Genomic DNA, 230686 nt, shown 5'->3' with positions numbered 1-230686 from the left:
CAGCATTACGAAGTAGCGGTTTATAAAAATAAAGTGCCGGTAGAAAATGTATTCCTGTATAAAGGCTACAGTATGAGCGCGCAGATGGGGAAATCGCCTTTGCTGGCGGGCCGGCAGCAGGAGTTGTATGAAAAGGAACTGGCGCTGTATCCGGATAACTACGAAGCAAAACTGCGTTTACTCACCAGTAAAATGAATGCCACCAGTTCACCGGAACAAAAAGCAGCGCTCCGCAAAGAAGCGCATCAGGTGATCGCGGACCGCTTCAATGCTGATCCCGGCAACAGTGGTAATCTCAACAAAGTTACTATGGGTTACCTGATCATTGGTGAAAACAGCCGCCTCGATTCCATCCGCAAAGTAGTGATGCAACGCTACCCGGAGTCTGCGCCCGGACGGAGTTTGAACGCTGCTGCCATAGCTAAGGGAAAAGATACAACTGCGCAAATTGCGTGGTATGAAAAGGAGCTGCAAAAAGAAACCGCAGAGAACACGGCTTCATTTACGGAAATGCATGAGCAGTTGTTCCGCTATTATGCAGCCCGGAAAAATGCGTCGAAAGCATTGTATCATGCACGTTTCCTGACAAGTGAAAAGGAAAATCCCTATAAGGTAACCGTATGGGAAGAAATCGGACGTACGTTGCAACAGCAGCAGCTGGCGCCGGATTCAGCCTATGGTTATGTAAAACGTGCTTTGGATAGTGTGCAGCATTATCCGGTAGGAGTGATCCGTTATTTTCCGGAAACCGGTTATATCTATCCGTATGTGGATGATAGTACCAGGCAGGCTGCTTATAATAAGGCTGCTTGCCGCCTCCATGCTTTGCTGGGGTTAATTGCCTTACAGCAAAACCGTCCGGATGCTGCGGAAAAGCATATGGCACTTGCCGTGCAGGAAATTGCGGACAAAGAAACGCTGGACGATGCGGCAACCTATTATCAGCAAACCGGTAATAAAAAGCAGTTGGCCATGCTGGATCAGTTCCGTAAAAAGATACTGATGGAAAAAATTCTGAAGCAGCAGGTGAGCAAGCCGGCACCGGCACTCACTTCTTTTGTGGATATGAAGGGCAAGGCCGTATCGCCCGACGCGTTAAAGGGGAAGATTATTGTGATTGATTTCTGGGCTACCTGGTGTATCCCCTGTATGCAGGAAATGCCTTACCTGCAGCAGCTCTACGATCAACATAAAAACAATGCCGACATTGTATTTATGATCACCAACAGCGGGGCTAAAAACACGCTGGCGGATGCGCAGGGATGGAGTGGCAATAAAAAATATTCCTTCCCGGTGTATTACAACACTGATCCGGAAATAGGAGATAAGTTTAAGTTCAATATTATTCCAGCCTCTTACCTGATCGACAAAAAAGGAAATATCAGGTTTGTAAATATAGGTTTCGAAGGGCCTGAAGTGCTGGCAAAGCTACAAGGGCAACTGGATATCTTGCTACAGGAAAAATGATGAATGCACCTCCCAATGACACCCGAGGTGTCATTGGGAATTCCTGTTATACGACTGTTACTTTAACGCCCATATCTTCCATGCGTTTCACCAGATGATCTGCGATAGCGCTGTCTGTAATCACTTCATCGATATCTTCCAGTCCGCATATGCGCCCGAATCCTCTTCTGCCGAACTTGCTGGAATCCGCGAGTACAATGGTTTTTTGGGCGGTTGTCATCATTTTCTGATTGAGATGTGCTTCCATGATGTTAGTGGTGGTAAGGCCAAATTCGAGGTCGATACCGTCTACGCCAAGGAATAATTTGCTGCAGGAGAAGTCGTCCAGGATTTTTTCCGCATAGGTGCCGGTAACAGAGGTGGAGCTGTTGCGGAGTTGGCCGCCGAGCTGAATTACTTCAATCTCCGGTCGACGCAGCAGTTCTAATGCTACGTTGAGTGCGCCGGTTATCACCATGAGTTGCCCTTTCGGCTGAATATTTTTTGCCAGTGCCAGTACGGAGGTGCCGGAGGCGATGATGATCGCATCGTTAGGGGCAATGAGCATCGCGCCTGCCTGACCTATTCTGGTTTTTTCTTCCCGGCGGATGTTCTCTTTTTCATTTACCGGTTTATCTATTGTATAAGGGTTTTGTACTGTTGCGCCACCGTGAGAGCGGAAAAGGAGTGATTTGTCTTCCAGCAGCTTCAGGTCTTTTCGTATAGTCACCCCCGATACATCCAGTTCTTTACATAGCTCCAATACATTAACATAGCCCTTCTCGTGCAGTTTACTAAGAATAAACTTATGGCGTTCAGCAATATTGATCATAGACATATCATATAAAATTACGCATTAAAGTGTTCCCCTGATATTATTTATGAGCTCGTTTACAATAGCTTATATACTCATTTCAAGTTATTACATATAGTTCCTTTTGAAGAGGAAATTACCCCATTATTGCAAGATTTTTTATTTTTTATGAAATAATTTGAAATAGGTTTGAAATATTTTTATGTAGATATTAATATGTTATTAATTGTAAATCAATAGTATAAAATTTATTTTCTCTTTCTTTTTCACTCATCCTGCTTTTTTTAATTTTTTTCATTTTATTTTATATTTTGGTTTCAAATTGTTTCTTTTTAGTTTCATATTTTGAAAGCACGGTGAAAATGAAATGAAATATAAGTTATCACAGCAAAGCCACGCTCCCGTGAAGTGTAATCATTACCAATTATCCTAACAGTTGCCAGGCAGTAAGCAGTTTATTATCAACCAATTAATAAAAAACAATACACGTATGAAATTCTTCTCGCGATTCCACGGGATTCAACCAGCAGTATTCCTGCTGTGCTGCATCTGGATGCTGAGCGGTATCCCTATCCAGCTACAGGCACAGGACCGGACCGTTTCCGGAAAAATCACTGCGGTGAACGGTACACCTGTTATTGGTGTAAATGTGCAGGTGGCCGGTACCAGCCATGGAACTGTTTCCGATGTTAACGGGGTTTACAAACTCAACGTACCTGCAGGTGCCACCCTGAAGTTTTCTTTTATCGGTTATCTGTCGAAAGATGTGAAAGTAACCGGGAACACCTTAAACGTTACACTGGAGGAAGACATTCAAAAGCTCAACGACGTAGTGGTAGTGGGTTACGGTACGCAGAAAAAAGCAACGCTTACCGGCGCCATCACCACCGTGAAAATGAGTGAGAAAGCAGGTCAGCCTATTACCAACGTGAGTAATGCGCTGCACGGTGTGCCGGGAGTATTCGCTAACCTCAGCAATAGCCAGCCAGGCGTGGACCGCAGTACGATCCGTATCCGGGGGGTAGGAACGCTTAGCAGCAACAATCCTCTGGTACTCGTAGACGGAATCGAATATTCCATGGATGAGCTCAATCCAAATGATATCGAAACCATCACAGTGCTGAAAGATGCCGCCGCTTCCATTTACGGTTCACGCGCAGCAAACGGGGTAATCATCGTGACCACCAAAAAAGGTAAGGGTGCTTCCCACGTAAACTATAGCTACTACTATGGTAAACAGAAAGCTACCTACCTGCCTGATGCGATCAACGATCCTATCGCTTATATGAAGCTGAAAAACCAGGCCCTCCTCAACGAGGGTAAAGCGCAGGAATATAGTGATGCAGATATAGCTGAATACCAGGAAGGTATGAAAACAGACCCTTTCACCTATCCTGCAAACGATTGGTATAAAATTGCCCTCAAAAATGGCAAGATCCAAAAACATGACATCAGCGTTGCCGGCAGCGGTGATAAATATCAGTACCGCTTGTCACTCGGCTATCTCGACAGAGATGGTATCCTCTTCGGACCGGGTAACCACGAAAAGAAATACTCCGTTGGTCTCAACGCCACTATGGATGTTACCAAACGCTTACGCACCGGTATCACCCTGGATGGATACTACCGTAACTACACACAACCATTCTATACCGACTCCTGGACCTACCTGGCCCGCACCCTGCCAATCCTCACGGATACACTGGCCGATGGTCGCTACGGTAACTCCTGGATGAGAACCGCTGGTCGCAACAACTGGGAAAACCCACGCATGCTCGCCTATAACGGCTTGCAGACAAAAGTGGTACAACGCTTCCTGACCACCGTTTTCGCCGAGTATAAATTGCCATTTGATATCACTTATAATATCAAATTTGGGGTAGATAAATACGACGGCCTACTCAGTGGTTTCACACCGCGCATGCAAACCTTTGATCCTAAAACAGGAAAGGCAACCAACTGGAATAGTCCTGCTACAGCCCCCAGAGCCGCGAAAACGGACTATAACGACATGAATATTCATTTTTACAATACACTCGACTGGAAAAGATCATTCGCCAAACATAACGTTTCCGCTATGCTGGGCGCCAGCTACGATAACATGGATAGTGACAGCTGGGCCACCAGTATGTACGGCTACCTCGATGGCCGCCTGGATGCTTTCAACGCAGGTACCACCTGGAATGCCACCAGCGGCAATATGACCCGCGATGTATTGGAATCCTATTTCGGTCGTGTTAACTACGATTACAATGAGAAGTATTACCTGGAAGCTACTTTCCGCTATGATGGCTCCGGCCGCCTCGGCAAACAAAGCCGCTGGGCATTCTTCCCGTCTGTATCTGCGGCATGGCGTATAGACAAAGAAGCATTTTTCCATTCTGATTTTGTGTCCTTCCTGAAGCTACGTGCATCAGCCGGTAAAATGGGTAACCAGGCAGTAGACTTATATAGTACCCAGGCAGCTGTTATGCTGGGAGAAGATTATAGCTTTGGCGGCACACTCAATTCAGGCGCCGCAAAAACCGCAGATGCAGATTCTACCCTCCGTTGGGAAATTACCAATACCTACAACGTAGGTGCAGATATCAACGTGTGGAATAATCGTATAGGCTTTACTGTTGATGCCTATCAAAAAATGACCAACGGTATGCTGCGCCCGATAAATATTCCAGCACAAGTGGGCAACCTGGCTGGTCCAAAACAAAACGTGGGCTCCGTGAAAAATATAGGTCTGGAACTTACCATGCAATACAACGACAAATTCGGTGACCTGAATGTGAATGTATTTGGTAATATAGGATTTAATAAAAATGAGGTAACCGACCTGAATGGTGAAATCATCTATGGTTCCGGTACCATCACCCGGGAAGGTTATCCTATTGACGCTTACTACCTGCTGCAGGCCGAAGGAATTTTCCAGACACAGGACGAAGTGAAAAACAGCGCCAAACAATCTGCCAACACAAAACCAGGTTATATCAAATACAAGGATGTGAATAATGATGGTATCATCAATGGCGACGACCGCGTGATAGTAAACAGCTCTTCCTCTGTACCTACTTCTACCTTTGGTTTCGGATTTAACCTGGGTTATAAAGGCTTTTCTCTTACCTCCTCCTTCCAGGGAATTGCCGGTGTTAAAGCATTACCTACTGCAAACCTGGCATTTCCATTCAACAATGGCGCTAACGCCACCTGGGAATGGACAAGGGATGCATGGACACCTCAAAATACGACTGCACGCTTACCTATCGTAACTACCAGCACCGGCGGTATCGATAACTTCCAGCGTTCTACCTTCTGGTTAAGAAACAACTCCTATATCCGGTTAAAAAATATACAGCTGGGGTACGCGCTGCCACAAAGCCTGCTGTCAAGGGTTAAAATCCAGAAAGTACAGTTTTTCATCAATGCGGAAAACCTGCTTACCTTCTCTAAGTATAAAGACTTTGACCCGGAGTCAGTCCTGGATCAAACTACCCTGTATACCTACCCAATGTTGAAAACTTTCAACGGTGGTATTAACATTACCTTCTAATACTTAAATGTTGATTCTTATGAAGAAGATATATTTTTTACTCACTTGCGCAGGTTTCCTGGCTGCAGGTTGCAACAAAAGTCTGCTGGATACTACGCCGCATGACCGCTATTATGAAGAAACCTACTGGCAAACCCCGGAGGCAGCAAATGCAGCACTGGTAAGTTGTTACTCTGTATTGCGCAATGCCGGTGTTTACGGTGGAAAAACCTCCAATAATGCCACTGCGCTTTGGGAAGAAACCCTCACTCCCAACGCCTATAATCAAACCGACGGGATGAGTTTCAATACCATCGCAAGAGGAACCCAAATGTCGAGTACAGGCGGAATTATTACGAGTCGTTATGGCGATTGCTACAGTGGTATTGGTCGCTGTAATACCTTTTTAGTAAAGGTAGATGAAGTAACTGCCCTTAGCGAAGCTAACCGCAGAAGAATGAAAGGCGAGGCATATTTTCTCCGTGCACTCTACTATTTCATGCTGCAGAATTATTATGGTGGCGTTCCATTAGTACTGGACCCGCCGGAGAGAAGCACCCAGGCTAAGCTGCCCCGCAATTCCCGCGAAGAAGTGATTGGCAGAGTGCTCATCGACCTTGATAGTGCGACTAAAATCCTTCCGGTTAAATTCACCGGAGGGGATGTGGGACGTGCCACTAAAGGTGCTGCAATGGCATTAAAAGCAAGGGTATTACTGTACGAAGCCAGCCCACTGTTGAATCCTTCCAACGATGTTACTAAATGGAAAGCCGCCGCTGATGCTGCCGCAGCCGTCATGAACGAGCCTGGTACCGGGTATGGCCTGTTTAAAGATTATCGCTCGTTATTTTTACAGCCAAATGAAAATAACCTGGAAGTTATTTTTGATGTGCAGTACGTATTCCCGCAACAGGGTAGTTCCTTTGACCTAATCTGCTCCCAATACAACACCAATGCGCCACTCCTGGATCTGGCCAAAACCTATTATACCACCAAGGGGCTGCCGATCACTGATCCTGCCTCTGGTTATGATGCGGCTAATCCATACAAAAACCGCGATCCACGCCTGAATGCTACATTTACCTATCCGGGCGATACCTACAAAGGGGAAGTAATCAACACCAAACGCTTTGCAATCACCGGCTACGGTATGAAGAAGTTTAGTATGTATGATAAAGAAGCCCCTCCGGCTGATAAAAGCGATCTGAAAGACGGACAGTCTGATATCAACTTTATCGTACTTCGCTTTGCGGACATACTGATGATGTACGCTGAAGCACAGAACGAAGTAAGTGGCCCGGATGCAACCATCTTTGCGGCGCTGAATCGTATACGCGACCGCGTAGGTATGCCGCACTTCAATGAAGCTACAACCAAAGAAGCCCTCCGCGAAGAAATCCGTCATGAAAGACGTGTGGAATTTGCCGGAGAAGGCTTGTACTATAACGATATCCGCCGTTGGAAAACTGCTGAAACCGTGATGAATGCTACCATTCAGAACTATGCAGGCAAAAACCTGGAAACACGGACCTTCGATAAAAACCGGGACTACTGGTGGCCTATCCCATTGGGTGAGCGCGACGTGAATCCTAACCTGGAACAAAATACTGGTTACTAGTCGATAGATGGCAAACAACAAAAAGGGTATCCGTGGATCGGGTACCCTTTGTTTTTTTATAGATGACTGTGGACACACCGCAGTAAATCAAATGGAGTTATATAATTCACTAAATTTAAGCAGCCGTAAATAACTGTGCTGACATAACCTACTGACCCATATTGACTTGTTGTTCCCGAATCCTCCTGGCATGGGCCAAGTTCGTAAAAGTGACTACCGTGTTCCCTCATTTAAACTATCATAACATGAAAAAATCCATCCTTGTATTCGGTATTGCATTTACTGCATTAGGACTGTTTGCATCTGTTCCTACTACTGGCAGCCCTTGTGCTGATGATCATCACGGACTCCGGGGTATTTGCCAGAAAAGAGTAGTGAACGGGGTGACTTACTACGTATGTAATTCACCGGTAGATCCTACTGTGACCAACTGCACTTACTACGTAAATTGATGACATGATTTGCAGACAGGGTATAAATGCCCTGTCTGTTTTTTTACTGCCCTATGAAAAAGTTGCTGATCATTATTTTACTCCTTACAAGTGGCTGTGACCAAGGGAAAGTGAAACCGGTAAGTAACTGTAGTACTGCTTTTGAGGAGATTACACTACGACTAACCTACACGGATACACTACAATTATTCCTGGATAGCCAAATGGTGTTTTCCCCGTTTACGCCCATAGATTATGATGCGCTTACAGGCCGGCTATATGCATTCGATAGTTACAACAAGCGCCTGCTCACGTATCAAACAGGTGGTGATGATACATTATTATATCCGGCGGGAACGTTGAAAATTAATACAAAGGAAAAGGTGTCATATTTCAGGTATCTGTCGCCGGACAGCCTGTTGCTATACGCCTATAACCGGGATTATCTGATGTACTATGATCTTAAAAATGAAAAGGTGACAAGTACCCGCACCTTCCTGCCTGCCGGTAAATCCTTTCCTAAAACCATGCTGCCCGCAAGGCCCTTTGCCAGCGCGGCTGCGCCTATTTACCTGTTGGATAGTGTAGTGGTGGGTGCTGGTTATCTGTTGGGCGAAAAAGCGGACGAGTATTTCCCCGGCAGAACCATTTTTGCTGCTATCCACCCGGGTAATCATGTGACCTATCATATACCTTATTCCGGGGTTTACCAGGAAAATAACTGGGGTGGGTCGCACCTGCGCATACCTTATACTAGCTATAATGCAGCGGCTAAGCAATGGCTACTGAGCCTGCCGGCGGATCATCATATGCGAGTGATCGATAGTAACTGGAAGGTGAGTGAGGTGCCAGCCGCATCTGCCAAAGGCGTTTGTATCACGAGTATGGCACTGGGAAAAGACAACCAGGTGATTTATAATGCAGATGTTACGTTGGATTACTACCTGCATACGCCTACCTATCGGAATATCATTCACGATCCTTATAGCAACTGCTACTACAGAATTTTGGAAATGCCTGTAAATAATGCTAAGCAACCGGGCAAGCAGCCATGGTTGATTGTACTGGACAAAAATTTTCAATACAAAGGGGAAGCTGCTATGCCTATGTCGTTCGCATTGGATAATTTTTTTATAGGGAGAGAAGGAATTTGTTTCCTGGATATGGAAAATGAAAATCAAAACATCGCGCGTTATGTACAATGTAAAATTTCCTGGTAGCTTCCTGTTATTGCTTGTGTTATTATTATCATGCAGAGATAAACATACTCCGTTAATAACAGTCATTCGTAACCTGGATACCCACCCGATGAAAAACGGGGTGTATGTAGTAATTCCCAACCAGGGCTGTGATGGGTGCATTAGCAGTGCCGAAGTATTTGTAAAAACGAATGTTCAGTCATCTCCCTATATAAAATATATTTTTACAAAGATCCAATCCACAAAAATGCTGCGCATTAAACTTGGCGGTGATGTGATAGATGACGCGCATATCCTTCTGGATACCACTAATAATATTGTATATCCCGATTCAGACAGGGAGATTTACCCGATGATTGTATATGTAAAGAACAATGAGATTACCGCCGTAAAATACCAGCGACCGGGGGAGGAGGGACTGGAGGAACTGAGCCGGGTGATGCCAGTCGGTGAATAGATAGAAAGCACTGTGTCGAATGCTGGAGTCTGGAAGATTGTTTGTGTAATGATTTGATATGTAATATGATAAGTTTTTTTGTTGTGCTGGTTTTACCTGAATTTGTACCTGTTTGTTTACCTTTCCTTTTTCTTCCCCGACTATATATCAGTAAGCGGTATCTATGAGTGTATGCAATTGAGGTTGGCATCACTTGCATATACGAATCCTCCGCTGTTATTGATGACTATCACGTCCCTGAATCTTATATGCCAATTAACCCTGAGATTTTGATGACCCCAAAAAAGTAAGATCATGTTACATCAAATTAAAAAATCGTGTTGCTATCATTTAACTCTTTTGCTCTTATTTTCCTTCCTGGCAATTGATAGCATTGCTGGCACCGGGAGGATAGATGTGGATGGTACAATGCATTTCAGTGTCAATTTTCGCTATGTGCCTACCGCTGCGGACATTGCCAGGATTGAAAATGAACTTAGGATTGCAAATGGAATTATTTGTGATGCTACCGACGGGCAGGCGCGTTTTGGAACAATCCGCATCACTGCCGGTGCAGCAGGAGAGGAGGATGCGGATATATGGGTTTATGCCGATGAAGGTCGTTCTGGTGTAAGTTATTTTAGTAGTGGTGCTGGTTTCGGAACAAAAGGAACGCATATCGTACTTTTTCAGGGTGGTATTAATGGAGCTGTTATTGCACATGAGCTTGGCCATCTGGCTTTCGGTTTGGGAGATGAATACGATGAACAATGCCGTTGGGGAGGACCCTGTGGTATAGGACCTTGTCTTGACGCTGGAAGTGCCCTGGCTGATGAACTGATGCAGCAGCGTGGAAATTCTGGTGAATTATGTACTGCCGGAAATCACGATAGGCTACAGGGCGACAATACTACCTGTCCTGCGACATCGGCGTGCGCTGGCGGAGGTAATTGCACAGACCCCAATTGCAGCGCTTCCTGGAATACTACTACAAGCCGCTTCGAAATTACCCAGCAAACTGAAATGCACCCCGGACTTTCCTGCTGGGAAACCTTGGATGCCAACTATCCTACTGTATTCACGGTGCCTGCAGGCAATCCTGTTAATGCTCCTCCCGCTAATTGCGGAAACCCCATATTCGAAGTGGCAGTAACCGGCAGCGATCAAATCATGTTATTCATTGATCGTTCCGGCAGCATGAGTGCCGCAGTAGACCCTTCCAGTACCGTAAGCCCTTCCAGGCTTGATTTTGCCAAAGCCGCAGCGAGAGCATTTGTGGATCTGAGAGCGGGAATAGGGGCACAGGTAGGACTTATTTCATTTGAAGAAACCCCAACGCTCGACAGAAGGTTATCTGACTTACCTGTTGCTGATGCCAATGCATTTAAGAATACTATAGACGGCTTGGTGGCAGGTGGTAACACGGGCATTGGAACTGCTTTGAATGCCTCCATTTTCGAATTTCAGGCAGCGGCAGCCGCCGGAAGAACGAGAACTGCTTTCCTTTTGTCAGACGGTGAAAACAATCGTGGGGCAGACCCTAATTCTGCCGCCACGCTACTGAAGAATATGGGTGTGCGCATCTTTACTATCCCGGTAGGTAGTGCAGCCGATAGAACCTTACTGGCAGAGATAGCCGGCACCTCCGGCGCAGCCATGCTGGACGCAGCTCAGGGCGATGAATTACCATCCATCTATTTTAAATTATTTGCACTCGCCCAGGGAGAAAGCCTGGTGCTTGAAAGGAAGGCGTTAATAGTAAAAGGAAGGCGGCAAACCAAATACGCCCGTGTTCAAAAAAATGAATTGGACAGCGTTTCGTTTAATGTAGAAAAAATGGGACGCCAACTCAATTTAATTCTCTCCACAAGGAATACGGATATCAAAACCTGGAAGCCCGTTTTTCAATTGATCAGCCCTAACGGCGAAGTATACACAGCAGCAAATAGTGATATAATCAAAACAGACCCTTATTACATCCTGGTTCAACTAAGTAATCCTGTTCCGGGGAAATGGCGATTGATAGTTGCTTCCGGTAATGGCTATGATCAGTCGCTTTATGTGGCTGCACATGTACAGAATCCATTACCCGACCTCTTTGTTCAAACATCCCCTATTATAGCGAATACAGCGAAGCCCGTGACTATTGCCGCTACCAGCAGCTATAAGATTGACCTTGACAGTGGTGTGATTTATGAAGGGCACGTAAAGAGGCCTGATGGTACACTTGTACCGATTCACCTGAAGCCAGACTACTATTCCCGTGCTGTAAAAGCGACCTTCAATGATTACAACTATAGCGGTATTTACGAAGTATATGTGAAAACAAAAGTTACGACTGCTGCAAAACCTATCAATGGTGAAAGCATCTTTACTGGTCCTGCGATGATGCCTGTTACAATTGATGCTTTTGAAAGGGAAAACACAACATATTTTCTTGTTAAAAATGGTAAGCCTTTTTGCACTACGGAAGATTGTGATCACGATGGTATCCTGAACGAATCGGATGGTTATTCAGATCAGGACGGAGATAATATCCCCAACTATCTCGATGATGATTCCGATGGAGATGATATCCCGGATGCGACAGAAGGTACGAAGGATGCTGACAGGGATCATATCCCCGATTTTTTAGACCCTGACGCTAATAATAACGGAATTACAGATGGAAACGATCCTGACAATAATCCGAATAACAGATACCGGTTATGGTATAGTGTACATGTTGGTGCTTCATTCCCTTTGGGCGAACTAATTGAGCAGTCATACCCCAACATCAATGCACAGATTGATTTGACCTATCAGCTTCGCAGGCAACTGAATTTAGTATGGCTGGCTGGTTATAGTCAGTTTACAGCAAAAAACACTGGCACCAACCCGTACTGGATAAACGTATCTGTAAATCTACAGAAAGTGTTTGCTGTTGTACCGGGTATGCAGCCATATATCAAGGCTGGCCCGGGATTTTACCGCAATGAAAATACCAGCGCTGCAGGAGCAAATATTGGTATAGGTGGAGTGCTGCCGGTAAGTACTCGCTCGCAGCTGACGACCGGGCTGGATCTCCATCAGGTATTTGGCGAACGCAAAGCTGCCTTTCTGAATTTTACTATCGGATTTCTTTTCAGGTAACAAATTTTGCCGGAGCATGCCGAAAATCCGTGAAAGAGTAGGCACCCCATTAGCCGAAAAGGGATATATGAGTAGGCAACCCCAAACCCCAATTGTTATGAACTACGTTTTTAAAGGAAGATTATGTGGCCTCCTGTGCAGCGATGATTGCCGCGAGCCACTGGCGGGAGTCAAAGTAAGGCTCTACCGCGCTGATGCCAGGGAATCGCTCGCTGTACTGGCAGTTGCAGATACAAATCAAACCTTTCACCAGGTAAGTGAGGAAGATATAAAGGCGAAAAGTAAACTGCTCCTGGCTGAAACCATCGCAAATGAAAATGGTGAATTTGTTTTTAACCTCGGTGAGAAAGAGAACTATAAAGGAGAAGCTTTTGATATTGACTTCACTTGCGGAACGGGCTTTGGTAAACCGATTCCTCCCAAAAAGATAACTGAATTTCAATTTCACCTGACCACCTTACAGCCACAATGGCGCGAACGAAATGCTGACAACCAGGCTGAATATTTGTTTGCCTGGGAGTATTGTATCGTATCCAAATGGTGGTGCCAGATTCTACAAAAGCTGGATCGCTGGGTAATCTGCGGCAAGGTAGTGGATTGCAAAACCGGTAAGCCGTTAAACGGATTACGTGTATTCGCCTATGATGTGGACCTCCTGCAGGATGATCCCCTGGGCAGTGGTTTTACCGATGCATCCGGGCATTTTAAGATTGTTTACACTTCCGCTGATTTCTCCAAAACACTGCTAAGCTGGCTCAATGTAGAATGGCCCGCAGGGCCGGATCTGTATTTCCGTATTGAATCAGGTTCGGGAACAGTGCTGCTGAAAGAGCCGCGCAGCATGGGCCATACAAGTGCCCGTACCAACGCACATAATTGCTTCTGTGTTAAACTCTGTGTTCCTGATGGTGAGGTATATACTACTGATACGCCATTGTTTACCCGCTTCGGTGAGTACAAGATCATCGGAGATATCGATGCCGGCGGATTAACTGCCATTAACCGCACCTTTGCCAGCGGTATTGGCTTTGGCTTTTTCGGTTCAGTGAAACTGGTAGGTTATGCCACTAAGAAAGTGCCTACCGATACCACCAGACCGCTGTTTTACCGCTTCACCTACTCTTATGATGGTGCTACCTGGAACCCTGTGACGCTGGCACAAACCCAGCAAAGCAGGCTGGTAGTGGGCGTGCGGGAAATTATCTGGAACGGCGTGCAGGCATTTCAGGACATTGTAATTGACCCGAATCAGCCTGCCTCCGTTGCCGACAGTATTCCTCCTGATGGTGCGCCGGGCGTTATTCCGGATCATGTACTGCACCAGGATGCCAATGGCTGGGTGAGAGTGGACCAGCGCGGTATTGATAATGGCTTTATCGGCCCGCTGCTGTGGGTAAATACCAATGTGCTCGTTCCCGGTGGTAGTCCTGCAACGCCAGGAGATGCACCCGGCAACGCGCCACTGAGTCCTAAAAATGGCAGACGCGTATTTTTTGCCTACCAGACAACAGATGATCCTGCCAATCCGGCTTCGGTGCATTTCAAAGAACAGACCACCAAAGGCGTGATCTATGTTAATAACTGGGAAGAAGTACGCTTGTTACAACTGGATGAACTCAGTACCGGTGTTAGTGGCTGTACACCGATTACTACGCATGCGCATGTACGCTATACCGCGGATCATGAACTGATCGCATCATGGGCACTTGGTATCGCCAGCGCAGCAGTGCCGGGCGGTATTACTATTACCGGTGGCTCAGGCACAGTACCACGTGGTTCAAATAACGTGATCGACTTTGCTACACCAGGAACTGTTACGCCGGCCTTTAACACCTGGCCGTCCTGCGCATATAAACTTTCACTGGTAACCCGTAGAAAACTTACTAACGGGGAGTATAACGATGATCATACCGGTACTGAAATAATCTTCTGTAAGTAATCGCAGGGATTCCTGCAACCGGAACCTGCTGTCAGGGCCAGGCTACCAACAGGTAACCTGGCCCCTTTTTGTTACCTTAAGAATAATATTTTACCACCATTACACCAACGTTGTAGTGCTGCTTTCTTATCCTAAATACTGATTTTTTTTCTTCCAACATTTTCTATATTCGCTCCATATTCCCTATAAACCACTCCATATGAAATCTATTTTGTTCCGGCAATTGGCTGTTGTCAGAATCGTTTTCCTTGCCTTATGTTGTTGCCTGTTACTCCCCGGTTACCTGTCTGCGCAATGCACTGTATTCAAGCCTGTAGCTGTAAATGAAGCCAGAATAAGAAGTCTTACGGCGGAGCTGGAAACCCGTTATAAAACAACCATTGCTGCACTGCCAGCTGCCAATCGGAAGGATTATGAAGCAATTTATAAGGAGCGTTGGGAAAATATAAAATCGATACTTGATAAGCAGGAGGTTTACACTGCTCCCTTTGCGCAATCGTATCTCGATAAGATTGCCAAAACAATTATTGCCGCAAATCCAGTATTGAAAGAAGAAAAACTGCACCTCTTTTTTTCAAGATCAGCAGTACCTAACGCCAGTTTTATCGGTGAGGGAGTCATTCTTTTTAATATGGGATTATTCAGCACCTTATCGGACGAGAGTCAGGTTGCTTTTGTGTTATGCCATGAATTAGCTCATTACTACCTGCGTCACAGCGACAATAGTATCAGCAGGTACGTAACCACCATGAACAGTAAGGAAGTGCAAAGTGAACTGAAACAAATAAAAAATAGTGAGTTCAATAAAAAAACGCAGCTGGAGAAGTTGATGAAAGGAATTTCCTTTGATAGCAGGCGTCATAGCAGGGATCATGAATCGGAAGCGGATTCGATGGGCCTGGTGTTTTTAAGTCGCACTAATTTCGATTTGAACGCAGCAATTACTACACTCGAATTATTGGATAATGTGGATGAGGATACTTTGGATGCCGCAAAAGCACTGCAAAAACTGTTTGATGCAAAAAACTACCCCTTTAAAAAGAAATGGATAAGCAAAAAAGAAGGGTTGCTTGGCGGACATGCAGTATTGGAAAAAGATGAAGCACTGGCAGATTCCCTTAAAACACATCCGGACTGCAGGCGCAGGATTCAAACGCTGCAACCCTTTGTTAAAGCGGTGCCGCAAAACAATCGCCTTGCTAATCCTATAGATAAAAATACTTTTGATTCTTTACGTATCACATTCAGATATGAACCCATAGCCTATGAATTTGAGAGAGAGCACTATACCAGGAGTTTGTATGCAGCAATAAAACAGCTGGGCGACTTCCCGGAAGATCCTTTTCTGATAACGCAGATCGGCAAAATTTTCAATAGCTGCTACGACGCACAACAGGAGCATACGTTAGGCAAACGGATCGACCTGCCCGCCCCTCAAAATTCTTCAGGATATAATACCGTTTTGCAAATGGTACAAAATCTATACGCTGCTGATTTTCCTGCTATAGGTTTTAATTTCCTGGAGCAATATCAAACTAAGTTTGGGAACTGTACTGTATTTAATACTGAACTAGAAAAAGCAAGACAACGCTATAAATAAGCAAATAAATCAAAATCTAAAAATTCAAAAATGGTCAGAAAAATTTTGACTGGTGTGCTTTCCCTATACCTATGCGCCACCACTGTTCAGGCACAAAACAAATTGTCTGTTGATAATGTATATTCCACCTACCTGCGTAACAGTGGAACCATTATGGAGAAAAATCAGATTAAAGGATATTTTTTCTTCTATCAGAGCGATAAGGTCGACAGAAAAACAAATGAATATACACTGCAGATCCTGGATGAAAACCTGAACAAGGTAAAGGATATCACCTTCCAGGATAACAAAAATGTAGTGCTGCTGGAGTCCGCCTATAACGGTAGTTCTCTTTCTTTTTTATTTAAGGATGCTAAGGAAAGAACACTTACTATGAAGATTTATTCACTGGATGGTAAATTATTGAATACCTACACCAATGAGTACTCTAAAAAGACGGAGCAATTCATGATGCAGTATGAAACCATGCATAGTGACGAAGGTACCAACCAGAGCGTATTTGAGGTAGGCGACAAAGGCTATATCTCTGTTATGCCGGTAAGAGAAGGAAAAGACTTTACTTATGAAATCGATCTCTATGGTTCCGAAAAGAAGGCGTACTGGAAGTATATTCCTACCGATGATAAGGAAAAGTTTGCAATGGCAGAATATCTTGGAAGTACGGATAGCTTAGTGCTATTGCAGGTCTATAAGAAGTCGAACCTTTTCAGGAACAACTTTACTTCTCATTTTGTAGGTATTAACTTTGTGACGAAACGTAAAGTTTTTGATCTGGATGGAGAAAATGATGAGTACCTGTTTTCTCCAACTACAGTCACTAAAGATGTAAAAACAGGTAACATTCTCGTGGCTGGCACTTACTTTGACAAGAAAGACAATGTGGTAAAAGATCCGAGTAAAGGATTAGCCTTTTATACACTGAACAGTAAGGGTGAAATCCTGACCAGATCCTATAATAGTTGGGAAACGGATATGGGTAAAGTGCTGGGAACAAGCAGTAAGGGTAAAATCGACGGGGTGGGCTACCTGTATATCCACAAAATGATTCAATCTCCGGATGGGAAGCTTCATGTAGTGGCGGAAGGATACAAACGACAAGTCAGCGCAGGTGGTATGGCCTTAAAGGTTTTGGGAGCGGCAGCAGGTGCCACCACTAACGCCGGTGCTACCAAAATAGTGGTTACTGATATGGTGGTAATGACATTCGATCAGCAGTACCACATCGCTGAAGGTAAAATCTACCCTAAAACCCAAAATACTGCCATGGGGTCAGCCGTTACGGATTTTGCCAGTGCGCATATGCTGGCCATGTATATTAAAGCGGTAGGATATTTTGACTATGATTTCACAACAGGAGATGAGGATAATGAGAATTTCTCTTTCTGCTATAGTGATTACGTGAAAGATGCTGACTATAAAGGCCAAACGTTTAACACCATCCATTTCGACGGTAAAAAGTACTCGCAGGACAAAATCAATCTTAAATCAAAAGCCAGCAAGTCCAGAATTTTGCCTGCTAAAGCTGGCTCTGTAATGATTATTGAATATTTTAAGAAAGATAAACGCATGGATTTAAGACTGGAGAAAATCAGTTAATAACAAATGTCACTTTACAAGAAGGGCTGACCAATTTGCATTGGTCAGCCCTTCTGATTTACCGGATATGTTAAAGTGGGCTGTTCCCAAACCCCACTTCCTGCCGGTCATAAAGAAACCCCTGAAATCCATTCCTTATCCATTATTTTTAACACTACTAGTATTTTTTTCCACGATCGAAAATTAATACCGAATTCCACGAACATGAAACGCAGCGCATTTATTGGCCTTTTAGGCAACACCACTCTTTTGTTACTTGCCCGCCCATCGGGCCTTTTCGCTAATATATCCACCACCGGAAGTACAGAGTTCCTGTTTCTGGAAGCTGAAAGTTTCAGCGATTATGGCGGGTGGGACTTAGATCAGCAATCCATGGACGTGATGGGCTCGCCCTATCTGCTGGCGCACGGGTTAGGAGTTCCCGTAGCTGACGCGGTAACGGAGGCAGAGTTTCCGAGTGCAGGCACCTATCGGTTGTGGGTGCGTACCAAAGATTGGGTGGCTCCCTGGAAAGCGCCGGGAGCGCCTGGTAAGTTCCAGGTGTTGATTAATGAGGTGCCGGTAAAGGAAACGTTTGGTACCAAGGGGGATCAATGGCATTGGCATGATGGGGGACTGGTGACAGTGAATAAAAAAGCCAGGATCTCGCTACACGATCTGACTGGTTTTGAAGGCCGTTGTGAGGCTATTCTTTTTTGTAAAGATGAAAAGTTTGAGCCTGTAAACGAGGTAGCGGCACTCACAAAATTCAGAAGGAAACTATGTGGGCTAAGTGATATTCCTATAGATAGCGGAAAGTATGACCTGGCAGTGATCGGAGGAGGTATCGCCGGTACAGCTGCTGCGATTTCGGCGGCCAGGCAGGGGTTGAAGGTGGCTTTGGTACAGGACCGGCCGGTATTGGGAGGGAATGGTAGTTCTGAAGTACGCGTATGGCCGGAAGGACACACGAGGCAGGAGCCATTTGTGCATATCGGAGAAATTGTGGAGGAATTTGTACCACTCACTGCACAGCCGGTGCATGGTACCAGAAATGCGCTGGGAGGCAAGGCGTATAATGATGAACTGAAGTTGGAGAAGGTAAAAGCAGAACCTAATATCACACTCATGCTGCATGAACGTGCTTTTGCGGTAGAGGCAACAGATAACAATATTAAGGCGGTTGTATTACAAAATATAAAAACGGGTATCCGTAAGCGTATTACAGCAACTTATTTTGCGGATTGTACAGGCGATGCCGGCATTGGATTTATGGCCGGGGCGGACTTTGAGCAATCACAAACGGGTTTGATGGGGGTGTCTAACCTCTGGAATGTGCTGGATGCAGCTGATGATAAAGCGGTATTGGAATGTGAGTGTAAAGATAAAACAGCACTGGCCACGCAATGTGAAGTAGGACAGGTGGCACAGCCGTTTCCACGTTGTCCGTGGGCGATAGACCTTTCCGACAAGCCATTTCCCGGCAGGAAAAATTATAAGGGTCAATGGGGGAAAGAAGATCCGCTGGCAAATCTGGGTGGATGGTTCTGGGAAAGTGGTTTTGATAAAGATCCTGTTACCCAGATTGAGCTGATCCGCGATCTGAACCTCCGTGCGATGTACGGCGCCTGGGATGCACTTAAAAATGTCGATAAAGAATATCCCAACCACCGGTTAGGATGGGCTGCATTTATAGCAGGTAAAAGGGAGTCGAGGAGGTTAATGGGAGATGTAATTCTCTCTGCGGACGATTTCAGGAACCATACACCGTTTCCGGACCCCGCCTTCCCATGCTCCTGGCATATCGATATCCACAGGCCTGATCCCGCTTTCGACAAGGGGCTGAAGGGGCAGGAATTTATTTCCAGGGCTACAGAAGGCGACCACTTTACCTACAAGCAGGAGGGGAGTCAAAAGCAATTGTACTGGGCACCATATCGGGTGCTTTATAGTCGCAACATTACTAACCTGTTTATGGCTGGCAGAAATATCAGTGTTAACAATGATGGCCTGGGGCCTATACGTGTAATGCGTACCTGTGGAATGATGGGAGAGGTAGTAGGGAAGGCCGCATCCCTGTGTGTAAAATATAATACCACGCCGAGGGGGGTATATGAGCAGCATGCCGGGAAGTTGCAGGAGCTGATGAAGTTGCCAGGGAGTTATAGGGTATAAGTTTTTTAGGGAGATGTTGGTGTTCCGGGTGCGGTGAGTGCCCGGGGATTTTTCATTGGTGTTGTAAGCGTTAGAACAATTTGGCTTTAACTGGGTGTTTTAGTGTACTTAGAGCCAAATTGCCGGGCAATTTGGCTCTAAGTGGGTAAAATTGTATATTTAGAGCCAAATTGCCCGGCAATTTGGCTCTAAATATTAAAATTGAGTAAAAATGAATAGACTAATCGGAAGAGAGAAGGAATTAAATCTGTTGGATAAAGCAATGAATTCCGAAACATCCCAGTTTATTGCGGTATACGGTAGGCGAAGAATCGGCAAAACTTTTCTTATCAGAGAGGCATTTCAACAGAAATTTACATTTTATCTGACGGGGGTGGCTAATACAAACCTACAGCAGAATTTATCCAATTTTCATAGAGCGATACAGAAATATAACCTGGGGGAACCTGTATCAGTTCCACAAAATTGGTTTGATGCATTTGCGCTGTTGGAAGAGTTATTGCTAAAAAGTACTCATGACAGGAAAGTTGTTTTTCTTGATGAACTTCCATGGTTAGATACAGCTCAATCTGGTTTCATTCAGGCACTTGACTATTTCTGGAATTCATTTGCAAGTGCAAGAAAAGATATCATTCTAATTGTATGTGGCTCTGCTGCTTCTTGGATGATCAACACTCTTATTCACAATAAGGGCGGATTGCATAATAGGGTGACGCTGAGGATTCGGCTCGAACCTTTTTCATTAAAGGAATGTGAGATATTCTTTCAGCGTCGTGGTGGCGTATTTAGTAGATACCAAATAGTTCAGCTATACATGGTTTTAGGTGGGGTGCCATTTTACTTGGACCATGTGGACGTAAGTATGAGTGCTGCTCAGAATATTAATCGACTATGTTTCCAACGTGATGGCTTATTGACCGAAGAGTTTAATGACCTTTATACATCACTATTTAATAAAGCAGAAAGGCATCTCTTGGTAATCGAAGCTTTAAGTAAGAAGGTTAGGGGATTAACCCGCTCGGAAATAATTGATTATACGGGATTGCCCAATGCTGGAAGTACAACGAGAATATTAAGAGAATTGGAGGAAAGCGGCTTTATACGGAAATATTCACCTTTTGGTAAAAGGGAAAAAAGTAGCCTTTTTCAACTGAGTGATTTTTATTCCCTGTTTTATATCAGATTTATACGAGGAAATCATCTATATGAAGAGAATACATGGCTCAATGGACTTGAATCTCCACAACATAGAGCCTGGAGTGGATATGCCTTTGAGCAAGTGTGTCTGGCCCATTTGGCAGAGATCAAAAATGCGCTTGGAATTAGTGGTATTCAGACTACCAGTTCTTCTTGGATAAATTCCGGAGAAGGGAATAAGCGACAAATAGATTTAGTGATAGACAGGAAGGATGATGTTATTAATATTTGTGAAATGAAATTTTCTGCCAGCCCTTTTACTATTGATAAAAAATATCAGGAAGAACTTCAGGACAAGATAGATACATTCCGGGCAGCAACTAACACTAACAAAGCCATTTTTCTAACGATGATAACCACTTTTGGATTAGTAAGAAATATGTATGCTAATGGGTTGGTACAAAATAATTTAACGCTGGAGGATTTGTTTAGGTAAGTATTTGTTCCTTAAAATAAAAAAAGCCTGCTCATTTGAGCAGGCTTTTTCCGCATTACTGCGGACCGGACGGGACTCGAACCCGCGACCTCCGCCGTGACAGGGCGGCATTCTAACCAACTGAACTACCGATCCTCGAAAATATAGTCAAGATACTTGCTATCTTTCTGTTTCCCAATCCGTTGTGTTGTACCGTTTTGGGATTGCAAAGATAGCAACAAAGTTTTCATTTTAGCAAATCTTTTTTAAAAAAAATTTTCAGCACTATCTTTACACCGTACTTTAACCAATTTAGTCAAATTATGCAATTCCTGGATTTCGAAAAACCTATCGAAAATTTATACGACCAGCTGGCCAAGCTGAAGGAAAATGGTGAAAAGTCAGGCGTAGACGTTTCCGCTACTGTTGCCGAGTACGAAGCTAAAATCGCAAGTACCCGCCAGGAACTCTATGGCAACCTGACCGCATGGCAAAGGGTTCAGCTCAGTCGTCATCCCGATAGGCCCTATACTCTGGCGTATATCGAAAAGATGTGCACCAACTTTGTGGAACTGCACGGCGATCGTAACGTAAAAGACGATAAAGCCATGGTAGGTGGCTTCGCCGACCTCGATGGAGAAACAGTGATGTTCATCGGTCAGCAAAAAGGAGTAAATACCAAAATGCGCCAGCTCAGGAACTTTGGTATGGCTAATCCTGAAGGTTATCGTAAGGCCCTGCGCCTGATGAGACTCGCAGAAAGATTTAACAAGCCAATCGTTACACTGATAGATACCCCCGGCGCCTATCCGGGACTGGAAGCGGAAGAAAGAGGCCAGGCCGAAGCAATCGCCCGTAACCTCTTCGAAATGTTTAAACTCCGCGTACCGGTTATCTGTGTCATCATCGGTGAAGGAGCCTCCGGCGGCGCGCTTGGTATCGGTATCGGCGACCGTGTACTCATGCTCGAAAACAGCTGGTACACCGTTATCTCTCCGGAAAACTGCTCCACCATCCTCTGGCGCAGCTGGAACTTTAAAGAAAAAGCCGCTGAAGAACTCAAACTCACTTCAGACTACATGGCGCAATTCGGACTGGTAGACGGCGTTATCCGCGAACCGCTCGGTGGTGCCCACGTAAACCAGGATGAAATGGCTGATATACTTAAAAAACGTATCAAACAGGAACTGGCTGAATTGAAGAAAATCGACGCGGATACCCGTATCCAGCAACGTATCGACAAGTTCTCTCATATGGGCTTTTTTGAAGAGCAGTAAAAAATTATTTAGAGAAGACAATAAAAAATTAGAATTTCGGGCTCCGAAATTCTAATTTTGTTTTTTCGCAAACACAATCATGGAACAATTAAGAGGCACCGGGGTGGCGCTAGTAACACCCTTTAAAGCAGATGAAAGCATAGACTGGAATGCTTTGGAAAAGCTGATCAACTATGTGATTGATGGCGGAGTTGACTATGTTGTATCCCTCGGTACAACCGGTGAAACTCCAACCCTTTCTTCAGAAGAGAAGCTTGATTTGATGAAGTTTACCTTCGAAAAGGTAGCGAAGCGGGTGCCTGTGGTTGTGGGTATCGGTGACTATAACACAAGAGATGTAGTAAAACGCCTGGAAACCTGCCCGCTCGACGAGGCAGCAGCCATCCTCAGCGTAGCACCATACTACAGCAAACCTACACAGGAAGGCATCTATCAGCATTATAAAACAATCGCTGCTGCTTCCCCTAAGCCAATTATCCTCTACAACGTGCCTGGCCGTACCGGTCGTAACATGACCGCCGATACAACCCTGCGCCTCGCTCACGAAGTAGAAAATATCGTAGCCATGAAGGAAGCTTCCGGCGAAATGGTGCAATGCATGCAGATTCTCCGCGATAAGCCGAAAGACTTTATCGTGGTTTCCGGCGATGATGCACTGGCCCTCGCACAGCTGGCCTGTGGCATGGATGGCGTTATTTCTGTTGCAGCCAATTACTTTGCAACCGACTTCTCCGCCATGGTGAAAGCCGCGCTGAATAACGATTATCCAGCCGCACGCGCCCTCAATAACAAAATGCTGAAAGGCTTCGACCTGATGTTCTCCGAAAATAATCCTGCCGGTATCAAAGCATTTTTGGCTAACCGCGGCCTGGTGGAAAACTACTTCCGCCTGCCTGTTGTTCCAGCTACGGATGGCCTTTACCAACAGATCGGTGACTATCTCTCCAAATACTAAAGGTTACAATTCTTTATATAAAAAGGCCTCAATGGTAAGTCCATTGAGGCCTTTTTAATATGTGTAATTTGAGTAACACTTTGTTACACCAGGAAGGTAACTCCCTCCTCAGCGATGTCAGTATTAGGAAATATTGGTCTCGTTTCATCCAGGAAGAAGTTCAACTCCGTGTATTTGGAGGAAAAATGCCCGATCAGTAACCGTTTTGCATTGGCCGCTGCCGCCAGTGTCGCCGCCTGTACTGTTGTTGTATGAAACCGCTCCGCGGCCTGCTTTTCCAATACATGCAGATAGGTAGTTTCATGATAAACCAGGTCCGCACCACGCAAATGAGGAATCAGGTTTACATCATATATCGTATCGGCACAGTACACGTAACGCTTGCCCTTCTCAGGTGGTAAGGTCACCCAATCATTTTTTACCAGCGTCCCGTCCTTGCGTAAATAATCTTCACCATCCTGTAGCTTTCCGTAGAACGCTGAAGGAATCTCATAGGCTTTGGCCTGATCAGGTAATAATTTGCGCTTTTTCTTCTGCAGCTCTACGGAATATCCAAAGCAGGTAATCCGGTGTTCGGTTGGGAAACACCTGACTGTCAGGTCTTTATCTTCCAGGATGATGCCCGCTTGCCCTGGTTCCAGGGTCACATAAGTTAGCTCAAACCGGAACGCCGTACCGGAAACATCCAGCTGTATCTGCAGGATTTGCTGTAGTTCACCAGGGCCGAAAATGGTAAGCGGCTCCGTTCTGCCCATCAGGTTGAGGGTGTTCAGCAGGCCTATCAGCCCAAAATAATGATCGCCATGAAGGTGGCTGATAAAAATATATCTCAGTTTGCTGCGCCGGATCTTGTATTTCGCGAATTGTAGCTGGGTGCCTTCCCCGCAGTCCAGTAGCAGCAACTGATCATTACACGTAACGATCTGCGCCGTGGGGTGCCTGTCCAACGTGGGAATGGCCGAATTATTACCTAAAATCGTTACACCAAACATTAGTATTATTTACTTGCGAATAGCTAAATTATTCCATTCCGTCCAATAATTCCCTTTCCAGTTCCTCCATCATCACCAGGTCAATCGCTTCAGCCATAGTAGGGGCGAAATTGAAGTTCTCAGGGGCAGCCGCCTTGAGTACAGGTGTTAAATCGCTGTTAAGACCCGTTACCGCGCAGGACCGGTTGTTGTCATACATAAATGTATAAACTGCTAAAATGGCTTCTGTGCCAGGCTCGTCTAATTTTTCGAGGAAATGTAAATCCAGTATGAGGTTACGGGTATCCAGGCCAGGCAGGGTGGTGGCTGTTTCTACAAAAGAAGCTGACAAATTAGCATCCAAAGCATTCTCTTCTGGACAAAAAACCACTATTTTTTCTTTGGTATCAATTTTGAATTTCATGCGTTGGATCTTGTTTATATTTTAGTAAGAATCAATAAACTGAAACTAATCTGGGACCCGCCTCTAAAAAATACCCTGGAGAGAACGAACAAATACATTTGTTTCTTCGTAGATATTTTTAAAAAGACCCGTACCCATTTCACCCACAAAAATAATGTTATACTATTAAAGTGTAAGATGAAGGAGTATAAAAAGGAATAACTTCAATCCATCTAATTCGCTGTCAAAGGAAATCAGAATTATTCGTTATTATTGTATAAGCATGCCCCCGTAAGGGTTTTTATAATCTAATTTATTCACAATGGACCAGAATTTTTCACCGCAAGTTAAGGAGATCATTTCGTTCAGCAGGGAGGAAGCTTTACGCCTGGGAAATGATTTCATCGGTACTGAACACCTGCTGTTGGGTATTATTCGCGAAGGCGAAGGTACGGCCGTAAAGATTCTGCAAGCGTTGAACGTAGACCTGTACGAATTACGCAAGGAAGTAGAATTGGCTGTAAAGGATAAGACGGGGAAAAATATTGCAAACATCAATAGTTTACCCCTGACCAGACAAGCTGAGAAAGTGATCCGCGTTACCGTCCTCGAGGCAAAAGCCCTCAAGAGCGCTACCGTGGAAACAGAACACCTCATGCTGTCTATCCTGAAAAATAAAGAAAACGTTTGTACACAAATCTTACAACAATTTGACGTGGACTACGATACTTTTAAAAACGAACTGGGCTTTGTAAAATCTGCTGATCCCAAAGCAGAATTTGATGATCCGGGTGAGGAGGAATTTGAAGACGAAAGGAAATCCTACGCTTCGAAATCCAAACAAGCCAATACCAAATCCAAAACTCCGGTGCTGGATAACTTTGGTAGAGACATCACCAAGCTGGCCGAGAGTGGCAGCTTAGACCCGATAGTTGGTCGTGAACAGGAAATTGAACGTGTTTCACAGATACTGTCCCGTCGTAAAAAGAATAACCCTATCCTCATCGGGGAGCCGGGTGTAGGTAAAACCGCTATCGTGGAAGGGCTTGCCCTCCGCATTGTGCAGCGCAAAGTTTCCCGCGTGCTGTTCGATAAACGTGTAGTGAGCCTCGACCTCGCCGCTCTCGTGGCCGGTACCAAATACCGTGGCCAGTTTGAGGAAAGGATGAAGGCGATTATGAATGAACTCGAGAAAAACAGGGACGTTATCCTGTTTATCGATGAAATTCACACGATCGTTGGTGCAGGCGGCGCTTCAGGTTCCCTGGATGCTTCCAACATCTTTAAACCAGCCCTCGCAAGAGGCGAACTCCAATGCATCGGCGCATCCACACTGGATGAATACCGCATGTATATTGAGAAAGATGGTGCCCTCGACCGCCGTTTCCAAAAAGTGATGGTAGAACCACCCAGCGTGGAAGAAACCATTCAGATCCTCAATAACATTAAGCCACGTTATGAAGAATACCATAACGTTAGCTACACCGAAGATGCGATTGAAGCATGCGTGAAATTGAGTGATCGTTATATGACCGACCGCCTCCTGCCCGATAAAGCCATCGATGTGCTGGACGAAGTAGGTGCGCGCGTTCACCTGAAAAACATCAATGTTCCGCAAAATATCCTCGACCTGGAAAAACAAATCGAAGATATCAAGCAGGAAAAAAATAAAGTAGTGAAAAGCCAACGCTTCGAAGAAGCCGCTGCACTGCGCGATACAGAGAAGAAACTGGGTGAAGACCTGGAACGCGCTAAAGCAATGTGGGAAGAAGAAGTGAAGCACAAACGCTACCCTATTGATGAGGAAGCCATCGCGGAAGTAGTAAGCATGATGACCGGTATCCCTGTGAAAAGGATGGTACAGGCAGAAAGCGATAAATTACGCCGCATGGGTGAAGACCTGAAAGGTGCCGTGGTAGGCCAGGACGAAGCGATCAGCAAAGTCACCAAAGCCATCCAGCGTAACCGTGTAGGGCTGAAAGATCCTAAAAAACCAATCGGTACATTCATCTTCCTCGGGCCTACCGGGGTGGGTAAAACAGAGCTCGCCAAATCACTGGCCCGCTATATGTTCGACTCCGATGATGCACTGATCCGTATCGATATGAGTGAGTACATGGAGAAATTCTCCGTAAGCCGCTTAATTGGTGCACCTCCGGGATATGTTGGTTATGAGGAAGGTGGTCAGCTTACTGAAAAGGTTCGCCGCAAACCTTACTCCGTAATCCTCCTGGATGAAATTGAAAAAGCACACCCTGACATCTATAACCTGCTGTTACAGGTACTGGATGATGGTATCCTGACCGATGGCCTTGGCCGTAAGGTAGACTTTAAAAATACCCTCATTATCATGACCTCTAACATTGGTGCCCGTCAGTTGAAAGACTTCGGTGCAGGCGTAGGTTTTACCACCACCGCCCGTGCAAGCACAGAAGAGGAAAATACCAAATCAGTAATTGAAAAAGCACTGAAACGTACTTTCTCTCCTGAGTTCCTGAACAGGATCGATGATGTGATTATATTTAACCAGCTCACCAAAGAGCATATCTATACTATCATCGACATCACCATGAAGAGTGTGCTCAAACGTTTGAACAGCCTGGGCTTCAGCCTGGAACTGACAGACGAAGCCAAAGGATTCCTGGCAGATAAAGGCTACGACCAACAGTTCGGTGCCCGTCCGCTGCACAGGGCCATCCAGAAATACCTGGAAGATCCTTTAGCGGAAGAAATCCTCAACATGAATATTCATGATGGAGATGTACTGGTGGCTGACCTGGACAAAGAAAACCAGAAACTGGTGTTCACGTTGAAAAACTCCAGCAAAAGCAAATCAGAAAAATCAGAAGCGTAATTCACACTACTGAATATACAAAAGCCGCCTGCAACCGCAGGCGGCTTTTTTGTATACTATTGTACCTTACTACCAAGGGAAGATGACATCTTCCTAAAAATAATAAAGGAAAAGTAACCCTGAAATCAGCCCTTCAGCCCAATAAATATCCGATCTCTTCCATATAATTCTAATATTATGGAAAAAATGTATAACATAAAGATGTTATGACAAAATATAATATTATGTAAATAAAACATGTGTATTTTATATAAAATATAAAATATTTTTTTTGTGAGATGTAATACCAGCAAGTGGTTGGCGGGATAGTTGTTAGTTTGGCAGTTCGTTTTAGTAACCGTGGTTTTGGTTGTATTCTTCCTAAACTTAAATGGTATTATCATGCCATTTTCGTAGCTTACAGATAGTATATTTTTGCATTATATAAGATTATAGACTTTAGTCCGTATTGTCTTAAAGAACTTATTTATTTAAAAAAGATACCATACTTTATTAGAGCACCTGAAAAAAAGAGCGTAGTACGATGCGTTGTAGCAGTATTGACCCAGTGCCATAGACGATGAGGAGATTAGCGCCGCACTACCTAAGGAAACTTGACAACTAATTCCCTTTATACTAATTAATTTTTATCCGTATATCTATGACTAAAACTCTACAAATCGCTGCTCGCGGTATACTGTTCGGAGGCCTCGCCTTGCTGGCATCTCAGGCAAACGCACAGTTGAAAATTGGTGCTAATCCTACCAAAATCAAGAAGTCAGCGATCCTCGAACTTGAATCAGACCGCCAGGGTTTACTTTTACCCCGCTTGGCTGATACTACCCAGATCAACCAGTTATTTGGCGGAGATGATACTGCCGGTGATCTTGAAGGTATGATGATATATCTGACCAAATCAGGCGCAGAAGGTCTATATGTTCGTCAGCATGGTGGCTGGCATAAACTGGCCCGTGGGGGACAATCCTGGGATATCTTGGGTAACGCCCTCAATAGCGCTCAGTCTCCATTCATTGGTTCCACTAACAATGTACCATTCGTATTGAGAGCCAATAATAAAACAGGTATCGTAATCGACGATGGTAAAGTAACTGTATCTAACGGTATTACCATCACTGGTTTGCTGGAAGATTTAACCGCTAACAGAGGTGTGTTCGTAAACCCTACTACTGGCGTAGCGTCCTATCGCGACTTCGGTACCGGTGCATTCGTAAAACAGTTCAGTATCAATGGTGATAATACACCAGATTTCAAACTTGAAACTGCGGATAATAAAAGCTATTACTTCACAGGTGGCCCTGCAGGTACACTGACGCTGACTGTAAGAAACCAGGATGGTACTGATAATACAGCCGCTGGTTTGCTCACCTATGCTGACTGGCAACGTATCCAGAACGCTGCTGCTGCAAAAGACCTGCTGACCGGTAACTTTAACAATGTTGCCAACAATCAGGGTTTATCGATCGACAGTGCTACGGCTGGCAAAAAATATGTAATTCTGCATGCTGCTGATGCAAATAACCCGGGTGGTGTATCTACAGTTGCACAGGAATTCAATGGTCCAAAAACTTTCCTGGATGAGCTGATTGCTAAGACCCTGTTCACAGCTAAATCAACTGCCAACTTCGAAGCGGATGTTAATGTTGCAGGTGCAACTGCATTGACAGGCAACCTGTCTGTGGGTGCTACCGGTACTGCTACCTTCAATGGTGCTGCTACCTTCGCTAACGATGTAACCATGAGCGGTGTAAATACCAACACCAACACCACAGCAACGGATTTCGAAATCCTGTTACTGGGTGCAAACAGCATTGTGGAAAAGAAAACATTGCCTGCTTCTGCGTTTACTCCGTTCACATTTGCAACCGCCCACACCGGTACTGATCTGAATGTTACCACTGGTACTGACCAGAAAGTTACTATCGCAGTTCCTTATGCTAGTCAGGATGTGGTAGCTGGTTTGGTAAATAATCAAACACAGAGCTTCGTTGGTAATAAAGCCTTCTCTGATAACATTAGAGTAGCTAAAAGAGTACTCATTGGAGATACGCTTCAAGTGAATCCATCCTCCACTTTACAGGTAAACGGCTCATTTGCACTACCTATTACTACTGTAACCGGTACTTATACTGCAACCGTTAATGATTACACTATCATAGTAAAACCAGGTAGTGATGCGAACGTAATTCTGCCTGCTGCAAGTCAGGTGAAGGGTCGCATTTATGTGGTTAAAAGAGCTGGTGTAAGCTCAGATGGTACAGTCAATCAATTGGCTGTAGCCGTGAAAACCTCTGGTACTGACAAAATTGAAGACGGTGGTACACAAGTCGATTTCAATGTGCCTTGGACTACCATGACCTTCCAGTCTGATGGTGTGGATACCTGGTATATCATCAAGAATTAATCCTACTGATACACCCGACGGTCATGCCGTACAGGCATGACCGTTACCCCATTATTCCAATTTTAAAAGAAAGTTGTATGAAGCTGAATAGAATGCTGAAAATGTGCGTCGTTGGTGTGATCTTGGCATGCAGTGGCAGCTTGTCTGCCCAGCAACTGAAATTGGGAGTTGCCCCTACAGTGATTAACCCTGCTGCACTGCTGGAATTAAACAGCGATCAACATGGACTCCTGCTCAACAGAGTCCCGCTCAGCGCACTATCCGGTTCCGGAAAATTAGCCAATGCCCCCGATGGCATGATCGTATATGTAACAGATGCCGCCGAACGTTCCCTGTATGTCAAAAAAAATAACTCCTGGCAAAAAGTAATTGACCTGGCCAATCTCCCGGCTACCTCCTTCAAAGGCCGCACCGGTAACATCGTACCACAGGCCGGCGACTACGATGGCTTTTACGTACCCAATGCCCGCAACCTCACGTTCAACACCCTTGCCAATGGCGTGTTGACTATCTCCGCACCCTTTACCCAGGACCTCTCCGCTGACCGCACCTGGAGTATTAATGCGAATAATACCAGTCCATTGTGGAATGCTAATTCCCTAAACAGTATTGCTATTGATAACACCACTCCCGCAAATGGAGATGTGTTAACAATGGTTGCCGGCAAATGGAAAGCAACACCTCCTGCCTCCGGCTCATTTATTATTGCCAACCCAGCTACTCCGCAAACTGCCTCTTTTAATATTACCGGAAGTGGCATCATCGCAGGTAGTGCCTCCATCGGAGGAGCGGCATCCGTTGGTGGCGCCATTTCTGCAAACAGCGTAACCACCACGGCAAATATAATTGCCGGAACTAAAATAAATACACCCCGCCTCGGCGTGGGGATCGCCACAACCGATCCTAATAACGTGGTAGAAATTTCAACCGGCGGCGCCATCGTAAACGGTGTTTCCGGCTTACGCCTTACCGGCCTGGGCACGGCAGCTACAACTGCGTCCAACGGAAAGTTATTGTCAGTAAATTCGAACGGTGATGTAATTGTAACTAATAATCCCAATACTACCGGATGGAATATGACAGGTAATAGCGACGCTACTGCAACCAGTTTCCTGGGTACTACTACCGATATACCGATGGTCGTAAAATATAATGGCAAAGAGCTGTTCAGAGGAACTAAGGGAGTGGGAGCGGCATACGAAAATTCAGTAATAACCTTATTTAACGGTGCAACCCCGTATAATGCACACCCATTCATTATCCGAGCAAATGGCAACGATGTAATGGCGTTTCAGGATGCAGGCGGAAATATGAAATTTCACTGGAACTTATTAGGGAATGGTCTCAATTTCGTAGAGTCAGGGGAGAAAGACTATCGGATCATGATTAAGTCGGGAGGTTTTGGTGTTGGTATTGACACATCCGGCCCTAATTCTACTTTTCACGTAAATGGTTCTTTTTCCACGAGAATCAGAAACTTCACTAACGCGGGAACTATTGCGGTAAATGATACAATGCACACCATATTTGTACGTACTACCGGAGTAATAGTTAATCTTCCGGACGCTGTCGCCAGCAATGCCGGAAGAGAATATAGGATAAAAATGACTGTTACAGGTACGTTCCAAATCAGAACAGTAAGTGGTCAACGTTTCGATGCCTCACCCACAAACGGACAAACAATTATAACCATCCAAAATGGAAATTCCAACGGCAATGGTGGAAGCACAAGAACTGTTGGTGCATTTTGTACAGTCGTTTCTGATGGAACACGATGGTATTTCATGAATAGCATTGAATAATAATTATATAAAAACCATAACCATTCAATCTTTATTTTGACCAATTTTTTCATGAGAATATCTATACTCATACTGTTTTTATTATCATGCCTCCACCTGCGTTCCTCCGCACAGGACGGACTATACATCCCTGAAGGGGGGATAGTCTGGCTGTACAACAACACACAGGTAGGCATCTTTAACAGCGTGATTAACAATGGTGTTCTCGGTTCTAATCCCGGTAGTACTTTCTATATCCTCGGCAAGCGGTGGACCAACGGTACCAACGCCAAACTGCCCGATGAAAGCGCCGACGGAGTTTCCGGTGTGGGTGGAAACTTTCTCTTTTCTTCCTTGAATCCTGTCCTCGGTGATGTAGGACAACAAACTATTTTCGGGAACTATAACATCGCCGCCAAACAAGGCACCAGCTTCCCTAACATGGAAGTAAACAACGGAAAAGGTATTATCCTCGATGACCTCAGCGACCTAAAGATCCGCGGTACATTGCATTTTACCAGCGGTAAAATATATCTCAACGGATGGAACCTGATGGTAGGGGAAAAAACACCTGGTGTTATCAGCGGTTATACCGACTCCCGCTACATCGTTACCGGCAATACCTTCGCTGGTGGATACCTGTACCGCAGTGCCATTACCAGCACCCCCAACAGGGTGGTGTTTCCGGTTGGGTCAGCCGATAACGCCTATTCGCCCGCAGCAATACTGCTCGACGGTGGCGCCAAAGATAACTTTGGTATCCGCGTGTTCGACAGCGTGTATACCGTAGCAATAGGGGGCAGTACTTACCGCGACAGCTTCGTCAACAAAACATGGAATATCGTTCGTACAGATAACTCTGGTGGTAAAGCCACGGTGATACTCCAACATATGGATGCCAGCGAAATGCCCGCCTATATCGGCGCGCGGGATAGCAGCTTCATCACCCGCTTCGGTGTTACCGGTTGGGATAAACTCACCGTTACACCGTTCAAACCTGCAGCAGGTAACATTAGTACCACCACCATGCTGCAACCGGCCACCATGCATATGCGTGAGTTTACCGACCTGGGTAATACTACCTATTTTGCGAAAACTATCCTGAACGTTAAAATCGCCCCGGCTGTATTCCTTGTGTTTGAGGCAGCTCGTGTGAGCCCTACGCTCGCGCAGCTCGACTGGACCACCTCCCGGGAGGTCAACAACCTGCAGTTTGAAGTGGAACGCCGCTACGAAAAAGATGAGGCATTCACCACCATCGGCGTAGTGCCTACCAAAGCAGTGAACGGTACCAGCGCCAACCCGCTGTCTTATACGTTCAACGATCCTAATGATTACGATGGCAACACTTACTACCGCATAAAAGCAACCGCGAAAGATGGTACAGTGACCTACTCGGAAATCAAAATGGTGCCGCCGGTATTCTCTATACAGGTTTATCCGAACCCGAACAGAGGAAACTTCCATGTGAAGATCCGTGGCCTGAACAGTGACATGCTGCTGAAACTCTACGATACATGGGGTCAGAGCCTGCGCGAATACAAAGTCCGCAAAGATGCTGATATCCAGATTACTCACATGCCTGCCGGTACTTACTTCCTGGTATTGTACAACCAGCAAACCGAGCAGAAAGTGCAGACTATCAAAGTAGTAGTATTACCATAAGTATTTGCTTTTCTCATAGAATTGCGCCAATTTTGTAGGGTCCTTTTGAAAAAAAGGACCCTTTTTTTGGCCCGCTCACCGGGCTACCGCAATAAAAAATCTAACGACTTTGAGAAAAATAATCATCACGATAGACGGCTACTCTTCTTGTGGCAAAAGCACTGTTGCTAAACAACTGGCCAGGAAACTGGATTATGTGTATATCGACAGCGGGGCTATGTATCGTGCTATCACACTTTATTTTCTGCAAAATCGTATTGACTGGACTTCCACTCCGGCAGTAGTGGAAGCACTGAAAAATATTCACCTCGAATTTGTTCCCAACACACATACCGGCACCGCCGATATGTTCCTCAACGATGAGAATGTGGAACACCTGATCCGTGAAATGCTGGTAGCGGAAAAGGTAAGTGAAGTGGCCGCCGTTAAAGAAGTACGTGAGTTTGCCGTAGCCCAGCAGGTAAAAATGGGCGTCCGCAAAGGTATTGTCATGGATGGTCGCGATATCGGTACCGTAGTATTCCCTCATGCAGAACTTAAGATCTTCATGACCGCAGATATCACCATCCGGGTACAACGCCGCTTTAAAGAACTGTACGCAAAAAATCCCAATATCACCATCGATGAGGTAAAACAAAACCTCGAATTACGCGATTACATCGATGCCAACCGTGAAATAAGTCCGCTCCGTAAAGCAGAAGATGCTATTATCCTGGATAACAGTCACTTAACCATGGAAGACCAGCTGGCACTGGTAATGCAGTGGGTGGAAGACGCGATTATGGCGCATTCCTCATAAAATATTATTTTATATTATTAAAACTCTTTTATACATTTGCGGGTATTACTTCCAATAGAAGTAGTTATCCCGATAATTTTCCTGATCCTGAAGAATTTCCTACCCCCAAACCTTATCCATCCTGAAAAGCACTGCGCGTTTTTGGTCGTTGTGTAGTTTAATTAATTTATTGACTTGTATCGCATTATATATTCATCTCACTGTAGCGTATCCATTACCGTTTGATGAAACAAACTTAATGTGGAATGATGTGCCTTGATGCACATCAGTTCCATATTTTCAGTAGGTGTATTCGGTTAATAGGAAGAAGGGGCGAATTCTTTCGCCCTTTCGCTTTTTATACCTGCTTCGGAGGGACCTTCGGTCCCGGTATCTGCAGCGTATTTTTTTCTCGCAAAGCAGCAAAGCAGGTAAGCAGCTAAGCAGCTAAGCAGCTAAGGCCTGCATTTTGTTCCAATAAGTTTTTAAATGATTGAGGAGAGACCTTCGGTCTCTCCTCAATCATTTACTCGCCCGCTGAAGGCGGGCGAGTAAATGATTATTATCAATATTACCAACAAAACATAATCCTTAGCTGCTTACCTGCTTTGCTGCGTGCAAAAAAGATCGCTCTCCTGGCGCCGAAGGCGCAAATCATATAAACGTCCGCGTACCCGCAAAATTCTTACGGAATTCCGACGGCGTATTCCCCTTTTTCTTCTTGAATATCCTGTTGAAATTAGAGAGATTCATAAACCCACACTGATAACAGATTTCAGAAACCGAATGCGTAGTGTCTATCAGCATCCGCGAAGCATGCCCAATCCGGATCTCATTTAAACTATCAATAAAGGTTTTGCCCGTACGCTTTTTAATAAAGCGACTCAGCGACACCGGCGTCATATTTACATGCTTGGCCAGTTCGTGCAAACCAATGTCCTTGTCGAAATGCTGCTGCATATATTCAAACGCTTTTTCAATGCGGCGACTGTTATAATTATTCAGCGATTCGGCGGGTGCACTGCTCAATACCCGCATGTTACGGGAAATACTTAGGTCGTGCAGGATCGATAACAGTTCCAGCACCGAATCAAAACCGGTCTTGTAAGGCAATGCGAGCAACCGTGGTTTAAGCGACTGTATCGTCTCCCTGGAAAAAGAAATACCCTTGCTGGCATTTTCAAACAAAGAACGAATGAAGCTTAGCTGATTCCTTCTCAAAAATTTCGCATCCAGTAGCTGCGCATGAAACTGTACCGTTACCTCCGTGATTTTTTTGGACTTACAGTGATGGTCCATCCATACATGCTCTACACTCGGGCCCACCAATACCAGCTCCATATCGTCGATCTCCTCCACATGATCCCCCACAATTCTCTTGGCACCAGCTGCATTAATGATAAAGTTTAATTCATACTCCTCATGATAATGCAGCGGGAAATTGAATGTCGATTTTTCACGAATAAAAATCATGAAACAATCATGCTCCGTTAAAGGAGTAATTTCTTTATATGCCTGGGTCTTGCGCATAAAATGTATACTATAATGGTATAAATATAGTATTAATTGGTGTTAAAAGTATTATAGTGTTAAGTAATATTTATCATGATCTTACAGGCCTTACTATTATTGATTACAGGCTATTTTAATATTATTAGGGAGATGTTGGTGCTGCAGTTAATTGTTTGTTTTGTAAAAGATGGGATAAAAAAGTATCGGTGTTGAGTTGTATTATAGGATACTTTTGGTTTTATGTTCTGATGCAGTATCCAACGTTATGAAGCCAACCGGAATGCAAGCTGCAGGAGCAATATTATTCAACACAAAATCAGATCAACACCAACAAAAAATTATCAATTCCATTAAACATCGCTCTATGCATTTACAGCACACTATCCCTTCAGTTTTCAGGAAATGGCGGCTGGCAGCGTTAACGCTCGTCCTCCTTATTTCCTTCTCCGGCGCCGCCTGGGCGCAAAAGGTGCAGCTAAGCGGCACAGTGACCAATGAGAAGAACGAACCGCTTCCCGGTGTAACCGTTACCGTTAAAGGTACCGTCACCGGTGTATTGACCAACGGTGATGGTAAATTCAACATCAGCGCAGCCCCCACAGCTACGCTCGTGTTTTCTATGATGGGATACGAATCCCGCCAGGTACCGGTTGGCAACCAAACCACTCTACAGGTTAAACTACAGGACCAGCTGACCCAGCTCAGCGACGTAGTAGTAACCGCAATGGGTATCAAAAAAGAAAATAAAGTATTAGGCTACGCCATCACACAAGTGAAAGGAGAATCCTTTACCAAAGCCCGTGAAGCAAACGTAATGTGGGGCCTGCAAGGTAAAGTAGCCGGTGTAAACGTAACCAAACCGGTAACGGGTGCCTCCGGCTCCAGCCGCGTAGTGATGCGTGGTGGCGACTTCGGCGCCAGCCAGCCGTTATACGTCATTGATGGTATCCCCATGGTTTCCGGTAACAAAGGCAGCATCGATAATATGTATGGTGGTAAAGATGCGGGCGACGGTATCGGCAGCATCAACCCGGATGATATCGAATCCATGGAAGTACTCAAAGGTAATACCGCCGCCGCCCTCTATGGCGCCAGAGCCTCCAACGGTGTGATCGTTATCACCACCAAAAAAGGAACCGCCCGCAAAGGCATCGGCGTGGAACTCAACAGTACCTACAGCATCGAAAATCCTATCGACTACACCGCAAAAGATTACCAGTACGAATATGGTATCGGTACAGGTGGTAAAAAACCTACCACTGCCGCTGAAGCCCTCGCAGCAGGTCGCTCCAGCTGGGGCGCCAAACTGGATGGCAGCAACGTGATCCAGGGCGACGGCGTGGAAAGACCTTACTCCGCACGTAAAAACAACGTGAAAAATTTCTACGACGGTGGCAATACTTTCACTAACACGGTAGCACTCCTCGGTGGTAACGAAAACGTGAACTTCCGCTTCTCCTTCGGCGATATGAACAACCACGATATCATGCCTAACGCCGGCATCAGAAGAAATAACTTCACACTCAATACCAACGCCAAATTAGGTAAGAACCTTACCGCTACCATCAACGCACAGTATATCCGCGAAAAAGCGGAGAACAGACCATGGCTCAACGATTACACCATGAACGCCGCCGTGGCCGCCTACCTCATGCCTACCAACTATGATATACGCGACTGGAGTAACCCTCGTAAAGCCAATCGTGCAGAAAACCTCTGGACTACCAACAACTACTGGGCAAACCCCTACTTCATGGCTTACGAAACGCCTAACTGGGATAAAACCAATCGCTTTATAGGTTCTGCGGACATCAAATATGACTTCGACAGCCACTTCTATGCACGCTTACTCACTGGTACGGATTTCTCCAACACTTTAGGCCAGTTCCTCTGGTCCGACGGTATCGGCTTCTATCCTAAAGGCCAGATCGGCATGTCCAACGCTTACCGCTCTGAGTTCAATGCGCAGATGATGGCCGGTTATAACAATACCTTCAAAAACTGGTCTGTAAACACTTTCGTTGGTGGTAACACCATGAAACGCAGCAGCAACAACACCTCTTCCAGTGGTGATATTTTCATCGTGCCCGGCTTTTACTCCATTGGTAATACCACTAACAAATCCGGCGGCTATAACCTCACTGAATCCCAGATCAACTCTGTATTTGGCTCTGCTGAATTCGGATTCCGTAACTACCTCTACTTAACACTGACCGGAAGAAACGATTGGTTCTCCACACTGGACCCCAACAACAACAATATCTTCTATCCTTCAGTAGGCGCCAGCTTCGTGATCTCCGATGCCTGGAAAATGCCTGAGTGGATCAGCTTCGCCAAAGTAAGAGGCTCCTGGGCACAAACCGGTAGCGATCAGGATATCTCAGCTTACCAGCTTAACCTGACTTATTCGCTACCTAACTCACTCAATGGTGTTCCATTAGGTGGTATAGGTACCTCTACTGTACCTAACGCTAATCTGCATCCACAGCTTACTACCACCTACGAAGCTGGTCTGGAAGCCCGCTTCCTCAACGGCCGCGCTGGTATCGACCTCGCCGTTTACAGCCGCCAGGTAACAGACGCCATCCTGAACTCACCGATTTCCATCAGCTCCGGTTTTACCAGCACCTACATGAACGCTGCTAAAATCGGTAACACCGGTATTGAATTGTTATTAACGGGTACGCCTGTACGTAGTAATGATTTCAAATGGCAAACCAGCTACAACTTCGCCTACAACAAAAGTGAAGTGAAAGCACTCATCAATGGTCAGTCATCCATGGTAATCGCACAAAACCGCTCCGGCCTCTGGGGCGATGGTGGCGTACCATCCTACGTTTACGCAGAAGTAGGTCAGCCTTACGGTGTACTGTACGGTTCTACCTACACCCGCGATGCACAGGGCCGCATTGTGTACGATGATAAAGGCCTACCCGTACCCGGAAAAATTGCCCGCCTGGGTAACGGTATCCAGCCAATAGTAATGGGCTTTAATAATACGTTTACTTACAGGCAATGGTCGCTCGACTTCCTGATCGACGGTAAATTCGGTGGTAAAATGTTCTCCGGTACTACCAACCTCGCCTGGTACCAGGGCCTCGCCAAAGAAACCCTCCCTGGCCGCGAAGGCGGTATCATTGGTGAAGGTGTAACGGCTGACGGTAAACCTAACACCGTGAAAGTAGCAGCGGAAGATTACTACAAGTTCGTAGCCAACAACATCGCTGAACAGTTCGTGTACAGTTCTTCTTTCGTGAAACTGCGCCAGATCGTGCTGGGCTATTCCCTGCCACAGCGCTGGATCAAAGGTTCTGCCTTCCAGGCAGTAAACCTCTCGTTCGTAGCAAGAAACCTCTTCACCATTTACCAGGATGTGCCGCTAGTAGATCCTGAATCCGGTTATACCACCGGTGGCGGACAGGGCTTTGAAATGCTGGGAATGCCGGCGGTAAGAAGCTTCGGCTTTAACCTGGGTGTTAAATTCTAATTACTGTTAATGAGAAATGTTATGAAAAGAAAATACCTCGTATATATAGGCGCTTCCCTGACGTTGCTGGCTGCCAGCTGCACCAAAGACCTGGAAGATCTGAACAAGAATCCGAACAATCCTACCAGTGTACCACCGCTTACCATGCTCAGTAACGCAGAAGTAGCCACTGCTACACTCGGCAGGGGAACTATCCGCCGTACTAACCTGGCTTTCGACATGATGGCCATGCAGCAACTGGCATCTACTGAAACCCTTGATGGGGGCGAAGGGGATAAATACCTGAAAAATGATAATGCCGGTAATTTATTCGAAGACTCCTATGGGCTGGTGATTAACAACATGGTACAGCTGATGGAGTTTGTAAAGAATGATCCTGCACAGGTGAATCTCCTCAGTGCTACCAGGATATGGAAAGTACTGGTGTTTCAGCGCCTCACAGATGCCTATGGGGATGTACCCTACTTCGACGCCGGTAAAGGTTATGTAAGCGGCAACTTCGCACCCGATTACAACAGGCAGTCGGAAATTTATGCGGACATGCTGAAGGAACTTAGTGAAGCTGTTGCTGCTTTTGATGCTGCTAAAAATCCACTTGGCACCGCTGATGTTGTGTACAATGGCGATCTCTCCAAATGGAAAAAACTCGCTTACTCCCTGATGCTGAAACTGGCACTCCGTATGGAAAAACAGGATGTAGCAAAAGCGAAGGAATGGGCAGGTAAAGCACTGGCAGGCGGCGTGATGTCGCTGCCGGAAGACGTATGCGCCATCAAACATTCCGCCGAAAGAAATGCGGTGGCTAACCCGATCACCTATACGTTTAACAGTTATGACCTGGCAAACGAAAAAATTAAAATCAGTAAATATTTCCTGGATTACCTCACCAACACAGGCGATCCAAGGCGTCGCGTATTTGTAAGTACAGTAAGTGGAGATACTACACTCGCCAGTCAGAAAGGCTTGCCTAACGGGCTGGATGCAAACAGTTTCAAAGCTGCTTACCCAACAGTTCCGCTGAAAGATTTCTCCACACTGAATACCAAAACAATCCTGCAGCTCACTGCGCCAACCTTCCTGCTTACTCCTGCGGAAGTACAGCTGATGCAGGCTGAACTCATTGTAAAGGGCTGGACCACCGGCGATGCTGCTGCTATGTATGCAGCTGCTGTTACCAGTTCCATGAAACAGCAGGCAATGTATGGGGATAATGGGCTCATCAGCGCTGCACAGATTCAGGACTATCTCACCGCCAATCCTTTCCCTGCTACGGCTGCCGATCAGCTGAAAGCGCTGGGTAATCAATACTGGGTGGCTACCTTCCTGAATGGTTGGGAGTCGCACGCCAACTGGCGCCGTACCGGTTACCCTGCCCTTACACCGGTTAATTATCCGGGAAATATCACCAACGGGCAGATTCCCCGCAGGCTTACCTACATGCTCTCTGAGCAGGTAAATAACCCGAAAGGCATTCAGTCATCCATTACCAACCAGGGTAAGGATGAGTATATGACACGTGTTTGGTGGGATAAATAATTACCTGGCTTCTATCAATCGCCTGCGGCGATTGATAGAAGCTTGATTACCGGGACCGAAGGTCCCGGTAATCAAGCAAACGAAAAACAGGTCTTAGCTGCTTACCTGCTTATGCTGCTTTGCGAGCAAAAAAAGTTCGCTCTCCTGGCGCCGAAGGCGCCTCAAGCTAAGTATTAGTTGGCAAAAAATACAAATCAAAATCCTTTGCATCTTATGCAAACTTACGCCGCTTTGCGAGCAAAGCCGCGTAACTTGTGAAGATCAAAAACCAAAACAATGTTACAACTGATCGATTGGGTAATCATCGGCGTTTACCTGGGAATTATTGTTCTGATAGGACTACTGTTAAGAAGGAAAGCGAAGCAAAACAAAACAGCGTATATGCTGGGGGGCAAATCGCTCCCGTGGTACATGCTCGGCCTGTCCAACGCAGCCGATATGTTTGATATATCAGGTACCATGTGGCTGGTAACGCTCACCTTCGTATATGGCATGAAAAGCATCTGGATTCCCTGGCTATGGCCGATCTTCAACCAGGTGTTTATGATGGTGTTTGTGAGTGCATGGCTAAGGCGCTCTAATGTCAGCACGGGTGCTGAATGGATCATTACCCGTTTTGGCAATGGCCGCGATGCCGCTTTATCACATACCATTACCGTGGTGTTTGCACTGATCAGCTGCCTGGGCTTTATGGCTTACGGGTTTGTGGGTTTGGGTAAGTTTATGGAGATATTCATTCCCTGGCAAAACATTGCGCCTTACGTTCCTTTCACGGTTCAGCCGGAGTACGTGCCGCATCTGTACGGCGTTGCGTTTGCGCTCTTCGCAGTCTTTTACAGTATTCTCGGTGGTATGAGCAGTATTGTTTGGGCAGATGCAGTACAATACGTAATCCGTACAGCCGCGGCCGTTATCATTGCTGTCATTGCCATGCGTGCGCTGGCAGTGCACACTCTCAACGTACCGGAAGGTTGGTTCAATCCCTTCTTCGGCTGGAAGCTGGACCTGGATTGGGGCCGCATCATTCCGGAAGTAAATGAAAAAATTAACAGCGACGGCTATACGATGTTCGGCGCCTTCTTTATGATGATGGTGTTCAAAGGATTGCTGGTGAGTTTAGCCGGGCCTGCACCTAACTACGATATGCAGAAAATTCTGAGTACGCGTAGTCCGCAGGAAGCTGCAAAAATGAGTGGCTTTGTATCTATTGTGCTCATGCCGGTGAGATACCTGATGATCATTGGTTTTGCGGTGCTGGGACTCATCTACTACAAACAACTGAATCTTAAAACCGGTGATCATATTGATTTTGAGAAGATATTACCTGCCGCCATCAGCAGCTTTGCACCGGTAGGCGTGATGGGATTGCTGGTAGCCGGTATGCTGGCATCCTTCATCGGAACATTTGCCGGTACGCTCAACGCAGCGCAGGCCTACATCTTAAATGACGTGTATCTCAAATACATCAATCCAAAGGCAAGCAATCGCAAAATCAGCAGCGTTAACTACCTCTCCGGTATATTGGTAGTAGTCATCAGTATCATCATCGGCGTGTTCGCAAAAGATGTGAACAGCGTGCTGCAATGGCTGGTGTCGGGCCTCTGGGGTGGCTATGTAGCTGCCAATGTGCTGAAATGGTATTGGTGGCGGTTCAACGGTTACGGCTTCTTCTGGGGAATGCTGTCCGGTATTGCGGCTGCCCTGATATGTCCTTATATCTTCACCGGACTGGACTTGTATTATTTCCCGGTAATCCTGATCATATCCCTTGCTGGTTGCATCATTGGTACGCTGGCTACCCCGCCTGCCGACCCCAAAGTACTGGAACAGTTTTATTATAACGTACGCCCATGGGGTTTCTGGAAACCAGTGCTCCGCCGTATGCAGCAGGAAAATCCTGCCCTGCAGCCTAACCGGAATTTTGGCCGGGATATGTTCAACGTCGTTACCGGTATAGTAGCACAGCTATGCCTCATGGCCCTGCCTATGTACCTGGTACTGCAACAACAGGTGCCTATGTACATCTCCGCAGCAATCCTGGTGGTGATGCTGGTGTTGCTTAAAAAATTCTGGTGGAATTCCCTCGAAAAAAATGAAGTGTAAATAAAATGAGAATGCGAGAAGAAATATTCAGTCAACGGCTTAACGAACTGCAGCACGAGCAGTCAGCGCTTATACAATTAGTAAACGAACCTATACTGCCAGGCAACGGCATCTTCGAACGGTACCGCTATCCGGTACTAACGGCAGCGCATACACCGCTGCACTGGCGTTACGACCTCCACCCGGGCCGCAACCCATACCTGATGGAGCGTTTCGGCATCAATGCCACCTTCAATGCAGGGGCCATCAAATGGAACAACAAATACCTGATGATGGTGCGTGTGGAAGGTGCCGACCGTAAATCTTTCTTCGCCATCGCAGAGAGTAAGGATGGTATCCAACAATGGGAGTTCCGTCCGGCACCGGTGCGTATACCCGAAACCGATAGTCCGGATGTGAACGTATACGACGTACGCCTTACCGCCCATGAAGACGGCTATATCTACGGATTGTTTTGCACGGAGCGTAAAGACCCTAAGGCGGCTCCCGGCGATATGTCGTCCGCCATTGCGCAGTGCGGCATTATTCGTACCAGTGACATGGAGCAGTGGGAACGCCTGCCGGACCTGATCACCAGCTCGCCGCAGCAAAGGAACGTGGTGCTGCATCCGGAGTTTGTGAATGGTCAGTATGCCCTTTATACCCGCCCCCAGGATAACTTTATTGAAGCCGGTTCCGGAGGTGGTATCGCCATCGGCTATACGAAAGATATGACACAGGCGGTGGTGACAACCGAAACCGTTATTGATCCGCGGCACTACCACACGGTGAGTGAGCTGAAAAACGGCCAGGGTCCTGCCCCAATAAAAACTACAGAAGGCTGGCTGCACCTGGCGCACGGTGTACGTAACACCGCCGCCGGGTTCCGCTATGTATTATATATGTTCCTCACCGACCTGCACGACATCACCAAAGTTACCCACAAACCCGCCGGGTACTTTATGGCGCCTGAAGGCCTGGAAAGAGTAGGAGATGTTTCCAACGTGCTGTTCTCCAACGGCTGGATCGCCGATGAAGACGGTCGCGTATTAATATATTATGCTTCCTCTGATACCCGCATGCACGTAGCTGTGTCGTCCATCGACCGGCTGCTGGATTATGTGAAAAACACCGCCCCGGATCAGTTCAGGTCCGCCGCCAGTGTTGACACAGTGATGGCCATTATTGAGGCGAACCGGTAATCAGGTTTCGGGGAGATGTATGTCCGCCGGGCCGGCATCTCCCTAAATTAATACCGATACCTGTTGCTTTCTTTCCCTTTTCTTTGATCGCCTGAGGGTTGGGCGAAAGCCCCTGCTCCCAGGCGATTCTTTCATCACCGACGGTGATGGAAGAATCGCCTCCACCTAAAACAAAACCACTTTTTTGGTAACTTGCTGCTGATGTCAATCAAATCAGTATGTAGCTACCTGCTCCTCTTTCTGGTAGGAGCCATGCCCCGTGTGTTTGCACAGGACTCCGTTACCACATTCCGACTGCTGGACTCCGTTCGCCAGCTGCGGCCGGATACGTCCACCGTAAGGGTCATGCTGGATCAGGGCCGCAACACTGCCCGTTATTTCGATGCTACCAAAACTGAAAATGCCTTTATCCTCAGCGCCATCGCGCTGAGTCAGCAGCTCAAATACCCCAGGGGGCTTGCCCTCGCCTATAATGAACTAGGTACCAGTAAAAGAAATAAATCCCAGTACATCCTTGCGGAAGACTATCACGAAAGGGCGGTGAAATACGCCCGGGAGGCCAAAGACTCCCTGCTGCTGTGCCAGTCGCTCAATAACGCCGGTGTGGATTGTCGCCGCCAGGATAAGCTGCAAAAGGCTTTCGATTTCCACTTTGCCGCCTTGCAGATCGCAGAAGACATTAAGAATGTGAAGAACATTTGCGTGGCCACCAACAGTATCGGCAACATCCAGCTGACCGAAAAGAAGTACGACGAAGCGATTGAACGCTTCCAGCATGCCCTGAAGCTGGAAGAAGAAAGTAACAACCCGCTGGGCATGGCCATCAACCTGGGCAACCTGGGATATTCCTACCAGGGGCAGGGGAAGCTGGACCTGGCGATTCAGTACTATAAAAGTTCCCTGGCCATCAATGAAAAGCTGAAGAATGTAACAGGAATGGTGATCTGTTACAACTGCCTGGGGTCCGCCTACCAGGAAAAAAAGGAATATGCGCTGGCCATGGAATACCTGCAAAAGGCGCTAAGAGCTAATGACCAGGTGGATGATAAGGTGCATATTGCCGAAAGTTATATGAACATAGGCAAGCTGCTGAGCGTGCAGGGTAAGCACGAAGAAGCTTATCATTTCTTTCAGCAGGCGATAGGGTTGAGCGCCTATTTGGGCTTTAAATCCATTCTGATGGATACCTATAAGGCCATGGCGGAGGATTACAAAAGCAGCGGCGACTTCCGCAAATCCCTGGAAGCCACGCAGCAATCGTTGTTGTATAAGGATAGTATACTGGATGAGAAGTCGGCCATGGCACTTAACCAGATGCAAACGATTTATGATGTGGACCTGAAAGACAATCAGATCCGCAACCTCGAGCACGACAAAATCATGGCACAGATGCGTACCAAACGCAATGTACTGCTGATCTTTTCACTGATCGCCTTTCTGGTGATGATGGCCGTGGGCGGCTTCTTTTATATTCGCCACCGCAATCTGGAAGAGAACAAGCAAACCTTGCAGTTGGAGCTGAAGTCGCTCCGGTCGCAAATGAATCCACACTTCATCTTCAATTCCTTAAGTTCCATTCATCGTTATATATGGAGTAATAATCAGGAAGAAGCCAGTGACTATCTGACCAAGTTCTCGAAACTGATGAGGTTGATCCTGGATAACACCCAGCATACCTTTGTTCCCCTCAATAAGGAGCTGGAATCCCTGCAGTTATACCTGGACCTTGAATCATTGAGATGTAATGGTATCTTTGATTACCACATCGTGGTGGCTGATGATATTAATGATGATGAAGTGCTGATCCCCCCGATGATATTGCAGCCTTATGTGGAAAATGCCATCTGGCACGGCTTGGTGCATAAGCTGGCCGAAAAGGGGCTACTGGAAATCAGGATCAGGCTGAGCGGGCGTAGCCTGATATGTACTATAGAAGATAATGGTATTGGCCGCAAAAAGGCCATGGAGATAAAGGAGCGGAAAGGCAAAACACATAATTCCGTGGGAATGAAAGTGACTCAGGGGCGTATTGATCTGATCCGTAAGATCAATAATAAAGATGCCAGCGTAGAGATTACCGACCTGGTAAATGCTGCCGGTGAGCCAACAGGTACCCGTGTCACCATTATATTACCTGCAGAATTCATTTTCTGAACCACCTAAAACCTACATAAATGAGTGAGATAAAAGCCATTATCGTAGATGATGAGCAACACTGTATTGAGGCGCTGCAAACGATGTTACTAAAAAAGTGCCCCGGTGTAAATGTTATAGGCGCCGCTCAAAGTGTAAAAGAAGCCCGTGAGATTATTGATGAATTGCAGCCCGACCTGGTTTTTCTGGATGTGGAGATGCCGCACCAGAACGGTTTTGAACTGTTGCGCCAGTACGAGCGTATAACCTTTGACGTTATTTTTACCACTGCCTACGAGCAGTATGCCCTGAAGGCGATTAAGTTCAATGCCCTGGATTACCTGCTGAAACCCTTTAGTGTAAAGGAGCTTCAGGATGCGTTGGACAAGTTTCGCGAAAAGCAGCTCCATAAAAGCAAGGACCCTGCCTCTTCTCCGCTCGAAGTGTTTTTGCAGAATATGAAAACGTTACAGCAAACACATAAGAAAATAGCCCTGCCTACTATTAACGGATTGGTGTTTATGCCCGTACAGAATATAGTAAGATGTGAGTCCACCGGTAACTACACCAAGATTTTCTTTACCGACAAAAAGAACCTGATGGTATCCCGCCCGCTAAAGGAGTTTGAGGAACTGCTGACGGACGTGGACTTTTTCCGTGTGCATAACTCCCATCTTATCAACCTGCAGCAAATGCAATCTTATATCCAGGGAGAAGGTGGTTTCGCATTGATGAGTGATGGTACGCAAGTGGAAGTGTCAAGAAGACGCAAAGCTGAATTCCTGAAAAAGGCAATGCAGTTCTAGGCTTAGAACCTAAGTATCAATCTAAAATGCGAATTCCAGATTTATACGTTTTTATACCACTTATAGTAAAATTGCTACCGGATAATAATTGGCTGTTGTAAGAGTTTTAGCAAAAGTTTAGCTTTGTATTACGATTTCAATATAACTCTTATATAAAGATTTTATTCTCTGCATTACTAGCGTGATTAGCCCCAAAGAAAAAAGGCACCGGAAGGTGTCTTTTTTGTTTTATATACTTACCAATAAGTTCTCTACAGATAATATTTATTTTATATAACTATCTCGTCTGCCAGGTGTTCCAGTTGGTAGAAGGAGAGCAGCCGACGTATTACGCCTTCTACTAATGCATCAGGGCAGGAAGCGCCGCTTGTTAGTAAAATAGTGACCTGGTCTTTAGCCGGTAAAAAGGTATTGCTGTGTAATTCCTGTTTATGGTGGAAATCGTAGTGGTGGATAGAGCTGGCTGATTCCAGTTGTGCCGGGTCGGACACGAAGTAGGTAGGCAGCTTTTCTTCACAGAGTTCCACGAGGTGGGAGGTATTGGAGCTGTTGTAGCCGCCAACCACCACGGCCAGGTCGGCAGGTTCCTGGAGCATGCCGGTAACGGCGGTCTGGTTGTCGTTGGTGGCGTAGCAGAGAGTATCGCGGGTATCGGCAAAGCGTTCTCCGATGGTTTCCTCAGTGAGGCCGTATTTTTCCACCATTACGTTTTTGATATAGTCAGCGATAGCCTGTGTTTCGGTGGCCAGCATGGTGGTTTGGTTCACTACACCCACCCGTTGCAGGTCGCGTTCCACGTCGAAGCCGTTGGAAAACTGGCCGGCGAAGGTTTCGGCAAATGCGGCAGCCGGGCGCTTACCGGTGATAAACTCACCCAGCACGATGGCTTCTTTCATATCCTTCACTACGAGGGTAGCGGTATTGGACTGGCTATGACTAAAGGTAGCCCTGGTTTCTTCGTGTTTAGGCTTACCGTGTACAATGACGGTGTAATTTTTTTCACCGATTTGTTCGGCTTTATTCCATACCCTTTCTACAAAGGGGCAGGTAGTATTGTATTTGAGCGGTTCGATACCCAGGCTTTCGAGGTGTTTTTCGATTTCCAGGGTGGTGCCGAAGGCGGGAACGATCACGATATCATCCGGCTGGAGTTCTTCCCAGGGCACGAGTTGTTTGCCGCTGGTATCCATCAGGAAACGCACGCCTCTGCTGAGCAGGTCGTTGTTAACATGTGGATTGTGAATCATTTCGCTGAGGAGGAATATACGTTTGTCCGGGTTTTCGTCCACGGTTCTGAAGGCGATTTCTATGGCATTTTCCACACCGTAGCAAAAGCCAAAGTGGCGGGCCAGGAGGATCTTAAGCGGGCCGAAATCCAGCACGGTAGGGGTAAAATCTTTCTTCATGCGGTCCTGCTGCTTACGTTTATTTTTAATAGCCGTAATCAGCGGGCTGCGATATATCACCGGAACGTTAAATGTTTTCATGAGTATTGTTGAGCCAATAATTGTTGGCAAAGTTAATCAAATGATTGGAGAAGCCCCGTGTTGGCAACGGATAGCTTATCAGCGTATTGGTATTTCCGGATAATATTCCCCGATATTGGCAACAGCAACCTTATTTTTCCTTGCTCATTTTTTCCAGCCAGGCTTTTTCTTCTGCGCTCAGGCTGTTGTAACCTTTTTCATTGATTTTATCCAGCAGTTGGTCCAGTCGGCTTTGAGGATTTTCATCCGCTTTTTTCACCACTTTCAGCGGTGATTTTTTAGGTTTGAATTTCTTCACGGCTGGTTTTACGCTGCTGCGCTGGGCAGGGGAGAAGAGCCAGATAAGTGGCCGGGCCAGGTCGGTGCCGTTTTGCAGCAGTTTAATATAGGCGAAACCGAGGGCAGCGCCGCCGAGGTGCGACATCACACCGCCAAAGTTACCGTCGAACATGGTGATGACCCCGATGATTACCAGTGCGAGTGCCAGCCATTTCAGTTTGATGGCGCCAATGAACATCAGGCCGATTTCGTAATTGGGCACCTGGGTGGCCGCTGCTACCAGCAGGCACATCACGGAGGCGGAAGCACCGATCATAAGGGCGTCCGGGGCAGGTACAAAAAGATAGTAGGAGCCCATATAAATGAGCCCGCCGGCGATTCCTCCCAGCAGATACACGGGCAATACCCGCTGATTCCCTAACATCTCCCTGAAAATATTACCAAACCAGAAGAGGTTCAGCATGTTGAAAAGAATATGCAGAATACCCACATGCGCAAACATATAGGTCAATAACCCCCAGGGCTTGGTAATAAATACCGATGGGCTTGCATGCAGGGCTACCTGATTGTATACCAGTGTATAAATTCCGGTGTTGGAGATAATATCTACCAGGCGTAAAATGTTCAATGCCAGGAATACGATAATATTCCAGAATAACAGATGGTTAACTGTGTTCCCTTGCCTAAGCCAATAGCGAATATCCGATTGAAAAGAGGTCCCGTTCATATCTACAAATTAATATAAAAATCCGGGAATTTTGGTTGCACTGCAATAAAAATGCCGCGGCAGTAAAAGACAAATATTTTGTTCTGTTCTTATTCGAATTAAAACAAATATCTGTTACGATAGTTCTTACCGGATCGCACTTTTTTTCCCCTCGGACTATTGCTTCATCTGGCGGATAGAAGCGGCGTAGCCCCTACGCGCTACCGGTTTTGTCCCGTGCTTCAGGTGCCGGGGAAAAACGGCCGGCCACCCGGTTTGATAATCTTCTGTTAATACACGGAAAACCGGCCGAAATTCCGTATTTTTGCAGTCCCAATTAAAAAGGGGGCCCGGGTATTCCGGGTCAAAACACAAATTTTTATGAGCGAAAACAACATTCCTAACGAACAAAACGCTGAACAACAGGCTACTCCGGTAGAAACAGCGGTAAAAAATGCACCTGTTGCTACTGCTCACGACGATTTCGACTGGAGCGTAGACAAACGTAACGTTTCTTCTTACAGCAAAGCTGAAAAAGAAAAGTACGATGCAACTTACGATAGCACTTTCAAGGTGTTTGAAGAAAACAGCCTCCTGAACGGTACTGTAGTAGGTCTGACTAACACAGATGTAGTGATCAACATCGGTTTCAAATCCGACGGTCTGATCTCCCTGAACGAATTCCGTGATCTGCCAGGTCTGAAAATCGGTGACGATGTAGAAGTACTGGTGGTAGAAAAAGAAGACCGCGATGGTAACCTGCACCTGAGCCGTAAACAGGCTCGTCAAAAACGTGCATGGGAAAAAATCGTGGAAGTTTACAAAACTGGCGAGGTGGTTACTGGTACTGTTACCAGCAAAACCAAAGGCGGCTTGATCGTAGACGTTTATGGTATGGAAACCTTCCTGCCAGGTTCTCAGATCGATGTGAAACCAGTTACCGATTACGACCAGTTCGTTGGTAAAACTATGGAGTTCAAAGTGGTGAAAGTAAACGAAACCATCCGCAACGCCGTAGTTTCTCACAAAGCGCTGATCGAAAGCGATATCGAACAACAGAGAGTGGATATCATCAGCAAACTGGAGAAAGGCCAGGTGCTGGAAGGTACCATCAAAAATATCACCGACTTCGGTGCATTCATCGACCTGGGTGGTCTCGACGGTCTGCTGTATATCACCGATATCAGCTGGGGTCGTATCTCTCACCCATCCGAAGTGCTCCAGATGGATCAGAAAATCAACGTTGTTGTGCTTGACTTCGATGACGAAAAACGTCGCATAAGCCTGGGCTACAAACAACTGACTCCTCATCCATGGGATACTTTACCAGCTACCATCACTGAAGGTGCTAAAGTAAAAGGTAAAGTAGTAAACATCGAAGATTACGGTGCATTCCTGGAAATCATGCCAGGTGTTGAAGGTCTGGTTCACGTATCTGAAATCTCATGGGCTTCTACTCCAATCAACGCTAAGGAATTCTTCAAATTAGGCGAAGAATACGAAGCAGTGGTGGTAACCCTGAGCAAAGAAGAGCGTAAAATGTCTCTGTCTATCAAACAACTGACAGAAGATCCTTGGGCTACTATCGAAACTAAATTCCCTGTTGACAGCCGTCACAAAGGTATCGTGAAAAACATCACTCCTTATGGCGTATTCGTTGAACTGGAAACTGGTATCGGTGGTATGATCCACATCTCCGACCTCTCCTGGATCAAACGTTTCAACCACCCATCTGAGTACACTAAAGTTGGTAACGAAATCGACGTAGTGATCCTGGGTATTGATAAAGAAAACCGCAAGCTGAGCCTCGGTCACAAACAGATCGAAGAAGATCCTTGGAACACCTTCGAAACTATCTTCCCGATCAACTCCGTACACGAAGGTACCGTTGTGAAGAAAGACGAAAAAGGTGCTACCGTTCAGCTGCAGTACGGTCTGGAAGCTTACGCTCCTGCCCGTCACCTGAGAACTGAAGATGATAAACCAATCAACGTTGAAGACGTGAAAGAATTCATGATCATCGAATTCGATCGCTCCGAAAAACGTATCCTGGTTTCTCATACCCGCGTTTGGGAAAAAGCTCAGGCTGAAGAGAAACAAGCTGTCGTGAAAGAAAAACGCGAAGAAGCTGACAAAACTCGTAAAGCTGTGAAAAACATCCAGGGTAAAGTAGAAAAAGCTACTTTAGGTGATCTGGGTGCTCTCGCAGAACTGCGCGAAAAACTGAAACAGTCTGAAGGTGGTGAAGAGAAATCTGCACAGTAAGATCGTTTCTTAGCATAATTGAAAAAGCCCGTTCTGTTTACAGAACGGGCTTTTTTGTTGGCAGGATCTTAACGCGCTACTCAAATATCGCTACTACCCGTGCCGGCGCCGCGCTCGCTCCCTTAATCTTCAAAGGAAACACACTCACCTTAAACCCTGAAGGCGGCAACGCCCCCAGGTTTACCAACTGCTCCATATGGCAATACTCTTTCTGCTGCCCTACCAGGTGTGCCTGCCAGAAATAGTCGTTTTTTCCGAGTTTTTTGGCATTTTCGGCCATATATTTTAATGGGAGATCAAAGCCCCACTGATCAATACCCATCACTTTCACACCCTGGTCAATCAGCCAGTGTGTGGCCTCCGCGCTCATACCGGTGCCCCGCATCGGATAGTCCTTAGTACCGATGTACTGATCCCGGCCCGTATGAATCAACACAATTGTGCCTGGCTTAATTTCCACACCGGTACGGGCAATATCCGCCTGTATATCTGCCAGGGTGATCTCTTCAAAATCGGCCTTGTGAGTCATATTAATCACTACCCCATCTCCATAACACCACTCTAATGGTATTTCGTCAATGGTTTTGGCAGGCTTGCCATCCACAGTGGGAGAGTAGTGCCACGGGGCGTCAATGTGAGTGGCCGCATGTACACCCATGCCAAGGATCTTATCATCTGCCCAGCCCTCAAATCCGCGTGGGAAGAGCTTTGCCGGCAAGCCGATAAAAAAACGAATCAGTCCTTTGCTTTTGCGGTGGGGCTTATGCCTGATTTTTATGCGCATAAACCAGGGGTCTTGCTTGTTATAAGCAATCGTTTTGGAGAGGTCTACGATTTTCATAAGAATGAATGTTCTTTTTTCCGGTTCGGGTGATGGCGGCCGCCATCACCCGAACCTTTTCCCACTGTTGCCGAAGGAAACAGTGGGAAAAGGTTATTAATGCTGTATCGCCAGCAGCTTAGCATCATTAAACTCCAACAACGAATCCAGCTTCAGATTCGCCAGCGCATACCGCGCATCCTGCCTGTTATGCGCCTCCGGCACCACCACCGTAATCATGCGGGCTGCCTTGGCGGCCGTCATGCCGGTAACACTGTCTTCAAATGCTATACATTCCAGTGGACTGCTCCCCAGCGCTTTAGCACAGGCCAGGTACACCGCCGGGTGCGGCTTGCCGTAATCCTCAAATTCGGCAGAGGCCACCGCCTGAAAATAGTCGCGAATGCCCAAATGTTCGATCACCGCATCAATCAGCTTTTTAGGGGACGAAGAGGCCAGCCCTATCTTAAATTTCCTCTCTTTAAAGAAATCCAATATATAATGTAAACCCTCCATGGATCTGCCTTGCGCAATGATCATGTTTATTACCGTAGCGATAATCTCATCCGTTACCTGCTCTTCGCTCTTTCCACTCCAGTTAAAATGGCGGTGCCAGTAGTTTACCACCTCCTTCGTACGTAAGCCGGTGGTCTTATGCCACAGGTCAGGAGTCAGTGTTACCCCTACTGTATTAAATACCTCCTGCATCGCCAGCCCCCATAAAGGTTCTGAATCCACCAGCAGGCCATCCATATCAAATATTACTGTATTAATCATAATTCCGATTTGCGGCGCAAAGTTAACTCTTTATTTTTCTGCCTGTTAAAGCCATAACAATAAGTTATTACCCATAATAATAGGTTATGCGGCAAAGCCCGGAATCGTGCTACTTTTTAGCGGTGCTGTTGTTTGTAATGCTTGCTGGTATTGGGTTAGGGAGATGTCATTTTTCGCCCCGCCATGATCCACCGGATTTTCGCGCCTCCATTTTTTGAAATTTATCTAAATAACACCCCCATTTTTTATTAAAAAAAGTTTTGGAATGATAACCTCGTCCTATATCTTTGTATTACTCTACTAAAATTATAGGGAATATGGGTAATAGACGGATAAGGAAGTTTGTCGCATGTTGTTGGATGTCAATGACCCAGGAGGCGTGTGCATTATGATCAAGAACAATTAACTAATTGATTATAAATAAACTGCCTCCGGAAAACACCCGGGGGCTTTTTTGTAGAGCAAGCAACCAAAAAGCCCGTTAGTCAAATCAAATTCAGCAATCTACCACCAGAAAATATTTGTTATGCAAAGCTTCAGAACAGAACTCGAAAATCCGATCGTAGAACGCGATATCATTGAGCTGGAAAGAAAGATCCGCCTTTTCCGCGAAGGCAGCATCCCTGAAGAGAAATTCCGTAGTCTCCGCCTGGCACGTGGCGTATATGGCCAGCGCCAGCAAGGCGTACAAATGGTACGTATCAAACTGCCCTATGGTAAAATGACGCTGCAGCAATGGAAAAGAATTGCTGATATCTCCGACGAATATTCCACCGGAAACCTGCACCTGACCACCCGTCAGGATGTACAAATCCATTTCGTGAGTCTGGACAGAACGCCTGAACTCTGGTCTAAACTGGAACAGGACGATGTCACCATCCGCGAAGCCTGCGGTAATACTGTACGTAACATCACCGCATCTGACCGCGCTGGCATCGATCCGGAAGAGCCGTTTGATGTAACTCCTTATGCAGACGCAGCTTTCCGCTACTTCCTGCGTAACCCTATCTGCCAGGATATGGGCCGTAAAATAAAAATTGCTTTCTCTTCCAGTGATGCGGACTCGGCATGGGCATTTATGCACGACTTCGGTATGATCCCGAAAGTGAAAGAAGTGAACGGTAAAACCGTACGCGGTTTTAAAGTACTGGTAGGCGGCGGCCTCGGCGCCCAGCCTTTTCTCGCTAAAACTGCGTTCGAATTCCTGGAAGAAGATCAGCTCATCCCATATATTGAAAATGTACTCCGCGTATTCGACCGCTACGGCGAAAGAACCAGCAGACACAAAGCCAGGATGAAATTCCTGGTGCAGAAACTGGGCTGGGAAGAATTCGACCGCCTCGTGAAAGAAGAATACAAGGCAGTGAAAAATAAATCGGTGAAAGTGGACTATGAGGCGTACAAAAACTCCGAAGCTCCTGTAACAGGAACAGTGCCGGCCTTTACCATCCGCGATCCCAAATTGTTCGAAACCTGGAAAGCCACCAACGTTTTTGAACAGAAACAAAAAGGCTATTTCGCTGCATACGTGAAAGTGCCTTTAGGAAATATCTCCTCCACCGTTAGCCGCCAGCTTATCGAGGCACTGCGCCCGGTGATTGCAGATGATGTGCGTGTTACAGCCAACCAGGGCCTACTGCTCAAATACATCCTGCCGGCACATTTGCCATATGTTTTCAGCGTATTGGAAGCACAAGGCTTCGCTGCTGCTGGTTTCGACAGCATCGCCGACATCACCGCCTGCCCCGGCACTGATACCTGTAACCTGGCCATCTCCAGCAGCACCGGTATCGCCGAAGCACTGGAAAATGTAATCGCAGCTGAGTTTCCTGACCTCGTTCATAACAAAGACATCAAAATAAAAATCAGTGGATGTATGAACTCCTGCGGCCAGCACGGCATCGCCAGCATCGGCTTCCACGGTAGTTCCCTGAAAAGCGGCGGTAAAACACTGCCTGCGCTGCAAGTATTGTTAGGCGGTGGTATCGTAGGTAACGGCGAAGGCCGTGTAGCCGACAAAGTGATCAAAGTGCCAAGCCGCCGCGGTCCGGATGTACTCCGCACCCTGCTGCACGACTACGAAATCAACGGCCAGGAAAATGAAAAATTCAACGAATACTACGACCGCCAGGGCGAAAAATATTTCTACGAACTGCTGAAACCTTTGGCTGATCTGAGCGCCATCACCGATGATGCATTCATCGACTGGGGCCAGGCAGAACAGTTTGCCACCGCCATTGGCGTAGGAGAGTGTGCCGGTGTAGTAATCGACCTCGTAGCTACACTGCTGCTGGAAGCACAAGAAAAACTGGAACTGGGTACAGAAGCGTTCGACAAAGGTCAATTCGCAGACGGTATCTATCATGCTTATTCCACTTTCGTTCAAACTGCTAAAGCACTGCTGCTCGGCGAAGGAATTGCTTGTAACACACAAATTGGCATCCTCAACGATTTTGAGAAAAACTTCATCGCAACCGGCCAGTTCAGTTTCGAAGGTGATTTCAAAACGGTGGTACTGCAGATTAACAGTAACGAGCCTACGGAAACATTCGCAAAAGCTTATTACAAACAGGCAGCAGATTTCTACCAGGCAGCACAAGCTTTCCGTGTACAGAAAGCTGCCACCGTACAGGCATAATTTAATCTGCCAGGTACCATCAATAATTTTTTCTATCTTTCTAAAACTTACAATCATGCAACATATACAACCGAAACTCACCCTCGTAGGCGCCGGACCTGGTGATCCGGAACTGATCACGGTAAAAGGGTTAAAGGCGATTCAGAATGCCCGGGTAATTCTTTATGATGCATTGTCGAATAATGAATTGCTGGAACATGCACCCGCTGATTGCCTTTGCAGGTTTGTAGGAAAACGCGCAGGTATGCACGTGTATCCACAGGAAGAAATCAACCGCATGATTGTGAAGTATGCACTCACATATGGTAGTGTGGTAAGGCTGAAAGGGGGTGACTCCTTTGTGTTCGGCCGTGGTTCCGAAGAAATTGCTTTTGCGCAGCAGTTCGGAATTGCTACCGAAGTGATCCCAGGTATAACGAGTGCGATCGCGGTACCAGGAATGAACAAGATTCCTGTTACCGCAAGAAATGTCAGTGAAGGTTTTTGGGTCATTACCGGCAACACAAGAAATGGTAATCTCTCCCGCGACCTCGAACATGCCATCTCTGCAAATACTACCGTCGTAATTCTGATGGGTATGAGCAAGCTGCATGAAATTGCAGGTATCTACGAAGCTGCCGGTAAAGGAAGTATCCCTGCCGCCATCATTCAAAATGGTACCCTGCCTGATCAGAAGTTGGGCGTAGGAAATGTTTCCGACCTGGTAAACATCGCTGAGGCACAGCAACTGCACAACCCTGCTATTATCGTGATAGGTGAAGTGGTGCGCTTCCATGAAGCGTTCCAGGCCCTTCAAACCAGGGTGTCCGAAGGTTTAAAAATCGCAGTATAATGGAAGAAAATCAGTTGTTTCCCGTATTCTTTAAGTTGCACCGCCTCCATGTATTGGTAGTGGGCGGAGGAAATGTTGGGTTGGAAAAAGTAAATGCTATGCTGCAAAACAGCCCGGAAGCAACTGTTACAGTGGTGTCGCTGTCCTTTTTGCCTGAGCTCAAAACCCTCGCAAAGCAATACGCTAATGTGGAACTGGTGGAAAAAGCCTTTTCCTGTGGCGATCTCTTTGGAAAAGATCTGGTGATTGCAGCCACGAATAACAAAGAGCTGAATCAAAGCGTATGGGAAAAAGCAAAGTGCAGTAAGGTGCTGATCAACGTGGCAGACACACCTGAATTATGTGATTTTTACCTGGGCTCTATTGTGCAGAAAGGCAATCTGAAAATTGCGATTTCTACCAATGGGAAATCACCCACCGTAGCCAAGCGCCTCAAACAGGTATTGCAGGAAGCTATTCCAGATACCCTGGATGAAGTACTGAATAAATTACACCTCATCAGAGATAAACTAAAAGGCGATTTTGCCGCAAAGGTGAAAAAGCTGAACAGCATCACGGATGTGCTGGTAGATCCGGAAACGAAAGAGCTTTAATGCTGCTTTTTTAAGATCTCCGCCAGTACCACTGCCTGGTTATGTTCTTCATCTTTGGCGCCATATAACAAAGTTACCCGGCCATGTGCCGCCTTTTTACGAAGTTCTTTTACGAGGTCTTCGTGCAACGCAAGTTCTTTTTCATACCGTTGTTTAAAAACCGGATAGCGCTCCGGATCATGATTGAACCATTTCCGTAGTTCATCGCTGGGTGCTATCTCTTTGAGCCACTCATCCACATGGGCCTTCTCTCTGGAGAGGCCCCGTGGCCACAGACGGTCTACCAGCACACGGTAACCGTCGTCTTCACTATACTGCATGTATACTCTCTTTATCTGTATCATACAGTTTATAACCCCTTCTCTCATTAAAATGTTTTGCATCAGATATTGCGTGAGGTAGCAGGCACCAGCCTGCTACCTCACGCATTTCCCTGTGTGCCTTCGGCACACAGGGAAATGCGTGAATTACCGCTGCACCAGCGGCGCCTCGTTACCTTGATTATAGAAATACTGCACCTTTACATCACGCGGCAACTGCGCTTCAAACTGCTTCAGATTTTTATACATTGTTTCAGCGGATTCCTCCACCGTAGCATAAAAACATACTGTAGCATAGGCACAGATGTAATTATTGGATACTTCCCAGGAAGCGATCTTATGCCAGTTTTTATAAACTTCCGGCAGATACCACTGTTCGTAAATAACGGCCACTTTGGCCTGACTGCTGTCGATCAGCTGGTGTACATAGGCGGGTGTATATTCCTTGTGCAGTTTCGCACGGGTCACCTGGTTGTTACCGAGGCCCCATAAGTCGAGGGTATTGATATCTCCCAGATAACTGATAGCTCCCACATCGTTGGCTGCGATCGTTTTATGATTATAATATTGTTTCAGGAACAAGGCCATTTGGTATTGCTGGTCATAGATATTTTTGCTGCAGCGCACCGCGTGGGGCAGGGAGTTAGCCGCACGGGGCAGCAGGTTGCAAAGGAAAATGCTGAAAGTGAGTATATACAGCCAGTTTGCCCGGTCTTTCAACTTGTCGGGTGACCACCATTCCATAAATAATATAGAGAGATGGAAGAAGCTTAATACCAGTAAATAGGCTTCGTACCGGTAGAGGTATCCGGCGGCTGCCGAGCAGCAGTGAAGGATAATGCTGAAGAAACTGATTGTCAGCACATAAAATGTTCTGTCGAACTGTTTCCTGCGGAAACGTTCTGCTACCACAATACCGGTGATTACAAACAGGCCGCTGATTACGGAAGTGATTTCCAGGAATGAAACGGTATCGTTGAGCAGGCGTATCAGCTGCATTTTACCTTTCAGGATGAGGGAGTTGGGCAGGAAGTAACCGCCTTTTACCACCATCAGGGCACCAAAAATCACGACCGGTGAAATACTGATAATACCCAGTACGAAAGCGGATTTCCAGCTTTTGCGCAGGGCCAGGATGCAGCATACCACAAATGCCGTATAGGCGTTCTCGTAACGGCAGGAAATCATGAGTGCTCCCCACAGCGCAGGTGCAATCCAATCGCCCAGCGCCAGCTGGTTGTTTTCCAGTCGGGTAGCGCAGCGGTGTACAAATATCAGGGTGAGGGCCATTTGGAGACTATGTTCCATGCCCAGTATTGTCATAAAAGGGAGCGGTGCTACCAGCATAGTGGCCAGCATCGCAATAGTTTTGCGGGGTGTGGATAAGTGCGTATGCTGGTTCAGTTCCCGTTGCATTTCCAGGAGCAGTAATACAGCGCCGGTAGCACTTAAAATCAGCGGCCACCAGGAGGAGAGCCCGAAAATATAGAAGGCGGTACTTAACAAAACGGTGAACAGTATGGAAGAGGAGGAAGACACCCATTCCACATTGGAGAGTCCCCAGATGTGGTGAAAGGCAACATTTTTCGCTACGGCCATGTGGATAAACGCGTCATCCAGCGGGTAGCTCAGCACGCCATTGGTGTTTCGGAGGGATAAAAATTCCAGTACAACCACTATACAACACAATACGGCAAGTACAATGGCAAAGGGATAATACTTCTTCATGAGGTTAGAGTGTCATTCAGTTAATGAAATTCAGTTGGTGGTCAGCATAGAAGGTGGTTAAAACTATCGGAGAACTGGGGATTCGGTGCCCGAAAATATGCCAAAAATAGCAAATATCCTATCTTTATTTCCATGGAACAGCATCAGGAAATTATAGAAACGACGGTAAAATTTGTAAAGCAGGAGCTGGCAAATGCAGAGGGAGGACATGATTGGTGGCATATTTACAGGGTATGGAAACAGGCCAGGCATATAGCGGCCACGGAGCAGTCGGATTTGCTGGTGGTGGAGCTGGGTGCATTGCTGCACGATATTGCAGACTCCAAATTCCACGGTGGGGACGAGGAAATCGGGCCTGCCAGGGCGGGGGCTTTCATGGAAAGTTTAGCACTGCCGCAGCACGTTATAGACCACGTAAAAAATATTATCCGGTATATCTCCTTTAAAGGAGGCCATAATGAAAACGGCTTTTATTCCACGGAACTGGGCATTGTGCAGGATGCAGACCGGCTGGATGCCATTGGCGCCATTGGTATTGCAAGGGCCTTTAATTACGGTGGATTTAAAAACCGCGCTTTATATGATCCTGGGGTAGCGCCGGTATTAAACCGGAGTAAGGAGGATTATAAACACAATAATGCGCCTACCATCAATCATTTTTACGAAAAGCTGCTATTGCTGAAGGATAAAATGAACACTACCACCGGTAAGCAGCTGGCGGAGGAGCGGCATGCGTTTATGGAGCAGTATCTACAGCATTTTTATGCGGAGTGGGAAGGGGAGATGTAAACCCCGTAGGGTTTGCCCCGCCGGCGAGGCGGGAGCAAAATAAAAACGGATCGCGAAGCGATCCGTTTTTATTTTGCAAGTTAGATATTGAATAATGCTTTCAGCTCTTCCGCATCCTCCGGTTTCATTTTACCACCAAGGATCAGGCGAAGCTGCCTGCGACGCAGTGCACCATCATATAATTTTTTTTCTTCTTCTGTGTCAACCGTAATGGCTGGCACCGGCCGGGAGTTACCGTTAGGGTCCAGGGCTACAAACGTCATGAATGCTTCATTGGATTTATAGCGGTATTGTTGTACCGGGTCTTCTCCCCAAACGCGCATGTGTACTTCCATGGAAGTGTTGAATGCACGGCTTACTTTGGCTTCAATATGTACTACGTTGCCCAGTTTAATGGGATTTTCGAAGGAGATATTATCTACAGAAGCAGTTACAACAGGTGCGGCGCAATGTTTCATGCACGACAGCGCAGCGGCGATATCCATCCAATACATGAGGCGTCCACCCATGAGGTTACCAAAAGTATTGGTATCGTTGGGGAGTACCAGCTCAGTCATTTGAATCAGGGAGTCCTGCGCTCGTTTAGGCGTTAAAGTCATCTTTAATGTATTTCGGACGCAAATTTACAATATAAGATCTATTGCGCTGTAGTATTATAAAAGATAGTATTCTGTTAAGGTACAATTTTTAAAATTTGTTTACCTGACACTCCTATATGGTTATGATATTCTCTTGTTTTGGTCGCAATTTTTGAATGATAACCGTTTGCAGTGCGTATAATTTTTGTGTTTATCAAAATCTACCGGAATTCAATACAGGCATGCATTAGCCGTGGCGGATTTCAGCCTTTCGGACCGTCGTCTGATGGTCAAATTGAGATAAAAACTTGGGTGCGAAGCAAATTTTTGTAACTTTGCATGACCTTCGGAAGTAGTTTACTTGACAGGTAACACACCAAAAGCAATCCGGCACTTCCCCCATAATAGGTCAAGTAATTCAGGCAGAATTTTAGTTTTTATGGCAAAATATATCTTCGTAACGGGAGGTGTTACATCTTCTTTGGGTAAAGGAATTATAGCCGCCTCGCTGGCTAAACTATTGCAGGCACGCGGCTTTAGAGTGACTATTCAGAAGTTCGATCCGTATATCAATGTGGATCCTGGAACATTAAACCCATATGAGCACGGGGAATGTTATGTAACGGAAGATGGTGCCGAAACCGACCTCGATCTGGGACACTACGAGCGTTTCCTGAATATTCCTACATCTCAGGCAAACAACGTGACTACCGGTCGCATTTATCAAACAGTGATCAATAAGGAAAGGGAAGGGGCATATCTGGGTAAAACCGTACAGGTTATCCCGCATATCACCGATGAAATCAAACGTCGCATACTCCTGCTCGGCAAAGACGGTAAATATGATATCGTTATTACTGAGTTGGGCGGTACTGTGGGCGACATTGAGTCGCTCCCCTACATTGAGGCGGTTCGCCAGCTTCAGTGGGAACTGGGCGAACAGGATTGCCTGGTGGTGCACCTCACGCTGATCCCTTACCTGCGTGCAGCGAAAGAGCTCAAAACCAAGCCTACACAACACTCCGTGCGTTTGCTCAGCGAGTATGGTGTACATCCTGATATCATCGTTTGTCGTACAGAAGAACCTATGTACCGCGATCTGAAAAAGAAAATCGCGCTCTTCTGTAATGTTCAGGTGGATGCAGTAATCGAAGCGAACGACTGCCCTACCATTTACGAAGTGCCGCTGGAAATGCTGCGTGAGAAACTCGATGTTTCTGTGCTGAAAAGACTGGGGCTGCCTATCGAAAAAGAACCAGAGCTGATTAAGTGGCGCGAGTTCCTGGATAAATTAAAATATCCTAAATCTAAAGTTACCATCGGTTTGATCGGTAAATACGTGGAATTACAGGATGCTTACAAATCTATCCTGGAATCATTTATCCATGCCGGTGCTGTTAACGATTGCAAAGTAGTGGTACAAAATATCCACTCTGAGCACCTGACACCTGAAAATGTATGTGAAAAGCTGAAAAACCTCGATGGTTTACTGGTAGCACCAGGATTTGGTCATCGTGGTATTGAAGGTAAAATCACTGCTATTCAATATGCCCGCGAAAATAACCTGCCGTTCTTCGGTATATGCCTGGGTATGCAGATGAGCGTGGTGGAATATGCCCGCAACGTACTCGGCTGGAAAGATGCGCACTCCGTAGAAATGAATCCTGATACCGCTCACCCGGTAATCAACCTCATGGAAGAGCAGAAAAAAGTGACCGCCAAAGGTGGTACAATGCGCCTCGGTGCTTACGCCTGTGAACTTCTTCCTGGCTCCAAAGCCGCGGAGATCTACGGCAGCACTATGATCAGTGAAAGACACCGTCATCGTTACGAGTTCAACAACGAATACCTGCAGGCTTTCGAGGATGCCGGTATGGTACCTTCCGGTAAAAACCCGGATACCGGGCTGGTAGAGATGATTGAGCTCCCTAACCATCCTTTCTTCGTGGGTTCTCAGTTCCATCCGGAGCTGAAAAGCACTGTAGAAAGCCCTTCGCCTATTTTCGTTGCTTTCATCGGTGCAGCTAAAGCTTACGCCGAAAGCAAAAACGGAAAAGCTAAAATGAACGAAGAAGCCGTAGCTAAATAAGCCATCTTATCTTTATATAATATTTTTTATTTATATAGATATTATTGAAGGCCGGAAAGAGGATAAGTCCTTTTTCCGGCCTTTTACATTTGATTTTGTAGCAAAACCTTCGATTGTGCTGGTGTTTGTTTCGCGCTTCGCGCGATGAAGCCGCTGCTGGCTGTAAAACTGCACCGGCGGGTATAAAGCCGGCGGTTACATCTTCCCCGCGTGCAAACCTACAACAGCAGGACCTTTCAGGTTACGGAACCTACCGGAGCATTTACATCTCCCTAAAACACCAATACCCGCAGGAACCCCACCCTACCGCCAGTAAGACCCAGCCCCCGTGCGCAGCACGGCATCCACACCAATGACACCGAAGGTGTCATTGGCCAGCCACCCGATAAGGCCGCTTTTAACAATTCTTTAATAAACAATCTTCAAAAAAAGCCACCGCGGCCGGTACTCTTTATCGGCTTTGCCAGAAAAAGGATTACCTTTGCTGCCTAAATTTTAATTGCATTTCATGGATAGAAATTCGGTTATTGGCTTTTTACTCTTGGGCGTGTTGCTGGTTGGTTACATCTTCCTGAATAATAAGCAGCAGCAAAACGCAGCCAAAGAAAAGGCCATACAAGATTCCATCGCCCTTGTGAACAAGCCAAAAACGGTACCTACTGATACAGTAGCTAACCTGGCTGGTACTCAGCTCGATTCAGCCCACCAGGCGCAGCTTTCCGGAGAATACGGTGCTTTCGCTGCCGCAGCTGTTGGTACCGAGCAAACTACCGTTCTGGAAAATGATGTTGTAAAAATTACTTTCTCTAATAAAGGTGGTCAGCCTGTATCCGTACAGCTGAAAGATTTTAAAACGCATGATGGTCAGCCGCTGATGCTGGCAAACGGTTCCTTCAACCGCCTGTCTGTTGAAGTACCTGCCAACGCCAACAAAACATTGCAAAGTGCTGACCTGTTTTTCACTGCTGCTGCTCCGCAGCAACTGGCCGGTGATCAAAAGGCGATCTCTTACCGCCTTACCGCTGCCAACGGTGCTTACCTGGAATTTGTATACCTCCTGAAACCAGGCAGCTACGTAGTAGATTATGATATTCACGCCGTTGGTTTCCAGAACATCCTTCCTGGCAGCCAGAAATTCCTGACCCTGCAATGGAATTCACAAAACGACAAGCAGGAGCTGGACATGCAGAACGAACGCCTGAACAACCAGGTGCACTACATGACCAAAAAAGAAAAACATGACTACTTTACCCTGCAACGTTCCGCACACGAAAAACTGAGCGATGAACTGAAATGGGTGAGCGTAAAACAACAGTTTTTCAATACTACGCTGATCGCTAAAAAAGCAGATTTCGCCAGCGCAGATATCAATACCAAAGTACCTGAAAGTGCGAATATTGTTGGGCAAACTTACACCACCCTGCAGATTCCTTACGATCGTTCCGCAGATTTCTCTTTCCCTATTGAAATCTACTACGGTCCTAACCACTATAAAACACTGAAGTCATTTGACCTCGGCCTGGAAAAAATCATTCCGCTGGGTTCCGGCATCTTCGCCTTCGTGAAGTATGTGAACAAATGGATCATCATTCCGGTGTTTAACTTCCTGAGCGGATTTATTCACAACTATGGCATCATCATTATTCTCCTCACCCTGTTCATCCGTTTGATCATTGCTCCGTTTACTTACCAGAGCTATGTTTCACAGGCGAAGATGAAAGTGCTGAAACCTGAAATTGATGAACTGAAAGCGAAATATGGTGATGACCAGCAGACTTTCGGTGTGGAACAAATGAAACTCTTCAAGAGCGCCGGTGTAAACCCGCTCGGAGGTTGTTTACCAGCCCTGCTGCAATTACCGATCCTGGTAGCGATGTACAGCTTCTTCCCATCCAGCATTGAGCTGCGCCAGGAAAGCTTCCTGTGGGCTACCGACTTATCCACCTACGATTCCATCATGCACCTGCCATTTAACATTCCGTTCTATGGCGACCATGTGAGCTTATTCACCCTGCTGATGACTGCTACCAGCTTCATGCTGGCCTTCTACAACCGTGGAATGGCTGACCAGAGCAATCCGGTAATGAAGTATATGCCATATGTAATGCCGCTGATGTTCCTCGGTATCTTCAACAGAACCGCAGCCGCACTTACATTCTACTACTTCCTGTCCAACCTGATCTCTATTATCCTGCAGTTCGTGATCCAGAAATTCGTTATCAGCGAAGCTAAGATCCACGCGCAGATCCAGGAAAATAAAAAGAAACCTGTACAGAAATCAAAATGGCAGGAGAAACTGGAAGAAATGCAGAAGCGTCAGGCTGACATGCAGCAGAACCAGCGTAACAAAAAGTAATATTTTCTGAACTATTCAGTCATATTTTTTAGCAGAAGGCTTCCGGTTCGGAAGCCTTCTCTTTTTTATTTATTTAATTGCAGCATGAAAAAGTGTTTATTGACAGGGATATGTGCACTGGGATTGCTGGTGAACGCACATGCACAGGATACCTTACCGTCTGCCAAACGAATTCAGCAAACAGTGAACTACCTTGCTTCCGACAAACTCAAAGGAAGGGGAACCGCAGAAAAAGGCAGCACTACTGCCAGTAACTTTGTAGCCAAACAATTCCGTAAACTGGGCCTGCAGCCTGTCAATAGCGGCAGCTACTTCCAGGACTTTACGTTCGACCGCAATGCACACAAGAGTATTCCGAGTCGTAACGTGATCGGATTCCTGGATAACGGTGCCGCACGTACGATAGTGATTGGTGCACACTACGATCACCTGGGTACCGCCGGCTTATTCGACGGGAAGTATCCGGTTGGGCAGATTCACAACGGTGCAGATGATAACGCATCCGGTGTGGCGGGCTTACTCGAACTGGCGCGTTATTACACTAAAAACGCACAAAAAGAGCCGTTTAACTTCCTTTTCATTGCATTTGGCGGGGAAGAACTGGGATTACAAGGTTCTAAATTCTACACGAATAATCCGCTACAGCCATTGGCTAACGTGCATTTCATGTTAAATATGGATATGATTGGGCGCTATAATCCCGAAAGAGGTATTGGTATCGGTGGCTTTGGCTCCGCGCAGGAATGGCCGGAAGTATTTAAAGGTGTAACGCAGCCTGGCATTAAGTTTTTTACAGATGCAGCTGGCAAGGGTGCGTCAGACCATCATAACTTTTACATGCACCAGGTACCGGTATTGTTTTTCCATACCGGCGGGCATGATGATTACCACAAGCCAACCGATGATGCTCCTAAGTTACAGGCGCAATCAGAGGAGTCGATTATTAACCTGGAAATTCAATTGATTAATAGGGCGATGGAAATACCATTGATACATTATACAGAGGTGAAATAATCCGGAAGTGAAACAGCCAGGAAGTTTATATCCTGGCTGTTTAGTAATATTTATTGCTGGCTAAACCGGTACTCGTACTGTTTCAGAATATTTCCTTCTGTATCTGTTTCCTGGAATAGCTGACCTAGATCATCATAGATATAATGAATGATTTGATTTCGCTGGTCGCAAACACTGGTGATGCCGACTAGTGGAAGATATGTATAGGTATTCATTCTAGCTTGCTCAGGATACAATCGTAATTCGTCAATTGTTGCAGTACCTGTAATAGCAATACTACTTTGTCCGGAAACATGATGCAAAAACATAGTCCAGCCTTTGCAGGTAATGCCTTTTTGAATCGTACCTGTAGTTCCTGAAATATTAAGAGGGGCATTATCTTTTACCCAGTATGAAACAATGTAGGAGACAGTCGGATCAAGATTTTCCCTGGAAATATTTCCCGAAAAAAGTGAATAACATCTGCTGCCAGTAGGAGCAGTAGCATCGTCTATCGGCAATCCAGTGTAGCTCCAATTGCCTTTATTATCACTTTCAAAAGACGAATGTGCCACCTGATCGGCATTTGCTCCAATTATTTTAGCAGTTGGATATTGCGAATTATAATTCCATAGGTAAGACTGGACTACATCATTTTCCTTGGATTGTGAAGAAAGCAAACCATCGGAAGAATAAGTGAAGCTTTGTATAATTGGACTGGACGATTGTCCATAACTGAACTGCTTTTTAATTGGAACTATTTTTTCATTCCCAAGATTTGTGAATGAAGTGCTCTCGGAATAGGTATTTAGTCCGTCCTTGAAAAATTGTATTTGCAATGGCTGTGATAGCATATGCTGCTTTACCATTTGCAATCTGGCATTTTCCAGACTTCCCTGTAATGTCAGGTCTAATGGGTATTTGAAACTGGAAAGATTGATTTTACCGTCACTGTTACTCGTTTGCTGAGCGGATAACAGCATGCCGGTAGCATCTCCATAAGTCAAAATTGTTTCGTTAGTCAAGGTTCCTGCTGGAGTAATTGTTTCCTCCCTTGTTCTTACGAGTGGCTCAAAACCTGTTTCGATAGGGTATTCCGCCCAAAACCACCAAATGCTGCTATTTGCACCACAACCTGTTACTGTACCCTTGTAACTTACTTTCAGGTTGTATAGCAAATCCTGTTTGAGGGGCTGATAGAAATATTGTTTTCTATGAATGAGGGAAAACTGTCCGTCCTTGTACTGGTAATGGGATTCATCTGTTAAGTTGCTTTCCTGCCAGTAGGTATTGGTTTGCGCCAGCGAAAAAGTATAAGGCAATTCTACAAATTTGTCAGATAAAGTATTGTATTGATATACCGTTTTGCCATTAGGCACCATATTTTGGTCATAATCATAAATGGTGACTTCTGGATATATAACGGTAGAGCCGTTATACAAGGTAACCTGGTAATTGGAGGAAGAAGAATATTGCCTGTCCGTCCAAATGCAATTGTGACACAAAATATTAAACTCGGGAGCAGCAAGTCCGATCCAATGATTTTGTTCCTTCCAGAAACGATTGTTGATGAAATAGGCCGGCATGATTGCCAAACCATAATTATTTTCTCCTGTACCGTATTTATACACCCGTTTACCTGCCTGCTTGTTGTCCATGTCAAAATTTTGAGTGGATCTTATACGTAGTCCACCTGCGTAGGCAATGTCCTCTACATCCACTGTTTCGGACCAGCTTACTTCTATACTGGCAGATGAGCCGGTGATGCCCGTTCCACCTGCTGGAGACAGTGCCTCAGCGTACAGTTGATAGTTATTACCTGCTAATAAAGTGGTGGGTACCGTAGTGCTAAAGGTGCGTTCGAGGTCCCCGGGATAGTTGGGTGTAATGGAAGTTTCCGTACCAGTTGTAACATTCTTAAGTTTTACAATGCAACGCGTATTGGTTTTTGTAAAAATTTCAACTTTGATCAATGCATCTTCGGTAACAGGAACGCTTAATTGTTTAGATACTTTTTCATACCCCTGCTCACCAGAAAATGCTGTCACTTTCTCACTTCTCGGTACCTGAGAAGTACGATTGTTTAAAAGGCGATTAGGCTCAAACTCAAAGGTAGTGTAGCCTCCGGTAGGATAGGTGATTTTATTCAATTGACAGGCTTTCAAATATAGTTCTGAAAAGCTTCGGTCGGCATCACCAACATTGTAGAGCCTACCTTTATAAGAAATATTCTCTTCCCGCTGCAGGTAGGAGAAATTCGATGTCTTACCATTGTAATAACCCCAAAGGTCCACTGCATAGCTGGTTTTGAGCGGCAGCATCATAGTATTGTACCCAAAAGTATATACCTCACCTTTGGTGTTATTTTTTCCATAAATGGTGACGTTATCCAATTTCAACCGGTATTTGTCCCAAGGATTTGACGTAGTTCCCCCACTTTCAAAATAACTTTGGTTAAAAGCTACATTTTTTATCTGAGTATAACTGCCAGTAAGCGGGTCTTTTGAATATACCAGCATATTGGTAAAATAATCATGGTCATTATCCTGCCGGGCTGTCGCTGATTTTACAAACTCCACTTTTCCAGATCTAAAGTGAATACTACTCAGGGTTAACTGCTGATACTGGGTTTGTTTGGTCGTATAAAAATTGAATCCTGGCTGGTCTTTTTCAATCTGTTGTACCTGGCCATTGACAATGGACAAATCACATTTCGGTCCGATGGCCGCACTGTTACTTCTGTCTATAACGAAAGTTGACTTCTCCCTGGTATATTGAAAGGTAATGGTATCCCGCCTGTCCGCTGAGATGATACTATCCAGCATAAATGAGGACGCAAAATGACTTCTGTCGTAACTGGTGTATTCTGCCGATCTGAATGCAAATTTGTTACCGTTGGCATCTTCAATAGTGAAGCCACCATTTAACGACAGTATATCTGAGGAGATTTTTGCCAGCGTCATCGGAATCTGAAAAGTGGTACCATCATTTTTAAAAACAAATTTGCCATTTGTTGTACCTGTGCTAAACACATAAACATCTCTTTCTGTATCGAGCAAGCCTTCTGCTCCCGCAAAAATGTAAGAGTTGTCCAATGTGGGATCGATTTCGGTTTGTCTTTTTATTGGATTGAGCAGCATGCCGCCAGGTCCATCATCCGGTAAGCCGTTCACGATGCGGCTAACGGATTTTACTGCTGTTAACATCCATCCAAGCCCAACATTACCTGCTTCATCGTTCACTCTGATACCACTGCCGTGGTAGCTGATAGCTATCGGGTATTCCAAGGAACCCGTTTTGATTGTATATAGCGGAATGCTGATTTCCGGAACTCCGGTATTATGTGCCACTTTGTATTCTCCGAACCGGATCATCTGGGAAGCCTGTGGAGAAGGCGGAATAACCTCTGAAAGTTTAGGTGGCGTTTGCGCATAAAGAAAGACACAGGATAGTACCCCGAGTAAGGTAAATAGAGATTTCATTGTTTTTTTACTTAAGTGAAAGTATAGTGTCCGGATCAACGAGGTATAGTTTACAATTTCAGCTTTCTGAATGATTCCGAAAGTATCAGCGTGCGAAATTATAAGAAATGGATAATTATAAGAACTGAAATGCTTACTAATTTAGGCAGGATAAGTTTATGTGTTTGTGACAATCTCCACTTCATACACAGGACTAAAGAGGTACAACCTTTTCGTAGCCACCTCTTCACACCGGTAACGCTTTCTGATACGTTCTCCTTTTCGAAAAATACGTCCGTCTTTGGTGCGGAATAATTGTCCTGGCGGCAGCTGCTCTACCAGGTAATGATTTTCTTTTTTACGGTCATAGCGGCTGAGTACACGCATAAGACTTTCATCTGCACAGGAGCTGGCAGCCGGATTGGCCATGCTTTGGCGCACGGCCTGTTCTACATCGTTAGGGAGGAAGTTTTTTCCTACAAATCCACTTAAAATCCAGGAAAATTCACTTTTCCATTCTTTCCCATGTGCGGCAACGCGGTTGCCGTACTTGTTAAAAGTGGTAAGGTGCGCCAGTTCATGCAGCAATGTGATGAGGAAAGAATACTTATTCAGTGATCCGTTGATACTGATCCGATGTCCTTTTCCATGACCATCCGGATGGCGGTAATCGCCCAGGATACTGGCCCGCTCACGCGTGATGGTCAGGTGTACTTTATAGTTGCTGATGAACTCCATTACCGGCTCAAAAGTGCCATCTGGCAGATAGGCCGCTAATGCATGTAATGGCGCCTCTTTTTTCAAGTGTTATTGCTTTTGTCTTACAAGTTTAGACATGCTCACGGCCTCGAACAGCGTATATATCAGGTATGTTCCTAATAAGATAAATACAGTTGGTTTGCTGATGTTTGGTTTATAGGCAAGTACATATGCCAGTATACCAACGATACAGATCATTAATTTACTCAGTGTGGCGCCGTAAACAGCTCTGATAAATGCGTTCTGATTAGAAGACTGGAGGCTTTTGATGCTGTTTCTGGCGCTTAAAGTTGATACTAGCGCCAGTACCAGGTTGCCGATCATCAGTACATAAAAATGTGCGTCGATGTCCATCAACCTGGATTTAAACGCTAAAAAGATTAGATTGATTATGCCAAAAAGGGCAATTAACTTAAGAAAAAATCTGTCGCTCATTTCCTGCGGGTGTCATTTAAAATTTGCCGCAAAGTTACGACTAAACCCCCTAAAGAAAAAACGATTAAGCATACCGGGAACCGCCAGCCAATCTTTTGGTCCAGCTTGTACCCAATAAAAACTGCAAGCCCAAGCGTAGCCATCATCTGGAATGCAAGGCCAGCGTAGCGCATAATAGTACCAACGTTGTTGTCGGGCTTATTCCGCTTCGGCTTCTGTGAGGACTGATCTTCCATGTTTCTGCGTTTCTTCCGGCTGTTCATCGCCCATGTAGCAACGGCCATTGAATTTGGCGGTAGGCTCCATCTCGAAATGTGCGGTGTATACATCACCTTTCACATGTGCATTCCCTTTCAGGAACAATAACTCTTCAACTTTGATGATTCCGGTTACTCTACCCAGAATATCGGCACTCTGACAAATAAGGTCTCCGGTAATATCTCCCTCCGGACCTACTACTATCTTAGCTTTGGTGGAAACCAGGCCGTTTACCTGACCATCGATACGAATATCACCTTCGCACACGATATCACCCTGGATGCTGGTGCCGCTTCCGATGATGTTGATAGTAGAAGAAGGCAACATGCTTTTGCTGTCACCCTTAGACTTTGAATTGTTATTAAACATAGGTTTTCAGGTTTTTCAGGTTTGAAAGTTAAAACGATGTAAAATAAATTAAATATTTTGAGATTTATTGATAATTCAAATATGGTTGATCCTCAATATGTATCAAAACATTAATAAGTGCTGCCGTCCACTTTGGGCACTTTCATCATCGTAGTATCCAGCTTGCCGGTAAACTCGCCATTGATCACCTGCTTGATGTTATCCAGGTACTTATCACGGGCATTTACGGCCGATTCGAGGGAGTCTGCACGCATCTTCAGGTGAATGAATTCCTTGCGCTGCTTTAAATCACCATAACCGGGAATATAATAACGCAATGGCGTAAATACTATTGTAGCCACGGTAATAGCCACCAATAATACAAATAGGGTACTCAGTGCGATGTAAACACTCATTCTCGACAATTTGAACGACGTCACTTCGTCATAGGTCTCATCATTCATAATTACCAAACGATAATTATGACTGAGCTTCTCTAAATTCCTTCTTTTATTTTTATTCCCCTTCCTTGCCATTGCAATTTTTTCGTTTTCAGGCGGCTAAAGTTAATCATATTTGTTTTATTTGTTCTTTCGTATTCTGGTATCTACATCGTTGAAAAGATTTTTTTGGGTCGGGAGTAGCTTTTTGACCACTGATAATCAGTGCATTAATGGTTGGCAGTTTGTCTTATTTTCAACATTTTTGTAGTATCTTTAAAATATTTTTTAGTTCCGGAAGTTATATAATAAAGCCTATACACCCTGGCATCCATGAATTGCATCAAGTTATTACGAAGATATTTTGCTTTACTTTTTTTAATGTGCATGGGAGTACCAGCGGTTTGGGCGCAAAATCAGCCCCGCAACCAGGCGCAGCGCCCACCCCAAAATAAAGCCCAGCAAAGCAATCCCCAGGGTAATACTACCCAGGCTAAACCTTTATTTAAGCCCAAAGAAGCAAAAGTTCAGGACAGGCGTACCCCGGCAGAAATTATGCTGGAGAAAAAACGCTGGACCCTTTACCGCGCCTTCTGGCAAAACCTGGCCACCCGCTATAACTACTATTTCCACGCCCGCACTAAACTCGACAGAGTGGTTCGCTCGGTGAACCGCCAGGGGCAGGATAACTATAATGTACTGCTGCCTTTCTATCCGTTTACCGCAAAAAATCAGAACGTCAGCAAAGGTGAACTGGATTCGGTGATAGAAAAAGCCTCTACCGGCATTCAACTCCATGATCCCCGCGGCAAATGGATACCGGACTGCTATGTGCTGATGGGCCGCGCTTATTTCTATGAAGGAGATTTCGAAAACGCCAACAAAACATTCCAGTATACCAACCTGGCTTTCGCCCCTAAAAACAAGAAAGAATATAAAACAGTCGTAGGCGCTACTGAAAACGATCAGATTTCCGTCTCCTCAAAAGAAAATACAAAAGGAGTACTTACCCCATTCCGCCACAAACGGGCCCGTAACGATGCGTTTTTATGGCGCGCCCGTACCCTGCTGGAATTAAAAGATTACGACGAGGTACAAGCCCTGCTCAACCTCCTGGCCAACGATCCTAAGTTTCCAAAACGTCTGGAAGGCTCGCTGGCAGAGGTACGCGCCTATAGCAACTATATCCAGGGCCGCTACCACGAAACTATTTCGCCTTTGCAGACCGCCATCGATAAAAGCCATGATAAAGTGGCCAAAGCCAGGATGTCGTTCATCCTCGGGCAATTGTATGCGCTGGAAAGTCAGCCGGATTCCGCCATCGACCAGTTCAAACGCGTGATCCACCAGAAGCCCGATCCCATGATGGACTTCCAGGCACGCGTGCAGATCGCCCGGCTCAACGCGGCCCGCGAAGGTGGTAACCCGCAGCAAAGCATCGACGCACTCCGTCATATGCTGAAAAAACAGAAATTTGAACCTTACCGGGACGGTATCCTCTACACCATGGGATCTATCTCCTACCCGAAAGATCCGGAAGCCGCCCTGGGATATATGCAGAAATCGCTGAAAGTGCCCAGTGAAAACCGCGTTCAACGCACCATCACCTACAAGGGCATCGCCGATATCTACTACGATCAGCGTAACTACGCCGAAGCAAAAAAATATTACGACAGCACCGCCGGCACCATGACGCCGGAATTTGTGGATTTTGACCTGGTCAATACCCGTAAAAATGTTTTGGGAGATGTAGCAGCCCGCGTGGCCCTGATCCATCGTGAGGACAGCCTCCAACGCATCGCCACCATGCCGGAATCAGACCGAAACATTTTCCTCGCCAAAATGGCCGGCACCATCCGCCAGGAAGCCGCCGATAAAAAGAAAAACGAGAAAAAAGATAAAGGCTCCAACTCCGATAACTACACCGCCTCCAGCACCATGCAAAGCAACGGTCCTGGCGCCTTTTCCCCACAGGCAGAAGGTAATGGCGACTGGTATTTCTACAATGTAGCCGCTAAATCTTCCGGATATTCAGAATTCAGACGCCGCTGGGGTAACCGGCAACTGGCGGATAACTGGAGAAGAAGCCAGACAGGCGCCGCCAATATCGCTGCTAACAACGGGGGCGGCGGTGATATGCTTAACGCACCTACCGCTGCGGATGCTAAGCCCGCTGTACCGGCAGACAGCATGACCGCAGATGTCCTCGCAGCCGGCCTGCCGCTCACCCCTGAAAAATTACGCGCTTCCCGCACCAAATGCCAGGACGCCTGGTTCGATCTCGGTAAACTCTATTACGATAAACTCGATAACGCACCACTGGCCATAGAAACCTATGATTCACTGTTGCTGTTGTATCCTGACCACCCGCGTAAAGCAGAAGTACTTTACTCCCTGTACGTCTGGAATGGAAAGCAAAACAGGACCGACATCGCCAGCAGGTATAAAAACCAGGTACTTAACGAGTACGGACAAACGAATTTTGCCGATATCATCCGCTTCGGTGGCCTAAAAGATATTGATGCCGGTAAAAAGAAAGCCATCAGCGCCGCTTACGATTCCGCCTATACGGCGTTCCGTAATGGGAACTATGCTGATGCGATTGCTATGCGTGCCCAGGTGGACACTGTATACGGACTCAACTACCTGCAGCCTAAGTTTGACCTCCTGCAGGCCATGATTATCGTAAAAACGGATTCTACTTTTGCAACAGATTCAGTAAACCGCTCCGAGTCAGCTGTGCAATACGTGATGAATAAATACGCCGCTGATTCCGCCATATTTACGCAGGCACAGTCACTGATGGCCGCCCTGAAGCAGCGTAAGGAAATATATAATTATTTAATAGCCCTGGAAGTGAAAAAGAACAGTGATGGCACGCCTTTGGTGGATGAAGATGTATCTATGCGTTATCCATGGCAAAATCCACAGCCGGTATTCACCGATAAGGTAAATACCGCCAAAGCAAAGGCCGACAGTATCCAGGTAGCAGCCGGACTTACCGGCAATAAGCCTGCAGCCATCAGCGTGATTGCACCGCCCAAACCAGTAACACCGTATAAGGTAGATGCCAACAATCCTTTCTTTGTGGTGCTGTCGTTCGACAGGGTATCCAAAGACCTGATGGATGAAGGACTGAATCAGTTTGCCCGCTACAACGCCAGCAAACATGCTACTGATAAAATTGAAGTGGGAAGCTTCGTGCTTACACCAAATGATATTATGCTGATTTTCAGGATCTTTCCTAACGAAGACAAGGCACTGGCCTACTTCGATGAAATCAGAGATGCAGCGTCCAACAACATCATTCCGCGGATCAGGCCAACGGATTACAGCTTCTTTGTAATCTCCCGGGATAACTTCATATTACTAAACAGTACCAAGGATTTGGCTGGTTATCGTAAGTTCTTTGCCGACAACTACGTGACCGAGTAACTATACAAATCCCGAAATTTCCATTAGCTTTGTCGGTCAACTCATAGCTGAGTTAGCCATTAAACAAATCAGAACGCGCATGAAAAAATCGGTGAAAATATTGTGGAGAGTGGCATTTGGGGTATTAGCATTTATTGTTCTCCTAATATTACTTATCAACTTCCGTGTGATCGGCAACATGCCATCCATGGAGGAATTGGAAAACCCACGCGCCGCACTGGCAGCGGAGGTGATTGCCGATGACGGAACCATCTTAGGAAAATATTATCAGGTAGACCGCTCCAGCAGCGACTATAATGAGATCTCCAAAAATGTGATCAACGCATTGATCGCCACCGAGGAAAGTCGCTTCTACGACAACTCCGGTATCGATGCCAAAGGTACTTTCGCTATTCCTTTCTACTTATTAATAGGTAAAAAACGTGGTTCCAGCACCATTACACAGCAGCTGGCCCTCAACCTCCAGGCAGATGCACTCGGTAAAAAAAGAGCTACCAACCCCATCAGTCGCGGGTTTCAGAAGTTACAGGAGTGGATTATCGCCATTAAACTGGAACGTAATTTTACCAAGCAGGAAATTTTAACACTTTATTTAAATACCGTTTCTTTCGGTGATAATGTATACGGTATTGAGAATGGTGCCCGCACCTTCTTCAGCAAGGATGCCGGCCATCTTTCTATTGAAGAAGCGGCCATCCTGGTGGGTATGCTGAAGGGAAACACGCTTTACAACCCGCGCCGTAACCCGCAAATGGCGCTGAGCCGCCGCAATACGGTGATCGACAACATGGTGGAAAATAAATTTATCACCGCTGCCGAAGCTGCTACTGCTAAAAGCAAACCGATTGTACTGCACTATAATAAAATTGACCATAATAAAGGGCTCGCACCTTACTTCCGCGAAGTACTGCGCGATGAGCTGAAAACCTGGTGTGCAGGCCATAAGAAGGCTGATGGATCAGAGTATAACCTTTACCGTGATGGCCTGAAAATATATACTACCATCAACCCACGTATGCAGTTATATGCGGAGGAAGCGGTGCGTCATCACCTGCAAACCCTGCAGAAATCATTGTTTGCACAAAACAATATCAAAACCGGCAGCGTGTGGAAAAACTGGCAGAAGGAGCTGAACAACTTCATGCAGGAATCTGACCGTTACCAGCAGATGAAAGAAGATGGTGCAGATGATTCCACGATTGCCAAGGCCTTTCGTACGCCGGTACGCATGAAGGTATTCGGCTGGAACAGCTATACAGATCAGGATCTGAACGATATTGATACCATTATGACCCCGATGGATTCCATCCGGTATATGCGTACGATTCTGCAGTCTGGTTTCATGGCGATGGACCCTGAGAGCGGTGAAGTAAAAGCATGGGTAGGTGGTCCGGATTTCCGCTATTTCAAAAATGATCACGTGGCTAAAACCCGTCGTCAGGTGGGTTCTACCTTCAAACCATTCCTGTATTGCTTCGCTATCATGAACGGTTTTTCTCCGTATACGATGTTGCCAAACGAGCCAATCACCATCGATGGCTGGAGCCCTAAGAACTCTGAAGGCAGCACTGGTGGTAGTATCACCATGGCGGGTGCGCTGGCGAAATCACTTAACCTCGTGGCTGCTTACCTGATTAAGCAGCTGGGGCCTAAGAACTTTGCTGACTTCGTAAAAAATAAAGTAGGTTTTACACCTAAGATTGAGCCATATCCTTCCATAGCACTGGGTGCCGTAGATTTATCACTGTATGAAATGCTGCGTGCCTATACCATGTTCCCGGCGCGGGGTATCAATACCAAACCAATTTACATCACCCGTATTGAGGACAGATATGGAAATATCCTGGAAACATTTGCACCCGTAAAACGTGAAGTAATCAGTGAACATGATTCTTACACCATGGTAAAAATGATGGAAGGTGTAACCGGCCCTGGTGGTACCGCGGCACGTCTGCGTTTCCGTTACAACATCCAGGGCGAAATTGGGGGCAAAACAGGTACTACCAACGATAATACCGATGGTTGGTTTATCGGTTATACACCTAAGATACTGGCAGGTGCATGGGTAGGTTGTGAAAACAATTACATCCATTTCTCCACCACCGCCATGGGACAGGGTGCCAACACCGGTCTTCCTATCTGGGCTTACTTCATGCAGAAAGTACATGCTGATCCTACTTTGAAGGTGACACCTAACGATAAATTCATCATGCCTGCCAGCATGGCCAATGAGAGTTATGAAGATTTTAACTCCAACGTAGCGCCAGGCGCCGAAGCGGAAAATACCGGCAATGGTACAGAGCAGGATTATATTGATGCTTCCGGTTATGGCGATGATTTTGCCACACCGGGTGCTGATAAACCGGAGGAGAAAAAGCCTGCTGCGCCTAAGAAAGAAGAGCCTAAGGAAAACAAGCCGGCTACACAGCCGCAGCCTAAGGCGGTGATGCCGAAGAAAGATCAGTAATTATATTTCACATATTGAAAGGGGGAAAGCGCGAATGCGCTTTCCCCCTTTCCTTTTCCCTCCACCGCAGGTGGAGGGAAAAGGAAAGCTAATTAACGTTCACAATTTGTCCCTTAGGATATGTTATTGCATATTTCAACTGCCGCTTTTGCTCCGTTGCAGGCGCTACATGCAGCTGCCAGGTGAGGATATTGGTTTCAGCGTCCAGTGCGGCGTCGCCATATTCTGTTTTGCTGATATCCATATCTGAGATGGTTTTGATCGGCAGCTGGTCCTCCACATTTACTTTAATAGGCACGCCCTTATTGTTTTTTACTGTTATTTCCCAGGTTCGGGAGAAGGTAACCCTGCTTCCAAGGAGGTTTTTCCGGCTCTCGTCTTTTTGCATCGTTCTGTTTACCACCACTTGCTTATCCTTACCCAGAGAGAGTTGCAGGGTGTCTGATACTGCCTGGAGGTCCAGCAGGGTTTTGCCGATATAGGTGCCTTCATAGAAGATGCTGGCTTCGCCGTCGAGCAGATTGAGGCTTTCCCAGTCGGTGAACGCGGCGGTGAGGAAGGCGGCCTTTTCCAGTTTAGGAACCGCGTAATATTGATAGGTAGCCGGTATTTCCAGTTCTTTTACGCCTACTACGTTGCTTTTACCGTCTGGTAAGATGGTATATGGGATAGGGATGTCGAATACGAAGGTGGTAGGGGTATATTGTTCGGTAATGTCTACTACTTTATTGGATCCACCTTTTTGGCGATAGCACGTTGTGAAGATGAAGTAATGCCCGCTACTTTACCCTGGAGTTCGTTCGTAATTCCATTGCTTACCACTACGGTTTCATTCAGACTCGTTGTGATAGGTATCATGTATACAAATGCGGCTGATGCAGGGCTTAATTCCTGGCGCTCATAACCTATGTAGGAAAACTCCAGTAGATTATTTCCAGCGGGTTGCTGCAGTTTGAACCTGCCTTGTGCATCCGTGGTGGTGCCTATGGTTCGGCCTTTCACCCGCACGGTTACGCCTGGCATGGGCTGACTGGTGGTACCGTCTGTTACTACACCCGAAACTTCGCCATTCACTGTCACCTGCGACCTCAGTGCCATGTTGAGATCGTCCACGGACCGGAAATTACGCAGGTACCATGGGCTCAGCGTAGGCTTGGTGTTGGATTCCTCCGGGGAGCCGCTGCTGAGGGCCAGCTTCACATTCTTCCATTCTTCACCGCAGGTTTGGAATACGTTGGCTTTATACACCAGGTTGATAGGGTTGTTGATGTCTTTTACACGGATATCATAGGCCGGAATCCAGCCGGCATTTTTCACCATGTAGGTAAGGGTAAGTTTGCCAGAGGCAGGATTTTTCGTTTGTACATTCAGGATAATATCGCTGGTGGGCGGCAGGTTATGGGCGCTGAACCGGCCCAGCTGCCGGTTGATTTTTTCGATCTGCTCCGTTAATTCCACCTGGTTGTTTTTGATTTCCAGGAGTTTGGCCATTACCTCGGAGAGCCGGCTGCGTTGCAGGTCCAGGGCTTCTTTCAGGTCAGCGGCTTTGAGGCCGTTGTCGCCGGTTACTACCTGGTTTTTCCCCAGCATCGCTTTCTCTTCGTTGTATACTGTTTCATTGTTTTTTTCCTTTGCCAGCTGCTGTTCCAGCTTCTTTTGCTCGGCTGCCAGCGCTTCGGTTTCCTCCAGGTGCGCCTGCAGGCGGAGGTTATTGACCTGCCGCGTTACAGAAAGGAGCGTGAAGTCGGCGGGAAGATTTACCTGTATGCTTTTTTCTTCCAGGTCGGGCGACAGCTCGCTGATCACAATCTGACTGGTGCCTTGTGGAACCGCAACCGTGGCAGAACGCTCTACCTGAGCGCCTTGTGTAAATACAGTTACCTTGTTGATAGTGCTGGGAATGGTTTGTTTTTTTGCTTGTGCGTTATTTTTAAGGGAGATGGCAAGCAGTACTGCCAGAAAAAGTACTCGATTCATGGGTATATTTTTAGTTGGAAGGTGTTCTATGAACGGGAATTTATTAGAAGATAAGCATTTTTATCTCCCTAAAAATAAAAAATGAGCTTGATAAGCTGATGCAGAAAGGATTTCAGGGGGATTTATTAGCTTCATATCACTTAAACCACCATTAAACCACTCAGAATGATGAAAAAAACTTTCCAGACCCTGCTTTTAGCAGGATTGCTGCCGTTGGCCACCTTCGCGCAGGATAGTACTCAATTTATCAAGGCCGGCTGGACAGAGCTGCTGGCGAAGGCTAAAAAAGAGCAAAAGCCGATTTTCGTGGATACCTATTTCGAAGGGTGCCATGCCTGTAAGGAAATGGAAGTAAAAGTTTTCCCGGGCAAAGAGGTAAGGGCCTATATGGAGCAAAACTTTATCAACACCGGTTTCGACGTATTTAAAGAGGATTTCGGTTTCGACCTCTGTTCCCGCTACCTGCTGCATGGCTTCCCTACCTACCTGATCATTTCGCCGGAAGGCAAGCTGGTAAACGTGGGTATTGGCTACAATGATGCGGACAGGTTCCTGAATTTCCTGAAGGAAACCACTGCCCGTTACAAAAACGGTAAGTATTTCTATGGATACGCCACCAATGTGAAAAAAGAGGGGCCGGCCTGGTACCAGGGGCTGTTCAACAAAAAGCGTGAATACCCTAAAGACTCTGTGCTACAGGAGTTTCTGGCCAAACAAAAGGATAAAACTGCTGAGCTGACTGTAAAAGCGATGGCACTGGTGAAGGAACTGCCGGCTGATTACAAGGATTATTACATGAAAAACAGGGTGAAATACCAGGAAATGTATGGTCCGGATATGAATAGCAGCATCCTTGCCAGGGTAATTGGGGCAGATATGAAGGAACTGGCGGGTGTAGCCTACGAGCCTGCTGCATTTGAGGCTTTCCTGAAAAAACATGAAGCGGAATACAAACCTGGTGGCGACTGGGATTCTGTAAAAGCCGAATTTGCAACACGGTATATCCTCAGGCAGAGTAAAAATGTGAAAGCCTACCTGGAATGGACTGTGGCCAACAGGGATATGAACAGCAACAACCTGCGGATGGTGAACTTTTACAACGGGCAGGATATCGCGAAAGACCCTGCGCTGAAGGACTTATATCTCCAGTGGGCAAAAATTGCGGTGAATGAAAAGGCCAGCCTGGAGCTGTTGAACAGCGCCGCTCATGTGGTAGGCGACCTGGATAAGGCGGCTGCAAAGCAGTACCTGACCTGGGCAGTGGCTAAGGCGGAAATGATGAACCTGACGGACATGGTTACACGCATTAATGCTAAAATTGCCAGTTTATAAACTTATGTTATAATTAAAAAGCCCCGTATCGGTTGATACGGGGCTTTTTAATTATATCGGGTTGAGAACCTTCTTAATTAAGCGCTTACAGCTTTGTTAACCAGGTCAGCAGCCTCGCTCAGGAGGATGGCAGACTGTACTTTCAGACCTGATTTTTCGATCAGTTCTTTTGCTTCAGCAGCGTTGGTACCTTGCAGACGTACGATAATAGGTACGTTGATGGTGCCGATGGACTGGTAGGCATCAATAACACCCTGTGCCACCCTGTCGCAACGAACGATACCACCAAAGATGTTGATGAGGATCGCTTTCACTTTAGGATCTTTCAGGATGATGCGGAAACCAGCTTCTACGGTTTGTGCGTTTGCAGTACCTCCTACGTCCAGGAAGTTAGCAGGCTCACCACCGCTCAGTTTAATCATATCCATGGTAGCCATTGCCAGACCGGCGCCGTTTACCATACAACCTACGTTACCGTCCAGTTTTACGAAGTTCAGGTTGAATTTACCTGCTTCTACTTCGGTAGGATCTTCTTCAGTGATGTCGCGCATCGCTTCCAGGTCCGCATGACGCATTAATGCGTTGTCGTCCAGGTTTACTTTCGCATCCACAGCGATGATTTTTTCGTCGCTGGTTTTAAACAGCGGGTTGATTTCCAGCATGCTGCAATCCAGACCAACGTATGCGTTGTACAGGTTAGTCACGAATTTTACCATGTTTTTGAAAGCCTCGCCGCTCAGACCCAGGTTAAACGCGATGTTACGCGCCTGGAAGCCTTGCAGGGCCATATTTGGTCTTACCCACTCTTTGAATATTTTTTCAGGCGTGCTGTGAGCTACTTCTTCGATATCCATACCACCTTCAGTGGAGTACATGATAACGTTCATGCTCTTAGCGCGATCCAGGAGGATTGACAGATAGAATTCTTTCACCGGATTAGGACCAGGATAGTAAACATCCTGTGCTACCAGTACTTTGTTTACCAATTTGCCAGCCTCGCCAGTCTGAATGGTAACGAGGGTACCACCCAGGATATTACCAGCGATGGTCTTAACATCTTCTGCATTTTTTCCTACAGCCACACCTCTCTGCTCTGTACCACGGATTTTACCCTTACCACGTCCACCAGCGTGAATTTGAGCTTTAACAACAGCAAATTCATTACCATAAGTAACCTTCAATTGCTTGTAAGCCTCGGCGGCCGCTTCAGGAGTTTCTACCGGAATGCCTTCCTGTACCGGTACGTTATATTTTTTCAACAGTTCTTTAGCCTGGTACTCGTGTAAGTTCATCGGAATAAAATTTGCCGCTAAAATAGGTCATTATGATTTAAATATAAAACGGAGTCATTTGTGAATTAAAAAATAACTTTGCGCCGGTTACGCCGTAATACGATATTGCAGTATATTTTGCGGCTAATTAATCATAAAATAATCGAATTAACGAAAAATAAAATATGAGCGAACTCAAAGATCAGATCAAAGCAGCGAGTGAATATATTAGCAAATTCTGGGAGGAACAGCCGGTTGCCGGCGTTATTCTGGGTAGTGGACTGGGCGGACTGGTAGAAGATATTGAAGATCCCATTGAGATCCCTTATAAAGATATTCCGCACTTCCCGGTTTCTACGGTGGAAGGGCACTCTGGTAAACTGATCCTCGGTTTCATGAACGATAAGCCAATAGTAGCCATGGCAGGCCGCTTCCACTACTATGAAGGCTTTTCCATGAAGCAGGTGACTTTTCCGGTGAGAGTGATGAATGCGCTGGGAATCAAAGCATTGTTCATTTCCAATGCCGCCGGTGGCATGAACCCCGACTTCAGCGTGGGCGACCTGATGATCATCCGGGACCACATCAACCTGCAGCCGGAGCACCCGCTGCGCGGACCAAACGACAACTCCCTGGGTCCACGTTTCCCGGACATGAGTGAGCCATATAATAAAGACCTGATCTACCGCGCCGTGGAAATTGCAGCCATGAACCAGATCGACCTGCATTCAGGCGTATACGTAGGTGTACAGGGGCCAACTTTCGAAACCCGTGCAGAGTATAAATATATGCACATCATCGGCGGTGATGCCGTTGGGATGAGCACTGTTCCTGAAGTAATTGTAGCGGCTCATTGCGGCCTTAAAGTATTTGCAATGAGCGTGATTACCGACATCGGCATCCGTGAAGAAGAGAATACAATCACCCACGAGGAAGTGCTGGAAGCTGCACATGCGGCAGAGCCAAAACTGACGCTTATCTTTAGTGAATTAATCGGGCAATTATAAACATATTGTCATTTTCGGATGAGATTTCTTATTATCACAATCCTGCTACTGGTAGGTGGGCAGCAACTGATGGCCCAGTTCAATACTAACCGCCTTGGTAATATGGGCGGTGGCGGTGGTGGCGGAAAAATGACCCGCGATACCGGTCGCCATGAAGAAGAGCCAGATACACTTACGCTTACCTACCGCTACCTGGGTGAGCCTACTGATTTCACTATAGACTCCTCTATAGCTGATTTCAATATGCAATACCTGAAAGTACCGCGTTCTTACATGACCACCGGCAACAGTGGTGGCGCCGCCCGTAACCTCATATTTACGCCTTTCATGAAAGCAGGCTTCGATGCCGGATTCCATGCGTATGATGTATATGGCCTTACCCATGCGGATGCACGCTTCTATAATACTACCCGCCCATATACGGAAATGAACTATCTGGTAGGCAGTAAACAGGAGCAGATCATCGGGGTACAGCATACCCAGAACCGTACTAACCGGTTCAACTTCGCCTTCGACTACCGAAAGGTGAACGCCCCGGGATATTATAAATCCCAGACCACCAACCATAATACCTATCGCCTCTCCGCCAGGTATCAGTCGAAAAATAAGCGGGCCAATTCCTATATGGACTTGTACCACAACAACCTGCAGGGCGGTGAAAATGGTGGTATCAGAAGTGATTCGTTCCTGCACAATTCTAATTATAGTAACAGGAGAACCATTCCTGTTAACCTCGGGAATGATAACTCTTCTTCCTATAACTTCTTTACCACGAGTATTCCGGTGAAGTCGCAGTACAGGCAAACAGGCTTCCTGTTTCAGCAGCAATACGACTGGGGGCGGGGAGACACCATTCACGTGAATGATACTACGGACTATTATAAGTACGATCCCTTTTTCAGGGTGCAGTATACCTTCAACTACCTGAACAGCAAATACGAATTCACGGACGGACTGCCGGATACGGCGTTTTATCCGCTGCATTACAATATACCGGTACGCCCGCAGGATTCCTCTGTTTTTGCCCGCCATCAGTGGCAGCTGTTGTCCAACGATTTATCGCTGGTGCAGTTCCCTGTGCGTGGTAACCTGGGGCATTTCATCAATGTAGGTGCCCGGTTTGAGAGCTGGCAGGGAACTTTCCTGGATGCGGATATTAACTTCAGTAACCTGGCGCTCCACGGGGAATATCGTAATAAAACGAAGAACCAGTTATGGGATTTCTCTGCGAAAGGAGAGTTTTACCTCGCAGGTCAAAATATCGGGGATTATAGTGTAGGTGGTATGTTGCGCCGGCATTTAAATGATTTATTGGGAGATATTAAGCTCTCTGTAAATAATGTGAACCGTGAGCCGTCATACGTCTACAAGTATTTTAACAGCAACAGAACGACGTGGTATAACGAGTCGCTCAACAAGGAAAACATTACGCAGCTGCAGTTTGCAGCCGATAATAAAAAGCTGAAGTACAACCTGGCGGTAAACTACTTCCTGTTTACCAACTATACGTATATGCAGGACTATTACCACAGTGCGCAGTACAGCTCGTTGTTTAACCTGTTGCAGGTGGTATTTAGCAAGAAGTTTACCTTCTCGCCGTTTAGCTGGTACGTAGACCTGGCATTCCAGCAGGTACATGGGGAAGGGCCAATGAACGTGCCCGCCTTCTGGACGCGTAACCGCCTGGCCTATGAGAAGCGGTTGTTTACCAACCTGAATCTCATGACGGGTATTGAGGTGCGTTACAACACGGCTTACTACGCAGATGACTACTCGCCGCTGATGGGCCAGTGGGTATACCAGCAATCCCAGAAAATCAAGTACCAGGCACCTGACCTGGATGCATTTGTGCATTTCCGTATTAAATCCTTTAATGCATTTGTAAGGGCAGAGAACCTGAATACACTGTTTGCGACCAGTAACTATGCAGCACCGCTGTACCCGTATAATAACTTCGATTTCCGACTAGGCATCAGGTGGTGGTTTATTAACTAACATCTATATATGTCTGACAGTTAATATATAGATAATTAATTCAGAGAAAACCGTAGCTTCGATTGCATTCACCAATCGATCTCCGGTTTTTTCCTTTGGTGTAAATCTGTTTGAGAAGCAGGCAAAATGGCGTACATTTGTACCGTAACATGAAGAAATTTTTTGCCATATTATTTGCTGCACTGTACATCACGCTTACGAGCGGGTTTGCAGTAAACGTGCATTATTGCATGGGCAAACTGGCGTCTGTAGATCTGCAGTCGGCACCTGCCGATTATTGCGGTAAATGCAAGAAGTCAGTAAAAAATATGGGCTGTTGCAAAGACGAATTTAAGTTTTGCAAGGTTACAGAAAGTCATCATGGTGCTGCTGCCGTAATACAGGATTTTACCGCTGTTGCTGATATGCAATTGCCGGTAAGAGTATTACCTCAGCCAGTAATTGTTTCCCTCCATCCGGCTCTCCAGGCCGTACCTCATGGCCCACCTGACCAGCGGGATGTACCACTGTTTCTCCAAAACTGCACTTTTCTGATCTGATTTTATAATAATGCCGCGTCGTATCCGCCACTCGTGGTGGGTAGTGACAATTTATTACCCGGAGGAATTGAAGGCCTTCGGCCTTCAATTCCTTCGGGATCAGGCCAACCGAAGGTTGGCCTGATCCCGAAATCCTAAACATTTTTAAAAAATCAGCTCATGAAATTTTTAGCAATAATCGCTTTCGCTATAGGAATTACTTTCAGTGCCAAAGCACAACAATATAAAAAAGCAGCGGTACAGGCTACAGGTCTTACCTGTGCCATGTGTTCCAACGCTACCCTGAAATCCCTGGAAACACTTCCATTTGTGGATAAGATCGATACGGACCTGGAAAACACAACGTTTATTTTGTTCTTCAAACCAGGTGCTAACGTGAACATTGATGCCATTAAGGAAAAGGTGGAAGACGCCGGATTTTCTGTAGGTAAGCTCACCATTACCGCCAGCTTTAACGATACCGAAGTGAAGAATGATACACACGTTCCTTTCGCGGGCGGTACTCTTCACTTTATGGATGTGAAAAATCAGGTGCTGAAAGGTGACAAAGACCTCATTGTAATTGACAAGGATTTTATCTCTGCCAAACAATTTAAAAAATATCAAAATGAAACCAGCATGGCCTGCTACAAAACAGGTATGATGGGCGATTGCTGTCATTCAGATAAAACAGCTTCCAACAGGGTTTATCACGTTACTATCTAAACCACGGAAGTATGAAAAGGATTTTATTCACAGTGATGACTCTGCTGGGCATTACTGGTATTGCCAGCGCACAGGAATTGTATGTTAATTCGGAGCCGGCCAGTAATATGGCGGCCAGATCACTCGGGTTCCGGCTCACGGGAAAAGGCATGCGAATGGACTACGACGGTAGTAACGCCATTCGCGTAGAGCCGGAAGTGATGTTCGGCATCAGCAAAAAGTTAATGGTGCATGTAGCCGGTTATGGCTCCAATATGATGCAGTCCGGTTTCAGAATGGAAGGTGGAAGTGTATATGCGAAATACCGCTTCCTGTCGCAGGATCAGCAGCATTCGCATTTTCGTATGGCCGCATACGTTAAAGGCGCCGTGATCGATAATCCGTTTATGCCCACCACTGGTAATCATCAGTCGTACGTGAATTACGACCTCGACCTGGATGGTAATAACAGTGGGGTGTCCGGAGGGTTGATCGCCACGCAGCTGCTGCATAAACTGGCCTTGTCCACCACAGTGGGTTATACCCGTTACCTGAATAATGTGAATCACAATATTCCTGACGGATTTTCCAGTAATGCCGTGAATTATAGTCTCAGCGCCGGTTACCTGCTGCTGCCGGTAAAGTATAAGAGCTATAAGCAAACGAATATGAACCTGTATGTGGAACTGTTAGGAAAAACAAATGCAGGAGGAGCAGCGCTGGCCAGGGGTAACTACCTGGATATAGCACCTGCCATCCAGTTCATATTCAACAGTACTACCAGGCTGGATCTCTCATACAGAACCCAGCTGGCCGGAAACATGGACCGGAATGTGTATAATTCCTTCCTGGTGCGTGTGGAACATAACATCTTTAACGTATTTAAAAAGAAATAACCGCCATGGCAACGACCGAATTATACATAAAAAATATGGTCTGCCCGCGTTGTATAAAGGTGGTAAAGTCTTTACTGGAAGCAGAAGGACTCGAGGTGGCAAATATGGAGCTTGGAAAAGCTTCGGTAAATGGACAGATAGACGCGGAACAGCTGAACCGATTGATTCCTGCCTTGCAGGAAGAAGGATTTTTGCTGATAGATGATAAAAAACAGCAGCTGGTAGCTGCCATCAAAAGCATCATAGTAGACACCGTTCATTATACTGACCTGGATGATATGAAGGAAAACTTTTCTACTTTATTATCTACCAGGTTACAGAAGGATTATCATTTGCTGAGCAGTCTCTTTTCAGAGCTGGAAGGTACTACCATTGAGCAGTACATTATTCAGCAAAAGATTGAGAAAGTAAAAGAGTTACTGCGATATAATGAACTTAGTTTAAGTGAAATTAGCTACAAATTGGGTTACAGCAGTGTGGCACATTTGTCGGCCCAGTTCAAAAAGGTGACCGGACTTACACCCAGTCAGTTCAGGCAAACGGATGCCGGGCGGATACCTTTAGATAAGATCTAATACAGATTTTTCGAAAGTCTGCTACATCGACAGTAACGCAATAAATTTTGCGGGAAAAACAGATTCTTCGAATAAATCCTATCAGCAATAATATTTGGGGCGGCAGCCATCCAGCGCGAAGCGCGGCCCCCCGATGGCACCGAAGTTGTCATCATTCAACTTAGTTGTTTTAGTTTTAGTTTTTAAGAGGCTGCTAATCGTGGCAGCCTCTCTTTTTAAAAATGTGAAGTATGAAAAAGGTATTGAACGGTATATTAAAAGTCTTGAAATCACTGTTTGTCAAGAAGGACTGCTGCCGCTAAAAACTGATTTTTGAATTTTTGAGCACAGTATTTGCAAAATGCTATCTTTACTAGCGATTTACTGCAGATGATGAACAAAAATTTATTTTACGTTTTTTTATGTGGATCTGGAGTGTTACTGTTGTTATCGTGCGGACATAAAAAGAAGCACACGGCCCCAAAGCAAAAACAAATTGTAGCCAACGTCAGACAGCTCGATGAAGTGGTAAAAGAAAGTATCACAGAGCGTCTGTCCCTTATCTCCGACAATGAAGGATACCTGGAAGATAGTATCCTCGCTTTCAGACCCCAGGCGCTGGAAGATTTTTACCAACAACATGAAAATGCAGCCAACTGGTCCGACCACGGCAAGCTGCATCCCCTGGCGGATTCCATGATGTATTACATCCGGAATTCCTATGATATCGGGTTGCCGCCAGCCAGGTACCATGCCAAAGCACTGAATGCTGCCATTGAGCAACTGCAAAACGATGCCACTGCTAAAAAAGATGCAGCCTTGTGGGCAAAAGTGGATATCCTGCTTTCAGATGCATTCATGAAAATGACTTCGGATCTGCACTACGGTGCGGGACCACGGGATAGCATTACTCTCCGGGCAGATTCCCTGTACAGCGATGATTTCCTGAAGGAAAAGTTACAGCAAATATTGCAGGATGGTAGTATCAGCACTGCTTTCGAAGGACTGGAACCTACACATGCCGGTTACCTTTCCCTGAAAGAGGCCATGATAAACTTCCGGGAGAAGTATACCGACGTGAGTTGGGATACGCTACCTTCCAATTATACCGATACACTGTTGTTCCGCCAGCTGCTTGCCAACAGAATGGTGCAGGGCGGCTACCTTGATACGGCAGGGGTGGAGGTAGTGGACACGGTAATGTTAAAAACTGCCGTGAAAAAATTCCAGAACGAATTTAATATCTACCCGGATGGCATTGCCGGAAAACGCACCATCACCGCACTTAACCGGACAGCGGAAGACTGGGTGCTGCAGGCAGGTATAAACATGGACCGCTGGCGCAAGCTGCCGGATACCATGCCGCGTGAGTATATTATGGTAAACGTACCCGGCTATACGTTGCGCGTGGTGGATAGTGGAGAAGTGATGCTGGAATCGCGCGTGATCGTAGGTACACCACGTACCCGCACACCGTTGTTGAATTCCTATATGAGCAACTTCATGCTGTTCCCTTACTGGCGTGTGCCTTACAGCATTGTGTTTAAAGAAATGCTGCCGGCCATTCAGCGAAATGTTGGTTACCTCGCCTCAAAAAATCTGGAAGTAATTGATAAAGATGGCAATGCGGTGGACCCGCATACCATTGACTGGAGTAAGCTCAGCAAAAATCATTTTCCATATGTGCTTCGTCAGATGGACGGTGTGGATAACTCACTGGGTATAATGAAATTCAATTTCAGGAATAAATACAGTGTGTATCTGCATGATACGAATAACAGGGGACTGTTTAAGAACTCTATGCGTGCCATGAGCCATGGTTGCGTACGTGTACAGCAGTGGGATAGCTTGTCGCAATACCTGGTGAGGATGGATACAGCCTCCCACAAAGGAGATAGTATAAGAGTATGGATTGAGCGCGGAGAGAAAAAGCAGGTGGACCTGACCAGAAGGATTCCTATTTATCTGCGTTACTTTACGGCAGAAGGGAGAGATGGTAAGCTGATTTTCTTCGATGATATTTATGCAGAAGATAAGGTGTTGAGAAAATCATTACAATAATATCCAGTAGTGTGCAGCTACCTGTAAGAGGCCCGGCATTGAAAGCTCCGGGCCTCTTGCTTTTTATTTAAGCAGCGTAACAGTTCCTTTTAAAATCCGCTCTTGTCCTTCCAGGTTTTTGTATTGGATCAAATATACATAGGCACCCACATCCTGCAGGATGCCGTTAATGCGGCCATCCCATCCTTTCAGCGGATTATTGGTGGTAAAGATTTCGCCTCCCCACCGGTTATAAATGCTGAATCGTAATAGCTGTTGACCGTGATAATTTATGATCCTGAATACATCATTTTTGCCATCACCGTTGGGCGTAAATGCGTTGGGAACAAAGAGTTCCTGGGAGCAGGCAATCACCCGGATCTGTGCCGCTGCGGAGCCACAGCTATTTGTAACACGTACTGCATACATACCTTCATGCGTGACCGTTATAAAAGGTGTGGTTTCGCCACTATGCCACTGATAGGTCTGGAAGCCGGGCCCGGGCGTCAGGATAAGTGGTTTGCCAGGCATCAGGCAGCTATCCTTACCGAGACTGATACCCGGAAATTTTACTGTTGTTAGGTGATTGATATAGATACTGTCGCACCCCTTATAGGTCTGCAGTTTTACAACGTAGGTACCTGATTTGTTAACGATCGTGCCATCCTGCAGCTCATACCCATTCGATTCACAGAACTCTGCTGTTACCTCGAATTTATAGGTTGGGTTGACTATGAGGTGGGTGGTAATGATACTGTCGCATCCCTGATAACTCCTGAGTATGGAAATATAATCTCCGGAAGTGTTGACAGTATTGCCTGTGGGTAATGTATAGGAAGTGCCTTCACAGATTTCTGCCGATGTTTCTGATACCGCGTTTATCACATTTACGGTGGAAATGATGATACTATCGCAAAGGAATTTATAGGTTTTGAGATGGGAGGTATATACGCCAGCCGTGTTTACGATGCGCCCGTCGGGCAGTGTATAACTGGTACCATCGCAAATATTGATGGTTTCGGAGGTATTATAATCCGGATGGTAGCTGATATTGGTGGTGATAATGCTGTCGCAATCGTATAGTGATCGGAAATGGCTGGTATACCGGCCACTGGCTGTTACCGTACGTCCATCAGGAAGCACCACGGTGCTGCCGCGGCAGATGGTAGTATCCACCGTGGAATAGTAAGGCTGGTTTACAATTACGGTGGTGATGATAGTGCTGTCGCAGCCATAAATATTGGGTAGTATAGTGGTGTAATCGCCGGCTATGCCTGTGATGGTACCATCAGGGAGCGTGTATACGTTACCGTTACACACATGTATTATTTTAGTTTCCCGGCTTCCGGTACGGATAGTAATGTTCCTCGTATAGGTTATGGGAGAAGAGCAAATACCGGTAGCAACTGCCGTTACTGTATAGTTGCCGGATTGTGCATAAGTATGGGTGGCGGTAATATCAGTACTGGTTTGGCCATCTCCAAAATCCCAGCTGACGGCCGTAGTGGTAGTATTCACTTTGAATGTAGTACCGGCTTGCAGGCAGGTGTCGACTACTTCTATCTGGTATTGACTGGCTTGTGTTACTACATTGGTGGTGATGGTGCTGTCGCATTTGCTGACCACCGTTTTGAGAACAGAGGTATAAGTGCCAGGGGCGCTGACGATACGGCCGTCGGGCAGCGTAACGGGCTCATTGTTGCATATGGGTAGGGTTTGCAGGGTATTATATTGTGGTAAGATGCGAAGGTGCGTGCTGATAATACTATCGCAACCGAACATGGAGCGGAGGGTACTAGTATAATCACCGGAGGTATTTACGATACGGCCATCCGGTAATTTATAGGTAGTGTTGAAGCAGGTCTCTGCATTTACTGTCACCTGGTACGATTCATTCAGTACCACTGTGGTGATGATGGTACTATCGTTGCCACAGCCATCTTTCCGGGGGATAACACTGGTATATACCCCTGCAGTATTTACCTGCACGCCATCAGGCAGCGTATAGGTGCCACCGTTACAAATCGATATTTTTTGTTGTGTGGTAATAGGTCCGTTTATTTGAATGATCGCCTGGGAGGTGCCGGAATTGCATGGGCCGGAATAGTGCGCAGTAACGGTATAGGTACCTGCCGCGGCGTATTGGTGTGTGGCGGCAATGCCAGTACCGGTGGTACCGTCACCAAATTCCCAGTTAATGCCTGTTACAGTACCTGGAGCGTTCAGTGTAAGGGTGGTGGGTTTATTGACACAAGTATCCGTGTATTTGATACCCATGGCGTCATATACGTAGTCGGTCATAATGGTTGGTAAACCTACGAGTACCATGCCTGGCGACAGGTTCATGGAGGCGTATTTGAAATCACATCCCATGCCTAATACATTCGGCTGTTCTATGGTGCTGAGGAATGGTGTGCCATTGTTGAAGCCTGACTCTCCTGAAACGTAAATTTTTCCATCAGGACCAAGTTGCATGGCACCAAATGCCACATTGGTGCTTTGATAAACCAACAGTTTGGAGGCATTAATATTTGTTGCCGTGAGGTCGTATTGCATTAACGTATAAGGTTGCAGGGCGGTAGTGACGTAAAATATTTTACTGTCCGGCGAAAACTCAATACCATAAGCCTGGTTCCAGTTGCCAATGCTGGTGATTACGCTGCCAACGGCGCCGGTTTGATTGTTGAACTGAAAAATTTCACAAAATGAATTTAGGGTAGGCATCACCTGGTTACCACGAAGATGTGCCAGCATTTTACCATCCTGCGATACTTTGAGAATACCTGCTGCTCCCCATGCCGTATAGTCGTTAGGAATTGGGGTGCCTGTGGCATAAATGGTAGGTGCAGATACCCCGGCAGCAGAAATTAGGTATACATAAAAATTATTGCTGTTCATGGTGGGAGTTATCAGCCAGTAATCCACATTATTGCAATGCTTTGTTATGATAAATTTTTCCGTGCTCAGATTGTCTGGCAGAATAGGGACGTTTTTAACGCTGGTATTGATATCACCATATCCGCTATTGCGTGTCATGTCTATTTCGGAGTATCGGACTCCTTTTTTCACCATGGTCGTGAAAATGAGGTATTTATTGGGGTGCCCGGGCCATGGCACCGCAATGGCGGACTGACAGGCACTATTGTCGCCCATCAAATTGGTTCCGTTGGGCATCACCTGGTGCCTGGCATCGTAGACCTTTACCCCATCGGAGTAAAATTGCAGGCGGCCGTTGGCATCGGAAAGGCTGGTTACACCTTCCCGGGAATTCATCTGGCCTCCGCTTACTACTGAGGCGGGCGTGGTGTTAAACGTGATGCCTGCACCCTTTCCAAAGAACCAGTTATTCCCCTCTTTTTGGGCAATGAGCGTAGTGGGTGCAGCAATGATTACAAGGCACAGGAACAAAAATATTCTAATCTTCGACATTTGATAGGTAGGAAAAATACAGCCGCAATATTAGGTGTTAGGTGCCATTCTTTTAAATATAAGGTGTTATTATATAAAAAGACCCCGGTTAGTCCTTGACTAGCCGGGGCTTATATTTTAAGCACCTTTCAGGTGAACTTATCTTGGTTTACTTACCCAGTTTTGCTTTCAGGTTCTGATCCAGTGCTTCCAGGAATTCTTCCGTATACAGGTAATCTTTACCGTGTTCTACTTTGTTACCGTGGATACAAACAGCGAGGTCTTTGGTCATTTTACCGCTTTCCACTGTTTCGATACACACTTGTTCCAGTGCCTGACAGAAGTTGATCAGTTCCTGGTTGTTATCCAGTTTACCACGGAATTCAAGACCGCGGGTCCATGCGAAGATGGAAGCGATAGGGTTGGTAGAAGTTGGTTTACCAGCCTGGTGATCGCGGTAGTGGCGTGTTACGGTACCGTGTGCCGCTTCAGCTTCCATGGTTTTACCATCTGGCGTAACCAGGGTGGAAGTCATCAGACCGAGGGAACCAAAACCTTGTGCAACGGTGTCAGATTGAACGTCACCATCGTAGTTTTTACAAGCCCATACAAAGTTACCGTTCCATTTCAGTGCAGAAGCCACCATGTCATCGATCAGGCGATGTTCGTACACCAGACCGTTTTTGTCGAATTCAGCTTTGAATTCGTTCTGATAGATTTCTTCGAAGATATCTTTGAAGCGGCCATCGTATTTTTTCAGGATGGTATTTTTGGTGCTGAGGTACAGCGGCCATTTTTTCATCAGGGCCTGGTTGAAGCAGGAGCGTGCAAAACCCTTGATAGACTCGTCGGTATTGTACATAGCGAGGGCAACACCATCACCTTTAAAGTTGTATACTTCAAATTCCTGTGTTTCGCCGTTTTCGCCTTCGAACTTGATGGTGAGTTTACCTTTACCTTTCGTTACGAAATCGGTTGCACGGTACTGGTCACCAAATGCGTGACGACCGATACAGATAGGGGCAGTCCAGTTAGGCACCAGGCGGGGAACGTTGCTCATTACGATCGGCTCGCGGAATACGGTACCGTCCAGGATGTTGCGGATAGTACCGTTAGGTGACTTCCACATTTGTTTCAGGTTAAATTCTTTTACACGTGCTTCGTCAGGAGTGATGGTAGCGCATTTAATACCAACACCTACTTCTTTAATTGCGTTTGCTGCATCGATAGTAACCTGGTCGTTTGTAGCATCGCGATGCTCCATGCCCAGGTCAAAATATTTGATTTCAACATCCAGGTATGGAAGTATCAGTTTGTCCTTAATGAATTTCCAGATGATTCGTGTCATCTCATCTCCATCCAGCTCAACTACCGGATTAGCAACTTTAATTTTTTCTGCCATTTCGGGTTTTTTTAAAAAATTAGATTAAAAATCTATCACAACAACTTTTCAAGCAAAGTCCCTGTTTAGGGATAATCACGAAAAATACGACAATTTTTATTTCTGCAAAATTTTTTGTGTAAAATTTACATAAATCATTTGTGTGATGGCAATTGCTGTTAAAATAGTAAGCCCTGACCGGGAAGGTCAGGGCTTATATCTGAAGCTGATATTTTTTGTATGGTAGATGCCACCGAAGGTCTCATCTGGCAGGACCCGCGCTGCGCGCGGAGATGCCGTGGTGCCATGGCTGCATGCATTTTCGGTTTAGGGAGATGTCATTTGCGCGCCGATTAGTGCATCTGTTTGATCACCTCATCAGCAAACTCAGAAGTTTTCACCAGTGTAGCATCATCCATCAGGTTGTAGAAGTCGATGGTAACGCGTTTGCGGGCGATTGCAGTGCTGAGGCCGTCTACGATGATTTTAGCTGCTTCTTTCCAACCCATGTATTCGAGCATCATCACACCGGAGAGGATGACAGAGGATGGGTTCATGGTGTTGGTGTTAGCAAAACGTGGAGCAGTACCGTGGGTAGCTTCGAATACCGCGTGACCGGTGATGTAGTTGATGTTACCGCCAGGAGCGATACCAATACCACCTACTGCCGCTGCGAGTGCATCGGAGATGTAGTCACCGTTCAGGTTCAGGGTTGCTACTACGGAGTAGTCCTGAGGAGCGAGGAGAATCTGTTGGAGGAAGTTATCGGCGATCACATCTTTGATCAGCAGTTTACCTTCAGCCACCGCTACTTTCAGCGATTTGTTTGCCGCTTCTTCACCCTCATCTTTTTTCACTTTTTCCCAGGTTTCCCAGGTATACACTTTATCACCGAATTCTCTCTCCGCCAGGGCATAACCCCAGTTTTTGAAACCACCTTCGGTAAATTTCATGATGTTGCCTTTGTGAACGATGGTAACAGAAGGACGTTTGTGCTCGAGTGCATACAGGATTGCAGCGCGAACCAGTCTTTCAGTACCTTCTACAGATACAGGTTTGATGCCCAGTGAAGATGATTCAGGGAAACGGATTTTTTTAACTCCCATTTCATTCTGCAGGAAATTGAGCAGTTTTTCACACTCAGGAGTACCGGTCATATATTCGATACCGGCATAGATATCCTCCGTATTTTCACGGAAGATGACCATGTTTACTTTCTCAGGATGTTTCACAGGAGAAGGCACTTTGTTGAACCATTGTACTGGTCTCACGCAGGCATACAGGTCAAGTTCCTGGCGCATAGCCACATTCAGGGAACGGATACCACCACCAACTGGTGTGGATAATGGGCCTTTTATGGATACCAGATACTCTTTCAGCGCATCTAACGTAGCTTTCGGCAGCCATTCGCCGGTTTCCTGGAAGGCTTTCTCTCCGGCCAGTACTTCTTTCCATTCAATTTTCCTTTCAGCCCCATAAGCTTTTGCAACCGCAGCATCGAATACGCGTACACTCGCGTTCCAAATGTCCGGACCGATTCCGTCGCCTATAATAAAGGGGATGATTGGGTGAGTAGGGACCTGTAACAGTCCATTGTTCATCGTTATTTTTTCTCCCGGCATAAAACAGTTTCTTTATGCGTTACGTAATTGTTGTAATCGGGTGCAAAGGTAGGCATTTTAGGCCGAAAAGCAGGGGCTGTTTTTGATAGTTTTAACTTAAAAACTGATGCTGTATATAACTTTTTGCTTATGTTAGGATTAATACTATTTTGCTGCCTGTTTACAAGCATCAACACCAATCAACCATTTATGAATTTTTCTTATCTCGCCCTGGGCGACAGCTATACCATTGGCGAATGTGTGCCCGCCGCCGAATCCTTCCCCGCACAAACGGTGCAGCAGCTAAGATCCGCCGGGATAGCAGTCGAAGAGCCCCGCATCATTGCCGTTACCGGTTGGACTACCGACGAACTGAAAGCCGGCATCCAACAGGCCGGAATCCAGGGAAACCAGTATGATTTCGTGAGTTTACTGATCGGCGTGAATAACCAGTATCGCGGCCGCAGCGTAGAAGAATATGAATCGGAGTTCACCGGATTACTGCAGCAGGCCATCGGCTTTTGTAAAAAAGGGGCGGCACAGGTGGTAGTGCTGTCAATCCCCGACTGGGGCGTAACACCGTTTGCGGCCGACAGAAATACCGAACAAATTGCCCGGGAAATAGATTTATATAATGACGCTAACAAACGCATCGCTGCGCAGTATCACGTCCGCTACATCGATATCACCCCGTTTACCCGGGAAGCAAAAAGTGATGCATCGCTGGTAGCCTCTGATGGCCTGCACCCTTCTGGTAAGGATTACAGCAGATGGGCAGGCCTCATCTCCCCGGTATTTAAACAAATGATTTCGGGAAAATAGGGGCAAAAGGCGGAATTTTTCATAATTTCATTACTAATCTATTACTCCAAAAACCATTACTGTCAATGGAAAGCCATATTGTAAAAATACTGTCCGTTACACCTGTTACACACGATGTAAAACGTTTTAAAGTGGCTAAACCACACGGCTATACGTTTGTACCGGGGCAGGCTACCGAAGTAGCGGTAAACAAACCCGGATGGCAACACCATAAGCGCCCGTTTACCTTTACCAGCCTGAACGAATGGGATCACCTGGAGTTTACCATCAAAATATATCCGGAACGCACCGGCGTTACCGACCAGCTCGGGCAATGCCTGCCCGGTGACGAACTGGTGCTGCACGACGTTTGGGGTGCTATCCATTACAAAGGCCCCGGCGTATTTTTAGCCGGTGGCGCCGGCGTTACTCCTTTTATCGCCATCTTCCGCCAGCTCCAGCAGGATGGGTTGCTGGCCGGCAATACCCTGATCTGCTCCAATAAAACCCTGGCCGACATCATTCTGAAAGATGAATTCGAAAAGATGCTGGGAGACCGTTTTATTAACACCCTCACCCAGGAAGAAAACCCGGCCTACGATCACCACAAAATCGATGAGGCCTACCTGAAGGAAAAAATCACTGATTTTAACCAGCATTTCTATATCTGTGGCCCCGATCCTATGGTGGCTGCCCTCAAAGAACTGCTCACCCGCCTGGCCGGCAACGAAGCCCTGGTAACTATTGAATTATAACCGGTGAGTCCGGACTGGCAGATTTCTGATCATTTTCACCGGCATTTTCATGTGTTTTACCGGTAAACCACTCTTTTTAGCCTAAGTGCTGTTGATACAGGAAGTGGGGCAACCTATTTTTGTATCATAAAATTTCACACATGGCAAACACAGTCACACAAGTAAACAGTTCCGGAAAAGGCAGAAGCGGAGTAGGTGGTATCTTTCTGATCATCCTCGGCATCGCCCTCCTCGTGAACATCCTTAACCTGGATGTACACCTGGGATTGCCGCACTGGATCTCCTCCTGGCAGGTGGTAATGATGGTGGTGGGTTTGCTGGTGGGTATTAAAAGAAACTTCCAGGGTATTGGCTGGGCCATATTGATGGGAATTGGTGGTATCTTCTTTATAAAAGATATTTTGCACGTATCCTTTCTGATCGATCGCTTTATATGGCCGGTAGGCCTGATCCTCCTGGGTGTAATCATCTTATCCAGAAAGGCATCCGCCAGAAAAAGAGGATAAAAACCCACCACCATTAAATATTTATAAAATCTTAAAAATGTCAAGCACAGAAACTGAAATAAAAAAATCCAAAAGAGGTGGAAACGCCGTAGGTGGGATCGTTCTTATCCTGATAGGCGTAGGGCTGCTGTTGAAGAGATTAGACCTGGACCTGCCTTACTGGTTATTCTCCTGGCAAATGCTGCTGATCGTGATCGGCTTGCTGGTGGGTATTAAACACGAGTTCCGTGGTGGCGGCTGGCTTGCCATGCTCATGGTAGGCGGCGTATTTCTGGCCGGCGAAATCATGCAGTGGCCTTATAATACCGCACGTTTCATCTGGCCGGTAGTGCTGATTGGCGTCGGTATCGTTATTATGCTGAAACGCAATGAAGACTGGAGCAATAGCTGCAAACACAAGTGGCACAGAAACAGGGACTACGGCAAATGGAAACACGACGAAACGCATGGCTGGATTGAAAACGAAAACTACAACGCAGAAAATTACTCTGATGACAGAATCAATGCCACGGCCATTTTTGGCAGCGTTAATAAACTGGTGTTGTCCAAAGATTTCAAAGGAGGTTACGTAAGTGCCATCTTCGGCGGAGGAGAACTGAACTTCACCCAGGCTGATATCAAGGATACCGCAGTGCTGGACGTGACGGCCATCTTCGGCGGATGTGAAATCATCGTACCATCCAACTGGAATGTGATCATCGATGTAACTACCATACTCGGCGGCGTGGATGATAAACGGAATCCGGAGCTGATGCGCGCCACCACCGCAGAAAAGACGCTGGTGCTCAAAGGCAGCTGCATCTTCGGAGGCGTGGAAATAAAAAGCTATATATAAGTTGAAATGTCCATCGGTTAACCCCCATTTTTTTGAAAAACTAATTATAATCCTGTAAAATCATCGTATATGCATTGGTTTGTTGCAAAAGTTGTTTATCAGATCATCGTAGGAGATGGCAACCATACACCGCAGTTTGATGAACAAATTCGCCTGGTCAGCGCCGTAACTAAAAAAGACGCGCTGGCAAAAGCTCACGAGATAGGCATCCAGGAGCAATATGCTTTTAAAAATCATCAGCAGGAAATGGTGAACTGGAAGTTCATCAACGTACCTGAAATATATACACTGGATCAACTGACAGACGGTATGGAACTTTACTCCCGTATCGAAGAGCCGGGAGATCCTAAGTCTTACGTAGCATGGCTGCAAACAAAATCAGCCCAGTTACAGGAGCAACCAGTAGCCGAACTTCATTAACCTAAACAACAGCGTGGGAAAAAGCATTTATACAGGTCCTGCCGGTAGAGTATTCACTGCCACTTTTGCGATTGCATTCGTCGTTTATACTTTCCTGTTATGGCAATGGTTCGACTTCCCTTTCTGGCAGTCCGTCACGGATAGTTCGGTGCATATCTGCCTGCTGGGCTCTGTATGTTTACTGATCAGTAGTAACCTCGCCTATTACCGCCCTAATCGCGGACTGGTGCAGTTTATGTATGTAAGTGTGGTGAGTTGTGCCATGACGTTCCTTTGGGTAGCTGCCTCACAATGGATATTACACAAAACCTTTGCTGGCGATGCGTATTACCTGATGTGGCTCACCAAAGGTATTCCCATCTACTGCATTGTAGGCTGGCTGATCATCACCGGTATTGGTTTCCGCAGCATCATGCTGTACGATATGGAAGATCAGCAGGCGGAACTGCAAAGGAAAGAAGATACGCAAAAGATTGTGAGAGAAGCAGAGTTGTTTAAGCTAAGGCAACAGTTACAACCACACTTTCTTTTTAACAGTCTTAACTCCATCAATGCGCTGATCATGCTGCGGCCGCAACAGGCAAGGGAAATGGTACTCAAGCTGTCCGACTTCCTCCGCGGCTCCATCAAAAGAGAAGATGATCAGTGGATATCATTGACGGAAGAACTGCAGTACCTGGGGCTGTACCTCGATATAGAAAAAGTGCGGTTCGGTCACCGCCTTACCACCAATGTTTCGCATGATGACGGCGCCGAAAAGATGTTTATGCCGCCAATGCTGCTGCAGCCGGTAGTGGAAAATGCCATTAAATTTGGACTGTACGATACCATTGGTGAAATTGCTATCAATATAAGGGCATGGGCCGGCGAAAATACGCTGTACCTGGAAGTGCAAAACCCTTTCGATACTGAATTACAGGCACCGAAAAAAGGAACAGGCTTCGGCCTTTCATCCATCAAGCGCAGGTTGTACCTGCTTTTTGCGAGACAGGATCTGCTCGAAACCTCGGTCAACGGAAATATTTATACAACACTCATTAAAGTACCTCAAACACATGATAAAAGCAGTAATAATTGATGATGAACCACTGGCAAGGGAAGTAGTAAAAGAGTATCTGCTCTCCTATCCGCAGGTGCAGGTACTGCAGGAGTGTAATGATGGTTTTGAAGGACTGAAAGCAATTCAGCAACATCAGCCGGATATCATTTTCCTCGATATACAAATGCCGAAAATTACCGGTTTTGAAATGCTGGAACTGGTAGAAAATATGCCGGCAGTAATATTTACAACAGCGTTTGAAGAGCACGCCATCAGGGCGTTTGAGGTGAATGCGGCGGATTACCTGCTGAAACCTTTTTCTAAAGAACGCTTTGATAAAGCTTTGCAGAAATGGCTGGAGCTGAAAGCCGCTATTGCAGCGCCGGTACCGGCTCCGGATACCAGCGCCTTACTGGATGCAGCCGGTAGCTCGCCGGTGCAGAGCAACAGGGTAGTGGTAAAAATAAACGGTAAAATCAAGATCATCCCCGTGCATGATATCCATTACCTGGAAGCAGCGGATGATTATGTGAAAGTAGTAACGCAGGAAGGAGCTTTTCTGAAAAACAAAACGATGTCGTTTTTTGAGCAAACCCTCGATGCGCAACAGTTTACCCGTGTGCACCGGTCTTATATTCTGAATATAAACCAGGTGAGCAGGATTGATCCATACGAAAAAGAAAATCACCTCGCGATCCTAAAAAGCGGCGCTAAAGTATTGGTGAGTAAAACAGGTTACCCAAGGCTGAAAGCAGCACTGGGCTTATAATACATCCGCCGGTACCTGAACTTTTCCCATCCCCTCCCGGGAAAGGATGGGAAAAGTCAGGCGCCGGCAAATAGTTTCTCCAGCTTCTCCTTCTTCAATATTTTTTGTACCTGTGTACCTGATGCAATCAGTTTGTTGCCCACATGGGCCGTGTAGGAGCAGGTGATGGTGTGATGCAACAGGCTTTCAATAGTAGCGGTAAACCTTACTGTACTACCATTCAGCGCGGGTGCGTGGTGCTCCACGGTGAGCGAGGCGCCAATTCCTTCTTCTCCTTCTTCTTTCATTTCCAGCACAAACAGGCGGCAACACCATTCGGCGTCTCTGGCGAGTGCAAAGGTGGCATATACCGGGTGTACCATACCGCTGTCGAATGCGGCGCAGTCGGCCATGGTAACGATACGTTCAAATGTTTTGGTGTCGCCGGGTTTGAATAGCTGTTGCATACACTAAATTATTGTACTACCAGTACCGGCACTTTTACTTTATGCCTCACCTGGTTGGCGGTTTCGCCGTAAATAAGATCCTTTAGTCCTTTGTGGCCGTGGCCGCCGAGTACGAGGAAGTCTGCTTTTTCTTCGGACACGATGCGGGCAATTTCGTTGGAGCGGCGGCGGAAGCCGAGCACCCCTTTGGCCTTGATATTCCTGGATTTCAGGAGCGCTACGTAGGTGTCCAGCTGTTCCTGGTCTTTACGTGTTTCCAGGTCATCGGAATCTTTTCCGAAATACTTAGCCGACGCACTTTCTACAATATGAATCAGGATATACTCCGTGTGTTCGTTACCGTGAGCAATGGCATTTCGGATAATCTGTTCATCGAATTTGCCGAATTCCAGCGCCATGGCAATACGGTGGTAGATGGGTTCATCCAGTTCACCCAGGCTTACCTGTGCCTTATGAATATTAGGATTATCGGGTGCTTCCGGATGTTTGCGGAAGATAGGGTAGATAATGGTGAATCCGAGCAGCACGAGGAAGCCAATACCCACGATAATGATAATAGCGTCTACAAGGCTGTTACTATTTCCGGAGATGTAATCGCGTGCTTCTTCAAAAACCATTCGTGAGTTCAGGTATACCAGCACGGAGGCAATCACCCAGCTAAGAATCTTCACAGGCGTTTTGATGGCGAAGTTACCCATGGTATGTTTATCGCTCACGAAGTGAATGAGTGGAATGATGGCGAAGCCCAGCTGAAAGCTCAGCAGTACCTGGCTGAATACCAGCAGTGCACCCACTTCTTTATCGCCGGCGATGATAATTACCAGCAGGGCTGGAATAATCGCCAGCAGCCTGGTGATGAGGCGGCGCAGCCATGGATTGATACGCAGGTGCAGGTAGCCTTCCATTACAATTTGGCCGGCGAGGGTACCTGTTACCGTGGAGCTTTGTCCGGCTGCGATCAGGGCTACGGCAAACAGGACGGGGGCCAGTTTGGTGCCTAATAATTTCTCCAGCAGTTCGTGTGCATCCTGGATTTCAGCGATGTGCGTACGTCCTGTATTGTAAAACACAGCAGCTGCCAGTATGAGGATGGCGGCGTTTACGAAAAAGGCGAGGTTGAGCGCGATGGCGCTGTCGATAAAGTTGAGTTTGATCGACTGGCGGATGCCTTTTTCATCACGTTTTATTTTCCTGGTTTGCACCAGTGCTGAGTGCAGGTAGAGGTTATGGGGCATTACGGTGGCGCCGATGATACCGATAGCGAGGTAGAGGGCGGTATTATCGGGTATACTGGGTATGAAACCGGTTACTACTTCACTCATTTTAGGTTTGGCGAGAATGAGTTCTATCAGGAACGATGTGCCCACGATGGCGACTAGTGCCACTATGAAGGCTTCCATCTTTCTCATGCCAAACCGTTGCAATACGAGCAGGAGAAAGGTATCTAATACGGTCAGGCTAACGCCCCAGATGAGTGGCAGGCCGGTAAGTAGTTGGATACCGATGGCCATACCGAGTACTTCTGCGAGGTCGGTGGCGGCGATAGCTATTTCTGCGAGGATGTAGAGGATGAAGTTAACAGCGGGCGGATAGGTTTCGCGGTTGGCCTGTGCGAGGTCGCGGCCTCTGACGATGCCCAGGCGGGCGCTGAGGCTCTGCAGCAGTAGTGCCATGATGTTGCTCATGAGCAGTACCCATAGCAGCGTGTAGCCGTACTTACTACCTCCGGCGAGGTCGGTGGCCCAGTTGCCGGGGTCCATATAGCCTACGCTCACCAGGTAGGCGGGTCCGAAGAAGGCAAATATTTTCTTCCATTTCGATTTACTTCCGGTGTCTATACTTTCATGTACTTCACTTAGTGACGGTCCCATATAGGTTTAGTGTTATAGCGGTCTGACCATTATATTTTTAGCCACTTGTTCACTGATGGTGATGGCTGGCTGATGTTTTACCTTTATTTCAATTGAGTTGTCGAATTCGTAGTGGGCGATGATTTCCAGCTGGGTACCCAGTTTAATGCTTTTGGCATTGAGGAATGCCAGGAGTGCGGACGACTGATCACTAACTGCAGTGACCACGAGTCTTCTGGCATTGGCCTGGTCCAGAGAGGTTTGCGGCCTTGGCTTGGCCATGCGGCCGTTGGCGTCTGGGATGGGGTCGCCATGTGGGTCTATCACCGGATTACCGAGGAAATCACTGAGGCGGCTGATGAGCTTTTCACTGCGTACGTGTTCCAGTTCTTCCGCCAGTTCATGCACTTCTTCCCAGGAGAAGGAGAGCTTATCCACAAGAAAGCATTCCCAGAGTCGGTGCCGCCTTACCACCTGAAGTGCCGTTTTACGGCCTTCCGGGGAGAGGGTGATGCCTTGGTATTTTTCATAGGAGATGAGTTTTTTCTCTTTCAGCTTCTTGGCCATATCGGTCACGGAGGCTGGCTTTGTTTCCAGTTCATATGCCAGGGCGTTGGTGGTAACGGCCTGTTCCCCTTCCTGTAGCTTGTAAATGGCTTTGATATAATTCTCTTCCGCAACTGATAAATTCATACAACCTAAATTATTATTTAGACAAACTTAAATAATTTCCCCGAACTTTTCTATATCCGGTATGTTTTTTGATTTTGGAGGCGCACATATAAAAATTTAGTTTAACTTTTCGCCCAAAGAATTTAAATCTACTAATGAAGCGTTATCTGTTATTAATAATGGCCATAGGTGTATTGGCAGCCTGTAAGACAAAGAAGAATTCCGGTCATGGCGGGGATGAGCCTATGACCAGGGAGGAATTCCGGGAGTTATTCCCGGTGGCTGCGTTGCCATACAAGTTGGTGTCAGATTCCCTGCAATTAAAGATGGCGGATTCGCTGGCACTGGATACGGCGGACGTGAACCGTTTTTTAACGGATACGCTTACTAAAGGGGATTTCCCGAAAGGAGAAAAGGTCCGATTGTGGCCCTTGCAGCGTATGGAGGGTAATCCGCTGGATTACATGGTAGTAAAGGCGGCAGGCCGTTCCGGTACGGTGGCTTATCTCTGTTTTATGGAGAAGAAAAAAGGCACCTTTGTTCGGCGTATTCGTGTAGCCGATGCAGGTAGAAGCGGGGTATATTCTTCCCTGCAGATCGACAGCAGAAACGTGCTGAAATTGTCCACCGAGGTACAACACGGACCTGTGCGGGATATGCAGCGGGAGGACTTTTACAGTGTAAATCCCGATGGTTCTACTATGTTGATTATGACTAACTCGGCTAACTTGTCGGTACCAGGTCAGATCTTCAATCCGCTTGATACATTGCCGCGCAAGCACCGTTTTTCTGCTGATTACACCAGTGGCGACATGAGCCTGGTATCTATCCGTGATGGCGAGGATGCGAAGTCGTTCCAGTTCTTCATTACCTTCTCAAAAGACAACGGTAAGTGCAAGGGCGAGGTGAGCGGTGTAGGTCAGTATATAGCCGGCAACAGGGGTGAATTCCGCGATAAGGAAACATCCTGTGGTATTTCTTTCCAGTTTTCTTCCGGCAGGGTAAGTATCAGGGAAATTGGTGGTTGCGGTGCGTACCGCGGTATCAAGTGTTTCTTTGAGGGTAATTTCGTGAAGAAGGTAGAGAAGAAAAAGAAGAAATAATTGTGCAGAAAACTAAGCAATTGTATAAAAACTCAGTTGAATCAGGATTGATGTAACATCAATCCTGATTTTTTTCATACTAATTATAAACCTTATCTGTAAAGGGTTTGAGTGTCATTGTGGTAGATGTGTATGCAAACTTTTAATCGTTTTTTCGAAAATTTATTTGGTAGAATAAAAATAGATTATACCTTTGCAATCCCATCGAACGAAAGGCTTGATGGTTACAAAGAAAGAATGGGAGTTTAGCTCAGCTGGTTCAGAGCATCTGCCTTACAAGCAGAGGGTCGGCGGTTCGAACCCGTCAACTCCCACTTCAATTTTACTGGTAAAGATCTTTCATGGGAGTTTAGCTCAGCTGGTTCAGAGCATCTGCCTTACAAGCAGAGGGTCGGCGGTTCGAACCCGTCAACTCCCACCAACCTAATTCAATTGTAAAGATCTTCAGGGAGTTTAGCTCAGCTGGTTCAGAGCATCTGCCTTACAAGCAGAGGGTCGGCGGTTCGAACCCGTCAACTCCCACACAACATTAAGACCTGTGGTTTCCACGGGTCTTTTTTTATCGACATTCAGTTTTCCATCAAGGGAGTTTAGCTCAGCTGGTTCAGAGCATCTGCCTTACAAGCAGAGGGTCGGCGGTTCGAACCCGTCAACTCCCACACACATTAAGACCTGTGCATTGCACAGGTCTTTTTTCATGCATAGCACCGATTGCATATTGTCGCGCAAAACTATATCTTCATATATCTATACCTTACCTATGGAAAAATTGCTCACCTTTAAGCGATTTCATACCGAAGCGCAAGCGGCTGAAATTGTAACCTTGTTACAAGCGCATAACATCCCTGTTGCATATGAGGAAGAAGTGTTGTTGATGGACCATGTGTACGTAGGACAGAACTTTGATCAGCGCCATCTGGTGAAGATTCCTGCCGGTTATTTTACTCAGGCTGACAACCTGCTTAAAAGCATGATCACTGTATCGCCGGAAGACGTGGAGCCGGACTATTACCTGTTATCTTTCACCACAGAAGAACTAAAGGACGTGATTGCCCAAAAAGATGAATGGGGGGATTTTGATTATGCACTTGCCCTAAAGCTGCTGGAGAAACAAGGGATCACTTACACACCGGAACAATTACATCTCCTCGGAAATAAAAGACTGGAAACATTAACCAAACCGCAGGAGTTGCCCGGTCACCTGGTATTGATCGGATACCTGTCACCACTGCTGCTTTTTGTACCGTTTCCTTATATGAGTGTTTTCAGCTGTCTGGGGATTTTTATTGGTGCATTTGTGCGGTTAACAAAAAAGACCTTGCCGGATGGGAGCCGCGTTTATGCCTTTTCAGACAGTACGAGAGAGCAGGGAAAATGGATGGTACTTATCACCACCTTGCTTTTATGTCTTTGTTGGTTAGTACTGGTAAAGGTTATATATGCACAGCAATAGTATAGTGATAGGTTGACAATTTATTTCGGGAAGCAGAGACGCCTGGCAGGTGTCTATTCGGATAAATCTACTTTCACAATCTCCGCTTTAATCAATAAAATCTAAGCGGAGATTGTGTTTTGATAGACGCCTGCGAGGCGTCTCTACGCAGATCAATAAATATAGCGACATGCATCAGCGTATTTTTTTTGCACCTATTTCTTCGGTTTGAAAATCCTTTTCACCGCTTTTCCTAACTTATTCAAATTTGCCAGCTGCTCCTGGATAGGTGCCAGGGTAAGGTCTTCCGGCTGAATACCAGCTTCCACATAATCCACTGCAATTTGTTCCGGATATAGGAGAATCACATTGTTGTCCCTGAAATGACGTTCAATTTTGCCCGGTATATTTTCCATGTAGGCACTGTACGATAAGGTGCCTTTACGGGCTGTAACTACTGCCACCAGGTCGTTTCGGCTTACTTCCCTGCTGATGGCCAGGAAATCTTCTGTACCGTCGTATACCCGGAATTGTACATCGATGCTCATTTTTGATTGTACTATATATCCCTCAATAATAGTTTGGGTGGAATTAGCGCAAAATACAACCAGCTTTGCTCCTGCCTGTTTTCCAAGCATCAGCATTTTCTGCAGGTAATGCAGGAAACCCTGTTCATATTCCGCATTTTTAGGAAGTGCCAGCACCATTTTTTTAGTAGTACTGAGTGGATATAGAAACCGGCAAACATACACGGTTTCCCATACACTTTGCAGCACGTTATCGAGTGTGCTTCCAAAGAAGGAGCCCAGGAAACGGTCGGTGGCACTGGTTTTATCCGTCCATCCGAGTATTACATCGCTGACCATCAGTTCTGTGGCGGCACGGGAAATGCCATCTGAAATATTGAGGTCAATGCGGGTAACAACCTGCAGCTGACTTTCTGTAGCGGCAGCATGGATAATGGCTTTTTCCATCATCTTGTTACTGGCGTGAATACTTTCTTTGGCCGTGCTGTTGTCCTGTACAATGGCCAGCGGGTATATGGGCGTATTGGCCTGCGGGTCCTTGATCATAACGGCAAAGTCGAGCAGTGCCTCAATACGATCCGGGTGTGCCACGGGAATGAGTATACGTTCAGGTTGATCAGGCAGCTCGGGTTTTGCGGCCGACTCCTCGATCGCCATTTTTCGACCGGCATTTTCTGTTACGAATGAGCCTACCAGGCAGGTGACAAGTATAAGGATCACTGTGCCGTTAAGGACATTCTCATCTACAATATGCATGTTAAACCCAATGAGAATAACTGCGATGGTGGCGGCAGCATGTGAACTGCTGAGTCCAAAGATTACTCTGCGTTGTGTGGGCGTATAACGGAATGTCAGCTGAGTAAACCAGGCGGCCAGCCATTTGCTGCTGAGTGCCATGATGGTGAGTGCACCGGCGATAATCAATGCCTGCGGACCTTTGAGTAGTACCCGTAAATCTACCAGCATCCCTACACTGATCAGGAAAAAGGGGATGAAAAGTGCATTACCAACAAACTCAATTCTGTTCATCAGGGGAGATGTATGCGGTATCAGCTGGTTAAGTGCCAGGCCGGCGAGAAATGCCCCGATGATACCCTCTACGCCGGCCAGTTCTGCCAGGAATGCGGAGAGGAACACGAGGGCTAGAACGAATATAAAATGAGAGGTTTTGTCGTCCTTGATTTTTTTGAAAAACCATCGTCCCAGCATGGGCATCAGCCACAGGATGATAGTGGCAAAAACCGTCAGGGAAATGGCTAGCCTTACCCAGAATTCGGTATTGAGGTTGCCGGCTTCTGCGCCGGTGATAACGGCCAGTATCACCAGTACGGCGGTGTCGGTAATAATGGTTCCACCAACGGCTACGGTTACTGCTTCATTTTTTGTAATACCGAGCCTGCTTGCCAGTGGGTAGGCTACCAGCGTATGTGTGGCGAACATACTCGAGATGAGCAGGGTAGCCATGAAGTTAAAGTGTAGTACGTATGTGCATACCAGGTATCCCATTATGAGTGGGATGAAAAAAGTAAATGCTCCGAAAACCATACTTCTGTAGCGGTTTTTACGGAACTCATTCATGTCCAGCTCCAGGCCCGCCAGGAACATGATGTATAGTAAACCTGCCTTGCCGAATAGATCGATACTACCTTTTTCAATAATCTTAAATCCGTGATCACCTATCAGCATACCGGCCAGGATAAGCCCGATAATACTGGGTATACGGAATTTTCTCAGGATGATAGGGGCCAGCAATATGATGAACAATACCAATGAAAAAATAGGAATAGGATCTTTCAGTGGCAAGGAGAAATTCATTAGTAAAACCAGGCTGTGCTTCATAAAACCAATTTTTAGGGATGTGCGGAAAAAATAAGCTGTCAATCAGGTTTGATTTTCAGTCATTATAAACCGTCATCAGGATTATCATTACTCAATAGTGGATAAATTAACGAATATTCCGCGTAATTTTGCATAAAGCTTTCTTTAATAATGATGGAACACACTAATACTGAAGTAATTACGGAGGAACAGGAGGATGTTCTGGTAGCGGAGGATGAGCAATTTCCCTTTAACCTGGTGGTGTGGAACGACGACGTAAATACATTCGACTGGGTAATTGCCTCGTTGATTGAGGTGTGTGGCCATACACATGAGCAGGCGGAGCAATGTGCACTTATTATCCATTTTAACGGTAAATATGCGGTAAAACAGGGAGAGTACAGGAAGCTGCGTCCCCTTTGTGAAGCGCTGCTGGAAAGAGGTTTGAGTGCCACTATAGAAGAATCCGTTAACCAATAGCATGATTTTTCGTCTCTCAAAAGAGCTGATATTTCCGGATGTAACGTTTGCAGAGCCTGACGGGTTGCTGGCTGTAGGAGGAGATCTGAGGCCTGAAAGGCTGATACTGGCCTATCAGTCCGGCATATTCCCCTGGTTTAATGAGCCACCGATTCTCTGGTGGAGTCCAGATCCCCGTTTTGTACTATTCCCCGAAAGCCTGAAAGTATCTGCCAGTATGAAGCAGGTACTGAAGAAAAATACTTTCCGCATTACCTATAATCAAAACTTTGCCGGCGTGATCCGCAATTGCCGTAAAATTGAACGGGTTGATCAGGATGGGACCTGGATTACGGGAGATATGGAAGCCGCTTATATTCGCCTGCATGAAATGAAAATTGCCATGTCGGTTGAAGCCTGGCAGGGGGATGAGCTGGTAGGAGGCTTGTATGGCATCCGGCTGGGACGCGCCTTCTTTGGGGAATCCATGTTTGCCAAAGTGAGCAATGCTTCCAAAGCAGCATTTATCACTTTTGTGCAGGATCATAGTCATGTGCTTGGTATGATCGACTGTCAGGTGGAAACTCATCACCTCCGTTCGCTGGGGGCCGACTTTATTCCGCGCAGCGAATTTCTTCGTATACTGGAGACACTGGAAGTTTCGTAACTTGCTCCTGCAATTCTGCATTTAACCACCAAAAAATACCACCACGATGAAAATTTCCTATCTGTTAGTATTTGTAATACTATGCTCCGCTTTTGTAATACCGCGCCCGCCGCAGGAAGACAGATCCTTACTGCTCACTCAGTTAAAGGAAACCAAAGCTAACCTGTTAAAAGAAGTAGCTGGCCTTTCTGAAGAGCAATTGAAATATAAGCCTGCACCGGACCGCTGGTCTGTAATTGAGTGTGTAGAGCATATTTACAGAACCGAAGGCGGCTTGTTTGCCTGGGAACAGCAGCTGGTAAGCGCTCCGGCAGATGCTTCCAAAAGATCACTGATTAAGCTCACCGACGAACAAATTATCGCGGGGGTGGAAGATCGTAGCAAAAAGGCAAAGGCGCCGGAAGAATTTGTACCGGCCGGTGGTCAAACTTCTCAGCAGATTATCGCTGGTTTTGTAGCCCGCAGAGATTCACTTATCAACTATGTCATGAACTCTAAAGATGATCTGCGTAACCATGTGGTAGAGCAATCTCCTTTAGGTCCAATCGATGCGTATCAGTTGTTACTGCTGGATGCAGCGCATACCAACAGGCATACGCAGCAGCTGGTAGAGGTGAAGAATAGTGCGGGTTTTCCAAAGTAAACAGCATTGAAGCTCCATGAACGGGAAAGCGTTATTTAAAATGCTTTCCCGTTTATTGTAGGAGCTAATTAAGCTGAATATTGTCGATTGTGTAAATGGTCAGTGTTTTTACCGGTGGCAGGTCAAGTGCATACCTGAAATGAACGGTGTAAGTTTCGAAGTGCCCTGAAATGTCAGCATTATTCAATGTTCCCGGTTTCATATCCATCAGCCGGCCTGCTGCATAGGCTTTAAGCCGGGCCTTATAAGTACTATCCATATTGGCATTTGGAATAATGTCTGTTGAATAGGATTTGTCTTTATTCCGGATAAGTTTCACTCTTCCATTTGCATCTCCGCTTTTTTGCCCGATTTGAATATATATGGTTTGAGTAAACGGAACTTTCCGGTTTGTTTTGTTAATGGTTACTTCCCCGGGCATGGAGGCTGAAAAATATTGTTGCCATGGAACACTTAATTTGCCGGTATCCATGTTATCCGAATAAATGCTGGAGATATGGCCTGTGGTATCGAAAAACATAATTACCGTTTTATGCTTTTCAAAAAAATGGAGCTGATTTTTCTTTTGTCCGATAATGTTGCGTAGTGCTTCTTTCAGCGCTTCTTCAGCACGGGAGTTGGTATCTGCTAAAAGGGTAGGTTTATTACTGAGATACCAGTCTTCTACTGACTTTCCTGCATCCACGGCAGCTTTGGTTTCCCGTACTTTCCTTTGTTCCGGTGTTTCTTCTTTCTTATTGGCCGGCACAACTGCCTTTTTTTGATTGATGTTGAGCTGTTTAAGGTCAGCAGGAGTGAGCGCATATTCAAAAGCCTGGATACCTCTCATACATTCCCGGGCGTGTACAATTTCATTTTGATAAAACACGAGATTTTCCGTTAGGGTGGTTACGCTATTGTCTTCAAAGGATTTCCAGGTAAACGATTCAGGTGTTACGCTGATCACATTGTTGCCACTGAATGCAGACGGCTCTAATGTGGAAATATTGATCTTGTAAATGTGTAGCGGGGAGTAAGGGTTAGGACCCGAACCTATCATGCCTATGGACGCGTTTTTAGTTAGTAGTGTTGCATTACAAAGTGTTCCTGATTGCAATGTACTACCAGGTACTCCTACTAATACTTTCCTATGGATGGGTATCACCCATTTTTTCCCAGCGGGCACTGTTTGAGCAGCTTCTGCAATTGTGATGGTTTTTTGTGCGTAGGTTGCAATACAAGTCAGCAGGCAACTAACCATAAGGGTTATTTTCATCATAGGAATGCTATAAGGCCTTAAAAATAACAATTTTCGCTTATGGGATGATAGCAGGCCTAAATAAAAAGGTGCCGGCTTGCCGGCACCTTTTCAATAATGTGTGGAGGAAGCGTTTATCTCAGCTCCCAATCCACAATATTATTACTCCATTCTTCTCTGAATGGTGTTGTAATCTTAATGTAGTTATCAGTATACCCTTCCATCATACCGTCTTTGTTATGTGATTCAAACAGTACTTTGCGGGTTTGGCCAATATGTTGTTCCGTAAAGTAATTCAGTTTTTTAACGCTGAGGTTACGGAGTATTTTATTACGCTCGTGGCGTACGTTTACCGGTACTACCGGCTGGATGTCCAGCGCGAGCGTATTAGCTCTTTCTGAGTAGGTGAACACGTGAAGATAGGATACATCCAGGCTATGGAGGAAATCATAGGTTTCCTGGAAATGCGCATCCGACTCTGCCGGGAAGCCAACAATTACGTCAACGCCTATAGCACAGTGAGGCATGAACTGTTTGATCATACCTACTTTTTCTGCATAGAGCTCGCGGCGGTAGCGGCGGCGCATATTACCGAGCACTTCATTACTGCCACTTTGTAATGGGATATGGAAATGCGGCATGAACTTGTTGCTGTTTGCCACAAATTCAATGATTTCGGCAGTCAGCAGGTTAGGTTCGATGGAACTGATGCGATAACGCTCAATCCCTTCTACTTTTTCCAGTTCCTGGATAAGCTCATAAAAAGTTTCTTCTCTCTTCTTACCGCCTTCAAAGCCTTTTCCGAAGTCGCCCAGGTTTACGCCTGTCAGTACAATTTCTTTCACCCCGTTTGCGGCGAGTGTTTCAGCATTCTTTACCACATTAGCAACACTATCGCTGCGGCTTTTGCCTCTGGCCATCGGGATGGTACAGAAGGTACAGCCATAGTCGCAACCATCCTGTACCTTCAGGAAGGTACGGGTGCGGTCGTGCAGGGAGTAGGAGGAGTGGAAAGAGTTTACATCCTCAATATCGCAGGAGCAGATTTTTGCGCTGTCGCCTTTGGTGAGGTTTTTCAGGTGTTCGGCGATATTGAATTTTTCTGCTGCGCCGAGTACCAGGTCTACCCCTTCAATGCTCGCAATTTCTTCCGGTTTCAGCTGGGCGTAGCAACCCGTAATGACCACCATGCTTTCAGGGGCGCGGCGTTGTATACGGCGCACCAGCTGACGGCATTCCTTATCGGCATTATCAGTTACCGAACAGGTATTGATCACATATACATCGGCGGTATTGTCAAAATCCGTTTTTACAAAGCCATCCTGTTCCAGTAACCTGCTCAGGGAGGAGGTTTCTGAAAAGTTCAGCTTGCAGCCGAGGGTATGAAATGCTACTGTTTTTACTTGTTCCATAGAGGACGGCAAAGGTAGCAACTTTTTATGTCATAGTCAGGTCAGGAATTTTGACTATTTTACGCCGCTGTTATAATTTTATGAAATCTGTTCAAAAATATCTGCCGGTGCTGTTGCTAGCCGTTTTATTAGTGGCAGGGTGGCACCAGGAATGGTGGAAAAGAGAGTCAGGCACTATACCGGGAAGCAAAAACATTGTTACCAGTCCGCCTAAACCGGAGCCAAAAGTCGCCGGCGCCCTGCTCAACCGCGAAGCAAGGCTGGAATTTACGAAGCATGCCAAATGTCGTATGGATTGTCGCCATGTGACGGAAGCGGAAGTGGCCGAAATCCTGCAGAAAGGCGAGGTCAACCTGGAAAAATCCAATCCTAATGACCGTCCCTGCCCTACCTTCGCACTGGAAGGGTATTCACATGAGGGGCAACACCTGCGTATCGTTTTTGCTCCCTGTGATAAAAACAGCGCCAGAGTGGTTACCTGTATCGACCTGGATAAAGACTGGTCCTGCCATTGTGAATAGCACAAAACTTCATTATTAGTAATATAAATCGTAGTTTTCCAGCCTAATTCAAACCATTGACAAGGGGCGTTTATGAAGTTATTTATGAAATTGTTGCGTCTTATATATGTAGTATACGCCGCCATTATATTCCTGGGAATCATGTTTCTGATCCTGCCGCCGATTTTCCTGGCATCGCTGCTGGGTAAGGAGAAAGGGGGAAATATCATCTTCTATTTCCTGCGATTTTGGGCCCATGCCTGGTTTCCGCTGGTAGGGATGCGGGTTACGAAGGAACACCTGGTTGAACACGGCGACAAACCATGCATATACGTTGTTAACCATCGTAGCTACCTCGATGCTGCCATCGCAGTAAAGGTGATGCGCCTTCCTTTCCGCCCGCTCGGGAAGGTGGAAATGTCTAAAATCCCGTTTTTTGGGTTCATTTATAGAAATTCTGTGGTACCGGTGGATCGCTCCAACGCTCCTGCCAGAGCCAAGAGTGTTCGTGAAATGATGAGCCGCCTCAAAGCAGGTATCTCCATCCTGATGTTCCCGGAAGGTACTACCAACGAAACCAATGAGCCGCTGCGTCCTTTCCATAACGGCGCTTTTCGTATGGCCATCGAAATGCAGATACCACTTAAACCGGTATTGTACGTGGATGCGGGCGACCGCTTCCCTTCCGGTAAAGGACTGATGGTGCTGAATCCCGGCAAATGCCGCGTGGTATTCCTCCCGGAAATCCCGGTTGAAGGCCTTACACTCGACGATATTAATACCCTCAAACAACGCGTTTACGAGGTAATGGACGCAGAACTGCGTAAACGTCGTGCTTACCCAACATTGCAACCGACCGCATGAAGTATGCAGATGTAATATTGCCACTGGCGTTACCTAAAAATTATACTTATTCCATTCCCGAACACATGGAAAATACTATCCAGGTGGGCAGTCGCGTGGCGGTGCAACTGGGTAAACAGAAGAAGTATGCGGGTATCGTAAAGGCAATTCATCAGCAGGCACCTGCCGATTATAAAACCAAACCACTGCTGGACCTGCTCGATAAAGAGCCGGTTGTATATCCCACCCAGCTCAGCTTCTGGTCGTGGATAGCCAGCTATTACATGTGCAGCGAAGGTGAGGTGCTCAACGCAGCCCTCCCCGCACACCTCAAACTCTCCAGTGAAACATTGCTGCTGCATAATGATGCTTACGGCGACGACTATACGCAACTGGACGATGATGAATACCTCATCGCGGAAGCGCTGCAAATCCGCAAGGAACTGCGCATTGAGGAAGTGCAGCTGATCCTGGATAAATCTGAAGTATATAGTGTTATCAAAAAACTGATTGAGAAGAAGGTATGCCTGGTATACGAAGAGCTCAAAGAAGTTTATAAAGAAAAGACGGAAAACTTCATCGTGCTGCATCCAAACTACCAGCAGGATGCCCAGCTGGAAGCTCTTTTCAATGATTTTGGCCGCGCACCCAAACAGATGGAACTGTTGCTGGCCTACCTCCACTTGTTAAAAACAACCGGTGAGGTTACACAGCCGGAGCTGCTCAAAAAGTCAAATGCTACCACTGCACAGCTCAAAGGTCTCGTGGATAAAGGTATCCTGCTCGTGGAAAAACGTGCGGTGGACCGTATCAAACAACACAAGCTGGATGCACAGCTGGACTTCACACTGAGCCCTTCCCAGGAAAAAGCATTACAGGAAGTACAAACTCACTTTGCCACCAAACAGGTAACCTTACTGCATGGTGTTACTTCCAGCGGTAAAACGCAGGTATACGTAAAAATGATGGAAGAAGCCGTAGCGGCCGGAAAACAGGTACTTTACCTGCTGCCGGAAATCGCGCTCACAGCACAAATCATCCGTCGCTTACAGAAACATTTTGGTAAACATATCGGGATCTATCACTCCCGCTTCAATAACAACGAAAGGGTAGAGATCTGGAACAAGGTGAAGAACGGAGAGCTACAGATTGTGCTGGGCGCACGTTCCAGCCTCCTGCTGCCTTTCCGCGATCTCGGCCTCATCATCCTCGATGAGGAACATGACCCCTCCTACAAACAGCAGGACCCGGCTCCCCGCTATCACGCAAGGGATGCGGCTATCTATTATGCCGGCCTGTTTAAGGCTAAGGTGCTGCTCGGCAGCGCTACCCCTTCCCTGGAATCATACTACAATGCACAGCAGGGCAAGTACGGTCTGGTAGAGCTCTCAGAAAGATACGGCGGCGTCGAAATGCCCGCGATGGATATCGTGGACATCAAGAAAGAAATGGCAGAAAAAACCATGGACGGTAACATCTCCCTGGCCCTTAAAACCGCTGTTACAGAAAGCCTCACCGCGCAAAAGCAGGTAATCCTGTTTCAGAACCGCCGCGGCTACGCGCCTTTCCTGATGTGCACTACCTGCGGCTGGATACCGCATTGCAAACAATGCGATGTATCGCTTACCTACCACCGCAATCAGGATAAACTGCACTGTCACTACTGTGGCACGCGTTATCCGTATGTATATACCTGCGCCGCCTGTGGTAGCCAGTCGCTCATACCTAAAAGTTTCGGTACCGAAAAAATAGAAGACGATCTGCAACAAATCTTTCCGGAAGCCCGCATTGCCCGTATGGACGTGGATTCTGTAAGGAATAAAGACAGTCACAATAAAATGATCAAGCTGCTGGAAGACCGGGAAGTGGACATCCTCGTGGGTACACAGATGGTAGTGAAAGGGCTCGATTTTGATAATGTGAACCTGGTGGGCATTCTGAGTGCCGACAGCCTCCTGAGCTATCCCGATTTCCGGGTAAACGAACGTGCTTTTCAACTGATGGAGCAGGTGAGTGGCCGCGCAGGACGAAAACATGAAAAAGGTAAAGTGCTGGTGCAGGCCAGCAATACGCGGCATCCGGTATTGCATTATGTGCTGAACCACGATTATAAAGCGATGTATGAAGCCGAGCTGGCGGAGCGACAGTTTTTCCACTATCCGCCGTTTTACCGTTTGCTCAAGCTCACGCTCAAACATAAAAATCAGCAAACAGTGGAACAGGCTGCACAGATCCTGGCCAGCTGGCTGAATCCACACATAGGACCACAGCTGGTGGGCCCGGCAGCGCCTCCTGTGGCAAGAGTCAGAAATAATTATTTACAGGAGATGTTAATCAAGCTGCCGAGAGATACCAAGGCCATTGCACAAACCAAGCACCTGCTGCGGGAGTATTTTATACAGTTGCTGGCAGAGAAGAAATTCAGGTCGGTGACGATTGTGCCGGATGTGGATTGTGTGTAAACTCATCTTAGTATTTTGTTTGCAGCCGAGCCTTCGGCACGGCTGCAAACAAAAAAAGCTCGCCGAAGGCGAGCTTTTTTTGTTACTTTCCAAGAATCAGTTCCTGTTGCTTCAGTATTAGCACCCGCTCCAGAATTTTCTTAAACAGCGCTTTATCTGCTCCTTTATAATCCACCAGTTTAAAGTACTGTACTACAAAAATGTGCGCTTTATTGCCATCCTGCACCAGGCGCATTTTCATGCCGAGGTTCTCATTTTTGTCGCCAATATTTGCAGCAAAATCATCTTTGTTCATCACTTTATAACCTTCCGGGATGTCGATGTGCAGGCGTGTTTCGAAGTAGAACGGAAAAGCCAGCTGCACTGGCAGCGTATCTTCGGGCATAACCGGGTTGAGTATGAGGCTACCGCTGAGCAGGTCACCCAATTTGATATTTTTTCCTGTGCCTTTATTTTCTACAAGCGAAGGTGTGTTTAGCTTTGATTTCACCACTACCGGCTTATCCAGTGGTTGGTTGGTGAATAATTCATTGGTGGCGCTGTAGCTGGTTACCTTACGTACCGCTGGTTCCAGTGGAAGAATAGAATTGAAGGCTGCATTCCTTCTGCCTTCATCCTTGCCGGCGCGCTCAAATCCTCTTTTTACATTGATAGCTGCATAGCCGCCGTAGGACTGTGTTACCTCCCATGAAGGATTGTTCAGGTCCGTGAGGGTAGCATCCATACTGATATTGCTAAGTGTATAATCCGGTAACGGGGTGTTGATCAGGTCAGTGAGCACTTCGCTTTTATCGCCAATGAGGGTATCATGGCATCTAACTGCCAGCAGGTTGATCCAGTTGGCAGGGTAGCATGGGAAGCGGGATTCAGGCTCACCGGGCGCCATGGCTTGCCCTAAAGTAGGGAAATACAGCAATACATTGGTTGCCAGCTGTGGGTTTACCAGGTCCTTTTGTAATGGAATTTCATCTCTGGAAGAGGTGAAAAGCATATGTGTCGGGATGTTCAGGTAGTACAGGAAAGCGTTCATCAGCTTGATCATGCCCATTTTATCTGTTCTCCTCGTGCGGATGGCTGCAGAAAGGTCGCCCGGATTGAGGTATGGATCGGTTGGGATGAGCTGATAATTGGTTTTCATGTACTGTTCCAGCAGGTAAAGCAACGTTGGCAGCGGGATACGCTGCTTAAGAAACGGCAGGTTAGCGAGTTCTTTTTCTACGAGGCGGGCTTCCTGCTTGTTGATGGCGGCGTAAGGAATAAAGGTTTCCTTACCGAAGTCCTGCCAGTTGATCTTAGTGGTTTTGCTGCCTTCGGTGATTTCGGCCAGGGCAAATTCCAGGCGTGCCAGCGCCGGCTTCACGTTATACAGTGGGTTGTTACGTATTGGTGTCACATTTTCCTGTGTAAACGTATATACGTTGCTGTTACCATCTTCGGTGGCGGTAGGGGTAGCCTGTGGAATATTTGAGCTGAAATTGAATTTCATGGTTTTAGGTGCCGTAAGGCGGAACAGGGCTTCCGCGCAGGGGATTTCCGACTGCATGGAAAATATGCCTGCGTAGCCGGAGGCTTTTGACACGAGTTCGTATTCAATTTCGTCGCCGGCGTTAGCTTCCAGTCCCTCTACACTAATGGTGGTGCCTCCTGCATTGTTATTCACGGCCCTGGCGTTGCGGGCCAGATTGGTGGCGGTACCGTCGGCACTTATTTTACGAATGTTAAAACTGCGGGTTTCCTCATTGGAGGGTACGTTAAACTGGATAGAGTTGAAAGTATCCCGGTTGAGGGTTTGCTGAATCTGGATACTCTTATACAGTTTATGGTAGTAGGCGATCCCGGCGGCTTTATCTTCATTGTTAACGTTGAAGTCGAAAGTTTCTCGGTGAATGAGGGTGAAATATGGCACATTATACTGTGCACCTGTGGGCACAGGGTGTTTTACGGCAGTTCGTGGCCATACATCCGGAAACTTATTTTCCTGGGCTTTACCGGGTAGGGAAAAAGTTATCCAGCAGAGTGTGATCAATAAGAATATAAGTCGTTGCATAAGCATTAAAGATACGTAGTGTTGGCCAAACTCAGCGTGGTGTTTCCCCTACTTCCTGGATGGCATCGGATTCGTAAACGGAAATGCCGGGGATATTCTTTTTAGCTACTTTCAGCATGGCACTGGCTACTGTAGCGGCTTTGATGCCGCGGTATTTTTTCCAGCGGCCCTGTAGGAGGAAGTAAAACAACTGGATCAGGTATTTGCTGAGCCATTCGCCCAGCCTGAACTCCTGCCGTTGCCCCAGCAGGAAACTGGGACGGAAAATGGACGTGGAGTAAAACCCTACGCCTTCTATAGCGGCTTCTAATTGTCCTTTTGTACGGAGATAGAAATTGCGGCTGTAGAGGTTTGCTCCGATACTGGACATCACGAGGAACTGGCCTACACCATTTTCCCGCGCGATCCGTGCACATCTCACCGGAATATCAAAATCTACTTTTCGAAAATTTTCCTTGGAACCCGCCTTTTTTATGGTGGTACCAATGCAGCAGAACAATACATCTCCTTTAATCAAGGTCCGCAGGGTGGCTTCATCCGAGTAATCAACGATAATACTTTCCAGCCCCGGCCTGGAATTAAACCAGTGTTTGCGTACCAGCACCCTGATGTGGGTATAGTACCCGTCGTGCAGGAGTGCGGATACCAGGTGAGTACCTGTAAGGCCGGTAGCTCCTATTACAATAGCAGTTTTTTCCATGGATAGAATTGTGCTGATGTTAGTAAATCCGGTTTATCTTTGTCTGATATAAAGTTAAGTTTTTTGAATGCTTAGTTATGCTCATATCTGAAAATGTTCTGTTAAAGCCATATAATACCTTCGGAATTACTGCAACGGCCCGTTATTTTTCCACTTTTGCGAATCAGCAGGAGCTGGAATCCTTGCTGGCTGATGCGCGGGTAACCGGACAGCCACGTATGATCCTGGGAGGCGGGAGCAATATCCTTCTCACCAAAAACTACGACGGCGCCATGCTGAAAAATGAAATAAAAGGAATCACTGTAGTAGCCGAGGATAACGATTACGTATATGTGAAAGCGGGCGCGGGGGAAAACTGGCATGGTTTCGTACAGTATTGTATTGGTCAAAACCTGGCAGGACTCGAAAACCTTTCGCTCATCCCCGGTAACGTAGGTGCCAGCCCCATGCAGAATATTGGCGCATATGGGGTGGAGATTAAAGATTGCTTCCATGAATTGGAAGCTTTTCATCTCCATGAAAAAACAATAGTGAAATTTAATAACAGCGACTGCAAATTTGGTTACCGGGAAAGTGTATTCAAGCATGAATATAAAAATCAGTTTGCCATTATTTCGGTAACGTATAAACTGAGTAAGCAGCCGCATTTCAATACCAGCTATGGCGCTATAGAAGCGGAATTGGAACACATGGGAGTAAAGGAATTATCTATCCGTGCCATCAGCGATGCGGTGATTAACATCCGCAGTTCCAAGCTGCCTAACCCGGCAGAGATCGGGAATGCGGGCAGTTTCTTTAAAAACCCTTCTATCGATGGTGCTGCCTATCGCCGTTTGAAAGAAACGTTTCCTAACGTGGTCGCCTATCCGCTGCCCGATGATCATTTCAAACTGGCTGCAGGCTGGCTCATTGAGCAATGTGGCTGGAAAGGCTACAGGCAGGGAGATGCAGGTGTACATGCAAAACAGTCCCTCGTACTGGTGAACTATGGGGGGGCAACAGGTAGTGAAATCTACCACCTGTCGCAACAAGTGGTAGACAGTGTGCACGAAAAATTTGGCGTGACCCTCGAAAGGGAAGTGAATATTATTTAAGCCCTGCTGCGGATATGCTGAATGATTTTATCTGCATGTTCGCGCGAGTTTTCAATAAACCATACATGCGTATCCATGCCGCCACAAACCACGCCGGCTAAGTAAATACGCGGCATATTGGTTTCCATGGTAAGCGGATTATACGCAGGATATTTTTTGGCATCGTCTGAAAGGGCGATGCCTGCTTTTTGCAGGAAATCGAAGTTGGGCTGATAGCCGGTCATCGCAATTACGAAGTCATTAGGGATGGTAACAATACCATCCGGTGTAAGGATATCCGCTTCATTTTCACGCACAGCGGCCAGCCCGGAATGGTAGTAAGCCTTGATACTTCCCTCAGCGATACGGTTTTCAATATCCGGTTTTACCCAGTATTTCACCCGTTTGCCAATACCGTCTTCACGGATGATCATGGTTACCTGCGCACCTTTGCGATAGGTTTCCAAAGCCGCATCCACGGCGGAGTTGTTGGCACCTATTACGATCACTTTGCGGGTAGCGTAAAAGTGAGGGTCCTTGTAGTAATGCGTTACTTTCGGCAGGTCTTCACCGGGTACATTCAGCTTATTCGGAATATCGTAAAATCCGGTGGCAATTACCACATGGCGCCCGTGATATTTCCCTTTTGGAGTGTGTACCATATATTCAGTACCGTTAGGAATGATGCCGGTTACTTCTTCAAACAGCTTTACGTTCAACTGGTTGCTGGTGGTCACTCTCCGGTAGTATTCCAAGGCTTCGGGGCGGTTTGGTTTGGGATTGATACATACAAAAGGAATGTTACCGATTTCCAGTCTTTCTGAGGTGGAGAAGAAGGTCATGTACAGCGGATAGTTGTACAGTGAGTTGGTCAAACATCCTTTTTCAATCACCAGGTAAGATAAGCCTGCGCGCTGGGCAGTGAGTGCACAGGCGATTCCTATTGGTCCACCTCCGATAATGATTACATCATATGCCGCGTCCATAGTTTAATTTATTTAGCTGCCAGGTAATTTAACAGGTTTACCAGGGCATTGTTGTTGACGGATAGTTGAGTGGTGTTAGCAAGGATTTCATTGCGTTGTTGTACAAACGGGCCGCCGGCGGCAATTTCATCCTGGCCGTGATCGACCATGGCCAGCAGGGAAGCGGGCGTGAGTTCGATATGAAACTGAAGGCCGATAGCATTGTCGTAGATATAGGCCTGGTTGTTACAGGCGGCAGAGGCGGCAAAACGGGTAGCCCCGGTGGGGATATCGAATGTGTCGCCATGATAATGAAAAACTTCCATATGCTGTGGCAGCACGTTTACCAGGCCAGCGGCCTGTTCCTGGAAGGTGAAATCAACCGGATACCAGCCTATTTCCTTCTGCGTATGTGCGTACACGTTAGCACCCAGGGCAGCTGCCAGGATTTGGGAGCCGAGGCATATGCCCAGTACTTTCTTTTTTTGTTCCAGTGCTTTTTTTACGAGATTAATTTCTGTGGTGAGCCAGGGGTATTGGTCCTGGTCGTACACGCCCATGGGGCCTCCCATGATGATGAGCCAGTCGGCTGTAGCGGCAGCATCGGCGCTGGCATCGGGTTCAAACCATTTGGTAGCGGTTAATGTATGGCCTTGCGTGCGGCACCATTCCTCTATACATCCTAAGCCTTCGAACGAAACATGTTGGAAATAATGAATATGCATACCGGGTCCTGCTTTATAGTGAAGCATCACACAAAGATATTCAATCGGCCCGAGCTGTGGTATTATTTTAATGCGGCACGTACTACTCTGAAGTATTCATAGCCTTTCATGTGTTTGGCGGCCTCCTTATAGTATTGCCGGCGATAGTCGCTGGCGCCGCCATCATAGTTGACCTGCATATTTCTCGCGTTAAAGATGCTGGCCCAGGTATCGGGATACACACCGAAGTTGAAATGTTCGCCTTTGCGGCCGAGGGTGCGGGATACGGCGCGGAAGCCACGGAAATTATCCGGGTTTTCCACGGCAGCTTTGTGCAGGTAGGTAAGAATGATCTGGGTACCGGCCGGGTAGCGGGTTACGTATTCGAAGAACTCATCAATTTCTTTTGCTTTGAGGCTGGAGGTAACGCCTTCCCAGAGGAACAGGGTTTTATAGTATTCCCGTTGGAGGTGTGTGATCATTTCGGAAGATAATCGCTGCGTGTGGATGTCCACTGGCACGTAATCGATCGATGTCACCTGCTCGGGGATCACGTTGAAAAGGATTTCCTGTTTTTGCAGCTGGGATTCTTTCAGGTCCACTTCTACGTACTGCACGGGGATGCTTGTTTTCAGCCGGTGAGCGCGGGTATCCAATCGTGCGTTGATGATGATTACCTGGTTGATACCCTGGTTATTGACTGCATCATGGATCATATCATCTATCAGGCGGGTACGTGCAACTGCGGCGGTATAAGCGCCAGGCCAGCGTAGCTGTAGAATGGTAGTGGTGATTTTCCTGAGTGGTCCGTAGTGACAGCAGGCAATGACTTTTTGAAAGAGGGGCGACAAAAATGCTGCAGCGAAGGGATCATATAGGAGTCTTTTATGTACGGGGGCTGTACTTTCTATAGCCCGTGACAATGCCATAAAAATTGTGGCACGTCCGCCGTGCTTCCAGCTCATAGGGGAAAGAAGTGTAATGGTTATCTAATAGCGAATTGGTTGACCTCGTGCCGATGCGTCCCGAAAAATTCCTGACAATCCTTCAGTATTTCAAATGTAAGGAAATGCGGTCATATTTCCTGCAGTGGTTTACTGCAGGAAGATAATGGCCATGAGGGTGGTGGTGCTGATGAATACCCAGAGTAAGACGCCTTGCAGCAGTGGTTTCCAGCCAATGCCGCTAAGAATTTCCCTGCTGAGGTTACTACCAATCAGGAAAAGGGTGAGCGACAATCCCGTTTTGGCGGCGCTGGTAAGGGTATAACTGACATGACCCAACGGGAAAAATGTATTGAGCAGCATAGCTATTACAAACAGCCCGATAAACCAGGGAATTTTGATTTTGCTCTTACCATTTCTGAAGAGCAGCCCGGTGAGCAGGGATACGGGGATGATCCATAGTGCCCGGGATAGCTTCACCATGGTGGCTACCTGCAAGGCTTCAGGGCCGTATTTGCCGGCAGCACCCACTACGGAACTGGTGTCGTGTATAGCTATCGCACTCCAAAGGCCAAACTGTGTTTGACTCAGGTGCAGGAGGTGCCCCAGCACGGGAAAGAGGAACAGGGCTACACTATTGAGCAGGAATATAATGCCCAGGGAAACGGAGAGTTGTTTGTCGTTCGCTTTCACCACGGGCGCAATAGCGGCGATGGCGCTGCCGCCGCAGATGGCGGTACCGCTGGATACGAGATGGCTGGTGTTTTTATCGATGCCCAGTATTTTTCCGAGCAGGTAGCCAAGCAGGAGTGTGGCAGCAATAGAAGCGATGGTGAGGAACAGTCCTGCTCTCCCTGCCTGAAATGCCTGGTGGGCGTTCATGCCGAAGCCGAGGCCTATAACGGAAAGTTGCAGCAGCCACTGGGTGGTACGCCGCGTTAGCTGTGCATAAGGGTTGCCGGTGGTTTGTGCCAGTGCGATGCCCAGGAGTAAGGCCACGGGCGGAGATACGACTGGTAGCAGGGTAGCTGCTGCCGCCGTAATAAACAGTGGTTTGCGTAGCGGGCTAAGTCTGACTTTGTTGCTGCTGATGTGCTGGTGTGCCATGTGCTGTACTATTGGTTATGCCCGCAAAGGTCAGCACCAGCAAGGCTGAAGTCAAATCTTTAAAAGTAATAGGTGATAACCAAATGTTATGACCTTAATCAACCGAAACTATATAGGTATTGAACTTCTTGCAGAAATCTTCTTTCAGGTAGTCGTCGATGCCGGGGAGGAAGTTCACGGCAAAGCCCCGCTGGAGGCGCTTGGGCGTAGTACCTTGCAGGGTGAGTGGGCGGGAATGCAGGATGCCGATGAGCTGTTTTCCCTGGCAGATAAATGCGAGGCGGTAGCCGGGACTGGGATCATCGATGCCGCTTTCGTAGTTGTAGTAGAGGGCGTAGGGTTTGATGGCGCTGTCTTCGTCCAGCTGGAAGTTGTGGATAAAAGGCTGTAGGCCTGCAACGCTGTAGTCTTTATGTTGCTTCAGGAAATTAACTGCTGCCACTTCAATGATGGTCCCCTGGCGGATGCTGCTTTGTTCCGTATAGCCGTCGATGGTAGCCCACATACGGTCGCCATTGGTAGAAACGGGCAGTTTTACATCACGGAGGAGGCTACCGGCGGGTACGCCGTTTACCACGAGCTTACGGCCTTTGCGGAAGCTGGGTTTGCGGTATTCGTCGGCAGTAATATCAAAATCAACGCTTACGGGGTACCAGCCTTTGCGGATGGAGGCGCAGCGCACGGGTACGTAGTCCAGCAGACTGGCGAGGGCAGTCCCGTTGGGTTGTTGCCGGATGGTAGCGGATTTATTGATTCTTTCGCCGCCGATAGGTTTGGCAGCTTTTGCGGGTGTTTTTTTGGTGTTGGTCTGCGTTTTGGCCGTGTTGGTATCTTCCTCATTATCATACTTGCTGCTGCCTTTACGATCGCAGGCAATCAAAACAACGGCGAGTAACAAATAGGTAATCTTCTTCATAAGTCACACATATACAGGTGACTAAGATAAAGAAAAAAGGTTAGTGTGCCGAATAGATCGTGTGGTGATCCAGTTCGATGGCTTCAATTTCCTGCATACTGGAAAAGGGATCGAGTGGCGACCAGTTATCTGCCACTACCAGCTGGGTTTCTTTACCGGTGAGTTGCTGTTGGAGGTGGGCAGCGGTGAGCTGCTGGTGATGTTTGGTATTGATGAAATAGATTTTCGGATCGTTTTTCAGGTGAATAATAATGCCTGGGGAGCCTTCTTTTACTTCTTCCACGGTGGCTGTTCTGACTGCATGTTTTTCGTGGGATGCTTTGCGGGAGCCGGGAATACCGGAAATCAGGAGTGCGCCTACGATTACAGCGGCTAATACAAGTCCGGCAACGCCTTTGGAATTACGTTTAGTCATAGTTGTTGGCATCAGGTTTAGTTGTATAGGTGCTTACAATTTAATATTTTTTTGGGAGATAGTAGCTGGTACAAAAAGAAAGAGGACGATTTACAACTGTAAATCGTCCTCTTTCTATATAATCGAAATATTATTATTTCTTGCTGGTATCGTCTTCATCTTCATCTACCCAGTCTTCATCGATGTATTCATCGTCGTCCCAGTCTTCATCATCATCTTCATCGATGAGCAGGCTGGCTTCTGAGCCGGGTTCTATCTGGTTATTGCGCCAGTAGCTGATAATTTCATTTGCTTTGGCACTAACGGGCTCGAATGAACGGATGACGTTGCCTTCGAAGAGGGCTTCGGTATCCAGGTTGGCGGTGATGGCATCATAGCAGGCCTGAAGGATGGCGAGGCTGTCGGCGGTATTACGCAGTGCGTTGTATGAGAGGCGGATGGCATCGAAGGAGCCGCTGCTGTGAAATACTTCTTCGCCATTGAGCATGGGGAAGAGCCATACGATTACATCGTCGCCGGCTTCTTCACTGTTCAGGATGCCGAAAAAGTCGTCCAGTTGCTCAAAGCCCAGTGGGGCCAGCTTCTCGAAGGAATTATTACGGGGGGCGAATTTAGGATGTGGTTCACCCGTAATCAGAAACAGATCTCCGAAGCCAGGTTTCGTTTTAGTAAAACGGAAGTCAATGAGGATGTCATTTTCCATTGAAGCGCATTATAGTTTGTGGCGTAATTTAAAGGAATATTTGCAATATGAAGGGTAAATTATACCAGTGGTAGTTAAGATGGCGTTATGCAAATGTTATGCAGGCAAGCTTTTGGCCCCTTGGTCCTTCCTGCCTTCGGCAGGAAGGACCAAGGGGGAGTACCGGGGCTGCGCCCCGTACTCCCCCTTGCATTGGGTTGTCATTGGCGTAAAGATTGTCCGCCTCGGGCGCACAATCTTTACGCCCATCCGCCGGGCCGAAGGCCCGGTGGATGGGCGTAAAAAACAAAAAGGGGACTGTCAACCGACAGCCCCCTGAAAAAAATAAGTATATCACGCAATTACATAAAATGATAGCGTACGAACGCTTCCATTGCTGCATATTGCTGTAATCCGAGTTTATCGTATAACTGAGCGGTATTAGCGTTACGATCTTCTGCACGCTCCCAGAACTCGCGACTATCAGTACCCTGGAAAGGCACCACGTCCTTCTGGCTCTGGTGAATGAAGATACCGAGACGTTTCTGGTATACCTGGTCAGGGCTCATTGGTACAGCCATTTCGATTTCATGGATTTCCCATTCCTGCCATGCACCTTTGTACAGCCATACCCAGCAATCCTTCGCCCAGTCGTCGTTTTTAACGATTTCCAGTGCTGCAAAGATGATATCCAGACATACCTTGTGGGTACCATGCGGATCGGCGAGGTCACCTGCGCAATATACCTGCTGAGGTTTGATTTTGCGGAGCAGGTCTACCGTCAGTTTCACATCTTCAGGACCCATAGGTTTCTTTTCAACCAGGCCGGTTTCATAGAAAGGCAGGTTCATGAAATGCTCATTACCTTCGGCGATGCCTACGTAGCGACAGGTAGCTTTGGCTTCGCAACGGCGGATCAGTCCTTTAATGGAGCGGATCTCCGGCGTATCTTTCTGGCTGGGCTTTTTGCTGTTGATAAACGCTCTGGCGTCAGCGAGGATTTGAGTGGACTTGCTACCATCGATATCGAACATGTTTTCGAAACCTACGGCGAAGTCAACGAAACGCAGTACAAATTCGTCTGTTACGGCGATGTTACCGGAAGTCTGGTAAGCAACGTGTACATCGTGGCCTTGCTCATGCAGGCGGATGAAGGTACCGCCCATGGAGATGATATCGTCGTCCGGATGCGGAGAGAAGATCAGGGCAGTTTTTTTGGCAGGCTCTGAACGCTCAGGGTGCTTAGGCAGCTGAGGACCAGGTTTTCCGCCAGGCCATCCGGTGATGGTGTCGCGGATAGCGTTGAATTCTTTAATATTCAGCTCATATGCGGAACCGTATTGTACTACGAGGTCGTTCAAACCATTTTCGTTGTAGTCTTTATCGGTGAGCATGAGGATGGGCTTATCCAGTTTGAGGGCGAGGCCGGTTACTGCCTTGCGGATCAGTTTAGGCGTCCATTCGCAGTCGCCGGTGAGCCATGGCTCTTTAAAGCGGGTGAGGTCAGCAGCAGCCTGCTCGTCGATTACGAATTTGCAGTTGGCATGCTGTTGCAGCAGGGAAGCAGGCACCTGGTCAGTGCTTTGCCCTTCTACAGAACGGCGAACGATTTTGGATTTGTGAGAACCCCAGGCCATCAGCAATACGCGCTTAGCCTTCATGATGGAGCCGATACCCATGGTAATTGCCAAACGAGGCACCTGGCTCATGTTAGGGAACTCATATGCATTTGCCAGACGGGTACTGTTGTCCAGCGTGATCAGACGGGTGTGTGAGTTGATGTTGGAACCAGGCTCGTTAAAACCGATATGCCCGTTGTTACCAATACCCAGGATCTGGATATCAATGCCACCGGCTTCTTCGATTTTTCTGTCATACTGCTCGCAGTATTTTTTGATCTGGTCTTTCTGGATCGTACCATCCGGAACGTTGTAATTGCCTTCAGGAATATCCACATGATTGAACAGGTGTTCTTTCATAAAGCGGTTGTAGCTCTGGAGAGCATCCGGCTCTATTGGGTAGTATTCATCCAGGTTAAACGTAATTACATTTTTGAAGCTCAGTCCTTCTTCCTTGTGCAGGCGTACAAGTTCGGCATAGAGAAACTTAGGAGTGGAGCCTGTCGCCAGTCCTAATACACATTTTTGATTGGCAGCCTGACGCTCGCGGATCAGCGCGGCGATTTCCTGGGCAACTGCTTTGGAACCCTCTTTGGCAGAGGAATGAATTTCCACAGCAATTTGCTCAAAGCTGTCGATCAGTTCGATTTCCTGATGATTAATCGTCATTTGTAAACGTTTTTGATTAGATGCGGTTTAAAAACGAGCCGGAAAATTAAAAAAAATACCGCTAATATCTACGTTTATTTAGCACTTATTTAATTGAAAATTCTTCACGGTGCGTAGAACCTTTTTATATCTGATTCCGTTATTATACCTGAATGCTTTCGGGAATGCTTTTTTCATAATATAAATTAGGTGTAGGAGTCAACAAAAAAAACCGTCTGGTGTAATGCCAGACGGTTCTTTATTTTGTCCCCGAAGTGGCGATGGCCTTCGGCCATCGCCACTTCGGGTTTTACCGGTCGCCTTCGGCGACCGGTAAAACCCGAACTAATTGATAATAATTTCATCGATAAACATCCAGGCAGGGTTTCCTGCACCTACCGCGCCCGCAGGAATATTTCCATTAGGCGTCGCCTGCATCTTCACATATTTAGCCCTAACCGGTGTAATTTTTCCTCTCACCCTGTTTATACCTTCAGCAGTAAAGCTGGTCTGCTTGTATACTTCTTTATAAGCCTTACCATCTTCCGAAACTAAAAAAGCTACAGACTTAGGAGGATAAATCCAGTCAGATTTAGCGCTGATCGTGTTAGTGCCTAACTCGCTGATATCCTGAATGCTGTCCAGTTCCACCACGGCAGTGAGCGCACTGGTTTTGTATCCGAACCACTGGCTGTCGTTATACTCAGGTGCACCTTCAATGCCATTCACCAGGGCAGCAGGCGTGCCAGGATTATAATTTTTTTCCGGCTGGGCAGTCAGGGTAACTTTTTTACCGAGCCCTTTATGGTAAAGGAATGCCTGGCTATACTCATTACCAAATGGCTTACCATCCTGGAATACCTGGGCCCGAACAGTACCTGTTTTTTGAACCTGTACCGGTTCAGTGTAGGCAGTACCTTGTGGTGTAGGTGCGGTGCTGTCAGTAGTATAAGTGATTTTACCACCATCCAGTTTAGCGTCCAGCTTCACCTGTACGCCACCTTTCTGGTTATCTTCCACCACACCGGTGATTTCAAACACGTGTTTTGCGTAATTCACATGCTTCTGGTCCAGCCGTTTTAAATGTACTTTCAACCTTTCTACGAAGTTGTTGTAATCACGTTTGCCGGCAGGTGACCACAGCACTTCCGCCAGGGCAGTAGCGCGCGGGTATACCATGTATTCCATATGCTCAGGGCTGGCAATGTATTCAGACCAGAGGTTGGCCTGTGCACCCTTAATATATTTAGCTTCTTCCGCTGTCAGCTCAGTAGGAACTGGTTCGTATTCATATACCTTGCTCACCGGCAGGTATCCGCCGATTGCCAGTGGTTCTGTTTTGCTCTTTGACTGATACTTATCGAAATAGCAGTAGTTGCCAGGTGTCATGATCACATCATGGTGCTGTTTAGCAGCGGTGATGCCCCCTTCAATGCCTCTCCAGCTCATCACTGTGGCATTTGGTGCCAGGCCACCCTCCAGGATTTCATCCCATCCGATGATCTGTTTGCCTTGTGCGTTGAGATATTTTTCCATCCGCTGGATGAAGTAGCTTTGCAGGGCATGTTCATCTTTCAGGCCAAGGGCTTTGATGCGTGCCTGGCATTTAGGGCATTTTTCCCAACGTACCTTCGGACATTCGTCGCCGCCGATGTGAATGTATCTGCTTGGAAACAGCGGCAGTACTTCTTCCATCACTGACTCCAGGAAGGTGAATACGCTGTCGTTGCCGGCGCAGAATACATCGTCCAGTACGCCCCATCCGGTGCCTACTTCGTATGGTCCGCCGGTGCAGCCCAGGTGAGGGTATGCGGCAAGCGCTGCTAAGGCATGGCCTGGCATTTCAATCTCCGGGATAACCGTCACAAAACGTTCAGCAGCATATTTTACTACTTCCTTTACTTCTTCCTGGGTATAAAAACCGCCGTATGGCTTACCATCAAATCTGCCTTCGCCATAGTGGCCTGCCATGGTTTCCTTGCGCTTGGAAGCAACTTCCTGCAGGCGCGGGAAACGTTTGATTTCAATTCTCCAGCCCTGGTCGTCTGTCAGGTGCCAGTGGAAGGTATTGAACTTATGCATGGCCATCAGGTCGATGTATTTCTTCACGAAATCAACGGGGAAGAAATGGCGACTAACGTCCAGGTGCAGGCCGCGGTAGCCGAAGCGTGGCGCGTCCTGGATGTTCACACCAGGTACGTACATGGCATTGGCTTTTTCTACCGGCAGCAGCTGAATGAGGGACTGTATACCATAAAACGTACCGGCGCCGGTATTGCCATTGATGGTGATCGTTTTGTTATTTACATCCAGCGTATAGCCTTCTGCGTTAGTTGTGTCATTGGCGCTATGGAGGATGATGGCGTTGTCGCTGCCTTGTGCAGCTATTTCCAGTTCATAGCCGGTGAGTTCTTTTATCCAGCTGTTGAACAGGGCAGCGGTTTGTTTATCGGCGTCGTTGCCGGCCACAATAACGGTGCGTTTATTGAGCAGGAATGAGTCGGCTTTTTCCTGCACACTAACCGGCATAGGAATGATGCTCACCTTCCCTTTCGGGGTGCCTGAATTGCTGCCGTTGCTGCAGCTGAACAGGCCGAGGAGGGCCACAGACAGGCCCCAGAGCGATAATTTTCTCAATGTCATATTACGGTGATAGTTGTTTAAAAGCTGATTTCTACATACACCGGACGATGGTCAGAGGCCATTGGTTCGTTGATAACCTTTACCTGCGTGGCTTTCCAGCTGGCAGGGGCCTTGGCGGTCATGATGTAATCCAGTTTGATCCGTGGTGCTTCCGAAGGAAAGCTTGGGCCTGAATCAGCAGAAATATCGGTAAATACTTTTTTGAAAGTGGCGATAGGCTTACTGTCAGGCAAAGCATTAAAATCTCCGGCTATGATTACCGGGATTTTACTTTTGCTGAACTGACTGTTAAGCAGCTCGGCTTCCTGGATGCGCCAGGTGTCTTCGTCTTCCACATCCAGGTGGGTGCTCACAAAGCGTACCCCTTTGGTGCCGGGGATTTGTGCCACTATGATGCCGGACGCTCTCGGCTCTTTTCCTTCACCCACCGGCATTTGCAGAGTGGTGGCTTCTTTGATCGGATAGCGGGAGAGAATACCGGTACCGTAACCGCCACCATCGTATTTCATGGAGCGGCCAAAGTAACAATGCATGCCGGTAAGCCTGGCCAGCTCTTTCAGCTGATCTATTTTTCCACTGCGGCCGGTAGCGCTGTCTACTTCCTGTAATGCTACCAGGTCGGGCATTTCAGCATTGATTACCGCTGCAATGGCAGGCAGGTCAATCACATTTTTCATGTTGGCACCATGATGAATGTTGTAGCTGAGTACTTTTATTTTCTTTTGGGAGAAGCCGGTGCTGCTGATCATCAGGAGTAGCAGGGCTGCTGTAATCACTTTATTCATTGCTGGCTTATTTAAATGCTTCCGTAACGGGACGACCAATCCATACCTGCGGTGTTTTCAAACCAAAGATCCATGCTATGGTAGCAGCGGTATCGTAGGTCATCACACTGTTTTTAACCTGGGTATTCTTTTTAACACCCGGGCCCTGGATGATCCATGGAATTTGCATTTCATCCATGGATTTGCCACCATGGCCTTTCTTGATGCCTCCATGGTCGGCAGTGAGGATGATGATGGAGTTTTCCCACATGCCGGCATCTTTTATCCCCTGGAATATTTTGCCCAGCAGCTCATCATTCTTTTTCACCTGTGTATAGTATTCAGGTGTATGGTGACCAATGTTATGGCCTACGCCATCCGGCTCATCGAAGTGGATGAACAGGAAATCCGGTTTCTTTGCTTTAAGATAGGTAATTGCTTCGGCGGTTGCAAGGGAATCGTTATCGTGGGTGGCAACGCTGTGGTTAACGGCTTGTTTAGGGAAAAGGTAGCCGATACCCTGCCAGCTGTAGATCACGCCGATTTCAGCTGTAGGCTTTTGCTCGCGCAGGAGGGTATAGATGGAAGGAAACATACCGTATTGATCCAGCACGCGGGATGGGAGCTCGGGTACTTTGCTGTCCCACTCCGTATAACCATGCAGTTCAGGGCCGGCACCCATTACCATGGATGCCCAGTTAACAGCGCTGGAAGATGGGAGCACGCTTCTGGCTTCGAGCGTCCAGGCGCCGTCCTGCATCATTTGTTTCATTACGGGATTTTCGACTTTAGGGAAGGAATAGGCGCCGAAGCCGTCCATTCCTATCAGGATCACGTGTTTCACGTCTTTTACCTGTGCGTGGGCGTAGGTACCGCCGAGCAGCAATGCCGCTGCGAGAATAAGTTTTTTCATATTGTTCACGTTTCAATTACAGAGCAGACAGATTCCGCCTGTTGTTTTGGCAAGCGGCTAAAATAGGATTATTGGCCGGATGTAGCCAATGCTTTTTCAGCTATTTCACGTATTAATCGCACTTCACTTTCCTGGGATTCGGAGATGCCGTATTCCGGTACGCCCGGGATACCACCCATACTCACATTAGGGTTGCGGTATATCATTTTGCTTTCGGTATAGGCTTTTGCGGAGGTGTGAAACTCCGTTACGCCGGTGGTTTTCACCAGGGTGTCGATATTAGTGCTGCGCACGCCGGAACCAGCCATGATAGCTATCCTGTCGTCCGCTCTTTCCACCAGCTCTTTCAGCAGTTCAGCGCCTTCCATGGCGGTGTTGCGGCAACCGGAGGTGAGAATTCTTTCGCAGCCGATGGAGATGATATCTTCCAAAGCTTCAAAAGGGTTATCGGTCATATCGAAAGCGCGGTGAAAGGTAACGCCCATGGGCCATGCGAGATCCACCAGCTCTTTACAGCGTGTTTTATCCACTTTACCGTCAGCGGTGAGGATGCCGATTACTACTCCGTTACAGCCCAGTTGTTTGCACAATATCACATCCTGTTTCATGGTGTCGAATTCGATATCGGAGTATAGAAAGTCGCCACCACGTGGGCGGATGATAGGGTAGAGATCAATTTTTACTTTTTCGCGTGCCAGGGCGATGGTGCCATAGCTGGGGGTGGTGCCACCTTCCAGGAGGTTGTCACAGAGTTCAATACGGGAGGCGCCGCCTTTTTCGGCTGCGATGCAGGAGGTGACGGAGCCGGCGCAGATTTCAAGGGTGAGCATGGTGTATGTATTTTGTCTTTTTTTCTCGCGAAGCAGCAGAGCAGGTAAGCAGCTAAGGATTGTGTTTTGTTGGTTTCCGGAGTTATGGAGGGCCTCCGGCCCTCCATAACTCCGGCGCTTTCACCCGCCTGCGGCGGGTGAAAGCGCCGGAAAAATTATTTAAAATGCGATTTGCCGTTGATCAGCACATTGTTCTGTTCATTGGACAGCACGGCGTAGCTAAAGCCTGGCTGCAGGCAGTAAGCGCCTACCTGTCCTTTTTTATTGAGTGCGAGAAATCCTACCTGAATTTCTTTTGCTTTGGAAGGGCTGCGTTTAACGATGCGGGTTACTGCTTCTTTGCAGGCAGCTTCAGGCGGATATCCCTGTCGCATCAGTTCTACCACGAGGTGGGAACCTACGATTTTGATCACCTCTTCACCTACGCCTGTGCTGGTAGCAGCGCCGATTTCGTTGTCCACATACAGTCCCGCTCCGATGATGGGGGAGTCGCCTACGCGGCCATGCAGTTTAAATGCCATACCGCTGGTAGTGCAGGCGCCGGAGAGGTTTCCGTTGGCGTCCATGGCTACCATACCGATGGTATCGTGGTTATATTGGTTGCCTGGCAGCATGAGCGGATTGAATGCAGTGGCTCCTTTGCTGTCGTACGATTTATTTTCGATGTTGATCACCGGTTTATATTCGGATTTTTTCAGCCATTCCTGCCATGCTTTTTCAGCTTCCGGTGTGAGCAGGTTTTCTTTCTCGAAACCGTTTGCCAGGGCGAATTGCAGGGCACCGTCACCGGCGAGCATCACGTGTGGCGTTTTTTCCATCACTTTACGAGCCACGGAGATGGCGTGGGTAACGTGTTCGAGTGCACATACCGAGCCGGCGTTGCCGAATTCGTCCATGATGCAGGCGTCGAGGGTTACGCGGCCGTCTCTGTCGGGATAGCCGGAGTAGCCTACGGTATGGTTGTTAGGATCTGCTTCGGGCACGCGTACACCTGCTTCTACGGCGTCGAGGGCGCGACCACCTTTTTTCAGTATTTCCCATGCGGCGCTGTTGGCGGCACGACCAAAATCCCAGGTAGAAACAACGATAGGTTTACCGGTTACTCCACCTTTTTTTGCCTGTGCATCTGCTGCGGAGGCAATGCTGTCCAAAGAGAAAACAGCGGCGCCCAGGGCCGCTGTTTTCAGAAAACTTCTTCTATCTTTCATTATGAGATGTTTAATCTTTCATTTCCCAAGCCAGGGCACTTGCACCCAGTATGGCGGCATCACTTTCCTTTAACTCCGAGAACAGCAATTTAACCTTATTCTGGAATATCGGCAGCACATTATTTTCCATGTGGATGCGTACAGGTTTCATGAGCATATCGCCGGCTTTGGTGAGTCCACCGAAGAGGATGATGGCTTCAGGGCTGGAGAACATCACGAAGTTGGCCAGTGCTTCCCCGAGGATTTGACCGGTGTATTCGTATACTTCTTTTGCCAGCGCATCATTTTTCATTGCTGCTTCGTAGATCATTTTGGAGGTGATATCCTCCAGTGCGTACTGACGCAGCACGCTCTCTACTTCCGGGCGGTTGGTAAGGAACTCCTTGGCTGTATTGCAAACGCCGGTGGCGGATGCATAGGATTCCAGGGAGCCGCGCATGCCGGTGCCCGGGTGAAGGCGGCCGCCAGGTTGTACGATGCAGTGACCGAGTTCGCCGGCGAAGCCATCGTGACCGTAGATCAGCTGGCCATTGGCAACGATGCCGCTGCCTACGCCGGTGCCGAGCGTGATCATGATGAAATCTTTCATGCCGCGGGCAGCGCCATAGGTCATTTCACCGATGGCTGCCGCGTTGGCATCGTTGGTGAGTACAGTGGGCAGGCCGAAGCGCTGTTCCAGCAGATTTGCCAGTGGTACGATACCACGCCAGGAAAGATTTGGCGCATATTCGATGTTGCCGGTGTAGAAGTTGCCGTTTGGAGCGCCAACACCTATACCTCTTATATTTTCAGTTCCGCCAGCCTGCTCAATGAGTTTGCTGAGGTGACCGTGGAGTTCCGTTAAGAAATCCTCTACATTATCATGGCTTTTGGTTGACATCTTGCCATCACTCAAAATATTACCTCTGCGATCTACGATGCCAAAAACTGTGTTAGTTCCCCCAATATCAATGCCCACCGCTAATTGCTGACTCATAATCAATTCCTTGAGATTTTAATATGTTTTTAACTTTGAATGCGAAGAAGGCCAGGTATGCGAAGCATAATCCCGGGATGAGGTAGGAGTGGTGAATTCCGATTGCAGGAATATCCGCCAGACCTCCCTGTAAAGGTGGTACCAGAGAACCGCCGAGGATCATCATTACGAGGAATGCAGAGCCCTGACCGGTGTATTTACCCAGACCGGCAATTGCCAGTGCGAAGATGTTAGGCCACATTACAGAGCAGAACAAACCGCCGCTAAGGAATGCAAAAGTAGCCAGCGCACCAGTGGTGAATAAGCCGATCAATACGGAGAGTACGCCGAGGAGACCGAAGATCATCAGTGTTTTAGCCGGTTTATCCTGACCCATGAAGAAGCCCACGATCTGGATAGCAATGCAGATCACGTAAGGATAGAGCACGGATACATCGTTACCTTTAATCACATTGGCGCCGAGAACGATTGCGTAAGCCACAAAAGGAACAATTACACAAAGGATTTTGCGGGTATTTTTGGAGACGTTAAATACGCTGATGGCACCAGTCCAGCGGCCAATCATCATAGAACCCCAGAAAAGAGATACATAAGGGTCCAGTTCAGATTCCTTCAGTCCATTAGGCGTAAGGAAGCCTGGATGAGTGAGGAGTCCGCCGAGATTGCTGGCGATGGTTACTTCCACACCTACATAAATGAAGATGGCCAGCATACCCAGGATGAGCTGTGGATAACGCATGGCGCCCCAGCCTTCCGGATTTTTACTGGAAGAAGATTGAGCAACCAGGAGGATGCCGATGATGCCTACGATACCAACGGTAAAGAAAGGCAATTCCATTTTGAGGGCCAGCCCTGCGAGGATCAGCACGAACATCGCGGTGATGCCGAGAATAGCGCGGGTGGCTTTAGGAGAAGATTCGAAAGCTTCATCAGCAGTCTGGTTATCTGGCATTTTCACAAATGCGAAGATGGCAGCAGCTACGAGGAACAGTCCGATCAGGAGGAAATAGAGCGTGTTGATTTTGCTGATATCTGTTTCTGCGGCTGCGCCACCACCGGAAACACCGCCGAAGAGCAGCATGCTCACGATGATAGGGCCGATGGTAGTACCGAAGGAGTTGATACCTCCTGCCAGGTTTAAGCGGTGTGCTCCTTTTGCAGGGTCACCGAGTATGATGGCGAATGGATTGGCGGCTGTTTGCTGCAGGGAGAAGCCGAGCGCCACAATAAAGAGGGCCATCAGGATCAGCGCAAAGTAGCCGAAGGTAACGGTTTGATTGAAGTCGGTACCTAAAACAGACAATACATTTTGCAGTTTATCTTTTGTAAACGTGCTGGTATATGCTGTAGCAGATTCAGTGAAGCTGCCACCTACAGCTGCCTGCAGATTGTTGCTGGAGGCGTATTTGGCGCCTGCTTCATTTTTGGATACTAATAATGTGTAAGTATCCGCTTCTTTTTCGCGACGAATTTTTACTTCGCGGTCGGAAGTCTGCAGTTGCTGACCTACCTGGAAACTGCTGATATCAGCTGCGGTTTCCGCAATGGGAACGATTTTCTCTTTGTTGACACAAGGGATCATAATGGCCGATCCCAGCACAGAAATTAATAAACCGTAAATAATACCCTTTTTATATCCTATCTTGTTGAGGATATCTACCTTTCTTGCTGCCGATGCCAGATAGAGGATCAGGGACCCAATAAAGTAGGCACTGTAGAAAGCAAAATCAATCAGCTGAGATTCAAGCTGGGTAAGGTTAAAGTGAGTTTTGCAGAACGGGATAAATATACTGTTGGATGCCGCTAGAAAGCCCCAAAAAAAGAACACTAAAATTAGCACAAAGAAAGAAGGATGAGTACTTTGCGCGTTTTGCCGTTGTTGCTGAGCCATAAACGTGTTAAGTTACAGTGAATTTTTGCCCGATAAATGTATAAATTATTTTTTATCATTTTCTAAAAAACCCGATAAACACCTGTATTTTTTATAGGCGGTAAAACGTTTTAGCTAAGATATTTATGAAATATAGAAACTGTTTCTTATGTTCGCAAATACTTAAAACAATCTACTCAGCTTATGTCGAACCAAACAGTAACAATGGAAGTACCTGCTAAAAAAGTCGGGTATGGACAGGCAATGGCGATTATCTCCATGCTGTTCTTTGTATTTGGCTTCGTGACCTGGTTAAACGGGGCACTGATCCAGTTTTTTGAAATTGTATGCGAACTGAATGTTTCCCAGTCCCTGCTGGTGACGTTTGCCTTTTACCTTGCCTACCTGTTTCTTTCTATTCCATCTTCTTATATATTGGAGAAAACAGGATTTAAAAATGGGATGTCCATTGGTCTTGGCATTATTGCTCTTGGTTCTCTGGTATTTATTCCTGCGGCCAATGCCCGGAGTTATCCGATGTTCCTGACCGGCCTGTTTATCCAGGGTGGTGGTTTATCCCTGCTGCAAACGGCGGTGAATCCTTATGCCAGTATCATTGGGCCAAAGGAGAGTGCTGCTAAGCGTATCAGTATCATGGGGATCTGTAACAAGGTAGCAGGTGCGCTGGCACCGATCATCCTGGGGGTGATCCTGCTGAGCGGTGCGGAGGAGTTGAAAGGTAAAATTGCTGCAGCCACTGATCCTGTGGTGAAAGCCGGTTTGCTGGATAATCTTGCTTCCCGCGTAATCGGACCTTACACTGTCATCGCAATTGTACTGCTGATTCTGGCGGTATTGCTGAAGAAGAGCAGTCTCCCTGAGATTGACACCAACGAGGAAGATGCGGCTACTGCTGCGGCCACCGTTGGAAAAACCAGCATTTTCCAGTTTCCTCACCTGCTGCTTGGTGTACTTTGCATCTTCGTTTATGTGGGTGTGGAAGTAATGGCGGGAGATGTGATTGGCTCTTATGGTAAGTCAATGGGTATGAGCCTGGATCAGACCAAATACTTCACCTCTTTCACGCTGGTGGCTATGCTGGCGGGTTATATTATAGGTATCATTACCATTCCTAAATACCTGAGTGCGCAGAAATCACTGTTGATTTGTGCGGCGTTGGGTATTGTGTTTACGGTGCTGGCTTATACCAAAACCGGGTTCTCTGCCGTAACCTGCATTGCTTTGCTGGGTTTGGCCAACTCGCTGATGTGGCCTGCAATTTTCCCGATGGCAATCGATGGCCTGGGTAAATTTACCAAAACCGGTTCTGCGCTGCTCGTAATGGGTATCGTAGGGGGGGCCGTGCTGCCACAGGTCTACAGCGGTATGTTTAACAAAGAGTCAATGTTCAGCTTCCTGTACAGCCCTAACATCGATTTCAGACATGCTTTCCTGTATTGTATGCTGCCATGCTACCTGTATATTCTGTTTTATGCAGTGGCGGGTCATAAAATTGGTAAAAAACAACTAGTAACGGCATAAGCCATATTAAATAACCACGAATAAGGAACAAAGCGATTTTTCCCATGAAAAATTTCTTTGTTCCTTATTTTTTTCGCGTATTTTTAGGCGTAAATTTTACGTTTAATTACAGGTACTGAATGATACAAAAAACAAAAGAGCAGTTCGTCAAACTATTCGGAAAAGAACCATTGATCGTTGTATCCCCAGGGCGAATAAATCTTATAGGTGAACATACCGATTATAATGACGGGTTTGTATTACCCGCTGCCATCGATAAAAAAATTGTATATGCTGTAGCGCCAAACGGCACTAATCAATGTAATGTACATGCCGATTTTACCGGAGAAACCGCTTCTTTCTCACTGGATGCGGTAGTGCCAACACCAGGATGGATTAACTACATCATGGGAGTGGTGGCTATGCTGCAGGAACGCGGACTGAAAGTAGAGGGTTTTGATTGTGTGCTGGCAGGTGATATCCCGGTAGGTGCCGGCTTATCCTCTTCAGCTGCGGTAGAAGGTGGCCTGGTAGCGGCACTGGATAAACTCTTTGGCTTCGGACTTTCCAGGATGGATATGGCGCTGATCGGGCAGAAGGCAGAACATACCTTCCCCGGTGTGAAGTGTGGTATCATGGACCAGTTTGCGAACCTGCACGGTAAAAAGGATCAGGTAATGCGGCTGGATTGCCGCAGTCTGAATTACGAATACTTCCCATTTGAATTTCCGGGATACAAGGTGGTGTTGTGTAATTCTATGGTACATCATTCCCTGGCATCTTCGGAATATAATGTACGCCGTCAGCAATGCGAAGCTGGTGTGAAAGCAATTCAGCAACATCACCCGGAGGTGAAATCGCTCCGCGATGCGAACCTGCAAATGCTGGAAGAGGTGAAGCAGGAGTTACCTGGAAAAGTTTACGATCGCTGTGTATATGTCATCGAAGAAATTTCCCGCGTGCAGGAAGCTACCGGTTTATTGCAGCAAGGTAAGCTGAACGAGTTCGGAAAACTGATGTATGAAACGCATGAGGGGTTGAGCAAGCTCTATGAAGTGAGTTGCCCTGAACTGGATTTTCTGGTGTCATTGGCGAGCGAACGCGAGGAGGTAGCCGGTGCACGCGTGATGGGTGGTGGCTTTGGCGGCTGTACCATTAACCTGGTCGCTGCTGATAAAGTAGAGGAATATACTGAGTTTGTACGTTCAAGGTATAATAAGCAGTACAATAAAGATCCTGAAATCTATGTTACCACCATTGAAAACGGAGTAACAGTTTTATAAGTTCAATAATGCAAGCTGACATAAACCGCCTTTACAGGCGGTTTTTTGCTTTTAGGTATAGATTTATATGTAATTGGATATAAAATTCGTTGACTAAGTAAAATTTATACTGATTTGCATATAGTTTTTGTTTTATTAGTATATTTATATGTAAATCGATATAAAATGGAGTCTTTATCTGATTTCGTTAAAAGAAGGCGCAAAAAGGCAAACCTTACTCAGATAGAGTTTGCATCATTAGCGGGCGTGGCGCTTACTGTAATCCGCAAAATAGAACAGGGAAAAACAGATCTTCAATTAGATAAAGTAAACCAGGTACTGAATATGTTCGGTCATATCCTTGCTCCGATAGGCATTAAAGACATAAAACACACTGAAAAAAATTGATGATGAGAAAAGCAAAAATTCTATATAAAACTTTTGAGGCTGGGTTTCTCACAGAAACAGATGATGGCGATTATATTTTTGAATATACGCCGGAATATGTCAAGAATCATCCGACAGAATTTTTAACTTTCACTATGCCTGTCAGAATATTGCCTTTTGTGGATAGGCGCTTATTCCCATTTTTTGAGGGCCTTATTCCTGAAGGATGGTTATTAAATATTGCCTCAAAAAACTGGAAGCTAAATAGGAATGATAAAATGGGTTTGTTATTAGTCTGTTGCAGAGATTGTATTGGTGCTGTAAGTGTAATTCCAATGGATCAACATTATGAATAATAAATGTCTTTATTGCTACAAACCCTTATTAAGTGGGGAAAAAGACTACCATAGTCACTGTAGCCGAAAATTTTTTGGTACAGAGGTGCCACCTCTTTTGCCTTACTCTATTGAGGATATCACAGCTTTGGCTAATCAGATAGTGCTAAAAGGAGAAACAGTTCCTGGTGTTCAGCCGAAATTGTCGTTGGAAGTGGTAAAAGAAGCAGTAAATAATCAGGTAGAGAACAGGCTGACAATTATAGGTGTACTAGGCGGACACTATATTTTTAAGCCCCCAAGTGTTAGTTACAGCCAGATGCCGGAAAATGAACATCTTACAATGTTAATGGCAAAAGAGATATTTAAATTAGATACTGCAGATAGTACATTGGTGAGATTACAATCAGGGGAACTTGGATATTTAACAAAAAGGATGGATCGAACACTAAGAGGGGAGAAACTGCACATGCTAGATATGTTTCAGGTGTTGGATGCCTATGATAAATATGTAGGATCTATGGAGAAAATCGGAAAGGCAATCAAGGAATATACAGATAGCCCACTGCTGAATCTTGCTGAATATTTTCAATTGGTTCTTTTTTGTTTTCTTACAGGCAATAATGATATGCACCTGAAAAATTTTTCCTTTTTGTCGAAAGAGAAATCACTTTGGGAATTAGCACCTGCGTACGATTTGTTGAACGCAACTATCGTAAATCCTGAAGATACAGAGGAGCTGGCACTTACGCTGAATGCTAAGAAAAGAAGAATTAAACGAAAAGATTTCATGGTGTTTGGGCAAAATTTAGGGCTTACTGAAAGACAAATAGAGAGTCGATTTTCAGCATTTGCAAAATACATTCCTGCCGCATTTTCCTTCATCAATGAGTCATTCTTATCTCACCAAAATAAAAAGCTTTATCAGGCTTTACTAGCGCAAAGGTGGGCCATTCTCTCCTCCTAATTCAAACGGCCGGCGGATCACTCCACCGGCCGTTTCCCGTTAGTACTTTATATCAATTCTATTAATACTGATCGTCTAATGCAAAGATCGGTTTCCTGTTCATCCAGCGGCCGCGGGTGAAATCAGGGATGTACTGTACACCACCACCTTCGAGGATAGACTGCTCAGAGAGTGGCGTGATGGCGTACCAGGTAGCCATATCATATACATCCAGTGCGAATGGCGCACCGCGTTTGATACTTTCTACAAAAGAGTTCATTACAAACCAGTCCATACCACCGTGGCCAGCGCCGGCAGCATCTTTCGCATAGCGTTTCCACAGCGGATGATCGTACTTACCGTAGTAAGATGCAGGATCATCCGGCTTGCCGGTGCTTTCCCAAACATCATGCTTAGGGCTCAGTTTTTCGATGTAAATCTGTTTCTGATCATCCATCCACAGGCCATTGGTACCCTGCACGCGGAAGTTCAGAGAGTAAGGACGCGGGCTGTTTGTATCGTGGCTCAGCATAATTGTTTCGCCATTGTTAGTGGTGATCAGGGTAGATACGATATCACCCAGTTTGAATTTCACCTTCGCGTTTGGATGACTTTCGCTGCTGTTATCCACAATGTATTTGTGCAGGCCACGGGATTTTGTTGCCACGGAAGTGAGCGACAGCAAACGGTTACCGCGGTTGATGTTGATCGCATTGCAGATAGGACCCAGACCATGGGAAGGGTAGAGGTCCGCATTGCGGTGTACAGAGTGGTTAGTTCTCCATTTGGCTTCTGACAGTGCATTTTCGCCAAACTCCACACCACCACCATAATATTGTTTACCGTTGTTGAATTTAACAGCGCGTAAGTCGTGCTGATAGCCACCCTGCAGGTGAGTGATTTCACCGAACAGACCTTCACGCACCATTTGCAGCACTGCCATCACATCGCGACGGTAGCACACGTTTTCCATTCCAAATACAGGTATACCTGTTTCTTCGCTGGTATTTACCAGCTCCCAGCACTCCTGGATGTCAGAAGCACCACACACTTCCACCGCAGGGATCTTGCCTGCTTTCATAGCTGCAATAGCCATGATGGAATGCCATTCCCATGGGGTCGCAATGATCACAGCGTCGATGTCATCACGTTTCAGCATGTTGCGGAAATCTTCCGGACCGTTGGTGTATTCAGCCACTTTACGTTTTGCACCGTAAGCTTTGGTGATCATATCCCTTGCTTTTGGCACCGTGTAAGCAGTATCCGGATCTGCAAAGGCAACCAAATCCACGTCTTCTCTGCGAAGTGCGAGGTCCAGATGGCTCAGTCCACGGGCTCCCACGCCAATCAGACCAATTCTTACTTTAGGTTTTTTTTCATTTGCAAAAAGCTTTGCAGAAGAACCCAGCATAGACAGGCCAATACCTGCTGCTGCGGTGTTTTTGAGAAAACTTCTGCGATGCAGTGGTTGTTTCATCATTGTTCAGTTGTTTAAATAGCGTATAATAATACGTTCAGAAGAGGCTAAATTTATAAAATAAGATGAAGCAAAGTAATGTAGCACAACAATTTTCTTACATTTTTGTGATAAACGGTCTGCAAACCCGCACTGGTTTTGCAATCGATGGATAAGCGAAATGATACAAACCGTTCCTCATAATGCTAATTTAGGATTAGAAATAGCTAAATTACCTTTAGCTGCCGCAGGGATATCTGCCTTATCTTCGCCAGCGACCTAATCAAACAGTGATCCATGAAAATTACACCAATACTTGCAGGACTGCTAGCCTGCAACATGGCAATGGCTCAGGAAATTAAGCCTTACGGCGCCTTACCGTCCAAATCTCAGCTGGAGTGGAACGACATGGAATACTACATGTTTATCCATTTCGGCCCTAACACCTTTACCAATAAGGAATGGGGGCATGGCGACGAGGACCCGAAAGTATTCAATCCTACTCACGTAGATGCCCGCCAGTGGGCTCGCACGGCCAAACTCGCCGGCATGAAAGGTATTGTGCTCACCGCCAAACACCACGATGGCTTCTGCCTGTGGCCCAGTAAATACAGTACGCATACGGTCAGAGAAAGTATGTATAAAGGAGATATCCTGAAGGAACTCTCTGCCGCATGTAAGGAGTATGGCCTGAAGTTCGGCGTGTATTTGTCACCGTGGGACCGCAACCATCCTGATTATGGTACACCGCAATACAACCAGACATTCGTAAATACCCTCACCGAAGTGCTCAGCAACTACGGCCCTGTGTTTGAACAATGGTTTGATGGCGCCAACGACGGCACCAAACCCCAGCAATACGACTTCGAACTATTTAATAATACCGTACATAAGCTGCAGCCTAACGCTGTTATCTTTAGCGACGTGGGGCCTGGCTGCCGCTGGGTAGGCAACGAAAACGGTATCGCCGGTACGACTAACTGGAGCACCTTAAATATAAAGGGCTATGGTCCGGGTAAAGCAGCGCCGCCACAGCAACAGCTCAACGAAGGTGTGGAAGACGGTGAGGCCTGGGTGCCCGCAGAATGTGATGTAAGTATCCGCCCGGGATGGTTTTATAGTCCGGATACCGATGATAAAGTGAAATCCCTGCAGGACCTGCTGAAAATCTACTATGGCTCCGTGGGCCGCAACGGTAACCTGATCCTGAATGTGCCGGTGAGTCGCGATGGGGTTATCCATAAAAACGACTCCACCCGACTGATGGAGCTTCGGCGCGTGCTGGATGCCACTTTTAAAAACAATCTGGCCCGTAAAGGCGTGGCTACGGCCAGCGTTACACGCAGCGGCAACAGTGCCGTGAAAGTGAGTCACCTCAACGATGGAAACCCTGACACCTACTGGGCTACGCCGGACAACGTGACCAGCGCTTCTTTCACACTCACGTTCAAACAGCCGGTTACGTTCAACCGGATTGGCCTGGAAGAATACCTGAAACTGGGTCAGCGCGTGAAGGCTTTTTCCGTGGAAATATTGGAGAACGGCCAATTCCGCGAAGTGGCAAAGGCTTCTACCATCGGCCATAAAAGAATACTGGAACTGCCGAAGCTCACCACCACACAGGTGCGGGTAAACATTCTGGATGCCAAAGCCTGCCCGGTGATTCGGGAGGTGGGGCTGTACCTGGCGCCAGTACTGGTTACCCAGCCGGTATTACAGCGTAATAATAAGGGAGATGTTATTGTTGCAAACGCTACAGTGGACCAGCATATTTATTATACCACCGATGGCAGCACGCCGGGAACCAAATCCAACCTTTACAAAATGGGTGAGGTGATCGCGTTGCCAAGTGGTGGCGTGGTAAAAGCAGTGTCTATCCACACCGAGAATGGCAAAACGGAGCGCAGTGCCGTTACCAGTGTGGGTTACGATGTGGCACCGGCCAAATGGACGGTGCAGCCGGCGGCGGCAGCCAGGGCAATCGACGGCCAAGCCGGCACTGCGTGGGTGAGTGAGGCGGGCTATCCGCAGGAGCTGGTGGTAGACCTCTCTGAAGCGCTGACGCTCAAGGGTTTTACTTACACTCCCGTGACAAATGCGCATACCGGTGGTGTAATCTATGGGTATGAGTTTTATACCAGTGGCGATGGAAAGGCCTGGACGAAAGCGGCCGCGGGCATGTTTGCCAATATTAAAAACAACCCGGTGCAGCAAAGCATCACTTTCAGTCCTGTAAAGGCGCGCTATATCAAGCTGGTGGCTACCAGACCTGCGGCAGAGGGAGATAAAAAGGTAAGTGTAGCCGAATTAGGAATTATCACCAGATAGTAAATAAATATCATATCTGTAATGCCTCTGTTGCCTGAGAAGTTGGCAGCAGGGGCATTTTCTGTTAAGGGCTTGAAAAAATTTGATCCGGCGGAAAAAAAATTGGACCAATTAAAATTATAATGTTATAACTTTGCCGATAATCTAAAACTAAAGACAATATTTATAACAATTTAACGCTGAACTGAAGTTGGAAAAAACCGCAACTCATACCAACATCTCCGCATATCATCCCGCTTTAAATAAAGGGGTATATTCTGTTGGGTTCAATGTCTTTAGATACCTTTCCCGACGACCTAGAATTTGATAGCGCTCCGTCATACCTGACTCGCTGTCGCACCATGATTCCCAATCATAAGGTGTTTATTATTTTTTCCAGCAATGGAAAGCATTCAACGTAGTTTATTGATTCACGATTTCAATTTTAAAAGTTGGAAAATCAGCATATAATCGTTAGGGTAGCCACTCCTGACGATATACACTATTCAAAGACCATCACCGATGAGATGGAATCTTCTGCAAAAGCTCGTGGTACCGGAATAGCGAAGCGTTCCCCGGCTTATGTAGAACTGAAGATGCAGGAAGGCAAGGCTGTGATTGCAGTTACAGACAAAGGCGATTGGGTTGGGTTTTGCTATATAGAAGCCTGGGGCCATGATAAATTTGTTGCTAACTCCGGTCTGATCGTGAATCCGGCTTTTCGTGGACATGGCGTAGCTAAATCGATTAAGAAGAAAATTTTCGAACTCTCCCGTCAGAAATATCCTGATTCTAAAATATTTGGTTTGACCACCGGCCTCGCGGTGATGAAAATTAACTCGGAGCTGGGCTATGAGCCCGTTACCTATTCTGAGTTAACAGATGATGAAGAATTCTGGAAAGGATGCCGCAGTTGCGTGAATTTTGATATTCTTACAGCGAAAAACCGTAAGAACTGTTTGTGCACGGCTATGCTGTATGATCCTACCGAAAAGCTGAAGGAAGCGGAAGAGAAAGCCATGGCTGCAAAAGCAGAAGCAGCGGCTGCCGAAGCCGAAATGGAGAAAATGAAAATGTCTGTAGCCGCCAACGGCCGCATACACCACGAAAGGCGCCGCCGTCGCTTCAAAGGCAATATCAAGCTGTACGAACGCTGGCTGCGCTTCAAAAGATTTGTGCTGCTGAACAGCAAAAAAGAAGGCGGTGCCGCAGGAACCAAAAAGAAATTCCTGTTCTTCTTCTGAGAGGTACCTTACACAAAAGCAAACTATTGTATATCTGAATAAAACGTTGTTATAATGAAAAAAGTAGTACTGGGATTTAGCGGAGGGCTTGATACTTCCTATTGCGTTAAATATCTGACCGAGGAAAAAGGTTATGAAGTGCATTCAGTGATTGTAAACACTGGTGGTTTTTCTGAAGAAGAATTACAGGATATCGAAAAACGCGCTATCAGCCTTGGTGTTAAAAGCCATAAAACCGTTAATGCAATCCGCAGTTACTACGACGGCGTTATAAAATACCTGATCTTCGGTAATGTACTAAAGAACAACACTTACCCGCTGAGCGTTTCCGCCGAGCGTATGAGCCAGGCGCTCGCTATTGCAGAATATGTGAAAGAAGTAGGTGCAGATGCAGTAGCACACGGTTCTACCGGTGCCGGTAACGACCAGGTTCGTTTTGACATGGTATTCCACATTATGATCCCAGGTGTGGAAATCATCACTCCGATCCGTGATATGAAACTGAGCCGCGAAGAAGAAATTTCCTACCTGAAATCCAAAGGCGTGGAGGTAAACTTCGAAAAAGCCATGTACTCCATCAACAAAGGTATCTGGGGTACTTCTGTAGGCGGTAAGGAAACACTGACTTCCAACGGCATGCTCCCTGAAGCAGCATGGCCTACGCAGCTCACCAAGAACGGTGAAGAGCAGGTGAAACTGGTATTCGAAAAAGGAGAACTCTACGGTGTTAACGATCAAAAATTTGCACACCCATCCGAAGCTATTCAGTACCTGCAAACAATTGCCGGCGCTTATGCTATCGGCCGCGATATCCACGTGGGTGATACCATCATCGGTATTAAAGGTCGCGTAGGCTTTGAAGCCGCCGCACCAATGGTGATCCTGAAAGCACACCACGCCCTGGAAAAACATGTACTCACCAAATGGCAGCTGAGCTGGAAAGACCAACTGGCGCAGTTCTACGGTAACTGGATGCACGAAGGTCAGATCATGGACCCGGTAATGCGCGACATCGAAGCATTCCTGCAACACTCCCAGGAAAACGTAACCGGCGAGGTATTTGTAACCCTGATGCCTTACCGCTTCCAGGTGACCGGTATCCAGAGCCCATACGATCTGATGAGCAGCAAGTTTGGTAAATACGGTGAAATGAACAGTGGCTGGTCAGGCGATGATGTAAGAGGCTTCAGCAAAATCTTCGGAAACCAGACCATGATCTGGCATCAGGTAAAAAATGACAACAAATAAATAATGAGCAATTCAAATAAAATAAAAGCAGGAATCATTGGCGGCGCCGGTTACACCGGTGGCGAAATGATCCGGCTTTTGTTGAACCACCCGGATGTGGAAATTGCGTATGTACATAGCCGTAGTAATGCGGGTAACCCGTTATACGCCGTACACGCCGACCTCCTGGGGGAAACCGAACTGACCTTTGCCGGCGAACTGAGCAACGATATCGATGTGATGTTCCTCTGCCTGGGCCACGGCGAATCCAAAAAGTTCGTGGAAGCAAATGATATTGCTGACCACGTGAAAATAGTAGACCTTAGCCAGGACTTTCGTTTAGGCGAAAGCGTTAAAGGAAGGGAGTTTGTTTACGGTCTTCCCGAAATGAACAGAGATGCTATTAGAACAGCGAAAAATATTGCCAACCCCGGCTGCTTTGCTACTGCTATTCAGTTAGGACTCCTGCCGCTTGCAAAAGCAGGACTGCTGAAAGAAGTACATACCACGGGTATTACCGGTTCCACCGGTGCGGGGCAGAGTTTACAGGCAACTTCGCACTTTACCTGGAGAGCAAATAACATCTCTACTTACAAAGTTTTAACACACCAACACCTTAAAGAAATCCGACGAAGCTTACAGCAACTGCAGCCTGGATATACAGCAGATGTAAACTTTGTTCCGGTAAGAGGTGATTTCCCTAGAGGTATCTGGGTGACTTCCTATCTGCAGAGCGATCTGTCACTGGAAGGCGCCGTGCAGTTGTACCAGGAATTTTACGCTGGTCATCCATTCACGCACGTGAGCACAAAGCAGATAGACCTCAAACAGGTGGTGAATACCAATAAAGTGCTGATACAACTGGAAAAGGTGGGAGAGAAGCTGGTGATCCATTCGATCGAGGACAACCTGGTGAAAGGCGCTTCCGGTCAGGCTGTACAGAATATGAACCTGATGTGCGGACTGGATGAAACGGCAGGACTCAAACTGAAGTCCATCGTTTTCTAAACCTTTTTTTCATTGTCAATCTGAAATTACAAATGAAACTTTTCGACGTTTATCCGGTAAATAATATAGTTATCGACAAAGCCCTGTATTCCAACGTTTGGGATGATCAGGGTACTGAATACCTGGACCTGTATGGCGGCCATGCCGTGATCTCTATCGGTCACACGCATCCTCACTATGTGAAACGCCTTACGGACCAGCTGCATAAAATCGGCTTTTACTCCAACTCCATCAAAATGCCACTGCAGGAACAGCTGGCAGCTTTGCTGGGCAAGGTTTCCGGGAAAGAAGATTATCAGCTGTTTCTCTGCAACTCCGGTGCAGAAGCCAACGAAAATGCGCTGAAACTCGCTTCGTTCCACAACGGTAAAAAGAAAGTAATCGCTTTCAGAAAAGCTTTCCACGGTCGTACTTCACTGGCTGTTGCTGCTACCGACAATCCTAAAATTGTAGCGCCGGTAAATGAAACAGACAACGTGGTGTTTCTCCCATGGCTGGATGAAGCCGCGCTGGAACAGGCTTTCAAGGATCATGAAGTTTCTTCCGTGATCATCGAGGGTATCCAGGGTGTAGGCGGTATCCGGGTGGCATCTGAATCCTTCCTGCAAAAGATCCGTTCCCTCTGCGATGCTAACAACGCCGTGTTTATTGCTGATTCCGTACAATGCGGTTACGGTAGAAGCGGTAAGTTTTTTTCGCATGATTATGCCGGCGTGAACGCCGATATCTATACTATGGCAAAAGGTATGGGTAATGGTTTCCCGATCGGTGGTATCATTATCTCTCCAAAAATTGCCCCAAGCTATGGTATGCTGGGAACTACCTTTGGTGGTAACCACCTGGCCTGCGCTGCTGCACTGGCAGTACTGGAAGTAATCGAGTCAGAAAAACTGATGCAGAACGCTGCCACTGTTGGTGAATACCTGATGAGCGAACTGAAAAAGTTTGAACAGGTACTGGAAGTAAGAGGCCGCGGTTTGATGATTGGTATTGAACTGCCGGAAGAGCTGGCCCATGTAAGGAAAAACCTGCTGGGTACCCACAAGATCTTCACCGGTGAAGCAAAACCAAATGTAATCCGCCTGTTACCTTCACTGGCACTCACCCAGGCACATGCAGATCAATTTTTAGAAGCATTCAGAAAAGAAGTGAAATAATAATGAAACAGTTTATTTCAACAGCCGATGTTCCCAGTGTCCCGCGTTTGGTAGACATAGCACTGGAGTACAAAAAAAATCCCTTCAAGGATAGAGCATTAGGACAAGACAAGACATTGGGGATGATATTCCTGAACCCTAGTTTGCGTACCCGCCTGAGTACACAGGTGGCGGCCAAAAATCTGGGCATGGAACCGATCGTTTTCAATATTGATAAGGAAGGGTGGCAGCTGGAAATGAATGACGGCGTTATCATGAACGGGAATACTTCCGAACACGTAAAGGAAGCCGCTGCGGTAATGGGACAATATTTTGATATTCTCGCCATCCGTACTTTCCCCGGTCTGAAAAACAAAGAAGAAGATTATACAGAGAAATACATCAACCAGTTCATCAAGTACGCAGGTGTGCCTGTCGTGAGCCTGGAAAGTGCTACCCTGCACCCTTTACAGAGCCTCACCGATGTGATCACCATCAAGGAAAGATGGAATGAGCCACGCAAACCGAAAGTGGTAATGACCTGGGCACCGCATGTAAAGGCGCTGCCACAGGCGGTACCAAACTCTTTTGCACAGTGGATCAACGCCTGGGGGGAAGCGGATTTCGTGATCACCCACCCGGAAGGGTATGAACTGGATGAGAAATTCACCAACGGTGCACGCATCGAATACAACCAGGAGGAAGCGCTGAAAGATGCTGATTTCGTGTATGTGAAAAACTGGTCGTCCTACAGGGATTACGGTAAAATCACCTGCACCGACAACAGCTGGATGGTGGATAACGAAAAGCTGAAAAATACCAATAACGCCAAGGTGATGCACTGCCTGCCTGTTCGCAGAAATGTAGTCATTGCCGACGAAGTGCTGGATGGGCCTAACTCCATCGTGATACCGGAAGCGGGCAACCGTGTATGGGCAGCACAGGCAGTATTGAGTGAAATTTTGAAAGGATAATTATGATCGACCTGTTTATTATCAAAGTAGGCGGTAACGTAATTGATAACCCGGCATTGCTGCAATCTTTCCTCGGAAAGTTTGCAGCAATTTCCGCTAAAAAGATCCTTATACACGGTGGCGGTAAAGTGGCTACCCGTATAGGTGACAAGCTGGGAATCGAATCTAAGTATGTGGATGGTCGCCGTATTACTGATGCTGACACCATTGACGTGGTGACCATGGTTTACGGTGGACTGGTTAATAAACAACTGGTAGCACAGTTGCAGTCCAAAGGCTGCAATGCTATTGGCTTAACCGGCGCGGATGGCAATATCATCCCCGCTACCAAACGCCCTGTTAAAACCATTGATTATGGTTTTGTGGGAGATGTAAAACCTGAGCAGGTACAAACTGCGCCTGTAGTAGCATTGCTGGAGGCAGGCATTACACCGGTATTTGCACCGCTTACCCATGATGGGAACGGACAGATACTGAATACCAACGCCGACACCATCGCTTCTTCACTGGCGATTGCACTGTCAGCTAAATACAATGTGCGGCTGATCTACTGCTTTGAGAAAAAGGGAGTGCTGAGCGATCCTAACGACGACAATGCCGTGATCAACCTTATCAATAAAGACATTTATCAGCAACTGATGGACCAGAAAGTCTTATCCGACGGTATTTTACCTAAGCTGGACAACGCTTTTGGCGCTATTAACCATGGCGTGAAAGAAGTGCTGATAGGCCACGCCGAGGATGTACTGAGTAATACTACAGACACGGTGGCGGGCACCTTAATATGCTAACTATGTGGAACGAAAAACTATATGATGTAGCCGTGGCCCTGCTGAAGCAGATGATTGCGACGCCGTCATTGAGTCGTGAGGAAGACGGTACAGCTACGCTGATCAGCGAATTCCTCACTGCTATGGAGATACCGCATGAACGGCATCTGAACAACATCTGGGCACTTAACAAGCACTATGATCCCGCTAAGCCCAATATCTTACTTAATTCCCACCATGATACGGTAAAGCCTAACCCGCAGTATACCCGCGATCCGTTTAGCCCGGATGTGGTGGATGGTAAATTATTCGGCCTGGGAAGCAATGATGCCGGTGGCTGCCTGGTGAGCCTGATTGCTACTTTCCTGCATTTCTACCATCGTTCCGACCTGCAATACAACATTATTTTATCCGCTACCGCAGAAGAGGAAATCAGTGGCAGCAACGGAGTGGAGAGTATTCTCGCCAAACTGCCTGCCATTGATTTTGCCATCGTGGGTGAGCCTACCCAAACCCAGTTGGCAGTTGCTGAAAAAGGCCTGCTGGTCCTGGATTGCACCAGTACAGGCAAAGCGGGGCATGCTGCCCGTGAGGAAGGCGAAAATGCTTTGTATAAAGCGTTGCCCGACCTGCTGTGGTTCCGTGATTTCCGCTTTCCTAAGGTATCCGAAACTTTGGGTCCGGTGAAGATGAGTGCAACGGTAATCAATACTTCCAATAAAGCCCATAATGTGGTGCCGGCGGATTGTACTTTTGTGGTAGATGTGAGAGCAAACGATCAGTATACCCTTGAGGAACTGCTGGAAATCATCCAGGCAAACGTGCAATGTGAAGTAAAGCCGCGTAGCCTGCGTATGCGTCCTTCCCACATCCCGATGGACCATCCGTTTGTACAAGCGGGCATTGCTGCCGGTAAGACCTGTTATGGATCACCAACCACATCTGATCAGGCGCTGATTCCCGCCACCAGTGTGAAGATGGGCCCGGGAGATTCCGCGCGCTCGCATACAGCCGATGAATACATATATCTCTCCGAAATAAAAGACGGAATAGATAGTTACATAAAATTGCTGGAAGCTATCAACTGATAGTGCCGGCGCAGAAATTTCTGAATTATGAAATTGTGGCAAAAAGATAAGACAGCACTGGATGCGGTAGAGCAATTCACCGTGGGTAAAGACCGCGAGATGGATGCCTACCTGGCACCTTTTGATGTGCTCGGTTCCATGGCGCACATCACCATGCTGCAAAGCATTGGCCTGCTGGAAGCGGAGGAACTGACTGTACTGAAAGCAGAGCTGCGTAAGATATACCAGGAAATCCAGGCAGGTGACTTTGTACTGGAAGCCGATGTGGAAGATATTCACTCACAGGTGGAACTGTTGCTGACCCGCCGTTTGGGCGAAGTAGGCAAGAAGATCCACAGTGGCCGTTCCCGCAATGACCAGGTGCTGGTGGATCTGAAGCTGTTCCTGCGTCATGAGCTGCAGCTGGTGGTAGAAGAAGTAAAATCTCTCTTTGACTTATTGCAGTCGCTGAGCGAAGCGTATAAAGACAGGCTGATGCCGGGTTATACGCACTTACAGATTGCGATGCCATCTTCTTTCGGCCTGTGGTTTGGCGCTTATGCAGAGAGTCTGGTAGATGACCTCACGATGCTGCAGGGTGCTTACCGGGTGGTAAATAAAAACCCGCTTGGCTCTGCGGCCGGTTATGGTTCTTCGTTCCCCCTTGACCGTGAGTTGACCACTTCTTTACTGGGTTTTGATTCCCTGAACTATAACGTAGTATATGCGCAGATGGGCCGTGGTAAAACCGAGAAGCTGGTAGCGTTTGCGCTGGCGGGCATTGGTGCTACCCTTGCCAAAATGGCCATGGATGCTACTTTATTCATGAACCAGAACTTTGGCTTCATCACATTCCCGGATGAGCTGACCACTGGTTCCAGCATTATGCCGCATAAAAAGAACCCGGATGTATGGGAGCTGATTCGTAGTCACGGTAACAAGCTGCAGGCTTTGCCGAATGAAATTGCGATGATGATCACCAACCTGCCATCAGGCTACCACCGCGACTTACAGCTGCTTAAAGAAAATCTGTTCCCTGCGTTTAAGGCGCTGAAAGATTGTATCAGTTTGTCGAAGCTGATGCTGGAAAACATCCGCATCAAAGAAAACATCCTGGATGATGATAAGTATCAGTACCTGTTTAGCGTGGAAGTGGTGAATAACCTGGTATTACAGGGCACACCGTTCCGTGAGGCTTACAAGCAGGTGGGTATGGATATTGAGAAAGGAACCTTTGCACCTGCCAAAGAGGTGAATCACACGCATGCCGGCAGTATTGGCAACCTGTGTACCGCGCAGATTGCGCAGCAGATGGACCTGGTGCTGAAAGGGTTTGCGTTTGAAGGGGTGGATAAGGCACTGGAAAAGTTGTTGAATAGCTAGATAAAATAATTTTTATATAGGGAGAAACCGGGCAATCTGATTGTCCGGTTTTTCTTTTTTATACAGGATCTTTTCATGATTTGTTCGTGGGATAGAATTTTATAGAAAATAGTGTAGTATTGCCGGCCTAAATTCTGGTTAACCTATATTATTATGAAAAAGATATTTTTATTACTGGTCGCAGTGTTTTGCTGCCTGCTTGTTACCAACGCACAGACCTCGTCTTATTACGAAACCTCCATCACCTTTCCTAAAGATTACAAAGTAGGTGACTACGTTTCTTTTGTTTGGGCCGAAGCCCATGGCTCAGGAGCTGGAGGGTATTATGAAGTCTCCCTTACGTGCTTAAGAGGTAATATGGCAGCAGGGGCGACCCATTTATACAGTTCTTCGCATGCTAATCCGCAAATATGGAGGGAGGCTGGCAGAATTAATGATAATCCTTATTCGGTAAGTAGCGCTAAGGCCTTTACTGTGGATGTAAAAACAAATGCCTCTGCTTCGGAAATTCGGGTGCGTGCGACAGCAGTGCAGGGAGTGCTGGATCAGGACATGGTTGTAAATGTCAAAGTTCGTGCTATTGGTATCACCAGTACATTTACTCCCTTAAGTCGTATTGGTACTGAAACAGCATCATCTATTCCATTGGCTCCAATGACTGCTGAATGGAATTTATGGGTAGGCAATCCATTTTTTTCAGAACCTGCTAAAGTTGCCATAAAAGCAGATGTTAATGGTAACGTAGGTATCGGAACTTTGTCTCCTGCTGAAAAGCTCTCCGTAAATGGTACCGTACTGGCTAAGAAAGTTAAAGTAACTGCTACCGGCTGGCCTGATTATGTTTTTGCCCAAAACTATGCATTGCCATCTCTTCAGGAGGTAGAAAAATACATAGGCGAGCATCAGCACCTGCCAGGGGTGCCCTCTGCAGCAGAAGTGGAGAGAGAAAAGGTGGACCTTGGTGCCATGAATGAAATACTTTTACGGAAAATAGAAGAATTGACATTGTACCTGATAGAAGAACGTAAGGAGCGCGAGGTACTAAAAGCGGAGGTGGAAAAGCTAAGGAAAGCCCAGACCGATAAATAAAAAATGAACGTTGTGAGAAAAAGTCCTAATTTTCCTCACAACGTTTTTTTATTAAAGTATGATGAAGCCGATAATGATGGTTGGCCTGGCATTGATCACGCTATGGGGATGTCAGCAAAAGCAGCAGCAAAAACAGGAAACACAGGAAGTAAAGGAAACGCCGGTGGCAGCGGCGCCGGCAACGCTGCTGGATAGCCTTACCCTGGGCTATGTAACCAATGTTCCGAATGCAGCAGATTCGAAGATGCTGATGTTATATGATAAAACACCGGAGCAGTATCGTCAGGATAGTTTACTGTATTATACTGCGGTGAAGCAGTTTTTTGCTGCAGATAGTAGTATGCTGGACCAGCTGATGGCATTTGAAGGTGATACCACCAAATGTTGTTGGATTGCGGCTCCCAGCCCGTATTCGGCTTACTCGGCCATATGGTTTTTGGATTTGAATAAATCAAACGGGGCGAAGCTTTTGATGCATGCTTACATTATGCGTGCATGTGGCGGCCCGGAGGTGATACCTAACGCATCTGCAACTACGGAGGTGTTGCTGGATATGCTGGATATGAAGAAGATGGTGAAGTGGGTGCAGGAGCATCGGAAGTTGAGCAGGGAGGAAATGTGTAAGGTGTATAAGAAGGAGGTTATTTAATGCCCAGGTTAGGAAGACGTAAAAGAGGGCTAGGGCCTAAGGATTTTGAAAATAACAACCTGCCGGGACGAGAGGAGGCGGGTAATCGATATGACCGTAAAGCCAATACAAGGATAATGTTTGTACTGGCTTTTTTGCTATTTGGTGCTACTTTAATACCATACTACCAGGTAAGTGAATATAATCGTTATATGCAATACGGTTATACAGTGGGTATGAAACTCCTTTATGAACCGCGTGCGACCGGAAAGAACAGTAAGGTGTTCAAGCTTGATTACAATGGTCATCGTTATAATTTGTTTACCAGTAAGTTGTACGGTAAAGAATATAAGATGGGAGATACCATCAAGGTGAAATATATTCCTAACGAGGAGCATATTATTGCCCCTGATGCAAATGTTGATAATGCAATATGGGCGATGTATATAATGGGTTTTGGTAGTTTTCTGTTAATCCTGATTGCAACTGTAAGAATAATACTGGGTTGGTAGCGCATAAGTTGTTGGTAACAAAATCATAACCTTCCCTTAATACGTGCATAATACTTTGGTTATATGTTGCGCTCCATTAACCAAAATGCGAAATGAACTATAAAAAAATCCTGCCTGTACTCACAGTAATCGTAGCGCTGTCCTGTAAAAAAGATAAACAAGAAGATTTCTACGTACCTGAAGATCCTGCCACCTTTGCGGAGATCGGCGCTATCGATATCGGCAATGAAGGTGCGGCCGAAATTTCAGCTTATGACCCCAAAACGGGTCATCTCTTTGTGGTGTATAATGCAGAGGATAACAATGGTGTTTTCCTGAACCGCATAGATGTAATTGATTTAAAAGATCCTGCTAAGCCGGTAAAACTGACAGAAATCGCTGTGACGAGTCATGGTGGATATGTAAACAGTTTGTCTGTAAATAACGGCCTACTGGCTGCTGCCATTGAATCTAGCGTAAAACAGGACCCTGGTAAAGTGGTGATTTTTAAAACCAGTGATAACTCTTTGGTAAAATCCGTTACTGTAGGTGCTTTGCCGGATATGCTGACCTTTAGTCCTGATGGCCGTTATATTTTATCAGCCAATGAGGGAGAACCTAATGCCGCTTATACCAATGATCCGGTTGGTTCTATTTCTATTATTGATGTGCAGAACAACTTTGAAGTAAAGACGATTGACTTCAGCGGGTTTGAATCACAGAAAGCCGCGCTGATGCAGCAGGGATTACGTGTATTTGGTCCTAATGCTACGTTGGCACAGGATATAGAACCGGAGTACATCACTATTTCCGACGATTCAAAAACTGCCTGGGTAACCCTGCAGGAAAATAATGCCATTGCCACGGTGGATATTGCCACTAAAACTATCAAGGCCATCAAGCCATTGGGTTTTAAGGATTATAATGTAGATGCTAATGCCGTGGATGTCAGTGATAAAGATAATGTGATAGATTTCAAAAAATGGAATGTAAAGAGCATGTACCAGCCGGACGGGATTGCAGTGATGCATAAAAACGGTGTTCCTTACCTTTTTACGGCCAATGAAGGCGATGTGCGGGAATATGCTGCCTTTGCAGAAGCAAAGCGCGTAAGCGCCTTAAAGCTGGATCCTGTGGCTTTCCCTGATGCAGCTAAGTTGCAGGGGCAAACGCTGCTGGGCCGTTTGAACGTCACCACCACTTTGGGAGATACGGATTTGGACGGAGATTATGATCAGCTGTATTCCTTTGGTGCACGTTCTTTCAGCGTGTGGGACGGGAATAGCGGTACCCTCGTGTTCGACAGTAAAAACGAGCTGGAAGTACGGGCCAAGGCGGCATCGTTGTATGATGACGCACGTAGCGATGATAAGGGCGTAGAGCCGGAAGGCCTTGTCCTGGGGGAAGTTGGTAGGAAAAAGCTGCTGTTTGTAGGCATGGAGCGTGCAGATGCCGTAGCGATATATGATGTGACAAACCCTGTAAGCCCTGCTTTTTTGCAGCTGCTGAAAACGGGGGATGCACCGGAAGGGGTGTTGTTTATCAAGGCCGCTGACAGTCCCGTGAAGCAAAGCCTGCTGATTGTGAGTTCAGAAGGGGATGGCGTGGTGAAGATATACAAACCCAATAAACTGTAAAAATTGACTTAGTTAGTAGATTGTATAATAGGGCTGCTTCGGTTGTGAGGCGGCCCTTTTTTTATGGATAAAATTGATACTCTTGCAAAAATATTTGTATATTCCACTATTGATTTCCCAATGGGAAAGACTTATGAGGACCGATAGATTCGGAAAATAAATACAGCAGACTGTTTCGACCAAATTAGTATACGATTTCGTTCCACGATATATTGATAACTGACAAATTTAAGTAACGATGTTTTTTAAGTTTAAGCCTGTTTACATGGAGGCGGTTGCTATCAGAGCCTTAATTTTCTTTGCAGTATTGGGTGTGGGCTTGTTTTTACTGGATCTTGATTTTTCATCAAAAATGGCACTGGTATCTATGATATTAGGGCTCTCTTCTTTTTTATTACTGCGTATGAACCTGAATGAGGTACTGACGATGGGGGTAAAGGAGCAGGAGCTGAGCCTGTCATTTGTGAATATGTCTATCTACAAAAAATTGCCTATAAGTGTATCACTGGATAAAGTAAGTGCCAGAAAAGGCAATAATGTAATCCGGTTACTGGTGGATGGTAAACATGTGGCCAATCTGCGCCGTAAGGCTGTTTCTCCTGAGGATTGGAATGCTATGACTGCTTTATTTGACAACAAGGTTTCGGGTATGTCTGTACGATAATATCCCATATCAGCGCTGGTTATAACCAACCGTTAGATCTTCTTCTACTATAGAGAAAATTTACTTTGTAAGGTGTGTTTTGTGGCATATTTTGGCGGTTGCTTATTCTTAATTTCCTCCTCAAATTAAATGATAGAGAAGTGCTGAAATCGGTGTAAATACCAGGAGACCCTTTTACATTTTCATCAATGCCGGACAACACATCTTGCACCCTGAATCGAATTTCATGGTACTGTTTATACTTTCCTTGTACCCTTTAAAAATGAGCAGGTGTTTGATTAATTTGAATTAAATCTGTAGTTTGCGCAGTTATTTGGATGATATTTATTGGGGGCAAAACCCATTGTATCCATACCTGTGCAATCATTATAATATTTAGTTCCTTATACTGTGAGAAGAATTATTTTTATTGTTTTTTGTTGTTTTATTCAGAGCATTGTCATTGCGCAGGAGAACAAACCCACCCAGTTTACGCCAGTGGCGGCTATTCCGGCTACACTTCCGAATGGATATACCAATCCCGCAATTAATTATGTACGAACCTGGGAGCCCGCTGTTCCGCTCACAAATGCTACCGATGTTAGTAGTCGTACAAAACCGGTAAGCCATGTAAAAGAACAAACGACGTATGTGGATGGCCTTGGTCGTCCGCTGCAAGCGGTTGTAAAAGGAATTAGTCCGCAGGGAGGTGACCAGGTGACACCGGTAGTGTACGATCAGTTTGGCCGGGAAATACTCAGCTATCTCCCCTATACTTCCAATAGCGGCGATGGCAACCTGAAAGTAAATCCATTTTTGGAGCAGCAGCAGTTTTACCAGGCTTACCCATTCGCCCAGCAGAATACGATCTACTATAATGAAACCGAATATGAGGCTTCCCCGCTGAACCGCAAGCTAAAGAGTTTTGCCGCGGGTAACAGCTGGGCCAGAACCGGTGGAAACCACCCGGTGGAGCAACAATACCTGGTGAATGAAGCAGCTGATCAGGTGGTTATCTGGAGCGTTGATAATACTGGTAATACTGTTGCCAGTGGCTATTATAGTCCGGGATCATTGTCTAAGGCGGTGGTCATAGATGAAGATGGCTCCCGAATAATCAGCTTTACAAACAAAAGTAACCAGCTGATTTTAAAAAAAGCAGAAGTTGCTTCAGATCATCCTGATGCATTTACTGGCTGGCTGAGTACCTATTATGTATACGACGATTTGTCGCAACTGCGAACAGTGATTCCTCCGTTGGCAGTGGAGAAAATTGTTGGGCAGTGGAATCTCGCTGCAGTAAAAGAAGAACTGTGCTTTCAATATAATTATGATGGCCGTGGCCGGATGATCGAAAAGAAAATTCCCGGAGCCGGTGTAGTGGAAATGGTTTATGATACCCGCGACAGGCTGGTGTTTAGTCGTGATGGTAACATGCGCGGGAAGGGCGAATGGATGGTAACTTTTTACGACGGGTTAAACAGGCCCGTTGAAACAGCGATTTATCACCCGGTAGCCGCTACAGATCGTGCGTCGCTGCAGGCGACTATGAATGGGATAAATAATGCCACCGGGCAGCAACAATTTACCTTTTCGGGAATCGATAACCTGGTAATGGCTGCTGATCAGAATAAGTCGCTGTACGAAGCACGCATTAGTATTGAACTGGTTGACGGTTACGATAGCAATACGGGCGAAAAGGAATATGCTATAAATCCTGATTTAAATGCGGGAGAGGTTTCCTTGTTGGTGACCAACCCATTACCTAATGTGAGTGCAGCAGAACTTACGCCACTTACCTTTACATTTTATGATCATTACAACTATCCTGGCGTTATTGCCCCGGCAGGCTTTAATTTTAATCCTTATAAAGATGCCAGCGCGGTAGGGCCTGTTGATCCTGTGGTGACTACACAAACACAGGGTTTGATTACCGGCACCCGTACCCGGGTGCTGGGTACGAACACCTGGCTAACTACCAGTACTTATTATGACGATAAAGGACGCACGATAGAAGTGGCTGGGGATAATTATAACAGTGGTAGGAACACTGTTCACACAATGTATGATTTCACCGGAAAAGTATTACTGACCCATGAACAGCATACCAATCCGTCGAGTGCAAAACAATCTAGCATAGATGTGATTACGCGCAATAAATATGATGCAGCGGGCAGATTACTGACAGTTACCAAACGTTATAATAATGATGCGAACCTGGAGCGTGTAATTTTGTCTAATACCTACGACGTCAATGGTCAGCTGCAGAAAAAAGATCTCGGTATAGGCAGCGATGGTATAGCACTGACATCCATTAACTACGACTATAACATTCGTGGCTGGCTTGCAGGAATAAACAAATCATATGTAACCAGCGGAAGTGGTGACCGGATGTACTTTGGACAAACACTGTCGTACGATAATGGTTTCGATAAAAGGTATTTTGGAGGAAACATCGCCGGCCAGCAATGGCGCGGATATAATGACCCGGTGGCCAGGGCCTATGGATATAAATATGATAATGCCAACAGGCTGCTGGGAGCGGATTTTAACCAGCAGGATACTGGTCCTGCTGACAGCTGGACGCATACCCAGGTGAACTTTTCTGTTTCCAACCTTAACTATGATGCTAATGGTAACATCCGGAGTATGAAACAGGAAGGTATTGCCGGAGGCAGTCCTGGAGTGGTGGATAATCTGCAGTATCGCTATATTAACAATAGCAACAAACTGGAATCAGTAAATGATGACGGAGGAACAACGGTGGCGCTGGGTGACTTTAAGAATTCACCTGCTGATGGGGTCGACTACAATTATGATGCTAACGGTAATCTCACGCTTGATAATAACAAAGGTATCACGGGTATTAATTATAATTTTCTGAATCTGCCGGAAGAGATTACAGTTGGTACGAAGGGGACTATCCGTTATCTGTATGATGCAGCGGGGATTAAGCTGAGAAAAACAGTAACAGATAAAACCGTTTCACCGATAAAAACAACGATCACCGATTACCTTTCCGGAGCAGTATTCAATGATAATGTGATGGAGTCAATTGGCCATGAAGAAGGCCGGCTTCGTGCAGTGAATAAGGAAGGTGCTGCACCATTATATATTTATGATTATTTCCTGAAGGATCACCTCGGTAACGTACGCACTGTGTTGACGGAGCATAATGATCAAACAATTTATGCTGCCACGATGGAAACTGCCAGGGCTTCTACTGAGGAAGCCTTGTTCAGCAATGTGGCCACAACCAGGGCAGATTTACCGGTAGGTTACCCTACGGACGAAATTTCCGATGGTAATAAGTTCGCTTCCAGATTAAATGGAGGATCTGATAAAAAGGTAGGAGCTTCACTGGTACTGCGTGTAATGGCTGGCGATACCGTCAAAATGGGTACTAAGGCGTTCTATAAGTCAACAGTGGGGCAAAAGAAGAATGCTTCCAAAGAAGAAATTCTAAGTTCCCTGCTAAATGCATTCGGTGAAAGTACAGGAAATGGTGGCCACGGTAGCGTAGCCACGAACCGCAGTCCAGCCAGCAATCTGACCGGTAACGACTTGCGTAAGCTGGCTGAAAAAAATCCCGACCAGGAAGCAGCGGACAAACCCCGCGCCTACCTGAACTATGTATTGTTTGATGATCAGTATAAACTGGTGGATCAGAGCAGCGGCCTGAAGCAGGTAGCTGCCACTCCGGATGAGCTGCAAACATTAGCGACAGATGACGTGGTGATGGAAAAGAGTGGTTTTCTGTATATTTATACCAGTAATGAAACCAGCCAGGACGTATATTTCGACAACCTGGTAGTAACGCATAACGGAGGGCCGGTGTTGGAGGAGACACATTATTATCCATTTGGGTTGACGATGGCGGGGATTAGTTCGAATGCACTGAAAGGCACTACCTATGAGGAGAACCGCCTGAAATACAATGGCAAAGAACTGCAATCGAAAGAGTTCGAGGATGGTAGCGGTTTGGAATGGTATGACTATGAGGCGAGGATGTATGATGCACAAATAGGTAGATGGCATGTGTTAGATCCGCTATCTGAACAAATGCGCAGACATTCTCCGTATAATTATGCTTTTGATAATCCTATTCGATTTATAGATCCTGACGGAATGGGACCACAGGACATTATTGTCAAAGGGAGTAAGGAATTTAAGGAAAGAGTATTAACCGATTTGCAAAAATTGACATCTGTTAAATTAGAAATGACTAGTGATGGAACTGTAGTGCAAATGTTAAAGGGTCATCAAGGAGAGATGTCTGTGGGAACCGGATTAGTAAGTAAGTTAATAAATTCAGATCATGTCGTTTCTATTGAACAAGGTAAAGAAAATGAAACAGATCCAACAAATGTTGTGGGAGCAACAAACCCAGATGTGGGCTCTGGTTCGTCTGTTAAATACAATCCTGACGACACTGGTGAGAATATTAAGAATGAAGATGGGTCTACCGGCCGACCGGCTCAGGTTGGATTAGCTCACGAACTTCTTCATGCAGAAAGAAATGTTGATGGAACTCACGATAAAGAGAGAGCGGAAGGATTAATGGATCCAGATTCTAGAATGATGAATATATTACCGAAGGAAGAAAGAGGTGTGAGAGCAAAAGATTCTCAAATTAGAAGGGAACAAGGGGTACTACCTCGAATGCAACCTTTCTATCCTATACCTCCTCGTAAACCTGCCGAAGTACCTAAAGTAAAGTTTAATTTTAATAGCTTTAAATGATGAGATCACTGATTATATTTTTATGTACATTTTTTTTTCATCTGCCTTCCACTAATGAGGATACAAACATTGATAGTTTGTTTTTGAATTGGAATAGGGTAACATTGAATTCTTTAAGTAGACTTTGTTCTGATATGGAAGAACAAAGTGATCGGTCATTATGTGAAAATCGCATCGCTACTATGCCTGGTTTCTGGGCAATAGAAGATGATAGCCTAAATAGATCTTCCATCAGATGGATATTCTTGAATAAAATGGAAAATGATTCTAATAAATTAAGTAAGGACTGGACTATTGTAGAAGTCATGAAAACTGGAGAGAAAGTTAGTCTAGTAAATTATATTATCAGCTATAGTGGGACGAATGCGAATATTATAAAATATGTCTATGCTAAAGGTGAATGGATAAAAATCAATGAAAAGATCAGCATGCTTAAGATAGGAGACTTCAAACTTCCTATTTCAAAGACCTTGTTATCTTCCAATAGTTATCCTTATGATGTAATAATAACTAATTTTAAACAAGACTCTGTTTGTGAATCAAATTATTACCTGGAACATACTATTGCGGATAGCATTAAAATTGTATGTATGTTAAAAGAATAACCATCCGCCAGGGTTTTGATTTTTGTAATCATCACCAGGAGGAAATGCTTTCCAGGTTAATAGTCGACCGATTGGAAGTCAACGGCGGATCTGTAGTACAGGCGCTAGGTGGAAACATTGATCGGTTTGAAGGTTACCGTTTTTAGCAGTTAGGGTGCTCGGAAGTCATTCCACATCTAAGCCCATAGGACCACTGCTACCCATATTTGAGCCTCCAAAAGTAAAAATGCCGACTATCATGAATTCAGTTAAAAAAGGTTTCGGATTTTAATTCTCAAATATGATAAAGTCAATTCTTATTTCAATATGCGGATTCATTGTTGCAGGATCATCATTTAATCAGGTGCATGACAACTTTCTTCTGAAATGGAATAAGCTGAGTAGGGAGTCCATGATTACAATTCTGCAGTCGAAGGATTTGATAAACGAGCGTCCGCAATATACCCAAATGGAAGTTTGGGTGAATGAAATATGTCCAGTAGACACGGCAATCGTAAACGCCGCCAATTTACGAAGCTTGTTTTTAAAAGCTATTGATAAGAAGGTTCAACACGTAAAACATTGGTCAGTAATAGAAGCCAAAAAAAGTGGGGAAGTAACGATACTGATAAATACACTCGTTTGTTTTCGTCAAGACAGTGCCGATGTATTCTATTACACTTTTAATACGGAACGCGGGGAGTGGAGTTGTGTAGACTATCGGAAGCTGAAATTGAATGGGGATGGATTGTTAATTCAGGATGTGAAAGTTCCAATGAATAGAGGTGATAACAATTTTATCGCCACAGTAACAGACTTTGAATTACACAAAATATTGCGGCTATTTCACTTTATTAATTTTTCCATTGACAAAAAAAGTAATATATCTATTGTGTCGAGAGGAGGCGTTTAGCTGCTGAAATGGAAAAAATGCATTGGTGGATATAATGGACCTGAACGCCACCTTGCTGAAAAAAGTGGAGGAGCTTACCTTGTATCTCCTGCAACAGCAAAAGGAAATCGGCGCCATCAAGGAGGAAAATGTAAACCTCAGGCAAGAACTGGATAAAATAAAAACAGATCTTAATAAGGGCAGATAACATCTCCCTAAACAAAAAAAGGTAGCAGTCATCACTGCTACCTTTTTCATTTACTTCTTCTCCGCTTCCAGCTCCTTCACCCGCTTATCCAGCTGAATAATATACAAACTCATCTCCTCTATCTTCTTCAATAATAATTTATTCATTTCTCCTACATCCAGCCCTTCCTTTTCAATTTTCTCCGCAGCCGGAATTTCCGGTAGATGCTGATGGGCTGCAATATAGCTAGCCAGGTCTGAAATAGGCCGTAGCTGGAAGTCCTGGGCAAACACGTAATCCGGCCAGTCACTGGTAGTTACTCTTACCTTGGTGGCTTTTATCTCTCCCTTAACAGATAATTTAGAAGTGCTACTGGCAGGAGAGCCGATGCCTACGTTGCCGCTGGAATAACTAACAAAAAAGGCATTAGCGAGATTCACGTCATTGAATACGCTGTATTGAAAAGGCACATCATAAGCGGCTGTGCCAGGGTCAGTACTGGTTTGTTCTACTCTTGTCCATTCCCCGCCTAACGATACGGCTTCATACATGGAATAACCGGCATAAGGCCCGTAGTACAGGTAAATGTCATAAGCTGTTGCCGCACCCCCGGGGGCATTTGGCAATATTTTCACCTTTTCCATCGGCGCCAGCCAGCCGGTACGGAATGCATAGGCTGAAAAGGCAAACCCTTCGGAGTTAACCCCACTATTACTTGTTCTTATATGAATTTCGGCAGATGCCATCTGTTCTTTCAATCCATTGTATCCGCTACCGCCATAGATACGAATCACAGCGGTAGTCCCTTCCTGGGGTAACCTGAGGGTACCCAGTTTAATCCAGGAAAATGCCCCGTTGTTAGCTGAATACATGTGACCTATCACTGTTTGCGCTACTGTTATTTTAAGGCACAGCAGCAAACAGATAGCTATCCCTAAAAGTCTATTTACCATTGTTTGTAATGATTTTTTGTTGTTGCTCAATCACTGCCTGTTGCTGCGTTACCTTCTCCTCCAGCTTCTCCACCTGCTTATTTAATTTTATAAGCAATAGTGTGAGTTCCTCAATTTTCTCCATCTGCCTCTTCTGCATGTCGGCGATATCAAGTCCATCTTTTTCTACCACCGCAGCAGATGGTATTCCAGGCAGATGGCCATTTTCAGCAATGAATTTCTCCAAACCCGCAAAGGTGGGTAATGCATAACCAGGGGCAAATACATAATCAGCCCAGCCGGCCGCTGTAACCTTTACTTTACGGGTAACAATATCCCCGTTAACACTTAACCGTACCGTATTAGGCACATCGGTATTCAGCTTCAGGGTCATATAGTCTCCGGGTACAGGCCCTGCACTGAAGTATAAGCCGGCAGGCGTTGAAAATACACGTCCATACTCCGTTTCGTTGGCCGACATAAATACCACATCTCCCGCATCATCATTGCGGAAATATAAGTTCGCGCCATCGTTAAAATAGATATGCGTCTTCGCAACATTTCCCCGGGCGGCTATGGTTTCCAGTGTTTCATTGGCAGGATTGAAGTTTCCGGAGTGCCAGATTTTTCTCCATTGCTGGTACTGACTACTTACACGATAACGGAAGTATAGGTTGTCCGGGTCAGCGTGCAGGTTGTACAGTTGAAAGCCATAATTTAAATCGTACTTAAAGTTGGCTAAAACACCTGCAATACTGGCAGCTGGACCGTTTACAGGATTATACACAGCAAATACTGAAGATTGTTGAGAGGCAGTTTCCTGATAAATGGTTGACAAGTCATTTCCTGCACTACTTCCTGTTACTACATTGACCTGCGCAAACAACTTTCCTGCAAATGCTGTAACCAGCATTACACTCAGGCAAAATTTTTTCATGATATAGGATTTATAATGATGGCTAGAAATTATACCCCATCCTCAGCTTAATAGGATCGGTTCTCGGTACATGGCTGCTGTAAAGGAAATCAAACAACAACGATACATCTCCTTTCATCTTCGCACTCACCTTGTATTTCTTCTTAATCCCCAGTAATGCGCTGGAGGTCCACATTTCAGCGTTAGGTACCGCATTAATGTGTACCGGCTGGTAGTTCTGCTCATAACCTCCATTGAGGAAGAAGGTATTTTTCAACTTCCAGTCCACAAAGGAGCGCAGCCCTAAGCCCTCGCTGGAAATGGCTATCTTGTTAAAACCCTGCCCTAAGCCTAGCTTATAAGCCATACCCACACCTGCAACCCCGTTTTTATGGAACTTATAGGCGATCTGGCCGGCAATATCACTGGTAGTGGGGTAGAAGCTGGTGTTACGTGCAAACTGAATGTTACCGCCATATTCCAGCCTTTGCAAAAATCGCTTCGACTTCATTTCATTTGGCTTGAAATTCGGCATTTCACCTGCATTATCTAAATCGGGGAACTTACTTTTTAATTCATTCATTTTCGCCCTGGCTTCGGCCATCGACTGACTTACTGCCTGTGAGGCGTTAGGCCCGCTTCCCAGGCGCTGCTGGATAAGTTGCTCTACCTGTGCACGGGTTTGTAAACCTTCCAGGTTAGGAGTGCCGCCACCGCCGCCCAGGTTATTTCCCAGCAGATTACCGAGGTAACTGTGTTTGGCCATAAACTCGTTATAGGCAGGGATTTTCTGTGCTATCTCCAGCGCTTTCTTTTCTATTTTCTTTTTGTCACTAAAAGTCTCCTTTAGTTCCTTCACCTGCTGGGCATAATAATAGGCTTCCTTGTTAATGCCTTTCAGGTTGCCCGCCAGCTCAGGAATTTTGCCTAACTGTGCATTCAGCAGCTGCTTACGTTGCTGAATAAACGCCTTGGCTTCATTGAGTATAGCCAGTTTATCCTGCAGGGCTGTCACCGATTTCAGACTGTTATTCAGTTGCGGAATTTTATCATTCCCCTGTTTCAGGAAACTAAGTGTGTTAAACAAACTGTCCACTCCCGGCGTATTGCTCAGCAGATTTTTGCCGGGAATCTTATCTGTTTTGGCTTTCAGCTTATCTTTCAGGGAAGAAAATTTCTTTTGGCTATCCTCAAACAACATTTTGGCCTGAGAGGAGTCCACTTTCATCATTTTCTTCTTCATCTTCTCCTCGTATTTAGACAAATGGCTAAGCGCTTTCTCAGTACGGGCAGTGAGTTGCTTATTGAGCGCATCAGCTTTATGCTGAACGGCGGAATAATACTTTTGTGGTATTTCCTTCGATTTTTGCAACAGGCTATCCTGTGCTGATACAGTGCTGGCACAGAGTGTTAAACAGGTTATTATCAGGTATACGGGTCGCATTAACTGGTTGTTTAAGGCAGGGCTGGTATTGGATGAAGCGCAAATGTATACAACACGGCCGGAATATTTTATGCTTCAGGCAGGTTTGAAATACATTTATTATTTTGTTATTGATTTAACTTCTTTTCAAGGGTTTTAATTTTTTCCCTTTGCTCTTCCAGTTCCTTGCTTAATTTAATCAGATATAATGTTAACTCCTCAATTTTTTGCTGCTGGATAACCTGAATATCCGCTACGTCTTGTCCGTTGGTCTTTATTTCCGCTGCTGTTGATATTCCGGGGAGATGTTTGTGTTCCTGAATAAAATTATCCAGTTCCTGTAATGATAGAAGCGAGTAATCGCTGGCAAATACATAATCCGGCCAGTTAGCAGGGTTTTTTACAGTTACCTTTGCGAATACGGCATTTCCGTTTACCGCCAGCATATACCCTTTAATGTCCATGGTGCCGATACTTAAGGGACCCATCATGAGGCTGGGCGCAATATTCATGATGCTAAACGGCCGGCTGTTAGTGCTTCCTGATGATTGCACATAAGCATCCTTTTCAGTCTTGAAAGTGAGGGTACCAGCGCCTGTAATTTGGTATGGGAGTAAATTTTGAATACCGTCATATACTTGAGGTGTTACTTCACAAGTAGCACTAAAATAGTAGGTGCTGTTGCCTCTTAACCATATAACAATCACTGCGTTATTGCTAGTTCCTGAACAATCTTCATAACCAGCTACAAATGGTTTAGCGGCGGAATAGTTTTCCTGGTTAATCTCCGCATCAATGAAGTTAGATCCATGCCCCCATTTTGTTACGTGGTATCTGAATTTCGCCATGAGACTGCCATGCCAGTCACCATTCAGGTGCGCGCTGGATCGACCAATCTCTAATAAGGTCGACTTGTTAGCATCCCAATTACAATCATTAAACTGGACCGGGTAAAATTTGTCAAAATCGCCGTGTACATTAAAACTGCCTGTAACCTGGGCATTAGCACTAAGAGACATGGTTAACAACACCACTATTGCAGCAACGATGCTGCCTGCAAATTTTCTAAAATTCATAAGTATACGGGTAACGGTTATTTTTTAGTTGACTCCGTGCAAATTTATAAAAAAAACAAAGCCACACTCCATTAAAATGCTCCTGCTTATCATGAGGGAAGCGATCACATAGGCATTATCATAAAAAAAGCGCGGTAAATCAATGTTTACCGCGCTTTTAAATTTTTTAGGGAGATATTATCAGAATCCTATATTCACTCCTACGAAAAAGTTAAACCCAGCCATTGGATAATAGTAATTATCCGGCACTACCTTACCATCTACATACATCCCATAAGTACTGCCATTCGGCTCATACATTTTGTTGAAGATGTTGTTAAGCATGAGCTGTACGCCTAATTCACGGAACAATGGTTGCGGAATAACATAGGCAAAGCGCAGGTCACTAACATAGTAGGCATTTAAGCTAGCATTTTTATCGCCGGTGTTATCCAGGAATTGCCTGCTTACATATTTGCCCAGCAAATCAATGTTCAGGTTTTTTACTGGTTTTGCAGAGAGGGTATATCCTCCTACAAAGTTAGGAGAGAAGGAAATGGGCGTAGTGCCGAATTCCACCGTATGTGGGTTATAGTCACCATCGTAGTACACGCCATTAAAGTTTTTCACTTTGTTGTCGGAGAGGGAGGCATTGGCTGCAATAGTAAATACATTGCTCAGTTTTGCCGTTCCCGTTACTTCAACGCCCATGCGGTAACTCTTAGGGATGTTGGTGCGAATATATGCACCTACATCATTCAGTTGCCCTGTTTGAACCAGCTGATTCTTGTAATCCATGTAGTACACATTCGCCTGGATATTTACATTGCTGTTATGCCAGCTGTAGCCCGCTTCAAGGTCGCGCAGCTCTTCCGGCTTAGGTTCTTTTGCCCCGATGTTGGATTCAAAGTCAGTGCGGTTCGGCTCTTTATGTGCTACAGCAACACTGGCAAATAATCGGCTATTGGGATTGATGAAGTAGTTGATGCCTGCTTTAGGATTGAAGAAGTTGTATTTCATCTGTGGCTGGTAGTCAGCATCGTCATCAAATCCGTACATATTGTATTGTACATTGCGGTATTGCAGATCTACAAAAAACTGGAAGGCATCGGTGATATTGTATTGTCCTTTCCAGTAGATATTGAAGTCGTTTTTGTTAGCTGGGAAGCGATGGTATTCATAATCTTTATCGATGCCTACCGTTGCCCAGATAATGCGATCGTAGTGATCACCTTCATAGCGGTTCCAGCCGCCACCGAGGCTCCAGTTGAATTTCTTGCCGGTACGGTTTACGGAGAAGATGCCACCATAGAAATAATTGTCCAGCCACAGCTGCCGTACCAGGTCGGTGCTATATACGCTGTCGCCATTGATTACAGGTGGTTTCAGTCCATATTTCGGATAGTCCTGATTTGCTTTGTATTGTTCATAGTAGCCACGGCCGCGGGTAAGGTGGGCAGCTACGTTGAAGTTCAGGCTGGAATTGATTTCCTGGTTGTAGAACAGCTGGTAGTGGTCCTGCTGATAATTGTCGGTTTCGTTATCGTAAGGCGTGCCTGGTTTTTCTGTTCCTGCTGAATTGTAGGTACGGTCTGTCTTCAGCAGTGCTTCCGGTACGCCATTCCAGGCCTGGTACGTGCGTTCTTTACCAGAGAAAACGTTGAGCCGGATCGCAGTTTTTTTGCTGATATAGGCAGCAGAAGTATAGAAAGATTTTAAGTCGGAAGTCGCGCGATCTATATAACCATCAGAAGTGATTTTTGATAAGCGTGCATCTATGGTGAAATGATCGCCAATGAGGCCGGAACCTGCGCGTACCGTATTTTTCCAGCTGTTGAAAGATCCGAAGCTGCTGTTGATTTCGCCATATGCTTTTTCACGAAACTCGTTGGTACTCAGGTTGAGTGTAGCGCCGAAAGCACCAGCACCGTTGGTACTGGTACCCACGCCGCGTTGCAGTTCAATACTGTTTACAGAGCTGGCGAAGTCGGGCATGTTTACAAAAAAAGTTCCCTGTGATTCTGCATCGTTAATCGGTATACCGTTTACCGTTACATTGATACGGGTGATGTCGGAGCCACGTACCCGCATGCCCGTATAGCCGATACCGGTACCTGCATCAGAGCTGGACACTACGCCTGGCTGCTGGTTGAGGATGAATGGCAGGTCTTGTCCCATATTCGCTTTTTTGATTTCTTCTGCGTTCATGGTACTGTTTACAAACGGAGAATTTTTTCCTGCACGTAAACTACTGATCTCTACCGGTTTTACGAAGAGGCCTGTTTCTTCCATGGCGATATCGGCGCGGAGCTGGCCATTGGCATTGATGCCGGTGGTATAAGGCTTAAATCCGAGGAAGCTGGCATTGAGTGTATAGGCGCCGTTTTTTTTAAGGGCAATACTAAAATGTCCTTTGCGATCGGTAAGCGCACCCTGCTGGTTCACGGATACGGATACGCCCTCCATAGGCTGGCCGTTGGCTTTGTTGGTAACAGTGCCGGTTACGACGGATTGTGCTTGTACGGTAGCAGCTGTAAACAGCAGCACCCACAACAGTAACTGTTTCATGTTAAAATGTCTGTTAAGTATTTTTCACTTTCCTAACCAGCATTACCTGGTCCAGGTTCTTTGGGTGTGATCTCAGCCTGAAAGTAAGGCACCCCACGTGAAAGCGGCGGATAGGCCGTTTCCGGTACAAAGGTAGTAACGCATCCGGGAAATAAATAAATTATTTTTTGGGCAGGAGTATTTTCGGTATTTTCAGTGACTTCTCTCAATCATCATCAATTTTTTTAACCATTTAATTTTTATTGAGATGATTAAGTTGCAGTTGATCGGCCATTTAGGCCGTGATGCCGTGCTCCGCGAGGTAAACGGCGGTTCAGTTCTTAGCTTTACGGTAGCGGTTAATGAAAAGTTCCGCGATAAGGCCGGTGTGCTCAATGAGCGCACTACCTGGGTGGACTGCAGTATGTGGGACCGGCCACAGATGGCGCCTTATCTGCTGCAGGGAACGCTCGTGCATATCGAGGGAGCGCCCAAGGCGGATTCCTACGTGAGCACTCATTCAGGTGCCCTGTCCAGTATTCTTCGCCTGAGAGTGTTTTCTCTACAGCTGCTCAGCCGTAAAGACGATGAGAAAAGAAAAGCCGCTGTTGCAATCGCCCCGCCTGTTGGCGAGGCAGTGCCCGAACAGGAAACCCCTGCAGATGATCTGCCCTTCTAAGTAAAAATGTGCAATCCTATAAAGGTCACGCCTGATGGCGTGACCTTTTCTTATGGCTGCCTGTCATTGGTACATTTAATTGCCGGCTGAAAACCTACCCCAAATGGCATTATTATCTCATTAAAATATAATTTAATTTATGGTACGGGCTAATAGAACCGGCCTTTCAGGTACGGTTCACATCTTTTTTTTTCTTATACTTGTTTGACAAAATAACCTGATGTTTTCCGCGTGTTGATAAACAGTATCAAACAGCGCTGTGTATTCTATGAATTAAAATCCGTTTTGAAAGATGAAGCTGATAGATGTTCTGAAGGAAAACCAGCTAAATGTTGAATATGTCCGTAAGGGCATGAAGCTCTTAGGGCTGGATCTGGATAAATTAGACCTGATTTCTTCCAGTTTGACTACAGAAATTTTACCCCTGTTGAAATCAGTGGAAGGACTCACCCATCATACCAGCCGGATGGAAAAAATTAGCCTGAGGAAGCGGCTCGATAAGTTTATAGTGGTGGTGAAAGCGGATACCATTGTATCTCTCCCTAAAAAAGAAAGGGAAACAACTCCCCCTCAGCAGGTAATGCAGCCATCCAGACCATTTGTTAAATACAATGAGGGGAACCGGAAACTGGGCATAGTGAAGTTTTACGAGGCATCAAAGGGATTCGGATTTATTCACAGTTTTGCGGATAACAAGGCTTGCTTTGTACATGTCAAAAAAATGAGATGCCAGGGTCTGAAAGAGGATGAAATAGTAATCTTTGAAACACAACCTTCTCAGAAAAAAGCAGGAGAGCTGGATGCCTTCAATGTAACTAACCGCATTCCGGTGTTAATCATCAATAATGATACAGCCGCCAGATCCGAAGCTTTTCCATTGATTGAAAGTAGCCCGGAAAAAGAAATTTCCTTAACCGGACTATATCCTACAGGATTTTATGAAATTCGGGCATCTATCCGGTTGGGTAATTGGGATATAGAAATATTGGAGAATAGCAATATCGCCAAGAGAGATGTTATCGGCTTTGGAAAGAAAATACTAAGTGGGATGCTGATGCGAAAGGGCTACTGGAAAGCAGTGGACCGGCTGGCAATGCTTTTAAAAGGTTATATTAGTGACAGGGAACTTACGGCAACCTATCATAAAACAATTGAAGAAGTATCTCAACGTAAGCTACAGGATATACTTCCTTTGGTGCCAATGATCATGGAGGTTCACGGCGTGGCTGTTGCACTGGAAAAATGGTCCCAAAAGTTCAATCCGGTCAGTTTCGCTATGTGGTGGCTGATGGAGTTGCCAAACCTCCCATTACCAAAATCTTCAGAGGAAAAGGAATGCTGGAAACATAAAATTTTGCCTGCATTAGATTGGCAGCAACTGCAGATAGTGATTAGTCGCTTATCGTTGCAGTCCGAAGGCCGCCAGTTAATGGATGATGCTTATCAACAGCTGGCAGGCAAAGGATGGAAAATTACCAGCGCTGAAGAGGAACAGGCAGTGGTTGAATTTCTAGGCACTTTTAGCAGTGTATATCCATTAGTCAGGTTGACAGCCGATCAATTTGAGTGTGAAACTGCATTCCTTGTGGAATTGTACCGCAGGAACTTCCTTACTGGGTTACCACAGGCAGCTATAAACGAACACCTTGGGCACCTTACCACCGTAATGGAAAAGGTAAAGTTTGTAGAACAACTGCCGGTTGAAAATATATTGGAAGTATACGAGCAATTACCGGACTTAAGTCACTACAGAGAACAATATATTCAACGACTCTTAAATAACCTTGTTTCACAGGTAAATTACATCTGCTTTGACCTGGAATCAGACGGGGAACAGGTGGCAGAATTTGCCTGGAAAAATAATATTGGCATCTCCACCCATAAAGATTTTTCTAATAAGGAAACCGGGATTGCCAGGCTGGTATCGCTGATTAATGATGGCAGACTGGTGATCGGTCAGAATATCAGGGCATTTGACCTGGAAGTACTGGCCAGGAAAGGTGCGTCTCCTGCACCTTCCCTGATTTGGGACACATTGGAGATAGAGCTGTTACTGCATCCCCGCAGGCAGAGTTTTGCACTTAAAACAGCCCACCACGCAGCTGAAGATACCTCGCTAACTTTTCAGTTGTTCCTGAATCAGCTTGGACGGTTGATGACCATGGACACCCCTATTGATCTGCAGGCACCTTTTATACCGCCTGTCATCTTAGATATTATCAGCGAGTTTCGTACAGGAAACGGAGGTAAACTACCTGCCCACTTGTATTTTGAGCAATCCGCCCGGCAATTTTTTCGGACAGAATCCGGTTTTCAGCAAATGACAGACGATTCGTGCCAGGCATTCAGAAAGGCTACGCAATTTGCTGGAACAACCGTCATCATTGCACCGGAGATGCTTTGGGAACTACTGTCAGCTATGCATCCTCTGAAGTTTTTGAGTACAGATACAGCAAGGATGCAGGGGATTTCCGCTGAAAAAGTGTATGATAATTTAAAGGAACTGCCGAGACTGGCAGCAATATTAACCCAATATTTGATTACCTGCCATCAGCAAAATATTGTTCCTTATTTTGATCAGCTGCCTGCAGTAATCAGGCGCCTGATACCTACCGTTAAAGTAGCCGCGATTTGTGAAACAATACACCCGGCTGCAGGTGATGCCGTATGCGTGGCACCAGGCCAGATTGACAGCCTAAAGAACAGGTTTTCCGAACCAACGCAGGTACTATGCATAGGCACAGAGCTCTATGACCTCACCACCAAAATAAAGCTTGGACAGGATTATGATTTTTTCACTGTGATAGATCGCCTAAAGGAGCCGCCTGTGTGGTTGCATATGTCTGGTGGTAACAGTTTTACTGGTATTACCCGGGAGCAATGTCGTCTACTTGGAATCACCGATTTTCCGGATCACATCAATAATATCTGGCTGGAGAAAACTGATAGGGCTACCTATCGTGTATGGTGTAACCTTCACTTATCCAATTATCTGCAAGATGCAGGTCTCCAGGTAACAAGTTCGATACCATGGACAGATGGAGCTATAAAAAAGGAATTTGCATATGTGGTACGACCGGATACGCGTTTATCAGGATATATTGCAGCATCCAAGCGGGTAAATCCTGAATCTTTAAACAGAAAGTCCTACTGGCTATATCAGTTCAGGCTACTTGAGGCGGCAACAGCGGGGTCTGGGCGTCCTATCCTCTTACTGGTCAACAATCCGAAGGAAATAAATGATCTCTACACCTATGCCAGGGTATTAGATTATTTTTTACCTGATCAACGTGCCACCCTCGCCAGGCAAATCGAACTATTGCATAGCCACCCCGGCGGCAGAAAGCTGCTGGTGTTGCCATTTGATAAATTGGGAGAAGTCTTGTTGCTGAATACGACCCATGGGCTGGACATTGTTTGGGATAGTTTCAGCTTGCGGGAAAAGGCGCAAATGCTGAAGGGGCTGATGTCTGTTGGTGATCAGGTGTCGGATGATCCCGTACCCGCAGTGGATGTATCTGACAGGGAGCAGGATCATTATAGCCTGATCAAGATGCATCGTCCGCTGATTGACTTTTATTACCAGGCAATACAACAAAATAATGCTTCCTCGAGGTTGCTATTGCTGGACCCGAGGTTGACGGATTATTTTGGAATCGAAAAAACTTTAGCTGCAAAAGATCTGCAGGTAGTAATGTGGCAAAAGGAAAGCGACTATAGTGCAGATCGTAAGGTAATTGACCCATATTTCAGAGAGGCAGAACGACCTCCACTGAATCTTAATCTCGAAGATGCAAAAGAAATACTCAGGCGGGTATTTCTGGCAAGAGAAGATGGGAAGGCTCCCTGGCCATGGTATGATTATCAGCATGCATACCTGAATAGTATTCTGCCAGCGAAAGATGATCTGCTTATTTCATTGCCAACCGGTGCCGGGAAGTCACTTTTATTCCAGGGGCCTGCCCTTTTCAGGTCTGCATTTTCAGGGAAGCTTTCTATCGTAATTTGCCCGCTACGGGCTCTTATGCAGGATCAGGTAGATGGATTGTGGAATAAAGGTTTTTTCAGCAATGTTGATTATCTCAGCGGGGATAAGGAGCAATCGGAAGTAAACGATATATACAGGAGAATTGCAGGTGGAGAGCTTACCTTACTTTATATCACACCGGAAAGATTCAGATCCCGTGCATTTGAAAACAGCCTGCTTACCCGTATGGATTCCGACAGTGGTCTCGAATACGCCATTTTTGACGAAGCGCATTGCATATCGCAATGGGGGCAGGAGTTCAGACCTGACTATCTTAATGCTGCCCGAAAAATTGCAGGTCTTTCAAGGCAATTGACCGCAAGAAAGCTGTTATTCTCAGCAACTATTTCAGAACAGGTATTTGAAGAGATCAAAATATTACTTCCAGGCATACACGCAGTAAGCGATACTGAAAAAAGTTATAACCCTGTTAGAGATCATATCAGGATGGATTTCCGGCACCAGATTGTAGAGGAGGACAGACTGCCGGAAATTGCGAATTATTTGAAGAAGAACAATTTCAGCCCTTCATTAAGCCGGGCAATTATTTTTGTAAAAAGCAGAAGGAAAGCCGAAGAATCTGCCGAAGGTATGGGAGATAGTTTAAATGCGGTTTATGGAGGTCAATGTGCTTTTGCTGATAAAGTAGGGGTATTTCACGCCGGTATGGATACTGAAGACAGGAAAGATGCCTATGAGCGATTCAAAAGTGGAGAATTGGTGGTATTATTTGCCACAAAAGCATTTGGTATGGGCATGGATATTCCTAATATTCATTTTGTGGCCCATTATTCTCCATCAGGAACCTTCGAAGATTTCTTGCAGGAAGTAGGGCGTGCCGGCAGGAATGAGACGCAGCGCCTAGAAGCAGGATTTACCACAGAAAACCCTATTAAAACACTGTGTCTTACCGCTGGTAATGATTTTGCTAAACTGAAAGATCAACTGCATGAAAGCAGGATTTCCTGGCATGATGTAAAAGATATGAAAAAGGTGATGGAAGATTACCTGAGTAATTTCCGCCCTTTGATTGCTGATGCGGAGATACCTTTTGCGATTCCATTTAACCTGTATTCCAGTGAAAAAGGTAGTACGGAAGAAGAGCTGGACAACAAGTTCCGGATGGGATTACATTGGCTGGAAAAATTGGGCCGAATCAGGTTAGGATATTTCACCATTACACATGTGGCTATTGATGCAGTGTCGCTACGTGGCCTTGCTGCAAAACTCAGTGATGGGGCAGAAAAAGAGATTACCCAGATATGCCAGGCTATATTATCTCTTATGTTACAGGCCGATCCTATTGAAGATATGGTGCAGATATCGCTGTCGGCACTTCGTGATATGACCAGGTTAAGCCTTACTAATATTTTTTCGGGGCTAATTAGAGCGCATAAATTAAATTATTTTCTTCTTGAGCAGAAGGTTATCCTTTTGCCAACCAAATTGCGGCAGGCAGAGGTCAGGTATAGTTGTGACTCACACACTGAATCAGAGAAGTACCTGGCCCTGAAAGTGATGTTTGCTTTGGCGCGGTTAATCATGAATGCTACCCCATTAAGTGAATCTAAAACATTTGAAGAGGAAGATATCAATACTATGTTGACAGCTGCCATCCAACTGGTAATGGAGGATGGGGGACTACCATGGAGTAAAAAAGAAACGCTACCCGCCAGGGAGAAGGAATATGCTGCCTACCTCCATGATATTGCCAGGAAAAGAGTTAAACATGCCTTTACGATCATAAGGCTCCTTGGTAAAACGAGGCATGAAAGTAAAATGGAAAAAGTACTGGATACCAATGTGAAGGTACGGATCAGGCAAACGTTGGTGAATGGATATCATAAGAAGGAAGAATGGTTAGGGAAGATAACTGGATTGGAAAGGGATTGTCATCATTTAATGGATTATGTAGCAAAAAAATATTTTACTGAGAATATTAAACGTTTTAACTGGCCTGATATTATTGCACATTTAAATTGCACTGAGGATGTAAATTATTTGGGAGGCTTATTACATATCTTATCAGTAGCGGGTTATTGTAGATCCGGCGGATTACTGCCTTCAGGTATTGAAGTATATCTGCAATCAGTTGATCCCATTATCGAAGGGGATCTTCAATCGAATGATAAACTGATTTTTGATGAGTTTGAAGAAACCCGCAAAGTGCGTGAACTGAAGCTGATAGCCCTGGAGGTACTGGCTGGCTTTCATAAAGGAGAACGCAAGGTACAGGGGACTGATGGTTTAGTATCTCAAGTAATGTTGGAATCCGATCTCAGAAAAAGGCAGGATCAGTTTATCCGAAAATATTTTTCCTGCAACTCCCTGGATAGCCTGTTAACGTTGCTTCAGAGTGAATTGAATCCGGATGATCCATTATTGGTTAAATGGCGTGGGGATGCAATCAGTACGGAAGAAAACAGGTTAAATAAGGAACAGCGCGAAGTATATGACGCAGCGGTGGATCAGCACATCAATGTAATGGCCGGACCTGGATCGGGAAAAACTCATACGCTTACGCTCCGGGTGGCCAGGCTGGTTCACCACATTGGCGTAAAGCCGGAAGATATCCTGATATTGGCCTATAACCGCGCAGTGGTATCTGAATTGAAGCAGCGGTTAGGGCGGTTATTTAATGACTTGGGTTACGGTAATCTGGTAAGGCAACTCAAAATTTTTACGTTCCATGGGCTTGCTAAAAAATATTGCGAAGAACAGCTGACTAACAAGCCATTTGATCAATGGGAGAACATATTGCTAAATCAACTGATCAAGGCACCTGGCGCCGTTATGAACAGGCTGGCGCCTCTGCAGCATATACTGGTGGATGAGTTTCAGGATATTAACAGTGTCAGGGTGGAACTTTTGAACAGGCTGCAGCAGTTAACTCATGCAAAATTATTTATTATCGGAGATCCCAATCAGAGTATTTACGGTTATGAAAGAGTAAAAGCAGGAAAACCAATGAGTCCTTGGCCTTACTATGCGGAGTTTAACGAATTGTTTGGGCCTAAACTTTATGAGCTCAGGAACAATCATCGTTCGTTTCCGGCAATTCTGGAACTGGCGTCAACGGTCCTGGATGCAGATAAGGAACATAAAGAGCTTTTGTCAAAACCTACACGTATTCCTGATAAGTCGTTCGTGAAGGATTATGTGCAGCTGATAGAGTTAACAGAAACCATGATGTGGTGGTGGGACCAGATTCCTGGCCTGTTGCAGGAAAGAATAGGCAATCGGCCTTACAGGCAGCTGGCCATTCTTTTCAGAACCAATAATGAAGTATACAGGGGATACCAGAAAGTAAAATCTCTGCATCTTCCTAATGTTAGAATCAGGATACAGGGTAGCTTGCCATATGAGTTTACTAGAATCAGGGAATGTCATGAAGTGCTGTTGTTCCTGAGAGCGCAAATCAATGAAATAATCCCTGTCAATTTTAAGGATACCATTAAGCAACATATATTAGCGCTGATTGAAACGTATCCGAACTGGAATCATTTTTATTTACGGGTGATGTATTCCCTGGTAGCGGACTTTTTGGATGAAGCAGAAGACCAGCCTTTTTTTAATCAGTTACTGGATTATATTACAGAGCTCACACATAAAGACGATGGGCAACTGTTTAAGATATATGAGAAATATGCCGATGAATTTGCTGCAGACCTTGTGGAAACGGAAATTGTACTAACTACTATGCATAAGGTGAAAGGGTTGGAGTTTGATTGCGTGATGGTTCCACCTTCTTTTTCGGATCTGCCCCTCAAAATAGATGAGGAAGCTTCCGCCGAAGCAATTTCCGAACAGTTGGACGAAGAAAAACGACTGATGTATGTGGCTTATACGCGCGCAAGATACCGGTTGCTGGTATTCAGGCACCATAGGGAGGTGGCGCTTGTCCGCGGGGAAACATATCAATTTAAGGATGCCAATAATTCCAGGCTGGGTATTCCGGTATTGCCGGAAATCAGGAAGTTAAATATAGGTTGGGGGGCTTCTTCTTACGTATTTAATAAAAAAATCCATGAGTTTATTAAAACCGAAGTGAAGAGTGGAGATTATGTTGAAGTCAGGAAACGGACGGTAGATAATGTAGAACAACCATTCGCAGTGTATGAACTATTTAAGGTTGGCCATTCTTTGCCACTTGGACAGTTATCGAAAGATGCCGGAAAAATTCGCCTTTTTACAAAATGCAGTGGGTTTATTGTTAATGAAGTAGCCGTTTGGACGTACCAGGATACTTTAAATGCTGACGGGGATAATAATAACGGTTATGAGAAAGGATGGTGTGAGGATGCTATTAAGCAGGGATATATTTACCTTGTAGATTTTGCAGGCTTTGGGAAGCCGGAGGAGGAAGATTAGCCCTTGTGAAGCAAGGGAGACCTGAATAGCTTCTTTTAATCTATTTAAAATCAATTATTTAGGTGTGTATTTTTATATTTTTTTACAAATTAATTTGGCGTTTATAAAAATACCCCTATCTTTGCACCCTCATTGCGAGGTAGAGCAGAGGTAGCTCGTCGGGCTCATAACCCGAAGGTCAGTGGTTCGAATCCGCTCCTCGCTACAAAATATTAGTAAAAGAGCCGAAGAAATTCGGCTTTTTTTATTTGCGGAAGCGCCACCGGACAACCCTCTGCCATAGTTTGGTGTTTAGCTTAAGAAGACTTCAATTTTTAATAGGGATCAAGATGCACAAAGCAGGTTTTGTAAATATTTTCGGTAAGCCCAATGCGGGAAAAAGTACATTGTTAAACGCCATCATGGGCGAAAAACTGGCTATTATTTCTCCTAAAGTGCAAACCACCCGCCACCGTATCACCGGTGTGCTCACAGAACCAGGCTACCAGATCGTATTTTCCGATACCCCAGGTATCATCGACCCTAAGTACAAACTCCATGAAAAAATGATGTCAGCCGTGAAATCCGCCCTGGAAGATGCGGACGTAGCCCTGCTCATCATGGATGCCAAAGATAACCTGGAAGAAAACCTGGAACTCTTCAGCTCACTTAAATTGAAAGTACCCAGCATCCTTATCCTCAACAAAATGGATAACCTGTCCAAAGAGGAAATAGACGCCCTGGTTGCTAAATGCCAGGAATGGGGTAAAGCAAAAGCAGTCGTTCCCATCTCCGCACGCCAGCAGAAAAACGTAAAAGTGCTCCTGGAAGAGATCGTAAAATTGCTCCCCGAAGCCAACGCATTCTACCCGGATGATACACTAACGGATAAGTCTACACGCTTTTTCGTAGCCGAAATGATCCGCGAAAAAATCTTCCAGCTCTTCGAAGAAGAGATTCCTTATCATACAACAGTAATCGTTACGCAGTTCCAGGAAAAGGAAACGCTGACAAAAATTACTGCCGAAATAATTGTAACCAGAGAATCACAGAAAGCGATCATCCTTGGCGAAAAAGGTAAATCCATCCGTGAAGTGGGAACAAGAGCCCGTCAAGATATAGAAGCATTCATCGAACGCAAGGTGTTCCTCGAACTGTTTGTGAAAGTGAGAGGCAAATGGCGCGATAATGATACCTTCCTGAAAGAATACGGGTACTAATTAATAAATTCCTGCGCAGCCCGGCTGTGACAGGTGATTACGACAATCAAATTAATAAACAGAGAAATGGCAGGATTTACAGTTGCTATTGTAGGACGCCCGAACGTGGGTAAATCAACATTATTTAACCGTTTGCTGGAACAACGCAAGGCCATCGTAGATGACCAGAGCGGCGTTACCCGCGATCGCCAGTACGGCGTAGCCGACTGGAACGGTAAAACTTTTAACGTAATCGATACCGGCGGATTCGTTGCCGGCAGCGATGATGTATTTGAACGCGAAATCCGTAAGCAGGTAAAAATAGCGATGCAGGAAGCCAACCTCCTCATCTTCATGTGCGACGTGACAACCGGTATCACCGACCTCGACGCTGACGTAGCCGACCTGCTGCGCCGCAGCTCCAAACCTGTTTACCTTGTGGTAAACAAAGTGGATAACCAACAGCGCGCTCTCGAAGCTACCGAATTCTACAGCCTGGGATTTGATAATATCTACTTCCTCTCTTCCATGTCCGGCAGCGGTACCGGCGAACTCCTTGATGATGTGGTTACCAACATCACCGACGATATGGGTGAGGCTTCCATGGAAACCAACATCCCTAAAATTGCTATTATCGGGCAGCCAAACGTAGGTAAATCCTCCCTGCTCAACGCACTCGTAGGGGAAGAACGTAACATCGTTTCTGATATCGCAGGCACTACCCGCGATACCATCCACACCCATTACAACATGTTCCAGAAGGAATTCATGCTCATTGATACTGCGGGTATCCGCCGTAAAACCAAAGTGCAGGAAGACCTGGAATTCTACTCCGTTATCCGCGCCATCAAAGCCCTGGATGAAGCTGATGTGGTAATGCTCCTGCTGGATGCCGAAAAAGGTATCACCGCACAGGACCTGAATATCTTCAGCCTCGCCGCCAGAAAAGGAAAAGGCGTAGTGGTACTGGTAAATAAATGGGACCTGGTGGAAAAAGCCACCAACACCGCCCGCGACTACGAAAAAGAGCTGAAAAACAGGCTGGCGCCGTTCTCCGACGTACCTATCATCTTCACCAGCGTGATAGAAAAACAACGTATTTTCAAAGCCATTGAAGTGGCACTGGAAGTATATGATAACCGCCTGCGTAAAATCCAGACCTCTAAACTCAACGACGTGATGCTCAAAGCGATAGAAGCTTACCATCCTCCAGTAGTTCGTGGTATTCCCATTAAAATCAAATACGTTACCCAGCTGCCAACACATACACCGGCATTTGCATTTTTCTGTAACCTTCCGGACGATGTGAAAACACCGTATAGGAATTACCTGGAAAACCAGATCCGTACTAACTTTGATTTCCGTGGCGTGCCGCTGAAAATCTTCTTCAGAAAGAAATAATTTGGCCAGTTGCAGGTATAAATATTTTGTAATTTGAATTTATTGAATACCTTTGCGCCGGTTTTAAAAAACTATAAACAACACACAAATGAAAAAATTATTCGTATTCGCAATCGCTGCAGGTATGTTCTTTGTAGCTTGTAACGGTGGTAAATCTGAAGCTACTGATTCTACTGCAACTGCAGTTGACACTATGGCTGCTGCTCCAGTAGCTGCTCCAGCTCCTGCTGATTCTGCTGCTACCGTTGATTCTGCTGCTGCTCCAGTTGCTGATAGCGCTGCTGCTGCTGCTCCAGCTCCTGCTGCACACTAAGAGATTATCATTTCGATAATATTCTTGCAAGAAATTAAGAAGCCCATCGCTTATGCGGTGGGCTTCTTAATTTGCAAACAGCACAACATCCGCCGTTGGCGGATGTTGTGCTGTTTTAAGATGGGACCGAAGGTCCCATCTTAAAACAGCTACATTCATACTGCCATAGCAATTCAACACCGGCATCCTATCTTCACCTCCATTCTTTACCTCAAAATACCCTGAATCATGAAAAAGCTAATGTTCTGTACATTCATGCTGGCATCTATCGTGCTGCTCACCGGCGCATTCCCTGCCAGCAACGCCATGGCAAAGACTACCAAATCCCAGGCTAAAGCCCGCGTACACGCTACTTTACGCCTCTCACAAAACGTACTGGGAATCGAAGTTACCATCCCTACGTTGCTCTACACCGTTGAAAATCAGGCAACCTCCGCGCTGGGAACAGCCATTGACGCCAACCGCTACGATGTGGAAGTACAAGCCGGCGACGTATTGTACTGCAACACGCTGGACCTCCCCCTTGCCGTATACTACACCGTAACCGCGGAAGATGTAGCCAGTGGCACCATCCACATCTCTGTACTCTCCTGAGTATAGCACCCCCTAAAACAACAATGACAGGAAAAACCGCGTAAAACGGTTTCTTCCTGTCATCATAAGTTTATGATCAGCTGTTAATCTTCCAATATACTGCTCAAATTCATCAGTTCATCCTGACGGTACTGGTCTTTATCCTCCCGGAAGCATTTCGCTAACTCCTCCAGCAATAGCTGAATTATACGTTTATTAGACTGCGGCTTGAAATAAGATGGCACTGCCGGCACGGATACACGCTTCAGGTACGTATCCACATCCTGTTGGGTGTAAATCTGTCCTTGCAGCGGATCAATGTAAAATAGTATCCGGTAGTCGTCCGGCTCCACAGGTACTGAAAAGTCCACAAAAGAATCGAAATACGCCAGTATAAACTGACGGGGTATATTCACCGCATACACGGGCAAATCCAGCATGCTGCAAAGCGCCTGGTAAATAATGCCGTTGGTAAACGGATTGCCTTTCTTGGATTCTATTACCTGATTGAGGAAAAACTGGTTCCTGCGCTGATAGGAAATTTCTTCCCCCTTTAGCCCAAAGTAGTTATAAATCATGCTGTTCAGCACATTTATCTGCTCCAGCGGTGTCAGGTAGTTATTGAGTTCCAGCCAGATGTTACGCTTGATTCGCTCAATCTCGGTAGTAATCTGAGTACGTGCCAGATCCGGAAACTGATAACGGGCGGTAAGAATGGCGCCTTCGAGGAGGTCCTGTTGTTCTGACAGGCTCCAGGTTCGCAGGGCAGCCTGCAAATCCTGATAGTGCACACGATGAATGAGCAGCTCTATACGCTCCTGTATTGACTCGTCGATCGTATTCTCCCACAAATTCTCCAGGTTCGGGATGATCTCTTTACCATACAGCAATATTTTGCTGGCAACGGTATCAAAAACCTCCTGATCCGGATCATCCAACAGGTGGAACAAAGCGTTTATTTCTCTGTTTTCGTGCATGTCAACTGTGTAACAATGGTCAATCCCACCGCCAATGTTCCCTTGAAACCGGCTTCCTTAGGCCTTTTTCTTCCTTGGCGGGGCTTTCTTTTTCGGTGGATTCGCTTTCACATCTTCAATGATGGCTTTAGCTTCTTCCACTGTAATATCTGCGGCCTGGTCTATCCTCTCTTTGGGGATCTTATAGTTTTTAAGACCCTGCTTGATATAAGGACCATACGGGCCTTTCAGGATCTGTATCTTCTCTTTTTCGAATACCTTGATGGTACGCTCGTCTTTGGCAGTACGCTTTTCCACAATCAGCGGGGCTATTTCGTCCAGCTCCACGGTGTATGGGTCCATTTCCTTTTTCAGGGAATAGAACTTCTTATCATGCGCCGCATAAGGACCAAAGCGGCCTATGTTAATAATTACATCTGAATCTTCGAACTGACCGAGGTTACGCGGAAGTCTGAACAGCTCCATCGCCTCTTCCAGCGTAATGGTTTCAATACTCTGCGTCTGTTTCAGCTTAGCGAAGCGTGGCTTTTCCTCATCTTCTGCCTGGCCGATCTGGATCATCGGGCCGTAGCGACCCATACGAGCCACAATTGGCTTACCAGTGGATTCTTCCACACCCAGCTGACGCTCCCCTTTTACGCGCTCTGCGTTTTCCAGGGTGTTTTCCACATCCTTATGGAAAGGATTGTAGAACTCAGCCAGCATTTTATTCCAAACCTTTTTACCATTGGCGATTTCGTCAAACTCTCCTTCAATCTTGGCGGTAAAACCGTAGTCCATTACAGAGTTAAAATACTGATTGAGGAAATCGGTCACAATCATACCAAGGTCGGTAGGGAAGAGTTTAGACTTTTCTGCTCCTGTATTTTCGCTGTCGGTTTGTTTGCTGAGCTTATCCGCTTTCAGTGTCAGAATGCGGTATTCCCTTTTAATACCTTCTTTATCCCTCTTTTCCACATAGCCACGTTTTTGAACGGTGGTAATGGTAGGAGCGTAAGTCGAAGGACGGCCAATGCCGAGTTCTTCCAGCTTTTTAACGAGGCTGGCCTCTGTATACCTTGGTGCAGGACGGGAGAAGCGCTCGGTGGCCTTCATCTCTTTCAGGTCCAGCGACTGCTTAACAGTCAATGGCGGCAGAGATCCTTCCTGGGTTTCGTCTTCATTTACATCTTCATCATCGTGGCTTTCCATATATACTTTCAGGAAGCCGTCGAATTTCAGCACTTCCCCACTGGCAGTGAGCTCTTCGTGGTTAGTGGAGATATCAATTTTTGCGATGGTTTTTTCCAGCTCTGCATCCGACATCTGGCTGGCGATGGTACGTTTCCAGATCAGTTCATACAGCTTACGGGTATCACTGTCATCTACGGTGGTGTTTTCCATGTAGGTAGGACGGATGGCCTCGTGCGCTTCCTGTGCGGATTCGTTCTTGTTCTTGAACTTGCGGTGCTGGTGGTATTTATCTCCCCAGTTACCAACAATTGCTTTCTGAATATCTGCCAGGGCAGTATCAGAGAGGTTCACGGAGTCGGTACGCATATAGGTAATGTTACCGCTTTCATAGAGTTTCTGCGCCAGCAACATGGTTTTGGAAACGCTGTAGCCCAGTTTACGGCTGGCTTCCTGTTGCAGGGTAGAGGTGGTGAAAGGGGCAGCCGGGGATTTCTTACCTGGCTTTACCTGTATATCTTTTACCGTATAGGCGGCACCTACGCATTGCGTCAGGAATTTCTCCGCATCTTCGGCTGTTTTAAACTTGTTAGGGCCTTCGGCTTTAAAGGAAATGCTCTTACCGTTAATGTCTTTACCGGTAAACCAGGCTTCTACCTTAAACGTGCTTACCGCAGTGAAGCCGTTGATCTCTCTTTCTCTTTCTACGATCAGGCGAACGGCTACCGACTGTACACGGCCGGCTGAAAGGCTGTTACGCATACTCATCTTGCGCCAAAGCACAGGAGAGAGCTCGAAACCTACGATACGGTCCAGTATACGGCGTGCCTGCTGCGCATTTACGCGGTCCATATCCAGCTTGCGGGGATGTGCTACCGCATTTTCAATGGCAGGCTTGGTGATCTCGTGAAAAACGATTCTTTTGGTGCTTTTAGGGTCCAGACCCAATACCTCGCATAAATGCCAGGAAATAGCCTCCCCTTCACGGTCCTCATCCGTTGCCAGCCATACCTCATCGGTATCCTTGGCCAGCTTCTTCAGGTCTTTTACTACCTTTTCCTTATCTTCCGGTACAACATATTTAGGCTTAAAGTTATTATCAATGTCTATCCCCATGTCGTCCTTCTCCAGGTCACGTATGTGACCGAAGCAGGATTTGACTTCAAAGTCCTTTCCCAGGATCTTTTCAATGGTTTTGGCCTTTGCTGGGGACTCAACTATAACTAAATTTTTTGCCATGTATGCTTCTTTAATATGCTGCTAAATACGCAAAATTTCGTAAAATAAAGGATTACGAATTCTGCAAGTATATAAAAGTACCTTGAAAATAAAAAATAAGGTACTCGTATTAGTTTAAATTCACTTGTAATGTAATGAAAAAACGGATACCGGCGTAAACGCTGTATATTGGCGGGCTGAATCCCTGTTTTAATCCACCAACACATAAAATAATATTAATGGATATCGTAATAGTTGGCACTGGCAATATCGCACATTGTTTCGGTCACCTGCTGAAAATACACGGACACCAGATCATCCAGATAGTAGGCCGCAACCAGGCCCGCGCCGCCGAACTGGGCGAAATGCTGCACTCACCTTATATTACTGACCTGTTGGATATTAATATGGAGGCAGATATGTACCTGCTCGCCGTATCAGATGCTGCCTACCCGGTGCTGAACGACGAACTGCGCCTCGGACGCCGTATGGTAGCACATACAGCCGGCGCCGTGCCACTGGGCGCGATTTCCAAAATTTCCTCCAATACAGGTGTAATCTACCCCCTGCAATCCATCCGTAAAGAAATAAAGAACTACCCGCCCATTCCTATCATGCTGGAAGCCAGCAACGATGAGGTGATGAAGCGCCTGCAGGCCCTGGCCCAGAGCATTGCCTCCCAAATAGCGGTGACAGACTCCCACCAGCGCCTCCAATACCACCTCACCGCCGTGCTGGTGAATAACTTCACCAACCACCTCTTCGCCCGGGCAAAAGCCTATTGCGAAAAGGAGCACCTCGACTTCACCCTGCTGCAGCCTATTATTAAGGAGACCTTCGACCGCCTGGAGAAATTTGCCCCGGAAACGGTACAAACAGGCCCGGCCCTGCGACAGGACGAAACCACCATGGCCCTCCACCGGGACCTGCTGGCAAACGACGAATACCTGCAGCTGGTATATAATGTGATGTCAGACAGTATTTTTAACTTTCACGATAAAGCAGGGAAATAGCATAATTCGTATTTTCGCCGCCAACTATGAACATTTTAGCATTATTTAAGCCTATCACTACATTCGTACTGGATGTGGATGGGGTATTGACTGACGGAACCGTGCAATTGCTGCCGGGCGGAGAGCTGTCCCGCAAAATGAACATCAAAGACGGCTATGCCATGCAGCTGGCTGTAAAAAAAGGTTACCGGGTAGTTATTATCTCAGGAGGGAAGTCGGAAAGCGTGGTGAGTCGCCTGCAAGGCCTCGGCATTAAAGATATTTATGTTGGGATTGTGGATAAGAAGGAAAAGCTGCAGGACTATGTTTTCGAAAATGACCTCCGTTGGGAGGAAATATTATATATGGGAGATGATATCCCTGACTATTCCCCGATGCAAATGGTAGGCCTGGCTACCTGCCCGGCAGATGCAGCACCGGAAATCAAAAGTATTTCAAGGTATGTGTCACCTTACGGCGGAGGACTCGGCTGTGTGCGTGATATTATGGAGAAAGTGCTCAAATTGAATGACCACTGGATGATGGATGAAGGAATTGCATCCCGCTAATGCCATCGATCCGCATCACAAATTTTAACTCATTTATCCCATGAAACTCTGGGCCGCATTTTTCAGACTGATAAGATACCCGAACCTGGTATACATTGCACTGACGCAGTTTTTGCTGCAATATTGTGTGGTGGCTCCTGTGCTGCATAGCTCCGGCGAAGAACCCAGCCTTTCCGTACCTCAGTTTGTTCTGCTCTGCTTATCCACCGTGTTTGTAGCCGCGGCCGGATATATCATCAACGACTACTTTGACATTAATATAGATATTGTCAACAAGCCCGATAAAATGGTGCTCGACAAAGTGATCTCCCGCCGCTGGGCCATGGCCTGGCACACCATATTAAATATGGCGGGCGTGTCACTCGGCTTCATCGTAGCCTGGAAAACAGGCCAGATCTATCTCGGCTTTACGCAGGTGATCTGCTCGCTGCTGCTGTGGTTTTATTCCACCTCCTTCAAGCGCCAGGCGCTGATCGGCAATGTGGTGATCTCCCTGCTCACGGCCTTATCTGTGGTGGTGGTTGGCTTTTACGAAAAGCAGATCTACCATAGCTTTGAAGCGATTATGTCTCCCATAGGCCGTAAACTCATCCAGATCATCGGCGTGTATGCGTTGTTCGCCTTCATCATTTCCATGGTCCGTGAAATCGTGAAAGACCTGGAAGATATGATTGGCGACAGTAAAGATGGTTGCCGCACCATTCCTATCATCTGGGGGGTACTGCCGGCCAAAAGGCTGTGTTACGCCCTGCTGCTGGGGTTGCAGGTAACTATTATTCTGGTAGAGATAAGAGTGTGGCTGCTGGGATGGTCTATCGCCATTATTTATTTGCTGCTGCTGGTACAACTCCCATGTCTGTACATCTATCAGCAACTCAAAAAGGCTACCACTGCCGCCGACTATCACAAGGTGAGCTCCCTGGTAAAGCTCGTGATGCTGACCGGTATATTATCTATGATCTTCTTTAAATTATTCTTATAAATGTATCAAGGTGCGCCCGTGGTGCTGGCTTCACAGTCGCCACGCAGGAAACAGCTGCTGGAGCAGGCGAACATTCCCTTTACCATTCAGGTGGCGGATACAGACGAGTCGTTTCCCGCCGATATGCCCATACCCGATGTGCCAGTGTATATTGCCCGTCAAAAGGCAGTGGTCATAGCGGCGCTGACATCTCCCGAAAAAATAATTATAGCAGCGGATACCGTAGTAGTGTTGGATGATACGATTATAGGCAAACCCCGCGACCGGGAAGATGCCATCCGCATCCTCACCGCCCTCAGCGGCCGTGAGCATCGGGTAATAACCGGGGTGGTTATACGTAATGCGGCCAAAGAAGTGGCTTTTTCAAAAGAAACCGGGGTTTTCTTTAACCCGCTTACGCAGGAGCAGATTGCCTATTATGTGGATACATTCAAACCTTACGATAAAGCCGGTGCCTATGCGATCCAGGAATGGATTGGCGCGGTGGCGATTGATAAAATTGAAGGCTGTTTTTATAATGTGATGGGACTGCCGGTGAGTAGGGTGGTGGAGGAATTAGAGAGATTTTAGCCCGGAGATATCCTGTGCCTTCGGCACAGAATATCTCCGGTGAGGTGCCCCGGCTGGGCCACCTCACCGGATGGAAGCGCGCTGCGCTGAAGCGCTAAGTGTTTGCGAAGCAAACCTTTACTTACGTAATAATAAAATACTGCTACAGCAAATCATAAACAGCATCAGCTGCTGATCACTAAACCGCAAACGCAGCTGCTGCAAGGCTTTCGCCTTATGTTCCTTTACGGTGAAAACCGAAATACCCAGTTTCTCTGCTATTTCATCATTCTTCATCCCTTCCAGGAAAATCATACGGAATACCTGCTGCCGCTTCTCCGGCAACTTTTCTATCTCTAAATAAATAGACTGCATTAACTCCGACTGAATCATCCGTTGCAGGATGAGCTCATCCCCCTTCTTATCATCGAGGTACAACATTTCCTGCTGGAAATGATCATGCACTTTTTGATGACGGAGGTGATTGAGACTGGCGTTTTTAGTAGTAGTATATAAAAAGCTTTTAATGCTTTTGGGATGATCGAAGTCCTCTTTCCTGTTCCAGAGCTTTACGAAACCATCTTTCACAATGTCCTCCGCATCTGCCATATTACCCAGCAATTGCTCCGCAAAAAAACACAGGGGTCTGTAATACTCTTTGAAGAAAGTATTAAAAGCATGTGATTCTCCTTGCTGAAATGCAGGAATAAGATCTAGTAATAGATCGGCATTCATTGACAAAAGCGGATTTAGACAGTTTAGTTGCAGCGGGAAAAGTGAGCTAAGCTATATAATCCCCTGCAAATTTAATAGCCATGTTAAAAAATTATTTTTTTTCTGTTGCTGACTAGTTCAATTCAGTCCCTACCGTGTTTGAGGTATAGTAAAGAATTCGAAGCTATGCCGAAAAGGAATCTCGATTATTATATGAAATACGCCATGGTACTGGCTTTGCCTTGTGTGTTGTACGCCTGTTCCGAAATGCCTGCGGAAAAGGAGAGCCGGAAAAAAATGCCTCATTTATATATGCCGCAAACTGAAATTCCTGGTTTGCCGGGCATCTGCAATTTTGCCGGTGAGGGGGGGAATGAATTATTTCCCTTCCGGACAACTACCGTCAACTGGTCCATGAACGCCAGTACAGACGCTTTTACTGTCGTTGCCATTCCCGATGCCGGTAAGGATTCCATTGCCTTTGATATGGCCCGTACCTACCGCCCGGTGGTTACTACTTTACTACAGCGCTGGGCTGCCACTTCCGGCAAAGGCATTGTGCTGGACCTTCGCAGTAGCAAAGCCACCACCGACGGAGCTCAATACAACGTAAATGCCGGCGGCATGAATATCCCCGTGGTACTGCTCTGGGATAAGGCTTCCGCCTGGAGAGCCAATGCCTACAAGGAACTGCTCGCATCAGTTCCTGATATGCAGCTGGTGAATGACCCGAATCCTGCAAAATACAAAGCACTTCACTGCTTCGAATAAGACTTCATCATTTACAAGTAAACCTGTCATGAAACGCTACACATATATTTCGCTGGCAGCACTGATGGCTTCCTGTGCCGTGTTTAAAAACAATCACAAGAAGAAAGCACAGCCTGCCGCCCCTCCAACTACCGCCGCCAAACCGGCTGCCCTGCCAAATAAGCATGGCGTGAAATCCTTTGCGGAGGTGATCACTAAAAGCATGATCACCAAGCCAGGCATGTTTACCGTGCATGCCAGCGCCGACCTGGACAGCATCTATTTCGAAATACCTGACAGCCTCCTGGGACGCGATATCCTGGTGCTGAACCGGATAACCAAAAGCCCGGGAAACATCAACGTATTTGCAGGAGAGGAACTGGCCAATGGGGTTATCCACTTTGAAAAAGGTGCTAACGAAACTATCTGCATCCGTGAAGTAGATATGGAAAGTACCGCCGATGCAGGCAGCCTTTTCTACAATAACGTAAAAAATAATAACCTGGGTCCGGTGGTAGCAACCCTGCCAATTAAGGCCTACGGTAAGGATTCCAGCACTTCGGTAGTCCTCTTTTCGGCTTACGTAAAAGAAACCACCAGCTTTGTGCACCAGGTAGAAAAAAATGATTCCCTGAGAAGAAGAGTGGTGTATCCGCTGATTAAGAACATTGAAATTACGGATGTACGATCTTATCCGCTCAACCTGGAGCTCGCAGTGAGCAAAGACTGCCCGGACAGAGATGAGAAAAACCTGTATTCTCTCGAATCAAATACCTCCCTGATATTATTGCCTGTACAACCAATGGTACGCAGGATTATTGATAGCCGTGTAGGTTATTTTCCTATGTACCAGAATTTCTTTGCAGAGGATCAGCAAAAAGCGGATCGACTCGCCATTGCCCGCCGCTGGCGCTTGGAGCCTAAAGCGGCCGATTTGGAAAGGTATAAAAGAGGTGAGTTGGTAGAACCGGTAAAACCTATTGTTTATTATATAGATCCAAAAACACCTAAGAAATGGCGCAAATACCTGATCATGGGTGTGAACGACTGGCAGGTGGCTTTCGAGAAAGCGGGCTTTAAAAATGCCATCGTAGCAAAAGAGTGGCCGGAAGGGGATACCACCATGCACCTGGACGATGCGCGCTTCTCCTTCATTAACTACTTCCCTTCAGAAGTAGCCAATGCCTACGGTCCGAATGTTATAGACCCACGTAGCGGTGAGATCATTCAAACACATATTGGCTGGTATCATAACGTGATGCAACTGCTGCGAAACTGGTACATGTTGCAGGCAGGGCCTAACGACCCGCAGGCACGCCACGCCAAATTTGATGATGAACTGATGGGGCAGCTGATTCGCTTTGTATCCAGCCATGAAGTAGGGCATACACTTGGCCTGCGACATAACTTCGGCAGTAGCAGCATGACGCCGGTGGACAGCCTGCGTAACATCAACTACCTCCGTGCACACGGCCATACAGCCAGCATCATGGATTATGCCCGCTTTAACTATGTGGCACAACCGGAGGATCATATCCCGCAGCAACTGCTGTTTCCGCGAATCGGCGAGTATGATCAGTGGGCCATCAAATGGGGATACACTTATACGGGCAATAACATGAATGCCGATAATAAACAATTCCACGATATGACGAGTGCCGCACTGGCAGCTAATCCGCGACTTTGGTTTGGAGACGGTGAAGTTAAAAAAATCGACCCGCGATGCCAGACAGAAGACCTCGGTGATGATGCTGCCAAAGCCGGTACCTATGGTATCGAAAACCTGAAACGTGTGATGAAAAACCTGCCGGTATGGACGTATAATCCGGAAGGATTACATGATGACCTGTCGGACATGTACCGCCAGGTACAGGGTCAGTTTTTCAGGTATATGAATCATGCCCTGCAATATGTGGGTACGCTCACATATACGCCGCGCGCAGATGGCGACAAACAGCCGGTAATAGCACCTGTATCCCTACAAAAGCAACTGGACGCGCTTAACTTTTTAGATAAACAACTATTTACTACTCCTTCCTGGCTGATTGATCCGCAGATCACGTCGATGGCGGCAAATCCTGCACCCGTGGGCGAGGAGTTCCTTGGCGACCTGCAGGCACGCGTGATGAACTCACTGCTGGATTACAAGCGCCTGGATTATCAGCAAACCAACTACGAACGTTTTGATAAGAAATCATTAGGTGTGGATAAATTATTATCAGTACTGCACAGCATGACCTGGCGCGAACTGAATAATGGTGCCATCAAAATGGACCCCTACCGCCGTGATCTGCAAAAGAATTACGTAGGCGCGCTGCTGGATAACCTGAGTAATCCTGCTTATGCAGAAGGGGAGTCGGACGTGTTTTCCCTTTTGCTCGCAGAAGCAGATAACCTGCACCGCCAGATAAAACAGGCTACGCCAAAAGCTGCTACCACTGTGGATAAGGCACACCTGCTGGATCTGGATGCGAGAATAACCCAATTCGAAAATAAACGGAAAAATAAGCTTTAGTAGTGTTGATGAAAGCAGGCCTCCTGCCTGGTTAGCAGGAGGCTTTTTATAACACTTATTTAGGGAGAAGAAAATTTCCGGTAATGACTAGTTCAAATATACCCGTCGGGTGTTTTAGTCAGTATTACAAACTGTATAACCTGTTCGCTATGCCGTTTAAAATGAAAAAAGTATTGCTGGTAGCGGCTTTGCCGATGCTGCTGGTGAGTTGTGATGATGGGGTGAAGAAGGCACCACCACGTAAAACCATGCCCGGCGCCTATATGCCGGGAGTGGAAACTAAGGATGATACCGGCATCGTGAAAAAAGAATGGGACAACGCTTTACCTTTTGAAACACGTGTAGTAGATTTGTCGCCAACAGATGTTACTACTACCTACTATAGTGTTGCCTTACCGGACCATTTCTACGATTCTATTGCCTTTAGCCTGGCTGAAAGGTATCGCCCGATAGCCATGAATTTACTGGAAGGATGGCTGCAAACAGATCGTAAAGGAATCATCCTTGATCTGCGCACAACGAACGCCGGTAATAAAAGTACCAACTATGCCATCCGGCTGGATAACAGGCAGGTTCCATTGCAACTTATATGGGACGATGCTGCAGCCATAAGGGCTGAAAACTATATCCGGCTGATTAAAACGGTTCCGGAAATACAGGCAGTTACACAATAAGTATGGACTATTCTTCCATCCAACGTCGCTCCAATATTTACTCATTCCAAAATCCTTAATAGTAGATCTGTGATGAAACGCTATGCATATATTCCTTTAGTTACACTGGTAGCCTCCTGCGCCGTGTTTAAAGGTGGAAATAAAAAGAAGCAGAAAGCAGCTGCTACGGCAGCGGCGGCAGCCAAGCCTGCTGCACCGGAGGTGAAACCAAACAAAAATGGCGTACTGCCATTTGATAAGGTGGTAACCAGTACGCTGATCAAAAAGGCGGGTATGTTTACTTTATACAAAACAGCCTCGCTGGATACGTTGTATATGGAAATCCCGGATAGCTTGCTGGGCCGGGATTTCATGGTGGTAAACCGCCTGAAGAAATCACCTGCCGGTTCCGGTGTTTTCGCTGGTGAATCCCTGGATGAAAATACCGTGTTCTTTGAAAAAGGCCCCAACGAAACGTTGAAGATGCGGCTGAACCTCGTGATTGCGGATGCAGACACCACCGATGTGATTTACAAAGCAGTGGTACAGTCCAACAACGCGCCGGTGGCTGCCAGCCTGCCTATCAAGGCATATGGCAAAGATTCCGCCAGCTATATAATTGACCTGGGTAAGTACTTAAAAGAAGCATCTGCCATCTCCAACTCTGTGGAAGGTAGCAATCTGTCGAGGGTGGTAATGGGTAAAACTTTTAAAGATATCGAGGTATTATCTTCAGAAAGTTACCCGGAGAACCTGGAGATCGTTACGCGTAAAAATGGTAACAGTAAGCCTACGCAAACACAAACCATGGGTGCACCCGTGTCCCTGGAATCATCCACCTCCATTGTATTATTGCCTAAAGCGCCTATGCAGCGCCGTTTCACGGATTTTCGTGTAGGCTACTTTGCGGATTACCTGACGGAGTTTGGTGATAACCAGCAGCGTGCGGAGCGCCGCGACTTCATTGTTCGCTGGCGACTGGAACCAAAGCCGGAAGATGTGGAGAAGTATAAAAGTGGGGAGCTGGTAGAACCTGCAAAACCAATTGTATATTATATTGATCCGGCTACGCCTAAGCAATGGCGTAAATACCTGATCCAGGGTGTGAACGACTGGCAAGTAGCTTTCGAGAAGGCTGGATTTAAGAACGCCATCATGGCTAAAGAATGGCCGGAGAATGATTCTACTATGAGCATGGATGATGTGCGCTATTCCTTCATCAATTACTTCCCATCACCGGTAGCCAACGCCTATGGTCCAAATGTGCATGATCCGCGCAGTGGTGAAATTATTCAGACACATATTGGCTGGTACCACAACGTAATGAGCCTGGTGCGTAACTGGTATATGATTCAGGGCGCGCCTAATGATCCGATGGCTCGTAAGCCTAAGTTTGACGAGGAGCTGATGGGACAGCTGATCCGCTTTGTATCCAGTCATGAAGTAGGCCATACACTGGGCCTGCGTCATAACTTCGGCAGCAGCGCCATGACGCCGGTAGACAGTCTGCGTAATATTGCTTACCTGCAAAAGCATGGCCATACAGCCAGCATCATGGATTACGCCCGTTTCAACTACGTAGCACAGCCTGAAGATAACATTCCACAGGAGCTGTTGTTCCCACGCATCGGAGAGTACGACCAATGGGCGATCGAATGGGGCTACAAACTGATCTATGCACCAACAGCAGCAAAAGATAAGGAGATCCTGGATAAAGTGGTGACAAAGCGCCTCAATGAAAATCCACGCCTCTGGTTTGGAGATGGGGAAACACGCCAGGATGATGCCCGCTGCCAAACGGAAGACCTGGGCGATAACGCCGCCAAAGCCAGTGCCCTCGGTATCGAAAACCTGAAAAGGGTAGTAGCCAACCTGCCGGAGTGGACCCGCGAAGAAGCCGGCTTAAACAAAACGCTGGATGAAATTTACAAGGAAGTAAAAGGCCAGTACGAGCGTTACATGAACCATGTGATCCGCTATGTTGGTACTACCAACTATACCGCACGCCCTGAGGGGGATAGCCGCGCAGCCTATGCGCCGGTGCCAAGGCAATTGCAAATTGATGCGGTTGACTTCTTCAATAAGCAGCTGTTTGCCACTCCTAAGTGGATCCTGGACCCAAAGGTTACCAGCATGGTAGGTGAGCCTGCTATCAAGGATTATGTACAGGATATGCAGAAGAAAGTATTGGCTTCCCTGTATGGAGCTAAAAGACTCAACTTCATGCTGAACAACGAACGCCGGTTTGGTAAGGACGCCATGAGTGTGGAGGAATTTATCGCGATGGTGCATGAAGGTATCTGGGGTAATATGAAAGGCGATGCTTATCGCCGCAACCTGCAGAAGGTATACCTGAATGCGGTGAACAACATCCTGGGCTCAGCAGCATCGGATGATACCGAAACAGACATTTCTTCCCTGGTACGCCTGGATGTGGTAAAGATCCAGTCACAGGTGAAGCAGGCGATGAGCAGTAACAACGATGCCATTACCAAAGCGCACCTGGCAGATATTAATGTCAGGATAGAAAAAATATTATCGAAAAAATAAAAGATAGATAAGTTGTCAACACCGTTATCCGATCAGCAGGAAATTGAAATCATGGAAAAAATTGCCGGTTTATTGTTGGGCAGAGAACAGGGTACGCTGAGCGAAGCGGATGCGCGGGAGCTGCAGCACTGGCTGGACCAGCAGTCCGAAGATCACCGTGCTTTCTATGATGATATGACCACCTCGCCGGTACTGGAGACATCGCTAAGAACGATGCAGCAGGTGGACGAAGTGGCTGCACTGGATGATGTATGGAATCGTATAGGCGTTAACGTTGATGCGAAAATTGTTCCCGCAAAGCGGGTATGGATGCGATGGGCTGCAGCTGCGGCCATCGCATCTGTAGTTGTTATTTCTTCCGCCATTATAATCCTTCATAAGCAAAAGAAAACCCTGGAAACTCCAATGGCAGCGCGTTACAGCAGTGACGTGTTGCCCGGTGGAGATAAGGCGGTGCTGGAACTGGCTGATGGTAGCCAGATTGTATTGGACAGCGCCTCCAATGGTGTGCTGGCCGTACAGGGTAATGCCAGTGTGTTGAAGAAGGACGACGGAACGATTGCTTACACTGCTGCCGGCAACGCCGCGTCACAGGAAATTACCTATAATAAAATTAGTACTCCCCGAGGCGGACAGTTTAAACTGGTGCTGCCAGACGGTACACAGGTATGGTTAAACGCTGCTTCTTCGCTGCGTTACCCTGCCGTATTTACAGGAAATCAAAGAACTGTAACACTCACCGGCGAGGCTTATTTCGAAGTAGCGCCAGATGCATCCAAACAATTTTATGTAAATGTACCAAGAGGGGAAAAAACACCATTGAACGTGCAGGTATTGGGAACCAGCTTTAATATACAAGCCTACCCGGATGAACCTGCACATAGCGCTACCCTTGAAACGGGTAAAATCCGTGTCATCACTAACGATAATAGTGTGGTACTGGCACCGGGCCAACAGGCACAGGCAGCTGCCAATGGCCAGTTTAAAGTAGTGAATGCCGACCTGGATGAAGTACTGGCGTGGAAAGCAGGAATATTCTACCTGCAGGATGCCTCCATTCAGGAAATCATGCGACAGGTTAGTCGCTGGTATGATGTTGATGTTAAATACGAAGGTAACATCACGCAGCAGTTTATCGGCAAGATACCACGCAATACGAATTTATCAGATGTCTTAACTATACTTGAATCAACAGGATACGTACATTTTGAACTGAAAGGAAAAGACTTGATCGTTCGACCATAATCGCATTATCTAAATCGCTCAACCAGATGAATAAAACAAACATTTTTACCAACTAAGATGCCAGTGCTTCCGCACGGTTATGTGCATGCATTCAAGGATGTATTGCTATTGCTGAAGGGTTTTTACCTATTATTCTATTACTTGAAATTTTGCTTGCCTTGATAAAATTTAAGAAAATGAAGGCGTTGCAAGTCAACGCCTGTTTGGCTTCTCTCAATGGGAAGTTGAGCTGCCGTATGCTCTTACTGGCAGCTTTCGTAGTATTTGCGCAGGGACTGTCCGCGCAAACCGTTAATCTCTCCCTAAAAAACACGCCGATTGAGAAGGCCTGTAAGGAGATAGAAAAACAAACGGGGTATAATTTCGTATACCCGAAAGAGTTAAAGGATAAAAACTACCAGGTAAATGTAGACCTGAAAAATTCGGATGTAAAATCGGCCATAGAAAAAGTATTTGAAGGATCTCCGTTTGAGTACAAGGTGATTAATAAAGTAGTGTCGATAAATACTGCTGCCAGAAGGGAGGCTGCAACAGGGCCGGTGGATACAATCAATATTACCGGCCGTGTGTATGCTGAAAATGCGGTGGGCATGCCCAATGCATCTGTACGCAGTACTTTTACAAAGAAACAGACGCTCACAGATGAAAAGGGTTATTTTACGCTGAAAGGGGTAAAATTAGGGGAAGAAATTATTATATCGTTTGTAGGGTACACTGCTGCAAAAATGCAGCTGATTGATGTGAATAAACGGGAGTATGTATTATTCATGAAACCTTCCGAAAATCAGCTGGACAAGGTAGTGGTAAAGGCCTACGGTACTACCACTCAGCGTTTCAATACCGGCAGTATCACCACGGTATCAGGAAAAGAAATTGAAAATCTGCCGGTATCCAACCCTATGCAGGCGCTCGAAGGCCGCGTGCCCGGACTGATAGTAACTCAAACCAGCGGCTTCGCTTCCGCACCTGTCCGGATGCAAATCAGGGGAAGGAATACCATCAACCCTACCTTTTCTTCCGAGCCACTGGTAATTATTGATGGCATTCCAATGAGTGTATTGGATGTATCAGGAAGAAGCAGCATAGAAGACTACGGCAGGGTTTCTCAACTTTCCCAGGGGCTTGATCAAACCAGCCCCATAGGAATGAGTCCTTTTTTTGGTATTGACCCGAGGAATATTGCTTCCATTGAAGTGTTGAAAGATGCGGATGCCACCGCTATCTATGGCAGCAGAGGGGCGAATGGAGTAATTATTATCTCTACAAAAAAAGGTACTGCAGGTCCAACCCGATTCAATTTGAATTTCTCTGAAGGACTTACTATGGTGAGAAGATACCAAAAGCTGCTCAATACCACTGATTATCTCCAGATGAGAAGGGAGGCCTTTAAAAATGCCGGCATTACACCAACCGCTACGCCCGGACCAGGCTTTGCACCAGATCTGATGATATGGGATAGTACCCGGAACACGGACTGGCAGCGATTCTTATTTGGTGGTGTTGGAAAGCGTACTGCGGTGGGCATTGGTATGAATGGAGGCTCCAGTGGAACCAGTTATAATGTTTCCGCTAATTACACCAGCGAAAAAGGGATACTTAGCCAGCACGGAGGTACACAAAATGGAGGTATTAATCTGTCACTGAACAATACCAGTTTGGGGCAGAAATTGCTGATTGGACTGAACACCAGCCTGGGATTTACCGCCAATGACCAGAATTTTATGCCTTCTTCCATGATATCATTGGCACCTAATGCGCCCGCCATGTTTACAGCAGATGGCCAGTATAATTATGCTGAATGGGCCAGCTACGGACAGGATACAAAAGGAACAGGTATGTCTGATCTCACTTTTGCCCAATTACGCAGAACACAGGAGCAGAAAGGACTGAATCTGCGTACAGGAATGAACCTGACATACAATATCATCAAGGGGCTGACATTCAGAGCAAATGTGGGTTATCAGTTAAACTCGCTGAATGCAGAAAGTAAGTCACCTCCGTTTGAACAGATCTTTGCTGCTCCAACCGAAAGTTATAAGTTCGGGACGATGATACTGGGTAAAACCCAGAATAACAGCCTCATTGTAGAACCGCAAATGAACTATACTTTCCTGCTCGGACAGGGCGAGGTAACAGTAATGGCGGGTGGCACCTACCAGGCTACCAACACCAGGGCTTATACCTTTACAGGCTCTAAGTTTACCAGTGCCGAACTGATGAACAGTATATCCAATGCGCCATTTGTGGAAGCGGTGGAACGTGCGGCAGAGTACAAGTATGCGGGTATATTCGGATCTGTCAATTATAACCTGGCCAGCAAATACATTTTCAATTTAACTGGCAGGAGAGATGGCAGCAGCCGCTTTGGACCAGGTAAGCAGTTTGGAACCTTTTCCTCTGTAGGTGCAGCCTGGATACTGTCAGAGGAAAAATGGATGCAGCCCATATTGCCAAAAATGATAAGCATGGTGAAACTACGTGCCAGCTATGGTACCACCGGCAGCGATCAGGTAGGGGAATATCAATACCTCGCACAATGGGGAGGTACCAGCGAGGGCTCCAAGCTGAATGGCTACAATGGTGGCAATCCACTGTTGCTGCAATGGCAGGCCAACAACCAGTTTCACTGGCCTACCAAAAAATCACTGGATCTTGCCTTAAACACCACTTTCTTTGATGATAAGGTTAGTCTGGATGTGAATTATTATCGCAATACCTGCGACGATCAGCTGCTCTCATATACTACTGCCTATATCACCGGCATGAATAACGTGGTAACTAACCTGCCTGCCAACGTGATGAATAAAGGGGTGGAGCTGAGCTTATCCGGAAACATCATTAACAGGAATGGTTTTACCTGGTACTTATCCGCTAACTCCAGCTTCGTGAAGAACGTGTTGCTGTCCTATCCAAACATAAAGGAATCTTCATACTATACCAGATACGTGGTCGGCGGGTCACTGGATGATATTTATGTATATCATTTCACAGGTATTGATCCTGCTACCGGTATCCCTATGCTGGTAGACTATGATAAGGACGGTGTGATCGAAACCAATAGTAATCTGCCTCCTGGAGCAGCAGATAATAGGATCAGAATGAATACACAACCTAAATTTTATGGAGGTATTCAAACCAGTTTGCGGTACAAATACTTGTCGCTGTCCACCAATCTCTCCTATAAAAGGTACTATGGTAACTCCGCATCTCTGGTGACACAAATTGGTACCATGGCGAACGTAACCTATGACCAGTTTAATGCAAGATGGAAAGGTCCCGGAGATCATTCTGCCGGCCCACGACCTCATATCGTTAGCGAGCAGGAGGTAAACAAGGCCACCACTTCAGATGGTAGCTACATGCTCATAAATTTGCTGCGGGTGCAAAGTGCAACGCTTACTTATAGTGTGCCGGAAACTATTCTGAAAAGAACAAAGATGCGTGGTGTGTATTTCGACATTACCACAGATAACCTCTTTATGCTGACCAACTTTAAAGGCCTGGATCCTGAAGTACCCAATACCCAGCCGGCTATGAGGAAAATAAATTTTGGTGTGAGATGCGACTTTTAATGACTAAAGCAGCTATAATGAACTTTAATATAAAACCAATTTATGCATTGTGTTTAGGCATCTGCCTGTCGGGATGCAAAAAATTAATCGAGATCGATGCGCCTATCAATACGGTAGGTACTGAAATTGTTTTTGCTACAGACCAAAAGGCAAAAGATGCCTTAAATGCTGCTTATGCACTGATGTTCACAGAAGACCGAACTAACATTGGAGCATTAAATGGGGGACTAACTGTAGCCGGCGGCTTACTCAGCGACGAAATGGAACTGACATTCGGTACCCAGCTCGCGGACATGTATCCTTACTATACATCCAAAATGCTAAAAGAAGATGGGTTGTCGGCGCTATATTGGATAAAGCCTTACCGGGTGATATATACAGTTAATTCCGTGTTGGAGGGGCTGGCATCCAGCAGTACTATCAGCGACAGTACCCGCAAAAGGCTGACTGGTGAGGCAAAAATGTTGCGCGCCTTTTCCTACTTCAATCTGGTGAACTGTTTTGGTGATGTGCCGTTGGTAACCATTACGGATGTGAATAAAAATATGAGCCTGGGCAGAAGCCCGGTAGCAAACATTTACCAGCAAATGGAAGCCGATCTTAAAGAGGCGGTAGCATTGCTGCCGGATAACTACAAGGCTACCGGTAATAATAAAGCGCAACCCAATAAGTACGCTGCCGCAGCCCTGCTGGCAAGAGTGTATTTATACCAGGAAAAATGGGCTGATGCCCGTGCTATGGCTGATGTGGTGATTAATAGCGGCAACTACGCTCTTACCACACCGAATAAAACATTTGAAGCCAACAGTAATGAAGCCTTATGGCAGTTACAGGGCGCTACTGTTTACATGGACCAGTTGCCGGAAACCCGTTACGTTACCCCCGCTGCTATACTGGCTTTACAACCAGACATGGAAGAAATGTATACTGATATGTCCATCTGGCCTGATGTTATGCAACTTGTTTTACCACAACTGAAACTAAGTACTGCCATGGTGAATGCTTTTGAACCGGGAGATGAACGGAAGTTGTACTGGACGAACAGAACGCTTACACCCGTGGAAGAGCCATATAATAAAGTGCCTGTTTGGTATGCGTATAAATACATGATTTCGGATGCAGTTACCGGTACTCCTGGAAATTTGAATCTGATGGTATTACGTTTGGCGGAAGTGTACCTGATCCGCGCAGAAGCGCTAGCGCAGGAAGGAAAAGTGGCGGAAGCAGCGGCAGACCTGGATGTTATCAGATCGCGTGCCGGGTTATCCAATACAACAGCTGCTACAAAACAGGATTTGCTGAATGCCATACTTAAGGAGCGCCAGGTAGAACTCTTCGGAGAATGGGCGCATCGCTGGTTTGACCTAAAGCGGACGCATAAAGCTACAGCTGTGTTAAGTGCATTGCCTTATAAGCAGCCATGGTCGGATCACACATTACTTATGCCGGTGCCTATGTCTGAGATTACCTCTAATCCCAAGCTGGCGCCTAATCCGGGTTATTAAAATTTAGTGAGATGTTAGCTGAATAAATCAACCATCCAGCGTTTCCGCAGCAATCCCGCTGCGGAAACCGCTATGAAATTATAATAAATCCTTTATTGCTATCAACCAGATTGAAACCAAAATCTAATCACATGAAACCAATATGTCTGCAACAAGGCACACGCCGTGTATGCGTAAGGGTATGTGGTATAGTGCTGTTGAATTTGCTCCTGTCGTGTTTTACCACCTATGCTCAAATCGTAAATCTTGATCTAAAAAATGTACCGCTTGAAACGGCCTGCAAGGAAATTGAAAAGCAGACCGGGTACAACTTTGTGTATCCCAGTAACTTAAAAAAGAATGAGTGCCAGGTAAGTATCCGTTTGGAAAATGAAGACGTGAAAACTGCTATCAGTAAGGTGTTTGAAGGAACTCCATTCGGGTATAAGGTGGTCAATAAAGTAGTGGCTGTTAATACAGTAAATACCAAATCTAAAACGGTACTAAAAGAAAACCGTGATTCCATTAATATTACCGGAACGGTTATAGGAACGGATGCTACTACAGGTTTGCCTAATGCAACGGTACGTTCCGCATACACCAAAAAAGTAGCACTGACGAATCAAAAGGGGGAGTTTACGCTGAAAGGAGTTATGATTGGGGAGGAGATACAGGTATCTTATGTAGGTTATACCACCCAAAAGCTGAACCTGCTGGATATGTCCCGGCGTAGTTATTATTTTGTGCTGAAACCGGCGGATAATGAATTGGATAAAGTGGTGGTGCAAGCCTATAGTACTACCAATAAGCGGTTAAATACAGGTAGTATTACTTCCATTTCCGGCAAGGAAATAGAAAACCAGCCAGTTTCAAATCCACTGGCCGCCCTGGCCGGACGGGTACCGGGTATGGTGGTATCGCCTACCTCCGGCAATGAGGCAGCTCCCATACGCATAGAAATCAGGGGGAGAAATAACATCAACCAGAATTTTGCATCCGCCCCAATGATCATTATAGATGGTATACCTTCTTCCGTACTTGATTTATATGGAGGTGCTAATGGCGATACAAAGATGGCCTATATATCACAAGGCCTCAACCAGGCGCAAACGGGCATATCCACCAGCCCTTTGTTTGGTATTAATCCACGGGATATTGCTTCCATAGATGTTTTGAAAGATGCAGATGCTACCGCTATCTATGGCAGCAGGGGGGCCAATGGCGTGATCATCATTAACACAAAAAGAGGTACCTCCGGTGTGCCTTCGGTAGATGTTAATGTCTCAGAAGGACTAACCATCGTAACCAGGTATCCCAAACTACTGAATACAACTGACTACCTGCAACTAAGAAGGGAAGCATTCAAAAATGACGGACTTGTACCGTCCGCTAATCCCAGCAGCCCTAATTACGCACCTGATTTGATGGTATGGGATACTACCCGTTATACTGACTGGAATAAGGAGATATTTGGGCATGTTGGTACAAGAACAACAGCAGCGGTGTCGTTAAATGGCGGCGCGGCAGACACACGTTACCGGCTGAGTGCAAACTATGTAAAGCAAAAGGCCATAGATAATTATTCCGGTGGTAACAAATCGGGTAATATTCGCCTGAACCTGAATACAAGCGCATTTAACCAAAAGCTCCATTTTAATACCAACATAAGCATTGGGGTAACCGATGTAGATCAGGTTAATCTGCCTAATGCAAGTTTGCTGGCGCCCAATGCACCGCCTATGCTGAAAGCGGATGGCAGTTTTAACCGGGAAGAATACTATGCGGCATATGGAGCAAATATCACAAAAGCTTACCCCTTTGAAGACCTCAATGTGCATGCTTCCAACAAAGGGTTTAACGTGAATGCCGGTTTCCAGGTAAGTTACCAGCTGGCTAAGGGGTTGTTACTAAGTGCCAATGCAGGTCTGCAAAAGAATACCTCAAACAGCCGGGGTATCACTCCTCCGGCTGAAAACCTTGGCTATGTGAATATTACTAATTCTTTAGGGATTTCGTCATGGGGGCAAACTAATAACCAGGTTTTAAATGTGGAACCCCTGTTAAATTATGATCGGGTGGTTGGCCAGGGTACCCTGAGTGTGGTGGCAGGAGGAACATTCAATACTGTAAAAACAGCCTCGAATGTTCTAAAAGGTCTTAACTACAAAGATGCGGACCTGATGAGTTCTATCACAAACGCCCCAACGGTGACTGGAGATGATCGTTCCGCTGAATATAAGTATATAGGGGCATTTGCCAGAATTAACTACATCTATGCCAATCGCTATTCCATAAATCTGAGTGCCAGAAGAGATGGAAGCAGTCGATTCGGTCCTGATCACCGGTATGGGAATTTCGGAGCTGTGGGAGCAGCATGGATTTTTTCGGATGAACCATGGCTGGCCAAAGCATTGCCGAAGGCAGTTACGATGCTGAAGCTCCGGAGTAGCTATGGTATTACCGGCAGTGATGCAATTGGTGAATATCAGTATTTGTCGCAATGGGGGGCTACCTCTAATGGCAGCAAGTCCTACGGCTATCAGGATGTACCTCAGCTAATGGCGCAATGGCAGGCAAATTCACAGTTCCACTGGCCCGCTAAGAAATCACTTGACATCGCTTTTGAATCTGCATTTTTTGATTCCAGGGCCAGTCTGAATATTAACTGGTACAGGAATACCTGTGGCGACCAATTGCTGATATATGCTACAGGCGCTTATACTGGATTTACATCGGTGGTGACTAACCTGCCGGCAAATGTAATGAACCGGGGTACAGAGATTGCATTATCACTGACTCCCGTACGTCGGAAGGATTTATCCTGGAATATCAGCTTTAATACCAGCTTTACCAGGAATGTTTTACTGTCCTACCCGGATATTGAAAACTCAAATTATAAGTCGTCTTATTTAGTGGGTGGCTCCCTCGATGATACCTACCTGCTGCATTTCCTTGGTGTTGATCCTGCAACAGGTCTTCCGAAATATGAGGATTTTAATAAAGATGGGAAAACAACAGTCACTTACAGTGCAGGTACGCCAGGGGCTGATGACAGGCGGATTGTGCGTTCCACATTACCTAAGTTTTATGGAGGTTTTAATACCAGTTTTCAGTTGAAAGGCTGGAGTATTGGTGGCAATTTTGATTTCAAAAGATTTTATGCCCGCTCTGCAGAAGGAGTATCCAGGATCGGTAATATGGCCAATACCTCTTATGATCTGTTTAATGACCGGTGGAAGGGAGTAGGAGATGTTTCCAAAGGAGCGAGGCCGACCACCAGAATATCTGACGAGATTTCTTATTACGTAGATTCTGACGCTGGAATGAAACTGATTAATATGCTGAAAATGCAATCCATTTACCTCAGCTATAACCTGAAGGATGAGATATGTAGAAGCATGCACGTACAACATCTCAGTTTTGATATCAGCGGTAATAACCTTTTTAAGATCACCAATTACAAAGGGCTTGATCCCGAATACGCCAACTACTACAGCCCACTTACACGTACAGTTGTTTTTGGTATCAAATGCACTCTTTAAACCACTAATTACTATGCTTAATATCAACCTCCATATAACTAAGCGCGCTTTGGAGCTGTTGTCAGCTACTGTGCTGATAGCCCTGGGATCCTGCTCATTGATAGACGTCGCACCTCCTGCCAATACCGTGAATGCGGAGATCGTATTTAACAGCGACACAAAAATTAAATCGGCTGTTTCCGGTATTTATACACCCATGATCAATGAGAATGATGTTACCCTGACTTGCGGTGCAATGGCCTGCCTTGGTGCCATCCTTGGTGATGAGGCTTCACCCATGGGAGGAGCATTGTTGATGCAGGATGACCTCAGTTATTATACCGGAAATATTTTGTCGGATAATGCCAATAACATTGCGCTATGGAACCAGCCATTCCATATCATCTATAATGCCAATGGGGTAGTAGAAGGATTGAAAAATGCCGGTGATGCAGGAAAAGTCACTGATTCTATTAAAAGGATCGCGGAAGGACAGGCAAAGTTTGCCAGGGCATTTGTGTATTTCTACCTGGTCAATGTTTTTGGTGATGTACCATTGATGACCACCACGGACATTAATGTCAATATGGCTGCAAAGCGGGCACCGGTGGAAAAAGTATATGATCAGATCATCGCCGACCTGAAAGATGCGCAACTCCTGTTATCCGAAGGATATGGTTTTTCCGGAGGCAGAAAATTACTGCCCAACAAATATGCCGCTGCCGCCCTCCTGGCAAGGGCCTACCTCTTCCGCGAACGTTGGCAGGAGGCTGCGGAACAGGCAGGAGTGGTTATTAACAGCCATGCCTATACGCTAACAGCTCCGGATGTTACGTTCAGCGCTAATAACACCGAGTCTTTATGGGAACTGGAACGAAATGCAGCCATTACGCCCAGGTATCAGAATGAGGCAGGAGCGTTGGCTCCCCCTGCCAGATTCTCAAAAATGCCGGAGATGGAATTGGCCATGACGGATTCTGCTACTTTCGAATTGTACCAGACTATGGGAATGTTGTTACCCAAATATGCCATGCGGGAAGAAACCTTTCAAAGCTTTGAAGCGGGTGACCTGCGGGTAAAATACTGGACTGACAGGGTACTAACGCCTGCCACGGCTCCTTATTTTGGTGTACCGATCAGGTACATTGCAAAATATAATGGGATTGACATCAACGACACGGAAGCGCCGGGTGATATGAGCAATATGGTGCTCCGTTTATCAGAAGCTTACCTGATACGTGCCGAAGCGAAAGCCCATTTAGGTGCCAGTGCCGAAGCCCTGTCGGACATTAATGTGGTTCGTAAGAGAGCCGGATTGCCTGATCTGGCCGATGTTTCCGGGGAGCAACTGCTGGCTGCTATTGCCAGGGAAAACAGGATTGAGTTTGTAGGGGAGTGGGGACACCGCTGGCTGGACCTCAAGCGTACCGGTAAAGCGGCAACAGTGTTGAGTGCTATTCCTGATAAACAACCCTGGAGTGCCCATACTTTACTAATGCCCATTCCACGGGCTGAACTCATGAGAAGCCCTAATATCTTACAAAACCCAGGCTATTAATAACTCAGACGCATGAACGATTTTTTTAAACACGTATTTACAGAAACAGCGTTTAACCTGCTGCGTTACTTCGTTATCGCCGGCATAATGTTCTACCTGTTCTATAAACTGCTGACCCATAAAGTCACCAAAAACAAAATCCAGCCCACCAAATTTGCTCAAAAAAAGGATTTTTTCAGGGAGATATTACATTCTTCCATGAGCACTTTCATCCTGGCGGGGATGGCCATCCTGGCGTTTACCCCCTGGGTAAAACCGCATACTTTTATCTATACTAACCTGAACGACTACCCGATATGGTGGATACCGGTTAGTGTGGGACTGGCGCTCGTGATTCATGATACCTACTTCTACTGGATGCACCGCACGCTGCACCATCCGAAGCTCTTTAACCTGACGCACCTGCTGCATCATAAGTCCACCAATCCCTCCCCATGGACGGCTTACTCCTTTCATGCCCTGGAGGCCGTGGCAGAAGGAGGGGTAGTGCTGGTGCTGGTATTTGTAATGCCGATGCATCCGTTGTCGCTGGCGCTGTTTAACATAGCGGCCTTGATTATCAATGTTTACGGTCATTTGGGATATGAAATTATGCCTAAGGGTTTCAGGAAATCATTTTTATTTGAGATACTGAATTCTTCTACTTACCATAACCTCCATCATGCAAAGTTTAAAGGGAACTACAGCCTGTATTTTCGTATATGGGACCGCGTGATGGGAACTGAGCATCCGGATTATGTGAAAATCTATGATGCTATCCAGGAGCGGCGCTTTGGCAAAACCTCCTAAGCGATTGCTTCCTGTATGCCTTTGTTTCGGGGTTTAATCCGTCGCCTCCGGCGAGGGATTAAACCCCGATTAGCTGCCGGCCCATAGGCCCGGCAGCTAATCGGGGTACTTGTGGATTTTCCTCCGAATTTTATTACTATTGTGTATAACATAAGCCTATACACCTATGCCCTCCATTTTTGGCAAGCGAATAGCCTTGATAAAGCATGTCCACGTTGCCGATACGGTATGCCCGGAGTGCCGTGCCAGTCAGCTGCAGGTACGGGTAATGCGGGATTACCATCATTTCCTGAGTGTTCCCCTCTATCCCACAGGTAAAAAAATGGTGACGATTTACTGTACCGCCTGCGACAGCGGGCAGCGCGTACCCGCCCTTCGGGAAAAATTCCTGCAAACGGGAACGCCTATACTATTGTATGCCGGAGCTCTGCCGTTTTTCTGGATGGCGCTCTACGCTTACCTGTCCGACAAAGCCACCAGCAACCGCATACAACATTACGCCACCAACCCCAGGGAGGGCGATGTGTATAAAATGAAGGCGTTTTCCAATGGCACCCCCATGTATTTTTTCCTGCGCCTGTTGAAACTGGATGAGGAAGGAAAGGCTCATTTTTACCTGGCACCGGCCATTTACCGGCAGCATATACGAAAAATTGATAAAAAGGACGAGCGTAATTATAGTACCATTCCAAACTGGACCTACCTGCGTACGGATCTCCCGGAGAAAGTATCCAATGGTATTGTAATGGATATCCGGAGAAATGGTTTATAAAGGAGATATTAATTATTATCTTTATCATGGCCAAGTAGATGACCACCTCCCTTATGAGAAAGATTTTGTTTGTTATTGTTCTGCTTTTAGCCGGGAATGCCAGCGTAACAGCCCAGCTTAAATACAACGTGGTAACCAGTGATATCCCCCTGTTCTGGCAGATGTATGATCATTTGCAACAAATCACGGATAGTGCTGCAAGGGTAAAACTGGTTGAAACGGAATATCTGTCAAAAGGATCTCCCGGTTTACATCAGTTTGCGACTATGCGGGAAATGACTGCCGCCGGTTTCGTAAAAAGCTTCAGGAAGTATCCCCTGTTCTGGCAGCATATCCGCGAAAAAACGCTGGCAGTGCAGCAGCAACTGCCAGAAGTATATGCCATTCTGGATCGCTACGAAAAGATTTATCCTTCCTGGCACCGCCCCGATGTCTACTTCACCATCGGTTACCTGGGAACAGGCGGCACTACCACCCAAAAAGAATTACTCATCGGAACTGAAATTGCAGCGGCCGACAGTACCATCAACAGCGAAGGCATGCAGCCAATGCTACGCAACTATTTCCGCAATAACAGAGGTATAGCACACCTGGTGGCACATGAAATTACGCATACTCAGCAAAAAGGGGTCGATAAGGAAGGTGGCTGGCATACCAACCTGCTGGGATATTGCCTTGCAGAAGGTATCTGTGACTTTGTAGCAGAGCTGCTGCTGGAGAAAGAATTGGAAACGCCGTATATCCATTACGGTAAGTTACATGAGGCGGCCGTTTGGCAGCAGTTTCAGCAGGAGATGGCCGGCAATGATGTTTCTAACTGGTTGTATAACAACGGGAAAAAAGGAGAACAGGCCGACCTGGGCTATTTCGTGGGGTATGCCATCAGTAAGAGTTACTATCTCCATACAAAAAATAAAACCAAAGCCCTGCAAGCCCTGATAGGCATTGATGTAGAGGATATCCATTCCCTGAATAAGATATTGAAACAATCCCGTTATCACGGCGACTTCTTCAAATAAATACGGCGCAGAAAGCTGCGCCGTCGAGATGGTTGGTTCCGCTTTGCGGAAATGCATTGCGGTTGGTTTTTGATCTTGTTTTCTATATCTAACTTAACAATAGTTACTGTTATTCCAGCACCAGCAGATTCACATCTTTATTTTTCAGCCAGGCAGCATCTTTCAGTTTCTGCAGGTTGATGGTACCTACTACATAACGCCAGGTGGATGACTCATATTTTTCTTCAATGCTGAAGAACTCGGTCAGGTCTACCTGGTCAGGCGTTTTGTAGCGGAGGTATACTTTCAGCTTCACGTCGTTGGTGAAAGCCGGCTGGTTGTTTTGTTTGATTTTCTTGTATTCGTAGCGGTAGTTGTACAGCAGTGCGGAGATGTCGGACAGTACAGCACTGCCGGTAGCGGTACCGCCGGCACCTTTACCTACAAAGAATTGTTTATCGGTGAAAGCACTTTCCAGCAGGATACCGTTGTATTCGTTGTATACATCGTAGAGCAGGTTGTGTTCTTTCACGAGGTGAGGCAGTACAAACGCAAATACGTTTCCGTTGTTGCGGCGGCAGTGCCCAATGAGTTTAATCGTAGAATTACGTTGTTTCGCGAACTGGATATCGAAATCATTCAGGTGATGAATACCGAAGTTGAACACTTCTTCCGGTTTAACGAAGGTACCGAAGGCGTGCAGCAGCAGGATAACGATTTTGAATTTAGGATCGTATCCTTCGATATCGAGGGTAGGATCAGTTTCGGCGAAACCAAGTTCCTGCGCCTGTTGCAGGGCAGTTTCGAAGCTCAGGTTTTCTTCGAATATTTTTGTGAGAATATAGTTGGTAGAGCCGTTGCAGATACCTTCCACTGCGTTGAGCAGGTCGTTGTCGTAGTATTCTTCCAGGTTACGGATGATAGGAATACTGGCGCAGCTGGATGCTTCGTAGAGGAAAGGTACTTTATTTTCTGCCTGCAGCTGATAGAGGGAAGCGAGGTTTTCAGCAATCATGCGTTTGCTGGCGCTCACTACTGCCTTACCGTTGCGGAGGGCAGTGCTTACAATTTCAAAAGCTGCTTCAGTTTCATTGATGAGTTCCACAACCACGTCAATGGTAGGATCTTCGAGAATTTCATTTTTATCAGTAGTGAAATAGCTGCTGTCGATTGGTCTTGACTTGTTAGGATCTTTAATACAGATTTTTTTAATTCTTGCATTAATACCTTTCGTTCTGTTCAAAACTTCGTACAACCCTTGTCCTACACAGCCAAATCCGAAAATACCTAAATTGATGATCTTGTTTTCCATATCTAATTATAACTTATTGCGGTCATCAATCAGCTTTTCAGCTATTTGCGCCACATTATTGTAAAACAGTAATTTGTTTGCCGGCCGGAGAGTTTAACCTGTCCAGTGCCTGTTTGAGGTCGTTGATCAGATCCTCTGCATCTTCAATGCCCAGTGACAGGCGGATACAGGAGTCCTGCAGACCCGTTTTTTTCCGGAAATCTTCCGGGATGTTGCGATGCGTCATAGTGGCCGGGTGGGCCAGCATACTTTTAACGCCACCAAAGCTTTCCGCGAGTTTAAACAGCTTGGTAGCGTTTACGATGCGGATGGCATTTTTGATGTTATCGCTTTTCAATGAGAAGCTGACAAGGCCGCCATAATTTTTTTGCTGTTTGCGAGCGATGTGGTGATTTTTATGGGTGGCCAACCCGGGATAATACACTTTATCGATCGCAGGATGTGTGCTGAGCCACTGTGCTACGGCCAATGCGTTAGCGCATTGTTTTTCCAGGCGCAGGGCCAGCGTTTCAATACCGCGGATGGTGAGCCAGGCTTCGAACGGACTGAGGATACTACCGGAAATATTCTGGTTGTATCGGATCTGATCGGCCAGTGGTTTGGAATTTACAACTACCAGTCCTGCAATTACATCGCAGTGGCCTGCGAGGTATTTGGATGCGCTGTGGATCACAATATCAGCACCGAGTGTAATAGGTTGCTGCAGCAACGGGGTACTGAAAGTGTTGTCCACTACTAGCAGGATATCGTGCTGTTTGGCGATTTTGCTGACAGACTTAATATCCGAAATGCGCAAAGTAGGATTGGTAGGCGATTCAAGCCATATCACCTTCGTTTTTGGGGTGATAGCTGCCAGCACCTTGTCGGTATTGCTGGTATCAACGAAGTTGACCTTGATACCAAAGCGTTCGAACATGTGATTGAAAATCTGGAAAATACCTCCGTAGGTATCTTCCACTGCCATGATCTCATCGCCGGTTTTCAGCAATTTGAGAACAGCATCAATGGCGGACATACCGCTGGCAAACGCGAAACCTGCGTAGCCCTCTTCCAGGTTACAGATCAGGTCTTCCAGTACCTTCCTGGTCGGATTGTTGGCCCTGGAAAATTCGAAGCCTTTGTTTATGCCCGGTGATTCCTGCACAAAGGTGGACGTTTGATAGATGGGCACGGAAATGGCGCCTGTCAGTTCGTCTACCGGAATGCTGTGAATCAGTTGTGTTGCTGTTTTCATTGTCAGAACTGTTTTAATGATGTCAGAATATGGAAATACATTCTGCAACTTTATCACTAAAATCTAACTTAAACAACCACAAATCCATGAAGGGAGGGAGAGGAGCAAAAAAAAAGCTCTTCCTTTTGTTGGAAGAGCCTTTCAAATATATTATCAGGTGAAGATTAATCTCTGCCAACTTATCTTTCCCCGGTACACCGGGGCAGGAATTAGCACCTTTTTCCTGACTTGCAATTCAGGAAAGGTTGCTAAGGCATCGTAGGGCCAGACCCTCCGCCTTTCTGGATAAGTGATGTGTAAGAACTGGGTGCAAAGGTAATGGGAGTTGCACCAATTTTCCAAATCCCTTTGCTAAATTTTTTTTCCGCCCCTGATTTTTTATCGGCATAACTGACCTAATTTTAGAGAAACCAACCATATCTGTATGCCTGTTAACCCTTTGCTCCGAGAGGAGTTGCTCCAGTTTATCTGGCAGTATCGGCTGTATAATCAGCGCGACCTGCAAGCTACCAACGGTGAAAAAATTTTAGTCCTGCATCCCGGTTCCCGCAACCTGCATGACGGTCCTGATTTTACGGCGGCCAGCATCCGCATCGGCAATACCCGCTGGATCGGCAATGTGGAGCTGCATTTGCGCAGTACCGACTGGTTCCGGCACCGGCATCAGTATGATGACAGGTATGCTAACATCATCCTGCACGTGGTGTTTTATCATGACGATGACCGGCTGGAGGTGCCCTGCCTGGAATTGCAGCAGTATGTGCCTAAAATGCTGCTCCAACATTATCAAACCCTCAAAAATGCCGTGGGCTTTGTGCCCTGTGAGCAGCAGGCGGCGGCCGTGCCCCGGCTCTGGTGGCAGTCGTGGATGGAGCGGCTGCTGGCTGACCGCTGGGAGCATAAAATGCTGCAATGGCAGGCCTGGCTGCTCAATACCGGCAATAACTGGGAGGAGCTGCTGTACCGTATTATGGCCGAAGGTTTTGGCCTCCCGCTGAATGCCGCGCCCCTGCTGGACGTGGCAAGATCCCTGCCTTACCGCGTGCTGCTCCGTTACCGCCACCAGCCGCTGCTGGCGGAGGCGCTGCTGTTTGGCCAGGCCGGCCTGCTGCAGGTTGATTTTATAGATCCTTACATGGTGTCCCTTCAGAAGGAGTTCCGCTGGCTGCAACGCAAGCACCGGCTGGTACCCATGGCGGCTACGCGCTGGGAGTGGCTCCGGGTGCGGCCTGCCGGGTTTCCAACCATGCGCATAGCGGCATTTGCAGCCCTCTGGCACCAGCAGCCCCGTTTATTAGCCCACGTGCTGGAAGCAACCACCGTGGATCAGCTGCGGAAGCTGATTACCGCTGCTCCCACATCTTACTGGCAAACCCATTATAAACCAGATAAGCGTGTAACCAAAACGGTTAGTATGGGTATAAAAGGGATAAATGGCCTCCTGATCAATGTGGTATTGCCTTTCCTTTATTTTTACGGGAAGATGAAATCGTCCCTTTTCCAGCAGCAAAAGGCACTGGACATCCTGCTTCGGCTCCCCGCGGAAGATAATGTAGTGATCCGTAACTGGAAGCAACATGGGATCGTGGCGGAGAATGCGCTGGAATCGCAGGCACTATTGCAGTTGAAGAAGTGGCATTGTGACCAGAAAGGGTGTTTGGGATGTGCTATCGGGACTAAGTTGCTGAAGGGGAGTGTGGGGTAGGGGAAGAAACCGGCTAATAGCCGGTTTCTTTCGCGTTAACGCAGTTCTTCGATCACCGCACCGGGTTGCTTAGGGCTGTAACCTGCAAAGTCGGAAAATGGCTACTGATGCACCTGGCGCTACAACGGCTCCCTGAGCAACGAGGGTGTCTGCCTTTCCCGGAGAGCGGTTCCATACAGTTATCTGGAATCCTTATAATTTACCTGGTAGGTTAGGGAGATGGGATGTCCACCTAAAATATTATTCCGATAGCTACTTTCACCGTTAGAACTGGATGTATCTGATGCAACCCTCATACAATTTACTAACTAAGTTTAAGTTGGCATAAAAAACGGACTGATTGACCAGGTGATTCATAGAACAAAGGAAATGTAATAAACCAACAAGTTTTAATTGTCTAATTGGAAATCTATATTTTCCCTTCTGAATCGAATGCGGTACTTTCTATCTGCTATAACCCGGTTTAACATGTCATAAAGATCTCCCAAGCTTTTCATATAGACATTTGATACGGTTATTTTTTTGTCGATATTGCCATATCTAAATTTTAATTCCTTTTGGTCACCATCTTCAGCATATGGATTTATATAGGTTGATTTGAAGGAATCAAGGTGCATTTGAGACAGGTAATTACAAATACTATCACGTTGAACTGCTGACAAAATCCTGCTTAATAAGACTGTATCTTTTTTATCCTCCAGACCATCCAGAAAGCAGAGCAGAAGACTATCATTTGTTATTCGATAGTGGGTTGAGTAAGCCATAGAGCTATTAAAATCCCAAATATCAATCGTGTAACTGGATTTACAATGCGACTGGCTGGCTTGTTTACAAGCCCCAATCGATACTAAAAGAAAAACTAATAACTTTTTCATTCTTTATGGCAATTTTCTCATTTTAAGGTGATGCTCTTTCCTTAACAAGTTTTCTTCCTGTCGGGCCCTAACTTCTTCTTTCTTGAGCTCAGAATGGCTTCCATTTTTGTCTGGGTCAGTCTTTCCTGATTTGCCAGTCAAACGTTCTCCTTTCATCATGTGTTTTGCATGAAACAACTCATGGCCCAAACCGATAAAGGATGGCCGCTGCGTACTTCCACTCACGTCTTCCCCTCCTTCTGTACTTTCTACGTTATAACTTACTATCGCATGAGATCCGCTTCCATTAGTGCCGTCATCTTTGATATCAGGATTTCCGGAACCGTTTGGATCTGTACCATTGTTTTCTCCTTCCACAATCGCAACTGTTTTTTCTGAACCGATCAGTTCCTTAACTAATGCTGATCCAACAGGTTTGGAACTGGATATTGCGACAACTGAATTAGATCCGGGTTTACCTGTCATTATTGCAAGATGAGCATCCGGACTACTTAAAGTGACAACTTTTCCGCTTGGTAATAAAGCAAGTTTCTCATCCGTTAACTTTTGTAGGTTCTCAAAAGACTTTTTGGTAAACTGTTCATTTCCTTTTATGATGATATCATAAGGGCCCATTCCATCAGGATCAATAAATCTTATTGGATTATCGAAAGCATAATTGTATGGGGAGTGTCTACGCATTTTATCTGCTAACGGATCGATTACACTCCATCTTCCTATCTGCACATCATACATCCTCGCTCCATAGTCATACAACTCAAGTCCTGAACCATCTTCGAACTCTTTCGACTGTAGTTCTTTGCCATTATATTTCATATGGTTCTCCGGATAGCTGCTCCCCATCAACGCATTCCCACTTATCCCCGCCATCGTAAGCCCAAAAGGATAATAATGCGTTTCCTCCAGCACCGGTCCTCCATTATGCGTCACTATCAGGTTATCAAAGTAGACATCCTGTGTGGTTTCATTGCTGGTATAAATATACAGAAATCCACTTTTATCCATTACTACATCTCCGGTTGCCAGTGTTTGCAGCTCATCAGGAGTTGCGGCCACCTGTTTAAGGCCACTGCTTTGATCAACCAGTTTAAACTGATCATCAAACAGCACATAGTTTAAATAGGCCTTCGGTTTATCTGCCAGTTCCTGGTTCGGGTTCTTATCAGCCAGTCTGCGCAGATCATTCCCTGTGAGATTGCTGGCAGGAGTGCGATTAGCAGCTACACTACCATGGCCTCCGGTGCCGGAACTTTCACCAAACGCATTTAGCAGCGAGCTGAGTATTTCTTCTTTGGATGCATTTTTTTTCTGACCAACAGTTGATTTGTAAAAGGCTTTTGTGCCTATTTTAACAGTATCTCCAGCCATTACACGCAGCACTAATGAAGCGCCTACTTTTTTGTCGGTGCCACCATTCAACTTAGATGCAAATTTATTGGAGAAAGTAGTTTCATCTGCCGGGTAACCTACAGGGAGGTCTGCACGGGTGGTTGAAACATTGCTGAATAATGCCTCTTCCGTGGAAGCCTTAGCGGTTTCCATAGTTGCCGCATAGATAGTTTGATCATTGTGCTCCGTTAATACCGTGCGGACATTTCCCAGGTGATCTTTCAGAAAGTAGTCATAGATGTATAATGGTGCTACTCCTTCCTTGTTGACCGCACGAAGTCTGCCTTCTTCATGACTAATCATTTCCATCTCATTATTGCGATATACAAGGTCGGCGATATAATCTGTTTCTGTGACTTTTATTGGAGAAACTGTTTTATCTGTAACGATTTTCTTCAATTTAATACCGCGCGCATCATATAGATATTTAATTTCTCCTTTGTTGCCAACAGATATTAGTTCAGGCAGATTAAGAAGGTTATATCCGATATGGGTAATACCTTTATTTTCATCGCTGGTAAGGTTGCCGTTTACATCATACCCATAATCAATGCCATTGGACGGGGAATTCTTGAAGTCTCCAAGTGCTGCTGGAGTTCCGCCATCGTCATACACTGACTTCAGTTTATTGCTGTTGTCGAAGTAGCTATACTGTAAATTGTCTACTACTGCGTTGCTTCCACCTGCAATGCCTTCCTGCTTCATGGCCATGATATTGCCATTGGCATCATAACTGAGGCCTGATACTGAAAAGTTTATTAGATTTTTTTCCCAACTATCGGAAGGGCCATTGTTCTGCTGGTTAAAATCAGCAGTAAGCAATCTGTCAGCCTTATCGTAGGTATAGCCATAAGCTCTGGCAACAGGATCATTATAAGCGCGCCATTGCTGTCCGGCTATGTTACCATTAAATAGCTTTTGACCAAAGCCGTTGTCGTAGGCGAGAATTTGTCCGAAATACATCCGCTCACCGCTGCCATTCATTACGTAGGATCTATTCATCCCGGTGAGCCAGCCACGTAGATTATAATCATAATTTACGGACGTTATGGCAACTCCATCACTACCAATGCCCAGGTCTTTTTTCTGAAGCTGGCCATTTGCGTCATAAGTATTAGATAATATAACACGCTCCAGGCTGACATCATTATTATAACGCTTTGTAACAGTCAGTAACCTGCCCGCAGCATCATATGTATTTCTGGAGATAACATCGATGTTTGACTGCTTTTTACTCGCCGGATTGGTATGCAGTTCATGGGTGATCAGTATCTTTCCCGTAAAGTCATACATGGTATGGATGGTATTCCGGCCTGCGTTGTAGTTATCTTTGGCCACTTCCAGTACACGGCCCTTGTCGTCATAATAGCTGGTGGTGGTAAGCCATTGGTCCGTACCAAGCACGCGAATGCGGCTACCAGTGACTAAACCAAGTGTATTTAAAGTTCTTACGGGGTCCACAGGACCAACAGCATTTGCATCTTTATAAGGAATAAAATCAAAACCTACCGGTGCTATTACTCCTGGATAGTTGTAATCATCATAGAAGGTAAATGTAAGAGGAGTAAGTTCCGTATTACTTAAATCCGGCAGGGGATTGGTTACCTGCAGGTTTACCAGACCTGCATCCAGGTTTGGGTTAATACGGAATTCTATTTCACCTGTATTGGAGTTATAGCCATCTATCAGTTCTATGCTATTTCTCGCTTCATACAAGGATTTCTGCTGATCACTGGCCATTACCAGGTTGTCCACACCAGCGAAAGTATACTGTTGCGCCCCTGTTGTATTGGTTACCAGGTTCATTGCATTTTGCAACGAAATACGGTCTGATGGCACGGACGGATGATATATTGCAGTTTCCACAGGTCGGTTCAGTCCATCATAAAATGTAACCAACCAGTCGCCCTTTAAGCGCATGTTTGCATCCCTGGTAAATACGAGCCGGTCCCTGGTATCATATACCATTTCAACAACCCCGGCACCCGGTATTTTTTTCTCCGTCATTCTGCCGCGGCCATCATAATTATATTGAAAGCAGAGTTCATCTATAACCTTGGCGATATTCCAGTTGCCGGTAATTCTTTCAACCGCAAGGGGTGGGATTACTGTTCTTAATAGCTCCAGGTCGTCATATACATAATAGGTACTCAACCAGCCAGCATAAGCATTTGGATGATAGGCTGTTTGTTCTGTCTTTTTTAGGATGAGGTGATTACTTTTATCTTTGAAGCTAATGGTCTGGGCATTGTCTTCATTGATTAATACTTCCTTGTAGAGCGTTCCTGCCTGATAATATCCTGATGCAACGGAATTCCCGTTGTTGTCAATTGTCCATACCACCACCTGATCATTTGCATCATTAGAAAGAGATTGCTGCTGTACAGGATGGCCATCTGTTCTTTTTGCCCAGCTGTTGCCGGCAGCCCAGCTTTGTAATGGCCGGTTTAATGGAGAACTTTCATATTCCGTTTCACTGTAATAAATTGTGTTTAGTTGTGCGGCCGGATAAGCCTGGTAAAATTGTTGTTGCTCCGCGAAAGGATTCAATTTCAGGTTACCGTCGCCGGTATTAGATGTATAGGGGAGATATTTGAGCACTTCCCGGCCAAATTGATCGTACAGGAAAGGTGTTACCAGATCGCCACCCATTGGGCCAATACCCTTCACCACTGCTTGTAATGGGCGGCCAAGGCCATCCACATAAGCTGTTTGCTCTTTTACCTGGCTCACCGATTTCGTGCGGCTACTTATATCCGCGGCATTGGAAATTGGAATGGCTGGTTCCCAGTAACGAACAAAGTTAATAGCTGGGTTTGTGTATGCCGCCGGAACAGATTCTGGATTTGCTTGCACAGGAGGAGCCACCTCTGGTTTGTTTTCCTGGGCGCTTATGCCTGAATATATTAATACATTGGTAAGGAGGAGGAAAATTTTTTTCACAATAGAAAAAGCTAGGTCAATAATGTATGTTTCCAAATCAGACTGCGAAGACGATCACGAAAATTGCCATCATAGTCTGATATACGCACTAGTTCGTGGTTTCAGTGCTGTACTTATACTGTATCAATTTCAGGATGTTATTCTCCTGGTCCCTTATTGATTGCAGGCGACCATATGGATCATAGGAATACCGTTGGACCCTGCCATTCTGGTTGGTTTCTGCAGTAACGCCTATGAGCGGTTCGTGAGGGAAGATTTTGGGTAAACTTGTAAGGGACTGCGAATGGGTTCTGGAATAAATCATCAGCATTGCCCCAAGTAGGCAAAACACACTAAAACGCTTCATAAATTGGACTATAGGTATAGATTTTGGATGAAGGACTCACTTCATCCAGTAAAAAAATGTTTTAAACTTATGGCTTCCTTAAATAGGCTGCAAATATATAATAAGAAATGCAGGAAAGTGATTTCTTGCCTAAAATGTTATCACAGCCTGTATTGACATAGATAATCGCGTGGCCAGGGATTATAGGAAAATGGACTATATAGCTGATATTCAGATTGCCTAAACCGCTAGTATGATATTAAACAGATCGATGCTGCATGCGTTGGAACCGCTGGGATTTTTGCGGTAGAAAAGCAGGATTTCAGATGTCTGGATTATGTGATTGGGAAAGGCAGCAGAAGAAGGAGTACAACAACACCGGCTATTCACCTTTATAGTGAATTAGCCGGTCTTTTCTAATTATGAGCTTTTAACGCAAAACCTCAATCACAGCACCCAGTTGCTTGGGGCCATAACCCGCATCCATGGCGCGCTGATAGATGTTGTACATGAAGTCAGGGATTTCGGAGCTAATACCTGCTTCCCTTGCGCTGCGCGAAAACAGGCCGATACCTGTGTAGCATGTTTTCACGGAGCTCTCCACTTCATCATATTTTTTATGGTGTATCACGTCGCCTTCAAAACGGATCATCTCTCCAATTACTGAGCCCAGTTTACCTATCATATCACCCAGCTGGTTCACAGGGATACCTTCCGCTTCGAACAGGCGTGCACCCTGGAAAAACCCGGTGATGGCACCGAATACCGTATTAAGGAACCCGATATCCCAGGTGGAGGCAGCTCCTACGGCCTCGCCCATATATTGCAGGCCTCCGGCGAGTGCTTTCATAATAGGTTCGGTGGCTTCATATACCTCCCGAGATCCGGAAACGAATATCGGAGTGAATTCATGGCCTACCTGGCGCGGGGTCGCAAGGATGGCGCCGTCAAGGTACTTCGCACCTATGCTGTGGGCCCATGCTGCTGCGTTACGAGCATCCTGCGGAGTGCCGGTACTCAATTCTATCTGGGTACGGCTTTTCAGGGCGGCCCTGGCCTCTGGAGTATCCAGAATGTTGCGGGTGGCATTGTAATCAACCACACAGGTAATGATGACCGGGCTGGCACTGATGGCGGCTGCTGCACTGTCCGCTACAAGCGCTCCCTGTGCAGCGAGGGCATCTGCCTTTCCAGCGGAACGGTTCCACACCGTTACCTGGAACCCTTTTGAAAGTAAGATTTCTGCTAATCTGATGCCCATATCTCCTAATCCGATCACGGAAACTGCGTTTGTTGTATTTGATGTTTGTTTCATGGATGATGTTTTTAATTGTTCGTTGTTTTGTGACGCAAATGTCAGCATACACCAGCTGCGGCACAATAAGGGAAAAATGATTCAGGCAGGGAAAAATTTATCCCATTAAGCCCATGGCGTGTTTGGGAGATGGGATATCAGTCTGAAATCTTATCTTTATTTTATAAACAGATGAACCATGTACGAAAAGAAAATTCCTGAAATGCTGGATTGTGGTGTTAGTGTGGTAATTAAGGTATTGGGAGGGAAGTGGAAGGCCTGGATACTGGAATGTATCCATATGGGTATTCGCAGGCCCAGTGAGTTGCATCGGGAAATTAGTGCTGCGGCGCCGCGGGTGATCAATTTGCATCTGAAGGAACTGGAAGACTATAATCTCATCACCAAAACCATCTATCCCGGCTTGCCGCTGAAAGTAGAATATTTCCTTACCGATATTGGTGAAAGCCTGATGCCGGTGATCGCGGCGATGGACCAATGGGGGAATGCTAACCGGAATTATGTGCTTCAGATGATGGAAGCGATGGCTGCGGAAGAAAAACAAAGTTAATGTAAGTCATCGCGGCTGCTATATCACTTTACATAATGCACAAGCCTAGCGGACAGGTTTGAACCCGGCAGTTTTAGGCAAGTTTCGCAATTCTTTCCGGGCAAATGATATGAAGTCTTTCTGGAGCTGGTGCTGATGCACAAGGGTAACCAGGTACCAGGTTCTTTTAGAGAAGTTATCCTGTAGCGGCAGCATCGTCATATCATCGCTGACTTGTGAAGCTATCAGCCATTTTGCCATTACTGCTATCCCAAAATTCAATTGTACCATTTCCAGTATAACTTCTGTCAGCGGCATTTTTATGATGTGTGCCGGCTCGCTCTTGTCGGGCTTCAACACGTTTTCTACCAGGTCGTTTTCTTTGTCGTCCACATCATAGCAGATCAGCGTTTGTTCCCTGAAATCCTTTGGATATAGTATTTTCCTTTTGGATAATGGATGGGCTTTACTCATAATCACCACCAGTTCATCCTGAAAAACGGGTGTGAATTTAAACGTTGGATGATCCTCCATGGACTGATTTGCCGGCCTGCTGACCAATGCCACATCCAGTGTTCCATCCTGTAAAAAAGTTAATGGTGCACGGGTGGCGCCATCAGCAATTTTCACGGTTACTCGTGGGTGCATCTGATGATATTTTGTAATGATGCGTGGTAACCAGCTGTAAGTGGTATAACATTCTGTGCTAATGTTGATGGTGCCGTAATTGCCAGCCTTGATGGATTGGATTTCATGCCCCAGTTTTTGCAGCTCTGTTAGCACCACTTCAGCGCTATCCATCATCTTCTTGCCTACAGCGGTGAGGTATAGCTTTTTGTTCCTTCTCTCAAAAACCTTTGCACCGATTTTTTTCTCCAATTCCTGCACGTGATGACTCAGGGCTGACTGTGAAATATAGAGTGTTTCGGCAGCGCGGGTCATGGAGCCCTCCTTTTCAATAGCACTGATTACTTTCAGGTGCTGCAGGTTGATATTTAACATGAGTAAATTAGATTGATAATTCAAAATTAATTCATTATTTTCATAGATAGGCGTACTATATTTTTGCGGGAATATTCATTAATCAAAATCATTATGAAAACATTCCTGATCGCCCTTACTGCCTTTCTTATTTCCGGGAACACATACGCTCAGCAGCTGCCTGCCCGCTGGGATGAATTAACTGCAGATGATTTTCCTGCCGCCTTACAAAAATCTTCCAGGACCTGTATTTTGCCAATCGGCATTCTCGAAAAGCATGGTTTGCATGCACCTATTGGTACGGACCTGATCCATGTGCGGGAATGGGCTGCGCATGCCGTGCAGCAGGAGTATGCAGTAGTGTTTCCTGATTATTTTTACGGTCAGATTAATGAGGCCCGGCACCAACCCGGTACATTTTCTCTCCCTAATAATTTAATTCTCGAGCTGCTGGAAGCTACCTGCGATGAAATTGCACGCAATGGCTTCGACAAAATCATCATCCTGAACGGGCATGGAGGAAATCCTGAATTCCTGGAATTCTTTATGCAAGGGTTGCTGAATAAGCGCCGCAACTACGCCGTTTATTTATATCGCCCTGAAAATGATTCCACCTTCATCAAGGCATACAATAAATTGCACCGCAGTGAGCTGGCTACTGACCTCCATGGTGGCGAGAGCGAATCATCTATCATACTTCACTACCGCCCGGATCTGATGCGGATAGACCGCGCCACTGCTGATAACGGTGAAAACCAGCATCGCTCTTCCCTGCTTGACCTGTATACGCCCATCTGGTGGTATTCGTCGTACCCGAATCATTATGCCGGTGATGCTTCAAAAACGAATGCGGAACTGGGTAAGTTAATTACGGACCACGAAATAGCACAGTTTGTAAAGGCGCTGAAGGCGGTGAAAGCGGATCGTAAGACGATTGAGTTGCAGCAGGAGTTTTATGGGGCGGTGGATAAGGTGAAGTAAGAGGGATTGGCATCATACACCGGGCCATACTTCTTGGTGGTCCGGTGTGATGATAAGACTAAAATCGAATTGGCCAGTACATTCGTACGGGTACTTTTTTTCCGTTGCATAATCCGGCAGTCCATAGAGGCATGTTATTTAATACTCTTAATGCTTCCTTATCTACCAATGTTAATGATGCACTGTCCTTATTAAGAATTCGCCCATATTTGGCTTTCCCGTATTCATCAACGATAAACACTAAATTGATAGATCCCTGAAAGGCCTCCTGGTCATTGGGGTAGTGAAAATGATTGGTAAAGTATTTGTGTAAACTGATGTCGGCTTTCTCGAATACCGGCATTTTATCGACAGTCGTATATACATGTTGTTGCAGAGATGAATCATACACCTGAACACAATTGAACGTAGCGCCGCCACTTTTCTGCGTTTTACAGCCATATCCAAGTGGGATTAATCCCAAAATTATAAGTGCAACTCTCATTGATAACATCTTCTTTTGTAATATTCAAATATGTTGGATATTCATGCGTAGTATAGTGTTCTATTGCTTAGGAGAGGAGACTTACTTAAATCGGAGAGAAATACTCATTAAGGTTATAGTATCCAGATTGCGTGCGTTAATCTCAAGGTCTCTTCTGATATAAGGAGATAAGAAGGGATAAAATGGCTTTACAAATGTCAGGCTATCTGTTGGTAGCAGAGAGCTAGCAGAAAGCCTGAACTCAGTACATGCGACTGATGCCCAAAAAATGATAATTGATATAAGAATTTTCATTTTGAGAAATTGTTCAACACTGATTACAGCGTTAAATAATTACCACCTGTAATCTCCTGCATATAATCCTCGTAAGAATCCATTGGTTGAACCGATTGAATGATATTGTTCTCAATTACAATGTCATACTCTTCGGGGATATTATTTTTTTCACAGAAAATACAAGTGGTTGATTCAATAATTCCATAAGCTTTTACTTTCTTCAACTCCGGTTTGCCGTGGTTATTCCCACCCCAGGTGATTGTATCACCAATTTTGTAAGTGTATTGCCAGGTACTTCCAAATTTATATTGGATATATGCCTCCTGCACCCCACCGCAATCAGGGCAGATGATTGTTATGCGTAAGCGGTTAAATGTTCCCATTTTTTTAAGTTATGAACAAAAGTAAATGCACGCAGGATCAAATTACCAGCGCAATTTAATCTCTCTCCCCATTAATATAATGATAGTGCTCCATGCCCGCCGTTGTGAACTTACCGATAAATTGGGAATCAATATGCGCCTCTTTACTAACCTTAAAAAATCCATTTTCAATAGCCCAATCATAAACACCGATATTTATAGGATACCGGGTTAATACCCCTGTTAGCTGATGCTGCTTAATCCAGGTATCTGCAAGTATTAGTTCACTAAATGCCGCAGACGCAAAACGGCTCCCCTCGCCGTTAAAAACCCAAACGAACTCCATAATAAATTAATTAATAATATATTCGGGCCGAATCGCTATCAGCACAAAAAAGGCAGGATATCCCTATCCTGCCCCATAACTTTCATTAACCGGTTTACCAGTTAAACACCACCGTCTGTTTAATATCCGGGTGTATGCTATACGCTACAGGACAAGTATGAGCCGCCTTTTCCAGCACCGTTCTCTCCCTTTCCCCCAGCGTATGGCCCGCAGGGAAATCAAAAGTTACGTCCACGCCTACAATGCGGCGAGGGTCGGTACCCATAATTTTTTTGATGCTCACTTTGGTGCCGTCAATATTCCATTTGCTCTCACGGGCACGCATACCCATAATAGTGAGCATGCAGGAGCCCAGGGCGGTTGCTACCAGGTCGGTAGGGGAAAACCTTTCGCCGCGGCCATTGTTATCAACCGGAGCATCCGTTTCAATTACGGAGCCGGATTGCAGGTGGGTAGCAGTGGTGCGCAGTTCGCCGGTGTATATAATTTCAGCAGTATTCATGGTTATGTTTTTAGATTTGTATGCAAGTTACATATTGTAAACAAACCATAAAATAAGTGTATTTTTAATTATCATAACATAACAATACCTTTAGCAAAGCGTTTAATAATTATATCAACAGCCCATTACTGTGAAAAAATTATACTTGATCATCCTTATTTCAGCGATCAGTGGCTTAGTTTCAGCACAAACCACGTCTACCAATTCCGGCAAAACAGAAAAAGAACAGCGCAAGCTGAAGAAAATAAAGGTTTTCAAGGAACAGGAAGAAGGGGAAAACGTATTTCAGCGTGATTTCTCCCTCGGAGGTCGCCTGAATACCGACGGCTGGAGCGGTTTCTTTGAGCTGGGCTATCGCAAAAGCCGGAAAATCGTAAATTATTTCCAGTTTGAGATTTCCGAAAAGAAAAGCCCTAAAGAAGATAAACTCCAGGCCATCACTCCGCTGGGCTTCAGCGCCCGCCCATTCATCTACGGTAAGCAGAATAATTTTTACCCGGTGAAGTTTGGGGTAGGACAGCGCTACCTGATTGGCGGTAAAGCCAATAAAAACGGGGTAGAGGTATCCGGCATCTATTACGGTGGTATCTCTATCGGCCTGCTGAAACCTTACTACCTGAGCGTAAATGCCGGCAACGACCGCCTGGAAGATATTAAATATGATCCTAATGGGCCTTATGCCGACATATTCCTGGACGATGCCTCCATCTACGGTGCCGGCGGATTCGGGAAAGGCTGGGGCGAGCTGAGCGTGATCCCGGGCCTGCATGCCAAACTGGGCCTGCGGTTCGACTGGGCACACTTCAATGAAGTAGTGAGCGCACTGGAATGTGGGGTCAATTTTGAAATGTATACCAAGAAAGTACCTATTATGATTAATGATTATAATAAGCAGTTTATGTTCAACGCTTATGTAGGTCTTCAATTCGGTAAGCGCTGGAATAAGAGATAAGTATTACCTTTGTTTTTCTAAAGAAAGGAGTAAGCGATGCAAGAATTACCCGTATTAGCTGCCGAACCGGCCACCACCAGAGTGAAAAAACCAGACTGGCTGCGCGTTAAATTACCGATAGGCGAGAACTACAAACAGGTCAGAAACCTGGTAGATACCCATAAATT

Annotated in this window: 174 protein-coding genes, 6 tRNA genes, 1 pseudogene and 2 riboswitches (2 of these 183 only partly in view); of the genes and pseudogenes, 114 read left to right on the top strand and 67 right to left on the bottom strand. The window is 46.2% G+C overall.

Going from position 1 to position 230686, the window contains the following annotated elements:
• Window positions 1-1467, top strand: the 3' portion of a protein-coding gene (locus BUB18_RS01365; RefSeq protein ID WP_073077267.1) for a TlpA disulfide reductase family protein. Its footprint begins 333 nt before the window's first position; 1467 of the gene's 1800 nt are visible here — the last part of the coding sequence; its start codon lies off the left edge, out of view; it ends in the stop codon at window positions 1465-1467.
• 46 nt (window positions 1468-1513) lie between these two features.
• On the opposite strand, the gene BUB18_RS01360 is transcribed toward BUB18_RS01365, so the two are convergent.
• Window positions 1514-2284: a DeoR/GlpR family DNA-binding transcription regulator gene (locus tag BUB18_RS01360; RefSeq protein ID WP_317043085.1), complete on the bottom strand. Its 771-nt coding sequence runs from the start codon at window positions 2282-2284 to the stop codon at window positions 1514-1516.
• Window positions 2285-2750: 466 nt separating this feature from the next.
• Between BUB18_RS01360 and BUB18_RS01355 the strand changes: the two genes are divergently transcribed.
• The 11 genes from BUB18_RS01355 (at window position 2751) to BUB18_RS01305 (ending at window position 21518) form a co-directional block, all read left to right on the top strand.
• Window positions 2751-5801 carry a SusC/RagA family TonB-linked outer membrane protein gene (locus BUB18_RS01355; RefSeq protein WP_073077264.1) on the top strand — a complete coding sequence of 1017 codons (3051 nt, stop codon included), beginning with the start codon at window positions 2751-2753 and terminating at the stop codon, window positions 5799-5801.
• Window positions 5802-5820: 19 nt separating this feature from the next.
• Window positions 5821-7398: a RagB/SusD family nutrient uptake outer membrane protein gene (locus BUB18_RS01350; protein WP_073077262.1), complete on the top strand. Its 1578-nt coding sequence runs from the start codon at window positions 5821-5823 to the stop codon at window positions 7396-7398.
• A 245-nt stretch (window positions 7399-7643) separates the two neighbouring features.
• Entirely contained in the window at window positions 7644-7850 is a 207-nt protein-coding gene (locus tag BUB18_RS01345; RefSeq protein WP_073077261.1) for a hypothetical protein, read from the top strand.
• Between the two features lie 53 nt (window positions 7851-7903).
• On the top strand, window positions 7904-9049 hold the full coding sequence (locus tag BUB18_RS01340) for a DUF4221 family protein (protein WP_073077259.1): 1146 nt from the start codon (window positions 7904-7906) through the stop codon (window positions 9047-9049).
• Window positions 9024-9485 carry a hypothetical protein gene (locus BUB18_RS01335; RefSeq protein WP_073077257.1) on the top strand — a complete coding sequence of 154 codons (462 nt, stop codon included), beginning with the start codon at window positions 9024-9026 and terminating at the stop codon, window positions 9483-9485. Before BUB18_RS01340 ends, BUB18_RS01335 begins: the two co-directional genes overlap by 26 nt.
• Before the next feature lie 339 nt (window positions 9486-9824).
• Complete coding sequence (locus tag BUB18_RS01330) at window positions 9825-12596, top strand: VWA domain-containing protein (protein WP_073077256.1); 2772 nt, start codon at window positions 9825-9827, stop codon at window positions 12594-12596.
• A 97-nt stretch (window positions 12597-12693) separates the two neighbouring features.
• Window positions 12694-14535: a hypothetical protein gene (locus BUB18_RS01325; protein WP_073077254.1), complete on the top strand. Its 1842-nt coding sequence runs from the start codon at window positions 12694-12696 to the stop codon at window positions 14533-14535.
• 199 nt (window positions 14536-14734) lie between these two features.
• Entirely contained in the window at window positions 14735-16135 is a 1401-nt protein-coding gene (locus BUB18_RS01320) for a M48 family metallopeptidase (RefSeq protein ID WP_073077252.1), read from the top strand.
• Between the two features lie 30 nt (window positions 16136-16165).
• The gene (locus tag BUB18_RS01315; protein ID WP_073077251.1) at window positions 16166-17731 is read left to right on the top strand and encodes a DUF6770 family protein; all 1566 of its coding nucleotides are present in this window, start codon (window positions 16166-16168) and stop codon (window positions 17729-17731) included.
• Between the two features lie 204 nt (window positions 17732-17935).
• A complete protein-coding gene (locus BUB18_RS01310) occupies window positions 17936-19885 on the top strand; it encodes an FAD-dependent oxidoreductase (RefSeq protein WP_073077249.1) in 1950 nt (649 codons plus the stop codon).
• 211 nt (window positions 19886-20096) lie between these two features.
• On the top strand, window positions 20097-21518 hold the full coding sequence (locus tag BUB18_RS01305; RefSeq protein ID WP_073077247.1) for an AAA family ATPase: 1422 nt from the start codon (window positions 20097-20099) through the stop codon (window positions 21516-21518).
• Between the two features lie 61 nt (window positions 21519-21579).
• Here BUB18_RS01305 and BUB18_RS01300 read toward each other — a convergent pair.
• Window positions 21580-21653 (bottom strand) — tRNA-Asp (locus BUB18_RS01300).
• 167 nt (window positions 21654-21820) lie between these two features.
• On the opposite strand from BUB18_RS01300, the gene BUB18_RS01295 reads away from it, so the two are divergent.
• Window positions 21821-22774, top strand: a complete 954-nt coding sequence (locus BUB18_RS01295; protein ID WP_073077245.1) for an acetyl-CoA carboxylase carboxyltransferase subunit alpha — start codon at window positions 21821-21823, stop codon at window positions 22772-22774.
• A 79-nt stretch (window positions 22775-22853) separates the two neighbouring features.
• Entirely contained in the window at window positions 22854-23729 is an 876-nt protein-coding gene (gene dapA / locus BUB18_RS01290) for a 4-hydroxy-tetrahydrodipicolinate synthase (RefSeq protein WP_073077244.1), read from the top strand.
• Between the two features lie 83 nt (window positions 23730-23812).
• Here the strand turns inward: dapA and BUB18_RS01285 are convergent, their stop codons facing one another.
• On the bottom strand, window positions 23813-24721 hold the full coding sequence (locus BUB18_RS01285) for a ribonuclease Z (protein ID WP_073077242.1): 909 nt from the start codon (window positions 24719-24721) through the stop codon (window positions 23813-23815).
• Window positions 24722-24749: 28 nt separating this feature from the next.
• On the bottom strand, window positions 24750-25124 hold the full coding sequence (locus tag BUB18_RS01280) for a hypothetical protein (RefSeq protein WP_073077240.1): 375 nt from the start codon (window positions 25122-25124) through the stop codon (window positions 24750-24752).
• 301 nt (window positions 25125-25425) lie between these two features.
• Here BUB18_RS01280 and BUB18_RS01270 point away from each other — a divergent pair, with 301 nt between their 5' ends.
• The 5 genes from BUB18_RS01270 to cmk all read left to right on the top strand — a co-directional run bounded on the left by BUB18_RS01270 (window position 25426) and on the right by cmk (window position 34603).
• On the top strand, window positions 25426-27957 hold the full coding sequence (locus BUB18_RS01270; protein ID WP_073077236.1) for an ATP-dependent Clp protease ATP-binding subunit: 2532 nt from the start codon (window positions 25426-25428) through the stop codon (window positions 27955-27957).
• Window positions 27958-28597: 640 nt separating this feature from the next.
• Window positions 28598-30358, top strand: a complete 1761-nt coding sequence (locus BUB18_RS01260) for a hypothetical protein (RefSeq protein ID WP_073077232.1) — start codon at window positions 28598-28600, stop codon at window positions 30356-30358.
• A gap of 77 nt (window positions 30359-30435) precedes the next feature.
• A complete protein-coding gene (locus BUB18_RS01255) occupies window positions 30436-32160 on the top strand; it encodes a hypothetical protein (RefSeq protein ID WP_073077230.1) in 1725 nt (574 codons plus the stop codon).
• A 51-nt stretch (window positions 32161-32211) separates the two neighbouring features.
• Window positions 32212-33804 carry a T9SS type A sorting domain-containing protein gene (locus BUB18_RS01250; protein WP_143159787.1) on the top strand — a complete coding sequence of 531 codons (1593 nt, stop codon included), beginning with the start codon at window positions 32212-32214 and terminating at the stop codon, window positions 33802-33804.
• A 109-nt stretch (window positions 33805-33913) separates the two neighbouring features.
• Entirely contained in the window at window positions 33914-34603 is a 690-nt protein-coding gene (cmk, locus tag BUB18_RS01245) for a (d)CMP kinase (protein WP_083549201.1), read from the top strand.
• Window positions 34604-35236: 633 nt separating this feature from the next.
• Here cmk and BUB18_RS01240 read toward each other — a convergent pair.
• Window positions 35237-36112: an AraC family transcriptional regulator gene (locus BUB18_RS01240; RefSeq protein WP_073077224.1), complete on the bottom strand. Its 876-nt coding sequence runs from the start codon at window positions 36110-36112 to the stop codon at window positions 35237-35239.
• A 346-nt stretch (window positions 36113-36458) separates the two neighbouring features.
• Here BUB18_RS01240 and BUB18_RS01235 point away from each other — a divergent pair, with 346 nt between their 5' ends.
• From BUB18_RS01235 to BUB18_RS01220, 4 genes are all read left to right on the top strand, one after another.
• Window positions 36459-39581 carry a SusC/RagA family TonB-linked outer membrane protein gene (locus BUB18_RS01235; RefSeq protein ID WP_073077222.1) on the top strand — a complete coding sequence of 1041 codons (3123 nt, stop codon included), beginning with the start codon at window positions 36459-36461 and terminating at the stop codon, window positions 39579-39581.
• Between the two features lie 21 nt (window positions 39582-39602).
• Window positions 39603-41117, top strand: coding sequence for a SusD/RagB family nutrient-binding outer membrane lipoprotein (locus tag BUB18_RS01230; protein ID WP_178372061.1), 1515 nt, complete (start codon window positions 39603-39605; stop codon window positions 41115-41117).
• Window positions 41118-41393: 276 nt separating this feature from the next.
• The gene (locus tag BUB18_RS01225) at window positions 41394-43220 is read left to right on the top strand and encodes a sodium:solute symporter family protein (protein WP_073077218.1); all 1827 of its coding nucleotides are present in this window, start codon (window positions 41394-41396) and stop codon (window positions 43218-43220) included.
• Between the two features lie 11 nt (window positions 43221-43231).
• Entirely contained in the window at window positions 43232-44401 is a 1170-nt protein-coding gene (locus BUB18_RS01220) for a glycoside hydrolase family 130 protein (RefSeq protein ID WP_073077216.1), read from the top strand.
• Here BUB18_RS01220 and BUB18_RS29255 read toward each other — a convergent pair.
• The gene (locus BUB18_RS29255; protein WP_143159785.1) at window positions 44382-44609 is read right to left on the bottom strand and encodes a hypothetical protein; all 228 of its coding nucleotides are present in this window, start codon (window positions 44607-44609) and stop codon (window positions 44382-44384) included. The two genes, BUB18_RS01220 and BUB18_RS29255, sit on opposite strands and share 20 nt — an antisense overlap.
• On the opposite strand from BUB18_RS29255, the gene BUB18_RS01215 reads away from it, so the two are divergent.
• Together BUB18_RS01215 and BUB18_RS01210 are read left to right on the top strand one after the other, a co-directional pair.
• Complete coding sequence (locus BUB18_RS01215; protein ID WP_073077215.1) at window positions 44603-46555, top strand: tetratricopeptide repeat protein; 1953 nt, start codon at window positions 44603-44605, stop codon at window positions 46553-46555. The genes BUB18_RS29255 and BUB18_RS01215 overlap by 7 nt on opposite strands.
• A 20-nt stretch (window positions 46556-46575) precedes the next feature.
• Window positions 46576-47340 (top strand): LytR/AlgR family response regulator transcription factor, encoded by a 765-nt coding sequence (locus BUB18_RS01210; protein ID WP_073077213.1) that lies wholly within the window; start codon window positions 46576-46578, stop codon window positions 47338-47340.
• Window positions 47341-47609: 269 nt separating this feature from the next.
• Here the strand turns inward: BUB18_RS01210 and BUB18_RS01205 are convergent, their stop codons facing one another.
• Window positions 47610-48827 carry a 4-hydroxy-3-methylbut-2-enyl diphosphate reductase gene (locus tag BUB18_RS01205; protein WP_073077211.1) on the bottom strand — a complete coding sequence of 406 codons (1218 nt, stop codon included), beginning with the start codon at window positions 48825-48827 and terminating at the stop codon, window positions 47610-47612.
• Between the two features lie 130 nt (window positions 48828-48957).
• Window positions 48958-49833: a rhomboid family intramembrane serine protease gene (locus BUB18_RS01200; RefSeq protein WP_073077209.1), complete on the bottom strand. Its 876-nt coding sequence runs from the start codon at window positions 49831-49833 to the stop codon at window positions 48958-48960.
• A gap of 360 nt (window positions 49834-50193) precedes the next feature.
• On the opposite strand from BUB18_RS01200, the gene rpsA reads away from it, so the two are divergent.
• Window positions 50194-52077: a 30S ribosomal protein S1 gene (gene rpsA, locus BUB18_RS01195; protein WP_073077207.1), complete on the top strand. Its 1884-nt coding sequence runs from the start codon at window positions 50194-50196 to the stop codon at window positions 52075-52077.
• A gap of 76 nt (window positions 52078-52153) precedes the next feature.
• Here the strand turns inward: rpsA and BUB18_RS01190 are convergent, their stop codons facing one another.
• Both BUB18_RS01190 and hxpB read right to left on the bottom strand, forming a co-directional pair.
• The gene (locus tag BUB18_RS01190; RefSeq protein WP_073077205.1) at window positions 52154-52918 is read right to left on the bottom strand and encodes a cyclase family protein; all 765 of its coding nucleotides are present in this window, start codon (window positions 52916-52918) and stop codon (window positions 52154-52156) included.
• 96 nt (window positions 52919-53014) lie between these two features.
• On the bottom strand, window positions 53015-53674 hold the full coding sequence (gene hxpB / locus BUB18_RS01185; RefSeq protein WP_073077203.1) for a hexitol phosphatase HxpB: 660 nt from the start codon (window positions 53672-53674) through the stop codon (window positions 53015-53017).
• A gap of 526 nt (window positions 53675-54200) precedes the next feature.
• Here hxpB and BUB18_RS01180 point away from each other — a divergent pair.
• The 3 genes from BUB18_RS01180 to BUB18_RS01170 are packed head-to-tail and all read left to right on the top strand — an operon-like array spanning window position 54201 to window position 57737.
• Window positions 54201-56312 (top strand): nitrite/sulfite reductase, encoded by a 2112-nt coding sequence (locus tag BUB18_RS01180; RefSeq protein WP_073077201.1) that lies wholly within the window; start codon window positions 54201-54203, stop codon window positions 56310-56312.
• 55 nt (window positions 56313-56367) lie between these two features.
• Window positions 56368-57144 (top strand): uroporphyrinogen-III C-methyltransferase, encoded by a 777-nt coding sequence (gene cobA, locus BUB18_RS01175; RefSeq protein WP_073077199.1) that lies wholly within the window; start codon window positions 56368-56370, stop codon window positions 57142-57144.
• Window positions 57144-57737: a precorrin-2 dehydrogenase/sirohydrochlorin ferrochelatase family protein gene (locus BUB18_RS01170; protein ID WP_073077197.1), complete on the top strand. Its 594-nt coding sequence runs from the start codon at window positions 57144-57146 to the stop codon at window positions 57735-57737. Before cobA ends, BUB18_RS01170 begins: the two co-directional genes overlap by 1 nt.
• Here the strand turns inward: BUB18_RS01170 and BUB18_RS01165 are convergent.
• A complete protein-coding gene (locus BUB18_RS01165) occupies window positions 57734-58081 on the bottom strand; it encodes a DUF488 domain-containing protein (protein WP_073077195.1) in 348 nt (115 codons plus the stop codon). The two genes, BUB18_RS01170 and BUB18_RS01165, sit on opposite strands and share 4 nt — an antisense overlap.
• 123 nt (window positions 58082-58204) lie before the next feature.
• Window positions 58205-59785, bottom strand: coding sequence for a hypothetical protein (locus BUB18_RS01160; RefSeq protein WP_073077193.1), 1581 nt, complete (start codon window positions 59783-59785; stop codon window positions 58205-58207).
• Between the two features lie 132 nt (window positions 59786-59917).
• Here BUB18_RS01160 and BUB18_RS01155 point away from each other — a divergent pair, with 132 nt between their 5' ends.
• Window positions 59918-60574 (top strand): HD domain-containing protein, encoded by a 657-nt coding sequence (locus tag BUB18_RS01155; protein WP_073077192.1) that lies wholly within the window; start codon window positions 59918-59920, stop codon window positions 60572-60574.
• A gap of 80 nt (window positions 60575-60654) precedes the next feature.
• On the opposite strand, the gene BUB18_RS01150 is transcribed toward BUB18_RS01155, so the two are convergent.
• A complete protein-coding gene (locus BUB18_RS01150) occupies window positions 60655-61173 on the bottom strand; it encodes an acyl-CoA thioesterase (RefSeq protein WP_073077190.1) in 519 nt (172 codons plus the stop codon).
• Between the two features lie 418 nt (window positions 61174-61591).
• Here BUB18_RS01150 and BUB18_RS01145 point away from each other — a divergent pair, with 418 nt between their 5' ends.
• The 3 genes from BUB18_RS01145 to BUB18_RS01130 all read left to right on the top strand — a co-directional run bounded on the left by BUB18_RS01145 (window position 61592) and on the right by BUB18_RS01130 (window position 66611).
• Window positions 61592-63241: a CTP synthase gene (locus tag BUB18_RS01145; RefSeq protein WP_073077188.1), complete on the top strand. Its 1650-nt coding sequence runs from the start codon at window positions 61592-61594 to the stop codon at window positions 63239-63241.
• Between the two features lie 508 nt (window positions 63242-63749).
• On the top strand, window positions 63750-65597 hold the full coding sequence (gene yidC, locus BUB18_RS01135; RefSeq protein ID WP_073077185.1) for a membrane protein insertase YidC: 1848 nt from the start codon (window positions 63750-63752) through the stop codon (window positions 65595-65597).
• 84 nt (window positions 65598-65681) lie between these two features.
• Window positions 65682-66611, top strand: a complete 930-nt coding sequence (locus BUB18_RS01130; RefSeq protein WP_073077183.1) for a M20/M25/M40 family metallo-hydrolase — start codon at window positions 65682-65684, stop codon at window positions 66609-66611.
• 50 nt (window positions 66612-66661) lie between these two features.
• Here BUB18_RS01130 and BUB18_RS29550 read toward each other — a convergent pair whose 3' ends face one another.
• From BUB18_RS29550 to BUB18_RS01100, 6 genes are all read right to left on the bottom strand, one after another.
• The gene (locus BUB18_RS29550; protein WP_178372060.1) at window positions 66662-70072 is read right to left on the bottom strand and encodes a hypothetical protein; all 3411 of its coding nucleotides are present in this window, start codon (window positions 70070-70072) and stop codon (window positions 66662-66664) included.
• A gap of 156 nt (window positions 70073-70228) precedes the next feature.
• Window positions 70229-70855: a SprT-like domain-containing protein gene (locus BUB18_RS01120; protein ID WP_073077179.1), complete on the bottom strand. Its 627-nt coding sequence runs from the start codon at window positions 70853-70855 to the stop codon at window positions 70229-70231.
• A gap of 3 nt (window positions 70856-70858) precedes the next feature.
• The gene (locus BUB18_RS01115) at window positions 70859-71164 is read right to left on the bottom strand and encodes a hypothetical protein (protein WP_073077177.1); all 306 of its coding nucleotides are present in this window, start codon (window positions 71162-71164) and stop codon (window positions 70859-70861) included.
• 77 nt (window positions 71165-71241) lie between these two features.
• On the bottom strand, window positions 71242-71418 hold the full coding sequence (locus BUB18_RS30165) for an AtpZ/AtpI family protein (protein ID WP_073077175.1): 177 nt from the start codon (window positions 71416-71418) through the stop codon (window positions 71242-71244).
• Between the two features lie 25 nt (window positions 71419-71443).
• Window positions 71444-71872, bottom strand: coding sequence for a bactofilin family protein (locus BUB18_RS01105; protein ID WP_083549194.1), 429 nt, complete (start codon window positions 71870-71872; stop codon window positions 71444-71446).
• A 110-nt stretch (window positions 71873-71982) separates the two neighbouring features.
• Entirely contained in the window at window positions 71983-72315 is a 333-nt protein-coding gene (locus BUB18_RS01100) for a hypothetical protein (RefSeq protein ID WP_245805598.1), read from the bottom strand.
• Window positions 72316-72678: 363 nt separating this feature from the next.
• Here BUB18_RS01100 and porW point away from each other — a divergent pair, with 363 nt between their 5' ends.
• Window positions 72679-75726, top strand: coding sequence for a type IX secretion system periplasmic lipoprotein PorW/SprE (gene porW, locus BUB18_RS01095; RefSeq protein ID WP_073077171.1), 3048 nt, complete (start codon window positions 72679-72681; stop codon window positions 75724-75726).
• A gap of 79 nt (window positions 75727-75805) precedes the next feature.
• Window positions 75806-78193: a penicillin-binding protein 1A gene (locus BUB18_RS01090; protein ID WP_073077169.1), complete on the top strand. Its 2388-nt coding sequence runs from the start codon at window positions 75806-75808 to the stop codon at window positions 78191-78193.
• Window positions 78194-78281: 88 nt separating this feature from the next.
• Here the strand turns inward: BUB18_RS01090 and BUB18_RS28860 are convergent, their stop codons facing one another.
• Window positions 78282-78908, bottom strand: a complete 627-nt coding sequence (locus BUB18_RS28860) for a DUF4139 domain-containing protein (RefSeq protein ID WP_262487658.1) — start codon at window positions 78906-78908, stop codon at window positions 78282-78284.
• A 5-nt stretch (window positions 78909-78913) separates the two neighbouring features.
• Window positions 78914-80170 carry a mucoidy inhibitor MuiA family protein gene (locus tag BUB18_RS01080; protein ID WP_073077165.1) on the bottom strand — a complete coding sequence of 419 codons (1257 nt, stop codon included), beginning with the start codon at window positions 80168-80170 and terminating at the stop codon, window positions 78914-78916.
• A 165-nt stretch (window positions 80171-80335) separates the two neighbouring features.
• Between BUB18_RS01080 and BUB18_RS01075 the strand changes: the two genes are divergently transcribed.
• Entirely contained in the window at window positions 80336-81502 is a 1167-nt protein-coding gene (locus BUB18_RS01075) for a thioredoxin family protein (RefSeq protein WP_073077163.1), read from the top strand.
• Window positions 81503-81579: 77 nt separating this feature from the next.
• Here BUB18_RS01075 and sucC read toward each other — a convergent pair whose 3' ends face one another.
• Entirely contained in the window at window positions 81580-82794 is a 1215-nt protein-coding gene (sucC, locus tag BUB18_RS01070; RefSeq protein WP_073077162.1) for an ADP-forming succinate--CoA ligase subunit beta, read from the bottom strand.
• Between the two features lie 164 nt (window positions 82795-82958).
• Here sucC and BUB18_RS01065 point away from each other — a divergent pair, with 164 nt between their 5' ends.
• The 7 genes from BUB18_RS01065 to BUB18_RS01035 all read left to right on the top strand — a co-directional run bounded on the left by BUB18_RS01065 (window position 82959) and on the right by BUB18_RS01035 (window position 90509).
• A complete protein-coding gene (locus BUB18_RS01065) occupies window positions 82959-83780 on the top strand; it encodes a purine-nucleoside phosphorylase (protein WP_073077160.1) in 822 nt (273 codons plus the stop codon).
• Window positions 83781-83798: 18 nt separating this feature from the next.
• Entirely contained in the window at window positions 83799-85775 is a 1977-nt protein-coding gene (locus tag BUB18_RS01060) for a putative porin (RefSeq protein WP_073077158.1), read from the top strand.
• 149 nt (window positions 85776-85924) lie between these two features.
• Window positions 85925-86314 carry an HYC_CC_PP family protein gene (locus BUB18_RS01055; protein ID WP_073077157.1) on the top strand — a complete coding sequence of 130 codons (390 nt, stop codon included), beginning with the start codon at window positions 85925-85927 and terminating at the stop codon, window positions 86312-86314.
• Between the two features lie 159 nt (window positions 86315-86473).
• Window positions 86474-87019, top strand: a complete 546-nt coding sequence (locus BUB18_RS01050; protein ID WP_073077155.1) for a heavy-metal-associated domain-containing protein — start codon at window positions 86474-86476, stop codon at window positions 87017-87019.
• Window positions 87020-87030: 11 nt separating this feature from the next.
• The gene (locus BUB18_RS01045; RefSeq protein WP_073077153.1) at window positions 87031-87894 is read left to right on the top strand and encodes a hypothetical protein; all 864 of its coding nucleotides are present in this window, start codon (window positions 87031-87033) and stop codon (window positions 87892-87894) included.
• A 59-nt stretch (window positions 87895-87953) separates the two neighbouring features.
• A complete protein-coding gene (locus tag BUB18_RS01040; RefSeq protein WP_245805597.1) occupies window positions 87954-88469 on the top strand; it encodes a helix-turn-helix domain-containing protein in 516 nt (171 codons plus the stop codon).
• 414 nt (window positions 88470-88883) lie between these two features.
• Window positions 88884-90509, top strand: a complete 1626-nt coding sequence (locus BUB18_RS01035) for a L,D-transpeptidase family protein (protein ID WP_178372058.1) — start codon at window positions 88884-88886, stop codon at window positions 90507-90509.
• 63 nt (window positions 90510-90572) lie between these two features.
• Here the strand turns inward: BUB18_RS01035 and BUB18_RS01030 are convergent, their stop codons facing one another.
• The 3 genes from BUB18_RS01030 to icd form a co-directional block, all read right to left on the bottom strand.
• Complete coding sequence (locus tag BUB18_RS01030; RefSeq protein WP_083549189.1) at window positions 90573-93917, bottom strand: PKD domain-containing protein; 3345 nt, start codon at window positions 93915-93917, stop codon at window positions 90573-90575.
• 148 nt (window positions 93918-94065) lie between these two features.
• A complete protein-coding gene (locus BUB18_RS01025) occupies window positions 94066-95298 on the bottom strand; it encodes an NADP-dependent isocitrate dehydrogenase (RefSeq protein WP_073077146.1) in 1233 nt (410 codons plus the stop codon).
• A gap of 332 nt (window positions 95299-95630) precedes the next feature.
• A complete protein-coding gene (gene icd / locus BUB18_RS01020) occupies window positions 95631-96899 on the bottom strand; it encodes an NADP-dependent isocitrate dehydrogenase (RefSeq protein ID WP_073077144.1) in 1269 nt (422 codons plus the stop codon).
• 189 nt (window positions 96900-97088) lie between these two features.
• Here icd and BUB18_RS01010 point away from each other — a divergent pair, with 189 nt between their 5' ends.
• The 7 genes from BUB18_RS01010 to BUB18_RS00980 all read left to right on the top strand — a co-directional run bounded on the left by BUB18_RS01010 (window position 97089) and on the right by BUB18_RS00980 (window position 102003).
• Window positions 97089-97700, top strand: a complete 612-nt coding sequence (locus tag BUB18_RS01010) for an SGNH/GDSL hydrolase family protein (protein ID WP_073077141.1) — start codon at window positions 97089-97091, stop codon at window positions 97698-97700.
• Between the two features lie 65 nt (window positions 97701-97765).
• Complete coding sequence (locus tag BUB18_RS01005; protein ID WP_073077139.1) at window positions 97766-98434, top strand: FAD-binding oxidoreductase; 669 nt, start codon at window positions 97766-97768, stop codon at window positions 98432-98434.
• Window positions 98435-98574: 140 nt separating this feature from the next.
• A complete protein-coding gene (locus BUB18_RS01000; RefSeq protein ID WP_073077138.1) occupies window positions 98575-98940 on the top strand; it encodes a LiaF transmembrane domain-containing protein in 366 nt (121 codons plus the stop codon).
• A 37-nt stretch (window positions 98941-98977) separates the two neighbouring features.
• Complete coding sequence (locus BUB18_RS00995) at window positions 98978-99775, top strand: LiaF transmembrane domain-containing protein (RefSeq protein ID WP_073077136.1); 798 nt, start codon at window positions 98978-98980, stop codon at window positions 99773-99775.
• 69 nt (window positions 99776-99844) lie between these two features.
• Window positions 99845-100195 (top strand): DUF4288 domain-containing protein, encoded by a 351-nt coding sequence (locus tag BUB18_RS00990; RefSeq protein WP_073077134.1) that lies wholly within the window; start codon window positions 99845-99847, stop codon window positions 100193-100195.
• Between the two features lie 13 nt (window positions 100196-100208).
• The gene (locus BUB18_RS00985) at window positions 100209-101273 is read left to right on the top strand and encodes a sensor histidine kinase (protein ID WP_143159782.1); all 1065 of its coding nucleotides are present in this window, start codon (window positions 100209-100211) and stop codon (window positions 101271-101273) included.
• Window positions 101251-102003 (top strand): LytR/AlgR family response regulator transcription factor, encoded by a 753-nt coding sequence (locus tag BUB18_RS00980; protein WP_073077132.1) that lies wholly within the window; start codon window positions 101251-101253, stop codon window positions 102001-102003. The genes BUB18_RS00985 and BUB18_RS00980 overlap by 23 nt, the downstream gene beginning before the upstream one ends.
• 56 nt (window positions 102004-102059) lie before the next feature.
• Here BUB18_RS00980 and BUB18_RS00975 read toward each other — a convergent pair whose 3' ends face one another.
• The 3 genes from BUB18_RS00975 to BUB18_RS00965 are packed head-to-tail and all read right to left on the bottom strand — an operon-like array spanning window position 102060 to window position 104992.
• Window positions 102060-102449, bottom strand: coding sequence for a thioesterase family protein (locus BUB18_RS00975; RefSeq protein WP_073077130.1), 390 nt, complete (start codon window positions 102447-102449; stop codon window positions 102060-102062).
• An 8-nt stretch (window positions 102450-102457) separates the two neighbouring features.
• Complete coding sequence (locus tag BUB18_RS00970; protein WP_073077129.1) at window positions 102458-104320, bottom strand: Nramp family divalent metal transporter; 1863 nt, start codon at window positions 104318-104320, stop codon at window positions 102458-102460.
• Window positions 104321-104332: 12 nt separating this feature from the next.
• Window positions 104333-104992: a metal-dependent transcriptional regulator gene (locus BUB18_RS00965; protein WP_073077127.1), complete on the bottom strand. Its 660-nt coding sequence runs from the start codon at window positions 104990-104992 to the stop codon at window positions 104333-104335.
• A gap of 134 nt (window positions 104993-105126) precedes the next feature.
• On the opposite strand from BUB18_RS00965, the gene BUB18_RS00960 reads away from it, so the two are divergent.
• The 6 genes from BUB18_RS00960 (at window position 105127) to BUB18_RS00935 (ending at window position 107527) form a co-directional block, all read left to right on the top strand.
• Window positions 105127-106074: a hypothetical protein gene (locus BUB18_RS00960; protein ID WP_143159781.1), complete on the top strand. Its 948-nt coding sequence runs from the start codon at window positions 105127-105129 to the stop codon at window positions 106072-106074.
• 239 nt (window positions 106075-106313) lie between these two features.
• Window positions 106314-106388 (top strand) — tRNA-Val (locus BUB18_RS00955).
• A 29-nt stretch (window positions 106389-106417) separates the two neighbouring features.
• Window positions 106418-106495: transfer RNA gene (locus tag BUB18_RS00950), tRNA-Val, on the top strand.
• A gap of 26 nt (window positions 106496-106521) precedes the next feature.
• A tRNA-Val gene (locus BUB18_RS00945) sits at window positions 106522-106596 on the top strand.
• A 62-nt stretch (window positions 106597-106658) separates the two neighbouring features.
• Window positions 106659-106733: transfer RNA gene (locus BUB18_RS00940), tRNA-Val, on the top strand.
• A 101-nt stretch (window positions 106734-106834) separates the two neighbouring features.
• Complete coding sequence (locus BUB18_RS00935) at window positions 106835-107527, top strand: hypothetical protein (protein WP_073077124.1); 693 nt, start codon at window positions 106835-106837, stop codon at window positions 107525-107527.
• A gap of 194 nt (window positions 107528-107721) precedes the next feature.
• On the opposite strand, the gene BUB18_RS00930 is transcribed toward BUB18_RS00935, so the two are convergent.
• Complete coding sequence (locus BUB18_RS00930; protein ID WP_073077122.1) at window positions 107722-109872, bottom strand: cation:proton antiporter; 2151 nt, start codon at window positions 109870-109872, stop codon at window positions 107722-107724.
• A 150-nt stretch (window positions 109873-110022) separates the two neighbouring features.
• Here BUB18_RS00930 and BUB18_RS00925 point away from each other — a divergent pair, with 150 nt between their 5' ends.
• Genes BUB18_RS00925 through BUB18_RS00915 form a run of 3 tightly spaced genes read left to right on the top strand, consistent with a single transcriptional unit; the run spans window position 110023 to window position 111620 of the window.
• Window positions 110023-110331 carry an ATP-dependent Clp protease adaptor ClpS gene (locus BUB18_RS00925; RefSeq protein ID WP_245805596.1) on the top strand — a complete coding sequence of 103 codons (309 nt, stop codon included), beginning with the start codon at window positions 110023-110025 and terminating at the stop codon, window positions 110329-110331.
• A 1-nt stretch (window position 110332) separates the two neighbouring features.
• Window positions 110333-110977, top strand: a complete 645-nt coding sequence (gene aat, locus BUB18_RS00920) for a leucyl/phenylalanyl-tRNA--protein transferase (protein WP_073077120.1) — start codon at window positions 110333-110335, stop codon at window positions 110975-110977.
• A 46-nt stretch (window positions 110978-111023) separates the two neighbouring features.
• Window positions 111024-111620 carry a DinB family protein gene (locus BUB18_RS00915; RefSeq protein WP_073077118.1) on the top strand — a complete coding sequence of 199 codons (597 nt, stop codon included), beginning with the start codon at window positions 111024-111026 and terminating at the stop codon, window positions 111618-111620.
• 64 nt (window positions 111621-111684) lie between these two features.
• Here BUB18_RS00915 and BUB18_RS00910 read toward each other — a convergent pair whose 3' ends face one another.
• Both BUB18_RS00910 and mtaB read right to left on the bottom strand, forming a co-directional pair.
• Window positions 111685-112878, bottom strand: coding sequence for a hypothetical protein (locus BUB18_RS00910; protein ID WP_143159780.1), 1194 nt, complete (start codon window positions 112876-112878; stop codon window positions 111685-111687).
• Window positions 112879-112991: 113 nt separating this feature from the next.
• Window positions 112992-114269 (bottom strand): tRNA (N(6)-L-threonylcarbamoyladenosine(37)-C(2))-methylthiotransferase MtaB, encoded by a 1278-nt coding sequence (mtaB, locus tag BUB18_RS00905; RefSeq protein WP_073077114.1) that lies wholly within the window; start codon window positions 114267-114269, stop codon window positions 112992-112994.
• Between the two features lie 80 nt (window positions 114270-114349).
• Here mtaB and BUB18_RS00900 point away from each other — a divergent pair, with 80 nt between their 5' ends.
• From BUB18_RS00900 to priA, 3 genes are all read left to right on the top strand, one after another.
• Window positions 114350-114790 carry a DUF4258 domain-containing protein gene (locus tag BUB18_RS00900; RefSeq protein ID WP_073077112.1) on the top strand — a complete coding sequence of 147 codons (441 nt, stop codon included), beginning with the start codon at window positions 114350-114352 and terminating at the stop codon, window positions 114788-114790.
• A gap of 84 nt (window positions 114791-114874) precedes the next feature.
• Window positions 114875-115633 (top strand): lysophospholipid acyltransferase family protein, encoded by a 759-nt coding sequence (locus BUB18_RS00895; protein ID WP_073078354.1) that lies wholly within the window; start codon window positions 114875-114877, stop codon window positions 115631-115633.
• Window positions 115630-118074, top strand: a complete 2445-nt coding sequence (gene priA / locus BUB18_RS00890; RefSeq protein WP_073077110.1) for a replication restart helicase PriA — start codon at window positions 115630-115632, stop codon at window positions 118072-118074. The genes BUB18_RS00895 and priA overlap by 4 nt, the downstream gene beginning before the upstream one ends.
• A gap of 82 nt (window positions 118075-118156) precedes the next feature.
• Here priA and BUB18_RS00885 read toward each other — a convergent pair whose 3' ends face one another.
• The gene (locus tag BUB18_RS00885) at window positions 118157-120121 is read right to left on the bottom strand and encodes a DUF3857 domain-containing protein (RefSeq protein ID WP_178372057.1); all 1965 of its coding nucleotides are present in this window, start codon (window positions 120119-120121) and stop codon (window positions 118157-118159) included.
• Between the two features lie 31 nt (window positions 120122-120152).
• Window positions 120153-120821: an NAD(P)H-binding protein gene (locus BUB18_RS00880; RefSeq protein ID WP_073077106.1), complete on the bottom strand. Its 669-nt coding sequence runs from the start codon at window positions 120819-120821 to the stop codon at window positions 120153-120155.
• Window positions 120822-120898: 77 nt separating this feature from the next.
• Between BUB18_RS00880 and murB the strand changes: the two genes are divergently transcribed.
• Window positions 120899-121915 carry a UDP-N-acetylmuramate dehydrogenase gene (murB, locus tag BUB18_RS00875; RefSeq protein ID WP_073077104.1) on the top strand — a complete coding sequence of 339 codons (1017 nt, stop codon included), beginning with the start codon at window positions 120899-120901 and terminating at the stop codon, window positions 121913-121915.
• On the opposite strand, the gene BUB18_RS00870 is transcribed toward murB, so the two are convergent.
• The 15 genes and pseudogenes from BUB18_RS00870 to BUB18_RS29795 form a co-directional block, all read right to left on the bottom strand.
• Window positions 121912-122880 (bottom strand): YpdA family putative bacillithiol disulfide reductase, encoded by a 969-nt coding sequence (locus BUB18_RS00870; RefSeq protein WP_073077102.1) that lies wholly within the window; start codon window positions 122878-122880, stop codon window positions 121912-121914. The genes murB and BUB18_RS00870 overlap by 4 nt on opposite strands.
• Before the next feature lie 8 nt (window positions 122881-122888).
• Window positions 122889-123584: a glutamine amidotransferase-related protein gene (locus tag BUB18_RS00865; protein WP_073078353.1), complete on the bottom strand. Its 696-nt coding sequence runs from the start codon at window positions 123582-123584 to the stop codon at window positions 122889-122891.
• Between the two features lie 62 nt (window positions 123585-123646).
• The gene (locus BUB18_RS00860; RefSeq protein ID WP_073077100.1) at window positions 123647-124528 is read right to left on the bottom strand and encodes a class I SAM-dependent methyltransferase; all 882 of its coding nucleotides are present in this window, start codon (window positions 124526-124528) and stop codon (window positions 123647-123649) included.
• Window positions 124529-124657: 129 nt separating this feature from the next.
• Window positions 124658-125614 (bottom strand): YeiH family protein, encoded by a 957-nt coding sequence (locus tag BUB18_RS00855; protein ID WP_073077099.1) that lies wholly within the window; start codon window positions 125612-125614, stop codon window positions 124658-124660.
• A gap of 94 nt (window positions 125615-125708) precedes the next feature.
• Window positions 125709-126530, bottom strand: a complete 822-nt coding sequence (locus BUB18_RS00850; RefSeq protein ID WP_073077097.1) for a hypothetical protein — start codon at window positions 126528-126530, stop codon at window positions 125709-125711.
• Between the two features lie 40 nt (window positions 126531-126570).
• A complete protein-coding gene (locus tag BUB18_RS00845; RefSeq protein WP_073077095.1) occupies window positions 126571-126945 on the bottom strand; it encodes a hypothetical protein in 375 nt (124 codons plus the stop codon).
• A gap of 133 nt (window positions 126946-127078) precedes the next feature.
• Window positions 127079-127648 carry a hypothetical protein gene (locus BUB18_RS00840; RefSeq protein WP_073077093.1) on the bottom strand — a complete coding sequence of 190 codons (570 nt, stop codon included), beginning with the start codon at window positions 127646-127648 and terminating at the stop codon, window positions 127079-127081.
• A gap of 341 nt (window positions 127649-127989) precedes the next feature.
• Window positions 127990-129921, bottom strand: a pseudogene (nagB, locus tag BUB18_RS00835) (glucosamine-6-phosphate deaminase); the annotation flags it as partial.
• Between the two features lie 318 nt (window positions 129922-130239).
• The gene (locus BUB18_RS00830) at window positions 130240-132537 is read right to left on the bottom strand and encodes a glycoside hydrolase family 20 protein (RefSeq protein ID WP_073077090.1); all 2298 of its coding nucleotides are present in this window, start codon (window positions 132535-132537) and stop codon (window positions 130240-130242) included.
• A 17-nt stretch (window positions 132538-132554) separates the two neighbouring features.
• Window positions 132555-133322: an endonuclease/exonuclease/phosphatase family protein gene (locus BUB18_RS00825; protein WP_073077088.1), complete on the bottom strand. Its 768-nt coding sequence runs from the start codon at window positions 133320-133322 to the stop codon at window positions 132555-132557.
• A gap of 7 nt (window positions 133323-133329) precedes the next feature.
• Window positions 133330-134214, bottom strand: a complete 885-nt coding sequence (locus BUB18_RS00820) for an alkaline phosphatase family protein (protein ID WP_073077086.1) — start codon at window positions 134212-134214, stop codon at window positions 133330-133332.
• Window positions 134215-134282: 68 nt separating this feature from the next.
• The gene (locus BUB18_RS00815) at window positions 134283-135044 is read right to left on the bottom strand and encodes a copper homeostasis protein CutC (protein WP_073077084.1); all 762 of its coding nucleotides are present in this window, start codon (window positions 135042-135044) and stop codon (window positions 134283-134285) included.
• Between the two features lie 155 nt (window positions 135045-135199).
• Window positions 135200-136252 carry a glycosylasparaginase gene (locus BUB18_RS00810; protein WP_073077082.1) on the bottom strand — a complete coding sequence of 351 codons (1053 nt, stop codon included), beginning with the start codon at window positions 136250-136252 and terminating at the stop codon, window positions 135200-135202.
• Window positions 136253-136262: 10 nt separating this feature from the next.
• Window positions 136263-137228 carry an ROK family protein gene (locus tag BUB18_RS00805; RefSeq protein ID WP_073077080.1) on the bottom strand — a complete coding sequence of 322 codons (966 nt, stop codon included), beginning with the start codon at window positions 137226-137228 and terminating at the stop codon, window positions 136263-136265.
• Window positions 137200-139119, bottom strand: a complete 1920-nt coding sequence (locus tag BUB18_RS29795; RefSeq protein ID WP_218587976.1) for an MFS transporter — start codon at window positions 139117-139119, stop codon at window positions 137200-137202. Before BUB18_RS29795 ends, BUB18_RS00805 begins: the two co-directional genes overlap by 29 nt.
• A 183-nt stretch (window positions 139120-139302) precedes the next feature.
• Here BUB18_RS29795 and BUB18_RS00795 point away from each other — a divergent pair, with 183 nt between their 5' ends.
• From BUB18_RS00795 to BUB18_RS00775, 5 genes are all read left to right on the top strand, one after another.
• Complete coding sequence (locus BUB18_RS00795; protein ID WP_073077078.1) at window positions 139303-140640, top strand: sugar MFS transporter; 1338 nt, start codon at window positions 139303-139305, stop codon at window positions 140638-140640.
• 119 nt (window positions 140641-140759) lie between these two features.
• A complete protein-coding gene (gene galK, locus BUB18_RS00790; RefSeq protein WP_073077077.1) occupies window positions 140760-141902 on the top strand; it encodes a galactokinase in 1143 nt (380 codons plus the stop codon).
• Window positions 141903-142067: 165 nt separating this feature from the next.
• Window positions 142068-142289 carry a helix-turn-helix domain-containing protein gene (locus BUB18_RS00785; RefSeq protein WP_073077075.1) on the top strand — a complete coding sequence of 74 codons (222 nt, stop codon included), beginning with the start codon at window positions 142068-142070 and terminating at the stop codon, window positions 142287-142289.
• Window positions 142289-142624 carry a HipA N-terminal domain-containing protein gene (locus tag BUB18_RS00780; RefSeq protein ID WP_218587975.1) on the top strand — a complete coding sequence of 112 codons (336 nt, stop codon included), beginning with the start codon at window positions 142289-142291 and terminating at the stop codon, window positions 142622-142624. The genes BUB18_RS00785 and BUB18_RS00780 overlap by 1 nt, the downstream gene beginning before the upstream one ends.
• Window positions 142617-143570, top strand: coding sequence for a HipA domain-containing protein (locus tag BUB18_RS00775; protein ID WP_073077071.1), 954 nt, complete (start codon window positions 142617-142619; stop codon window positions 143568-143570). The genes BUB18_RS00780 and BUB18_RS00775 overlap by 8 nt, the downstream gene beginning before the upstream one ends.
• Before the next feature lie 61 nt (window positions 143571-143631).
• Here the strand turns inward: BUB18_RS00775 and BUB18_RS00770 are convergent, their stop codons facing one another.
• Window positions 143632-145029, bottom strand: a complete 1398-nt coding sequence (locus BUB18_RS00770; protein WP_083549180.1) for a Gfo/Idh/MocA family protein — start codon at window positions 145027-145029, stop codon at window positions 143632-143634.
• A gap of 273 nt (window positions 145030-145302) precedes the next feature.
• Between BUB18_RS00770 and BUB18_RS00765 the strand changes: the two genes are divergently transcribed.
• From BUB18_RS00765 to BUB18_RS29545, 18 genes are all read left to right on the top strand, one after another.
• Window positions 145303-147333 (top strand): alpha-L-fucosidase, encoded by a 2031-nt coding sequence (locus BUB18_RS00765; protein WP_073077070.1) that lies wholly within the window; start codon window positions 145303-145305, stop codon window positions 147331-147333.
• 431 nt (window positions 147334-147764) lie between these two features.
• Entirely contained in the window at window positions 147765-148556 is a 792-nt protein-coding gene (locus BUB18_RS00760) for a GNAT family N-acetyltransferase (protein WP_073077069.1), read from the top strand.
• A gap of 54 nt (window positions 148557-148610) precedes the next feature.
• Entirely contained in the window at window positions 148611-149804 is a 1194-nt protein-coding gene (gene argG / locus BUB18_RS00755; protein ID WP_245805595.1) for an argininosuccinate synthase, read from the top strand.
• 3 nt (window positions 149805-149807) lie between these two features.
• A complete protein-coding gene (argC, locus tag BUB18_RS00750) occupies window positions 149808-150791 on the top strand; it encodes an N-acetyl-gamma-glutamyl-phosphate reductase (RefSeq protein WP_073077067.1) in 984 nt (327 codons plus the stop codon).
• A 32-nt stretch (window positions 150792-150823) separates the two neighbouring features.
• Entirely contained in the window at window positions 150824-151948 is a 1125-nt protein-coding gene (locus BUB18_RS00745; protein ID WP_073077066.1) for an aspartate aminotransferase family protein, read from the top strand.
• A gap of 2 nt (window positions 151949-151950) precedes the next feature.
• Window positions 151951-152901: an N-acetylornithine carbamoyltransferase gene (locus tag BUB18_RS00740; RefSeq protein WP_073077065.1), complete on the top strand. Its 951-nt coding sequence runs from the start codon at window positions 151951-151953 to the stop codon at window positions 152899-152901.
• 2 nt (window positions 152902-152903) lie between these two features.
• Window positions 152904-153692 carry an acetylglutamate kinase gene (argB, locus tag BUB18_RS00735; RefSeq protein ID WP_073077064.1) on the top strand — a complete coding sequence of 263 codons (789 nt, stop codon included), beginning with the start codon at window positions 152904-152906 and terminating at the stop codon, window positions 153690-153692.
• A 2-nt stretch (window positions 153693-153694) separates the two neighbouring features.
• Window positions 153695-154759 (top strand): M20 family metallo-hydrolase, encoded by a 1065-nt coding sequence (locus BUB18_RS00730; protein ID WP_073077062.1) that lies wholly within the window; start codon window positions 153695-153697, stop codon window positions 154757-154759.
• 27 nt (window positions 154760-154786) lie between these two features.
• Window positions 154787-156121 (top strand): argininosuccinate lyase, encoded by a 1335-nt coding sequence (argH, locus tag BUB18_RS00725; protein WP_073077060.1) that lies wholly within the window; start codon window positions 154787-154789, stop codon window positions 156119-156121.
• 153 nt (window positions 156122-156274) lie between these two features.
• Window positions 156275-157210, top strand: a complete 936-nt coding sequence (locus BUB18_RS00720) for a hypothetical protein (RefSeq protein ID WP_073077059.1) — start codon at window positions 156275-156277, stop codon at window positions 157208-157210.
• Between the two features lie 58 nt (window positions 157211-157268).
• Window positions 157269-157859, top strand: coding sequence for a hypothetical protein (locus BUB18_RS00715; RefSeq protein ID WP_143159779.1), 591 nt, complete (start codon window positions 157269-157271; stop codon window positions 157857-157859).
• Window positions 157859-158350, top strand: a complete 492-nt coding sequence (locus tag BUB18_RS00710) for a hypothetical protein (protein ID WP_073077055.1) — start codon at window positions 157859-157861, stop codon at window positions 158348-158350. Before BUB18_RS00715 ends, BUB18_RS00710 begins: the two co-directional genes overlap by 1 nt.
• A gap of 92 nt (window positions 158351-158442) precedes the next feature.
• Window positions 158443-159966 (top strand): choice-of-anchor I family protein, encoded by a 1524-nt coding sequence (locus tag BUB18_RS00705; RefSeq protein WP_073077053.1) that lies wholly within the window; start codon window positions 158443-158445, stop codon window positions 159964-159966.
• 238 nt (window positions 159967-160204) lie between these two features.
• Complete coding sequence (locus BUB18_RS00700) at window positions 160205-160630, top strand: hypothetical protein (protein ID WP_073077051.1); 426 nt, start codon at window positions 160205-160207, stop codon at window positions 160628-160630.
• Window positions 160631-161020: 390 nt separating this feature from the next.
• A complete protein-coding gene (locus BUB18_RS00695; RefSeq protein WP_218587974.1) occupies window positions 161021-165352 on the top strand; it encodes a DUF6443 domain-containing protein in 4332 nt (1443 codons plus the stop codon).
• On the top strand, window positions 165349-165957 hold the full coding sequence (locus tag BUB18_RS00690) for a hypothetical protein (RefSeq protein ID WP_143159778.1): 609 nt from the start codon (window positions 165349-165351) through the stop codon (window positions 165955-165957). The genes BUB18_RS00695 and BUB18_RS00690 overlap by 4 nt, the downstream gene beginning before the upstream one ends.
• A gap of 280 nt (window positions 165958-166237) precedes the next feature.
• Window positions 166238-166849 (top strand): hypothetical protein, encoded by a 612-nt coding sequence (locus tag BUB18_RS00685; RefSeq protein ID WP_073077046.1) that lies wholly within the window; start codon window positions 166238-166240, stop codon window positions 166847-166849.
• 34 nt (window positions 166850-166883) lie between these two features.
• Entirely contained in the window at window positions 166884-167036 is a 153-nt protein-coding gene (locus BUB18_RS29545) for a hypothetical protein (RefSeq protein WP_178372056.1), read from the top strand.
• Window positions 167037-167086: 50 nt separating this feature from the next.
• Here BUB18_RS29545 and BUB18_RS00680 read toward each other — a convergent pair whose 3' ends face one another.
• The 5 genes from BUB18_RS00680 to BUB18_RS00660 form a co-directional block, all read right to left on the bottom strand.
• Window positions 167087-167968, bottom strand: coding sequence for a hypothetical protein (locus tag BUB18_RS00680; RefSeq protein ID WP_143159777.1), 882 nt, complete (start codon window positions 167966-167968; stop codon window positions 167087-167089).
• Window positions 167958-168884: a hypothetical protein gene (locus BUB18_RS00675; RefSeq protein ID WP_073077043.1), complete on the bottom strand. Its 927-nt coding sequence runs from the start codon at window positions 168882-168884 to the stop codon at window positions 167958-167960. Before BUB18_RS00675 ends, BUB18_RS00680 begins: the two co-directional genes overlap by 11 nt.
• 22 nt (window positions 168885-168906) lie before the next feature.
• Complete coding sequence (locus BUB18_RS00670; protein WP_073077041.1) at window positions 168907-170307, bottom strand: hypothetical protein; 1401 nt, start codon at window positions 170305-170307, stop codon at window positions 168907-168909.
• Window positions 170308-170414: 107 nt separating this feature from the next.
• A complete protein-coding gene (locus BUB18_RS00665) occupies window positions 170415-171362 on the bottom strand; it encodes a hypothetical protein (RefSeq protein ID WP_073077039.1) in 948 nt (315 codons plus the stop codon).
• Between the two features lie 180 nt (window positions 171363-171542).
• Entirely contained in the window at window positions 171543-173909 is a 2367-nt protein-coding gene (locus BUB18_RS00660) for a TonB-dependent receptor (RefSeq protein ID WP_073077037.1), read from the bottom strand.
• A gap of 12 nt (window positions 173910-173921) precedes the next feature.
• Window positions 173922-174015: riboswitch (TPP riboswitch) on the bottom strand.
• Between the two features lie 156 nt (window positions 174016-174171).
• On the opposite strand from BUB18_RS00660, the gene BUB18_RS00655 reads away from it, so the two are divergent.
• The 7 genes from BUB18_RS00655 (at window position 174172) to BUB18_RS00625 (ending at window position 186451) form a co-directional block, all read left to right on the top strand.
• Window positions 174172-174567, top strand: coding sequence for a single-stranded DNA-binding protein (locus tag BUB18_RS00655; RefSeq protein WP_178372055.1), 396 nt, complete (start codon window positions 174172-174174; stop codon window positions 174565-174567).
• Between the two features lie 292 nt (window positions 174568-174859).
• Window positions 174860-182965 (top strand): UvrD-helicase domain-containing protein, encoded by an 8106-nt coding sequence (locus tag BUB18_RS00650; protein ID WP_073077033.1) that lies wholly within the window; start codon window positions 174860-174862, stop codon window positions 182963-182965.
• 133 nt (window positions 182966-183098) lie between these two features.
• A tRNA-Met gene (locus BUB18_RS00645) sits at window positions 183099-183170 on the top strand.
• 124 nt (window positions 183171-183294) lie between these two features.
• Window positions 183295-184164 (top strand): GTPase Era, encoded by an 870-nt coding sequence (gene era, locus BUB18_RS00640; protein WP_073077032.1) that lies wholly within the window; start codon window positions 183295-183297, stop codon window positions 184162-184164.
• Window positions 184165-184230: 66 nt separating this feature from the next.
• Window positions 184231-185544 carry a ribosome biogenesis GTPase Der gene (gene der / locus BUB18_RS00635; protein ID WP_073077030.1) on the top strand — a complete coding sequence of 438 codons (1314 nt, stop codon included), beginning with the start codon at window positions 184231-184233 and terminating at the stop codon, window positions 185542-185544.
• Window positions 185545-185632: 88 nt separating this feature from the next.
• Entirely contained in the window at window positions 185633-185857 is a 225-nt protein-coding gene (locus BUB18_RS00630; protein ID WP_073077028.1) for a hypothetical protein, read from the top strand.
• Window positions 185858-186085: 228 nt separating this feature from the next.
• Entirely contained in the window at window positions 186086-186451 is a 366-nt protein-coding gene (locus tag BUB18_RS00625; RefSeq protein WP_073077026.1) for a hypothetical protein, read from the top strand.
• An 83-nt stretch (window positions 186452-186534) separates the two neighbouring features.
• Here BUB18_RS00625 and BUB18_RS00620 read toward each other — a convergent pair whose 3' ends face one another.
• A complete protein-coding gene (locus tag BUB18_RS00620) occupies window positions 186535-187407 on the bottom strand; it encodes a transglutaminase-like domain-containing protein (protein WP_073077024.1) in 873 nt (290 codons plus the stop codon).
• 57 nt (window positions 187408-187464) lie between these two features.
• Entirely contained in the window at window positions 187465-189816 is a 2352-nt protein-coding gene (gene topA, locus BUB18_RS00615) for a type I DNA topoisomerase (protein WP_073077023.1), read from the bottom strand.
• A gap of 218 nt (window positions 189817-190034) precedes the next feature.
• On the opposite strand from topA, the gene BUB18_RS00610 reads away from it, so the two are divergent.
• Genes BUB18_RS00610 through BUB18_RS29535 form a run of 4 tightly spaced genes read left to right on the top strand, consistent with a single transcriptional unit; the run spans window position 190035 to window position 192908 of the window.
• On the top strand, window positions 190035-190808 hold the full coding sequence (locus BUB18_RS00610; RefSeq protein WP_073077021.1) for a Rossmann-like and DUF2520 domain-containing protein: 774 nt from the start codon (window positions 190035-190037) through the stop codon (window positions 190806-190808).
• Window positions 190809-190834: 26 nt separating this feature from the next.
• On the top strand, window positions 190835-191356 hold the full coding sequence (locus BUB18_RS00605) for a KdsC family phosphatase (protein ID WP_073077019.1): 522 nt from the start codon (window positions 190835-190837) through the stop codon (window positions 191354-191356).
• 40 nt (window positions 191357-191396) lie between these two features.
• Complete coding sequence (locus BUB18_RS29540) at window positions 191397-192338, top strand: geranylgeranylglycerol-phosphate geranylgeranyltransferase (RefSeq protein ID WP_073077017.1); 942 nt, start codon at window positions 191397-191399, stop codon at window positions 192336-192338.
• On the top strand, window positions 192339-192908 hold the full coding sequence (locus BUB18_RS29535; protein WP_073077016.1) for a Maf family protein: 570 nt from the start codon (window positions 192339-192341) through the stop codon (window positions 192906-192908). It begins immediately after the preceding gene.
• 117 nt (window positions 192909-193025) lie between these two features.
• On the opposite strand, the gene BUB18_RS00590 is transcribed toward BUB18_RS29535, so the two are convergent.
• A complete protein-coding gene (locus tag BUB18_RS00590; protein ID WP_083549178.1) occupies window positions 193026-193622 on the bottom strand; it encodes an RNA polymerase sigma-70 factor in 597 nt (198 codons plus the stop codon).
• 165 nt (window positions 193623-193787) lie between these two features.
• Between BUB18_RS00590 and BUB18_RS00585 the strand changes: the two genes are divergently transcribed.
• The 12 genes from BUB18_RS00585 (at window position 193788) to BUB18_RS00530 (ending at window position 214029) form a co-directional block, all read left to right on the top strand.
• The gene (locus BUB18_RS00585) at window positions 193788-194372 is read left to right on the top strand and encodes a hypothetical protein (RefSeq protein ID WP_143159776.1); all 585 of its coding nucleotides are present in this window, start codon (window positions 193788-193790) and stop codon (window positions 194370-194372) included.
• Window positions 194373-194400: 28 nt separating this feature from the next.
• The gene (locus BUB18_RS00580) at window positions 194401-196866 is read left to right on the top strand and encodes a zinc-dependent metalloprotease (protein WP_073077012.1); all 2466 of its coding nucleotides are present in this window, start codon (window positions 194401-194403) and stop codon (window positions 196864-196866) included.
• A gap of 149 nt (window positions 196867-197015) precedes the next feature.
• Window positions 197016-197540, top strand: a complete 525-nt coding sequence (locus BUB18_RS00575) for a hypothetical protein (RefSeq protein ID WP_073077011.1) — start codon at window positions 197016-197018, stop codon at window positions 197538-197540.
• A 72-nt stretch (window positions 197541-197612) separates the two neighbouring features.
• A complete protein-coding gene (locus BUB18_RS00570) occupies window positions 197613-200069 on the top strand; it encodes a zinc-dependent metalloprotease (RefSeq protein WP_073077009.1) in 2457 nt (818 codons plus the stop codon).
• Window positions 200070-200081: 12 nt separating this feature from the next.
• Window positions 200082-201314 (top strand): FecR family protein, encoded by a 1233-nt coding sequence (locus BUB18_RS00565; RefSeq protein ID WP_083549174.1) that lies wholly within the window; start codon window positions 200082-200084, stop codon window positions 201312-201314.
• Window positions 201315-201490: 176 nt separating this feature from the next.
• Window positions 201491-204886, top strand: coding sequence for a SusC/RagA family TonB-linked outer membrane protein (locus BUB18_RS00560; RefSeq protein WP_073077008.1), 3396 nt, complete (start codon window positions 201491-201493; stop codon window positions 204884-204886).
• Window positions 204887-204903: 17 nt separating this feature from the next.
• Window positions 204904-206391, top strand: coding sequence for a RagB/SusD family nutrient uptake outer membrane protein (locus tag BUB18_RS00555; protein ID WP_178372054.1), 1488 nt, complete (start codon window positions 204904-204906; stop codon window positions 206389-206391).
• Window positions 206392-206522: 131 nt separating this feature from the next.
• Window positions 206523-209912: a SusC/RagA family TonB-linked outer membrane protein gene (locus tag BUB18_RS00550; RefSeq protein ID WP_073077004.1), complete on the top strand. Its 3390-nt coding sequence runs from the start codon at window positions 206523-206525 to the stop codon at window positions 209910-209912.
• 13 nt (window positions 209913-209925) lie between these two features.
• Window positions 209926-211449: a RagB/SusD family nutrient uptake outer membrane protein gene (locus BUB18_RS00545; RefSeq protein WP_073077002.1), complete on the top strand. Its 1524-nt coding sequence runs from the start codon at window positions 209926-209928 to the stop codon at window positions 211447-211449.
• Between the two features lie 12 nt (window positions 211450-211461).
• Complete coding sequence (locus BUB18_RS00540) at window positions 211462-212238, top strand: sterol desaturase family protein (RefSeq protein WP_073077001.1); 777 nt, start codon at window positions 211462-211464, stop codon at window positions 212236-212238.
• A gap of 166 nt (window positions 212239-212404) precedes the next feature.
• Complete coding sequence (locus BUB18_RS00535) at window positions 212405-213010, top strand: hypothetical protein (protein WP_073076999.1); 606 nt, start codon at window positions 212405-212407, stop codon at window positions 213008-213010.
• A 53-nt stretch (window positions 213011-213063) separates the two neighbouring features.
• Entirely contained in the window at window positions 213064-214029 is a 966-nt protein-coding gene (locus BUB18_RS00530) for a DUF2268 domain-containing putative Zn-dependent protease (protein WP_178372053.1), read from the top strand.
• 109 nt (window positions 214030-214138) lie between these two features.
• Here the strand turns inward: BUB18_RS00530 and BUB18_RS00525 are convergent, their stop codons facing one another.
• Window positions 214139-215320 carry a homoserine dehydrogenase gene (locus BUB18_RS00525; RefSeq protein ID WP_073076996.1) on the bottom strand — a complete coding sequence of 394 codons (1182 nt, stop codon included), beginning with the start codon at window positions 215318-215320 and terminating at the stop codon, window positions 214139-214141.
• Window positions 215321-215375: 55 nt separating this feature from the next.
• Complete coding sequence (locus BUB18_RS00520; RefSeq protein ID WP_073076994.1) at window positions 215376-216554, bottom strand: trans-sulfuration enzyme family protein; 1179 nt, start codon at window positions 216552-216554, stop codon at window positions 215376-215378.
• A gap of 176 nt (window positions 216555-216730) precedes the next feature.
• Window positions 216731-216846: riboswitch (SAM riboswitch) on the bottom strand.
• A 132-nt stretch (window positions 216847-216978) separates the two neighbouring features.
• Here BUB18_RS00520 and BUB18_RS00515 point away from each other — a divergent pair.
• Window positions 216979-218259 (top strand): DUF2851 family protein, encoded by a 1281-nt coding sequence (locus tag BUB18_RS00515; protein ID WP_073076992.1) that lies wholly within the window; start codon window positions 216979-216981, stop codon window positions 218257-218259.
• Between the two features lie 389 nt (window positions 218260-218648).
• Here BUB18_RS00515 and BUB18_RS00510 read toward each other — a convergent pair whose 3' ends face one another.
• From BUB18_RS00510 to BUB18_RS00495, 3 genes are all read right to left on the bottom strand, one after another.
• The gene (locus BUB18_RS00510) at window positions 218649-219134 is read right to left on the bottom strand and encodes a hypothetical protein (protein ID WP_073076990.1); all 486 of its coding nucleotides are present in this window, start codon (window positions 219132-219134) and stop codon (window positions 218649-218651) included.
• A gap of 3 nt (window positions 219135-219137) precedes the next feature.
• Window positions 219138-223466 (bottom strand): DUF6443 domain-containing protein, encoded by a 4329-nt coding sequence (locus BUB18_RS29530; RefSeq protein ID WP_073076988.1) that lies wholly within the window; start codon window positions 223464-223466, stop codon window positions 219138-219140.
• A 755-nt stretch (window positions 223467-224221) separates the two neighbouring features.
• A complete protein-coding gene (locus tag BUB18_RS00495; protein ID WP_083549170.1) occupies window positions 224222-225154 on the bottom strand; it encodes an NAD(P)-dependent oxidoreductase in 933 nt (310 codons plus the stop codon).
• Between the two features lie 130 nt (window positions 225155-225284).
• Between BUB18_RS00495 and BUB18_RS00490 the strand changes: the two genes are divergently transcribed.
• Entirely contained in the window at window positions 225285-225656 is a 372-nt protein-coding gene (locus tag BUB18_RS00490) for a winged helix-turn-helix transcriptional regulator (protein ID WP_073076983.1), read from the top strand.
• A gap of 45 nt (window positions 225657-225701) precedes the next feature.
• Here the strand turns inward: BUB18_RS00490 and BUB18_RS00485 are convergent, their stop codons facing one another.
• On the bottom strand, window positions 225702-226637 hold the full coding sequence (locus BUB18_RS00485; protein WP_073076981.1) for a LysR family transcriptional regulator: 936 nt from the start codon (window positions 226635-226637) through the stop codon (window positions 225702-225704).
• A gap of 93 nt (window positions 226638-226730) precedes the next feature.
• On the opposite strand from BUB18_RS00485, the gene BUB18_RS00480 reads away from it, so the two are divergent.
• Window positions 226731-227597, top strand: a complete 867-nt coding sequence (locus BUB18_RS00480; protein ID WP_083549169.1) for a creatininase family protein — start codon at window positions 226731-226733, stop codon at window positions 227595-227597.
• Between the two features lie 58 nt (window positions 227598-227655).
• Here the strand turns inward: BUB18_RS00480 and BUB18_RS00475 are convergent, their stop codons facing one another.
• The 4 genes from BUB18_RS00475 to BUB18_RS00460 all read right to left on the bottom strand — a co-directional run bounded on the left by BUB18_RS00475 (window position 227656) and on the right by BUB18_RS00460 (window position 229567).
• Entirely contained in the window at window positions 227656-228081 is a 426-nt protein-coding gene (locus BUB18_RS00475) for an energy transducer TonB (RefSeq protein ID WP_073076980.1), read from the bottom strand.
• A 317-nt stretch (window positions 228082-228398) separates the two neighbouring features.
• Entirely contained in the window at window positions 228399-228740 is a 342-nt protein-coding gene (locus BUB18_RS00470) for a hypothetical protein (protein ID WP_073076978.1), read from the bottom strand.
• A gap of 55 nt (window positions 228741-228795) precedes the next feature.
• The gene (locus BUB18_RS00465; RefSeq protein ID WP_073076976.1) at window positions 228796-229065 is read right to left on the bottom strand and encodes a DUF7710 domain-containing protein; all 270 of its coding nucleotides are present in this window, start codon (window positions 229063-229065) and stop codon (window positions 228796-228798) included.
• 94 nt (window positions 229066-229159) lie between these two features.
• Window positions 229160-229567, bottom strand: coding sequence for an OsmC family protein (locus BUB18_RS00460; protein WP_073076974.1), 408 nt, complete (start codon window positions 229565-229567; stop codon window positions 229160-229162).
• 130 nt (window positions 229568-229697) lie between these two features.
• Here BUB18_RS00460 and BUB18_RS00455 point away from each other — a divergent pair, with 130 nt between their 5' ends.
• Together BUB18_RS00455 and lipA are read left to right on the top strand one after the other, a co-directional pair.
• Window positions 229698-230519, top strand: a complete 822-nt coding sequence (locus tag BUB18_RS00455) for a hypothetical protein (RefSeq protein WP_143159774.1) — start codon at window positions 229698-229700, stop codon at window positions 230517-230519.
• Window positions 230520-230555: 36 nt separating this feature from the next.
• Window positions 230556-230686 carry the start of a lipoyl synthase gene (lipA, locus tag BUB18_RS00450; protein ID WP_073076970.1) on the top strand. The gene runs 769 nt beyond the window's last position, so 131 of the gene's 900 nt are visible here — the first part of the coding sequence; the start codon lies at window positions 230556-230558; its stop codon lies beyond the right edge, outside the window.

It is taken from the genome of Chitinophaga jiangningensis (genome assembly GCF_900142605.1).
In the GTDB taxonomy this organism is placed as follows: Bacteria; Bacteroidota; Bacteroidia; order Chitinophagales; family Chitinophagaceae; genus Chitinophaga; species Chitinophaga jiangningensis.
Note: the sequence above shows the minus strand (reverse complement) of the source record. Positions and strands in the feature narration are given on the sequence as shown.

Bases quoted from the DNA above. Each gene is read 5' to 3' on its own strand.
- BUB18_RS00870 (WP_073077102.1), bottom strand. From the start codon at position 122,880: ATGGACGCGGCATATGATGTAATCATTATCGGAGGTGGACCAATAGGA.
- BUB18_RS00885 (WP_178372057.1), bottom strand. From the start codon at position 120,121: ATGCAACGACTTATATTCTTATTGATCACACTCTGCTGGATAACTTTT.
- BUB18_RS01280 (WP_073077240.1), bottom strand. From the start codon at position 25,124: ATGAAATTCAAAATTGATACCAAAGAAAAAATAGTGGTTTTTTGTCCA.
- BUB18_RS01100 (WP_245805598.1), bottom strand. From the start codon at position 72,315: ATGAATGATGAGACCTATGACGAAGTGACGTCGTTCAAATTGTCGAGA.
- BUB18_RS00535 (WP_073076999.1), top strand. From the start codon at position 212,405: ATGCCCTCCATTTTTGGCAAGCGAATAGCCTTGATAAAGCATGTCCAC.
- BUB18_RS00960 (WP_143159781.1), top strand. From the start codon at position 105,127: ATGAAGCGTTATCTGTTATTAATAATGGCCATAGGTGTATTGGCAGCC.
- BUB18_RS01250 (WP_143159787.1), top strand. From the start codon at position 32,212: ATGAGAATATCTATACTCATACTGTTTTTATTATCATGCCTCCACCTG.
- porW (WP_073077171.1), top strand. From the start codon at position 72,679: ATGGGAGTACCAGCGGTTTGGGCGCAAAATCAGCCCCGCAACCAGGCG.
- aat (WP_073077120.1), top strand. From the start codon at position 110,333: ATGATTTTTCGTCTCTCAAAAGAGCTGATATTTCCGGATGTAACGTTT.
- BUB18_RS00515 (WP_073076992.1), top strand. From the start codon at position 216,979: ATGCCTGTTAACCCTTTGCTCCGAGAGGAGTTGCTCCAGTTTATCTGG.
- argC (WP_073077067.1), top strand. From the start codon at position 149,808: ATGAGCAATTCAAATAAAATAAAAGCAGGAATCATTGGCGGCGCCGGT.
- BUB18_RS00745 (WP_073077066.1), top strand. From the start codon at position 150,824: ATGAAACTTTTCGACGTTTATCCGGTAAATAATATAGTTATCGACAAA.
- BUB18_RS01360 (WP_317043085.1), bottom strand. From the start codon at position 2,284: ATGTCTATGATCAATATTGCTGAACGCCATAAGTTTATTCTTAGTAAA.
- BUB18_RS01060 (WP_073077158.1), top strand. From the start codon at position 83,799: ATGAGATTTCTTATTATCACAATCCTGCTACTGGTAGGTGGGCAGCAA.
- galK (WP_073077077.1), top strand. From the start codon at position 140,760: ATGATACAAAAAACAAAAGAGCAGTTCGTCAAACTATTCGGAAAAGAA.
- murB (WP_073077104.1), top strand. From the start codon at position 120,899: ATGCTCATATCTGAAAATGTTCTGTTAAAGCCATATAATACCTTCGGA.
- BUB18_RS01080 (WP_073077165.1), bottom strand. From the start codon at position 80,170: ATGAATCGAGTACTTTTTCTGGCAGTACTGCTTGCCATCTCCCTTAAA.
- argH (WP_073077060.1), top strand. From the start codon at position 154,787: ATGAAATTGTGGCAAAAAGATAAGACAGCACTGGATGCGGTAGAGCAA.
- BUB18_RS00555 (WP_178372054.1), top strand. From the start codon at position 204,904: ATGAACTTTAATATAAAACCAATTTATGCATTGTGTTTAGGCATCTGC.
- BUB18_RS00530 (WP_178372053.1), top strand. From the start codon at position 213,064: ATGAGAAAGATTTTGTTTGTTATTGTTCTGCTTTTAGCCGGGAATGCC.
- BUB18_RS00685 (WP_073077046.1), top strand. From the start codon at position 166,238: ATGATAAAGTCAATTCTTATTTCAATATGCGGATTCATTGTTGCAGGA.
- BUB18_RS00840 (WP_073077093.1), bottom strand. From the start codon at position 127,648: ATGGAAAATGACATCCTCATTGACTTCCGTTTTACTAAAACGAAACCT.
- BUB18_RS01160 (WP_073077193.1), bottom strand. From the start codon at position 59,785: ATGAAGAAGTATTATCCCTTTGCCATTGTACTTGCCGTATTGTGTTGT.
- BUB18_RS00930 (WP_073077122.1), bottom strand. From the start codon at position 109,872: ATGAAGCACAGCCTGGTTTTACTAATGAATTTCTCCTTGCCACTGAAA.
- BUB18_RS01150 (WP_073077190.1), bottom strand. From the start codon at position 61,173: ATGACTTTAACGCCTAAACGAGCGCAGGACTCCCTGATTCAAATGACT.
- BUB18_RS01345 (WP_073077261.1), top strand. From the start codon at position 7,644: ATGAAAAAATCCATCCTTGTATTCGGTATTGCATTTACTGCATTAGGA.
- BUB18_RS00815 (WP_073077084.1), bottom strand. From the start codon at position 135,044: ATGCTCACCCTTGAAATCTGCGCCGGCTCCGTCACCTCCTGCATCGCA.
- BUB18_RS01005 (WP_073077139.1), top strand. From the start codon at position 97,766: ATGGAAAGCCATATTGTAAAAATACTGTCCGTTACACCTGTTACACAC.
- BUB18_RS00570 (WP_073077009.1), top strand. From the start codon at position 197,613: ATGAAACGCTATGCATATATTCCTTTAGTTACACTGGTAGCCTCCTGC.
- BUB18_RS00700 (WP_073077051.1), top strand. From the start codon at position 160,205: ATGTTTTTTAAGTTTAAGCCTGTTTACATGGAGGCGGTTGCTATCAGA.
- BUB18_RS00525 (WP_073076996.1), bottom strand. From the start codon at position 215,320: ATGGAAAACAAGATCATCAATTTAGGTATTTTCGGATTTGGCTGTGTA.
- BUB18_RS00990 (WP_073077134.1), top strand. From the start codon at position 99,845: ATGCATTGGTTTGTTGCAAAAGTTGTTTATCAGATCATCGTAGGAGAT.
- BUB18_RS01130 (WP_073077183.1), top strand. From the start codon at position 65,682: ATGAAAAAGTGTTTATTGACAGGGATATGTGCACTGGGATTGCTGGTG.
- der (WP_073077030.1), top strand. From the start codon at position 184,231: ATGGCAGGATTTACAGTTGCTATTGTAGGACGCCCGAACGTGGGTAAA.
- BUB18_RS00865 (WP_073078353.1), bottom strand. From the start codon at position 123,584: ATGCATATTCATTATTTCCAACATGTTTCGTTCGAAGGCTTAGGATGT.
- BUB18_RS01315 (WP_073077251.1), top strand. From the start codon at position 16,166: ATGGTCAGAAAAATTTTGACTGGTGTGCTTTCCCTATACCTATGCGCC.
- BUB18_RS00705 (WP_073077053.1), top strand. From the start codon at position 158,443: ATGAACTATAAAAAAATCCTGCCTGTACTCACAGTAATCGTAGCGCTG.
- BUB18_RS00630 (WP_073077028.1), top strand. From the start codon at position 185,633: ATGAAAAAATTATTCGTATTCGCAATCGCTGCAGGTATGTTCTTTGTA.
- BUB18_RS00540 (WP_073077001.1), top strand. From the start codon at position 211,462: ATGAACGATTTTTTTAAACACGTATTTACAGAAACAGCGTTTAACCTG.
- BUB18_RS01220 (WP_073077216.1), top strand. From the start codon at position 43,232: ATGCGAGAAGAAATATTCAGTCAACGGCTTAACGAACTGCAGCACGAG.
- BUB18_RS01270 (WP_073077236.1), top strand. From the start codon at position 25,426: ATGGACCAGAATTTTTCACCGCAAGTTAAGGAGATCATTTCGTTCAGC.
- BUB18_RS00710 (WP_073077055.1), top strand. From the start codon at position 157,859: ATGCCCAGGTTAGGAAGACGTAAAAGAGGGCTAGGGCCTAAGGATTTT.
- BUB18_RS00485 (WP_073076981.1), bottom strand. From the start codon at position 226,637: ATGTTAAATATCAACCTGCAGCACCTGAAAGTAATCAGTGCTATTGAA.
- argG (WP_245805595.1), top strand. From the start codon at position 148,611: ATGAAAAAAGTAGTACTGGGATTTAGCGGAGGGCTTGATACTTCCTAT.
- BUB18_RS01210 (WP_073077213.1), top strand. From the start codon at position 46,576: ATGAGTGAGATAAAAGCCATTATCGTAGATGATGAGCAACACTGTATT.
- BUB18_RS01285 (WP_073077242.1), bottom strand. From the start codon at position 24,721: ATGTTTGGTGTAACGATTTTAGGTAATAATTCGGCCATTCCCACGTTG.
- BUB18_RS00805 (WP_073077080.1), bottom strand. From the start codon at position 137,228: ATGAGTCAGCAATTAGCGGTGGGCATTGATATTGGGGGAACTAACACA.
- BUB18_RS00690 (WP_143159778.1), top strand. From the start codon at position 165,349: ATGATGAGATCACTGATTATATTTTTATGTACATTTTTTTTTCATCTG.
- topA (WP_073077023.1), bottom strand. From the start codon at position 189,816: ATGGCAAAAAATTTAGTTATAGTTGAGTCCCCAGCAAAGGCCAAAACC.
- dapA (WP_073077244.1), top strand. From the start codon at position 22,854: ATGGAACAATTAAGAGGCACCGGGGTGGCGCTAGTAACACCCTTTAAA.
- BUB18_RS00830 (WP_073077090.1), bottom strand. From the start codon at position 132,537: ATGACATTGAGAAAATTATCGCTCTGGGGCCTGTCTGTGGCCCTCCTC.
- BUB18_RS00730 (WP_073077062.1), top strand. From the start codon at position 153,695: ATGTGGAACGAAAAACTATATGATGTAGCCGTGGCCCTGCTGAAGCAG.
- BUB18_RS01325 (WP_073077254.1), top strand. From the start codon at position 12,694: ATGAACTACGTTTTTAAAGGAAGATTATGTGGCCTCCTGTGCAGCGAT.
- BUB18_RS01255 (WP_073077230.1), top strand. From the start codon at position 30,436: ATGAAGCTGAATAGAATGCTGAAAATGTGCGTCGTTGGTGTGATCTTG.
- BUB18_RS01240 (WP_073077224.1), bottom strand. From the start codon at position 36,112: ATGCGCAAGACCCAGGCATATAAAGAAATTACTCCTTTAACGGAGCAT.
- BUB18_RS00975 (WP_073077130.1), bottom strand. From the start codon at position 102,449: ATGCAACAGCTATTCAAACCCGGCGACACCAAAACATTTGAACGTATC.
- BUB18_RS00845 (WP_073077095.1), bottom strand. From the start codon at position 126,945: ATGACTAAACGTAATTCCAAAGGCGTTGCCGGACTTGTATTAGCCGCT.
- BUB18_RS00560 (WP_073077008.1), top strand. From the start codon at position 201,491: ATGAAGGCGTTGCAAGTCAACGCCTGTTTGGCTTCTCTCAATGGGAAG.
- BUB18_RS01190 (WP_073077205.1), bottom strand. From the start codon at position 52,918: ATGAAAATCGTAGACCTCTCCAAAACGATTGCTTATAACAAGCAAGAC.
- BUB18_RS00965 (WP_073077127.1), bottom strand. From the start codon at position 104,992: ATGAATTTATCAGTTGCGGAAGAGAATTATATCAAAGCCATTTACAAG.
- BUB18_RS00915 (WP_073077118.1), top strand. From the start codon at position 111,024: ATGAAAATTTCCTATCTGTTAGTATTTGTAATACTATGCTCCGCTTTT.
- BUB18_RS29795 (WP_218587976.1), bottom strand. From the start codon at position 139,119: ATGGCTCAGCAACAACGGCAAAACGCGCAAAGTACTCATCCTTCTTTC.
- BUB18_RS00650 (WP_073077033.1), top strand. From the start codon at position 174,860: ATGAAGCTGATAGATGTTCTGAAGGAAAACCAGCTAAATGTTGAATAT.
- BUB18_RS00970 (WP_073077129.1), bottom strand. From the start codon at position 104,320: ATGGGACCGTCACTAAGTGAAGTACATGAAAGTATAGACACCGGAAGT.
- BUB18_RS29550 (WP_178372060.1), bottom strand. From the start codon at position 70,072: ATGAAATCTCTATTTACCTTACTCGGGGTACTATCCTGTGTCTTTCTT.
- BUB18_RS01090 (WP_073077169.1), top strand. From the start codon at position 75,806: ATGAAAAAATCGGTGAAAATATTGTGGAGAGTGGCATTTGGGGTATTA.
- BUB18_RS00995 (WP_073077136.1), top strand. From the start codon at position 98,978: ATGTCAAGCACAGAAACTGAAATAAAAAAATCCAAAAGAGGTGGAAAC.
- argB (WP_073077064.1), top strand. From the start codon at position 152,904: ATGATCGACCTGTTTATTATCAAAGTAGGCGGTAACGTAATTGATAAC.
- BUB18_RS00580 (WP_073077012.1), top strand. From the start codon at position 194,401: ATGAAACGCTACACATATATTTCGCTGGCAGCACTGATGGCTTCCTGT.
- BUB18_RS01030 (WP_083549189.1), bottom strand. From the start codon at position 93,917: ATGTCGAAGATTAGAATATTTTTGTTCCTGTGCCTTGTAATCATTGCT.
- BUB18_RS01260 (WP_073077232.1), top strand. From the start codon at position 28,598: ATGACTAAAACTCTACAAATCGCTGCTCGCGGTATACTGTTCGGAGGC.
- BUB18_RS01230 (WP_178372061.1), top strand. From the start codon at position 39,603: ATGAAAAGAAAATACCTCGTATATATAGGCGCTTCCCTGACGTTGCTG.
- BUB18_RS00765 (WP_073077070.1), top strand. From the start codon at position 145,303: ATGAAAATTACACCAATACTTGCAGGACTGCTAGCCTGCAACATGGCA.
- BUB18_RS00670 (WP_073077041.1), bottom strand. From the start codon at position 170,307: ATGCGACCCGTATACCTGATAATAACCTGTTTAACACTCTGTGCCAGC.
- BUB18_RS00855 (WP_073077099.1), bottom strand. From the start codon at position 125,614: ATGGCACACCAGCACATCAGCAGCAACAAAGTCAGACTTAGCCCGCTA.
- icd (WP_073077144.1), bottom strand. From the start codon at position 96,899: ATGCCGGGAGAAAAAATAACGATGAACAATGGACTGTTACAGGTCCCT.
- BUB18_RS00660 (WP_073077037.1), bottom strand. From the start codon at position 173,909: ATGAAACAGTTACTGTTGTGGGTGCTGCTGTTTACAGCTGCTACCGTA.
- BUB18_RS01025 (WP_073077146.1), bottom strand. From the start codon at position 95,298: ATGGCAGAAAAAATTAAAGTTGCTAATCCGGTAGTTGAGCTGGATGGA.
- BUB18_RS01310 (WP_073077249.1), top strand. From the start codon at position 17,936: ATGAAACGCAGCGCATTTATTGGCCTTTTAGGCAACACCACTCTTTTG.
- BUB18_RS00810 (WP_073077082.1), bottom strand. From the start codon at position 136,252: ATGAAAGATAGAAGAAGTTTTCTGAAAACAGCGGCCCTGGGCGCCGCT.
- BUB18_RS00860 (WP_073077100.1), bottom strand. From the start codon at position 124,528: ATGAGCTGGAAGCACGGCGGACGTGCCACAATTTTTATGGCATTGTCA.
- BUB18_RS01010 (WP_073077141.1), top strand. From the start codon at position 97,089: ATGAATTTTTCTTATCTCGCCCTGGGCGACAGCTATACCATTGGCGAA.
- BUB18_RS00460 (WP_073076974.1), bottom strand. From the start codon at position 229,567: ATGAATACTGCTGAAATTATATACACCGGCGAACTGCGCACCACTGCT.
- BUB18_RS00775 (WP_073077071.1), top strand. From the start codon at position 142,617: ATGAATAATAAATGTCTTTATTGCTACAAACCCTTATTAAGTGGGGAA.
- BUB18_RS00545 (WP_073077002.1), top strand. From the start codon at position 209,926: ATGCTTAATATCAACCTCCATATAACTAAGCGCGCTTTGGAGCTGTTG.
- BUB18_RS00520 (WP_073076994.1), bottom strand. From the start codon at position 216,554: ATGAAAACAGCAACACAACTGATTCACAGCATTCCGGTAGACGAACTG.
- BUB18_RS01050 (WP_073077155.1), top strand. From the start codon at position 86,474: ATGAAATTTTTAGCAATAATCGCTTTCGCTATAGGAATTACTTTCAGT.
- BUB18_RS00785 (WP_073077075.1), top strand. From the start codon at position 142,068: ATGGAGTCTTTATCTGATTTCGTTAAAAGAAGGCGCAAAAAGGCAAAC.
- BUB18_RS01235 (WP_073077222.1), top strand. From the start codon at position 36,459: ATGCATTTACAGCACACTATCCCTTCAGTTTTCAGGAAATGGCGGCTG.
- BUB18_RS00665 (WP_073077039.1), bottom strand. From the start codon at position 171,362: ATGAATTTTAGAAAATTTGCAGGCAGCATCGTTGCTGCAATAGTGGTG.
- BUB18_RS00880 (WP_073077106.1), bottom strand. From the start codon at position 120,821: ATGGAAAAAACTGCTATTGTAATAGGAGCTACCGGCCTTACAGGTACT.
- BUB18_RS00795 (WP_073077078.1), top strand. From the start codon at position 139,303: ATGTCGAACCAAACAGTAACAATGGAAGTACCTGCTAAAAAAGTCGGG.
- BUB18_RS00605 (WP_073077019.1), top strand. From the start codon at position 190,835: ATGAACATTTTAGCATTATTTAAGCCTATCACTACATTCGTACTGGAT.
- BUB18_RS00900 (WP_073077112.1), top strand. From the start codon at position 114,350: ATGAAATCTGTTCAAAAATATCTGCCGGTGCTGTTGCTAGCCGTTTTA.
- BUB18_RS00550 (WP_073077004.1), top strand. From the start codon at position 206,523: ATGAAACCAATATGTCTGCAACAAGGCACACGCCGTGTATGCGTAAGG.
- BUB18_RS01295 (WP_073077245.1), top strand. From the start codon at position 21,821: ATGCAATTCCTGGATTTCGAAAAACCTATCGAAAATTTATACGACCAG.
- hxpB (WP_073077203.1), bottom strand. From the start codon at position 53,674: ATGATTAATACAGTAATATTTGATATGGATGGCCTGCTGGTGGATTCA.
- BUB18_RS00490 (WP_073076983.1), top strand. From the start codon at position 225,285: ATGTACGAAAAGAAAATTCCTGAAATGCTGGATTGTGGTGTTAGTGTG.
- rpsA (WP_073077207.1), top strand. From the start codon at position 50,194: ATGAGCGAAAACAACATTCCTAACGAACAAAACGCTGAACAACAGGCT.
- BUB18_RS00720 (WP_073077059.1), top strand. From the start codon at position 156,275: ATGAAAAAGATATTTTTATTACTGGTCGCAGTGTTTTGCTGCCTGCTT.
- BUB18_RS00610 (WP_073077021.1), top strand. From the start codon at position 190,035: ATGGATATCGTAATAGTTGGCACTGGCAATATCGCACATTGTTTCGGT.
- BUB18_RS01000 (WP_073077138.1), top strand. From the start codon at position 98,575: ATGGCAAACACAGTCACACAAGTAAACAGTTCCGGAAAAGGCAGAAGC.
- BUB18_RS00935 (WP_073077124.1), top strand. From the start codon at position 106,835: ATGGAAAAATTGCTCACCTTTAAGCGATTTCATACCGAAGCGCAAGCG.
- BUB18_RS00980 (WP_073077132.1), top strand. From the start codon at position 101,251: ATGATAAAAGCAGTAATAATTGATGATGAACCACTGGCAAGGGAAGTA.
- BUB18_RS00740 (WP_073077065.1), top strand. From the start codon at position 151,951: ATGAAACAGTTTATTTCAACAGCCGATGTTCCCAGTGTCCCGCGTTTG.
- BUB18_RS01145 (WP_073077188.1), top strand. From the start codon at position 61,592: ATGGCAAAATATATCTTCGTAACGGGAGGTGTTACATCTTCTTTGGGT.
- BUB18_RS00625 (WP_073077026.1), top strand. From the start codon at position 186,086: ATGAAAAAGCTAATGTTCTGTACATTCATGCTGGCATCTATCGTGCTG.
- BUB18_RS00585 (WP_143159776.1), top strand. From the start codon at position 193,788: ATGCCGAAAAGGAATCTCGATTATTATATGAAATACGCCATGGTACTG.
- priA (WP_073077110.1), top strand. From the start codon at position 115,630: ATGAAGTATGCAGATGTAATATTGCCACTGGCGTTACCTAAAAATTAT.
- era (WP_073077032.1), top strand. From the start codon at position 183,295: ATGCACAAAGCAGGTTTTGTAAATATTTTCGGTAAGCCCAATGCGGGA.
- BUB18_RS00675 (WP_073077043.1), bottom strand. From the start codon at position 168,884: ATGAAAAAATTTTGCCTGAGTGTAATGCTGGTTACAGCATTTGCAGGA.
- BUB18_RS00925 (WP_245805596.1), top strand. From the start codon at position 110,023: ATGATGGAACACACTAATACTGAAGTAATTACGGAGGAACAGGAGGAT.
- cobA (WP_073077199.1), top strand. From the start codon at position 56,368: ATGCAACATATACAACCGAAACTCACCCTCGTAGGCGCCGGACCTGGT.
- BUB18_RS00575 (WP_073077011.1), top strand. From the start codon at position 197,016: ATGCCGTTTAAAATGAAAAAAGTATTGCTGGTAGCGGCTTTGCCGATG.
- BUB18_RS01045 (WP_073077153.1), top strand. From the start codon at position 87,031: ATGAAAAGGATTTTATTCACAGTGATGACTCTGCTGGGCATTACTGGT.
- BUB18_RS00590 (WP_083549178.1), bottom strand. From the start codon at position 193,622: ATGAATGCCGATCTATTACTAGATCTTATTCCTGCATTTCAGCAAGGA.
- BUB18_RS01355 (WP_073077264.1), top strand. From the start codon at position 2,751: ATGAAATTCTTCTCGCGATTCCACGGGATTCAACCAGCAGTATTCCTG.
- BUB18_RS01115 (WP_073077177.1), bottom strand. From the start codon at position 71,164: ATGGACATCGACGCACATTTTTATGTACTGATGATCGGCAACCTGGTA.
- BUB18_RS01165 (WP_073077195.1), bottom strand. From the start codon at position 58,081: ATGATACAGATAAAGAGAGTATACATGCAGTATAGTGAAGACGACGGT.
- BUB18_RS01055 (WP_073077157.1), top strand. From the start codon at position 85,925: ATGAAGAAATTTTTTGCCATATTATTTGCTGCACTGTACATCACGCTT.
- BUB18_RS00770 (WP_083549180.1), bottom strand. From the start codon at position 145,029: ATGATGAAACAACCACTGCATCGCAGAAGTTTTCTCAAAAACACCGCA.
- BUB18_RS00895 (WP_073078354.1), top strand. From the start codon at position 114,875: ATGAAATTGTTGCGTCTTATATATGTAGTATACGCCGCCATTATATTC.
- BUB18_RS01340 (WP_073077259.1), top strand. From the start codon at position 7,904: ATGAAAAAGTTGCTGATCATTATTTTACTCCTTACAAGTGGCTGTGAC.
- BUB18_RS00715 (WP_143159779.1), top strand. From the start codon at position 157,269: ATGATGAAGCCGATAATGATGGTTGGCCTGGCATTGATCACGCTATGG.
- BUB18_RS01200 (WP_073077209.1), bottom strand. From the start codon at position 49,833: ATGAACGGGACCTCTTTTCAATCGGATATTCGCTATTGGCTTAGGCAA.
- BUB18_RS00680 (WP_143159777.1), bottom strand. From the start codon at position 167,968: ATGGTAAATAGACTTTTAGGGATAGCTATCTGTTTGCTGCTGTGCCTT.
- sucC (WP_073077162.1), bottom strand. From the start codon at position 82,794: ATGAACTTACACGAGTACCAGGCTAAAGAACTGTTGAAAAAATATAAC.
- BUB18_RS00495 (WP_083549170.1), bottom strand. From the start codon at position 225,154: ATGCTGACATTTGCGTCACAAAACAACGAACAATTAAAAACATCATCC.
- BUB18_RS01180 (WP_073077201.1), top strand. From the start codon at position 54,201: ATGCAAAGCTTCAGAACAGAACTCGAAAATCCGATCGTAGAACGCGAT.
- BUB18_RS01155 (WP_073077192.1), top strand. From the start codon at position 59,918: ATGGAACAGCATCAGGAAATTATAGAAACGACGGTAAAATTTGTAAAG.
- mtaB (WP_073077114.1), bottom strand. From the start codon at position 114,269: ATGGAACAAGTAAAAACAGTAGCATTTCATACCCTCGGCTGCAAGCTG.
- BUB18_RS01075 (WP_073077163.1), top strand. From the start codon at position 80,336: ATGATGAAAAAAACTTTCCAGACCCTGCTTTTAGCAGGATTGCTGCCG.
- BUB18_RS01105 (WP_083549194.1), bottom strand. From the start codon at position 71,872: ATGTTTAATAACAATTCAAAGTCTAAGGGTGACAGCAAAAGCATGTTG.
- BUB18_RS00510 (WP_073076990.1), bottom strand. From the start codon at position 219,134: ATGAAAAAGTTATTAGTTTTTCTTTTAGTATCGATTGGGGCTTGTAAA.
- BUB18_RS00480 (WP_083549169.1), top strand. From the start codon at position 226,731: ATGAAAACATTCCTGATCGCCCTTACTGCCTTTCTTATTTCCGGGAAC.
- BUB18_RS29535 (WP_073077016.1), top strand. From the start codon at position 192,339: ATGTATCAAGGTGCGCCCGTGGTGCTGGCTTCACAGTCGCCACGCAGG.
- yidC (WP_073077185.1), top strand. From the start codon at position 63,750: ATGGATAGAAATTCGGTTATTGGCTTTTTACTCTTGGGCGTGTTGCTG.
- BUB18_RS00620 (WP_073077024.1), bottom strand. From the start codon at position 187,407: ATGCACGAAAACAGAGAAATAAACGCTTTGTTCCACCTGTTGGATGAT.
- BUB18_RS00465 (WP_073076976.1), bottom strand. From the start codon at position 229,065: ATGGAGTTCGTTTGGGTTTTTAACGGCGAGGGGAGCCGTTTTGCGTCT.
- BUB18_RS00475 (WP_073076980.1), bottom strand. From the start codon at position 228,081: ATGAGAGTTGCACTTATAATTTTGGGATTAATCCCACTTGGATATGGC.
- BUB18_RS01350 (WP_073077262.1), top strand. From the start codon at position 5,821: ATGAAGAAGATATATTTTTTACTCACTTGCGCAGGTTTCCTGGCTGCA.
- BUB18_RS01065 (WP_073077160.1), top strand. From the start codon at position 82,959: ATGAGCGAACTCAAAGATCAGATCAAAGCAGCGAGTGAATATATTAGC.
- BUB18_RS00820 (WP_073077086.1), bottom strand. From the start codon at position 134,214: ATGAAAAAACTTATTCTCGCAGCGGCATTGCTGCTCGGCGGTACCTAC.
- BUB18_RS00470 (WP_073076978.1), bottom strand. From the start codon at position 228,740: ATGGGAACATTTAACCGCTTACGCATAACAATCATCTGCCCTGATTGC.
- BUB18_RS00910 (WP_143159780.1), bottom strand. From the start codon at position 112,878: ATGATGAAAATAACCCTTATGGTTAGTTGCCTGCTGACTTGTATTGCA.
- BUB18_RS01335 (WP_073077257.1), top strand. From the start codon at position 9,024: ATGTACAATGTAAAATTTCCTGGTAGCTTCCTGTTATTGCTTGTGTTA.
- BUB18_RS00850 (WP_073077097.1), bottom strand. From the start codon at position 126,530: ATGAAGAAGATTACCTATTTGTTACTCGCCGTTGTTTTGATTGCCTGC.
- BUB18_RS29540 (WP_073077017.1), top strand. From the start codon at position 191,397: ATGAAACTCTGGGCCGCATTTTTCAGACTGATAAGATACCCGAACCTG.
- BUB18_RS01205 (WP_073077211.1), bottom strand. From the start codon at position 48,827: ATGAAAACATTTAACGTTCCGGTGATATATCGCAGCCCGCTGATTACG.
- BUB18_RS01215 (WP_073077215.1), top strand. From the start codon at position 44,603: ATGTCAATCAAATCAGTATGTAGCTACCTGCTCCTCTTTCTGGTAGGA.
- BUB18_RS29545 (WP_178372056.1), top strand. From the start codon at position 166,884: ATGGACCTGAACGCCACCTTGCTGAAAAAAGTGGAGGAGCTTACCTTG.
- BUB18_RS00780 (WP_218587975.1), top strand. From the start codon at position 142,289: ATGATGAGAAAAGCAAAAATTCTATATAAAACTTTTGAGGCTGGGTTT.
- BUB18_RS01170 (WP_073077197.1), top strand. From the start codon at position 57,144: ATGGAAGAAAATCAGTTGTTTCCCGTATTCTTTAAGTTGCACCGCCTC.
- BUB18_RS01225 (WP_073077218.1), top strand. From the start codon at position 41,394: ATGTTACAACTGATCGATTGGGTAATCATCGGCGTTTACCTGGGAATT.
- BUB18_RS01320 (WP_073077252.1), top strand. From the start codon at position 14,735: ATGAAATCTATTTTGTTCCGGCAATTGGCTGTTGTCAGAATCGTTTTC.
- BUB18_RS01305 (WP_073077247.1), top strand. From the start codon at position 20,097: ATGAATAGACTAATCGGAAGAGAGAAGGAATTAAATCTGTTGGATAAA.
- BUB18_RS00825 (WP_073077088.1), bottom strand. From the start codon at position 133,322: ATGAATAAAGTGATTACAGCAGCCCTGCTACTCCTGATGATCAGCAGC.
- BUB18_RS30165 (WP_073077175.1), bottom strand. From the start codon at position 71,418: ATGCGCTACGCTGGCCTTGCATTCCAGATGATGGCTACGCTTGGGCTT.